This window comes from Enterobacter cloacae complex sp. 2022EL-00788 (genome assembly GCF_026627565.1).
Lineage (GTDB): Bacteria > Pseudomonadota > Gammaproteobacteria > Enterobacterales > Enterobacteriaceae > Enterobacter > Enterobacter pasteurii.
This window is the reverse complement of the sequence record NZ_JAPNMC010000003.1, coordinates 287,061-454,149: the sequence shown is the minus strand read 5'-3', so window position 1 is coordinate 454,149 and position 167,089 is coordinate 287,061. Positions and strand designations below refer to the sequence as shown.

At 58.0% G+C, this 167,089-nt stretch carries 146 protein-coding genes and 1 rRNA gene (1 of these 147 running past the window's edge); 97 read left to right on the top strand and 50 right to left on the bottom strand.

Annotated elements, in window-relative coordinates; genetic code table 11:
• The first annotated feature begins 6 nt into the window (after positions 1-6).
• The 3 genes from rrf to OWK27_RS06890 all read left to right on the top strand — a co-directional run bounded on the left by rrf (position 7) and on the right by OWK27_RS06890 (position 2,161).
• Positions 7-122, top strand: a 5S ribosomal RNA gene (gene rrf / locus OWK27_RS06900).
• 128 nt (positions 123-250) lie between these two features.
• Positions 251-703, top strand: coding sequence for a DUF4385 domain-containing protein (locus OWK27_RS06895; protein WP_176611183.1), 453 nt, complete (start codon positions 251-253; stop codon positions 701-703).
• A gap of 150 nt (positions 704-853) precedes the next feature.
• The gene (locus OWK27_RS06890; protein ID WP_176609716.1) at positions 854-2,161 is read left to right on the top strand and encodes an MFS transporter; all 1,308 of its coding nucleotides are present in this window, start codon (positions 854-856) and stop codon (positions 2,159-2,161) included.
• Here the strand turns inward: OWK27_RS06890 and OWK27_RS06885 are convergent.
• The 5 genes from OWK27_RS06885 to trxC all read right to left on the bottom strand — a co-directional run bounded on the left by OWK27_RS06885 (position 2,158) and on the right by trxC (position 7,878).
• Positions 2,158-2,481, bottom strand: a complete 324-nt coding sequence (locus OWK27_RS06885; RefSeq protein ID WP_148420614.1) for a YfiM family lipoprotein — start codon at positions 2,479-2,481, stop codon at positions 2,158-2,160. The two genes, OWK27_RS06890 and OWK27_RS06885, sit on opposite strands and share 4 nt — an antisense overlap.
• A gap of 44 nt (positions 2,482-2,525) precedes the next feature.
• Positions 2,526-3,881 (bottom strand): CDP-diacylglycerol--serine O-phosphatidyltransferase, encoded by a 1,356-nt coding sequence (pssA, locus tag OWK27_RS06880; RefSeq protein ID WP_267590083.1) that lies wholly within the window; start codon positions 3,879-3,881, stop codon positions 2,526-2,528.
• Positions 3,882-3,990: 109 nt separating this feature from the next.
• Positions 3,991-6,654, bottom strand: a complete 2,664-nt coding sequence (locus tag OWK27_RS06870) for a bifunctional acetate--CoA ligase family protein/GNAT family N-acetyltransferase (RefSeq protein WP_267590082.1) — start codon at positions 6,652-6,654, stop codon at positions 3,991-3,993.
• 35 nt (positions 6,655-6,689) lie between these two features.
• Complete coding sequence (gene tapT / locus OWK27_RS06865) at positions 6,690-7,388, bottom strand: tRNA-uridine aminocarboxypropyltransferase (RefSeq protein ID WP_193355470.1); 699 nt, start codon at positions 7,386-7,388, stop codon at positions 6,690-6,692.
• 70 nt (positions 7,389-7,458) lie between these two features.
• The gene (gene trxC / locus OWK27_RS06860) at positions 7,459-7,878 is read right to left on the bottom strand and encodes a thioredoxin TrxC (protein WP_148420618.1); all 420 of its coding nucleotides are present in this window, start codon (positions 7,876-7,878) and stop codon (positions 7,459-7,461) included.
• Between the two features lie 204 nt (positions 7,879-8,082).
• On the opposite strand from trxC, the gene OWK27_RS06855 reads away from it, so the two are divergent.
• A complete protein-coding gene (locus OWK27_RS06855) occupies positions 8,083-9,153 on the top strand; it encodes a tRNA/rRNA methyltransferase (protein WP_267590081.1) in 1,071 nt (356 codons plus the stop codon).
• 48 nt (positions 9,154-9,201) lie between these two features.
• Here OWK27_RS06855 and ung read toward each other — a convergent pair whose 3' ends face one another.
• Positions 9,202-9,891, bottom strand: coding sequence for a uracil-DNA glycosylase (ung, locus tag OWK27_RS06850; protein WP_267590080.1), 690 nt, complete (start codon positions 9,889-9,891; stop codon positions 9,202-9,204).
• Positions 9,892-10,206: 315 nt separating this feature from the next.
• On the opposite strand from ung, the gene grcA reads away from it, so the two are divergent.
• Positions 10,207-10,590, top strand: coding sequence for an autonomous glycyl radical cofactor GrcA (gene grcA, locus OWK27_RS06845; protein ID WP_006176733.1), 384 nt, complete (start codon positions 10,207-10,209; stop codon positions 10,588-10,590).
• 53 nt (positions 10,591-10,643) lie between these two features.
• Here the strand turns inward: grcA and srmB are convergent, their stop codons facing one another.
• Positions 10,644-11,972: an ATP-dependent RNA helicase SrmB gene (gene srmB / locus OWK27_RS06840; RefSeq protein ID WP_148420621.1), complete on the bottom strand. Its 1,329-nt coding sequence runs from the start codon at positions 11,970-11,972 to the stop codon at positions 10,644-10,646.
• A 132-nt stretch (positions 11,973-12,104) separates the two neighbouring features.
• Here srmB and trmN point away from each other — a divergent pair, with 132 nt between their 5' ends.
• Complete coding sequence (gene trmN, locus OWK27_RS06835) at positions 12,105-12,842, top strand: tRNA(1)(Val) (adenine(37)-N(6))-methyltransferase TrmN (RefSeq protein ID WP_193355472.1); 738 nt, start codon at positions 12,105-12,107, stop codon at positions 12,840-12,842.
• Here the strand turns inward: trmN and nadB are convergent.
• Complete coding sequence (nadB, locus tag OWK27_RS06830; protein WP_267590079.1) at positions 12,827-14,446, bottom strand: L-aspartate oxidase; 1,620 nt, start codon at positions 14,444-14,446, stop codon at positions 12,827-12,829. The genes trmN and nadB overlap by 16 nt on opposite strands.
• 364 nt (positions 14,447-14,810) lie before the next feature.
• On the opposite strand from nadB, the gene rseD reads away from it, so the two are divergent.
• From rseD to acpS, 12 genes are all read left to right on the top strand, one after another.
• Positions 14,811-14,876 (top strand): rpoE leader peptide RseD, encoded by a 66-nt coding sequence (gene rseD / locus OWK27_RS06825; protein ID WP_227009630.1) that lies wholly within the window; start codon positions 14,811-14,813, stop codon positions 14,874-14,876.
• The gene (rpoE, locus tag OWK27_RS06820; RefSeq protein ID WP_006176728.1) at positions 14,873-15,448 is read left to right on the top strand and encodes an RNA polymerase sigma factor RpoE; all 576 of its coding nucleotides are present in this window, start codon (positions 14,873-14,875) and stop codon (positions 15,446-15,448) included. The genes rseD and rpoE overlap by 4 nt, the downstream gene beginning before the upstream one ends.
• Before the next feature lie 31 nt (positions 15,449-15,479).
• Positions 15,480-16,130: an anti-sigma-E factor RseA gene (gene rseA, locus OWK27_RS06815; protein ID WP_148420624.1), complete on the top strand. Its 651-nt coding sequence runs from the start codon at positions 15,480-15,482 to the stop codon at positions 16,128-16,130.
• Positions 16,130-17,083 (top strand): sigma-E factor regulatory protein RseB, encoded by a 954-nt coding sequence (gene rseB / locus OWK27_RS06810; protein ID WP_148420625.1) that lies wholly within the window; start codon positions 16,130-16,132, stop codon positions 17,081-17,083. The genes rseA and rseB overlap by 1 nt, the downstream gene beginning before the upstream one ends.
• On the top strand, positions 17,080-17,556 hold the full coding sequence (rseC, locus tag OWK27_RS06805) for a SoxR-reducing system protein RseC (protein WP_267590078.1): 477 nt from the start codon (positions 17,080-17,082) through the stop codon (positions 17,554-17,556). Before rseB ends, rseC begins: the two co-directional genes overlap by 4 nt.
• A 185-nt stretch (positions 17,557-17,741) precedes the next feature.
• Complete coding sequence (lepA, locus tag OWK27_RS06800) at positions 17,742-19,547, top strand: translation elongation factor 4 (protein ID WP_148420627.1); 1,806 nt, start codon at positions 17,742-17,744, stop codon at positions 19,545-19,547.
• A gap of 15 nt (positions 19,548-19,562) precedes the next feature.
• The gene (gene lepB / locus OWK27_RS06795; RefSeq protein WP_148420628.1) at positions 19,563-20,537 is read left to right on the top strand and encodes a signal peptidase I; all 975 of its coding nucleotides are present in this window, start codon (positions 19,563-19,565) and stop codon (positions 20,535-20,537) included.
• Positions 20,538-20,759: 222 nt separating this feature from the next.
• Positions 20,760-21,440, top strand: a complete 681-nt coding sequence (gene rnc / locus OWK27_RS06790) for a ribonuclease III (protein ID WP_003860711.1) — start codon at positions 20,760-20,762, stop codon at positions 21,438-21,440.
• A complete protein-coding gene (gene era / locus OWK27_RS06785) occupies positions 21,437-22,342 on the top strand; it encodes a GTPase Era (RefSeq protein WP_148420629.1) in 906 nt (301 codons plus the stop codon). Before rnc ends, era begins: the two co-directional genes overlap by 4 nt.
• A gap of 17 nt (positions 22,343-22,359) precedes the next feature.
• A complete protein-coding gene (gene recO, locus OWK27_RS06780; RefSeq protein WP_267590077.1) occupies positions 22,360-23,067 on the top strand; it encodes a DNA repair protein RecO in 708 nt (235 codons plus the stop codon).
• A 75-nt stretch (positions 23,068-23,142) separates the two neighbouring features.
• A complete protein-coding gene (pdxJ, locus tag OWK27_RS06775) occupies positions 23,143-23,874 on the top strand; it encodes a pyridoxine 5'-phosphate synthase (protein WP_267590076.1) in 732 nt (243 codons plus the stop codon).
• Positions 23,874-24,254, top strand: coding sequence for a holo-ACP synthase (gene acpS, locus OWK27_RS06770; protein WP_176609726.1), 381 nt, complete (start codon positions 23,874-23,876; stop codon positions 24,252-24,254). Before pdxJ ends, acpS begins: the two co-directional genes overlap by 1 nt.
• Here acpS and OWK27_RS06765 read toward each other — a convergent pair.
• The gene (locus OWK27_RS06765) at positions 24,251-24,511 is read right to left on the bottom strand and encodes a YfhL family 4Fe-4S dicluster ferredoxin (RefSeq protein WP_148420633.1); all 261 of its coding nucleotides are present in this window, start codon (positions 24,509-24,511) and stop codon (positions 24,251-24,253) included. The two genes, acpS and OWK27_RS06765, sit on opposite strands and share 4 nt — an antisense overlap.
• Before the next feature lie 56 nt (positions 24,512-24,567).
• Positions 24,568-25,416, bottom strand: coding sequence for a MurR/RpiR family transcriptional regulator (locus tag OWK27_RS06760; protein WP_148420634.1), 849 nt, complete (start codon positions 25,414-25,416; stop codon positions 24,568-24,570).
• A gap of 118 nt (positions 25,417-25,534) precedes the next feature.
• Between OWK27_RS06760 and murQ the strand changes: the two genes are divergently transcribed.
• The 4 genes from murQ to tadA are packed head-to-tail and all read left to right on the top strand — an operon-like array spanning position 25,535 to position 29,008.
• Complete coding sequence (murQ, locus tag OWK27_RS06755) at positions 25,535-26,431, top strand: N-acetylmuramic acid 6-phosphate etherase (RefSeq protein WP_176609727.1); 897 nt, start codon at positions 25,535-25,537, stop codon at positions 26,429-26,431.
• 9 nt (positions 26,432-26,440) lie between these two features.
• Positions 26,441-27,805 (top strand): PTS transporter subunit EIIC, encoded by a 1,365-nt coding sequence (locus tag OWK27_RS06750; RefSeq protein WP_267590075.1) that lies wholly within the window; start codon positions 26,441-26,443, stop codon positions 27,803-27,805.
• A gap of 3 nt (positions 27,806-27,808) precedes the next feature.
• Positions 27,809-28,444 carry a phosphatidylglycerophosphatase C gene (yfhb, locus tag OWK27_RS06745; RefSeq protein WP_148420637.1) on the top strand — a complete coding sequence of 212 codons (636 nt, stop codon included), beginning with the start codon at positions 27,809-27,811 and terminating at the stop codon, positions 28,442-28,444.
• A gap of 57 nt (positions 28,445-28,501) precedes the next feature.
• Entirely contained in the window at positions 28,502-29,008 is a 507-nt protein-coding gene (tadA, locus tag OWK27_RS06740; RefSeq protein WP_047050325.1) for a tRNA adenosine(34) deaminase TadA, read from the top strand.
• On the opposite strand, the gene mltF is transcribed toward tadA, so the two are convergent.
• The gene (gene mltF, locus OWK27_RS06735) at positions 28,896-30,446 is read right to left on the bottom strand and encodes a membrane-bound lytic murein transglycosylase MltF (RefSeq protein ID WP_242171547.1); all 1,551 of its coding nucleotides are present in this window, start codon (positions 30,444-30,446) and stop codon (positions 28,896-28,898) included. The two genes, tadA and mltF, sit on opposite strands and share 113 nt — an antisense overlap.
• 267 nt (positions 30,447-30,713) lie before the next feature.
• Here mltF and purL point away from each other — a divergent pair, with 267 nt between their 5' ends.
• The 5 genes from purL to glnB all read left to right on the top strand — a co-directional run bounded on the left by purL (position 30,714) and on the right by glnB (position 39,065).
• Entirely contained in the window at positions 30,714-34,601 is a 3,888-nt protein-coding gene (gene purL / locus OWK27_RS06730; protein ID WP_267590074.1) for a phosphoribosylformylglycinamidine synthase, read from the top strand.
• 529 nt (positions 34,602-35,130) lie between these two features.
• Entirely contained in the window at positions 35,131-36,564 is a 1,434-nt protein-coding gene (gene qseE / locus OWK27_RS06725; RefSeq protein WP_176611184.1) for a two component system sensor histidine kinase QseE/GlrK, read from the top strand.
• Positions 36,561-37,322 carry a two-component system QseEF-associated lipoprotein QseG gene (gene qseG / locus OWK27_RS06720; protein WP_267590073.1) on the top strand — a complete coding sequence of 254 codons (762 nt, stop codon included), beginning with the start codon at positions 36,561-36,563 and terminating at the stop codon, positions 37,320-37,322. Before qseE ends, qseG begins: the two co-directional genes overlap by 4 nt.
• Positions 37,309-38,646 (top strand): two-component system response regulator GlrR, encoded by a 1,338-nt coding sequence (gene glrR / locus OWK27_RS06715; protein ID WP_148420642.1) that lies wholly within the window; start codon positions 37,309-37,311, stop codon positions 38,644-38,646. The genes qseG and glrR overlap by 14 nt, the downstream gene beginning before the upstream one ends.
• A gap of 80 nt (positions 38,647-38,726) precedes the next feature.
• The gene (gene glnB, locus OWK27_RS06710) at positions 38,727-39,065 is read left to right on the top strand and encodes a nitrogen regulatory protein P-II (RefSeq protein WP_003860685.1); all 339 of its coding nucleotides are present in this window, start codon (positions 38,727-38,729) and stop codon (positions 39,063-39,065) included.
• A 73-nt stretch (positions 39,066-39,138) separates the two neighbouring features.
• Here glnB and hmpA read toward each other — a convergent pair whose 3' ends face one another.
• Entirely contained in the window at positions 39,139-40,329 is a 1,191-nt protein-coding gene (hmpA, locus tag OWK27_RS06705; protein ID WP_267590072.1) for an NO-inducible flavohemoprotein, read from the bottom strand.
• A 303-nt stretch (positions 40,330-40,632) separates the two neighbouring features.
• Here hmpA and glyA point away from each other — a divergent pair, with 303 nt between their 5' ends.
• Positions 40,633-41,886, top strand: a complete 1,254-nt coding sequence (gene glyA / locus OWK27_RS06700; protein ID WP_119915341.1) for a serine hydroxymethyltransferase — start codon at positions 40,633-40,635, stop codon at positions 41,884-41,886.
• Positions 41,887-41,940: 54 nt separating this feature from the next.
• Here glyA and OWK27_RS06695 read toward each other — a convergent pair whose 3' ends face one another.
• On the bottom strand, positions 41,941-42,363 hold the full coding sequence (locus OWK27_RS06695; RefSeq protein WP_242171575.1) for a DoxX family protein: 423 nt from the start codon (positions 42,361-42,363) through the stop codon (positions 41,941-41,943).
• Between the two features lie 172 nt (positions 42,364-42,535).
• Here OWK27_RS06695 and OWK27_RS06690 point away from each other — a divergent pair, with 172 nt between their 5' ends.
• Entirely contained in the window at positions 42,536-43,675 is a 1,140-nt protein-coding gene (locus OWK27_RS06690) for a 3-phenylpropionate MFS transporter (protein WP_267590071.1), read from the top strand.
• On the opposite strand, the gene csiE is transcribed toward OWK27_RS06690, so the two are convergent.
• Positions 43,676-44,953 (bottom strand): stationary phase inducible protein CsiE, encoded by a 1,278-nt coding sequence (gene csiE / locus OWK27_RS06685; RefSeq protein ID WP_148420646.1) that lies wholly within the window; start codon positions 44,951-44,953, stop codon positions 43,676-43,678.
• A gap of 125 nt (positions 44,954-45,078) precedes the next feature.
• Between csiE and OWK27_RS06680 the strand changes: the two genes are divergently transcribed.
• Positions 45,079-45,717, top strand: a complete 639-nt coding sequence (locus OWK27_RS06680) for a DUF1007 family protein (protein WP_267590070.1) — start codon at positions 45,079-45,081, stop codon at positions 45,715-45,717.
• Positions 45,708-46,700 (top strand): nickel/cobalt transporter, encoded by a 993-nt coding sequence (locus tag OWK27_RS06675; protein ID WP_267590069.1) that lies wholly within the window; start codon positions 45,708-45,710, stop codon positions 46,698-46,700. Before OWK27_RS06680 ends, OWK27_RS06675 begins: the two co-directional genes overlap by 10 nt.
• A gap of 4 nt (positions 46,701-46,704) precedes the next feature.
• On the opposite strand, the gene suhB is transcribed toward OWK27_RS06675, so the two are convergent.
• The gene (suhB, locus tag OWK27_RS06670; protein ID WP_028014077.1) at positions 46,705-47,508 is read right to left on the bottom strand and encodes an inositol-1-monophosphatase; all 804 of its coding nucleotides are present in this window, start codon (positions 47,506-47,508) and stop codon (positions 46,705-46,707) included.
• 132 nt (positions 47,509-47,640) lie between these two features.
• On the opposite strand from suhB, the gene trmJ reads away from it, so the two are divergent.
• The 11 genes from trmJ (at position 47,641) to sseB (ending at position 56,381) form a co-directional block, all read left to right on the top strand.
• Positions 47,641-48,366 (top strand): tRNA (cytosine(32)/uridine(32)-2'-O)-methyltransferase TrmJ, encoded by a 726-nt coding sequence (trmJ, locus tag OWK27_RS06665; protein ID WP_193355484.1) that lies wholly within the window; start codon positions 47,641-47,643, stop codon positions 48,364-48,366.
• A 219-nt stretch (positions 48,367-48,585) separates the two neighbouring features.
• The gene (gene iscR / locus OWK27_RS06660; protein WP_022649018.1) at positions 48,586-49,077 is read left to right on the top strand and encodes a Fe-S cluster assembly transcriptional regulator IscR; all 492 of its coding nucleotides are present in this window, start codon (positions 48,586-48,588) and stop codon (positions 49,075-49,077) included.
• Positions 49,078-49,194: 117 nt separating this feature from the next.
• Positions 49,195-50,409, top strand: a complete 1,215-nt coding sequence (gene iscS, locus OWK27_RS06655; RefSeq protein ID WP_003860663.1) for a cysteine desulfurase — start codon at positions 49,195-49,197, stop codon at positions 50,407-50,409.
• Between the two features lie 24 nt (positions 50,410-50,433).
• The gene (gene iscU / locus OWK27_RS06650; RefSeq protein WP_003860661.1) at positions 50,434-50,820 is read left to right on the top strand and encodes a Fe-S cluster assembly scaffold IscU; all 387 of its coding nucleotides are present in this window, start codon (positions 50,434-50,436) and stop codon (positions 50,818-50,820) included.
• Positions 50,821-50,833: 13 nt separating this feature from the next.
• Positions 50,834-51,157, top strand: coding sequence for an iron-sulfur cluster assembly protein IscA (gene iscA / locus OWK27_RS06645; RefSeq protein ID WP_003860659.1), 324 nt, complete (start codon positions 50,834-50,836; stop codon positions 51,155-51,157).
• Between the two features lie 76 nt (positions 51,158-51,233).
• Entirely contained in the window at positions 51,234-51,749 is a 516-nt protein-coding gene (gene hscB / locus OWK27_RS06640; protein ID WP_148420650.1) for a co-chaperone HscB, read from the top strand.
• A 14-nt stretch (positions 51,750-51,763) separates the two neighbouring features.
• A complete protein-coding gene (gene hscA, locus OWK27_RS06635; RefSeq protein ID WP_193355485.1) occupies positions 51,764-53,614 on the top strand; it encodes a Fe-S protein assembly chaperone HscA in 1,851 nt (616 codons plus the stop codon).
• A 1-nt stretch (position 53,615) separates the two neighbouring features.
• Positions 53,616-53,951: an ISC system 2Fe-2S type ferredoxin gene (fdx, locus tag OWK27_RS06630; protein WP_061709977.1), complete on the top strand. Its 336-nt coding sequence runs from the start codon at positions 53,616-53,618 to the stop codon at positions 53,949-53,951.
• A gap of 1 nt (position 53,952) precedes the next feature.
• Complete coding sequence (iscX, locus tag OWK27_RS06625) at positions 53,953-54,153, top strand: Fe-S cluster assembly protein IscX (RefSeq protein ID WP_003860650.1); 201 nt, start codon at positions 53,953-53,955, stop codon at positions 54,151-54,153.
• 53 nt (positions 54,154-54,206) lie between these two features.
• Positions 54,207-55,493, top strand: a complete 1,287-nt coding sequence (gene pepB, locus OWK27_RS06620) for an aminopeptidase PepB (protein WP_267590068.1) — start codon at positions 54,207-54,209, stop codon at positions 55,491-55,493.
• A 111-nt stretch (positions 55,494-55,604) separates the two neighbouring features.
• Positions 55,605-56,381 carry an enhanced serine sensitivity protein SseB gene (sseB, locus tag OWK27_RS06615; protein WP_148420653.1) on the top strand — a complete coding sequence of 259 codons (777 nt, stop codon included), beginning with the start codon at positions 55,605-55,607 and terminating at the stop codon, positions 56,379-56,381.
• A gap of 17 nt (positions 56,382-56,398) precedes the next feature.
• Here sseB and OWK27_RS06610 read toward each other — a convergent pair whose 3' ends face one another.
• From OWK27_RS06610 to OWK27_RS06595, 4 genes are all read right to left on the bottom strand, one after another.
• The gene (locus OWK27_RS06610; RefSeq protein WP_267590067.1) at positions 56,399-57,169 is read right to left on the bottom strand and encodes a MurR/RpiR family transcriptional regulator; all 771 of its coding nucleotides are present in this window, start codon (positions 57,167-57,169) and stop codon (positions 56,399-56,401) included.
• Positions 57,169-58,014: a 3-mercaptopyruvate sulfurtransferase gene (sseA, locus tag OWK27_RS06605; RefSeq protein WP_148420655.1), complete on the bottom strand. Its 846-nt coding sequence runs from the start codon at positions 58,012-58,014 to the stop codon at positions 57,169-57,171. Before sseA ends, OWK27_RS06610 begins: the two co-directional genes overlap by 1 nt.
• A 90-nt stretch (positions 58,015-58,104) precedes the next feature.
• A complete protein-coding gene (locus tag OWK27_RS06600) occupies positions 58,105-59,472 on the bottom strand; it encodes a 6-phospho-alpha-glucosidase (RefSeq protein ID WP_267590066.1) in 1,368 nt (455 codons plus the stop codon).
• Between the two features lie 12 nt (positions 59,473-59,484).
• Positions 59,485-61,029 carry a PTS transporter subunit EIIC gene (locus tag OWK27_RS06595; RefSeq protein ID WP_267590065.1) on the bottom strand — a complete coding sequence of 515 codons (1,545 nt, stop codon included), beginning with the start codon at positions 61,027-61,029 and terminating at the stop codon, positions 59,485-59,487.
• Between the two features lie 286 nt (positions 61,030-61,315).
• On the opposite strand from OWK27_RS06595, the gene OWK27_RS06590 reads away from it, so the two are divergent.
• The 16 genes from OWK27_RS06590 (at position 61,316) to OWK27_RS06515 (ending at position 84,543) form a co-directional block, all read left to right on the top strand.
• Positions 61,316-66,268: an alpha-2-macroglobulin family protein gene (locus tag OWK27_RS06590; RefSeq protein ID WP_267590064.1), complete on the top strand. Its 4,953-nt coding sequence runs from the start codon at positions 61,316-61,318 to the stop codon at positions 66,266-66,268.
• Position 66,269: 1 nt separating this feature from the next.
• Positions 66,270-68,597 carry a peptidoglycan glycosyltransferase PbpC gene (gene pbpC / locus OWK27_RS06585; protein ID WP_267590063.1) on the top strand — a complete coding sequence of 776 codons (2,328 nt, stop codon included), beginning with the start codon at positions 66,270-66,272 and terminating at the stop codon, positions 68,595-68,597.
• Positions 68,598-68,685: 88 nt separating this feature from the next.
• Complete coding sequence (locus OWK27_RS06580; RefSeq protein ID WP_267590062.1) at positions 68,686-71,064, top strand: DMSO/selenate family reductase complex A subunit; 2,379 nt, start codon at positions 68,686-68,688, stop codon at positions 71,062-71,064.
• On the top strand, positions 71,061-71,690 hold the full coding sequence (locus tag OWK27_RS06575; protein WP_267590061.1) for a DMSO/selenate family reductase complex B subunit: 630 nt from the start codon (positions 71,061-71,063) through the stop codon (positions 71,688-71,690). Before OWK27_RS06580 ends, OWK27_RS06575 begins: the two co-directional genes overlap by 4 nt.
• The gene (locus OWK27_RS06570; protein WP_267590060.1) at positions 71,683-72,471 is read left to right on the top strand and encodes a dimethyl sulfoxide reductase anchor subunit family protein; all 789 of its coding nucleotides are present in this window, start codon (positions 71,683-71,685) and stop codon (positions 72,469-72,471) included. The genes OWK27_RS06575 and OWK27_RS06570 overlap by 8 nt, the downstream gene beginning before the upstream one ends.
• Positions 72,471-73,346, top strand: a complete 876-nt coding sequence (locus tag OWK27_RS06565; protein WP_267590059.1) for a 4Fe-4S binding protein — start codon at positions 72,471-72,473, stop codon at positions 73,344-73,346. The genes OWK27_RS06570 and OWK27_RS06565 overlap by 1 nt, the downstream gene beginning before the upstream one ends.
• A gap of 124 nt (positions 73,347-73,470) precedes the next feature.
• The gene (ndk, locus tag OWK27_RS06560) at positions 73,471-73,902 is read left to right on the top strand and encodes a nucleoside-diphosphate kinase (protein ID WP_045326029.1); all 432 of its coding nucleotides are present in this window, start codon (positions 73,471-73,473) and stop codon (positions 73,900-73,902) included.
• 147 nt (positions 73,903-74,049) lie between these two features.
• The gene (locus tag OWK27_RS06555; protein WP_003860623.1) at positions 74,050-75,216 is read left to right on the top strand and encodes a bifunctional tRNA (adenosine(37)-C2)-methyltransferase TrmG/ribosomal RNA large subunit methyltransferase RlmN; all 1,167 of its coding nucleotides are present in this window, start codon (positions 74,050-74,052) and stop codon (positions 75,214-75,216) included.
• A 291-nt stretch (positions 75,217-75,507) separates the two neighbouring features.
• Positions 75,508-76,512, top strand: a complete 1,005-nt coding sequence (rodZ, locus tag OWK27_RS06550; protein ID WP_267590058.1) for a cytoskeleton protein RodZ — start codon at positions 75,508-75,510, stop codon at positions 76,510-76,512.
• A gap of 26 nt (positions 76,513-76,538) precedes the next feature.
• The gene (ispG, locus tag OWK27_RS06545) at positions 76,539-77,657 is read left to right on the top strand and encodes a flavodoxin-dependent (E)-4-hydroxy-3-methylbut-2-enyl-diphosphate synthase (RefSeq protein WP_252004557.1); all 1,119 of its coding nucleotides are present in this window, start codon (positions 76,539-76,541) and stop codon (positions 77,655-77,657) included.
• A gap of 81 nt (positions 77,658-77,738) precedes the next feature.
• The gene (gene hisS, locus OWK27_RS06540; protein ID WP_148420666.1) at positions 77,739-79,013 is read left to right on the top strand and encodes a histidine--tRNA ligase; all 1,275 of its coding nucleotides are present in this window, start codon (positions 77,739-77,741) and stop codon (positions 79,011-79,013) included.
• A 13-nt stretch (positions 79,014-79,026) separates the two neighbouring features.
• Positions 79,027-79,647, top strand: a complete 621-nt coding sequence (locus tag OWK27_RS06535) for a YfgM family protein (protein WP_148420667.1) — start codon at positions 79,027-79,029, stop codon at positions 79,645-79,647.
• A gap of 10 nt (positions 79,648-79,657) precedes the next feature.
• Positions 79,658-80,836, top strand: coding sequence for an outer membrane protein assembly factor BamB (gene bamB / locus OWK27_RS06530; RefSeq protein ID WP_176609757.1), 1,179 nt, complete (start codon positions 79,658-79,660; stop codon positions 80,834-80,836).
• A gap of 112 nt (positions 80,837-80,948) precedes the next feature.
• On the top strand, positions 80,949-82,421 hold the full coding sequence (gene der / locus OWK27_RS06525; protein WP_022648998.1) for a ribosome biogenesis GTPase Der: 1,473 nt from the start codon (positions 80,949-80,951) through the stop codon (positions 82,419-82,421).
• A 300-nt stretch (positions 82,422-82,721) separates the two neighbouring features.
• Complete coding sequence (locus OWK27_RS06520; protein ID WP_148420669.1) at positions 82,722-84,263, top strand: peptide MFS transporter; 1,542 nt, start codon at positions 82,722-82,724, stop codon at positions 84,261-84,263.
• A gap of 58 nt (positions 84,264-84,321) precedes the next feature.
• A complete protein-coding gene (locus tag OWK27_RS06515; RefSeq protein ID WP_267590057.1) occupies positions 84,322-84,543 on the top strand; it encodes a zinc ribbon domain-containing protein in 222 nt (73 codons plus the stop codon).
• Here OWK27_RS06515 and OWK27_RS06510 read toward each other — a convergent pair.
• Together OWK27_RS06510 and OWK27_RS06505 are read right to left on the bottom strand one after the other, a co-directional pair.
• Complete coding sequence (locus OWK27_RS06510; RefSeq protein WP_148420671.1) at positions 84,540-84,890, bottom strand: protealysin inhibitor emfourin; 351 nt, start codon at positions 84,888-84,890, stop codon at positions 84,540-84,542. The two genes, OWK27_RS06515 and OWK27_RS06510, sit on opposite strands and share 4 nt — an antisense overlap.
• Positions 84,890-85,909 carry a M4 family metallopeptidase gene (locus OWK27_RS06505; protein ID WP_148420672.1) on the bottom strand — a complete coding sequence of 340 codons (1,020 nt, stop codon included), beginning with the start codon at positions 85,907-85,909 and terminating at the stop codon, positions 84,890-84,892. Before OWK27_RS06505 ends, OWK27_RS06510 begins: the two co-directional genes overlap by 1 nt.
• Positions 85,910-86,071: 162 nt before the next feature.
• On the opposite strand from OWK27_RS06505, the gene OWK27_RS06500 reads away from it, so the two are divergent.
• A complete protein-coding gene (locus tag OWK27_RS06500) occupies positions 86,072-87,205 on the top strand; it encodes an MFS transporter (RefSeq protein ID WP_267590056.1) in 1,134 nt (377 codons plus the stop codon).
• Here OWK27_RS06500 and xseA read toward each other — a convergent pair whose 3' ends face one another.
• Entirely contained in the window at positions 87,206-88,579 is a 1,374-nt protein-coding gene (xseA, locus tag OWK27_RS06495) for an exodeoxyribonuclease VII large subunit (protein ID WP_193355502.1), read from the bottom strand.
• A 159-nt stretch (positions 88,580-88,738) separates the two neighbouring features.
• Between xseA and guaB the strand changes: the two genes are divergently transcribed.
• Positions 88,739-90,205, top strand: a complete 1,467-nt coding sequence (gene guaB / locus OWK27_RS06490) for an IMP dehydrogenase (protein ID WP_148420675.1) — start codon at positions 88,739-88,741, stop codon at positions 90,203-90,205.
• A gap of 69 nt (positions 90,206-90,274) precedes the next feature.
• The gene (guaA, locus tag OWK27_RS06485; protein ID WP_006811514.1) at positions 90,275-91,852 is read left to right on the top strand and encodes a glutamine-hydrolyzing GMP synthase; all 1,578 of its coding nucleotides are present in this window, start codon (positions 90,275-90,277) and stop codon (positions 91,850-91,852) included.
• Between the two features lie 101 nt (positions 91,853-91,953).
• Here the strand turns inward: guaA and OWK27_RS06480 are convergent, their stop codons facing one another.
• The gene (locus OWK27_RS06480) at positions 91,954-92,307 is read right to left on the bottom strand and encodes a helix-turn-helix domain-containing protein (protein ID WP_252004553.1); all 354 of its coding nucleotides are present in this window, start codon (positions 92,305-92,307) and stop codon (positions 91,954-91,956) included.
• Positions 92,308-92,642: 335 nt separating this feature from the next.
• On the opposite strand from OWK27_RS06480, the gene OWK27_RS06475 reads away from it, so the two are divergent.
• Together OWK27_RS06475 and oqxB are read left to right on the top strand one after the other, a co-directional pair.
• Entirely contained in the window at positions 92,643-93,818 is a 1,176-nt protein-coding gene (locus OWK27_RS06475) for an efflux RND transporter periplasmic adaptor subunit (RefSeq protein ID WP_267590055.1), read from the top strand.
• A 23-nt stretch (positions 93,819-93,841) separates the two neighbouring features.
• Positions 93,842-96,994, top strand: coding sequence for a multidrug efflux RND transporter permease subunit OqxB (oqxB, locus tag OWK27_RS06470; RefSeq protein ID WP_148420679.1), 3,153 nt, complete (start codon positions 93,842-93,844; stop codon positions 96,992-96,994).
• A 66-nt stretch (positions 96,995-97,060) separates the two neighbouring features.
• Here the strand turns inward: oqxB and OWK27_RS06465 are convergent, their stop codons facing one another.
• The 3 genes from OWK27_RS06465 to OWK27_RS06455 form a co-directional block, all read right to left on the bottom strand.
• Entirely contained in the window at positions 97,061-97,540 is a 480-nt protein-coding gene (locus OWK27_RS06465; protein WP_148420680.1) for an RrF2 family transcriptional regulator, read from the bottom strand.
• 170 nt (positions 97,541-97,710) lie between these two features.
• Positions 97,711-99,099, bottom strand: coding sequence for a sensor histidine kinase (locus OWK27_RS06460; protein WP_242171644.1), 1,389 nt, complete (start codon positions 99,097-99,099; stop codon positions 97,711-97,713).
• Entirely contained in the window at positions 99,099-99,776 is a 678-nt protein-coding gene (locus OWK27_RS06455) for a response regulator (protein ID WP_267590054.1), read from the bottom strand. The genes OWK27_RS06460 and OWK27_RS06455 overlap by 1 nt, the downstream gene beginning before the upstream one ends.
• A 205-nt stretch (positions 99,777-99,981) precedes the next feature.
• Between OWK27_RS06455 and OWK27_RS06450 the strand changes: the two genes are divergently transcribed.
• Positions 99,982-100,818 (top strand): MipA/OmpV family protein, encoded by an 837-nt coding sequence (locus OWK27_RS06450; RefSeq protein WP_267590053.1) that lies wholly within the window; start codon positions 99,982-99,984, stop codon positions 100,816-100,818.
• A gap of 28 nt (positions 100,819-100,846) precedes the next feature.
• Here the strand turns inward: OWK27_RS06450 and OWK27_RS06445 are convergent, their stop codons facing one another.
• On the bottom strand, positions 100,847-101,677 hold the full coding sequence (locus OWK27_RS06445; protein WP_008502123.1) for a MurR/RpiR family transcriptional regulator: 831 nt from the start codon (positions 101,675-101,677) through the stop codon (positions 100,847-100,849).
• A 291-nt stretch (positions 101,678-101,968) separates the two neighbouring features.
• Between OWK27_RS06445 and OWK27_RS06440 the strand changes: the two genes are divergently transcribed.
• The 10 genes from OWK27_RS06440 (at position 101,969) to iolB (ending at position 115,186) form a co-directional block, all read left to right on the top strand.
• The gene (locus OWK27_RS06440) at positions 101,969-103,474 is read left to right on the top strand and encodes a CoA-acylating methylmalonate-semialdehyde dehydrogenase (RefSeq protein ID WP_267590052.1); all 1,506 of its coding nucleotides are present in this window, start codon (positions 101,969-101,971) and stop codon (positions 103,472-103,474) included.
• Between the two features lie 11 nt (positions 103,475-103,485).
• Entirely contained in the window at positions 103,486-105,411 is a 1,926-nt protein-coding gene (gene iolD, locus OWK27_RS06435) for a 3D-(3,5/4)-trihydroxycyclohexane-1,2-dione acylhydrolase (decyclizing) (protein WP_267590051.1), read from the top strand.
• Between the two features lie 390 nt (positions 105,412-105,801).
• A complete protein-coding gene (gene iolG / locus OWK27_RS06430) occupies positions 105,802-106,788 on the top strand; it encodes an inositol 2-dehydrogenase (protein WP_267590050.1) in 987 nt (328 codons plus the stop codon).
• A gap of 31 nt (positions 106,789-106,819) precedes the next feature.
• On the top strand, positions 106,820-107,749 hold the full coding sequence (locus OWK27_RS06425; protein WP_267590049.1) for a substrate-binding domain-containing protein: 930 nt from the start codon (positions 106,820-106,822) through the stop codon (positions 107,747-107,749).
• 54 nt (positions 107,750-107,803) lie between these two features.
• Positions 107,804-109,351, top strand: a complete 1,548-nt coding sequence (locus OWK27_RS06420; protein WP_267590048.1) for a sugar ABC transporter ATP-binding protein — start codon at positions 107,804-107,806, stop codon at positions 109,349-109,351.
• Positions 109,352-109,362: 11 nt separating this feature from the next.
• Positions 109,363-110,391 (top strand): ABC transporter permease, encoded by a 1,029-nt coding sequence (locus OWK27_RS06415; protein ID WP_013098254.1) that lies wholly within the window; start codon positions 109,363-109,365, stop codon positions 110,389-110,391.
• An 8-nt stretch (positions 110,392-110,399) separates the two neighbouring features.
• Positions 110,400-111,533, top strand: a complete 1,134-nt coding sequence (locus OWK27_RS06410) for a Gfo/Idh/MocA family protein (RefSeq protein ID WP_193356054.1) — start codon at positions 110,400-110,402, stop codon at positions 111,531-111,533.
• A 12-nt stretch (positions 111,534-111,545) separates the two neighbouring features.
• The gene (locus OWK27_RS06405) at positions 111,546-113,450 is read left to right on the top strand and encodes a bifunctional 5-dehydro-2-deoxygluconokinase/5-dehydro-2-deoxyphosphogluconate aldolase (protein ID WP_267590047.1); all 1,905 of its coding nucleotides are present in this window, start codon (positions 111,546-111,548) and stop codon (positions 113,448-113,450) included.
• An 11-nt stretch (positions 113,451-113,461) separates the two neighbouring features.
• Positions 113,462-114,352 carry a myo-inosose-2 dehydratase gene (iolE, locus tag OWK27_RS06400; protein ID WP_267590046.1) on the top strand — a complete coding sequence of 297 codons (891 nt, stop codon included), beginning with the start codon at positions 113,462-113,464 and terminating at the stop codon, positions 114,350-114,352.
• A 9-nt stretch (positions 114,353-114,361) separates the two neighbouring features.
• Positions 114,362-115,186 carry a 5-deoxy-glucuronate isomerase gene (gene iolB / locus OWK27_RS06395; protein ID WP_267590045.1) on the top strand — a complete coding sequence of 275 codons (825 nt, stop codon included), beginning with the start codon at positions 114,362-114,364 and terminating at the stop codon, positions 115,184-115,186.
• Between the two features lie 89 nt (positions 115,187-115,275).
• Here iolB and OWK27_RS06390 read toward each other — a convergent pair whose 3' ends face one another.
• The 3 genes from OWK27_RS06390 to OWK27_RS06380 form a co-directional block, all read right to left on the bottom strand.
• Positions 115,276-116,019: an alpha/beta fold hydrolase gene (locus tag OWK27_RS06390; protein WP_267590044.1), complete on the bottom strand. Its 744-nt coding sequence runs from the start codon at positions 116,017-116,019 to the stop codon at positions 115,276-115,278.
• Between the two features lie 11 nt (positions 116,020-116,030).
• A complete protein-coding gene (locus OWK27_RS06385) occupies positions 116,031-116,498 on the bottom strand; it encodes a DUF6130 family protein (RefSeq protein WP_148420693.1) in 468 nt (155 codons plus the stop codon).
• A gap of 236 nt (positions 116,499-116,734) precedes the next feature.
• Positions 116,735-116,905: a YfgG family protein gene (locus tag OWK27_RS06380; protein ID WP_176609775.1), complete on the bottom strand. Its 171-nt coding sequence runs from the start codon at positions 116,903-116,905 to the stop codon at positions 116,735-116,737.
• Between the two features lie 368 nt (positions 116,906-117,273).
• Here OWK27_RS06380 and OWK27_RS06375 point away from each other — a divergent pair, with 368 nt between their 5' ends.
• Positions 117,274-119,511, top strand: coding sequence for an EAL domain-containing protein (locus OWK27_RS06375; protein ID WP_267590043.1), 2,238 nt, complete (start codon positions 117,274-117,276; stop codon positions 119,509-119,511).
• Positions 119,512-119,515: 4 nt separating this feature from the next.
• On the opposite strand, the gene ppx is transcribed toward OWK27_RS06375, so the two are convergent.
• The 4 genes from ppx to purM form a co-directional block, all read right to left on the bottom strand.
• A complete protein-coding gene (gene ppx / locus OWK27_RS06370; RefSeq protein WP_193356047.1) occupies positions 119,516-121,054 on the bottom strand; it encodes an exopolyphosphatase in 1,539 nt (512 codons plus the stop codon).
• A 3-nt stretch (positions 121,055-121,057) separates the two neighbouring features.
• Entirely contained in the window at positions 121,058-123,118 is a 2,061-nt protein-coding gene (gene ppk1, locus OWK27_RS06365; RefSeq protein WP_148420696.1) for a polyphosphate kinase 1, read from the bottom strand.
• A 204-nt stretch (positions 123,119-123,322) separates the two neighbouring features.
• A complete protein-coding gene (purN, locus tag OWK27_RS06360) occupies positions 123,323-123,964 on the bottom strand; it encodes a phosphoribosylglycinamide formyltransferase (protein ID WP_242171698.1) in 642 nt (213 codons plus the stop codon).
• A complete protein-coding gene (gene purM, locus OWK27_RS06355; RefSeq protein WP_242171708.1) occupies positions 123,961-124,998 on the bottom strand; it encodes a phosphoribosylformylglycinamidine cyclo-ligase in 1,038 nt (345 codons plus the stop codon). The genes purN and purM overlap by 4 nt, the downstream gene beginning before the upstream one ends.
• Positions 124,999-125,264: 266 nt before the next feature.
• Here purM and OWK27_RS06350 point away from each other — a divergent pair, with 266 nt between their 5' ends.
• The 4 genes from OWK27_RS06350 (at position 125,265) to OWK27_RS06335 (ending at position 129,721) form a co-directional block, all read left to right on the top strand.
• Positions 125,265-126,695 (top strand): 6-phospho-beta-glucosidase, encoded by a 1,431-nt coding sequence (locus OWK27_RS06350; protein WP_267590042.1) that lies wholly within the window; start codon positions 125,265-125,267, stop codon positions 126,693-126,695.
• A gap of 226 nt (positions 126,696-126,921) precedes the next feature.
• Positions 126,922-127,548, top strand: a complete 627-nt coding sequence (gene upp, locus OWK27_RS06345; RefSeq protein WP_040074548.1) for a uracil phosphoribosyltransferase — start codon at positions 126,922-126,924, stop codon at positions 127,546-127,548.
• An 85-nt stretch (positions 127,549-127,633) separates the two neighbouring features.
• Positions 127,634-128,923, top strand: coding sequence for a uracil permease (gene uraA / locus OWK27_RS06340; RefSeq protein WP_148420700.1), 1,290 nt, complete (start codon positions 127,634-127,636; stop codon positions 128,921-128,923).
• Between the two features lie 96 nt (positions 128,924-129,019).
• Positions 129,020-129,721 (top strand): DnaA inactivator Hda, encoded by a 702-nt coding sequence (locus tag OWK27_RS06335; protein WP_211482948.1) that lies wholly within the window; start codon positions 129,020-129,022, stop codon positions 129,719-129,721.
• On the opposite strand, the gene OWK27_RS06330 is transcribed toward OWK27_RS06335, so the two are convergent.
• Genes OWK27_RS06330 through celB form a run of 3 tightly spaced genes read right to left on the bottom strand, consistent with a single transcriptional unit; the run spans position 129,711 to position 133,432 of the window.
• Positions 129,711-131,153 (bottom strand): leucyl aminopeptidase family protein, encoded by a 1,443-nt coding sequence (locus OWK27_RS06330; protein ID WP_267590085.1) that lies wholly within the window; start codon positions 131,151-131,153, stop codon positions 129,711-129,713. The genes OWK27_RS06335 and OWK27_RS06330 overlap by 11 nt on opposite strands.
• Complete coding sequence (locus tag OWK27_RS06325) at positions 131,153-132,109, bottom strand: N(4)-(beta-N-acetylglucosaminyl)-L-asparaginase (protein ID WP_267590041.1); 957 nt, start codon at positions 132,107-132,109, stop codon at positions 131,153-131,155. Before OWK27_RS06325 ends, OWK27_RS06330 begins: the two co-directional genes overlap by 1 nt.
• A 3-nt stretch (positions 132,110-132,112) precedes the next feature.
• Complete coding sequence (gene celB / locus OWK27_RS06320) at positions 132,113-133,432, bottom strand: PTS cellobiose transporter subunit IIC (RefSeq protein WP_148420702.1); 1,320 nt, start codon at positions 133,430-133,432, stop codon at positions 132,113-132,115.
• Positions 133,433-133,579: 147 nt separating this feature from the next.
• Between celB and OWK27_RS06315 the strand changes: the two genes are divergently transcribed.
• Positions 133,580-134,404, top strand: a complete 825-nt coding sequence (locus OWK27_RS06315) for an XRE family transcriptional regulator (protein ID WP_267590040.1) — start codon at positions 133,580-133,582, stop codon at positions 134,402-134,404.
• Here OWK27_RS06315 and arsC read toward each other — a convergent pair.
• The gene (gene arsC / locus OWK27_RS06310; protein ID WP_176609782.1) at positions 134,401-134,757 is read right to left on the bottom strand and encodes an arsenate reductase (glutaredoxin); all 357 of its coding nucleotides are present in this window, start codon (positions 134,755-134,757) and stop codon (positions 134,401-134,403) included. The genes OWK27_RS06315 and arsC overlap by 4 nt on opposite strands.
• Positions 134,758-134,771: 14 nt before the next feature.
• Positions 134,772-136,235 (bottom strand): beta-barrel assembly-enhancing protease, encoded by a 1,464-nt coding sequence (gene bepA, locus OWK27_RS06305; protein WP_267590039.1) that lies wholly within the window; start codon positions 136,233-136,235, stop codon positions 134,772-134,774.
• 219 nt (positions 136,236-136,454) lie between these two features.
• On the opposite strand from bepA, the gene OWK27_RS06300 reads away from it, so the two are divergent.
• Positions 136,455-137,519, top strand: a complete 1,065-nt coding sequence (locus tag OWK27_RS06300; RefSeq protein WP_148420706.1) for an AI-2E family transporter — start codon at positions 136,455-136,457, stop codon at positions 137,517-137,519.
• Positions 137,520-137,605: 86 nt separating this feature from the next.
• Here OWK27_RS06300 and bcp read toward each other — a convergent pair whose 3' ends face one another.
• On the bottom strand, positions 137,606-138,076 hold the full coding sequence (gene bcp / locus OWK27_RS06295) for a thioredoxin-dependent thiol peroxidase (protein WP_148420707.1): 471 nt from the start codon (positions 138,074-138,076) through the stop codon (positions 137,606-137,608).
• On the bottom strand, positions 138,076-138,645 hold the full coding sequence (locus OWK27_RS06290; RefSeq protein ID WP_148420708.1) for a glycine cleavage system transcriptional repressor: 570 nt from the start codon (positions 138,643-138,645) through the stop codon (positions 138,076-138,078). The genes bcp and OWK27_RS06290 overlap by 1 nt, the downstream gene beginning before the upstream one ends.
• A 145-nt stretch (positions 138,646-138,790) precedes the next feature.
• On the opposite strand from OWK27_RS06290, the gene dapA reads away from it, so the two are divergent.
• The 6 genes from dapA to ypfH all read left to right on the top strand — a co-directional run bounded on the left by dapA (position 138,791) and on the right by ypfH (position 145,248).
• Positions 138,791-139,669 carry a 4-hydroxy-tetrahydrodipicolinate synthase gene (gene dapA, locus OWK27_RS06285; RefSeq protein WP_193356040.1) on the top strand — a complete coding sequence of 293 codons (879 nt, stop codon included), beginning with the start codon at positions 138,791-138,793 and terminating at the stop codon, positions 139,667-139,669.
• Between the two features lie 16 nt (positions 139,670-139,685).
• On the top strand, positions 139,686-140,720 hold the full coding sequence (gene bamC, locus OWK27_RS06280) for an outer membrane protein assembly factor BamC (RefSeq protein ID WP_148420710.1): 1,035 nt from the start codon (positions 139,686-139,688) through the stop codon (positions 140,718-140,720).
• A 109-nt stretch (positions 140,721-140,829) separates the two neighbouring features.
• Complete coding sequence (gene purC / locus OWK27_RS06275) at positions 140,830-141,543, top strand: phosphoribosylaminoimidazolesuccinocarboxamide synthase (RefSeq protein WP_148420711.1); 714 nt, start codon at positions 140,830-140,832, stop codon at positions 141,541-141,543.
• A gap of 120 nt (positions 141,544-141,663) precedes the next feature.
• On the top strand, positions 141,664-142,533 hold the full coding sequence (locus OWK27_RS06270; RefSeq protein ID WP_242171752.1) for a neutral zinc metallopeptidase: 870 nt from the start codon (positions 141,664-141,666) through the stop codon (positions 142,531-142,533).
• Positions 142,533-144,479, top strand: coding sequence for a tRNA(Met) cytidine acetyltransferase TmcA (locus tag OWK27_RS06265; RefSeq protein ID WP_267590038.1), 1,947 nt, complete (start codon positions 142,533-142,535; stop codon positions 144,477-144,479). Before OWK27_RS06270 ends, OWK27_RS06265 begins: the two co-directional genes overlap by 1 nt.
• 73 nt (positions 144,480-144,552) lie before the next feature.
• The gene (gene ypfH / locus OWK27_RS06260) at positions 144,553-145,248 is read left to right on the top strand and encodes an esterase (protein ID WP_267590037.1); all 696 of its coding nucleotides are present in this window, start codon (positions 144,553-144,555) and stop codon (positions 145,246-145,248) included.
• 95 nt (positions 145,249-145,343) lie between these two features.
• Here the strand turns inward: ypfH and OWK27_RS06255 are convergent, their stop codons facing one another.
• From OWK27_RS06255 to OWK27_RS06245, 3 genes are read right to left on the bottom strand one after another with little or no spacing between them, the layout of a single operon-like run.
• On the bottom strand, positions 145,344-145,541 hold the full coding sequence (locus OWK27_RS06255; RefSeq protein ID WP_000383991.1) for a YpfN family protein: 198 nt from the start codon (positions 145,539-145,541) through the stop codon (positions 145,344-145,346).
• Between the two features lie 24 nt (positions 145,542-145,565).
• Positions 145,566-146,693 carry a succinyl-diaminopimelate desuccinylase gene (gene dapE / locus OWK27_RS06250; RefSeq protein WP_267590036.1) on the bottom strand — a complete coding sequence of 376 codons (1,128 nt, stop codon included), beginning with the start codon at positions 146,691-146,693 and terminating at the stop codon, positions 145,566-145,568.
• 3 nt (positions 146,694-146,696) lie between these two features.
• A complete protein-coding gene (locus OWK27_RS06245) occupies positions 146,697-147,053 on the bottom strand; it encodes an ArsC family reductase (protein WP_176609787.1) in 357 nt (118 codons plus the stop codon).
• A 387-nt stretch (positions 147,054-147,440) separates the two neighbouring features.
• On the opposite strand from OWK27_RS06245, the gene ypfM reads away from it, so the two are divergent.
• Positions 147,441-147,500 carry a protein YpfM gene (ypfM, locus tag OWK27_RS06240; RefSeq protein WP_102751470.1) on the top strand — a complete coding sequence of 20 codons (60 nt, stop codon included), beginning with the start codon at positions 147,441-147,443 and terminating at the stop codon, positions 147,498-147,500.
• Between the two features lie 108 nt (positions 147,501-147,608).
• On the opposite strand, the gene acrD is transcribed toward ypfM, so the two are convergent.
• Both acrD and narQ read right to left on the bottom strand, forming a co-directional pair.
• Complete coding sequence (acrD, locus tag OWK27_RS06235) at positions 147,609-150,722, bottom strand: multidrug efflux RND transporter permease AcrD (protein WP_252004526.1); 3,114 nt, start codon at positions 150,720-150,722, stop codon at positions 147,609-147,611.
• 135 nt (positions 150,723-150,857) lie between these two features.
• On the bottom strand, positions 150,858-152,558 hold the full coding sequence (narQ, locus tag OWK27_RS06230; protein WP_242171759.1) for a nitrate/nitrite two-component system sensor histidine kinase NarQ: 1,701 nt from the start codon (positions 152,556-152,558) through the stop codon (positions 150,858-150,860).
• Between the two features lie 152 nt (positions 152,559-152,710).
• Between narQ and aegA the strand changes: the two genes are divergently transcribed.
• The 3 genes from aegA to OWK27_RS06215 all read left to right on the top strand — a co-directional run bounded on the left by aegA (position 152,711) and on the right by OWK27_RS06215 (position 156,498).
• On the top strand, positions 152,711-154,687 hold the full coding sequence (gene aegA / locus OWK27_RS06225) for a formate-dependent uric acid utilization protein AegA (RefSeq protein WP_267590035.1): 1,977 nt from the start codon (positions 152,711-152,713) through the stop codon (positions 154,685-154,687).
• Positions 154,688-154,754: 67 nt separating this feature from the next.
• Complete coding sequence (gene nudK / locus OWK27_RS06220) at positions 154,755-155,345, top strand: GDP-mannose pyrophosphatase NudK (RefSeq protein WP_148420719.1); 591 nt, start codon at positions 154,755-154,757, stop codon at positions 155,343-155,345.
• A 109-nt stretch (positions 155,346-155,454) separates the two neighbouring features.
• Entirely contained in the window at positions 155,455-156,498 is a 1,044-nt protein-coding gene (locus OWK27_RS06215; protein WP_148420720.1) for a DUF1176 domain-containing protein, read from the top strand.
• Positions 156,499-156,537: 39 nt separating this feature from the next.
• Here OWK27_RS06215 and tkt read toward each other — a convergent pair whose 3' ends face one another.
• Together tkt and tal are read right to left on the bottom strand one after the other, a co-directional pair.
• Positions 156,538-158,526: a transketolase gene (gene tkt, locus OWK27_RS06210; RefSeq protein ID WP_267590034.1), complete on the bottom strand. Its 1,989-nt coding sequence runs from the start codon at positions 158,524-158,526 to the stop codon at positions 156,538-156,540.
• 19 nt (positions 158,527-158,545) lie between these two features.
• Positions 158,546-159,496 carry a transaldolase gene (gene tal / locus OWK27_RS06205; RefSeq protein WP_193356706.1) on the bottom strand — a complete coding sequence of 317 codons (951 nt, stop codon included), beginning with the start codon at positions 159,494-159,496 and terminating at the stop codon, positions 158,546-158,548.
• A gap of 286 nt (positions 159,497-159,782) precedes the next feature.
• On the opposite strand from tal, the gene maeB reads away from it, so the two are divergent.
• Positions 159,783-162,062 carry an NADP-dependent oxaloacetate-decarboxylating malate dehydrogenase gene (gene maeB, locus OWK27_RS06200; protein ID WP_193356705.1) on the top strand — a complete coding sequence of 760 codons (2,280 nt, stop codon included), beginning with the start codon at positions 159,783-159,785 and terminating at the stop codon, positions 162,060-162,062.
• Positions 162,063-162,176: 114 nt separating this feature from the next.
• On the opposite strand, the gene hemF is transcribed toward maeB, so the two are convergent.
• Positions 162,177-163,076 carry an oxygen-dependent coproporphyrinogen oxidase gene (gene hemF / locus OWK27_RS06195; protein ID WP_267590033.1) on the bottom strand — a complete coding sequence of 300 codons (900 nt, stop codon included), beginning with the start codon at positions 163,074-163,076 and terminating at the stop codon, positions 162,177-162,179.
• Positions 163,076-163,951, bottom strand: coding sequence for an N-acetylmuramoyl-L-alanine amidase AmiA (amiA, locus tag OWK27_RS06190; protein ID WP_176609798.1), 876 nt, complete (start codon positions 163,949-163,951; stop codon positions 163,076-163,078). The genes hemF and amiA overlap by 1 nt, the downstream gene beginning before the upstream one ends.
• A gap of 212 nt (positions 163,952-164,163) precedes the next feature.
• Here amiA and OWK27_RS06185 point away from each other — a divergent pair, with 212 nt between their 5' ends.
• The 5 genes from OWK27_RS06185 to OWK27_RS06165 all read left to right on the top strand — a co-directional run.
• Positions 164,164-164,589, top strand: a complete 426-nt coding sequence (locus OWK27_RS06185) for a GNAT family acetyltransferase (RefSeq protein ID WP_148420004.1) — start codon at positions 164,164-164,166, stop codon at positions 164,587-164,589.
• Positions 164,576-165,025: a DUF2919 domain-containing protein gene (locus OWK27_RS06180; RefSeq protein WP_267590032.1), complete on the top strand. Its 450-nt coding sequence runs from the start codon at positions 164,576-164,578 to the stop codon at positions 165,023-165,025. Before OWK27_RS06185 ends, OWK27_RS06180 begins: the two co-directional genes overlap by 14 nt.
• A 63-nt stretch (positions 165,026-165,088) precedes the next feature.
• The gene (locus OWK27_RS06175; protein WP_176609800.1) at positions 165,089-165,664 is read left to right on the top strand and encodes an RpoE-regulated lipoprotein; all 576 of its coding nucleotides are present in this window, start codon (positions 165,089-165,091) and stop codon (positions 165,662-165,664) included.
• 92 nt (positions 165,665-165,756) lie between these two features.
• Positions 165,757-166,656 carry a Dyp-type peroxidase gene (locus tag OWK27_RS06170; protein ID WP_267590031.1) on the top strand — a complete coding sequence of 300 codons (900 nt, stop codon included), beginning with the start codon at positions 165,757-165,759 and terminating at the stop codon, positions 166,654-166,656.
• A 160-nt stretch (positions 166,657-166,816) separates the two neighbouring features.
• Positions 166,817-167,089, top strand: the 5' end (the start) of a protein-coding gene (locus OWK27_RS06165; protein WP_267590030.1) for a sulfate ABC transporter substrate-binding protein. It continues 741 nt past the right edge of the window; only the first 273 of its 1,014 coding nucleotides appear in the window; it begins with the start codon at positions 166,817-166,819; its stop codon lies off the right edge, out of view.

The following is a 167,089-nucleotide window of genomic DNA, read 5'->3' as shown; positions in this document are numbered from 1 at the left end:
AATTTGCCTGGCGGCTTTAGCGCGGTGGTCCCACCTGACCCCATGCCGAACTCAGAAGTGAAACGCCGTAGCGCCGATGGTAGTGTGGGGTCTCCCCATGTGAGAGTAGGGAACTGCCAGGCATCAATCAAGAAGAACCCCGTACCGTAAGGTGCGGGGTTTTTTGCTTTGTGCACGAGAAAGTGCCGGGTGGCGGCACAGCCTGACCGTGCCTACAATTGTTAAAACGATTCTTAACAATGGTGCCGCTTTGACACGTCCCTTTGATTACCAACAAGATTTTGCCGCCATTAATTTTCGCGAGCATCCCGAACTGTATCAGGTAGGTCGGGGTGAACAGGGCGTATTGATGGTCGAACCTTATAAAAGCGAAATCCTTCCGCACTGGCGCTACAAAAATGCTGAAGTCGCAGCGCGCTCGGCAAAAGCGATATATGCCCTGTTTGAAGAATACCGTCAGCAAAATGATTTTGTGGGGATGGATATGGCACGTAAGTTCATTCAGATGGGCTACACGCGCGCCCGGCGATATGCAAATCATAAAGGCGGTAAAAAGTATGATGAGAAACGCCAGGTCAAACCCCTCGACCACGATCCTGTAAAAGCTGAAGCCGCTGCGGTATTCAAAACCTGGTGGGATAAGATTCGGGCGGATGAAGATTATTTACAGCGAAAGAAGGCGCACCAGCAGGCGTGGGGCTAATTACTACGTTCGCTAATAATTCGATACCTGATCGACTTCACAAAACGCAATGAAACATATTAGAAACATTTTATTTACCTAACGATTCGTTTTAAATCCGGTTTTACTGTTTGTGGGCAATGGCCCGCAATGTGACACAGGGGATTTAAAATGACAGAAACCGTAGCCAGTGCAGATACGGATAATACAAATTTAGCAGACAAGGATACTCGCCGTCGGGTTTGGGCCATCGTTGGGGCCTCATCGGGGAACCTGGTAGAATGGTTTGATTTTTACGTCTATTCATTCTGCTCGCTCTACTTCGCGCATATCTTTTTCCCGTCCGGGAATACCACTACTCAGCTTCTGCAAACCGCTGGCGTTTTTGCTGCCGGGTTCCTGATGCGTCCTATTGGTGGGTGGCTGTTCGGCAGGATCGCGGACAGAAAAGGGCGCAAGACCTCCATGCTTATCTCTGTCTGTATGATGTGCGTCGGCTCGCTGGTAATTGCCTGCTTGCCAGGGTATGACGTTATCGGAACATGGGCACCCGCGCTGCTGCTATTGGCCCGTCTGTTCCAGGGGCTTTCAGTCGGTGGAGAATACGGCACCAGTGCGACATACATGAGTGAAGTGGCCGTAGAAGGACGAAAAGGTTTCTATGCGTCCTTCCAGTATGTGACCCTCATTGGCGGGCAGCTGCTGGCGTTACTGGTTGTGGTGATCCTTCAACAGATCCTTAGCGATGAAGATTTACGCGCCTGGGGCTGGCGTATCCCGTTTGCCATGGGGGCAGCCCTGGCGGTCGTGGCGCTATGGTTACGCCGTCAGCTTGATGAAACCTCTCAACAGGAGGTCAGGGCGCTGAAAGAAGCCGGTTCGATGAAAGGCCTCTGGCGAAACCGCAAAGCATTTTTGATGGTATTAGGTTTTACCGCCGCAGGCTCGTTGAGCTTCTATACCTTCACCACCTACATGCAAAAATATCTCGTTAACACGACGGGTATGCATGCCAACGTTGCGAGCGTCATCATGACGGTGGCGTTACTTGTCTTTATGCTGATCCAGCCGATTGTCGGTGCGCTGTCGGACAAAATAGGTCGCCGCACGTCAATGCTCATCTTTGGCGGCTTGCTTACCCTCGGCACCGTTCCGCTTCTTACCGCCCTCCAGCATACCACCTCTCCGTATGTCGCTTTTGCGCTGATCATGGTGGCACTGATTATTATCAGTTTTTACACGGCAATTAGCGGTATTTTGAAAGCAGAGATGTTTCCGGCACAGGTGAGGGCGCTAGGCGTTGGGCTCTCTTACGCAGTCGCTAACGCCCTGTTCGGCGGATCGGCTGAGTACGTCGCGCTTTCGCTTAAGTCATGGGGCAGTGAAACAACCTTCTTCTGGTATGTCACCGTAATGGGGGCGCTGGCATTCATTGTCTCGCTGATGCTGCATCGCAAAGGAAAAGGTATTCGCCTTTAATAATGCGCCATCTGCCAGACGGCGTAGCCGGTTGTTGCACCGGCTACGTCCCAGGCGAAATCTTTCCAGCTCCAGCCGCTTCCCGAGGGGCGGCTGTCCCATAGTTCTTTCGATGCCCCCAGGCTTACAGAGAACATCAGGCCAATTGCGGCACTTCGATCCCGGCTATATCCCTGATGCTGCGCATACTCATTGCCCGCTGCGGACAACATTGCAGAGGCCAGAAAGTGTTGAGCTTTATCCTGACCTGACCAGTTATCATTGGCCATATGGCTACAGCCGGTCAGGCAAAGGGGAATTAACAGGAGAGGGATACGCATAACAGGCTCCATAAAAAAGCCCCGTCGATGACAGGGCCCGTATATTACAGAATGCGGCTGATGAGGCGATCGATACGGATCCGGCGCAGACGGCGTATCAGCTTACGGACCTTAACCGGATAGTCAGCGATGCTTTGCAGATCGCGATAGTGACGAACAACGGTAGTATGGGTGCGTATAAGCTCCAGCTCACGATCGCGTTTCGCGGCCAGCGCATGCTGAGGATCGTGAATAAGAATGGCATTTTCCAGATCCAGACGCCAGGCGCGCGGGTTCAGGTTATTACCGGTCAGCAGCATCCACTCATCATCAACCCACATCCCCTTGAGGTGGTAGCTGTTGTCTTCGTCTTTCCAGAGACGTACAACCAGCTGGTCGGTGTTCACATAGTACTGCAAGCGGCTCAGGAAACGACGCAGGTTGATCTCATAAAGATAGGGTAGTGCGCCGATAATCTTGAAAGGCCGATCTTCCGGAATAAAGAAGTCATTTGCCGTTTTATCCCCAACAATGATTTCTACCTTTTTGCCATCACGCAGCAGCTGAATGATATTACGCACCAGAACGGCGGGAAGGTTGAAGTACGGCGTGCAGATAGTGAGCTTGTGCTCCGCGCACGGCATCAAATGGAAGATAGTCTTGTTCAGCAGGCTGGATTTTCCTAACCCTACCAGCGGCGTAACGGACAGCTCTTCGTTATTGGCATCACCCTGGAAGCGATAAACCGCGTCGCGCAGCTCCTGACGGAAGGAACGAACCTCATTTTTGATTTCCGGGCTTTTAGGGCGATGAGTATCGTCAAGGCGGTTAACACCGCGTCCATGCACCAGGTTTTTATCAACCCAGTTAAACATGATGTCAGCCATCTGCGGATTGCGGATCAGATGGTAGCGATCGTAACGGTATTTATCGAGCTGATGGAGGTAAACATCATTCAGGCTGGCGCCGCTGTAGAGGACGCTGTCATCAATGATAAATCCTTTGAAATGGAGTACGCCAAGCGCTTCACGGGTATTCACCGGCACGCCGTACACCGGGATATCAATACCCGGGTTTTCCTGGGCCGTGCGGCAATACCAGTCAGCGTTTGTGTTTGAAGCAGCCGCGCCAATACGGCCACGCTGCGCACGGTGCCAGTCAACCAGCACGCGAACGTCCAGTTCCGGACGCTGACGTTTCGCTTCATAGAGCGCGTTCAGGATCGCGCGCCCACCTTCATCCTGTTCAAGATAGAGCGCCACAATGCAGATGCGTCGCGTCGCGCTGGCAATCTTTTCCAGAAGCGTCTCCCGGAAGCGAGCGGGAGCATAAAAGAACTCTACATCATCAACTGACTGAGAAATCTTCGGTAGTTGAGCAAGGTGTTGTTGATGTTTGTTACGCTTAAATTTTGACAACATCACAGTGCGTTTCTTCTCTGTTCATTGAAGGGTTGTCTGTACCAGGCAAACAACATAAGCGGACAATGATACCCCAGTGCCGTGAAAAGTGGGTAACATTTCCAGCAGCTTACTTCTGTTTATCCGTGGAACTCAGGCTGAGCGAAAGGGAGACGATGCCTTCATCCAGCTGGATATCAACGTCAAAACCAAGTTTCCGCGCCAGGGTCACCATGCCCCGATTGTTTGGCATAGTAATGCCATTCAGGCGTAACAATCCGTGATCGCGCGTATAGCCAATAAGCTTTTCGAGCAGCCGCCTGCCCAACCCCAAACCTTTAAGATCGGAACGCACCAGCACGGCAAACTCCGCATCCACGTTGTCCGGGTCGGAAATGGCGCGGGTCACGCCAAGTATTTCATCTCCTTGCCCGGAACGGCGCACTGCCACGAACGCCATTTCTCGATCGTAGTCGATCTGGGTCATATTGGCTAAATCATCGTGGGTAAATTCGTTGATTTCGCTGAAATAGCGATAGTACAAATCTTCCTTTGTCACCTGCGAGATAAATTCCCGCAGCAGCGGCTCATCTTCCGGAAGGATAGGGCGAAACAGCGCCTGCTCGCCATTTTTCATCTCCACCCACTCTTCAAGCTGAAGAGGATAAGGACGGATGGCGAGACGGCTTTCCCGGTCTCCGACGAATGGCGCAATATCCAGCGTCACGTCCAGGGCGGTAAATTCATTCCCGGAGGCGAGGAGCGGGTGGATATCCAGGCGCTGGATCTCGGCGCAGTCGACAATCAGGTTAGAGACCTTCACCAGAAACTGACTTAACCCGGCGATATCAAGCGGCCTCAGGGCGCTTCGTCCGCGGATCTTTTTGCTTTTGATAGCCTGAATTATCAGATAACGCGCCAGGTTCATGTTAAGCGGCGGGAGAGCGACCACCGCCTGCTCTTCTGGACGCCATTCGACACCCCCTTCACCCAGCATAATGAGCGGACCAAAAACCGGATCGTGCTCCACAACTACCCGCAGTTCCTGCGCTCCCGCACGGTTAGCCATGCTCTGCACCAGCAGACCGTGGATCCTGGCCTGTGGCCATGTCATTTTAACGCGATCGATAATGGCGTCTGCAGCCTGCTGAACTTCCGTCGCGGTGCGCAGGTACAGCATCACGCCCTGAACATCAGACTTATGCGGAATATCGGGCGAGCGCAGCTTCAGCGCGACCGGATAGCCAATCTGTTCAGCGATATGCACCGCCTCAGCGCTATCGCTGGCAATCCAGGTTGGCAGGGTTTGCATTCCATAGCTGCCAAGAATGGGCTGCACCTCATGGGTATCAAGGGAAGTTGCGCCTTCTTCGATGGCCTGCTGCAACAGCCTGTGAACGTCCACGGAGTTTGCCGTCAGATTGCCCGGCAGGGCAGGCGTTTCACGCAGCTGCTTCTGGTTGCGTCGATACTCAACCATATGCATAAACGCCGTAATGGTGCCCTCCGGAGTACGATAGGTTGGCAACCCGGCTTCACTAAACAGACGTCGCGCTTCCTGCGAGGAGAACTCGCCGCACCAGTTGGTCAGTAAGGTGACATATTTACCGCGTGGATGGTTTCGGACGGCCTCAATCAGCGCACGCGCGCTTTCGCTGCCCGGCGCGACCGCGCTGGGTGAATGGATAATCATGAGTGCATCAAAATCCTGACTATCCAGCAAAAGCGATATCGCCTTTATGTAGCGGTCACTGCTGGCATCATCGCGTAAATCGAGCGGGTTACCGGGCGCAACGCTTCCCGGCAGTGCCTCGCCCAGGCGCTGAAGCGTCTCTTCTCCCAGCGTTGCCAGCTTGCCGTTGCGCAGCCACAGCTCGTCCAGCGCCAGAGCAGCGGGAGCGGCACCGTTGCTGACGATCATCAGCTTCTCGCCGCGCAAGGGGCGCATGTGGCTTAATGTTTCGACGGCGGAAAAAAGCTCGTGCGTATCCTGTACCCGCAGCAGACCGGCGCGCTGGATGGCGGCATCCCAGGCGGGATCCATCCCGGAATGGGAATGCAGCAGGCGCTGGGCCGCAGGACTACGGCCGCTTTTGATGACCAGAATCGGTTTATTACGCGACGCGCTACGAGAGGCGGACACAAAGCGGCGGGCGTCGCTCAAGTGCTCAAGGTAGAGAAGAATAGCGCTGGTTTTGCTGTCGCGCGCCAGGAAATCCAGCAGCTCATCGACGTCAATATCCAGGCTGTCGCCGAGGGCGATGAAGTAGGAAAAGCCCATCTCCCGCTGTTGCGCCCAGTCGAGGATCGTATTGGACACGGCCGCCGACTGCGAAATAAAGGCCAGCTTGCCTTTGCGGATCGGAACCGGGGAAAAACTGGCATTCAGCCCTTGCCAGGGCGCAAGCAGGCCGAGGCTATTCGGGCCCAGGATGCGCATCTGGTAGCGGCTGGCGCAGGCCAGTAGCTCAGGCTGCTGTTCAGGAGGCGATGAGAGAATAATACAGGTCTTGCAGCCTTTCTGGCCGAGCGATTCCAGCAGGTCGAGGTTTCGTCTGGCATTCGTACAGAGCACCGCGAGATCGGGAACAAAAGGTAAACTTTGCACGTCCGGCCACGCCAGCACGCCCTGTACCGCTTTATAGGCAGGGGTGACGGGCATCACCGGGCCGTTAAACCCGCCTGCCAGCAGGTTACGCATCATCAGATAGCCTGCGCGATCCGGCTTCATTGAAGCGCCAATAACGGCAATGGATTTCGGACGTAGTAGCGCTTCTAACCCTCTCTGGCTCATGCAGGCCTCCCGTGAATGCAAGCGACCTGATGATTTTAAACGCTTTCTGGCTCTGTTGCTGTGATACTGCCCTTATGAACGGTTTTTCCCGCAAGATAACGTTCGCGGAAGCAGGAGAAGTGGTTACCCAGCGCGCCTGCTGCCCGGGCGTCTCCCGCCAGGTCCAGAAGTGCAATGGCCACTTCGGCGGTACAGTATTGCCCGTCAGCATGGGCCTCACGCAGGCGATAGGCTGAAACGCGCGACAGATCGACGGAAATCACCGGCAGCGCGTCGAGATACGGGCTTTTGCGAAACATCTTTCTCGCTTCCGTCCAGGTGCCGTCAAGCATGATGAACAGCGGCGGCTTACCGGATGGCGGTTCCGAAAGCACCTGGCGATGTTCGCCTGCATACGATGCGGGAAAAACGACCATTGGCTGATAGTCCGGGCTTGCCACCAGGTCGAGCAGCGCCTGAGGTGGCTCGGTGCGTGACCACTGAAACGCGGCGGTGTCTGGCAAAATATCAGCGATCAGGCGGCCCGTATTGCTGGGCTTCATCGGTTCGGTATCGAACATGACCAGACAAAACCGGCTTCTCGCCGTACTCGGTGAAAGCGTTGCGCACAGGCAAACTTTCAGCGGCAACAGGCAGCGCTGGCAGCGGCGAATACGGTTGCCGCGTGCAAGAAAGGGGCGAGTTGCGCGCGCAAGGCGTTCGGCGCGTAGTTGAAGTACAGCGTTATCAGTCATGGGCGAAATGGCAGGGAAAACCCCATTTTCGCAGAGGAGAGAACGGGGCACAAGATGTGCCCCGTGAATGTTACAGGGATTCGTTTAACCAGCTTTCAAACGGCGCTTTTGGCACGGCACCGTTGAGCATGTCGATCACTTCACCATTTTTGAAAATCATAATGGTGGGGATGCTGCGAATGCGGAAACGGGCGCTCAGTTCGCGCTCTGCTTCGGTATTCACTTTCACAAAACGCATTTTCCCGCTGCGCTCTTCAGCCACGTCCTCAAAGACTGGCGCAAAGTTACGGCAGGGGCCGCACCACGGTGCCCAGAAATCGACCACAACAGGCAGATCGTCCTTGAGGAGTTTGTCCAGCGTAGCACCCGTCGCGTTAATCACCTCGCCGTCAAACAGTTCGTGACCACAACGCCCGCATTTGGCACCGTCATCCATCCGTTCGTCCGGAATGCGGTTTAAAGCCTGACAGTTGGCACATACGGTATTCATAACTAACCTCTGATAGAGCCGTGGAACAACGGCAAAACGCCGATAATGTTTCTGATATGTTACATATTATCAGTGAGCCTGTATGAAACGACAACGCGTTTTATTCGATGGGAACAATAGTCACAGGCTTTTGTACGAAATTATGGCTATGAGCTTGCACATCGGGTAATCTGCGCGCTTCGCGCAGCGCTGGTGGAGAAAAGCATGAACGACGAAATGAAAAACAAAAGCGGCAAGGTCAAAGTGATGTATGTCCGCAGTGATGATGACTCTGATAAACGCACCCAAAATCCGCGTACCGGAAAAGGTGGCGGGCGTCCGGCGTCTTCTCGTGCAGACGGTGGCCGTCGCCCCGCCCGCGATGACAGAAATAACCGCGGCGATGACCGCAAGCGCGACGATCGCAAACGCGATGATTATGTCCGCGACGGCGCATCCCCATGGCGCACCGTTTCGCGCGCGCCGGGTGAAGAGGCTCCTGAAAAAGCCGATCACGGCGGTATCAGCGGTAAAAGCTTTATCGATCCGGAAGTGCTGCGTCGTCAGCGCGCGGAAGAGACCCGCGTTTACGGCGAGAACGCCTGTCAGGCCCTGTTCCAGAGCCGCCCGGAATGTATCGTTCGCGCATGGTTTATCCAGAGCGTGACCCCGCGCTTTAAAGAAGCGCTGCGCTGGATGGCGGCGAACCGCAAAGCCTATCATGTGGTTGACGATGCCGAGCTGACAAAAGCGTCGGGTACCGAACACCACGGCGGCGTTTGCTTCCTGATCAAAAAACGTAACGGCACCACCGTTGAGCAGTGGGTCAGCCAGGCGGATGCCGATGACTGCGTGCTGGCGCTGGAGGACGTGGGCAACCCGCATAACCTGGGTGCCATGATGCGCAGCTGCGCGCACTTTGGCGTGAAAGGCGTACTGTTGCAGGATGCCGCGCTGCTGGAGTCCGGTGCGGCAATCCGTACTGCGGAAGGCGGTGCCGAGCATGTTCAGCCGATCACCGGCGACAGCGTGCTGGATGCACTTGAGCAGTTCCGTAAAGCGGGCTACACCATTGTCACCACCTCAAGCCGTGCCGCTACGCCGCTGTTTAAAGCAACGCTGCCGCGTAAAATGGTGCTGGTGTTAGGTCAGGAGCGCGATGGTCTGTCTGATGCGGCACTCTCCAGCGCGGATCTGAGCGTCTCTATCGACGGGACAGGCAACGTTGAAAGCCTGAACGTATCCGTTGCGACTGGCGTGCTGCTGGCGGAATGGTGGCGTCAGAATAAAGCATAAGCATTTGTACTTATTGAATGCCCGGTCCACCGGGCATTCAAACTCAAATTACTCACTTTCTGCCGGTAACACAGGCATCCAGTCAATTGGCTTTTCGCCACGCTTTTCCAGCCACTCATTCGTCAGAACAAAATGATTACTGCCAAAGAAACCGCGGTGTGCAGACAGCGGCGACGGGTGCGGTGCCTTCAGAACGTGATGTCGCTGACGATCGATAATCGCCCCTTTCTTCTGCGCATGCGAACCCCAGAGTAAAAATACGACGCCTTCACGGTGCTCATTAATCAGGCTAATTACCTTATCGGTAAACGTTTCCCATCCCAGGCTGGCGTGAGAGTGTGCCTGACCTGCCCGAACGGTTAACACGGTATTCAGCAGCAGCACGCCCTGGCGCGCCCAGCTTTCCAGGTAACCATGAGTAGGGCGGGTAAAGCCGGGGACCGTTCCTTCCAGCTCTTTATACATATTCAGCAGAGAAGGGGGGATAGCCACGCCAGGGCGAACGGAGAACGCCAGTCCGTGAGCCTGACCGGGGCCGTGGTAAGGATCCTGTCCCAGAATAACCACCTTCACATCGCTCAGTTCGGTGTAGCGAAAGGCGTTAAACACATCCTTCTGCGGCGGATAAATTGTCTGGCCGGCCTGCCGTTCAGCCGCAACGGTGCTGAGGGTCTGGATAAAATAGGGCTGCTGCTTCTCTTCTGCCAGCACGTCATGCCAGGTTAAAGGTGTGGTCATCTCGCTCTCCTGCGAATTTCATTCTGTGCCTAGCTTACCTGTTAAAGCCCGGTGAGCAAAATTACGCGCTGAAAAGTGGGCTAACTCGCTAAATTTATTTTAGAAAAGAGGCGGGACAAGTTGAATTGGCAAGATGTGAAAATTGATCTGAAACAATAAATCCTGACCACACTCTTTATGTGGTTAGTGTTTTTGTTGATTTAAATCAATAAATCGCCCGAGGCTGAATGTTATATATACACACAACAAACAATGGTTTTACCAATTGGCCGCAAAAGGCCAGCATCAGTTAATGTAGCCTAAGGGAGGCAACACATGATTACAGGTATCCAGATTACTAAAGCTGCAAACGACGACCTGCTGAACTCTTTCTGGCTGCTGGACAGCGAGAAAAACGAAGCGCGCTGTGTAGTAGCGAAAGCCGGTTTTGCGGAAGACGAAATCGTTCCGGTTAACAAGCTGGGCGAAATTGAATACCGTGAAATTCCAATGGAAGTGCAGCCAGAAGTGCGCGTAGAAGGCGGTCAGCACCTGAACGTTAACGTCCTGCGTCGCGAAACGCTGATGGATGCCGTTGAGCACCCTGAAAAATACCCACAGCTGACCATCCGCGTGTCTGGCTATGCGGTACGTTTCAACTCTCTGACCCCGGAACAGCAGCGCGACGTTATCGCCCGTACCTTTACTGAAAGCCTGTAAGGCTTCAGCCACGGGGGGGGAATAAAAAAGCCGGGACATGTCCCGGCTTTTTTTTACTCTTCAGTTTTTGTCTCTGGCGCAGCAGAGCTTGGCTTACGGCGCTTACCAATGTTTTTGGTATCGCGGTGGCGCTGCTTCACGCGCGGCTTCTCTTTTTCTTTCTCTTTTCTTTCTGCACGTTTCGCGAGCGCTTTCTTGGACGGTTTACCCGTCATTTTTTCACTCGGTGCACGCGTGGTCGGACGAAGCCCGTCAATGACGCGAGCTTTCAGTGGCTCATCAACGTAGCGGCCAATTTTCTGCAGCAGCAGATGGTCGTGCGCTTCTACCAGAGAAATGGCAATACCTTTGCGGCCCGCACGACCGGTACGGCCAATACGGTGCAGGTAGGTATCACCGCTGCGCGGCATGTCGAAGTTGATCACGTGGCTCACGTCCGGGATGTCGATCCCGCGTGCGGCAACGTCGGTGGCAACCAGCACGTTCACGCGACCATCGGTCAGGCGCTTAATCCCTTCGGTACGCTTAACCTGCGCCATTTCCCCTTCGAGATAGCAGTTATTGATGCCAGCGTTGCGCAGCATTTCAGCCAGCTCGTGCACGCGCTCGCGTTTACGTACGAATACGATGCTACGGGTCGCGTCTTCCTGCTTCAGCAGGTGTTTAAGCAATTCAACCTTGTGTTCAAGATTGTCCGCGCGGTAGTACCACTGGTGGATCTTCTTACGCTCACGCGTCGATGGCGTGGCGGAGACTTCCACCGGATCTTCCAGCAGACGTTCGGCGAAATCTTTAATGGCATCCCCTTCAAGGGTTGCCGAGAACAGCATGGTCTGGTTACGCCAGCGTGTTTCACCCGCGATGTGTTCGATATCCTGCGCAAAGCCCATGTCCAGCATGCGGTCGGCTTCGTCGAGGATTAACGTTTCAACCGCGCGGCAGTCGAAGTTCTCTTCTTTGATGTATTGCAGCAGGCGGCCGGTCGTCGCAACAACAATATCCTGGTTTTCGCTGAACACTTCGGCGTGGTTCATGTACGCAACGCCGCCGGTGATGGTGGCGATATCCAGATGGGTGTTCGCCGCCAGTTCACGCGCGTGTTCTGCAACCTGCATCGCCAGTTCACGGGTCGGCGTCAGGATCAAAATACGCGGCGGGCCGGATTTTTTACGCGGAAAATCGAGCAAATGCTGCAACACAGGCAGCAAGTAGGCTGCTGTCTTCCCCGTGCCGGTTGGCGCAGAACCGAGCACATCGCGGCCCTCAAGCGCAGGCGGAATGGCCGCGGCCTGAATGGCGGTCGGGCGTGTAAAGCCTTTGCTCTCAAGTGCATTGAGCAGGCTTTCATCGAGTTCAAGTTCGGAAAAAGTCGTTACAGTCATGTTCTACCTCTGTGTGGGGCGCTGATTATAGACGTTACGGCTGTAATCTTCATCTGTTTGTATGGATATCGCTTTTCGACCACTTCGCTTTCCCCTATGCTACTCCAGTTTCACTCAGAAGGTTGCCCTGACATGTCTCAACTCAAAGCGCAGCTGCGCCGCGATGGCTTTACGTTTAAACAATTTTTTGTGGCGCACGATCGCTGTGCGATGAAGGTCGGTACAGACGGTATTTTACTGGGCGCATGGGCACCTGTCGCAGGTGTAAAGCGTATTCTGGATATTGGTACGGGCAGCGGACTGCAGGCGCTGATGCTTGCACAGCGAACCGAAGAACACGTCACGATCGATGCCGTTGAGCTTGATCCTCAGGCGGCGGCGCAGGCAGGTGAAAATGCCGCTGAGTCGCCGTGGGCTGAACGCGTCAGGGTTATCTGTGCTGATGTCCTGGCCTGGGCGCCAGAGCAGACGGCGCGTTACGATTTAATTGTCAGCAACCCGCCGTATTTCGAGCCGGGCGTGGAGTGTGGAACGCCGGAGCGCGAGCAGGCACGCTACACCGCTTCGCTCGATCACAAGGCGCTGCTGACCAGCGCGGCTGAGCTAATCTCGGAAGAGGGATTTTTCTGCGTGGTCTTGCCGGAAAGCACGGGCAATACGTTTATTGAGATAGCTCGCGAGATCGGCTGGAAACTGCGGCTGCGTACCGATATTTCGGATACGGAAGGCCGCTTGCCGCATCGCGTGCTGCTGGCGCTTTCGCCAAAAGAGGGGGAGTGCTTTATCGACAGGATGGTCATTCGCGGGCCAGATCAGCGCTATTCCGAAGATTACACTGCCCTGACCCAGGCCTTTTATCTGTTTATGTGAACCTGCGGCGATAATACCGACGGGCCGGACGTTTCCAGCTGGTCGGGATAATCCAGGGTGTAATGCAGACCCCGGCTCTCTTTACGCATCATCGCGCAGCGCACAATCAGCTCGGCAACCTGCACAAGGTTGCGCAGCTCCAGCAGATTATTGGAGACGCGGAAGTTGGCGTAATAGTCATCAATTTCCTGCTGCAGCATCATGATGCGCCGTAACGCGCGCTCCAGACGCTTCGTCGTGCGTACAATCCCAACGTAATCCCACATAAAAAGACGCAGCTCGTGCCAGTTATGCTGGATAACCACCAGTTCGTCCGGGTTTTCTACCCGGCTTTCATCCCATGCCGGCAAGTGCGTTGTCGGACGCGCATAAGGCATGCGTCTGGTAATGTCTTCCGCAGCAGACCATCCGTACACCAGACACTCCAGCAGCGAGTTTGATGCCATGCGGTTTGCGCCGTGCAGGCCGGTATAGCTGACCTCACCAATCGCGTACAGACCATCCACGTCAGTCCGCCCATGATCGTCAACCATCACCCCGCCGCAGGTATAGTGGGCCGCGGGCACAATCGGTACCGGATCGCGGGTCAAATCAATGCCCAGGCCCAGCAGCTTTTCATAAATCATCGGGAAGTGCTGGCGAATAAAGTTTGCCGGCTTGTGGCTAATGTCCAGATACATACAGTCCACGCCAAGACGCTTCATCTCGTGGTCAATGGCCCGGGCCACGATATCGCGCGGTGCCAGTTCACCTCTGGCATCAAAATCCGGCATAAACCGGGTACCATCGGGGCGTTTCAGGTATGCGCCTTCGCCGCGCAGCGCCTCCGTCAGGAGGAAGTTTCGCGCCTGGGGATGGAACAGGGCAGTAGGATGGAACTGATTGAACTCCAGGTTCGCCACGCGGCAGCCCGCGCGCCAGGCCATGGCGATACCGTCTCCGGAGGCGATATCCGGGTTAGTCGTATATTGATAAACCTTCGAGGCTCCGCCGGTCGCCAGCACGACGGCTTTCGCCTGACAGGTTTCCACCTTCTCTTTATTGCGATTCCATACCCAGGCGCCCACAACCCGACGCGTACCGGGCAGGCCAATCTTGTCGGATATGATCAGGTCAACGGCGTTGCTGCGCTCCAGCACGCGAATATTGGGATGGCTGAGCGCTTTGCTGACCAGCGTAGTTTCCACCGCTTTTCCGGTTGCATCCGCTGCGTGCAAAATACGGCGATGGCTGTGTCCGCCTTCTCGGGTCAGGTGATAGCTCGCTTCACCGTTAGGCTGAACCTGCGTATCGAACAGCACGCCCTGGTCAATGAGCCACTGCACGCAGTGGCGGGCATTGCTGGCGACGAACTCTGCGGCATGCCTATCTACGATCCCGGCACCGGCAACCAGGGTATCTTCAACGTGTGAGGCGATGCTGTCAGCCTCATCAAACACGGCTGCAATACCGCCCTGAGCATAAAAGGTGGACCCTTCGCTCATCGGCCCTTTACTCAGCACGATTACGTTCTGATGTTCCGCCAGGCGCAGCGCGAGGGAGAGGCCGGCAGCACCGCTACCGATGATCAGTACATCACAATGAAGTTCAGGCGTAGTATTCATGATGTTTGTTTAATTTACTAAACATGGTTTGGGCAGAATAGCATTGTGATGCGAGATGTCGCACGTTTTTTTTAAAGCGTGTTGCAATGACTAAACGAAAGGCACGAAGTTAAATAAGCACTAAATACCAGGAAATATTTTGCGAAGCAGGTCGTTAGCTTCAGATTTTGTGGTGAAATAAAGCCTGTGTTGCGTTACTCTTCTGACGATAAAGTTGATGATTCTTGTCAGAAAGTGGGTGCGTATCGTGAACAGACTTATAATGAGAGAAAATGAACGGTCTGCGGCGCGATGAACAAAAACAAAGGCGTAACGGAACTTATTGAAGAACATACACTCTAATTCGGTGCTTGCTCAAAGTGCAATGTTGTTAGAGTGGCGTTTCGATAACGCGTGGAATTTAGGTTTGGGGAGACATTACCTCGGATGAGCGAGCAGTTAACGGACCAGGTCCTGGTTGAACGGGTCCAGAAGGGAGATCAGAAAGCCTTTAACCTACTGGTGGTGCGCTACCAGCATAAGGTGGCGAGTCTGGTTTCCCGCTATGTACCGTCAGGCGATGTGCCTGATGTTGTACAAGAGTCTTTTATTAAGGCCTATCGCGCGCTGGATTCATTCCGGGGGGATAGTGCTTTTTACACCTGGCTGTATCGTATTGCTGTCAATACGGCTAAGAATTATTTGGTTGCTCAGGGGCGTCGTCCACCGTCAAGCGACGTCGATGCTATCGACGCTGAAAACTTCGAAAGTGGCGGCGCGCTGAAAGAAATTTCGAACCCTGAGAACTTAATGTTGTCAGAAGAACTGAGACAAATCGTTTTTCGCACGATCGAGTCGCTCCCGGAAGATTTACGCATGGCAATTACGTTACGGGAGCTGGATGGCCTAAGCTATGAAGAGATAGCCGCCATCATGGATTGTCCGGTCGGCACGGTTCGTTCACGAATTTTCCGTGCGCGAGAAGCCATTGATAATAAAGTTCAACCGCTTATCAGGCGTTGACGATAGCGGGATACTGGAAAAGGTATTAGGCATGCAGAAAGAAAAACTTTCCGCTTTAATGGATGGTGAAACGCTGGATAGTGAGCTGCTCAATGAGTTGTCTCATTCTCCCGAAATGCAACAGACCTGGGAGAGCTATCATCTTATCCGCGACACGATGCGTGGTGATACCAGCGAGGTTCTCCATTTCGATATCTCAGCACGCGTAATGGCGGCCATTGAGAACGAACCTGTTCATCAGACCACGCCGCTGATTCCTGAAGCGCAGCCTGCACCACACCAGTGGCAAAAAATGCCGTTCTGGCACAAGGTGCGTCCGTGGGCCAGCCAGCTCACCCAGATGGGTGTCGCGGCGTGCGTATCGCTTGCAGTTATCGTTGGCGTCCAGCACTATAATACTCAGTCTGAAGCCAGTCAGCAGCCTGAAGCGCCAGTGTTCAATACGCTGCCGATGATGGGTAAAGCCAGCCCGGTTAGCCTGGGCGTGCCGGCAGATGCGTCCGCAAGCGGCGGTCAGCAACAGCAGGTACAGGAGCAGCGTCGTCGCATTAATGCGATGTTGCAGGATTACGAGCTGCAGCGTCGTCTGCACTCCGAGCAGCTTCAGTTTGAGCAGGCCCAGACCCAGCAGGCTGCTGTGCAGGTGCCAGGAAACCAAACTTTAGGAACGCAATCGCAGTAATGAAGCAACTTTGGTTCGCCATGTCTTTGATGGCGGGTAGCCTGTTCTTCTCTGCCAACGCCTCGGCTGATGTTTCATCCGGGGCGTTGTTGCAGCAAATGAATCTGGCCAGCCAGTCACTCAACTATGAGTTGGCATTTATCAGCATCAATAAGCAGGGTGTCGAGTCGTTACGCTATCGCCACGCCCGCCTTGATAATCAGCCGCTCGCCCAGCTTTTACAGATGGATGGCCCGCGTCGGGAAGTGGTCCAGCGAGGGAATGAAATCAGCTATTTCGAGCCGGGCCTTGAGCCGTTTACGCTCAATGGCGACTACATCGTTGACTCCCTGCCGTCGCTTATTTATACCGATTTCAAACGTCTCGCCCCTTACTATGACTTTATCTCAGTAGGACGCACGCGCATTGCTGACAGGCTGTGCGAAGTGATTCGCGTAGTCGCGCGGGATGGAACGCGCTACAGCTATATCGTCTGGATCGATGCGGAGACAAAACTGCCGATGCGCGTCGATCTGCTCGATCGCGACGGTGAAACGCTGGAACAGTTCCGCGTGATCTCTTTCGACGTGAACACGCAGGTCGGCAACAGCATGCAAAATCTGGCCAAGGCCAGCCTGCCGCCGTTGCTTTCCGTACCTGCCGGCGATTCAGTCAATTTCAACTGGGTACCCTCCTGGATCCCGCAAGGCTTTAGCGAAGTGTCCAGCAGCCGTCGCCAGTTACCTACCATTGAAACCCCGGTTGAGTCGCGACTCTATTCCGACGGTCTGTTCAGCTTCTCGGTGAACATTAACCGCGCCACGGCCAACAGCTCCGAGCAAATGCTCCGAACCGGACGCCGGACGGTCAGTACGACGGTGCGCGACGGTGCAGAAATTACCATAGTCGGCGAGTTACCGCCGCAAACGGCAAAACGCATTTCAGACAGCATTAAGTTCAGGGCTGCGCAATGATTAAAGAGTGGGCCACGGTGGTATCCTGGCAGGATGGGGTTGCGCTGGTCAGCTGTGACGTTAAAGCGTCATGCAACAGCTGCGCGTCGCGAGCCGGTTGCGGCAGCCGCGTGCTGAATAAGCTGGGGCCGCAGACGTCGCACACTATTGCTGTGCCGAGCGAGCAGCCGCTGGTGGCAGGGCAGAAAGTGGAGCTGGGCATCGCTGAAGGCAGCCTGCTCACCTCTGCCATGCTGGTTTACCTTTCTCCGCTTATTGGCCTGTTCGTCATGGGCGGCGTTTTCCAGATGCTCTTTGGCACCGATTTGGCCGCCATGTGCGGTGCCGCTTTAGGCGGCGTGGGTGGTTTTTGGCTTGCAAAAGGCGTTTCCCCGAGGCTTGCCGCCCACGAAGCGTGGCAGCCCGTCATCCTCAGCGTTGGGCTGGAACCCAACCAGCTTCGCGTTGAGACGCTCTCTTCTGAGGCCCGGTGATCTGCCGGGCTTTATTATTATTTACACCCCGATAAAGAAAACCTCGTCTCTACGCGCTATACCTGGCTCTAAGTGCATTTCCAGCGGACGAGGATGTAGTGTAGAATGCTGCGTTTTCGCACTGAAAAACGTCAGGCTAAGAACAGCGGCCTCCAGGAATTCGTAAGGCATAATTATTTAACTATATGAAGAACATACGTAACTTTTCGATCATTGCTCACATTGACCACGGTAAGTCGACGCTGTCTGACCGTATTATCCAGATTTGCGGTGGCCTGTCTGATCGTGAAATGGCAGCCCAGGTTCTGGACTCCATGGACCTGGAACGCGAACGCGGCATTACCATCAAGGCGCAGAGCGTCACGCTCGACTATAAGGCCTCCGATGGTGAAACCTATCAACTGAACTTTATCGACACCCCAGGGCACGTTGACTTCTCCTATGAAGTGTCACGCTCGCTGGCGGCCTGTGAAGGTGCGCTGCTGGTGGTGGATGCCGGGCAGGGCGTTGAGGCCCAGACGCTGGCAAACTGCTACACCGCCATGGAAATGGATCTCGAAGTCGTGCCGGTTCTGAATAAAATCGACCTGCCTGCCGCCGATCCAGAGCGCGTGGCGGAAGAGATTGAAGATATCGTCGGCATTGATGCCACCGATGCGGTGCGCTGCTCGGCGAAAACCGGCGTGGGTGTTCCGGACGTGCTGGAGCGTCTGGTGCGTGATATTCCGGCGCCGGAAGGTGACCCGGATGCACCGCTGCAGGCGCTGATCATCGACTCTTGGTTTGATAACTACCTGGGCGTGGTCTCGCTGGTGCGTATTAAAAACGGCACCATGCGTAAAGGCGATAAAATCAAGGTAATGAGCACCGGGCAGGTCTACAACGCTGACCGTCTGGGCATCTTCACGCCAAAACAGGTTGACCGTACCGAGCTGAAATGCGGCGAGGTGGGTTGGCTGGTCTGCGCAATTAAAGACATCCTCGGCGCGCCGGTGGGCGATACCCTGACCGGCGCACGTAACCCGGCGGATAAAGCGCTGCCGGGCTTCAAAAAGGTGAAGCCGCAGGTTTATGCAGGTCTGTTCCCGGTCAGCTCTGACGATTACGAAAACTTCCGCGATGCGCTCGGTAAGCTGAGCCTCAACGACGCCTCCCTGTTCTACGAGCCAGAAAGCTCAACGGCGCTGGGCTTCGGCTTCCGCTGTGGCTTCCTCGGTCTGCTGCACATGGAGATCATTCAGGAACGTCTGGAGCGTGAATACGATCTGGATCTGATCACCACGGCACCGACGGTAGTTTACGAAGTAGAAACCACGTCGAAAGAGGTGATCTACGTCGATAGCCCGTCCAAGCTTCCGCCGCTGAATAACATTCAGGAACTGCGTGAGCCAATCGCAGAGTGCCACATGCTGCTGCCGCAGGAGTTCCTCGGCAACGTGATCACCCTGTGTATTGAAAAGCGTGGCGTGCAGACCAACATGGTTTACCACGGTAACCAGGTGGCGCTGACCTATGAAATTCCGATGGCAGAAGTGGTGTTGGACTTCTTCGACCGCCTGAAGTCTACCTCCCGTGGCTATGCGTCGCTTGACTACAACTTCAAACGCTTCCAGGCCTCGAACATGGTCCGTGTGGACGTGTTGATTAACGGCGAGCGCGTTGACGCCCTCGCGCTGATCACCCACAACGACAACGCGCCGTACCGCGGTCGTGAACTGGTTGAGAAGATGAAAGACCTGATCCCGCGTCAGCAGTTTGACATTGCGATTCAGGCGGCCATCGGCAACCACATCATCGCCCGTTCAACCGTGAAGCAGCTGCGTAAAAACGTTCTGGCTAAGTGCTACGGCGGAGACGTCAGCCGTAAGAAAAAGCTGCTCCAGAAGCAGAAAGAAGGTAAGAAGCGTATGAAGCAGGTCGGTAACGTTGAGCTGCCGCAGGAAGCATTCCTTGCCATCCTTCACGTTGGTAAAGACGGTAACGGTAAATAACCCTAAGGAGCTGGCATGGCGAACATGTTTGCCTTGATCCTGGTCATCGCTACCCTGGTGACAGGTCTGCTGTGGTGTCTGGATAAGTTTATCTTCGCCCCAAAACGCCGTGAACGTCAGGCTGCCGCGCAGGCAGCCACTGGCGATGGTATTGACGCGAAAACCCTGAAAAAAGTGGGCCCCAAGCCGGGCTGGCTGGAAACCGGGGCATCGGTATTCCCGGTGCTGGCGATTGTTCTGGTGGTACGTTCATTTATCTATGAACCTTTCCAGATCCCGTCAGGTTCGATGATGCCAACGCTTCTGATCGGTGATTTTATTCTGGTTGAGAAGTTTGCCTACGGCATTAAAGATCCGATCTACCAGAAAACGCTGATCGAAACGGGTCATCCTAAGCGTGGCGACATCGTGGTGTTTAAATATCCGGAAGATCCGCGTCTGGATTACATTAAACGCGCGGTGGGTCTGCCGGGCGATAAAGTAACCTACGATCCGGTAGCGAAGGAAGTGAGGATTCAGCCAGGCTGCAGCTCTGGTACAGCGTGCGAGAATGCACTGCCGGTGACCTACTCCAACGTTGAGCCTGGTGACTTTGTGCAGACCTTTGCTCGTCGTAACGGCGGTGAAGCGACCAGCGGCTTCTTCCAGGTGCCAAAAGGGGAAACCAAAGAGAACGGTATTCGTCTGGATGAGCGCAAAGAGACGCTGGGCGATGTTACTCACCGCATTCTGACCGTGCCCATCGCGCAGGATCAGCTGGCAATGTACTACCAGCAGCCAGGACAGCAGCTGGCAACCTGGATTGTGCCGCCGGGACACTACTTCATGATGGGTGATAACCGCGATAATTCTGCGGACAGCCGTTACTGGGGCTTTGTGCCGGAAGCGAATCTGGTGGGTAAAGCAACTGCCATCTGGATGAGTTTCGAGAAGCAGGAAGGCGAGTGGCCGACCGGCGTTCGCCTGAATCGTATTGGCGGAATTCATTAATTCTCGTGAAAATAACGCGTAGCGGCTTTTATTCGCCGCTACGTGAATTATTTCAGCGATAAATCTCTTTGAACTAACGACATCCCCTGTCGTTGTGTATAGAATATTCCCCCGAAGTTTAAGGTTGGCCCTGCAAGGGTGCCACGGCACACGAAACCGCGTTGGTTTTCTCAGGTCGGTTTCGTGTGCTGCATTTTTGACGCATTCATTTATTGGTATCGCATGAACCCCATCGTAATTAATCGGCTTCAACGGAAGCTGGGCTACACTTTTCATCATCAGGAGTTGTTGCAACAGGCATTAACCCACCGCAGTGCCAGCAGCAAACATAATGAGCGTCTCGAATTTCTGGGCGACTCAATTTTAAGCTTTGTGATTGCGAATGCGCTTTATCATCGTTTCCCGCGCGTGGACGAAGGTGATATGAGCCGCATGCGCGCCACGCTGGTGCGCGGCAACACCCTTGCTGAGATCGCTCGCGAGTTTGAGCTGGGTGAATGCCTGCGTCTGGGGCCTGGTGAGCTGAAGAGTGGTGGATTCCGTCGCGAATCCATTCTTGCCGATACGGTCGAGGCGTTAATCGGTGGCGTGTTCCTGGACAGCGATATCCAGACCGTAGAAAAGCTGATCCTGAACTGGTATCAGACACGTCTGGACGAAATCAGCCCGGGCGATAAACAAAAAGACCCGAAAACGCGTCTGCAGGAGTATTTGCAGGGTCGTCACCTCCCGCTGCCTTCCTATCTGGTGGTGCAGGTGCGTGGCGAAGCGCACGATCAGGAATTTACCATCCATTGCCAGGTCAGTGGCCTGAGTGAACCGGTGGTCGGCACAGGTTCAAGCCGTCGTAAGGCTGAACAGGCTGCCGCCGAACAGGCGTTAAAAATGCTGGAGCTGGAATGAGCGAAGAAAAAACCTATTGCGGATTTATTGCTATCGTCGGACGTCCGAACGTTGGCAAATCCACCCTGCTGAATAATCTGCTTGGGCAGAAGATCTCCATCACCTCGCGTAAGGCGCAGACCACGCGTCACCGCATCGTTGGTATCCATACTGAAGGCGCGTATCAGGCGATTTACGTTGATACCCCAGGCCTGCACATGGAAGAGAAGCGTGCTATCAACCGCCTGATGAACAAGGCGGCAAGCAGCTCCATTGGTGACGTTGAGCTGGTGATTTTCGTGGTTGAAGGCACCCGCTGGACGCCGGACGACGAAATGGTTCTGAACAAACTGCGCGACGGCAAAACGCCGGTGATCCTCGCGGTTAACAAAGTGGACAACGTGCAGGAAAAAGCCGATCTGCTGCCGCACCTCCAGTGGCTGGGCAGCCAGATGAACTTCCTGGACATCGTCCCGCTGTCTGCGGAAACGGGTCTGAACGTCGATACCATCGCCGGCATCGTACGCAAGCATCTGCCGGAAGCGATTCATCACTTCCCGGAAGAATACATCACCGACCGCTCACAGCGCTTTATGGCCTCTGAGATCATCCGTGAAAAGCTGATGCGTTTCCTGGGCGCAGAGCTGCCGTACTCGGTAACGGTGGAGATCGAACGTTTCCAGTCTAACGAGCGTGGCGGTTACGATATCAACGGCCTGATCCTCGTTGAGCGTGAAGGGCAGAAGAAGATGGTGATCGGCAACAAAGGTGCCAAAATCAAAACCATCGGTATCGAAGCCCGTAAAGACATGCAGGACATGTTCGAAGCGCCCGTTCACCTGGAGCTGTGGGTGAAAGTGAAATCTGGCTGGGCCGATGATGAGCGTGCGCTGCGCAGCCTCGGTTACGGCGAAGATCAGTAACCTAAGACGACAAGCATATGGATGGATGGCAGCGCGCCTTTGTCCTGCATAGTCGTCCCTGGAGCGAAACCAGCCTGATGATGGACGTCTTCACGGAAGAGTCCGGTCGCGTGCGCCTTGTTGCCAAAGGCGCACGTTCAAAACGTTCTAATCTCAAAGGTGCCCTCCAGCCTTTCACGCCGCTGCTGGTCCGCTTTGGCGGGCGAGGGGAGGTCAAAACCCTGCGCAGTGCTGAAGCCGTCTCCCTGGCGCTTCCCCTTTCCGGCATCACGCTTTACAGCGGTCTGTACGTCAACGAACTCATCTCACGGGTTCTTGAACATGAGACCCGCTTCTCTGAACTTTTCTTTGATTACCTGCACTGTATTCAGTCGCTTGCGGGCGCAACCGGCACCCCTGAGCCTGCGCTGCGTCGTTTCGAGCTGGCGCTGCTCGGGCACCTTGGATACGGCGTCGATTTTCTGCACTGTGCGGGAAGCGGGGACGAGGTAGAAGATACCATGACCTATCGCTATCGTGAGGAAAAGGGCTTTATTGCCAGCGTCGTCGTTGATAACAGCACCTTCACCGGGCGCCAGCTCAGGGCACTGTATGAACGCGAGTTCCCGGACGCCGACACCCTGCGTGCGGCAAAACGCTTTACCCGAATTGCGCTCAAGCCGTATCTTGGGGGCAAGCCCCTGAAGAGCCGCGAATTGTTCAGGCAGTTTATGCCGAAACGTTAACGTTTTACCCCTCACCCCAGCCCTCTCCCGGAGGGAGAGGGGGAAGGGAAATGAATCAAAATACCGAGGATTGTCATGGCTGAATTACTGTTAGGCGTCAACATCGATCATATTGCCACGCTGCGTAATGCACGCGGTACGGCGTATCCCGATCCGGTTCAGGCGGCGTTTATCGCGGAGCAGGCGGGCGCGGACGGCATTACCGTTCACCTGCGCGAAGACCGCCGCCACATCACCGACCGTGACGTGCGTATCCTGCGCCAGACGCTGGACACCCGCATGAATCTGGAGATGGCGGTCACCGAAGAGATGCTGGCGATAGCCTGTGACACCAGGCCGCACTTCTGCTGCCTGGTACCGGAAAAGCGTCAGGAAGTCACTACTGAAGGTGGTCTGGACGTGGCAGGACAGCTCGACAAAATGCGCGATGCCTGCAGGCGTCTGGCGGATGCCGGTATCCTGGTTTCTCTGTTTATTGACGCTGATTTCAGCCAGATCAAAGCCGCTGCCGACGCGGGCGCGCCGTATATCGAAATTCATACCGGCTGCTATGCCGATGCTAAAAACGATGCAGAACAAGCCAAAGAGCTGGAGCGTATCGCAAAAGCGGCCACTTACGCGGCTGGTCTGGGACTGAAGGTTAACGCCGGACACGGCCTGACCTATCACAACGTGAAGGCCATCGCCGCGCTGCCGGAAATGCACGAGCTGAACATCGGCCACGCTATTATTGGCCGGGCGGTGATGAGCGGCCTGAAAGAGGCGGTTGCAGAGATGAAGCGCCTGATGCTGGAAGCGCGTCAGTAATGGCCATTCTGGGCTTAGGCACCGATATCGTTGAAATAGCCCGCATAGAAGCGGCGATCGCCCGCAGTGGCGATCGCCTTGCCCGACGGGTGCTGAGCGATAACGAATGGGCCATCTGGGAGGCGCATCAGCAGCCGGTGCGCTTTCTGGCAAAGCGCTTTGCGGTAAAAGAGGCAGCGGCGAAGGCGTTCGGCACGGGTATTCGAAACGGCCTGGCGTTTAACCAGTTCGAAGTCTTTAACGATGAGCTGGGCAAGCCGAGCCTTCGTCTGTGGGGCGAAGCGCAAAGGCTGGCGGAGAAGCTGGGCGTTAAACACATGCACGTGACGCTGGCGGATGAACGCCACTACGCCTGCGCGACGGTGATTATCGAAAGCTAGAGCTTGTCCGCATGATGCAGCAGGACAAACTTATCCCACAGCTGTTCTTCGCTCTCAGCGTGTGCCGGATCTTTTAAGATCGTATTGGGGATTGGGCACACTTTCTGGCAGGTTGGCGTGTCGTAGTGGCCGATACATTCGGTGCAGCGGTCGCTGTTAATCTCATAAATGCTGTCACCCATCGAAATGGCCTGGTTAGGACATTCCGGTTCGCACATATCGCAGTTGATGCATTTTTTGGTGATTAACAGCGCCATCAGGAAATTCTCAGAAACAACACAAACAGGGCGGGCATTATACGCCTAATCTGTGCTCAAACCAGTTTTTTTACCAGCTCTTCGCTGTGGCGTATACGCTCTGGCGCGCGCTCCAGATCCTGCTGAACCAGGGCCATAAACAGCAGGTCCGTCAGCATCATCTGCGCGCTCGTCGACGAGATTGCGGCGCTGCGCGTGGCCTGTTCCTCGGCTATGGTGTACAGGCAGCGCGTTGCCCGCTGCTGTAGCGCATTGGGGCTAAAGCCGGTAATGGCCAGAATTTTCCCCCCGACGCGCAGTGCTTCGTCGGTGGCCATAATAATTTCACGGCGCTCGCCGGAATAGGAGATGGCCAGCAGTAAATCATCAGGATCCATCGCCTGAACGGTCGCCAGCAGCGCGTGCATATCCTGCTCCACGATGGCGTTATAGCCGATCTTGGTCAGCTTCCAGCCAAAGTTACGCGCAACCAGCCCGGAGGCGCCAATCCCGGTCAACACAATGCGTCGGGCGTGACGAAGCATGGCTACGCTTTCCAGCAGCTTCTCTTCGGTGTTCACATCCAGGGTGGCATGCATTGCCGCCACGTTCTCTTTGATCAGCTTTTCCCCGACCAGACGCATCGGATCGTCGCCACGGATCTGGTTATGCACCGGCATGGACTGCGGATTAGGGTTGCTCGCCAGCGCTTCGCTGATCGCCAGCTTCAGCGCCGGAAAGCCCTTGAACCCTATCTTCTGGGCAAATTTCACCACGCTCGACTGGCTTACCCCGGCTTCGCCTGCCAGCTGCTGGGAGCTAAGGTGCCGCGCGCGATCGGGCTGAGAGAGTAAAAAGTCCGCCAGCTTCTTGTCACTCTGGGCAAAGCCTGCGTAGCGCTGACGAATGCGAATTAAACAGTTCATACGGTCTCCTGGCGAAAGTGTGATTGCCTGCGCAAATACGGATTTTGCTCGCCTGAATGAATTTTATATTCCATTATAGTGCGTTTATTATGAATTAAAAATTCCTGAGGTACTTAACATGAATCTTGGCTCACTTGTTTCTGAAACGCGTAACCCGCAAACCATGGATCTGGATGCACTCTCTACGCTCGAGCTGGTAACTCGCTTTAATCAACAGGATACCCTCGTCGCGCTGGCAGTCAAAGAGACATTGCCCGAGGTGGCAAAAGCGGTGGACGCCGCAGCCGATGCCCTGAAAGCGGGAGGACGCATCATTTATATGGGTGCCGGAACCAGCGGGCGCCTCGGCGTGCTGGATGCCTCGGAATGTCCGCCTACCTTTGGGGTTCCGCACGGCCTGGTCGTTGGCCTGATTGCCGGCGGCCCCGGTGCGCTGCTGAAAGCGGTAGAAGGGGCGGAAGACAACAAGCAGCTCGGTGAGGACGATCTCAGGGCCCTGAACCTGACCGCGCAGGATCTGGTCGTCGGGCTGGCGGCCTCCGGCCGTACCCCTTACGTCATTGGCGGTCTGGAATACGCCAGAAAAACGGGGTGTACCACGGTCGCCATCTCCTGTAACCCTGGCTCGCCGATTGCGCAGGTGGCGGCCATTGCCATCTCTCCGGTTGTCGGGCCTGAGGCGCTGACCGGATCGACGCGTCTGAAATCGGGCACCGCGCAGAAGCTGGTGCTCAATATGATCTCCACCGGCGCGATGGTGAAATTCGGCAAGGTCTACCAAAACCTGATGGTGGATATGCAGGCCACCAATATCAAGCTTGTGGACAGGGCGTGTCGTATGGTGATGGAGGCGACGGGAGCCAGCCGTGAAGAGGCTGAAAGAGTGCTTCAGCAAACCGATCATGATGTTAAACCGGCCATCCTGATGATATTAACCGGGCTGGATGCAGCCGCGGCCAGAGCCAGACTCGATGCCCATCACGGGTTCTTACGGGCGGCGTTAGAGAACGAATAAGAGGCGTTTATGGACAAAACAGCAGCGCTCGCCAGCGACATCCTGCTTGGGATCGGTGGGGAAGGAAATATACAGCGTCTGGAAAACTGCATGACGCGCGTGCGCGTCGAGGTGCACAGCGATGAAAAGCTTGATATCGCGCGCCTTAAGCAGCTCCCCGGCGTAAGCGGGTACGTTAAGCAGGGCCAACAGCACCAGCTGATTGTCGGTCCGGGCAAAGCGGCGCAGGTGGTTGATGCCATGCGCGCCCTGATGACGGGCGGCGAAACGTCTGCACCCTTTGACGACGCCGAACGCACCAAAGCGCAGGCGAAAGCCAAATATAAAGCCCCCATGAGCGATGCGCTGCGCCAGCTGGCAAACGTCTTTATTCCCCTGATCCCGGCGTTTATCGCCTCGGGCTTAATTACCGGCATCATTAATATCCTCAAGCGTCCGGATATCGTCGGGGATTTTGCGACGCAGTACCCAAACCTGCTGGGTATCCTCGCGATATTCGGCAGCGCGGTGTTTGCCATCATGAACATCCTGGTGGGGGTGAACACCGCCAAAGTGTTTGGCGGCTCGCTGGCGATGGGCGGCGTGATGGCGGGCATCCTCTCCAGCCCGCAGCTGGCAAACATTACGCTGTTCGGCGAGGCGCTTCAGCCTGGCCGTGGCGGGGTGATTGCCGTGCTGCTGGTGGTGATTCTGATGTGCTGGATCGAGAAAAAGCTACGTGCGGTCCTGCCCGGCTCCATTGAGCTTATCCTCAACCCGCTGCTTACCACACTGATTACCGGCAGCGTGGCGATTGTGGCGCTGCAGCCGTTAGGCGGGACGATCTCAGAAGCTATCGCCCACGGCGCGTCGCTGGCTATCGATCGCGGTGGATTACTGGTGGGGGCGGTGCTTTCCGGAACCTTCTTACCGCTGGTGCTGACAGGTTTGCATCAGGGTCTGGTGCCGATCCACGTCGAACTGGTGCAGGCGCACGGCTATAACGCGCTGCTGCCGATCCTGTCGATGGCCGGCGTGGGGCAGGTGGGCGCGGCTATCGCTGTACTGATGAAAACCCGCAACGCGCGTCTGAAAAAGGTCATTAAAGGGGGGCTGCCGGTCGGATTACTCGGCATCGGCGAGCCGCTCATTTTCGGCGTTACGCTGCCGCTCGGCAAGCCGTTCCTGGCAGCCTGTCTCGGCGGCGCGGTGGGCGGGGCGCTGATCAGCTACTGGAAAGTGGCGACCGTTATCACCTTTGGGATCTCCGGTTTACCGCTGGCATTAACCATCGTGACCGGAAAAGTGATGCTCTATCTGTTAGGCTATCTGGTAGCGGTGATCGCCGGGTTCCTGTTTACCTGGCTGTTAGGATTCAACGACCCAGAGGAGTAAGGTTTGGCAAATCACGAGCGTCGCGTTGTCTTTTTCGATCTGGATGGAACGCTGCATCAGCAGGATATGTTCGGCACCTTTATGCGCTACCTGCTGCGGCGCCAGCCCCTTAACGCGTTGCTGGTATTGCCCCTCTTACCCATTATTGGCATCGCGCTGCTGGTGAAGGGCCGTGCAGCGCGCTGGCCCATGAGCCTGTTGCTCTGGGGATGCACGTTTGGCCATAGCGACGCGCGCCTTAAACGGCTGGAGCAGGATTTTGCGCGCTGGTTTCGCGGTCATGTGGCCGCGTTCCCTGTTGTACAGGCGCGCCTCACCAGCTACCTCGACGCAAACGACGCCGATATCTGGTTAATCACCGGCTCGCCGCAGACGCTGGTGGAGCAGGTCTACTTTGACACGCCCTGGCTACCGCGCGTGAATCTCATCGCCACGCAGATTGGCCGTGGTTACGGCGGCTGGGTGCTGACGATGCGCTGCCTGGGGCATGAAAAAGTCGTGCAGCTGGAAAAACGCATCGGCACGCCGCTGCGTCTGTACAGCGGCTACAGCGACAGCAAGCAGGACAACCCGCTGCTCTATTTTTGCCAGCACCGCTGGCGCGTTACGCCACTGGGTGAACTTCAGCAACTCGAATAGTCTTATCTATTGAGGGTGTGTATAATGCCGCCCGCTTTTCGAGTGGAGTATTAGCCCTTGTCCAACCCTGAACACAATCATGAATACTGGATGCGCCATGCGCTGGCGCTGGCTCAGCGCGCCTGGGAAGAGGGCGAAGTGCCCGTGGGTGCGGTGCTGGTTCATAACAATCAGGTGATTGGCGAAGGGTGGAACCGTCCAATTGGCCGTCACGATCCTACCGCACATGCCGAAATCATGGCACTACGCCAGGGTGGGCTGGTGCTGCAAAACTATCGTCTGCTGGATACCACCCTGTACGTCACGCTTGAACCGTGCGTGATGTGTTCCGGCGCGATGGTGCACAGCCGAATCGGTACGCTGGTGTTTGGTGCGCGAGATGAAAAGACCGGGGCCGCCGGTTCGCTGATGGACGTGCTTGGACACCCGGGAATGAACCACCAGGTGAAAACTATCGGTGGGGTACTTGCACCGGAATGTTCGGGTCTGTTAAGTGACTTTTTTCGAATGCGTCGGCAGCAGAAAAAGCAACAAAAGGCAGAATTGAAGCCGCAGGGTGACTAAGCTCATCCGGTGCGACTACCGGATAGCTTTCAGCCAGCTGCTGCGCTTCTGTCGCCTCTTTTTCTTTCTCCAGCAGATATCCCACCAGGCTTATCTGATACTTACGAATGTTCTCCACGTAGGCATAGGCTTCGTGCCCGCGCGCATAGCCGTACGTCAGCTTTTTGTACCACTGTTTCTGGCTGAGCAGCGGCAGACGCTGTTTTACATCAGACCAGCTGTCCGGATTACCTTTAGTTTTTGCCGTCAGCGCTCGCGCGTCGAGCATATGCGCGTAGCCCATGTTATAGGCGGCGAGCGCAAACCAGATCCGTTCCCCTTCCGGTACCGTCTCCGGCACTTTAGCCATCATATCCTGTAAGTACTGCGCGCCGCCGCTGATGCTCTGTTCCGCATCGGTACGATCGCTGATGCCGAGACTCTGGGCGGTGTTTTTGGTCAGCATCATCAGGCCGCGCACGCCCGTCGGCGAGGTGGCCTGGGCATCCCAGTGCGATTCCTGGTACGAAATGGCCGCCAGCAGCTTCCAGTCAATTTCCCGGGCGTACTTCTCAAACAGCGGTTGCAGCTCCGGCAGCACGCTATCCACCGCGCGCAGGAAGCTGCGGGTATCAACGTAGTCAAAGTCATCCCCGTGACCAAGATATTTCTCTTCCAGGCGCGCCAGGGTGCCGTCTTCATTGATGGAGTTAAAGAAATCGAGCATGGCCGCAGAGACGGTCTGATCGTCGTCCAGCTGGGTAAACCAGGTCACAGGCTGTTCATCGGTGACATCCAGCGCCACGGCGATTTCAGGGTGGACTCGCTGGAAAAGGCTGATCGCCACCGAATCAGCAATGGTATAGGCCAGCTTCTTATCTTTTACCTGCTCCAGCAGCGCATTGGTGCCCAGCTTCGGGTCTACCTTCCAGCTGAGGTTCGGGTATTTTTTCTCTTTTAATTCCCGCAGGTCGTCGATCACCACGTGACCGGGGGCGATGGTTAACTGCTGAGCGGTGACGTCGGCCAGCGAGCGCGGGCGCAGGCTACCCACACGATAAACCACCTGCTGCGAAACGGAGTAGTAGGTTGGGCCGGGCTGATAGTTTTTGCTCCGCTCGCTGTTGTAAACCAGCCCGGCGGCGAGGATATCGGCGCGGTTATGATCCAGGTCGTCAAACAGCTGGTTGATGTTCTGACGTACGGTTACGTTCAGCTTCACTCCCAGGTAGTCCGCGAACAGCTGAGCCAGCTCATAGTCCAGACCAATGGTTTTGCCGTTGATGTCGCCGTAAATCAGCGGGGAGGAAAGGGTACTGACGCGCAGCTCCCCCCGCTCCTTAATGGCGGCGATACGGTTTTCGGCTTTGCCGAACCAGGGGATAGAAGGCCAGAGGGCCACTGCCAGCAGCAACGTAACAATGCCGATGAGCAGATAATTAATCTTTAATTTTTTCAATTAGTTAATTCTCTGCGACGCCGGATGCCTCAGTGTGCTGTAGTCATGTTATGAAGAAGGTTTGCCATTGATTGAGCGGCATTTTGCGCAAAGTAGCGCCAGTTGGCAACCAATTAGAGAGACAGGTCACATCTATTGTTAAACATAAAGGTTGATTTTATTTCGACGCAAACGGTTTCGTCGGCGCTCAGGATTCTCTATAATGACGCCCGTTTTCCCCCCTTGCGCACACTGTAAGCGCCCCGGCGCTTCGAAGACGAGAGACTTATGATGGAAATTCTGCGTGGTTCGCCTGCACTGTCTGCCTTCCGTATTAACAAACTGCTGGCACGTTTTCAGGCGGCCGACCTTCCGGTAAGCAATATTTACGCTGAGTATGTCCATTTTGCTGACCTGAATGCCCCCCTGAATGCAGAGGAGCGCGTACAGCTGGAACGCCTGCTCAAGTATGGACCAAGCCTGAGCAGCCATACGCCGACCGGCAAACTGATCCTTACCACGCCGCGTCCGGGCACCATCTCCCCCTGGTCTTCCAAAGCCACCGATATCGCGCACAACTGCGGCCTGAGCCAGATTAACCGTCTGGAGCGCGGCGTGGCGTACTATGTTGAAGCGTCCACCCTGAGCGACGCGCAGTGGCAGGCCGTGGCGGCCGGGCTGCACGATCGTATGATGGAGAGCGTGTTTGCCTCTCTGGATGATGCGCAGAAGCTGTTCGCCCACCATCAGCCTGCGCCGGTACAGAGCGTGGATCTGCTGGGGCAGGGCCGTCAGGCGCTGATCGACGCTAACCTGCGTCTTGGTCTGGCGCTCGCAGAAGATGAAATCGACTACCTTCAGGATGCGTTCGTTAAGCTGAACCGCAACCCGAACGATATTGAACTGTACATGTTCGCGCAGGCCAACTCAGAGCATTGCCGCCATAAAATCTTCAACGCCGACTGGATTATCGACGGCGAACAGCAGCCGAAATCGCTGTTTAAGATGATCAAAAACACCATGGAGCAAACCCCTGACCACGTGCTGTCTGCCTATAAAGACAACGCGGCGGTAATGGAAGGTTCCGAGGTAGGCCGCTTCTTCGCCGACCGCGAAGCAGGGCGCTATGACTTCCATCAGGAGCCTGCGCATATCCTGATGAAGGTAGAAACCCACAACCACCCGACGGCAATTTCGCCGTGGCCGGGCGCAGCGACCGGTTCCGGCGGTGAAATCCGTGATGAAGGGGCAACCGGCCGTGGCGCTAAGCCAAAAGCGGGCCTGGTCGGTTTTTCCGTTTCCAACCTGCGCATCCCGGGCTTTGAGCAGCCGTGGGAAGAGGATTTCGGCAAGCCAGAGCGCATCGTGACCGCGCTGGATATCATGACCGAAGGCCCTCTGGGCGGCGCGGCATTCAACAACGAATTTGGTCGTCCGGCGCTGAACGGTTACTTCCGTACCTATGAAGAGAAAGTGGACAGCCACAACGGCGAAGAGCTGCGCGGCTACCACAAACCGATCATGCTGGCGGGCGGGATCGGCAACATCCGCGCCGATCACGTGCAGAAGGGCGAGATCGTGGTTGGCGCGAAGCTGATCGTACTGGGCGGCCCGGCGATGAACATCGGTCTGGGCGGCGGTGCGGCGTCTTCTATGGCGTCCGGCCAGTCTGACGCGGATCTTGATTTCGCCTCCGTGCAGCGCGACAACCCGGAAATGGAGCGTCGCTGTCAGGAAGTGATCGACCGCTGCTGGCAGCTCGGCGACGCTAACCCGATCCTCTTCATCCATGACGTGGGCGCGGGCGGTCTTTCGAACGCCATGCCGGAGCTGGTGAGCGACGGCGGTCGCGGCGGCCGTTTCAACCTGCGCGACATCCTGAGCGATGAGCCAGGCATGAGCCCGCTGGAAATCTGGTGTAACGAATCTCAGGAACGCTACGTGCTGGCGGTTGCCGCCGACCAGCTGCCGCTGTTTGACGAGCTGTGCCGCCGCGAGCGCGCGCCGTATGCCGTCATCGGTGAAGCGACCGAAGAGCAGCATCTCTCCTTAAGCGACACCCACTTCGACAACCAGCCTATCGATCTGCCGCTGGACGTGCTGCTGGGCAAAACGCCGAAGATGACCCGCGACGTGCAGACCCGTAAGGTGGCGGGCAAAGCGCTGGATCGTCAGGACATCACCGTTGCCGACGCGGTAAACCGCGTACTGCATCTGCCGGCCGTGGCAGAGAAAACCTTCCTGGTGACCATCGGCGACCGTACCGTCACCGGTATGGTGTCACGCGATCAGATGGTCGGCCCGTGGCAGATCCCGGTCGCTAACTGCGCCGTCACCACCGCGAGCCTCGACAGCTACTACGGCGAAGCGATGGCGCTGGGCGAACGTACCCCGGTGGCGCTGCTGGACTTCGCCGCGTCTGCCCGTCTGGCGGTCGGTGAAGCGCTGACTAACATCGCCGCGACGCAGATTGGCGACATCAAACGCATTAAACTTTCCGCAAACTGGATGGCCGCAGCCGGACACCCTGGCGAAGATGCTGGCCTGTACGAAGCGGTGAAAGCGGTAGGTGAAGAGCTGTGTCCTGCGCTCGGCCTGACCATTCCGGTGGGTAAAGACTCTATGTCGATGAAAACCCGCTGGCAGGAAGGTAACGAGCAGCGCGAGATGACCTCTCCGCTGTCGCTGGTGATCACCGCGTTTGCGCGCGTGGAGGACGTGCGTCATACCGTCACGCCGCAGCTGTCGACCAACGACAACGCCCTGCTGCTGATTGACCTGGGTCTTGGCCACAACGCGCTGGGCGCGACCGCGCTGGCGCAGGTTTACCGTCAGCTCGGCGATAAGCCAGCCGACGTGCGCGACGTGGCGCAGCTGAAAGGCTTCTACGACGCGATACAGGCGCTGGTGGCTCAGCGTAAGCTGCTGGCCTACCACGACCGTTCCGACGGCGGCCTGCTGGTTACCCTGGCGGAGATGGCCTTTACCGGCCACTGTGGCGTGGAGGCAAACATTGCTTCTCTGGGCGAAGACCGCCTGGCGGCGCTGTTTAACGAAGAGCTGGGGGCGGTTATTCAGGTGCGTGCGGCAGATCGCGATGCGGTTGAAGCCGTGCTGGCGCAGCATGGCCTGGCAGACTGCGTGCACTATCTGGGTAAAGCCGTTCAGGGCGACCGCTTCGTCATTGAAGCCGACGGCCACGCGGTGTTCAGCGAAAGCCGCACCACGCTGCGTATGTGGTGGGCGGAAACCACCTGGCAGATGCAGCGCCTGCGCGACAACCCGGAATGTGCCGACCAGGAGCATAACGCGAAGGCGAACGACAGCGATCCTGGCCTGAACGTGAAGCTCTCCTTCGACATCAGCGAAGACGTTGCCGCGCCGTACATCGCGACCGGCGCGCGTCCGAAGGTGGCCGTGCTGCGCGAGCAGGGCGTTAACTCCCACGTTGAGATGGCGGCAGCCTTCCACCGTGCGGGCTTTGACGCCATCGACGTTCACATGAGCGACCTGCTGGCAGGGCGCACCGGCCTGGATGATTTCCAGGCGCTGGTGGCGTGCGGCGGATTCTCCTACGGCGACGTGCTGGGCGCGGGTGAGGGCTGGGCGAAGTCCATCCTGTTCAACAGTCGCGTGCGTGACGAGTTCGAAACCTTCTTCCACCGTCCGCAAACGCTGGCGCTGGGCGTGTGTAACGGCTGCCAGATGATGTCTAACCTGCGCGAGCTGATCCCGGGCAGTGAAGCGTGGCCGCGCTTTGTGCGTAACCACTCCGACCGCTTCGAAGCGCGTTTCAGCCTGGTTGAAGTAACCCAAAGCCCTTCACTGCTGCTGCAGGGCATGGTGGGGTCCCGGATGCCAATCGCCGTTTCTCACGGTGAAGGTCAGGTTGAGGTGCGCGACGCGGCGCATCTGGCTCAGCTTGAAAGCAAAGGCCTCGTGGCGCTGCGCTTTGTCGATAACTTCGGCAAGGTCACCGAAACCTACCCGGCTAACCCGAACGGTTCAGCTAACGGTATTACGGCGGTGACCAGCGAAAGCGGCCGTGCGACCATCATGATGCCGCACCCGGAGCGCGTCTTCCGCACCGTGAGCAACTCCTGGCACCCGGAAAACTGGGGCGAGGACGGCCCGTGGATGCGTATTTTCCGCAACGCGCGTAAACAGCTGGGTTAATCGGTAGTGCTCTTCCAGGCCCGGTAGGCGTTATCGCCACCGGGCTTTTTTATTTGTGTCACAAATTCGCGACAAACCGTTAATGCCACTGTCTCCAAATGGAGACATATAACTATTTGTTTTATATAAGCAATGAGATGCCGCTGCTAAGGTGTTGTTAATTTGCGACACTTAGCCTGGAAATCATTCAGCAGACATACAACGGGCTGAATGCATAAAAGTATTGCTATTCAGTAAGTTAATATATTGTTTTGCATTGTGGCACGCCTGTTGCATAATATTAACCAGTGGCTCATTCACCTTCTTATGTCAGCCCCTTCGGGACGTGCTACATAAACTTCGAATGACGCACAAAAAGGTGCCTGCCGTCCAACTACTGATTATTGCATTGCTTTATCAGGCCAGGGCGAAACGTCGAGTTAGGCACCGCCTTATTCCACAACAAAGCCGGGTTTTTACCCGGCTTTGTTGTATCTGAAGGGCAGACTCAGTTACGCTCTCCTCAAACCCGGATGAAGAGAGTAATGTGTTGAAACGCTGGCCCGCTTTCCCTCGCTCCCTGCGACAGCTCGTTATGATGGCCTTCCTGCTGATCCTGCTGCCTTTGCTGGTCCTGGCGTGGCAGGCGTGGCAAAGCCTCAATGCGCTCAGCGCCCAGGCAGCCCTGACTAACCGCACTACGCTGATTGATGCCCGCCGTAGCGAGGCCATGACTAACGCCGCGCTGGAGATGGAGCGGAGCTATCGGCAGTACTGCGTGCTGGACGACCGTACGCTGGAAAGGGTGTACCAGAATCAGCGCAAGCGCTACAGCGAAATGCTGGACGCCCACGCGGGGGTATTGCCGGATGACAAACTCTATCAGGCGCTACGTCAGGATCTAAACGACCTGGCGCAGCTACAGTGCAAAAACAGTGGTCCCGATGCCGCCGCGGCCGCCCGGCTTGAAGCCTTCGCGAATGCCAATACGGAGATGGTTCAGTCCACCCGTACGGTTATCTTTTCCCGCGGGCAGCAGCTTCAGCAGGAAATTGCCGAGCGCGGCCAGTTCTTCGGCTGGCAGGCCCTGGTGCTGTTCATGGTCAGCCTGGGGCTGGTACTGCTCTTTACCCGTATGATCATCGGTCCCGTGAAGGGGATCCAGCGGATGATTAACCGGCTGGGGGAGGGCAAATCCCTCGGCGATACGGTTATTTTTAAAGGCCCGCGCGAGCTGCGTTCGGTAGGCCAGCGCATCATCTGGCTTTCAGAGCGCCTGGCGTGGCTGGAATCGCAGCGCCATCAGTTTCTGCGCCATATCTCCCACGAGCTGAAAACGCCGCTGGCGAGTATGCGTGAAGGGACGGAACTGCTGGCAGACGAAGTGGCGGGGGCGTTAACCCCCGAGCAAAAAGAGATCGTCGCGATTCTGGATGCCAGCAGCCGCAATTTACAAAAACTTATTGAACAACTGCTGGACTATAACCGCAAGCTGGCGGATGGTGCTGTGGTGCTTGAGCGCGTGGAGATTGAACCGATAGTGGACATGGTCATCTCCGCCCATAGCCTTCCAGCAAGAGCTAAAATGATGCATACCCAGGTGGAACTCAACGTGTCGTCCTGCCTGGCAGAGCCGATGCTGTTCATGAGCGTGCTGGATAATCTCTATTCCAATGCAGTGCACTATGGTACTGAATCCGGTACCATTTATATCAGAAGCAATAGCAACGGTTCGCGGGTATTTATTGACGTAGCGAATACGGGAAGCCCGATTCCGGATGAAGAAAAAACGATGATATTTGAACCCTTCTTCCAGGGGAGTCATCAGCGAAAAGGTGCGGTAAAAGGAAGTGGTCTGGGGCTGAGTATTGCCCGCGACTGCATACGACGCATGCAGGGGGAGCTTAACATCGTTAGTGACGAACGCTCCGATGTCTGTTTTCGTATCGAACTGCCTCTTGAGCCGGAAAAATCAATGAAATGAATAACAACCTGGTGAGTATGTCACACGTCTTTTACCGCGCACTGCGCGCGGTGTTTTCCTGCAAAAATGTGCGCCTGAGCCTGCCCTGCTTACTGCTGGCAGGGTGTGTTTCACATGCACCGCAAAGTGCAATAAGCCATAAACAAGAAGATAAGTGGCCCCAGAAGCAGCTGGCCGATTTCCTTTCAACGGGCTGCGATGATATCTGGAATTTATCGGGACACGATGTCGAATCAAACCCGCTGTTCTGGCTGCGCGGAATCGACTGCGCCCAGCGGCTGGCGCCAGCCGAAGCGCGTGCGCAGGCGGCGATGCTGGTGGACGATACCTGGCAGGACGCGTTTAAGCGCGGCATCGTAATGGCCGATGCCAGAATCACGCCCGTCGAACGGCGCGCCAACGTCACGCGGCTGGATACCTTTGTTATTAACATTCCGCCCCAGGTGCGCCCGATTTATCAGCTCTGGCGGGACGGACAAACCCTGCAGCTACAGCTGTCTGAAGAGCGTTTTCGCTACAGCAAGCTGCAGCAGTCAAGCGACAGCGAGCTTGATGCGCTTCGCCAGCAGCAGGAATCGCTGCGCGAGCAGCTTGAGACCACCACGCGCAAGCTTGAAAATCTGACCGATATTGAAAGACAGCTCTCGACGCGTAAACCGGCCGGCAGTTATCTGCCTGATGGTTCGAAAGGCAACCCTGCCACGACGCCAGACGGTGAGATGCCGAAACAAGAGGATGTGAAGCATGACGAGCCGTAAACCTGCCCATCTTTTACTGGTGGATGACGATCCCGGGCTGTTAAAGCTGCTGGGGATGCGTCTGGTCAGCGAAGGCTACAGCGTGGTCACCGCGGAAAGCGGGCAGGAGGGGCTGAAGGTGCTCAGCCGCGAGAAAATCGATCTGGTGATCAGCGACCTGCGAATGGATGAAATGGATGGCCTGCAGCTGTTCACGGAGATCCAGAAGCAGCAGCCCGGCATGCCGGTCATCATCCTCACCGCTCACGGATCGATTCCGGATGCGGTTGCCGCGACCCAGCAGGGGGTGTTCAGCTTCCTCACCAAACCGGTGGATAAAGACGCCCTTTATAAAGCGATCGACAGCGCGCTTGAGCACGCGGCGCCGTCCGGTGACGACGCCTGGCGCGAATCCATCGTCACGCGCAGCCCTGCCATGCTGCGCCTGCTGGAACAGGCGCGGATGGTGGCCCAATCAGACGTTAGCGTGCTGATTAACGGCCAGAGCGGGACCGGGAAAGAGATCCTTGCCCAGGCGATCCACAACGCCAGCCCGCGCAGTAAAAATGCCTTTATCGCGATTAACTGTGGCGCGCTGCCGGAACAGCTGCTTGAGTCTGAGCTCTTCGGGCATGCCCGCGGCGCCTTTACCGGCGCGGTAAGCAGCCGTGAAGGGCTGTTCCAGGCGGCTGAGGGCGGCACGCTGTTCCTCGATGAAATTGGCGATATGCCCGCGCCGCTGCAGGTCAAGCTGCTGCGCGTATTGCAGGAGCGAAAAGTGCGTCCGCTCGGCAGCAACCGCGATATTGACATCAACGTGCGTATTATTTCCGCCACCCACCGTGATTTGCCCAAGGTGATGGCGCGCAACGAGTTTCGTGAAGATCTCTACTATCGCCTTAATGTCGTAAACCTGAAAATCCCGGCGCTGGCCGAGCGCGCGGAAGATATCCCGCTGCTGGCAAACCATCTTTTGCGCCAGGCCGCAGACCGCCACAAGCCGTTTGTGCGCGCGTTCTCCACCGATGCGATGAAGCGCCTGATGACGGCGAGCTGGCCGGGCAACGTGCGCCAGCTGGTTAACGTGATTGAGCAGTGCGTGGCGCTCACCTCATCGCCGGTGATCGGCGATGCGCTGGTGGAGCAGGCGCTGGAAGGGGAAAACACGGCCTTACCGACTTTTGCAGAAGCGCGAAACCAGTTCGAGCTGAACTATCTGCGCAAGCTGCTGCAAATCACCAAAGGCAACGTGACCCACGCGGCGCGCATGGCCGGGCGTAACCGCACCGAGTTCTACAAGTTACTCTCGCGCCACGAGCTGGAAGCGAACGATTTTAAAGAGTAGTACCGCAAAATTCGCCTGAATATGATACTGTGAGCAATCGATTACGAGGCAGCTTACAGGCATGAGTTTAAGGACACACCATGAAAAAGATTGATGCGATTATTAAACCTTTCAAACTGGATGATGTACGTGAAGCGCTGGCAGAAGTGGGCATCACCGGGATGACCGTAACTGAAGTGAAAGGTTTTGGTCGTCAGAAGGGCCACACCGAGCTATACCGTGGCGCAGAGTACATGGTGGACTTCCTGCCGAAAGTGAAAATCGAGATCGTGGTGAGCGATGATATCGTCGATACCTGTGTGGACACCATTATCCGCACGGCGCAGACCGGTAAAATTGGCGACGGGAAAATCTTCGTCTTTGACGTGGCGCGCGTGATCCGCATCCGTACCGGCGAAGAAGACGACGCGGCGATTTAAGCAGCGTTCCCTGATCGGGCGTGGCGCGCCCACGCCCGACAAAAAAAGCCCCTCGAAAGAGGGGCTTTTTGCGTTACAGCACCTTATGCGGGCCAAAACATTCGTAATGAATGTTGTCTTTATTTACGCCCAGCTCAACCAGCTGCTTCGCGGCATACTGCATAAACGCCACCGGACCACAAACGTAGAACTGCATTTCCGGCGCGCTGAACGCCCCTTCATGCTCGCCTAAATTCATCAGGCCTTCGCTGTCAAAACGTGCCGCCGCGCGGTCAGCTTCCGTCGGTAGACGATACCAGGTATGGGCGGTAAAGTGGGGCAAACCCGCCGCCAGCGCTTTCACTTCATCCGCAAAGGCGTGAACATCGCCGTTCTCTGCCGCGTGGAACCAGTTTACCTGCGCGCTGTGGTTTGATTTTGCCAGCGTATCCAGCATTGCCAGCATCGGCGTTTGACCAACGCCTGCGGAGATCAGCGTCACCGGGGTAGTGGCCTCAACCGCCATAAAGAAGTCGCCTGCCGGCGCGGCCAGATGGACGATATCACCCACGCGGGCGACGTTATGCAGCCAGTTTGAGACCTGGCCACCGTCCTCGCGTTTCACCGCAATGCGATAGCCTTTGCCGTTTGGCTTACGGGTCAGGGAGTACTGGCGGATCTCCTGGTGCGGGAAACCTTCCGGCTTCAGCCACACGCCCAGATACTGGCCGGGCTGATAATCGGCAACCGGCTGACCGTCAACCGGCTCAAGCTCAAAGCTGGTGATAAGCGCGCTGCGCGGCGTTTTCTCTACGATACGGAACGCGCGCGTGCCTTCCCAGCCGCCGTTCTTGCTGGCGTTTTCGCTGTAGATTTGCGCTTCACGGTTGATGAAGACGTTTGCCAGCACGCCGTAGGCTTTACCCCAGGCGTCCAGCACCTCCTGGCCCGGGCTGAACATTTCGTCCAGCGTGGCGAGCAGGTGGCTACCGACGATGTTGTACTGGTCTGGTTTGATCTGGAAGCTGGTGTGCTTCTGCGCGATTTTTTCCACCGCGGGCAGCAGGGCGGGCAGGTTGTCGATGTTGCTGGCATAGGCGGCAATGGCGTTGAACAGCGCTTCACGCTGATCGCCGTTACGCTGGTTGCTCATGTTGAAAATCTCTTTGAGCTCCGGGTTATGCGTAAACATGCGATCGTAAAAATGAGCGGTCAGCTTAGGACCCGTTTCAACGAGCAGGGGAATAGTGGCCTTCACGGTAGCGATGGTTTGGGCGTCGAGCATAGCAGCTTCCTTCTGATGTTACTTTAATGATGTATTTTATATGCATCTTATAAAAATAACCCTGCAATGTAAATGGTTCTTTGCATCGTGAAAAATATGCATCACAAACCTGAAAAGAAATCCGTTCAACGCAGCGCACGCTTTATTCCTCAAACCCTTGCGTGGCGCGAAGGAAAACGTTTGCGTAAAATCGTTTGTCAAGACCTGTTATCACAGAACGATTCAGTTATACTGTTGCCCGTTGTCCAACAGGACTGCCTTTTCAGGCCAAAATTTACTTGTTAGCTGAGTCAGGAGATGCGGATGTTAAAGCGTGAAATGAACATTGCCGATTATGATGCCGAACTGTGGCAGGCTATGGAGCAGGAAAAAGTACGTCAGGAAGAGCACATCGAACTGATCGCCTCCGAAAACTACACCAGCCCGCGCGTGATGCAGGCGCAGGGTTCTCAGCTGACCAACAAATATGCTGAAGGTTATCCGGGCAAGCGCTACTACGGCGGTTGCGAATACGTTGATATCGTTGAGCAGCTGGCCATTGACCGTGCGAAAGCACTCTTTGGCGCTGACTACGCTAACGTCCAGCCGCACTCTGGCTCCCAGGCTAACTTCGCTGTATACACCGCGCTGCTGCAGCCGGGCGATACCGTTCTGGGTATGAACCTGGCACAGGGCGGCCACCTGACTCACGGCTCCCCGGTTAACTTCTCCGGCAAACTGTACAACATCATTCCTTACGGTATCGATGAGTCCGGTAAAATTGACTACGAAGACATGGCGAAGCAGGCCAAAGAGCACAAGCCGAAGATGATCATCGGCGGCTTCTCCGCATACTCCGGTATCGTTGACTGGGCTAAAATGCGTGAAATCGCAGACAGCATCGGCGCATACCTGTTTGTTGACATGGCGCACGTTGCCGGTCTGATTGCCGCGGGCGTTTACCCTAACCCGGTTCCACACGCTCACGTTGTGACCACCACCACCCACAAAACCCTGGCAGGCCCGCGCGGCGGCCTGATCCTGGCGAAAGGCGGTGACGAAGAGCTGTACAAGAAACTGAACTCCGCTGTGTTCCCAAGCGCACAGGGCGGCCCGCTGATGCACGTTATTGCTGCGAAAGCGGTAGCGCTGAAGGAAGCGATGGAGCCTGAGTTTAAGGTTTACCAGCAGCAGGTTGCCAAAAACGCCAAAGCGATGGTGGAAGTGTTCCTGAACCGTGGCTACAAGGTGGTATCCGGCGGTACTGAAAACCACCTGTTCCTGCTGGATCTGGTTGATAAGAACCTGACCGGTAAAGAAGCTGACGCCGCCCTCGGCCGCGCCAACATCACCGTGAACAAAAACAGCGTGCCAAACGATCCGAAGAGCCCGTTCGTGACCTCCGGTATCCGTATCGGTTCTCCGGCCGTAACGCGCCGCGGCTTTAAAGAAGCGGAAGTGAAAGAGCTGGCGGGCTGGATGTGCGACGTTCTGGACAACATCAACGACGATGCGGTTATCGAGCGCGTTAAAGGTAAAGTTCTGGATATCTGCGCGCGCTTCCCGGTATACGCGTAATACCTCTGCTTTGCAGAAATAAAAAAGGCCGCATCCGCGGCCTTTTTTTATGGGCTAACGCCGGTCGAGAGAGAGTGCTCCCGGACCCACGATGGCCAGCAGTATAAATGCCCCCGCTATGCTGACGTTCTTGTAGAAATTGATCATGTTCGGCACAACCGCATCCCCGGTCATATCCCAGTAATGGTGACCAATAACCGCCGTGCCCAGCGTGTAGAACACAAACAGTACCGCGAGTGGGCGGGTAAAGAAGCCCAGCACAATCAGGAACGCGGCAGGAACCTCCATCACAACGGCAATAATGGCCGCCAGCGTGGGCATGGGGGCGCCAAGCGAGGCCATATACTGTACGGTGCCGCTAAAGCCCGTCAGCTTTGGATAACCGAAAATAATAAACAGAACAACGATGGCAATACGGGCAATCAAAAGCAGGAGAGAACGGGAGGAGCCGAAATCGAAATAACGTAAGCTGTTCATGGTAAACAACCTCTTCAGGCGATGTACTTTAAACGTAATACAGATTTACCGCTCCCGCCATACGCCGTCCGGCTAGCGATGATGTTAATTTTTCGTTAATTTATAGCGCGCTAACGGCTTGCTAAAGCGCCGGATAAACGCGAGACTATCGCCTCCATTTCGGGAGGGATTCATGGTCTTGCATTCCACGCGCTGGCTGGCGCTCAGCTATTTCACCTATTTCTTTAGCTACGGTATTTTTCTGCCTTTCTGGAGCGTCTGGCTCAAAGGAATCGGCCTTACGCCAGAAACTATCGGCATCCTGCTGGGCGCGGGGCTGGTGGCACGTTTCCTCGGTAGCCTGCTGATTGCGCCTCGCGTCAGCGATCCCTCTCTGTTGATTAAAGCCGTGCGTATTCTGGCCCTGCTGACGCTGGTCTTTGCGGCGTGTTTCTGGGTCAGCCACCAGTTTGCCTGGCTGATGGTGGTGATGGTTGGCTTTAACCTGTTCTTCTCCCCGCTGGTTCCCCTGACGGATGCGCTGGCGAACACCTGGCAAAAGCAGATCACCATGGACTATGGCCGCGTGCGCCTGTGGGGATCGATTGCCTTTGTTATCGGCTCTGCGCTGGTGGGCAAGCTGGTCAGCCTCTACGATTACCGCGCGATCCTGGCATTGCTGAGCATCGGGATCGCCTCCATGCTGCTGGGGATGCTGCTGCGCCCGTCGGTGATGCCGCAAGGGGAAAGCCGTCATCAGGAAAGCGCGGGCTGGCCCGCCTGGCGAAGCCTCGTGGCGCAAAGCTGGCGTTTTCTGGCCTGCGTCTGCCTGCTTCAGGGAGCGCACGCGGCGTATTACGGCTTCAGCGCCATCTACTGGCAAGGCGCGGGGTATTCCGCTTCCGCCGTCGGCTATTTATGGTCCCTTGGCGTAGTGGCCGAAGTGATTATCTTTGCGCTCAGCAAAAAACTGTTCAGCCGTTTCGGGGCGCGGGATCTGCTGCTGCTTTCCGCCGTATGCGGCGTGGCGCGCTGGGGCATTATGGGCTGGACGACCGAATTACCGTGGCTGATTGTGGCGCAGATCCTGCACTGCGGCACCTTCACCGTGTGCCACCTGGCGGCGATGCGCTATATTGCCGCGCGAGAGGGCGGGGACGTCATCCGGTTGCAGGCTGTTTATTCAGCGGTGGCGATGGGCGGCAGCATTGCGATAATGACCGTTTTTGCTGGTTTCCTCTATCAGCATCTCGGCCACGGCGTGTTCTGGGTGATGGCGCTGGTCGCTTTACCGGCGATCGTCATCCGCCCAAAAGTAACTGCTCGCACTTGATTACGATTCAAGCATAACCCGAATATGTTCCTGCTGCTGCGCGTTCAGGGTCTCAACGGCATGAATGAGCGGCGGCGAGAACAGCGGCAGCGCGGTTGGGTAAGGCGTAATGACCAGCGCCGCCTCGCGGGGCGCGCCTTCTTTCCTGAAGGCCTCCAGGCTGAGATAGCGAATATTGAGCGGCAGCAGCGTTAACTCGCGCAGCTGCTGTTCAATCACCTCCTCACAGGATTTATCCTCCCCGGTTAATAACACCACCTGTTTTTCGTGCAGATCGGTCTCCTGCATCAGCCATGCACCAAAAATTACCGCCACGAGCGCCATCTCTTCATCGGAGAATTGCAGCTCAAACTCGGCTTCCAGCTCGGCCAGCGCCGCTTTGGTGGTGCGAAGTAGCCGGGGATAAAGGCGGTGAACCTCTTCCGGAAGGCTGTTGTCGATGCCAATTTCAAATAAGGAACGATCCAGCGCCTGGGCCAGATGGATGTAAAGCTGATCGGTCAGCCCTTGCTCATCGCTGAACTTCATGCCGGTTTGCGAGCGAAAACGGGCCACCATGCGCACAATGGCGCGGCGCAAACGCTGGTCCTGCTGGTGCTTGTCAAGCACCGGGTCCGGCGTGCGCAGCATCATAAACAGCAGCGCCAGGAACAGCTGTTCTTCGCTGTGCGTGCCCTGGGGAACGCGCCGCTTCCAGTGGCGGACAATGTCCTGCGCCGTAAAATACTCCCCTCTGGACTGCGTCCAGCTGCGCTGAGCGGGGGAGAATTGCGGCGTATTGCCCAGATGATGCTGAATCAGACAGTATTGCAGGTAGAGCTGTAAAAACTGCACGTCCCGGGGCTCAAACTGACGCTGCAGCTTGCGCGAACAGAAGCTGATAAGCGCCCGAAGATTCGCATCGTCATAAAGCGGGCGGGAAACGCCGTGCTGTTTAAGCGCGGTTTTTAAGGCCGGGGTAAACTGTTGTGAAACAAAATGCGGACACAGCCGGAGCGCCCTGCGCAGCCAGTGCAACAGGCACAAGCGCTGGTTCAGGGCGGTACCCTCTATTCGGTAGCAGCCATCGAGGTGCGTGACGATATCGAGCCGGTGATAGCGCTGGATTTCATCGCGCGTCTCGGCTATATCTTGCCGTGCCACGACGTCATCCACGCCGTTGGCAGCGATTATGCTCTGTGCGGTGACGGCAGCGTCGGGCAGGTAAAGCATCAAAAGCACCTGGCAGCGGCGCTGCGAACTGGAAAGCACAGATGGAATTTCAAGCGTCGGCATCATCTGTCGGGTATCCAGTGTGAATGTTTGATAAGAATAGCTAAAGGATGGGCGCTGAAAAGCGCACCGGCGGGCCTTTCACTCAGGATTGCGGGCGAACATCACAGAATTTTTGACGTGAGGAATTGATGCAAATAGTTAAACAAAGCGCGGTAGCGTTATTTTTGGCGGTTTTCACTTTCACCGCCACCGCGCACCCTCACAGCTTTATCAGCCTGAAAACGGAGCTGGTAACGGACGGTACGCAGCTCAGCGGCCTTAAAATGCGCTGGACGATGGATGAAATGACCTCCGCCGATCTGCTGTACGATGCCGGAGACGCAAAGCCCGGCGATGAGATCTGGAAAAAACTGGCGGCGGAAGTGATGGCCAACGTGCTCGGCCAACACTACTTCACCGAGTTCTGGCACAACGGGCAAAAGGTCAAATTTCTTAACCGCCCCACGGAGTACGGCATGACCCGCGACGGCCATCAGGCGGTGCTGACGTTTATCCTTCCGCTGGCGCACCCGCAGCCGCTGGCAGGGCAGAAGTACACCTTCTCCACCTTCGATCCCACGTACTACGTCGACATGAGCTACGCCGGGGATAGCGACGTTCAGCTACCGGCGGCACTGCAAAAGAGCTGCAAAATTACCCTGCGCACGCCGACGCCCAGCGAAGAAACGCTGAATTTTGCCGTTTCCCTCGATAAAGAAGATGCTCCCCCTGAGGATATGGAGTTAGGTAAACAGTTTGCGCAGGAGGTGACGTTGCAATGTCAGTGATCGCTTCCCCCGTCAGAACATCACGCCGCTGGCTTCAGCTCTGGCCGCTGGCGCTCTTTTTGCTGTTAGCCGCGGGCGGCGCGCTCTGGCTATGGCAGGCCTGGCCGCAGGTGATGATGAAAAGCATCCTCTGGCAGCGCGAGGTTAACCAGCAGATGAGCGGGCTGCTGAAGGCGGTGGCGGAAAACCCGACCAAAGCGGGCGGCTCCCTGCTGGCGTTCAGCTTTATCTATGGCGTGCTGCACGCGCTGGGGCCGGGGCACGGCAAAATCGTTATCACCACCTGGCTTGCCACTCACCCGTCAAAGCTGAAATCGAGCATTGGCCTCACGCTGGCCTCTTCGCTGCTTCAGGGCGGCGTGGCGATTGCGCTGGTAGCGGTTGTGCTTTTGCTGCTACGGCTACCTGCCCGACAGCTGCACATGAGCAGCTTCTGGCTGGAGAAGGGCAGTTACGCGCTGGTGGGCGTGCTCGGGCTGCTCCTCTGCTGGCGGGCGTTGAAAAAGCTGCGCGCGCTGCTGCAAAAGCCGAAATTTAAAGCCTTTACGCCGCATCACGTTCACGATGAAAGCTGCGGTTGCGGGCATCAGCATCTGCCGCCGCAGGAACAGTTGCAGAGCGGTGACGACTGGCGCGCGCGCCTGGCTATCGTGCTCTCTATGGGGATGCGCCCGTGCTCGGGGGCAATCGTGGTGCTGCTGTTCAGCAAGGTGATTGGCGTATTCGGCTGGGGCATGCTCTCGGCGCTGGCGATGGCGGCAGGAACGTCCGTCACCATTTCGTCTTTGGCTTTGCTGGTGCACAGCTTCCGTCAGCTGGCGGTAAAACTCAGCGGCAGCAAAACGCCGGTGCTGTGGCGACAGATAGGGTGGGCAACGCTTGCGCTGGCGGGGGGCATGATTCTGCTGGGAGCGGCGGTGACGATGTGGATGAGCGCGGTGCCGTTTAACACCCTCTCCCCGTTTGGGAGAGGGCTGGGGTGAGGGACTAGCGCTTCAGCGCGTCGCTCAGTTCGTCACGCATGTTGGCCAGCATGGCTTTAACAACGCGTGGGTTACCTGCAACGATGTTGCCGGTGGTCATGTAGTTGTGGCCGCCGGTAAAGTCGCACACGATGGCGCCCGCTTCACGCGCGATTAGCTCGCCCGCCGCAAAGTCCCACGGCTTCAGCGACAGCTCGAAGTAACCGTCAACGCGACCGGTCGCAACGTAGGCCAGATCCAGTGCAGCAGAGCCGGTGCGGCGGAAGTCCGCGCATTCGGTGAACAGTTTGCCCAGAATATTCATATAGGTGGTCGCGTGCTGCTTCGCCTTGAACGGGAAGCCGGTCGCCAGAATGGTGCCGTCCAGATCGCGCGCGTTGCTGCAGCGCAGACGGTAGCCGTTCAGCTGAGCGCCCTGACCGCGGGTAGCGGTAAACAGTTCGTTACGCATTGGATCGTACACAACGGCGACTTCAGTACGGCCTTTGATGCGTACGGCAATAGATACGGAGAAGTGCGGCAGGCGTTTAACGAAGTTGGTGGTGCCATCCAGTGGATCGATAACCCATTGAACATCCTGATCGGTACCTTCATGTTCACCGCTTTCTTCGGTGATGATGGTGTGCTGCGGGTAAGATTTGCGGATCGTTTCGATAATAATCGCTTCTGCGGCTTTATCGACGTTAGTCACGAAATCATTGCTGCCTTTCTGGCTGGTTTCTACGGAGTCTGGGGTTTCGTAGTGTTTGGCAATTACATTACCCGCCTTGCGCGCTGCGCGCACGGCGATGGTCAGCATCGGATGCATCGGTCTCTCTCACTGGATGTTAAAGAACAGGAAAATCGGCGCAGAGTATAGCAGCGGGATCGGATTATGTCTCTCGTTTATGATAATATGCCTGAATATTCTTCAGACACTGAATCCAGACATCTAAAAATTATGCTGCAAAACATTCGAATCGTGCTGGTCGAAACATCGCACACCGGCAACATGGGCTCCGTGGCCCGCGCTATGAAAACCATGGGCTTAACAAACCTGTGGCTGGTTAATCCTCTGGTGAAACCAGACTCTCAGGCTATTGCTCTGGCGGCCGGTGCCAGCGACGTGATCGGCAATGCGCAAATTGTTGACACTCTGGATGAAGCCCTGGCCGGTTGCAGCCTGGTGGTGGGCACCAGCGCGCGCTCCCGCACGCTGCCGTGGCCGATGCTGGATCCGCGCGAATGCGGCCTGAAAAGCGTCTCAGAAGCCGAACAGGCGCCGGTGGCGCTGGTGTTTGGTCGCGAGCGCGTTGGCCTGACCAATGACGAACTACAGAAGTGCCACTACCACGTCGCAATTGCCGCGAACCCGGAATACAGTTCGCTGAACCTGGCGATGGCGGTACAGGTTATCGCCTACGAAGTGCGTATGGCGTGGCTGGCGACGCAGGAAAAACCGGTAGAACCGAAAGAGGAGACGGCCTACCCGCTGGTGGACGATCTTGAGCGCTTCTACGGTCACCTGGAGCAGACGCTGCTCTCAACCGGCTTTATCCGTGAAGGTCATCCGGGCCAGGTCATGAACAAGCTGCGCCGAATGTTCACCCGCGCCCGCCCGGAAAGCCAGGAGCTGAATATCCTGCGAGGGATCCTGGCGTCGATTGAGCAGAAGCATAAAGAGTAGTGCAGCGTGTTTTCTCCCTCTCCCTGTGGGAGAGGGCCGGGTGAGGGCATTAGGCCGCACCTTTGTTATGAAGGCACAGAAGGTTAAATACCTGACTAAAACAGTCAAGTAAATAGTTGACCAATTTAGTCAGGAATGTCAGACTTGGCCCTGCTATGCAATACCCCCATTTTACAATAAAAAACCCCGGGCAGGGGCGAGTTTGAGGTTAAGTAAGACATGAGACTGACATCTAAAGGGCGTTATGCCGTGACCGCGATGCTGGACGTTGCGCTCAACTCCGAAGCGGGCCCGGTTCCGTTGGCTGATATTTCTGAACGACAGGGGATCTCCCTCTCTTACCTGGAACAGCTGTTCTCCAGACTGCGTAAAAATGGACTGGTGTCCAGCGTTCGTGGCCCGGGCGGCGGTTATCTGCTGGGTAAAGACGCGGGCAGTATTGCGGTTGGCGAAGTCATTAGCGCAGTTGACGAATCCGTTGACGCGACCCGTTGCCAGGGTAAAGGCGGCTGTCAGGGCGGCGATAAATGCCTGACCCACGCGCTGTGGCGCGATCTGAGCGACCGTCTGACCGGCTTCCTGAACAACATCACCCTGGGTGAGCTGGTAAATAACCAGGAAGTTCTGGACGTCTCTGGTCGTCAGCACAGTCAGGATTCACAACGCAGCACCCGTTCGCAGGACGCCATCGACGTTAAGCTGCGCGCGTAACTAAAAAGATAAGTATTCTGAATCAGGCCGGGGTGGTCACACCCCGCGTACTCGGTCGTACATCCAGCCGGTTGCCTGATTCCTTGCATTGAAGCGATGTACGGAGTTTATAGAGCAATGAAATTACCGATTTATCTCGACTACTCCGCAACCACGCCGGTGGACCCGCGTGTTGCCGAGAAAATGATGCAGTGTCTGACCCTGGACGGAAACTTTGGTAACCCAGCTTCCCGTTCACACCGTTTTGGCTGGCATGCTGAAGAGGCGGTTGATATCGCCCGTAATCAGATTGCTGACCTGGTGGGCGCCGACCCGCGTGAAATTGTTTTCACCTCCGGTGCGACCGAATCCGACAACCTGGCGATTAAAGGTGCAGCCAACTTTTATCAGAAAAAAGGCAAGCACATCATCACCAGCAAAACCGAACACAAAGCCGTGCTTGACACCTGCCGTCAGCTGGAGCGTGAAGGGTTCGAAGTGACTTACCTGGCGCCACAGAGCAACGGTATTATTGACCTGAAAGAGCTCGAAGCGGCGATGCGTGATGACACCATTCTGGTTTCCATCATGCACGTTAACAACGAAATCGGCGTGGTACAGGACATTGCGACCATCGGCGAAATGTGCCGCGCGCGCGGTATCATCTACCACGTGGACGCGACTCAGAGCGTGGGCAAACTGCCAATCGACCTGAGCCAGCTGAAGGTGGATCTGATGTCCTTCTCCGGCCACAAAATCTATGGCCCGAAAGGCATCGGCGCGCTGTACGTTCGTCGTAAGCCGCGTATCCGCATCGAAGCACAGATGCACGGCGGCGGTCACGAGCGCGGCATGCGTTCCGGTACGCTGCCTGTTCACCAGATCGTGGGCATGGGCGAAGCGTATCGCATTGCGAAAGAAGAGATGGAAACCGAGATGGCACGCCTGCGCACGCTGCGTAACCGTCTGTGGGACGGCGTGAAGGATATGGAAGAAGTCTATCTGAACGGCGATCTCGAGCAGGGCGCACCAAACATTCTCAACGTCAGCTTCAACTATGTTGAAGGCGAATCGCTGATCATGGCGCTGAAGGACCTGGCCGTTTCTTCCGGTTCTGCCTGTACGTCCGCAAGCCTGGAGCCATCCTACGTGCTGCGCGCGCTGGGTATGACTGACGAGCTGGCACACAGCTCCATCCGTTTCTCTTTAGGTCGTTTCACTACCGAAGAAGAGATTGACTACACCATCAAGCTGGTTCGTAACTCCATCGGCCGTCTGCGCGACCTTTCTCCGCTGTGGGAAATGTTCAAGCAGGGCGTGGATCTGAACAGCATTGAATGGTCACATCACTAATCGGTACATAAGGAGAATTCAATCATGGCATACAGCGAAAAAGTTATCGATCATTACGAGAACCCGCGCAACGTTGGCTCTTTTGACAACAGCGACGAATCTGTCGGTAGCGGTATGGTTGGCGCACCGGCGTGTGGCGACGTGATGAAGTTGCAGATTAAAGTCAACAATGAAGGTATCATTGAAGACGCGCGCTTCAAGACCTACGGCTGCGGTTCCGCTATCGCCTCCAGCTCCCTGGTCACCGAGTGGGTGAAGGGCAAGTCTCTGGACGAAGCACAGGCAATTAAGAACACGGATATTGCTGAAGAACTCGAACTGCCGCCGGTGAAAATTCACTGTTCTATCCTGGCAGAAGACGCGATCAAAGCCGCCATTGCGGATTACAAAAGCAAACGTGAAGCAAAATAATTGAGGTTTGAGTATGTCGATTACCCTTAGCGACAGCGCTGCCGCGCGAGTAAGCTCTTTTCTGGCGAACCGTGGTAAAGGCTTTGGCCTGCGACTGGGCGTACGTACCTCCGGCTGTTCTGGTATGGCTTACGTACTGGAGTTTGTTGACGAGCCGGCGTCTGATGACACCGTGTTTGAAGACAAGGGCGTGAAGGTGGTGGTCGATGGCAAAAGCCTGCAATTCCTCAACGGCACTCAGCTGGACTTCGTAAAGGAAGGCCTGAACGAAGGGTTCAAATTCACGAACCCGAACGTTAAAGACGAGTGTGGTTGCGGCGAAAGCTTCCACGTTTAACCGCGCGTCATCCGAAACCCCACCGTGGCTTTGCTGCGCGTGGGGTTTGTTCTAACAGGCTACCCCTGAGATTGTTATGGATTACTTCACTCTCTTCGGACTACCCGCTCAATACCCGATCGATCTGCAGGCGCTGACGGTCCGTTTTCAGGATCTGCAGCGTCAGTACCATCCGGATAAATTCGCCAGCGGGACGCAGGCAGAGCAGCTGGCCGCGGTGTCGCACTCCGCGACCATCAACCAGGCCTGGCAGACGCTGCGCCATCCGCTGGCGCGTGCCGAATATCTGCTCTCACTCCACGGTTTTGATCTGGCGAGCGAACAGCATACCGTGCGCGATACCGCGTTTCTGATGGAACAGCTGGAGCTTCGCGAAGAGCTGGATGAGATTGAACAGGCCAAAGACGAGGCGCGTCTGGAAAGCTTCATCGCGCGCGTGAAGGGCATGTTTGATACCCGCCATCAGCAGATGGTGGAGCAACTGAACAACGAGACCTGGGACGTGGCGGCAGACACTGTGCGCAAACTCCGTTTTCTCGATAAACTGCGAAGCAGTGCTGAACAACTCGAAGAAAAGCTGCTCGATTTTTAATTTCGGAAGCAATTATGGCCTTATTACAAATTAGTGAGCCCGGTTTAAGTGCCGCACCGCACCAGCGTCGTCTGGCGGTAGGTATTGATCTCGGCACCACCAATTCCCTCGTGGCGACCGTGCGCAGCGGCCAGGCGGAAACGCTGGCTGACGAGCAGGGCCGCCATCTGCTGCCTTCCGTGGTCCACTACCAGCAGCAGGGTCACGCGGTTGGGTTTGATGCCCGCGCTAACGCCTCCCGCGATCCGGCGAACACCATCAGCTCTGTTAAGCGCATGATGGGCCGCTCGCTGGCCGATATCCAGACCCGTTACCCGCATCTGCCGTATCAGCTGCAGGCCAGTGAAAACGGCCTGCCGATGATTGCCACGGCTGCCGGTCTGCTGAATCCGATTCGCGTTTCCGCGGACATTCTCAAGGCGCTGGCGGCGCGCGCTACGGCGACGCTCGGCGGCGATCTGGACGGGGTTGTGATCACCGTTCCGGCCTATTTTGACGACGCACAGCGTCAGGGCACCAAAGACGCCGCGCGTCTGGCGGGCCTGCACGTGCTGCGCCTGCTGAACGAACCGACGGCGGCGGCGATTGCCTACGGCCTCGACTCCGGTCAGGAAGGGGTGATTGCAGTTTACGACCTCGGCGGCGGCACCTTTGATATCTCCATTCTGCGCCTGAGCCGCGGCGTGTTCGAAGTTCTAGCGACCGGCGGGGACTCCGCGCTTGGCGGCGATGACTTCGACCATCTGCTGGCCGATTACATCCGCGAGCAGGCGGGCATCAGCGATCGCAGCGATGCCCGCGTACAGCGTGAGCTGCTGGACGCTGCCGTTGAGGCAAAAATCGCGCTGAGCGATGCGCAGTCCGTCAGCATTAACGTCGCGGGCTGGCAGGGTGACATCACCCGCGCCCGGTTCGATGAACTTATTGCCCCGCTGGTGAAACGCACGCTGATGGCCTGCCGTCGCGCATTGAAGGATGCGGGCGTTGAAGCCAGCGAGGTGCTGGAAGTGGTCATGGTGGGTGGCTCAACGCGCGTGCCGCTGGTGCGCGAACGCGTGGGCGAATTCTTTGGCCGCACGCCGCTGACCTCCATCGACCCGGATAAAGTCGTTGCCGTTGGCGCGGCCATCCAGGCCGATATTCTGGTGGGCAACAAGCCGGACAGCGAAATGCTGCTGCTGGACGTTATCCCGCTGTCGCTTGGTTTAGAAACCATGGGCGGCCTGGTGGAGAAGGTTATCCCGCGCAACACGACCATTCCGGTGGCGCGCGCGCAGGAGTTTACCACCTTCAAAGACGGCCAGACCGCGATGTCCATTCACGTGATGCAGGGCGAACGCGAACTGGTGCAGGACTGCCGCTCCCTGGCGCGCTTTGCGCTGCGCGGCATTCCGGCGCTGCCCGCGGGCGGGGCGCATATTCGCGTCACCTTCCAGGTTGATGCGGACGGTCTGCTTAGCGTGACGGCGATGGAAAAATCCACCGGCGTCGAATCGTCCATTCAGGTGAAGCCGTCCTACGGCCTGACCGATGGCGAAATCGCCTCCATGATTCAGGACTCAATGAGCTACGCCGAGCAGGATGTGAAGGCGCGTATGCTGGCCGAACAAAAAGTTGAAGCCGCACGCGTGCTGGAAAGCCTGAACGGCGCGCTCGCTGCCGATGCCGCGCTGTTAAGCGCCGCCGAGCGCCAGGTGATTGACGAGGCTGCCGCGCGCTTAAGCGCAGTAGCAGAAGGCAATGATGCTGACGCAATAGAAGAAGCCATTAAAAACGTTGATAAACAAACCCAGGACTTCGCTGCTCGCCGCATGGACAAATCTGTCCGCGTCGCGCTGAAAGGCCAGTCCGTGGACGAGGTTTAATATGCCAAAGATTGTTATTTTGCCTCATGCGGACCTCTGTCCGGATGGCGCTGTTCTGGAAGCGAAGACCGGTGAAACCATTCTCGACGTTGCCCTGCGTAACGGTATCGAAGTGGAACACGCCTGTGAAAAATCCTGTGCCTGCACAACGTGCCACTGCATCGTGCGTGAAGGTTTCGACTCTCTCGCCGAGAGCACCGAAGATGAAGACGACATGCTGGATAAAGCATGGGGTCTGGAGCCGGACAGCCGCTTAAGCTGCCAGGCCGCGGTGACCGATGAAGATCTGGTCGTGGAGTTCCCACGCTATACTATCAACCACGCACGCGAGCATTGATATGGGACTGAAGTGGACCGACAGCCGCGAGATCGGCGAAGCGCTGTACGACGCGAACCCGGATCTCGATCCGAAGACCGTGCGATTCACCGATATGCATCAGTGGATCTGCGATCTGGAAGATTTTGACGACGATCCAAACGCATCCAATGAAAAAATTCTGGAGGCGATTCTGTTAGTCTGGTTAGATGAAGCAGAGTAAATCACTTAACGGGCTGCCTTCTGGCGGCCCGTTTGCTAATAAGGATAAATAAAATGACCGAAGCGATGAAGATTACGCTCACCACGCAGCCTGCCGACGCGCGCTGGGGCGAGAAAGCCACCTGGAGCATCAATAACGACGGTATTACCCTGCACCTTACCGGCAAAGATGATTTAGGGCTGATCCAGCGCGCCGCGCGTAAAATTGACGGCCTGGGCATTAAGCATGTGTCTCTGGAAGGTGAAGGCTGGGACACCGACCGCAGCTGGGCGTTCTGGGCCGGTTACAAAGGCCCGAAAGGAACCCGCAAAGTTGAGTGGGCCAGCCTCGACGAAGCCGGGCAGAAAGAGCTGGAAAGCCGCCTGCAAATCATCGACTGGGTACGCGATACCATCAACGCCCCGGCGGAAGAGTTAGGCCCGGAGCAGCTGGCGCAGCGCGCCGTTGACCTGCTGTCCGGCGTGGCGGGGGACAGCATGTCCTACCGCATCACCAAAGGTGAAGATCTGCGCGAGCAGAACTATATGGGCATCCACACCGTGGGCCGCGGTTCTGAACGTCCTCCTGTATTGCTGGCGCTGGACTACAACCCAACCGGCGACAAGCAGGCCCCAGTGTTTGCCTGCCTGGTCGGTAAAGGCATCACCTTCGACACCGGCGGCTACAGCCTGAAGCAGAGCGCGTTCATGGACTCCATGAAGTCCGACATGGGCGGCGCGGCAACGATTACCGGCGCGCTGGCGTTCGCCATCACCCGCGGTCTTAAAAAGCGCGTGAAGCTGTACCTGTGCTGCGCGGACAACATGGTAAGCGGTAACGCCTTCAAGCTGGGCGACATCATTCGCTACCGCAACGGTAAAAACGTCGAAGTGATGAACACCGACGCCGAAGGCCGCCTGGTTCTGGCCGATGGCCTGATCGACGCGTCAGCCCAGAAGCCGGAGCTCATTATCGACATGGCAACCCTGACCGGTGCGGCGAAGACTGCCCTGGGTAACGACTACCATGCGCTGTTCAGCTTCGACGACAGGCTGGCCGCGCGCCTGCTGGCAAGCGCCACGGCGGAAAACGAGCCGTTCTGGCGCCTGCCGCTGGCCGAGTTCCACCGCAGCCAGCTGCCGTCTAACTTTGCCGAGCTGAACAACACCGCAAGCGCGGCGTACCCGGCGGGGGCAAGCACCGCAGCAGGCTTCCTGTCCCACTTCGTCGAGAACTATCAGGAAGGCTGGCTGCACATCGACTGCTCCGCAACGTACCGTAAGGCGGCGGTTGAGCAGTGGTCCGCGGGCGCGACCGGTCTGGGCGTGCGTACCGTGGCGAACCTGCTGACGGCTGAGTAATTATTGGCCCCTCACCCCGGCCCTCTCCCCACAGGGGAGAGGGGGTTCAAATTCCCTCTCCCCTGTGGGGAGAGGGTTAGGGTGAGGGGAAATGCATTATCTGGAACTGTTATGTCCGAAACCAAAAATGAATTAGAAACTCTGCTGGAGCAGGCGGCTACCGAGCCCGCCCACCGTCCGGCATTTTTCCGCACGCTGCTGGAATCCACCGTCTGGGTGCCGGGCACGGCGGCGGAAGGCGAGCAGGTTGTCGAAGACAGCGCGCTGGATCTGCTCCACTGGGAGAAGGACGACGGCACTTCGGTGATCCCGTTCTTTACCTCGCTGGAAGCGTTACAGGAAGCGGTCGAAGAGGAACAGGCGTTCGTGGTGATGCCGGTGCGCACGCTGTTCGAAATGACGCTGGGGCAGACGCTGTTCCTTAACGCGAAGCTGCCGACAGGAAAAGAGTTCACCCCGCGCGAAATCAGCCATCTGATTGGCGAAGAGGGTAACCCGCTCAGCACCCAGGAGGTGCTGGAAGGGGGCGAAACGCTGCTGCTCTCTGAAGTGGCCGAACCGCCCGCGCAGATGATTGATTCCCTGACCACGCTGTTTAAAACCATCAAGCCGGTAAAGCGCGCGTTTCTCTGCTCCATCAAAGAGCAGGCTGACGAACAGCCGGTGCTGCTGATTGGTATTGAAGCGGACGGGGATATCGACGACATCATTCAGGCGGCGGGAAGCGTTGCTACCGACACGCTGCCTGGCGATGAGCCCATTGATATCTGTCAGGTCAAGAAAGGGGAGAAGGGCATCAGCCACTTTATTACCGAGCACATTACCCCGTTCTACGAGCGTCGCTGGGGCGGCTTCCTGCGCGATCTCAAAACCAACCGCATTATCTGATTACAGCGGGGTGAGTTTCACCCCGTTGCTTCCAGCAGCAGTAAATCCATCAGCAGGACCAGATTCGACTCAAACGACGTCACGCCTGCGGCTTCGGCAGCGAAGTGTACCGCCTCGTCATACAGCGCGAAATGCAGATCCGCCATGCCCGCCAGCGTATTGGCGGAGGCACGGGTAAAGGCGACGACCGTCATACCCACGTTTTTGGCGATCCGCGCTTTATCCAGCACCTGCTCCGTTTCACCGCTGCGGGAGACGGCAATAAATACCTGATAGCGTGCGGCGTTGCTGAGGAAAATATTCCGGCTGTCCCCCGGCCCGGAGATAAACCCCGTTTTACCCAGCACCTGCAGTTTCTTGGTCAGGTACTCGGCAAAAAGATAGGAAAACCCGGCGCCGTAGAGAAAAAAGCTCTCTTTCTGGCGCAGCAGGCTGGAAAACTGCTGGCGTTTCTTCTGCGTAACCCACTGAAAGGTTTGCTGATAGTTGGCAATAAACTGATTAAAAAGCGCCGGTAATTCTGCATGCTGCTCGGGCTGTACGGCGATATGCGGCGTGTCTGTAAGCAGCTGCTTGCAGTGCCAGATGAACTCGCTGAAGCCGCTGAATCCCAGCTTCTGGCACAGCCGCATAATGGTCGCGGTGGAGACAAACGTCGCCTGCGCCAGCTCGCGCACCGTGATGTTGCCCACCAGCAGCGGATGCTCCGTGAGGTGGGCGAGAACGCGATACTCCGCGCGGGTCAGGGACGCCCCGCGCGTTAACAGCGTGGCCAGGCGGTTATCCATTATTTCGCCGGTTCAACCGGCAGATCGTCTCGCGCACCCCATTCGCTCCAGGCGCCGTCGTACAGCGTGACGTCATTCACGCCCAGGGTCGCCAGCGCAAGGATCGCCACGCAGGCCGTCACGCCGGAACCGCAGCTGGCGATGATCGGACGATGCAAATCAACACCCGCACGGTCAAAAATTGCCTTTAGCTCGTCGGTGGTTTTCAGCTCCCCCTCGAACACCAGATCGCCCCACGGCACGTTCAGCGCGCCAGGAATATGGCCACGCTTCAGCCCCGGACGCGGTTCATCCGCTTCGGCGTTAAAACGTGGCGCAGGGCGGGCGTCGACGATTTGCGCTGTTCTTTCGTGGCTAACAACCAGAACGTCAGTCAGTCGCTTCACCACGTGCGCGTCAAACGTCGCGTCGAAATCGCCTTCCGGCAGCGTCACGTCACCCTGCTGGAGCGGCAGCGCATCGCGCTTCCAGCCCGCAAGGCCGCCTGCCAGAATCGAAACGTTTTCCACGCCGAAAGTTTTCAGCATCCACCACGCGCGCGGTGCCGAGAAGAGGTTACCTTCATCGTAAACAACAAGGTGTTTATCTTTGCTGACGCCAAGCTCGCGCATCGCGACGGAAAACGCTTCCGGGCGCGGCAACATGTGCGGCAGGGGAGAGGTGTGATCGGAAAGGGCTTCGATATCAAAAAATACCGCGCCGGGCAGATGTCCGGCACGGTATTCACCGGGAACGTCACGATGCTCCTGGCCCGGAGGAGCCATGCGCGCGTCAATAATCTGGACTTCCGGATCGTCGCCGTGCTCAATCAGCCAGTCGGCGGCGACAAAATATGAGGTGGACATGGGTTGCCTCCATTCTTTTCCGTAAAAAAGGATTGTCGGTGTTTTTTCTGACACCGACAAGCAAACCGCGTTCAACTCGCGAGCAAGCCCCTATTTTTTCACCGTTTCGCCGTCCTGCCAGGCTTTTTGCAGCGCAGGCCAGTAGTCGCGGTTGGCTTCAATCATGTCATCCAGAATCGCTTTCGCGTGCGCCATGGTCGGCACGGTACGGTTCAGGGTGAACGCCTGCAGCGCTTTCTCATAACTGCCTTCGATGGTTGCCTCCACCAGCAGCTGTTCAGACGCGAGCTGCTGTTGCAGGAGGGTCTGATGGAACAGCGGCACCTGGCCCACGCGGACGGGCTCCGGTCCTTCGGAGGTGATATAGGCGGGCACTTCCACTACCGCGTCGTACGGCAGATTGGTTATCGCGCCGCGGTTTTCCACCATCACCAGATGGCGGCTCCGCAGGTTAAAGGCCAGCGAGCAGGCGACATCGACGATAAACTCACCGTGGACGCCTACGTGGAAGGCATCCGGTAAAATCCCGGTGCGCTTGTACTCTTCCGCGGCGGCGAAAAGTTTTTTCTCACGCCCGTTCATCACTTCGTTAGCGCGGGTGTACTCCGGGTCCTGATGCTCCACAATCTGGTTCGGCATCAGGTAGTACTGCAAATACGGGTTCGGCAGGTACTCCGGGAAGTTATCCATAATCGGCTTGATGTTGCGCCAGGTTTTCACCCACGACGGATCAGAATGCTGCGGATCCGTTTTGGCGGCATCTTCCGTCAGAAGGCCAAACTTCGCGATATGCTTACGCAGCTCCGGCAGCCTGTCTACGCCGTCCACCAGCACGCGGGTAAACCAGCCGAAGTGATTCAGACCAAAGTAGTCCACCTCCAGCTTGCGGCGATCCACGCCCAGAATGGCGCCCATATTACGCATCGCGGCAACCGGCATATCGCAGATGTTCAGCACGCGCGCATTCGGGCGCAGACGACGTACGCCTTCAGCGACGATAGCCGCCGGGTTGGAGTAGTTAACGATCCACGCTTTCTCATGCGCGTAGCGATCCACCAGATCGATAAGCTCCACCATCGGCAGGATCGTACGCAGCCCGTACGCCAGCCCGCCGGGGCCGCAGGTTTCCTGGCCAACCACGCCGTGACGCAGCGGGATCTTCTCATCCTGCTCGCGCATCCTGTACTGACCAACGCGCATCTGGGCAAACACAAAATGCGCGCCGCTGAAGGCCACTTCCGGGTCGCTGGTGACGGTGAATTTGATGCTCTGGCTGTGGTCGCGAATAACCTTTTCCACCACCGGCGCAATAGTGTCCTGACGCGCCTCGTCGATGTCATAAAGGCGAATCTCCGCCAGCGGGAAATCCTGCAGGCGCACCATCAGGCTTTTCACAATACCCGGCGTATAGGTGCTGCCGCCGCCGGCAATGGACAGAATGAATGGGGGTGTAAACATCTTTAGCTCCTTTCAGAGAAACGTCTCAACGGCTTCTCGCATTTTTTTGACATGCAGCCCGTAGACCACCTGAACGTTGTTGCCTTGTTTGATAACCCCTTTCGCGCCGGTCGCTTTCAGGCGCGGTTCGTCGATGATGGCGACGTCCTTCACCGTGACGCGTAAGCGGGTGTAGCAGTTATCAACGACTTCAATATTTTCCCGGCCGCCCAGACCCACCACGATGGATTCGCCCAGCCCGTCGTTATTCCCCTTTGCCTGGTACTCCTGCTTGCTGTAAAGGCGCGTCTCCTGCTCCTCATCTTCACGGCCCGGCGTTTTCATGCTGAAGCGCAGGATCAGGAAGCGGAACACCACGAAGTAAAGGGCGAACATAATCAGTCCGACCACGATGTACATCGGCCAGTTGGACTTCTCCGTGCCCAGCGGCAGGTTGTAGAGAATGAAGTCGATAACCCCGTTGGCACCGATGACGTGAACGCCGAACAGGGAGAACAGCATCATGCCGATGCCGGTCAGCACCGCATGCACCACGAACAGCAGCGGGGCGACAAACAGGAAGGAGAACTCAATCGGCTCGGTGACGCCCACCAGCAGCGAGGTTAGCGCCGCCGGGATCAGAATGGCTTTCGCAATGGCTTTACGCTCCGGCTTTGCGGTCATGTACATCGCCAGCGCGGCGGCAGGCAGGCCGAACATTTTGCTGATGCCGCGCGCATCCCACACTACGGTGCTGCTCAATTGCTTCACGTCCGGGCAGGCCATCTCGGCGAAGTAAATGTTGCGCGCGCCCTGGTAAACCGTGCCGCACACCTCCTGCGTACCGCCCAGTTCGGTATAGAGGAACGGGGTGTAGACCAGATGATGCAGGCCCGTCGGCACCAGGATGCGCTCAAGGAAGCCGTAGATCGCCACGCCGAACGGACCGGAGCCTTTGATCGCCAGCGCCAGCGCGCTAATGCCGTGCTGAGCGTATGGCCACAGCTCGCTCATCACCACGCCGAGCAGCATTGAGACGGGCAGCATCACAATGGCAACAAAGCAGTGGCCGGAATAGATCGCCATCGCGCCGTTAAACTGCACGCCGGAGTATTTGTTGTACAGATAACCGGAGAGCGCCCCGGTCAGGATCCCGGCGAACACGCCCATCTCCAGTACCTGAACGCCAAGCACCATGCTTTGACCCGCGGCTTTCATCTGGTCAACTGGGGCCAGTTCACCCTGAAGCTGTAGCGTCACGTTCATGGCGTTGATAAATACCACAAAGGTCACCAGCCCAATCAGCGCCGCGTAGCCTTTGTCCCGCGTGGCCAGGCCAATGGGGATCCCGACGGCAAACACCAGCGCCAGGTTAACCAGCACCGACACGGCAGATTTGGCGATCAGCTGGCCAACATTCTGGATCAGCGGATGGCCGAGAAACGGCAGGTACTCGGCCAGATTACCGTTGCCCAGCACGTTGCCAAAGGCAATAAACAGACCGACGATAGGTAATATAAGTACCGGTCCGTAAAGTGATTTACCGAAATTTTGTAGGGCGTTCACGGCTCGTTTCATGGCTTTCTCTCTTATTGAACCGCGCACTCGGCGTGCGTCATGGTCATAAAACTAGCAGGCCCGGAAGGATCTTATCCAGCTATCTTCTTGTTTTAAAAACAAATGACGTGAAAGGTAACATGTTACGTTAAGGGCTGTGATCGTGGTTCCAACACCGTATGGCAGGGTGATGTCATTCTGCGAGGTGCTTTCCACAATACTAAATTGGACTTTTTGTATTAACGAAACTTGCGGATAATACTTATCCGGACGACGACCAACAGGCCTCACAGGCCAGGGACTAAGGATGAAACCGTTTCGCTTAGCCGCGATTTCTCTCGCGCTGCTCACCACGTTTACGCTTGTCGGCTGCGATAACAGCGACGACAAAACACAGGCTGCTGCGCCCGCAGCGTCAACCGCTTCAGAAAAGAAAGCACCGGAAAAACCGGACCCGAAAACGCTGGCTGCGCTGGCTGCACAGAGCCAGGGTAAGGCGCTGACGCTGCTGGATGCCTCAGAGGTACAGCTAGACGGTGCTGCGACGCTGGTGCTGACCTTTTCGGTGCCGCTGAAGCCGGATCAGGACTTCGCCAAAACCGTGCACGTGGTGGATAAGAAAAGCGGCAAGGTGGACGGCGCCTGGGAGCTGGCGCCCAATCTGAAAGAGCTGCGCCTGCGCCACCTGGAGCCAAATCGTAACCTGGTCGTCACCGTCGAACGTGGTCTGGAGGCGCTGAACAGCGCGACGTTTGGCATTGATTATGAAAAAGCCATCACCACCCGGGATGTTGAACCGACGGTCGGATTTGCCAGCCGCGGTTCGCTGCTGCCGGGCAGCGTGGTGGAAGGGCTGCCGGTGATGGCGCTTAACGTTAACAGCGTGGACGTGAACTTCTACCGCATTAAGCCGGAGTCGCTGGCCTCGTTTGTCAGCCAGTGGGAGTACCGTAACTCACTGACCAACTGGGAGTCCGACACGCTGCTGAAGATGGCGGAACTGGTTTATACCGGCCGCTTTGACCTCAACCCGGCGCGCAACACCCGCGAGAAACTGCTGCTGCCGCTGAAGGATATTAAGCCGCTCCAGCAGTCGGGCGTTTACATAGCCGTCATGAATCAGGCCGGGCACTACAACTACAGCAATGCCGCGACGCTTTTCACCTTAAGTGATATTGGGCTCTCCGCTCACCGCTATCATAACCGCCTGGACATCTTCACCCAGAGCCTGGAAAACGGTGCGGCGCAGTCAGGCGTTACCCTTACCCTTCTGAACGATAAAGGCCAGACCCTGGCCGAGGCGAACAGCGACGCGGACGGTCATGCGAAGCTGGAGACGGATAAAGAAGCCGCGCTGATCCTCGCCAGCAAAGACGGGCAGACCACGCTGCTCGATCTCAAACTTCCGGCGCTCGACCTGGCGGAGTTTGATATCGCCGGCAAGCCGGGTTATAGCAAACAATTCTTTATGTTTGGCCCGCGCGATCTCTATCGTCCGGGTGAAACGGTGCTCCTCAACGGCCTGCTGCGCGACAGCGACGGAAAACCGCTTTCCGATCAGCCTGTGAAGCTTGACGTATTGCGCCCGGACGGTCAGGTGGCGCGCACGGTTGTTGTGCAGCCCGAGAACGGACTTTACCGCTTCAACTACCCGCTTGATAGCGGCGCGCAGACCGGCATGTGGCATGTTCGCGCGAATACGGGAGACAACCAGCAGCGCATGTGGGATTTCCACGTTGAAGATTTCATGCCTGAACGCATGGCGCTGAATCTGACGGGGCAAAAAACACCGGTTTCTCCACGGGATGATGTGGACTTTAACGTAGTGGGTTATTACCTGTATGGCGCACCGGCTAACGGCAACGCCCTGCAAGGCCAGCTTTTCCTGCGCCCGCTGCGTGAGGCGGTAACTGCGCTGCCGGGATTCCAGTTCGGTGATATTGCGGAAGAGAACCTGAGCCGTAGCCTGGACGAAGTGCAGCTTACGCTTGATGAGCAGGGGCGCGGACAGGTGACCACTGAAAGCCAGTGGAAAGAGGTGCACTCGCCGCTGCAGCTGATTTTGCAGGCCAGCCTGCTTGAGTCGGGCGGTCGCCCGGTGACGCGTCGCGCCGAGCAGGCTATCTGGCCGGCGGCCACGCTACCGGGGATTCGTCCTCAGTTCGCCAGTAAGGCCGTTTACGATTACCGTACCGATACCACCGTCAACCAGCCGATTGTCGATGAAAACGGCAACGCCAGCTTTGACATCGTTTATGCCGATGCCGGCGGGGCGAAAAAAGCGGTGTCCGGTTTGCAGGTGCGCCTGATCCGCGAGCGCCGGGACTATTTCTGGAACTGGTCAGAGAGTGAGGGCTGGCAGTCGCAGTTTGACCAGAAAGATCTTGTTGAGGGCGAGCAGGAACTTAACCTCAAGGCTGATGAAACCGGCAAAGTCACTTTCCCGGTGGAGTGGGGCTCATACCGTCTGGAAGTGAAAGCGCCTGATGACATGGTCAGCAGCGTGCGCTTCTGGGCAGGCTACAGCTGGCAGGATAACAGCGACGGCACGGGGGCGGCGCGCCCGGACCGCGTGACGATGAAGCTTGATAAGCCAGCTTATCAGCCTGGCGATACCATCAACCTGCATATCGCCGCACCGGCCGCGGGCAAAGGCTATGCCATGATTGAATCCAGCGAAGGGCCGCTGTGGTGGAAAGAGATCGACGTCCCGGCAAACGGTCTGGATCTCTCCATTCCGGTGGATAAAGCCTGGAAGCGTCACGATCTCTACCTCAGCACGCTGGTGGTACGTCCCGGCGATAAATCTAAATCCGCCACGCCAAAGCGCGCGGTCGGGCTGCTGCATTTGCCAATGGGTGACGAAAATCGCCGCCTGAACATTGCGCTTGATAATCCGCAGAAAATGCGTCCTAACCAGACGCTTTCTGTGAAAGTGAAAGCCAGCGTGAAGGAGGGCGCGGTACCACAAAAGGTGAACGTGCTGGTTTCGGCTGTTGATAGCGGCGTGCTGAACATTACCGACTACGTTACGCCGGATCCGTGGGAAGCCTTCTTCGGTCAGAAGCGTTATGGCGCGGATATTTATGATATCTACGGCCAGGTCATTGAAGGCCAGGGGCGCATGGCCGCACTGCGCTTCGGCGGTGACGGCGATGAGCTGAAGCGTGGCGGTAAGCCACCGGTTAATCACGTCACTATTATTGCCCAGCAGGCGCAGCCGGTTACGCTGGATGCTAACGGTGAAGGCACCGTTACGTTGCCGATTGGTGATTTTAACGGCGAGCTGCGTCTGATGGCGCAGGCGTGGACGGAAGACGATTTCGGCAGCAGCGAGAGCAAGATCGTTGTAGCCGCGCCGGTCATTACCGAACTTAACACGCCGCGTTTCCTGGCAAGCGGTGACACCTCCCGCCTGACGCTGGACCTGACTAACCTCACCGATCGGCCGCAAACGCTGAACGTCACGCTAACCTCAACCGGCAAGCTGTCGCTGGAAGGCGCTCAGCCAGCGCCGGTTCAGCTGCCGCCTGGCGCACGCAGCACCCTGTTTATTCCGGTGCGGGCGCTGGAAGGATACGGTGATGGCGAAATTACCGCTCAGATTGCCGGACTACAGCTTCCGGGCGAGACGTATATTCCCCAGCAGAAGAGCTGGAAAATTGGCGTGCGTCCCGCATTCCCGGCGCAAACGGTGAATACGGGCACGATGCTCAACCCTGGCGAATCCTGGACTGCCCCAGCGCAGCACATTGCCGGTTTCTCTCCTGCGACGCTACAGGGGCAGCTGCTGCTCAGCGGAAAAGCGCCACTGAACCTGGCGCGCTACATCCGTGAGCTGCAGGCTTATCCGTACGGGTGTCTGGAGCAAACCACCAGCGGCCTCTTCCCGTCGCTATACACCAATTCCGCGCAGCTCAAGGCTCTCGGCATTAAGGGTGATACTGACGACAAGCGCCGTGCGGCTATCGATCTCGGTATCTCCCGCCTGCTGCAAATGCAGCGTGACGACGGGGGGTTTGCGCTCTGGGATAAAAACGGTCCGGAAGAGTACTGGCTGACCGCGTACGTTACTGACTTCCTCGTGCGCGCAGGGGAACAGGGCTATAGCGTTCCTGCCGATGCGGTAAATAAGGCGAATAACCGCCTGCTGCGTTACTTACAGGATCCGGGCATGATGTCTGTCCGCTACAGCGACAACGCTCAGGCCAGTAAGTTTGCCGTACAGGCTTATGCCTCGCTGGTGCTGGCGCGTCAGCAAAAAGCGCCGCTCGGCGCGCTGCGTGAAGTCTGGGAGCGCCACGCTCAGGCTGCTTCCGGGCTGCCGCTGATGCAGCTGGGGATGGCGCTGAAGCTGATGGGGGATGCGCCGCGCAGCCAGCAGGCGCTGGATCTGGCTATCAAAACGCCGCGTACTGACGGCCGAAGCTGGATGGCGGATTACGGTAGCCAGCTTCGCGATAATGCCCTGATGCTCTCCCTTCTGGAAGAGTACAAGCTGCTGCCGGATGCGCAAAATACGCTGCTGAACGCCTTGTCGCAGGAAGCCTTTAGCCAGCGCTGGCTCTCAACCCAGGAAAGCAACGCCCTGTTCATGGCCGGACGTTCGCTGCAAACGCTCTCCGGAGCATGGCAGGCGACCACGAGCCTTTCTGAGCAGGCACAAAGTAGTGACAAACCGCGGGTAGAAAACCTGAACGGCGCCCAGCTTAGCGCGCTGCAGGTTACCAATACCGGCACTACGCCGCTGTGGGTTCGTCTGGACAGTACGGGGTATCCGGAGTATGCGCCTCAGCGATCCTCAAACGTATTGCAGATTGAACGCCACGTTCTGGCGACAGACGGCAGCAGCAAGTCACTCTCTTCCCTGAAGAGTGGTGAGCTGGTGCTGGTGTGGCTTGAAGTGAAGGCCAGCCAGAACGTGCCGGATGCGCTGGTGGTGGATCTGCTCCCGGCAGGTCTGGAACTTGAAAACCAGAATCTGGCGAGCAGCAGCGCCAGCCTCCAGGACAGCGGCAGCGAAGTGCAGAATCTGCTGAATCAGATGCAGCAGTCTGATATTCAGCATATGGAATTCCGCGACGATCGCTTTGTGGCCGCTGTGCCGGTCAATGAAGGTCAGCCGGTTACGCTGGTCTACCTGGCCCGAGCCGTCACGCCGGGAACCTACCAGGTGCCGGTTCCGATGGTGGAATCCATGTACGTTCCGCAGTGGCGGGCAACAGGGGCGGCCAGTGGCCCGCTGATCGTTGTTCCTTAAGATGCAGCCAGAACGACTGATACGCTCCCGCTGGCTATGGCTGGCGGGAGCGCTTTTCGTTTCAGTGGCGCTGATTGTCGCCGCCGACCGCCTGTGGCCGCTGCCTCTGAAAGAGGTTAACCCCTCGCGCGTGGTTGTGGATGAGCAGGGCGTACCGCTGTGGCGTTTTGCCGACAGCGAGGGCATCTGGCGCTATCCGGTTACCATTGAGGAGGTTTCACCGCGCTATCTCGAGGCCCTGATCCAGTATGAAGACCGCTGGTTCTGGGAGCACCCGGGCGTCAATCCGCTCTCTGTACTGCGCGCTGCCTGGCAGGATCTTACCTCCGGGAGAGTCGTTTCTGGCGGAAGCACGCTTACCATGCAGGTGGCGCGCCTTCTGGATCCGCATCCGCGCACTTTTGGCGGTAAAATTCGTCAGCTGTGGCGGGCAATGCAGCTGGAGTGGCATCTCTCCAAGCGTGAAATTCTCACGCTGTATCTCAACCGGGCCCCGTTTGGCGGCACCCTGCAGGGAGTGGGGGCAGCAAGCTGGACCTACCTTGGAAAGCCGCCATCACGGCTGAGCTATTCCGACGCGGCGCTGCTGGCGGTGCTGCCGCAGGCACCAAGCCGCCTGCGCCCGGACCGCTGGCCGGAACGCGCGGAGGCGGCGCGTAACAAAGTCCTCGACCGCATGATGGCTCAGGGCGTCTGGTCAGAAAAGCAGGTGAAAGAGTCCCGGGAAGAACCGGTGTGGCTGGCTCCCCGCCAGATGCCGCAGCTGGCACCGCTCTTTTCGCGCATGATGCTCGGTAAAAGCCGCGAGACAAAAATAGCCACCACGCTTGATGCCACGCTGCAGCGACAGCTTGAAGAGCTGGCGATGAACTGGAAGTCTCGCCTGCCTGCCCGCAGTTCGCTGGCAATGATCGTGGTAGATCACACGGATATGAAAGTGCGCGGCTGGGTCGGCTCGGTGGATATCAACGATGACAGCCGTTTTAGCCACGTGGATATGGTCAATGCAATTCGATCCCCGGGATCGGTTCTCAAGCCCTTCGTCTACGGGATGGCGCTGGACGATGGGCTGATCCATCCCGCCTCCTTGCTTCAGGATGTGCCAAGAAAAACCGGGGATTATCGCCCCGGCAACTTTGACAGCGGCTTTCATGGGCCGGTCAGCATGAGTGAAGCCCTCGTACGCTCCCTCAATCTGCCTGCGGTGCAGGTGCTGGAGGCGTACGGCCCTAAACGTTTTGCCGGGATGCTGGGCAATGCGGGGTTACCGCTGATTCTCCCGGCGGGCGCGCAGCCCAACCTCTCCCTGATTCTGGGGGGCGCAGGCGCACGTCTGGCTGATATAGCTGCCGCGTATAGCGCCTTTGCAAGGCAGGGTAAGGCCGGTCGGCTGCGTTTACAGCCGGGCGATCCGCTAGTTGAACGTCCGCTGTTGTCGCAGGGCGCTGCGTGGATTATTCGTCGCATTCTCGCCGGTGAAGCCCAGCCCCTGCCGGACAGCGCGCTGCCGCAGGTTGCGCCGCTGGCGTGGAAAACCGGCACCAGCTACGGCTACCGGGATGCCTGGGCCATTGGGCTTAACGCCCGGTATGTCATTGGTATCTGGACCGGACGCCCGGACGGCACGCCCGTCGCGGGGCAGTTTGGTTTCGCCAGCGCGGTTCCGCTACTGAATCAGGTGAATAACCTGCTTCAGTCTCGTTCGACGGTGGATGAGGCTCGTCTGCCGCGCGATCCGCGTCCTGCCAGCGTGGGGCGGGGTGTGATTTGCTGGCCGGGCGGCCAGTCGCTGCCGGAAGGGAGCGAAAACTGTCGGCGTCGTCTGTCAACCTGGCTGCTTGAGGGCAGTGAACCGCCTACGCTGCTATTGCCGGAGCAGGAGGGAATTCGCGGGATCCGTTTTCCGGTCTGGCTGAATAAAGACGGTCAACGCGTTGCGGCGGATTGCCCGGATGCGACAGAAAAAGTGCTGGATGTCTGGCCGTTGCCGCTTGAGCCGTGGCTGCCCGTTGCCGAAAGACGTGCCGCTCGTCTTCCTGCCCGTTCAACGGTTTGCCCGCCGCTGGATAATCATAATTCGGCACCGCTGATGTTATCAGGCGTCAGAGAAGGAGCGGTAATTAAGCGCCTTCCGGGCGAGAAAAATATGACGCTCTTCGTTTCAACCAGCGGTGGAGAAGGGCAGCGCTGGTGGTTTTTAAACGGTGAACCGCTGGAGGGACGGCAGAGGAATTATTCACTGCAATTATATTTGCCGGGTAATTATCAATTAATTGTAATGGATGAAACAGGGCAAACGGCGACGGTGAATTTTGAATTAGATCGTTAAGCGTTACCCCTGAAGGGTTAGCTTGATAATTATCAATATTCATTCCTGAAAAAAAACGAGAATGCGTTTTTATTTTAAGGAATGAGCAATGAAAAAAAATAAAAATCCGGGAGAGGGGCTTATTCCCGCCTTATCCCGACGTCACTTTATTCAGGCAGGATCGGCGCTGGCCGCCCTGCCGTTTGTCGCCACAACCGGCAAAGCACGTGCCCAGGGCCCGGCAAAGACCAGCGCCACGCCTGAAGAGAAAGTCGTGCAAACCTGTAGTACGTTTGACTGCGGCGGCAAGTGTGATATTCGTGCGCACGTTAGTGAAGGCGTTGTCACGCGAATTTCCACCCGCCCGGATGATGCCCTTGATCCGCAGATGCCGGTTATGCGCGCCTGCGTTCGCGGTCGCGCTTATCGGAAATTCGTTTATCACCCGGATCGGCTTAAATATCCCATGAAACGCGTAGGTAAACGTGGCGAAGGAAAATTCGAGCGTATTACCTGGGATGAAGCCACCACGCTTATTGCGGAGCGGTTAAAAACCATTACGCAACAATACGGCCCCGCCTCGCGCTATGTGCATGTGGGCACCGCAGTTTCCGGCGGCACGTTTTCTGGCGATAAGATGGTTCGTCGTCTGCTTAACCTAACCGGCGGTTATCTCGAAAGCTATCACTCGGTCAGCATGGGCAACACGGCGGCGGCAACGCCGTATACCTATGGCACTGCCGCCAGCGGCAGCTCGCTGGACACGCTGCAGGACACCAGGCTGGTCATCCTCTGGGGGCACAACCCGACAGAGACGATCTTTGGCCACAGTAACCACTATTTCCAGAAGATGAAGCAAAACGGCACCCGCTTTATCGTTGTCGATCCGCGCTATTCGGACACGGTTTCCTCCCTTGCCGATCAATGGATCCCGCTGCTTCCTTCAACCGATAACGCCCTGATGGACGCCATGATGTACGTGATCGTCACGGAGAACCTGCACGATCGCGATTTCCTTCAGCGCTATACCCTGGGCTTTGACGAAGACGCCATGCCAGAGGGCGTTCCGGCGAATGAATCCCTGATGGCTTACCTTAGCGGTGCAAAAGATGGCGTGGCGAAAACGCCGGAGTGGGCAGAGAAAATCACCCACGTGCCGGCGCAGACCATTCGTCAGCTGGCGCGCGACTACGCAACCACCAAACCCGCCGCGCTGATCCAGGGCTGGGGGCCGCAGCGCCATAACTGCGGCGAACGCACCGCGCGCGGCTCGACGATACTGGCAACGCTGACGGGCAACGTCGGGGTAAAAGGCGGCTGGGCGGCTGGCTATGGCGGCTGCGCAAACCGGAAATTTGCGGCAGGTCCAGAGATGCCGGATAACCCGGTAAAAGCCAAAATATCGGTAATGAACTGGGTGCAGGCGGCCGATGATGCTTCTAAAGTTACGGCAGAAGTCGGCCTGAAGGATGCGGATAAGCTCGACAGCAATATCCGCATCCTGTTCTCGCTGGCGGGCAATTATCTGGCTAACCAGAACCCGGATCTTCATCAGGCGGTCCGCGTGCTGGAAGATGAGTCAAAAATTGAATTTATCGTCGCAAGCGATCTGTTTATGACGCCGAGCGCCAGATATGCCGATCTTCTCCTGCCGGAAACCAGCTTTATGGAGCGCTGGAATATCGGTGAAACCTGGGGCACGGCAAGCTATCTGATCCTGTCTGAGAAGCTGATTGAACCTGAGTTTGAGCGCCGCTCAGATTACGACTGGCTGCGGGAAGTCGCTGCTAAGCTTGGCGTCGAACCCGCATTCAGCGAAGGCCGTGACGAAAAAGCGTGGATTGAACACATCTGGGAGCAGACGCGGCTGTCCATGCCGGACGAAAACCTGCCGGACTTCGCGACGCTACAGAAAACGCGTCAGCATCTCTTCAAAAGCGCGCCGTTCGTCGCCTTTGAGGACAACATCCGCGATCCGCAAAATCATCCGTTCCCGACGCCCTCCGGAAAAATTGAGATCTTCTCGAAGCGCCTGTACGACATGCATAACCCGGAAATCCCGGCGCTGTCGCACTACGTTCCCGCCCATGAGGGCCCGGAAGACGCGCTGGCGAAAACCTTCCCGCTCCAGCTGATCACCTGGAAAGGGAAAAACCGCGCCAACTCTACCCAGTACGCCAACCCGTGGCTGATTGAAGTCCAGCAGCAAAAGCTGTGGATTAACCCGCAGGATGCGCAAAAGCGCGGTATTGCGCAGGGAGACACCGTGCGCATTCACAACGCGCGCGGCATTTGTGAGGTCCCGGCGGAGGTCACGCCGCGCATTATTCCCGGCGTTGTTGCCATGCAGGCAGGCGCCTGGTGGCAGCCGGACGAGCGGGGCATTGATAAAGGCGGCTGCGCGAACGTGCTCAGTTCAGCCCGTATTACCGCACTTGCGAAAGGAAATTCCCATCAAACCATGCTGGTGGAGGTAGCGAAAGCATGAGTCAGTTCAAACACTACGCGCCGGTGAGCGACAAGCAGCTGGGTTTCTTTATCGACTCATCCCGCTGCTCGGGCTGCAAGGCCTGCCAGGTGGCGTGCAAAGATAAAAACAACCTTGAGGTCGGGCGTCGTTTTCGTCGCGTGTACGACGTTAACGGCGGGAATTTCATCCCGACCGGCCAGGGCGGGGTCAGCAATAACGTTTTTGCCTACACGCTCTCTGTCTCCTGTAACCACTGCGCGGATCCTATCTGCACCAAAAACTGCCCGACCACCGCGATGCATAAGCGTCCGGGTGATGGCATCGTGCGTGTCGATACGGACAAGTGCGTCGGCTGCGGATACTGTGCGTGGTCATGCCCCTATGGCGCGCCACAGCTCAACGAGCAGACCGGGCAGATGTCAAAATGCGATTTTTGCGTGGATCTGCAGGCAAAAGGCGACCAGCCCGTCTGCGTGGCAACCTGTCCCCTCGAAGCGATCAAATTCGGGCCGATTGATGAGCTTCGGGCGAAATACGGTGCGGTCTGTGACGTGAAGGGCTTGCCTGATTCCTCCATCACAAAACCGAACCTGGTGATCAAAGCACATCAGGGCGCAGAGAAAGAGGGGAAACGTCATGCATGAGTTACCGCTGTTGATTTTTACGCTGTTCCTTCAGGGGTCGGTAGGCGTTACGCTCTGGCTGGCGTTCGGGGGCGCGCATGATTCGCAGCGTAGCGTGCTGCTGCCTGCTGCCGGGGCGTTCGTGCTGGCCTGCCTGGGGCTGCTCGCCTCGGCGCTGCACATGGGTTATCCGCTGAATGCCCTTAACGCGCTGCGCCACGTATCCAGCTCCTGGCTGAGCCGCGAGATTGTCTTTGCCAGCCTTTACCTTGCGGCGCTTGGTCTTGCGACGCTGCTGATGTTCGCGAAAAAGCCGGGCTGGAAGCCGCTTCTGGCCGTGGCGGGTCTTGTCGGGCTGGTGGATGTCTTCTGCATGGCGCAGATTTATATGCATGCGTCCGTGGTGACCTGGCAGCACGTAAACACGCTGGTGCTGTTTATCGGCTCGGTGGGCATTATCGGCTCAGCCTGCATGGCCGCTGGAATGCCTTCCCGGGCGACGCTGCGTGCGGCGGTTGCGATCGTTACGCTGCTGGTGCTTGTGCGTCTGCTGATGCAGCCCGTCTGGCTGGCTGACATTACTGCCGTGGACAACACCGTGGTGACGTTCCCGCACGCTCCGTTACGGATGCTGGAGCAGCTGCGCACGCTGCATCTGCTGAGCTGGTGCGTTTCCGTTGCCGGCATGCTGTGCTTTGCCGCGGGCGGTCTGAAGGCAGCGCGAGGCCCTATTCTGCTCGGAAGCGCGTTGCTGATTGTGGGTGAGCTGATGCTGCGCTTCGTTTTCTTCAGTATTGGCTGATGGGCGGATTAACGCTTATCCCGGCGATGGACGTGACGCACGCGTGCGTTCGTCGCCGCTTTCGCCACGCCTCCTGCCGCGCCTGTGCGGACGCTTGTCCCGCGCAGGCGTTCTCCGTTACGGACGCGGGCGTCCTGATTGATGACAGCCGCTGTATTGAATGCGGCGACTGCCTGTTTGTCTGTCCTGCCGGGGCCATTACCGGCATCATGCCGCGTAAGCGCTTTTTGCGTGGAGATACGCTTGTCGGGCCGTTTACTGAGCGCGCACCCGGCGTGAATGAGCTGCTGCTCTGGCACGCGCAATACCGCGTTCGTTTTATCAGTATTGAAGCAGAGCGTTATCCTGCATGGCTGCTGGCGCTTGCCCGGCTTAATCTTGCGCTTCGCCGACGCGGTGAGGCGGCGTGGACGTTCAGGCTTATCCCGCACAACGAGGTTAATCTCGCCCGTCGTGCGCTGATGCACGTTCCCCGTGAGGACGTTCAATCCTGTAGCGTAATGCCCGGCCTGCGTGAGCTGCGAAGGGCTTTTCCCGCGTTTAGCGAGGCAGAGATAACGCTCGATGCCGGAAAGTGCGTGCTGTGCGGGGCATGCTGGCGAAGCTGCCAGGAAAAGGCGATTCGCTTTGAAAACGCCGTGCTGAAGGTGGAATCCGGGCATTGCACCGGTTGCGGGGGGTGTGAAGCGGTTTGCCAGCATGGGGCGATAAACGTGACGCAAGCAGAGGGAACCGCAAATACCGTTGCCAGGCCCGCATATGAGGCGGTTTGCCAGTCGTGCCACCGCCAGTTCTGGTCATTTACGCCTGATGAAAAGCAGTGCCCGCTCTGTTTTCACCATCATTACGGGATGCGAAATCAGGCCTGTTGCTAATCTTCGTCTCATTTTAAAAAAATGTTATGCATAACCATAGGCAATAGCGCTATTGCTCTTTATAATCCGCGCCACACCATACTCAGGTATGCAAAAACAACAGAACATTTTACAGAGGTTATCAATGGCTATTGAACGTACTTTTTCCATCATCAAACCAAACGCGGTGGCAAAAAACGTTATTGGCAGCATCTTCTCTCGCTTTGAATCAGCAGGGTTTAAGATCGTTGGCACCAAAATGCTGCACCTGACCGTTGAACAGGCTCGCGGTTTCTACGCCGAGCACGAAGGTCGCCCATTCTTTGACGGTCTGGTTGAGTTCATGACTTCTGGCCCAATCGTTGTTTCCGTACTGGAAGGCGAAAATGCGGTACAGCGTCACCGCGACCTGCTGGGTGCAACCAACCCGGACAACGCGCTGGCAGGCACTCTGCGCGCCGACTACGCTGACAGCTTCACCGAGAACGGCACCCACGGTTCCGACTCCGTTGAATCTGCTGCACGCGAAATCGCGTTCTTCTTCGCAGAAGGCGAAGTGTGCCCTCGCACTCGCTAATAATTTCGTAAATGCCGCGTGCAAACGTGGCATCCCTGCGCCAGACTTTGTACAATGCAACGCCCCGGACGAGCAGACCGCTTACCGGGGCGTTTCTTTTCAACCCACCAAGGGCCACAACGTGTAACAACGAGGCCGGAAAATATTATGTCTGAATTAGTGAATACCTCCGAAGTCGCCATTCCTGCGGTTCCCAATAAAAATGGAAAAATTAACCTGCTGGACCTGAACCGTCAGCAGATGCGCGAGTTCTTTAAAGAGATGGGCGAGAAGCCGTTTCGTGCCGACCAGGTCATGAAATGGATGTACCACTATTGCAGCGACAACTTTGATGATATGACGGACATCAACAAGGTGCTGCGCAATAAGCTCAAAGAAGTCGCGGAAATCCGCGCACCGGAAGTAGTGGAAGAGCAGCGCTCGTCGGATGGCACCATTAAATGGGCCATTGCGGTTGGCGATCAGCGCGTTGAAACCGTGTATATCCCGGAAGACGATCGCGCCACGCTGTGCGTCTCTTCTCAGGTGGGCTGTGCGCTGGAGTGCAAATTCTGCTCCACGGCGCAGCAGGGCTTTAACCGTAACCTGCGGGTGTCGGAAATCATCGGCCAGGTATGGCGCGCCGCGAAAATCGTGGGCGCGGCAAAAGTGACCGGTACGCGTCCAATCACCAACGTGGTTATGATGGGGATGGGCGAACCGCTGCTGAACCTGACCAACGTGGTGCCGGCGATGGAAATCATGCTCGACGATTTCGGTTTTGGCCTGTCCAAGCGCCGCGTAACGCTCTCTACTTCAGGCGTGGTTCCCGCGCTGGACAAGCTGGGTGATATGATTGACGTCGCGCTGGCCATCTCCCTTCACGCGCCAAACGATGCGATTCGTGACGAAATTGTGCCGATCAACAAAAAGTACAATATCGAAACCTTCCTGGCTGGCGTGCGTCGCTACCTGGAGAAATCCAACGCTAACCAGGGCCGCGTGACTATCGAATACGTGATGCTGGATCATGTTAACGACGGCACCGAGCATGCTCATGAGCTGGCTGAACTGCTGAAAGATACGCCATGTAAGATCAACCTGATCCCATGGAACCCGTTCCCGGGCGCGCCGTATGGCCGCAGCTCGAACAGCCGTATCGATCGTTTCTCCAAGGTGCTGATGGAGTATGGCTTCACCACTATCGTGCGTAAAACCCGTGGTGATGATATTGATGCCGCCTGTGGCCAGCTGGCGGGTGACGTTATTGACCGTACCAAACGTACGCTGCGTAAGCGCATGCAGGGTGAGTCAATCGCGGTTAAAACCGTTTGATTGTTATGCAGACACGGCGCGTTTTTTGCGCCGTGAAGCATAAATTTACTGAATAATCAGTCACAATCATCACGATTGATTAATAATTACGGTGCGTTTCATACGACTTTCGGGCAGTATGTAACGACGTAACAACAGTTTAGCGCGAAGGCCTGCCAGCGCTGTCATCTGCGGCCCGACAGTCTTATACTGTTTGTTCAAGGTTAACTGACCTGAAGTTTCGCGGTGCGGGTGGCATTGTGACTCACCGGCACCTGAACCCTTATTTTCACGTACCAGTAGTTGTAGCGAATGAATACTGAAGCCACTCACGATCAAAATGCAGCACTCTCCACTGGCGTTCGTCTTCGCAACGCCCGTGAACAACTCGGACTCAGCCAGCAAGCCGTTGCAGAACGCCTGTGCCTGAAGGTTTCCACCGTTCGCGATATTGAAGAAGATAAGGCACCAGCCGATCTGGCTTCAACGTTTCTGCGCGGTTATATCCGTTCTTACGCCAAACTGGTTCATATTCCTGAAGACGAATTACTGCCGATGATGGAGAAGCAGGCGCCCGTGCGTGCTGCAAAAGTTGCGCCTATGCAAAGCTTCTCTCTGGGTAAACGTCGTAAAAAACGCGATGGCTGGCTGATGAGCTTTACCTGGCTGGTCCTGTTCGTGGTTGTGGGCCTGACGGGCGCATGGTGGTGGCAAAACCACAAAGCGCAGCAGGAAGAGATCACCACCATGGCCGATCAGTCCTCCGCTGAGCTCAATCAAACCAACGGTGCGCAAAGCGTGCCGCTGAGCACGGAAGGGGCTGCATCTTCCAGTGAACCTCAGACGGCGGCAACGAACGCGCCTGCAAGCGAACCTGCTCCAGCGCCAGAGGCAACGGCTAACACCGCACCAGCGAACCAGGCACAGGATCAGGACCCGGTAGTGTCACCTTCCCAGGCAAATGTTGATACTGCACCAGCGGCAACGGCATCTGCGGAAAATCCTGCGGCGACGCTGCCAACGGACCCGGCCGGCACGGCGGCTCCTGCCGTTGACCCGAATGCGCTGGTGATGAACTTTACGGCGGACTGCTGGCTGGAAGTGACTGACGCAACGGGTAAAAAACTTTTCAGCGGCCTGCAGCGTAAAGATGGCACGTTAAATCTAACGGGGCAGGCACCCTACAAGCTTAAAATCGGCGCACCGGCAGCGGTACAGATCCAGTATCAAGGAAAACCTGTCGATCTGAGCCGCTTTATCAGAACTAACCAGGTTGCGCGTCTTACCGTTAATGCCGAACAATCAGCAGCACAGTAACAGACGGGCAATGCGGGAGATTTTACATGCATAACCAGGCTCCTATTCAACGTAGAAAATCAAAACGGATTTACGTTGGGAACGTGCCAATCGGCGATGGGGCGCCTATCGCCGTCCAGTCGATGACCAACACGCGCACCACGGATGTGGAAGCAACGGTCAATCAAATCAAAGCATTAGAACGCGTAGGCGCGGACATTGTCCGCGTCTCCGTCCCGACCATGGATGCCGCTGAAGCGTTCAAACTGATCAAGCAGCAGGTGAACGTGCCGCTGGTTGCCGATATTCACTTCGACTACCGTATCGCGCTTAAAGTCGCTGAATACGGCGTCGATTGCCTGCGTATCAACCCAGGCAACATCGGCAACGAAGAGCGTATTCGCATGGTTGTTGACTGCGCCCGCGACAAAAACATTCCAATTCGTATCGGCGTTAATGCCGGTTCGCTGGAAAAAGATCTGCAAGAAAAGTACGGTGAGCCAACGCCGCAGGCGCTGCTTGAATCCGCGATGCGTCACGTCGATCATCTGGATCGTCTTAACTTCGAGCAGTTCAAAGTGAGCGTGAAAGCCTCCGACGTTTTCCTTGCCGTTGAATCCTATCGGCTGCTGGCAAAACAGATCGATCAGCCGCTGCACCTCGGGATCACCGAGGCGGGCGGTCTGCGCAGCGGTTCGGTGAAGTCCGCCATTGGTCTTGGCCTGCTGCTCTCGGAAGGCATTGGCGACACGTTACGCGTCTCTCTGGCCGCCGATCCGGTGGAGGAGATCAAGGTAGGTTTCGATATCCTGAAATCACTGCGCATCCGCGCGCGCGGGATCAACTTCATTGCCTGCCCAACCTGTTCACGTCAGGAATTTGACGTGATTGGTACCGTGAATGCTCTGGAGCAGCGCCTGGAAGACATCATCACCCCGATGGACGTTTCCATCATTGGTTGCGTGGTGAACGGACCGGGTGAAGCGCTGGTGTCAACGCTGGGCGTTACCGGCGGTAACAAGAAAAGTGGTCTCTATGAAGATGGCGTTCGTAAAGATCGTCTGGATAATAGCGACATGATCGACCAGCTCGAAGCCCGCATTCGCGCTAAAGCGACGATGATGGATGAAGCGCAGCGCATCAGCATTCAGCAGGTTGAAAAATAACGTGATGGGAAGCAGGCTGCTTCCCATGTATGATTGAGCCCATTCTTTGGGTTCTTTTTTGTATATAGAAAGAGAATAAACGTGGCAAAAAACATTCAAGCCATCCGCGGCATGAACGATTATCTGCCTGGCGAAACCGCCATCTGGCAGCGCATTGAAGGCACACTGAAGCAGGTGCTCGGCAGCTACGGTTACAGCGAAATTCGTTTGCCGATTGTAGAGCAGACCCCGTTATTCAAACGCGCGATCGGCGAAGTGACCGACGTGGTTGAAAAAGAGATGTATACCTTTGAGGACCGCAACGGCGACAGCCTGACCCTGCGTCCTGAAGGGACGGCGGGTTGCGTGCGCGCCGGCATCGAACATGGTCTCCTGTACAATCAGGAGCAGCGCCTGTGGTATATCGGCCCGATGTTCCGCCACGAACGTCCGCAGAAAGGCCGCTATCGTCAGTTCAACCAGCTGGGTGTGGAAGTGTTTGGTCTGCAAGGGCCGGATATCGACGCCGAGCTGATTATGCTGACAGCCCGCTGGTGGCGCGCGCTCGGTATTTCTGAGCACGTCTCCCTGGAGCTCAACTCTATCGGTTCGCTGGAAGCGCGTGCTAACTACCGCGATGCGCTGGTGGCATTCCTGGAAGCGCACAAAGAGAAGCTGGACGAAGACTGCAAGCGTCGTATGTACAGCAACCCGCTGCGCGTGCTCGATTCCAAAAACCCTGACGTGCAGGCGCTGCTGAACGATGCGCCTGCGCTGGGCGATTACCTGGACGACGATTCCCGCGAACACTTTGCCGGCCTGTGCAGGCTGCTGGAAGCGGCGGGCATCGCCTATACCGTTAACCAGCGTCTGGTGCGCGGTCTGGACTACTACAACCGTACCGTGTTTGAGTGGGTCACCACCAGCCTCGGTTCGCAGGGCACCGTTTGTGCCGGCGGCCGTTATGACGGTCTGGTTGAGCAGCTTGGTGGCCGTGCGGCACCAGCCGTTGGCTTCGCGATGGGCCTTGAGCGACTTGTTTTGCTGGTTCAGGCAGTTAATCCGGAATTTAAAGCCGATTCTGTTGTCGATATATACCTGGTGGCCTCAGGTGCGGATACGCAGCCTGCGGCGATGCAGCTTGCCGAACGCCTGCGTGATGCATTGCCGGACGTTAAGCTGATGACCAACCATGGCGGCGGCAACTTTAAAAAACAGTTTGCTCGTGCCGATAAGTGGGGCGCACGTATCGCACTGGTGCTGGGCGAGTCCGAAGTGGCTAACGGCGAGGTGGTGGTAAAAGACCTGCGCTCTGGTGAGCAAACTACGGTAACGCAGGACGGCGTTGCGGCGCACTTGCGCACTCTATTGGGCTAAGGAGAAGGACTGCGTGGAAATTTACGAGAACGAACACGACCAGGTTGATGCGGTTAAACGCTTCTTTGTTGAAAACGGCAAAGCGCTGGTTGTTGGGGTTATTTTAGGTGTAGGTGCGCTGGTTGGCTGGCGTTACTGGAACAATCATCAGGCTGACTCTGCTCGCGGTTCGTCCCTGAACTACGAAAATACCGTTAGCGCAATCCGTGCCGATCGGCCGCAAACGCTGACGGCGGCGGAGAAATTTGCCGCTGACAACAAAAATACCTACGGTGCGCTGGCCGCGCTGGAAGTGGCCCAGCAGTATGTTGATAAGAACGAACTGGACAAAGCCGCTGCGCAACTGTCTCAGGGGCTTGCTGCTGCCAGTGATGAAAACCTGAAAGCGGTAATTAATCTGCGTCTGGCCCGTATCCAGGTTCAGCAGAATAAAGCCGACGACGCGCTGAAAACGCTTGATACCATTAAAGGCGAAGGCTTTGCCGCCATCGTTGCCGATCTGCGCGGTGAAGCACTGCTGAGCAAGGGTGATAAAGCGGGCGCGCGTAAAGCGTGGCAAGCTGGCGTGGATAGTAAAGCTTCACCTGCGCTGAGCGAAATGATGCAGATGAAAATAAATAATTTGTCCGTCTGAGAGGGACCCAATGCAATTGCGTAAATTACTTCTGCCAGGACTGCTTTCTGTTACGTTATTGAGCGGTTGTTCATTGTTCAGTGGCGAAGAAGACGTTGTCAAAATGTCCCCGCTGCCGACGGTTGAAAACCAGTTTACCCCATCTACCGCGTGGGACGTTTCCGTAGGTAACGGTATCGGTGACTTCTACTCCAACCTGCACCCGGCGTTTGCTGACGGCGTCGTCTATGCGGCCGATCGCAAAGGCACCGTTAAAGCGCTGAACGCTGATGATGGAAAAGAAGTCTGGTCCGTCAACCTGGCGGAAAAAGACGGCTGGTTCTCCCATAAGCCTGCGCTGCTTTCTGGCGGCCTGACCGTAGCCGGTGGTCACGTGTATGTGGGCAGCGAAAAAGCGCAGGTTTACGCGCTGAATGCCAGCGACGGCAGCGTTGCATGGCAGACTACCGTTGCCGGTGAATCCTTATCTCGTCCGGTTGTCAGCGACGGTCTGGTGCTCATCCATACCAGCAACGGCCAGCTTCAGGCGCTGAACGAAGCGGATGGTCTGGTAAAATGGACCGTTAACCTGGATATGCCAGCGCTCTCTCTGCGCGGTGAATCTGCGCCGGCAACGGCGTTTGGTGCTGCCATTGTGGGCGGCGATAACGGCCGCGTGAGCGCAGTACTGATGCAGCAGGGCCAGATGATTTGGCAGCAGCGCATCTCTCAGGCGACCGGCTCTACTGAAATCGACCGTCTGAGCGACGTAGACACGACGCCAGTTATCGTTGACGGTGTGGTTTACGCGCTGGCGTATAACGGCAACCTGACCGCGCTGGATCTGCGCAGCGGCCAGATCATGTGGAAACGTGAGCTGGGCTCCGTGAACGATTTCATCGTGGAAGGCAACCGCATTTATATGGTCGATCAGAACGACCGTCTGCTGGCGCTGAGCACCGAAGGTGGCGTTACGCTGTGGACGCAGAGCGATCTGCTGCACCGTCTGCTGACCGCACCGGCACTGTATAACGGCAGCCTGGTGGTGGGCGACAGCGAAGGCTATATGCACTGGGTCGATCCAGAGAACGGCCGCTTCGTGGCGCAGCAGAAAGTGGACGGCTCAGGCTTCCTGACGGATCCGGTTGTTGCTGACGGCAAGCTGCTGATTCAGGCAAAAGACGGCACGCTGTACGCGATCACGCGTTAATTACACGGCGGTTGTAGTATACTAAACGGCTCCTGTTCGCTCAGGAGCCGTTTTGACATTTTTAAAAACGCTGCGAAAGCGACGTTATTTTGAATTTTATGAGGCTTCAAACATGGTACCTGTGGTCGCGCTTGTCGGGCGCCCTAACGTTGGAAAATCCACTCTTTTTAACCGTTTAACACGCACCCGTGATGCGCTGGTTGCGGATTTCCCGGGGCTGACGCGTGACCGTAAGTACGGTCGTGCAGAGGTGGAAGGACGCGAGTTCATCTGTATTGATACCGGCGGTATCGACGGTACGGAAGACGGCGTAGAAACCCGCATGGCAGAGCAGTCTCTGCTGGCTATCGAAGAGGCGGACGTAGTTCTGTTTATGGTAGATGCTCGCGCTGGCCTGATGCCTGCGGACTCTGCTATTGCCAAACATCTGCGTTCACGCGAAAAGCCAACCTTCCTGGTGGCGAACAAAACTGACGGTATCGATGCCGATCAGGCCGTTGCGGATTTCTGGTCTTTAGGCCTTGGCGATATTTACCCAATTGCGGCTTCGCATGGCCGCGGCGTCACCAGCCTGCTGGAAACCGTTCTGCTGCCGTGGGTTGACGAAGTAAACCCGCCGGAAGAGGTGGATGAAGACGCAGAATACTGGGCGCAGTTCGAAGCCGGTGAAGAGGGCGAGGAAGAGCCGGAAGACGACTTTAACCCGCAGGATCTGCCTATTAAGCTGGCTATCGTTGGCCGTCCAAACGTAGGTAAGTCTACGCTTACTAACCGTATTCTGGGTGAAGAGCGCGTGGTGGTCTACGACATGCCGGGCACCACCCGCGACAGTATCTACATCCCCATGCAGCGCGATGAACGTGAGTACGTACTTATCGACACCGCGGGCGTGCGTAAGCGCGGGAAAATCACCGACGTGGTGGAAAAATTCTCGGTTATCAAAACTCTGCAGGCGATTGAAGACGCCAACGTGGTGCTGCTGGTGATCGACGCACGTGAAGGTATCTCCGATCAGGATCTCTCTCTGCTCGGCTTTATCCTCAATAGCGGACGCTCGCTGGTTATCGTCGTCAACAAGTGGGACGGCCTGAGCAATGAAGTACGCGAGCAGGTGAAAGAGACGCTGGACTTCCGTCTGGGCTTCATCGACTTTGCCCGCGTTCACTTCATCTCTGCCCTGCACGGCAGCGGCGTAGGTAACCTGTTTGAATCCGTACGTGAAGCCTATGACAGCTCTACCCGTCGTCAGAGCACCGCTATGCTGACCCGTATCATGAATATGGCAGCAGAAGATCACCAGCCGCCGCTGGTGCGCGGCCGTCGCGTGAAGCTGAAATACGCCCACGCCGGTGGTTACAACCCGCCAATCGTGGTGATCCACGGCAACCAGGTGAAAGATCTGCCGGATTCCTACAAACGCTACCTGATGAACTACTTCCGTAAGTCGCTGGACGTGATGGGGACCCCTATCCGTATTCAGTTTAAGGAAGGGGAAAACCCGTTTGCGAATAAGCGCAACACCCTGACGCCAAACCAGATGCGTAAGCGTAAGCGTTTGATTAAGCACATTAAGAAAAGCAAATAAGCCTCGCTTTTCCCCCGAAAACCCGCGCCCGTCGCGGGTTTTTTATGCCCGCTGGCGGCCCATTATTGTGTCTGTGTGATGTCAATCACTATTCGCTTTTAACCATGTATATATCTAAGAAAGTAGACAATCGTCGAATTTTCGTCTTAAAGTCCAGGGTTCGGTACTAGACAAAACTAGCGCCTGGTTATCAAATGGTTAACCAACTTTTCGCCGCATGTAAAAAATCGATCGGATACGTAACCGCTCGGCGTACATGCTGGTGTTTACAAGCACGACACATACCTTTTCGGGAGAATTATGCAATCCTCTGTTAATCAAAAAGAGAGCCGAACCTTCTTCGGCCACCCTTATCCGCTCGGCTCGCTGTTCTTCACCGAGATGTGGGAGCGTTTCTCGTTTTACGGTATTCGCCCGTTACTTATCCTGTTTATGGCCGCCACCGTCTACGACGGCGGAATGGGGCTGGCGCGGGAAAACGCCTCGGCGATTGTCGGCATCTTTGCCGGTACCATGTACCTGGCCGCGCTGCCGGGCGGCTGGCTGGCGGATAACTGGCTCGGCCAGCAGAGAGCCGTCTGGTACGGTTCGATTCTGATTGCCCTTGGTCACCTGTCGATTGCGCTGTCGGCCATCATGGGCGATAACCTGTTCTTTATCGGCCTGATGTTCATCGTGCTCGGCTCTGGCCTGTTCAAGACCTGTATCTCGGTAATGGTCGGCACCCTGTACAAAAAGGGCGACGCGCGTCGCGACGGCGGTTTTTCGCTGTTCTACATGGGCATCAACATGGGCTCGTTCATTGCGCCGCTGATTTCAGGCTGGCTGATTAAAACGCACGGCTGGCACTGGGGCTTTGGCATCGGCGGCATCGGGATGCTGGTTGCGCTGATCATCTTCCGCGTGTTTGCCGTTCCTGCCATGAAGCGCTACGACAGCGAGGTGGGGCTGGATTCCACCTGGAACAGCCCGGTTGTGAAACGCAACGGCGTGGGGGCCTGGCTGCTGGCGCTGGCGGCAGGCGTTGCAATCATCGTTACGCTGATTGCCCAGGGCGTGATTGTGATTAACCCGGTCGCGGTCGCCAGCGTGCTGGTGTACGTCATTGCCGCCTCCGTCGCGCTCTACTTTATCTACCTGTTCATCTTCGCGGGTCTGAACCGCAAAGAGCGCGCCAGGCTGCTGGTGTGCTTTATTCTGCTGGTCTCCGCCGCGTTCTTCTGGTCCGCGTTTGAGCAGAAGCCAACCTCCTTCAACCTGTTTGCCAACGACTACACTAACCGTATGATCGGTGATTTTGAAATCCCGGCGGTATGGTTCCAGTCGATCAACGCCCTGTTCATCATCCTGCTGGCGCCGGTATTCAGCTGGGCCTGGCCGAAGCTGGCGAGCAACAACATTCGCCCGAGCAGCATCACTAAATTCGTCATCGGTATTTTGTGCGCCGCGGCGGGCTTTGGCCTGATGATGCTGGCGGCACAGAACGTGCTGAGCAACGGTGGGGCAGGCGTTTCTCCGTTCTGGCTGGTGGGCAGTATCCTGATGCTGACGCTCGGTGAACTGTGCCTGAGCCCGATTGGGCTGGCGACCATGACCCTGCTGGCGCCGGAGAGAATGCGCGGCCAGATGATGGGGCTGTGGTTCTGCGCCAGCGCGCTGGGTAACCTGGCTGCGGGCCTGATTGGCGGACACGTGAAGGCCGACCAGCTGGATATGCTGCCGGATCTCTTTGCACGCTGCTCCATCGCGCTGCTGATCTGTGCCGCGGTGCTGATCGTTCTCATTGTTCCGGTACGCCGCATGCTGGAAAATGTGCAGACTAAACCGGCTACTGAAGCCTGATAACATTCAGCCTGCCGGGGCAGGGCATCTGCCCCGGCCATACGCAACAGGAGAGAGCATGACGATTACCTGCCCGGACTGCCACGCAGCGCTGGAGCCGCAAAACGGTATGGCGCACTGCGACAGCTGCAATAAAGATATTCCCCTTGAAGCGCGCTGCCCTGACTGTCACCAGCCGCTTCAGGTTCTCAAAGCCTGCGGCGCGGTGGACTACTTCTGTCAGAACGGCCACGGGCTGATCTCAAAAAAACGGGTCGAATTCATCAGGGCTGAGGCTTAATCGCACACGCAGCCTTCGCCTTTTCGCCACAGCTCAATCAGCGATTCCGGCGCTTCCTGCTCCGGAACCAGCACAATGATGTCGGCGTACTGCGCCTGATTGTGCCGGGTCCAGATTATCTGAATGCGAAAATAGCGCTGATCGCCGCTGCCCGGTGACGACGGCTGACCCGGCGGCTGCCCGCGCGGGATAGCCTGTTGCAGAATACTGACCACGCGCTGACGCTGCGCCTCGTTAAGAGTGGAAAGCGCGATGGTGCGCTGGCCGCTCAGCTTTGGAATAAAGGCGACGCCGCCTTCCCGGGCCAGCTCAACCACGGCGTCATCCGTCAGTTCCGGAACCTGCATTACAGTACTCCCACCTGTTCCCAGGCTTGTTTAATGGCCGCCCCAACGTCGCTCCCCGAGCGCTTTTCGCCGTGGGCGATCGTCAGTTTTGCGAAAGCCTCAAAATCCGCATCCTGCGCCAGGCTGCGATCGCAAACCGTGTCGTACCAGGCATAGCCCGCTTTTTCCCAGGCATAACCGCCAATCGCCGTTGCGGCCAGATAAAACGCCCGGTTGGGAATGCCGGAGTTGAGGTGTACGCCGCCGTTGTCCTCGCGCGTTTTAATGAAATCTTTCATATGCCCGGGCTGCGGATCTTTGCCGAGCAGGGGATCGTTGTAGGCGGTGCCGGGTTCAGACATGGAGCGAAGCCCTTTGCCGTTGATGCCCTCCGCCAGCAGCCCTTCGCCAATCAGCCAGTCCGCTTTATCGGCGGTTTGCTTACGGTGGTACTGCTTCACCAGCGAGCCAAACACGTCGGATAACGACTCGTTCAGCGCGCCCGATTGTTCAAAGTAGATTAGCCCGGCTTCGGTCTCCGTCACGCCGTGGCTCAGCTCATGCGCCACCACGTCGATGGCAATGGTGAAGCGGTTGAAGATGTCGCCGTCGCCGTCGCCAAAGACCATCTGCTGACCGTTCCAGAAGGCGTTTTGATACTCCCGGCCGTAGTGCACGGTGCCGGTGAGGATCAGCCCTTTGTTATCAAGCGAATCGCGCTGATATTCCTTCCAGAAGAAATCATGGGTGATGCCCAGATAATCGTACGCTTCATCCACCGCCACATCGCCGTTGGAGGGCTGGCCTTCATAGCGTACCTGGGTACCCGGCAGCTCCTGGGTCTGCTTTGCGTCGTAGATGTCACGCTCAAGCTGGCCGGCTTTATTCACGTGCGGCGCGGCAGGCTTGCCCGGCATATGCGCCATCAGGGTTTGCACATGGGTTAACGTCTGGCGGGCGCAGCGCTGCTGTGGCTCTGAACCGCTCTCGATAATACGACGAAGAATATAGGGGGGTATCACGCTGTGAATTCGGGTCATGCAGTTCTCCTGTTTTCTGGCAATGCCGAAAAAAGAATCTACTTAAGTGTAAATCATTAAACCAGGACCGGAGGTAAGTCGGACAATTCGTTTCCTTAAAAACTGGCGCAACGCTCCACCACCGTTTAGGTTTTTTAAACGCCATTAAGTGAGAGGAGCGCAATGAACGGACAGACTTCGCTGAGCATAACCGGATTTTCAATCATCGCGGTGACCTATGGTATGGCAAGGTTTTCGTGGGGCCTGATGCTGCCTGATATCCGTCAGGCCATCCCTTTCACTCCGCAGGTGGCGGGGTTTATAGCGTCCTGTAGTTATGCGGCGTATTGCCTGTCGATATTTCTGGCCTCTTACCTTATTGCGCGCGCTGGGCCTCGCCTGCCCGCCTTGCTGGCGGCCATCGCCGCTGCCGCGGGGTTATTCATTCTCGCGTCTTCGGCACAGCCGATGACGCTGGCGATAGGTTTGTTTATTGCCGGGCTGAGCTCGGGACTGGCCTCGCCGGCCCTTGCCGGGGCGGTAGATGACAGGATCGCTCCCGACCGTCAGCTCCATGTGAATACCACCATCAATGCCGGAACGAGCGGCGGGATCATCCTCTCGGTGCCCGTTCTGTTTTTCATGCCCGGCGGCTGGCGGGCAGCCTGCGTTGTGTTCGCCATGATGGCGCTGCTGTGCCTGCCGGCGCTGTGGCGGCATCTGCCGCCGTCGGCGGCGAAACCCCGCACGCCTTCACCTAAGGCATCATTTATCGTACGTAAACCCGGCATGTTTCGGCTGCTGGGGATTGCCTTTATCAGCGGTATAGCCAGTGCCGCATGGTGGAGCTTTGGCCCGGAGATACTTATGCGTCACACGGAACTGGATAGCGCAGCGACCAACGTTCTCTGGCTGATAAGCGGCGGGGCGGGGATCGTTGCCATATTTACCGGAACTATGGCAAGGCGTATCGGCATGCGGGGGGTTTATCGTTTATCCCAGATCTTCATGGCTATCTCTCTGGCGATTCTGGCGTTAAGGCACGGTTTTTCCTGGTGGCTTATTCCGGTGGTGGCGATGAGCGGGGCGGGGTATGTGATTTTGTCGGGTGTGTTGCTGGTTAAGGGGGCGGAGATTGCTCATCCTTCTCCGGCGGCTGGAGTTAGCCTGGCCTTTTTGATGCTGGCAGGCGGGCAGGTATTGGGCGCTATCCTTTTTGGCCTGCTGCTGGGGTTAACGAGCGCAGCGGCTGCGCTGGCGATTTTTTCAGGCCTGTCCTGGCTAATGCTGGCCGTCACGCCGGACGGCCATCGCTGATTACGCCTTCTTACGGGCGCGAGGTTTTTTTACCGGCGTCACGCCTTTCACTTCGCTTTCCACCCAGCCGTCTGAAAGCCGCGTGGTGAGGATATCTCCGGCTTTAACCTGCCCGGTTTGCTTCAGCACGTTGCCGTCCGTCGCGGTGGTAACGCTATAGCCGCGCGCCAGCGTGGAGAGGGGGCTGACGGCCTCCAGATGGGTAACCGCGTTGCCGAAACGCTCGCGGGTGGTGCTGAGGCGGGCGCGAATATTCTCCGCCAGACGATATTCCAGCTGCTGAATACGCGCTTGCGCACGGTAAATCGTCGGCTGCGGGTTCTGCTGGTTCAGACGCTGCGTCACGCGCTGCTGGCGTGAGCCCGCACGCTTAAGCTGGGCGTCAACGGCGACGTTCATCCGCTGACGCAGGCGCTCCAGCACGGTTTGCTGACGCGCCAGACGCAGCTGCGGATGCTGCTGTTGCAGACGATGATGAAGCTGCGTAAAGCGGCGGGTACGGTTGGCGAGGAAGTAGTCCATCGCCATCTCCAGGCGCTGTTGGCCGTTCTGGATCTGGCGCAGCAGCTCCTGCTGATTGCGGCTGACCACTTCTGCCGCCGCGGACGGCGTAGGCGCGCGTAAGTCCGCGACAAAATCGGCAATGGTCACGTCCGTTTCGTGACCGACGGCGCTTACCACGGGTATAAGGCTGGCAAAGATTGCCCGCGCCACGCGCTCGTCGTTAAAGCTCCACAGATCTTCCAGCGAGCCGCCGCCTCGCCCGACGATTAATACATCACACTCCTGGCGCGCGTTTGCCAGCTCAATCGCGCGTACGATTTGCCCCGGCGCGTCGTCACCCTGAACGGCGGTAGGATAAATAATGACGGGCAGCGAAGGGTCGCGGCGCTTAAGCACGTGCAGAATATCGTGCAGAGCCGCCCCGGTTTTCGAGGTGATAACCCCAACGCAGTGGGCAGGGGAGGGCAGCGGTTTTTTGAGCTGCTGGTCGAACAGTCCCTCGGCAGACAGCTTTGCCTTTAACTGTTCATACTTCTGCTGCAACATGCCTTCGCCGGCAGGCTGCATGCTTTCGACGATAATCTGATAGTCGCCGCGCGGCTCGTATAGGGTGATATTGGCACGCACCAGAACCTGCTGGCCGTGCTGAGGACGGAACGTCACGCGACGGTTGCTGTTGCGGAACATCGCGCAGCGCACCTGGGCGGTGTCGTCTTTAAGCGTAAAATACCAGTGGCCGGAAGCGGGCTGCGTGAAGTTAGAGATTTCACCGCTGATCCAGACCTGCCCCATTTCCTGCTCAAGCAGCAAACGCACCGTCTGATTAAGGCGGCTGACAGTATAAATTGAGGGGGATTGAGAGGATAACATGTGAGCGGGATCAAATTCTAAATCAGCAAGTTATTCAGTCGATAGTAACCTGCTGAGAGGTGAGCGCAAGCATTTTTTTCAAAAAAGTGTGGATGCAATCGGTTACGCTCTGTATAATGCCACGGCAATATTTAACCACCCAGGTCAGAGATATTGCCCATGCTACGTATCGCTAAAGAAGCACTGACGTTTGACGACGTCCTCCTCGTTCCCGCTCATTCCACCGTTCTGCCGAATACTGCCGACCTCAGCACGCAGTTGACGAAAACCATTCGTCTGAACATTCCTATGCTCTCCGCAGCAATGGATACCGTAACGGAAGCGCGTCTGGCTATCGCCCTGGCACAGGAAGGCGGCATTGGCTTTATCCATAAAAACATGTCTATCGAGCGTCAGGCGGAAGAAGTTCGCCGCGTGAAGAAACATGAATCCGGTATCGTGTCCGACCCTCAGACCGTTCTGCCAACCACCACCCTGCACGAAGTGAAAGCGCTGACCGAGCGTAACGGCTTTGCGGGTTACCCGGTTGTGACCGAAGATAACGAGCTGGTGGGCATCATTACCGGTCGTGACGTGCGTTTCGTGACTGACCTGAACCAGCCTGTCAGCGTCTACATGACGCCAAAAGAGCGTCTGGTTACCGTGCGTGAAGGTGAAACCCGCGACGTCGTGCTGGCAAAAATGCACGAAAAACGCGTTGAGAAAGCGCTGGTTGTGGATGCGAACTTCCACCTGCGCGGCATGATCACCGTTAAAGATTTCCAGAAAGCAGAACGTAAACCGAACGCCTGTAAAGACGAGCATGGCCGTCTGCGCGTAGGCGCTGCGGTTGGCGCAGGTGCCGGTAACGAAGAGCGCGTTGACGCGCTGGTTGCCGCGGGCGTAGACGTACTGCTGATTGACTCTTCTCACGGCCACTCCGAAGGCGTTCTGCAACGCATTCGCGACACCCGCGCTAAATACCCGGATCTGCAGATCATCGGCGGCAACGTGGCGACAGGCGCAGGCGCTCGCGCCCTGGCTGACGCCGGCTGCAGCGCGGTGAAAGTGGGTATTGGCCCTGGCTCCATCTGTACCACCCGTATCGTGACCGGCGTGGGCGTTCCGCAGATCACCGCGGTGTCCGACGCGGTAGAAGCGCTGGAAGGTACCGGTATTCCGGTTATCGCTGACGGCGGTATCCGCTTCTCTGGCGACATTGCCAAAGCGATCGCCGCAGGTGCTTCCGCGGTGATGGTTGGCTCCATGCTGGCCGGTACCGAAGAATCCCCGGGCGAAATCGAACTCTACCAGGGCCGTTCATACAAATCCTACCGCGGTATGGGCTCTCTCGGTGCGATGTCCAAAGGTTCCTCCGACCGTTACTTCCAGACCGATAACGCGGCTGACAAACTGGTGCCGGAAGGTATCGAAGGCCGCGTTGCCTATAAAGGCCGCCTGAAAGAGATCATTCACCAGCAGATGGGCGGCCTGCGCTCCTGTATGGGTCTGACCGGCTGTGGTACCATCGACCTGCTGCGTACTAAAGCAGAATTCGTACGCATCAGCGGTGCGGGTATCCAGGAGAGCCACGTTCACGACGTGACGATCACCAAAGAGTCCCCGAACTATCGTCTGGGCTCCTGATTTTTCTTCGCCCGACCTTGTGTCGGGCGATTTATTTAATCTGTTTCACTTGCCTCGGAATTAGCGTCAATGACGGAAAACATTCATAAACATCGCATTCTCATCCTGGACTTTGGTTCTCAGTACACTCAGCTGGTGGCGCGTCGCGTGCGTGAACTGGGCGTTTACTGTGAACTGTGGGCGTGGGATGTCACGGAAGCACAGATTCGCGAATTCAATCCAAGCGGCATCATCCTGTCCGGCGGCCCGGAAAGCACCACCGAAGAGAACAGCCCGCGCGCACCGCAGTACGTGTTCGAAGCTGGCGTGCCGGTATTCGGCGTTTGCTACGGCATGCAGACCATGGCAATGCAGCTGGGCGGCCACGTAGAAGGCTCTAACGAGCGTGAGTTTGGCTATGCGCAGGTAGAAGTGGTAACCGACAGCGCGCTGGTGCGCGGTATCGAAGACTCCCTGACCGCAGACGGCAAGCCGCTGCTGGACGTATGGATGAGCCATGGCGACAAAGTTACCGCCATCCCGTCCGACTTCGTGACCGTTGCCAGCACCGAGAGCTGCCCGTTCGCCATCATGGCGAACGAAGAAAAACGCTTCTACGGCGTGCAGTTCCACCCGGAAGTAACCCACACCCGTCAGGGCATGCGAATGCTGGAGCGCTTCGTGCGCGATATCTGCCAGTGTGAAGCGCTGTGGACTCCGGCTAAAATCATCGACGACGCCGTTGAGCGTATCCGCCAGCAGGTTGGCGATGACAAGGTGATCCTCGGCCTCTCCGGCGGCGTGGACTCCTCCGTCACCGCGATGCTGCTGCACCGCGCTATCGGCAAAAACCTGACCTGCGTCTTTGTGGACAACGGCCTGCTGCGTCTGAACGAAGCCCAGCAGGTGATGGACATGTTTGGCGACCACTTCGGTCTGAACATTGTTCACGTGGAAGGCGAGCAGCGCTTCCTGGACGCGCTGAAGGGCGAGAACGATCCGGAAGCGAAGCGTAAAATTATCGGCCGCGTGTTCGTTGAAGTGTTCGACGAAGAAGCGCTGAAGCTGGAAGACGTGAAGTGGCTGGCGCAGGGCACCATCTATCCTGATGTGATCGAATCCGCCGCCTCCGCAACCGGTAAAGCACACGTCATCAAATCTCACCACAACGTGGGCGGCCTGCCGAAAGAGATGAAGATGGGCCTGGTTGAGCCGCTGCGCGAGCTGTTTAAAGACGAAGTGCGCAAGATTGGTCTGGAACTGGGTCTGCCGTACGACATGCTCTACCGTCACCCGTTCCCGGGCCCGGGCCTCGGCGTGCGCGTGCTGGGCGAAGTGAAGAAAGAGTACTGCGACCTGCTGCGTCGCGCGGACGCGATCTTCATTGAAGAGCTGCACAAGGCTGACCTGTACAACAAGGTTAGCCAGGCGTTCACCGTGTTCCTGCCGGTTCGCTCCGTCGGCGTGATGGGCGATGGCCGCAAGTACGACTGGGTTGTCTCCCTGCGTGCGGTTGAAACCATTGACTTCATGACCGCGCACTGGGCGCACCTGCCGTATGACTTCTTAGGCCGCGTGTCTAACCGCATCATCAACGAAGTTAACGGTATTTCGCGCGTGGTGTATGACATCAGCGGTAAGCCACCGGCGACGATTGAGTGGGAATAAGCCACTAACTCAACCTGTATCGTCATAAACAGGTAAAACTGAATAAAGCCCTCTGTTTACAGAGGGCTTTTTTTCTGACCGATATTCGTCCCGGAAGGGAGTTACTGGCGTATCTGCCGCGATTCACGGCAGCCGATACTGCGCCGCCATGCGCCTGGGGCCTGACCGTACTGACGCTTAAAGCTGCGGTTGAAGGACTGCTGAGAGTCAAAGCCCAGCGCGATCGCCACGTTCAAAATCGGTTCATCGCTTTGGGCTAAACGCTCGACCGATTTTTGCAGCTTTTGCGCGCGAATATATTCTGCGAGAGGGGAGCCGGTATGTTCCTTGAAGATCCGCTGGAGGTGCCATTTCGAATAGCCGGCTCGCCTGGAGACGGTTTCAATGTCCAGACGGCTGTCAAGGTTGTTGTCGATCCAGTCAAGTAAATCGTGAATGAATGCACCGGTGTTCATCTTGCTTCCCCCTACGCCACGCGTCAAAAAGCATCTTTGTTTGTTGCATTTAAAGGTGGCCCTTTTTTCCACTAATTGCAAGTTTTATTGTTACATTTAAAACCCTGCTCGAAACAGGTTATTTACCTTTGACGCAAATAGCACATTAAGTGCAACAATTATTCTTGCACTTAATTAAGCGCCTTCCTACAATCGCCGCGATAGTGTATTCGCAACTGTTACAGTTTTGTGGCGATGAACGACACAAATGGCCTTAAGCCAGCCCGGACAAAGGAAGTGGCGCGGCACCTCCCGCTGCGTCTTGCCCGGCGGCTACAATAACCGGAATAAAAATAATGAGCCTGCAAAAAACCTGGGGTAACTTTCATCTGGAAACGCTGGGCGCGATTTTACTCGCCGCGCTGCTGGTCGGGTGCGATGACAGCGTCGCGCAAAATGCCGCGCCGCAAGCGCCCGTCGTCAGCGCTGCTGACGTGGTCGTAAAATCCATAAGCCAGTGGGACAGCTTCAATGGTCGCATTGAGGCGGTGGAGAGCGTTCAGCTGCGCCCGCGCGTCTCCGGCTACATTGATAAAGTGAACTACACCGACGGCCAGGAGGTGAAAAAGGGTGAGGTGCTGTTCACTATTGATGACAGAACCTATCGCGCCGCGCTGGAACAGGCGCAGGCGACGCTGGCGAGAGCCAAAACGCAGGCCAGCCTGGCGCGAAGCGAGGCTAACCGCACCGATAAATTAGTCAATACCAACGTGGTATCCCGTGAAGAGTGGGAGCAGCGCCGTTCCGCAGCCACCCAGGCGCAGGCCGACATTCGCGCAGCGCAGGCGGCGGTTGACGCTGCGCAGCTTAACCTGGACTTCACCAAAGTGACCGCGCCCATCGATGGCCGCGCCAGCCGTGCGCTGATCACCAGCGGTAATCTGGTTACCGCCGGCGACAGCGCCAGCGTGCTCACCACCCTGGTCTCGCTGAAGACGGTTTACGTTTACTTCGACGTGGACGAGTCAACCTACCTTCACTATCAAAACCTGGCCCGCAGCGGGCAGGGGGCGTCCAGTAATCACCTGGCGCTGCCGGTGGAGATTGGCCTTACCGGCGAGGAGGGCTATCCCCATCAGGGCAAAGTGGATTTTCTTGATAACCAGCTCACGCCGAGTACCGGAACGATCCGCATGCGCGCGCTGTTAGATAACGCGCAGCGTCAGTTCACGCCGGGACTCTTTGCCCGCGTGCGCCTGCCGGGCAGTGCGGAATTTAAAGCCACGCTTGTAGACGATAAGGCGGTGCTGACCGATCAGGATCGTAAATATGTTTATATCGTTGATAAAGAAGGGAAAGCACAGCGTCGCGATATCACGCCGGGTCGTCTGGCCGACGGTTTACGCATCGTACAGCAGGGGCTGAATCCCGGGGATAAAGTCATCGTCGATGGTTTACAAAAGGTGTTTATGCCGGGCATGCCGGTTAACGCGAAAACCGTCGCCATGACCGCCAGCGCCGCCCTCAACTGATCCCTTACCTGAGAATCCAACCCATGGACTTTTCCCGTTTTTTCATCGACAGGCCAATTTTTGCCGCCGTACTGTCGATTTTGATTTTTATCACAGGATTAATCGCCATCCCGCTGCTGCCGGTCAGCGAATATCCTGACGTCGTACCGCCAAGCGTGCAGGTGCGCGCGGAGTACCCCGGCGCCAACCCGAAGGTGATCGCGGAGACCGTGGCAACGCCGCTGGAAGAGGCGATCAACGGCGTTGAGAACATGATGTACATGAAATCCGTCGCGGGATCGGACGGCGTGCTGGTCACCACCGTCACCTTCCGTCCGGGTACGGATCCCGATCAGGCGCAGGTTCAGGTGCAAAACCGGGTATCGCAGGCCGAGGCGCGCCTGCCGGAAGACGTGCGGCGTCTGGGCATCACCACGCAGAAACAATCGCCAACCCTGACGCTGGTGGTGCATCTGTTTTCGCCAGGCGGCAAGTACGACTCGCTGTACATGCGAAACTACGCCACGCTGAAGGTGAAGGACGAGCTGGCGCGCCTGCCCGGCGTGGGGCAGATTCAGATTTTCGGCTCGGGCGAATACGCGATGCGCGTCTGGCTGGACCCAAACAAGGTGGCGGCGCGTGGGCTGACGGCATCGGACGTGGTGACGGCGATGCAGGAGCAGAACGTTCAGGTTTCCGCCGGGCAGCTTGGCGCCGAGCCGCTGCCAAAAGAGAGCGATTTCCTGATCTCTATTAACGCCCAGGGCCGTCTGCATACCGAAGAGGAGTTTGGCAATATTGTCCTGAAAACGACGCAGGACGGTACGGTCGTCCGCCTGCGCGACGTGGCGCGCGTAGAGATGGGTTCCGGCAGCTATGCGCTGCGTTCGCAGCTCAACAATAAAGACGCGGTCGGGATTGGTATTTTCCAGTCGCCGGGGGCGAACGCCATCGATCTGTCTAACGCGGTGCGTGCAAAAATGGACGAACTGTCCACGCGTTTCCCGGACGATATGAAGTGGGCGGCACCTTACGACCCGACGGTATTTGTGCGCGATTCTATCCGCGCGGTCGTGCAAACGCTGCTGGAAGCGGTGGTGCTGGTGGTGCTGGTGGTTATCCTGTTCCTGCAAACCTGGCGCGCGTCGATCATTCCGCTGATCGCGGTGCCGGTATCGGTGGTGGGCACATTCAGCATTCTCTACCTGCTGGGCTTTTCGCTTAATACCCTGAGCCTGTTCGGGCTGGTGCTGGCGATTGGTATCGTGGTGGACGATGCCATCGTGGTGGTGGAAAACGTCGAGCGAAACATCGAAGAGGGGCTCGCCCCGCTTGCGGCGGCGCATCAGGCGATGCGTGAAGTTTCCGGGCCGATTATCGCCATCGCACTGGTGCTGTGCGCGGTGTTCGTTCCCATGGCGTTCCTCTCCGGCGTGACCGGTCAGTTTTATAAACAGTTTGCGGTCACGATAGCCATATCAACGGTGATTTCGGCGATTAACTCGCTGACGCTCTCGCCGGCGCTGGCTGCCCTGCTGTTGAAGCCGCACGGCGCACCGAAAGATTTCCCGACCAGGCTTATCGATCGTCTGTTCGGCTGGATCTTCCGTCCGTTTAACCGCTTTTTCCACCGCAGCTCGACCGGCTATCAGGGGCTGGTGGGCAAAACGCTCGGCCGACGCGGCGCGGTGTTTGCGGTTTATTTGCTGCTGCTTTGTGCTGCCGGCGTGATGTTTAAAGCCGTACCCGGCGGGTTTATTCCGACGCAGGATAAGCTGTACCTGATTGGCGGCGTGAAAATGCCGGAAGGCTCGTCGCTGGCGCGTACCGATGCGGTGATCCGCAAAATGAGCGAAATCGGTATGAATACCGAAGGCGTGGATTATGCGGTTGCGTTTCCCGGCCTGAATGCGCTCCAGTTTACCAACACGCCGAACACCGGGACGGTATTTTTTGGCCTGAAGCCGTTCGACCAGCGTAAACACTCTGCGGCGGAAATTAACGCGGAGATCAACGCGAAAATCGCGCAAATCCAGCAGGGCTTCGGCTTCTCGATTCTGCCGCCGCCGATTTTAGGGCTGGGTCAGGGATCGGGCTATTCCCTGTACATTCAGGATCGCGCCGGTCTGGGCTATGGCGCGCTGCAAAACGCGGTGAACACCATGTCCGGTGCAATCATGCAGACGCCGGGGATGCATTTCCCCATCTCAACCTACCAGGCTAACGTTCCGCAGCTGGACGTTCAGGTCGACCGCGATAAGGCGAAAGCGCAGGGCGTGTCGCTCACCGATCTGTTCGGCACGCTGCAAACCTACCTGGGCTCGTCCTATGTGAACGACTTTAACCAGTTTGGCCGCACCTGGCGCGTAATGGCCCAGGCCGACGGGCAGTTCCGCGACAGCGTGGAGGATATTGCGAACTTACGCACCCGCAATAACCAGGGCGAAATGGTGCCGATTGGCAGTATGGTCACCATCAGCACCACCTACGGGCCGGATCCGGTGATCCGCTACAACGGCTACCCGGCGGCGGATCTCATTGGCGATGCCGATCCTCGCGTGCTCTCTTCCGCGCAGGCGATGACGCAGCTGGACGCAATGTCTAAGCAGATACTGCCGAACGGGATGAATATCGAATGGACGGACCTGAGCTTCCAGCAGGCCACGCAGGGTAATACGGCGCTGATCGTCTTCCCGGTTGCGGTTCTGCTGGCGTTTCTGGTGCTGGCGGCGCTGTATGAAAGCTGGACGCTGCCGCTGGCGGTGATCCTTATCGTTCCGATGACGATGCTGTCCGCGCTGTTTGGCGTCTGGCTGACCGGGGGCGATAACAACGTGTTTGTGCAGGTGGGTCTGGTCGTGCTTATGGGGCTGGCCTGTAAGAACGCGATACTTATCGTGGAGTTTGCCCGCGAGCTGGAAATCCAGGGGAAAGGTATCATGGAGGCCGCGCTGGAGGCGTGCCGCCTGCGTTTACGCCCGATTGTGATGACCTCTATCGCCTTTATTGCCGGGACGATCCCCCTCATCCTCGGCCACGGCGCGGGTGCCGAGGTGCGCGGCGTCACCGGGATCACGGTGTTCTCCGGCATGCTGGGCGTGACCCTGTTTGGCCTGTTCCTGACGCCGGTGTTTTACGTGACGCTGCGTAAGTTCGTGACGCGCGGTAAAGCGGAAAGAGACGTGCTGCCTGCGTAGGACGTCGCAGACAATAAAAAACCGCCTTCACAGTGAAGGCGGTTTTTTTTCGCAATCCGTAAAGGATTAAGGCGCTTTTTTATGCTGCGTGCAGATTTCCGGGACCGGATCGCACCCGCTGGTGTCGGCTTTTTTCACCTCTTCCAGCGCGCTGGCGACGGTATGGCGCGCCAGAACCGCCAGCGAAGCCTGCTCCGCTTCATCAGCAATGGATTTGAAGTACCAGCAGGCGTTGGCGCTCACCACGCAGCGTGCCGGAACGTCAGGACGGGACGCCCACAGCTTTTTATCTTCAGTAACGGAAAGGTAGATATCGCGCAGGGTAATCTCGTCCGCCGGGCGGCCAAGGTGTATAGAGCCGTTGCGGCCAAGCGTGGAGACGATAATGCCGTCACGGGCGAGAGGAACCATGAGTTTACGGATGAAGCTCGGATTCGCTTCCAGGCCGTAGGCCAGGATTGCGCTCGTCGAACGTTCACCCGACTGCTCCGCCATCGCTACGCTGAGAACCATCTGCAAAGCTGTCGGGAAGCGGTAATCTAGCATTTTTCTGTCCTGGGTCGCGGTGAATCTTGTTCTTTTTGGCACCGCAGAGGTGAATAATCAATAAGTAACAATATAACAAATACGGTAATCTTATTGAAGCAATCTGCGGCATGCGTGAAATAACGCTGCCGTACCGGCAAACGTCAGGCCGGGTAGCGCCGCGTTTCCGTTCATGCAAGCGCGGGATGCGGGAAGTCAACGGTCACCATCAGGCCACCTTCTGCTGACGTACTCAGATTGACTCTGCCGTTGTGCTGCTGGGTAACGGCTTTGACGATGGCAAGCCCTAAGCCGCTCCCGCTTTGGGTTTGATTAGGATCGCGGAAAAACCTGTCGAACACCCGCTCGCGCAATTCAACCGGAATGCCGGGGCCCGCGTCTGAGACGCGCAGCCGGGCGGATGTCATTGTCGATTGCAGCTGTACCTCAATTCGTCCCCCCTCAGGGCTGTACTTCACGGCATTTTCAATCAAATTGTCGATCAGCGACACCAGACGTTCCCGGATGCCCGCGACCCGGATTTCATCGTCTGCGAAGAATTCAAGCTCAATCCCGCGCGCCGACGCCAGCGGCTCCAGCGCGGCCATTCGCTCCTGAATAAGCGTTGTCAGCGGCACAGGCTCCGTTACCGTGTCGATGTGCGCTTCGCTATGCTTCATCAGCAGAAGCTGATTGACGAGACGAGCGGCACGGCTATTGCTGCGAACAATGCCTGCAAGCAGCTCCTGCTGGCTTTCGCTGATGACCCAGGACTGCAGCGCCTCGACGTTGATCCGCATCGCGGCCAGCGGCGTACGCAGCTCGTGCGCGGCATCGGCAATAAACACCCTTTCCCTTTCGGCGCTTTCCCGCACCCTGGCGAGAAAGTCATTAATCGCGTCCACCGTCTGGCGCAGCTCCCTGTGCCTGGGAACGGCTTTTAAGGGAGAGAGATCGTCTGGCGTGCGCAATGAAATTTCATTCACTACCCTGTTCCAGGGGCGCATCGCGATGCGGATTGACAGCCACGCGGGAAACAAAAGGAAAGGGATGCATACCAGCAGCGGCATGACGTAATAGCCGCGCGAGTTCAGGTAGATAAAGAAATTCCAGCTGCCGGCCGGGGTGAAAAGGGTGACCTCCACGTCGGAGCGCGCGGATTTGAGGGTGCGGCTCGTCCAGGTGTGGTCTCCAGTCCGGACGCGCTGCATTTCCCCCAGACGGCTATTTTTCACCTCCGTTGGCGCGCCACGCGAAGAAAAAATAATCTCATTATGCTTGCGAACGATCAGGTTGATGGCCAGCTCCGGATCTTCACCGCCGCCATACCCCTCCCGCAGCGCCTTGCTGAACGCGGCCAGCACCTCTTTACGCGCCTGCGGCCTATCCTCCATGCTCTCAACCAGGGAAAAGAGGGTTTCGTAAGTCTCACTGCCCGTGAGTATTGGAGGGCTGCGCAGGTCCTCCAGCAAAATGAAGGTTAAAAAAAGACACCACAGCAGCGTAAGCAGCAGCATCTGGGCGACCATCATTCGCCTGACCAGCGTAGGAAGCCTGAGGCGATACCAAAAATTACGCATCAGCCCGCCGCCTTCTGAACCGGTACGGTATCAATGACGTACCCTACGCCCCGCACCGTTCGCACAAAGCCATCGCCAATTTTTCGCCGCAGGTTACCCATATGCACGTCGAGCGCGTTGCTGAGATTTTCTTTCGTGCCGAATATCCTCTCTTCCAGATACCGCCGCGTAAGCACGCGGTTAGCGCGCAGCATTAGCGTTTCGAGCAGCGCGTATTCACTTGCCGTCAACTCAACGTGGCGCGCGCTCACCGTCACGCGACGCGTCGGTACGTGGAGAGACAAGCCGCGAATGTCGATCGCCTCATTCTCAAAACCGTAGCTGCGCCGCGCCAGGGCTCTCACGCGCGCCAGCAGCTCGGCGAGCACAAAAGGTTTGACCAGATAGTCGTCCGCGCCCGCGTCCAGCCCGCACAGGCGGTCCTGCAGCGTGCCTCGCGCCGTCAGGATAATGACGGGGATCCCCCGGAGCTGCTGACGCAGGCGCGTCATCAGGCTCATGCCATCGCCATCGGGCAGCCCCAGGTCGAGCAGGATAAGCTCCGGCACGCAGAGATCGAGCTGATGCAGCGCATCCTCTTTCCGGCGTACCCATATGACATCAAATCCTTGATCTGCAAGGGCGATACGTACGCCGTTGCCGAGATCCAGGTCGTCTTCAACTAGTAGAATTTTCACAAAGGTAACGGTATCAGCAGTGGATGAAGAACAGCTTAAGAAAAAAACGGTATCAGGAAATCATTCAGCTTTACAGAACCAGCACGTGCTTCAGCGTTTCTTCATTTTCGGCTCATAAGAACCTTAGGGAGGGTATTCAGAATGAGCGCGCTGGCGTTTAACACCGCCTGAATCGTAACCATCTGAATCCAAAAGGGCTTCTTTAATGAGAAACAGCAAACTGCGTCACAGGTTCCCCCGTTCACTCATCGGTCGCAGCGCGAAAAGCATCCTGTCGGGGGCCGTCCTGGCGTTACTGGCTACCCCGACGCTGGCGGCCGGGCAGCGCCAGGGCAACGTGTTAACCCTGGGCGGCGGCGTGGATGTTGCGCCACGCTATTCCGGTTCGGATAAGAGCCGCGTTGCTGCGGCCCAGGTGGTTGATTACGCGATGGAAAATGGGTTCTTTATCAGCACCACCCGCGGGCTCGGCTACGGCAACCGCGTCGGCAACCTGGATTACAGCGCTGCGCTGAGCTATCGCGCAGGACGTAAGGATCGCGACGTAAGCAGCGATTCAATCGCCTCCGGCAGCGACTACCTGCGGGGGATGGGTGACGTCAAAGGCTCAGCCGTCGTTGTGCCGGGGCTGGGGTACAGGGTAACTGACTGGCTTAACGTGCAGCTGCAGGCTGAGGTCCCGGTTTCGGAAAGAGACAACGGTGAGGCTGTGCACTTTGGCATTGCCAGCCCGCTCTACACCTCTCCTGAAAACTCGGTGACGCTGGCGCTGACCGGCAGCTGGGGATCCAGCAAGTACATGCAAACGTACTACGGGGTCAGCCCAGCCCAGTCGGCCGCATCGGGATTTGCCCGACATGATGCCGGATCGGGAATATATGCCTATTCGCTGAACCTGGACTGGACCCATAAGCTCACCTCCCGCTGGAGCGTGCTTGCCGCTGCCGGCGTTACGCAGCTGACGGGAGAGGCGGGCGATAGCCCAGTCGTTCAGAAAAAAACGTCGCCCACGGGAAGCCTGAAGGTGACGTACAGCTTCTGACCGGTGTTGCAGGCGAAGGAGCGGTAGCCTACTTTCCTTCGCCCAGCCGATATGCCAGCGCCACTACCAGCGACTGCACCAGGCACAGCGTCGCCGACTGAGAGCGAAACGCATCTACCTGCGCCTCTTTCACCACGAAACAGAGGTCGCTGAACGTCGCCAGCGGGCTGATCTGGCTGTCGGTGATCACAATCTGGCGCGCGCCGACGCTGGCGGCGGTTTCGCTGACCATCACCGTCTCTTCCGCGTACGGCGAGAAGCTGATCGACACCACAATGTCGCGCGCCTTTATGCGGCTGATCTGCTCGCGCAGCATCCCGCCCATGCCGTCGAGCAGAATCGGGCGGCACTCAAGGTGGCTCAGGGCGTAGGTCAGATAGGCGGCGACGCTAAAGGAGCGGCGCAGTCCGGCGATGTAGATGGTATCGGCGTCAGCCAGCAGCTGTACCGCGCGCTCCAGCATCTCCGGCTCGGCGCGGGCGGCAAGCTGCTGCAGCGCCTGCGCGTTCGAGCGGGCGAACTCCTGCAGGATATCAAGCGGCGTTTCCGGCACGGCCTCGCTCTCCATCTCGCGGAACAGCCGGGCGCGGTCGCTGTAGCTGGCGGTCTCCTCCACCAGGTTCATGCGAAACAGCTGTTTCATTTCGTTGAAGCCGGTGAAGTCAAAAGCGTTGGCAAAGCGGATCAGCGTCGAGGGCGGCACGTCGGCGCGCTCGGCAATAACGGCAACCGTATCAAAGGCCACGCTGTTGGTGTTATCCAGCACGTAGCGGGAGACCTGCTGCAGCCTCTTGCTCAGGCTATCGTAGCGATCGCGGATTTGCTGCTGCAGTTCGTTCAGGCTGGTTGCTGTCGTCATGTTATCCCCCAAATACAGTCATATGATTCTAAACGCAAAACCGCGCTTTTTAAATGTCGGCCATCCATCTGGCAGCAAAAATGAAACAGAAGCTTCAGTCATTTCCTCGCCCGAAAATCCTTAATAGCGCACGCGGCGTCAGTGGTGCTGGCTGTTAACATAAAAATCCATCCTTGATCACAATAATCATCATTTATTTTATTTCAACTTAAAATGGAATATTTGTTTCATATATAGTGTGAGTGCAAAGCGTTCAGGTAACGGTCACGTATCAACAGCGAGAGGTTAAGGATGGAGACGGTAGCGAATTTTATTCACGGCGAATGTGTCACCGGTTCAGGCCAGCGCGTTCAGGCGATCTTCAACCCGGCCACCGGCGAGCAGATCCGCCAGGTGGTGATGAGTACGGCGCAGGAAACCGAACAGGCGATTGCCGCCGCGCAGCAGGCGTTTCCGGCGTGGGCGCGCCATGCTCCGCTTAAGCGCGCACGCGTGATGTTCCGCTTTAAGGCGCTGCTGGAGGAGAATATGGCGCGCCTGGCCCGCATCATCAGCGAAGAGCACGGCAAAGTCTTCTCCGACGCGGTGGGCGAACTGACCCGCGGCCTGGAAGTGGTGGAATTTGCCTGCGGCATCCCGCATCTGCAAAAGGGTGAACACTCTGCGAACGTCGGTACCGGCGTCGACAGCCACTCGCTGATGCAGCCGCTCGGGGTCTGCGCCGGGATCGCGCCGTTTAACTTCCCGGCGATGGTGCCGATGTGGATGTTCCCGATTGCGCTGGCAACCGGGAATACCTTCGTGCTGAAGCCGTCGGAAAAAGACCCTTCGCTCGCGCTGGCGCTGGCGCAGCTGCTGAAAGAGGCCGGCCTGCCGGACGGCGTGTTCAACGTGGTGCAGGGGGATAAGGAGTCCGTTGACGTGCTCCTGACCGACCCGCGCGTGCAGGCGGTGAGCTTTGTCGGCTCCACGCCAGTTGCGGAATACATTTACCAGACCGCCTCCGCCCACGGTAAGCGCTGTCAGGCGCTGGGCGGGGCGAAAAATCACTGCATTCTGATGCCGGATGCCGACATGGAGATGGCGGCCAACGCCATTATGGGCGCGGCCTACGGCGCGGCGGGCGAGCGCTGTATGGCGCTTTCGGTGGTGCTTGCGGTGGGCGATAAAACCGCCGACGACCTCTGCGCCCGGCTGGAAAAACAGATTGCCGCGCTGCGCGTCGGGCCGGGCCTGGACCAGACGCCGGAAAACGAAATGGGGCCGCTTATCTCCGCCGCCCACCGCAGCAAGGTGCTGGGCTATATCGACAGCGGCGAGGCGCAGGGGGCGAGGCTTCGCGTGGACGGCCGCGGCTTTAGCGTGCTGGGTCACGAGCAGGGCTATTTCGTCGGGCCGACGCTGTTCGATAACGTTACCCCGGATATGACCATCTATAAGGAAGAAATTTTTGGCCCGGTGCTTTCTGTGGTGCGCGTAGCAGATTACGCCAGCGCGGTGGATCTGATTAACCGCCATGAATATGGTAATGGCTCGGCCATTTTCACCCGCGACGGCGGCTGCGCGCGCCGCTTCTGCGAAGAGGTGCAGGCGGGCATGGTGGGCGTCAACGTGCCGATCCCGGTGCCGATGGCGTTCCACAGCTTCGGCGGCTGGAAGCGTTCCATCTTTGGCGCGCTCAACGTTCACGGCAACGACGGCGTGCGCTTCTACACCCGCATGAAAACCATCACCGCGCGCTGGCCGGAAATGCAGCAGGAGACAGGCGCCGCGTTTTCCATGCCGACGCTGGGCTGACAGGAGGTGTTATGCAAACCGAACGTATGACCATGGCCCAGGCGCTGGTCCGCTTCCTCAATCAACAGTACGTCAGCGTTGACGGCAGCGAAACGCCCTTCGTGGAGGGCGTAGCCACTATCTTCGGACACGGTAACGTGCTGGGTATCGGCCAGGCGCTGGAGCAGGATCCGGGCCATCTGCAGGTAATGCAGGGCTGCAACGAGCAGGGCATCGCCCATATGGCGACGGGGTTCGCCAAACAGCACCGCCGTCAGCGCATTTTTGCCGTCACCTCCTCCGTCGGGCCGGGCGCCGCCAATATGGTGACCGCCGCGGCAACCGCTACGGCGAACCGAATCCCGCTGCTGCTGCTGCCGGGGGATATCTACGCCAGCCGCCAGCCGGACCCGGTGCTGCAGCAGATCGAGCAGTATCACGATCTCAGCATCAGCACCAACGACTGCTTCCGTCCGGTCTCCCGCTACTGGGACCGCATCAACCGCCCCGAGCAGCTGATGAGCGCCATGCTAAATGCGATGCGAACGCTTACTGACCCTGCAAATACGGGGACGGTGACCATCTGCCTGCCGCAGGACGTGCAGGGGGAAGCCTGGGATTACCCGCTGAGCTTCTTCGCGCGCCGCGTGCACCACGTTGAGCGTCGACCGCCCGATCCGCATCGTCTGGCCCAGGCGCGGGCGTTAATTGCCCGCAAGCAACGTCCGCTGGTGGTGTGCGGCGGCGGCGTGCGCTATTCCGGCGCGCATGCGGCGTTTCGCGAATTCGTCGAGACGCTGCAACTGCCGTTCGCCGAAACCCAGGCCGGAAAGGGGGCGCTGGTAAGTGACCACCCGCTTAATCTGGGCGGGGTGGGCGTGACGGGCGGAATGGCCGCTAACCGGCTTGCGCCGCAGGCGGACCTGGTGATTGGCGTCGGCACGCGCCTCACGGACTTTACCACCGGCTCCAAGGCGCTCTTTTCCCATCCGGACGTCGAGTTTCTGCTGCTGAACGTGGCCGAATTTGACGCGCTGAAGCTCGACGCCACCGCGCTGGTGGCCGATGCCCAAACCGGGCTGCAGGCCCTGACCCATGCGCTTAAGGATTACCGCAGCGGATGGGGAGAGGAGATTGCTGAGGCGAAAGTCGCCTGGCGCGACGAGTGCCGCCGCCTGTGGGATCGCCAGTGGCATCCGGCAGATGCGCCCGAGGTGGCGGGGCACCTGGACGCGCAGCTGGCGGAATACGGCGAGACGCTCAACACCCGGCTGACCCAGACGCGGGTGCTGGGGCTGATTAATCAGCATGTTGAGGATAACGCCATCGTGGTGGGCGCGGCCGGTTCGCTGCCGGGGGATTTACAGCGCCTCTGGCAGGTCAAAACGCCCGACACCTATCACCTGGAGTACGGCTACTCCTGCATGGGCTACGAGATAGCGGCAGCGATTGGCGCGAAGCTTGCGAGCCCCGAACAGCCGGTATACGCCATGGTGGGGGATGGCTCCTACATGATGCTGCACTCCGAGCTGCAAACCGCGGTGCAGGAGGGCGTTAAGGTCACCGTTCTGCTGTTTGATAACGCCAGCTTCGGCTGCATTAACAACCTGCAGATGGGGCACGGCATGGGGAGCTTTGGCACCGAAAACCGCCACCGTAACCCGGAAACCGGGCGGCTCGACGGGCCGCTGGTGAAGGTCGACTTTGCACAAAACGCGGAAAGCTACGGCTGCCGCGCGTGGCAGGTACACGATGAGCCAGGCCTGCTGGCGGCGCTGGCGGCGTCCCGCGCCCATCCAGGCCCGACGCTGCTGGACATTAAGGTGCTGCCGAAAACCATGACCCACGATTACGACGCCTGGTGGCGAACCGGCGATGCGCAGGTGGCGGCCTCCTCAGCCGTGCGCGAGGCCGCGGCGCAGACGCAGGCGCAGGTGAAAAAAGCGCGTCAGTATTAAATTTTCATGTCGTAACGAAATTTTCATTTCATTTCCCCTCACCCTAACCCTCTCCCCAAAGGGGAGAGGGGATGGTTCGGTGCGGCCCTTTCTCCCTCACCCACCTGGGGAGAGGGGATGGTTCGGTGCGGCCTTTTCTCCCTCGCCCACCTGGGGTGAGGGGACGGCTCGGGGCTGTCTTTTCTCCCTCGCCCCTTTGGGGAGAGGGCCGGGGTGAGGGGAAGATGTACGCCCCTCCATGTTGTGAGATTGATAACAAAATTTATCTCATTCATCTCAAAAGTGTTAACCCACACTCAAAAACATAATTTTCACTATTTATAAAAATGAAATAAATGTTTTATTTAAAGGGTCGTTAGTTTACAGCATTCACCAACACCGGGAGCCGTTATGTTTAACATTGCTTTACTGGGCGCTGGCCGAATTGGTCAGGTACATGCAGCTAACATCGCCAGCCACGGTGCGACCACGCTGTGGTCCGTGGTTGACCCGAATCAGGAATTTGCCACCCGCCTCGCCGCGCGGTATCAGGCCCGCCAGCAGAGCCTGACTGTGGCGATGACCGACCCTGACGTTCATGCCGTGCTGATTGCCTCCGCAACGGACACCCATGCGGATCTGATTGAAATGGCCGCCCGCCACGGCAAGGCCATCTTCTGCGAAAAGCCGGTACACCTCGACCTCGCCCGCGTGCGCGACTGCCTGAAGGTGGTCAAAGAGCACGACGTGCCGCTGTTTATCGGCTTTAACCGCCGCTTCGACCCGCAGTTCCGCCGCGTGAAAACCGACGCCCAGGCCGGGCGCATCGGCAAGCCGGAATCGCTGCTGATTATTTCCCGCGATCCGTCTCCGCCGCCTGCGGAGTACGTGCGCGTCTCCGGCGGCATGTTCCGCGACATGACCATCCACGACTTTGACATGGCGCGCTTCATCATGGGCGAAGAGCCGGTGTCGATATATGCCCAGGGCAGTAACCTGGTGGATCCGGCGATTGGCGAGGCGGGGGATATCGATACCGCGTTTATCGTTCTCAAATACGCCTCCGGCGCGATGGCGACCATCGTCAACAGCCGCCGCTCCTCGTACGGCTACGACCAGCGCCTGGAGCTGCACGGCTCCGAAGGGCTGCTCTGCGCGGGCAATATTCTGGAAAACCAGGTGCAGCACTACGGCAAACAGGGCTGCACCAGCGCGCTGCCGGAACACTTCTTCCTGCAGCGCTACAAATCCGCTTACGCCGCGGAATGGGAACACTTTGTTGCGGTTCTGCGCGGCGAAGCGGTGCCTGACTGCAGCGGCGATGATGGTGAACGTGCGCTGTACCTCGCGGATAAAGCGCTGGAGTCGCTGCGCAGCCAGCGCGAGATCGTCCTCTAAACACAACGACCCTACACAGAGAGACATAATAATGAAAAAACTGATCGTAGCCGCCCTCATCGCCATGACGTCCGGGGCCGCCCTCGCCGAAAACGAGCAAATTGTTTTCAGTACGCCAAATCTGGCCATGCCGTTTGAAGTGCACATGCAGCGCACGGCGGTGAAGGCCGCAAAAGAGATGGGCGTGCAGCTTCAGGTGCTGGACGGGCAGGGCAGTTCACCGAAACAGGTGGCTGACCTGGAAAACGCCATCACCCGCGGGGCGCGGGGCTTTATCGTCTCCCCGAACGACGTGAACGCGGTCTCCAGCGCGGTGGATGAAATTCAGGAGGCGAAGCTGCCGGTCGTCACCCTTGACCGCTCCGTCGACAGCCAGAAGAAGGTGCCGCACTTTGGCGCCAACAACTATAAAGGCGGCCAGGCGATTGGCGATTTCGTCAAAACTAAATTCCCCAACGGTGCGGACATCATTCTGCTCACCGGCCAGCCGGGCTCCTCCTCCAATATTGAACGCACCAAAGGTATCCGCGACAGCCTGAAGGCGGGCGGGGACAAGTACAAGATCGTCGCCGATCAGACCGGCAACTGGATGCGTTCAGAAGGGATGCGCATCGTTGAAAGCGTCCTGCCTTCTCTGCCGAAACGCCCGCAGGTGATCCTCTCCGCCAACGACGATATGGCGCTGGGGGCGATTGAAGCCCTGCAGAGCCAGGGCGTGAAGCCGGGCGAAATCCTGGTGACCGGCTTTGATGCGGTACCGGAAGCGCTGGCCCGCGTGCGCGAGGGCTGGCTGGCGGTAACCGCCGATCAGCGTCCGGGCTTTGCGGTGCAGACGGCGATGAGCCAGCTGGTGGCCAGCGTGCGCGAGAAGAAAGCCATCACCGGCGCCGACTACCCGCCGACGCTTATCACCAAAGAGAACCTGCAGCAGGCTGAGCGCATCGGCGAGGCCGGTAACTGATCTATCCGCAGCCGCCGCGCGAGCGGTGGCGCACTCTGAAGGAGGAGCAGACCGATGTCGCAACCCTTACTGAAAGTGACCGACCTGGCGAAAAGCTTTTCCGGCGTCTGGGCGCTGAGCAGCGCTCAGCTGACCGTCGGCAGCGGAGAAATTCACGCCCTGCTGGGGGAAAACGGGGCGGGAAAATCCACGCTGCTGAAGGCGCTCGCGGGGGCGCAGCCGCAAACGCGCGGGGAGATCTGGTTCAACGGCGAAACGCTGCCGGTGGACGACTCCCCGGTGGAGCGGCAGAACAAGGGCATTATCACCATCTATCAGGAGTTCAACCTGCTGCCCAACATGACCGTCGCGGAGAACATGTTTCTCGGGCGAGAGCCGCGCAGGCGTAACCTGATCGTCGACGAAAAGGCGGTAAACCAGGAGGCGCAGGTCATCCTCGATTACCTGCAGCTGAACGTCGCCCCGACCACGCCGGTCGCCCGCCTGAGCGTGGCGCAGCAGCAGATGGTGGAGATCGCGAGAGCGCTGACCCTGAACGCCAGGCTGATCATCATGGATGAACCTTCCGCCGCGCTCAGCGACAGCGAGGTGGAAAGCCTGCACCGCGTGGTGCGGGAGCTAAAAAATCGCGGGGTGAGCATTATCTATGTCACCCATCGCCTGCACGAGGTTTTCCAGCTCTGCGATCGCTTCACCGTGTTCCAGGACGGCCGCTTCACCGGCACCGGCGCGGTGGCGGAGACCAACGTCGAGCAGCTGATCCGCCTGATGGTCGGGCGCGACGTGGCGTTTAACCGTCGTCCCGCCAGCGAAACGCATCATGAAGACAAACCCATCCGTCTGGCCGTGAAGGGGCTGAGCCGCGAAAAGCCGCCGCTGGATCCGCACGGTATTGCCCTGCACGACATCAGCTTCCACGTCCACGCCGGGGAGGTTTTAGGCATTGCCGGGCTGGTGGGCGCGGGACGCACCGAGGTGGCGCGCTGCCTGTTTGGCGCGGACGCGTTTACCTCGGGCAGCTTTGAGCTGGACGGCGTGCCGTACCGGCCGCGCGATCCGCTGTATGCCTTGGACCAGGGCGTGGCGCTGGTGCCGGAAGATCGCAAAAAAGAGGGGGCGGTGCTGGGGCTGTCGATTCGCGACAACCTGTCGCTCTCCTGCCTTTCGACACTGCTGCACTGGCGCTGGTTCGTCAACACCCGCAAAGAGGACGACCTGATTGAGTCCTACCGCCAGGCGCTGCAGATCAAAATGGTCAACAGCGAGCAGGAGGTGCGCAAGCTCTCCGGGGGTAACCAGCAAAAAGTGATCCTCGCGCGCTGCATGGCGCTCAACCCGCGGGTGCTGATCGTCGATGAGCCGACGCGCGGCATCGACGTGGGGACCAAATCGGAAGTGCACCAGGTGCTGTTTGACATGGCGAAAAAGGGCGTGGCGGTGATCGTGATCTCCTCCGATCTGCCTGAAGTGATGGCGGTGTCTGACCGGATCATCACCCTCAGCGAAGGCCGGGTGACCGGCGAGATCCACGGCGACGACGCTAACGAAGAACGGCTGATGACGATGATGGCCATCAACCACAACGCCCTGAACGCGGCATAACGGAGTTTCTCATGACGCAGATGATTTCTAAAACGCAGGCCCCGGTCAAACGCGCCGGACGCATCGATCCCATTGCCTTCTTCGAGCGCTTCGGGGTGCTGATTTTCATGATCCTGCTGCTGATCTTCTTCCAGTCGCAGAACAGCAACTTTTTCTCTGAACGCAACATTTTCAACATCCTGACCGAAGTCTCCATCTACGGGATCATGGCCGTGGGGATGACCTTCGTCATCCTGACCGCCGGGATCGACCTCTCCGTCGGCTCCATTCTGGCGGTGTGCGCCATGACCGCGGCGTACGTGATCAAGGGCGACAACTTTACCACCGTTGACCCGAACGCCTGGGGCGGCATGAGCTGGCTGATTGGGCTGGGGATTTGCCTGGCGATGGGCACGGCGATTGGCTTTCTGCACGGTCTGGGCGTCACCCGCCTGCGCCTGCCGCCGTTCATCGTCACCCTCGGGGGGATGACCATCTGGCGCGGCCTGACGCTGGTGATTAACGACGGCGCGCCGATCGCCGGTTTCGATCAGGGCTACCGCTGGTGGGGGCGCGGCGAGCTGCTCGGCATCTCCATTCCGATCTGGATCTTCGCCATCGTCGCCGTCGGCGGCTATCTGGCGCTGCACAAAACCCGCTGGGGCCGCTTCGTCTACGCCATCGGCGGCAACCCGGAGGCGGCGCGTCTGGCGGGTGTCAACGTGAAGCGCGTGCTGGTCAGCGTCTACGTGCTGATTGGCTGCCTGGCGGGGCTGGCGGGCTTCATCCTCAGCGCGCGTCTGGGGAGCGCCGAGGCGGTGGCCGGGATCTCCTTTGAGCTGCGCGTCATCGCCTCGGTGGTGATTGGCGGCACCTCGCTGATGGGCGGCTACGGGCGCATCGGCGGCACCATCATCGGCTCCATCATCATGGGTATTCTGATTAACGGCCTGGTGCTGATGAACGTCTCGGCCTACTACCAGCAGATTATCACCGGATTAATTATCGTTCTGGCGGTGGCGTTCGACACCTACGCCAAGAGCCGTCGCGGCGCACTGTGAGGATCGTGATGAAAGAGGTACGTATTGGATTAATCGGCACCGGATATATCGGCAAGGCGCACGCCATCGCCTACGCCCAGGCCCCGACGGTGTTCAACCTGCGCGGCAGGCTGGTGCGCGAGATGGTGGCCGAGGTGAACCCGGCGCTGGCGGCAGAGCGCGCCCGGGCGTTTGGCTTCAACCGTTCAACGGGAGACTGGCGGGCGCTGGTGGCCGACCCGGCCATTGATGTGGTGGATATTTGCTCGCCCAACCATCTGCATAAAGAGATGGCGCTGGAGGCTATCCGCCACGGCAAGCATGTTTACTCGGAAAAACCGCTGGCGCTGAACGCCCACGACGCGCGTGAGATGGTCGAGGCCGCAAGGCGGGCAGGGGTGAAAACCCTGGTGGGCTTCAACTACATGAAAAACCCGACGGCGCAGCTGGCGAAGGAGATCATCGCCCGCGGCGAGATTGGCGAGGTGATCCACTTCTACGGCACCCACAACGAAGACTACATGGCCGACCCGCTTTCGCCGATTCACTGGCACTGTTTCAAAGAGACTGCCGGGCTGGGGGCGCTGGGCGATCTGGCGGCGCATATCGTCAATATGGCCCAGTACCTGGTGGGGGAGATTGAGCAGGTTTGCGGCGACCTGAAGATTGTGGTCCCGGAACGTCCGGCCAAGGCCGGATCGTCGGACATGGTTGCCGTCGAAAATGAGGATCAGGCCCACGCGCTGGTGCGCTTCGCGGGCGGGGCGCAGGGTGTGATTGAAACCTCCCGCGTCGCCTGCGGCCGCAAGATGGGGCTGTCGTACGTCATCACCGGGACGAAAGGCGCCATCAGCTTCACCCAGGAGCGCATGGCGGAGCTGAAGCTCTATCTGCATGACGATCCGGTCAACCGTCAGGGGTTCCGCACGCTGCTGGTCGGCCCGGCACACCCGGACTACGCCGCGTTCTGCATGGGCGCGGGCCACGGGATCGGCTTTAACGACCAAAAAACGGTGGAGGTGCGCGACCTGGTGGACGGCATTGCCGCCGACGCCCCGATGTGGCCGGACTTCGAAGAGGGCTGGAGGGTGTCGCGCGTGCTGGACGCCATCGCACTCTCGCACCAGCAGGGCCGCTGGCTGAACGTGAACGACATTGTCTGAAGAGGTATCAACGTGGAAAAGCAGTTTGATGTGATATGCATGGGCCGCGTGGCGGTAGACCTCTACAGCCAGCAGATTGGCGCCCGTCTGGAGGATGTATCCAGCTTCGCCAAATATCTCGGCGGATCGTCCGGCAACGTGGCGTACGGTACCGCGCGTCAGGGCCTGCGCTCCTCAATGCTGGCGCGCGTGGGCGACGAGCATATGGGCCGCTTCCTGCGGGAAGAGTTAAGCCAGGTGGGCTGCGACACCAGCCATCTGATTACCGATAAAGAACGCCTCACGGCGCTGGTGCTGCTCGGCATTAAAGACCGGGACACCTTTCCTCTGATTTTTTACCGCGATAACTGCGCGGATATGGCGATTACCGCCAGCGATGTGGACGAAAGCTACATCGCCTCCGCACGGTGTCTTGCCATCACCGGGACTCACCTTTCTCACCCTCAGACCCGCGAGGCGGTGCTGACGGCGCTGGGCTATGCCCGCCGTCACGGCGTGCGCACGGTGCTGGACATCGATTACCGCCCGGTGCTGTGGGGGCTGACCTTCTTAGGCGATGGCGAAACGCGCTTTATTCCCGCCGATCGGGTCACCCGTGAACTTCAGGAGGTGCTGCACCTCTTCGACGTCATTGTCGGCACCGAGGAGGAGTTCCATATTGCGGGCGGCAGCACGGATACCTTACAGGCGCTGGAACGGGTGCGCGACGTGAGTCAGGCCACGCTGGTCTGCAAGCGCGGCGCGCTCGGCTGCTCGGTCTATACCGGTGCCATTCCGCCCCGGCTGGACGACGGCCTGACGGTGACCGGCGTGCGCGTGGAGGTGCTGAACGTTCTCGGCGCGGGGGACGCGTTTATGTCCGGCCTGCTGCGCGGCTACCTGAACGACGAGGGCTGGGAGCAGGCGTGCCGCTACGCCAACGCCTGCGGCGCGCTGGTGGTCTCGCGCCACGGCTGCGCCCCGGCGATGCCGAGCAAAATCGAACTGGATGACTATCTCTCCCGCGCCGCGAATGTGCCGCGTCCGGATCTCGATCCGCGTCTTAACCATCTGCACCGGGTCACCACCCGCCGCCGTGAATGGCCCGAGCTGTGCGTAATGGCGTTCGACCACCGCAGCCAGCTTGAGGATATGGCGCTGCAGTGCGGCGCGTCGCTCGGGCGCATTCCGGCCCTGAAGCAGCTGATCCTGCAGGCCAGCCGCGAGGCGGCGAGCCGCGCCGGGCTGGAGGGCAAAGCCGGTCTGCTGTGCGACGGCACCTTTGGCCAGGACGCGCTCAACGCCATTACCGGTGAAGGGTGGTGGATCGGGCGGCCCATTGAGCTGCCGGGCTCGCGGCCGCTGGAAATGGAGCACGGCAATATCGGCACCCAGCTTATCAGCTGGCCGCAGGAGCACGTGGTGAAGTGCCTGGTCTTTTTCCACCCGGAAGATGCCCACGGCCTGCGCCTGGAGCAGGAGCAGAAAATCGCCGAGGTGTACCACGCCTGCTGCCGGTCCGGGCACGAGCTGCTGCTGGAGGTGATCCTGCCCGCGACCATGCCGCGCAGCGACGAGCTCTACCTGCGCGCCATCTCCCGCTTCTACAACCTGGGCATTTACCCGGACTGGTGGAAGCTGCCGCCGCTCTCGGCCGAGGGCTGGACGTCGCTCGGTGAAATTATCGAACGCCGGGACCCGCACTGCCGCGGAGTGGTGATCCTCGGGCTTGACGCGCCGGCCGAACAGCTGCGCGCCGGGTTTAACGCCGCGGCGGGGCACGATCTGGTGAAGGGGTTTGCCGTGGGGCGCACGCTGTTCGGCGACGCTTCCCGCGCATGGCTGAAGCACGATATCGACGATGCGCAGCTGGTAGCGCGCATCCGGGACAACTACCTGCAGCTTATCGCCTGGTGGCGCGAGCGCGGGCACGCATAATGGAGACGAAAATGAGTGTACAACTGGGCATCAACCCGCTGACGTGGACGAACGACGATCTGCCTTCGCTCGGCGCGGAGACGCCGCTGGAGACCTGCCTGAGCGAAGGCAAAGAGGCCGGTTTTGCCGGCTTCGAGCTGGGCAATAAGTTCCCGCGCGAAGCGCGCCTGCTCGGCCCTATTCTGCAGCGCCACGACCTGCAGCTGGTCTCCGGCTGGTACTCCGGCCGCCTGCTGGAGCGCAGCGTGGAGGAGGAGATTGCCGCCGTGCAGCCGCACCTGACGCTGCTGCGCGAGCTGGGGGCGAAGGTGCTGGTCTTTGCGGAGGTGAGCGGCTGCATTCACGGCGAGCAGCAGACGCCGGTGCACCTGCGCCCGCGCTTCCCGCAGGATCGCTGGAAGGAGTACGGCGAGAAGCTCACCGAATTTGCGCGCTATACGCAGCAGCAGGGTGTGCAGATTGCCTACCATCACCATATGGGCACGGTGATTGAGTCCGCCGACGACGTGGACAACCTGATGCTCCACACCGGCGAAGAGGTGGGACTGCTGCTGGATACCGGCCATCTGACCTTTGCCGGGGCCGATCCGCTGGCGGTGGCGCAGCGCTGGGCGACGCGCATCAACCACGTCCACTGCAAAGACGTGCGCGCCGACGTGCTGGCGGACGTGAAAAACCGCAAAACCAGCTTCCTCGACGCGGTGCTGAGCGGCGTGTTTACCGTGCCGGGCGACGGCTGCGTGGATTACCCGCCGATTATGCGGCTGCTGAAGGCGCAGGACTATCACGGCTGGCTGGTGGTGGAGGCCGAGCAGGATCCGGCGATAGCCCATCCGCTGACCTACGCCCGTCTGGGTTATAACAACCTGAGCCGCCTGGCGCGCGACGCCGGGCTTATCTGAGGAGGTGACATGTCACGTCTGCTATCACGCTGGCAACAGCCGAACGCTGAGGGGCGCACCCAGTCCGTGACGCCCCAAAGCGCGGGGTGGGAATATGTTGGCTTTGAGGCCTATGAACTTCAGGAGGGGCAGGAACTGACGCTGCCCGCGGTCAGCGAAGAGCGCTGTCTGGTGCTGGTGGCCGGGCGCGCCTCCATCAGCACGCCATCCGCGCGGTTTAACGACATCGGGGAGCGGATGAGCCCGTTCGAGCGCATCAAGCCGTGGGCGGTTTACGTCACCCCGCAGGAGGCGGTGCGGGTGAAGGCGCTGACGAGGCTCGAGCTGGCGGTCTGCGCCGCTCCCGGCAAAGGCGCGTATCCGACGCGGCTGATTGCCCCGCAGGATATCGACGGCGAAGCGCGCGGCAAGGGGCACAATCAGCGCTACGTGCACAACATTCTGCCGGAAGACAAGCCCGCCGACAGCCTGCTGGTGGTGGAGGTGTGGACCAGCGAGGGCTGCACCAGCTCGTACCCGAGCCATAAGCACGACACGGATAACCCGCCGCAGGAGACCTACCTGGAGGAGACCTACTATCATCGCCTCAACCCGGAGCAGGGGTTCTGCATGCAGCGCGTCTACACCGATGACAGAACGCTGGACGAGTGCATGGCGGTCTACAACCGCGACGTGGTCATGGTGCCGAAGGGCTACCATCCGGTGGCGACGATGGCCGGGTATGACAGCTATTACCTCAACGTGATGGCCGGGCCGGTGCGCAAGTGGATGTTCACCTGGGAAGACGATCACGCGTGGATTAATCGCGATTATCCCGCAGAGAGGGGGGGCTAGCGCGGCCTTTCTTGTCGGGCGGCGCTGCGCTTACCCGACCTGCGAAACCGTAGTCCTGAGCAAGCGCGGCGCCGCCGGGCGAATTGTCCTCAGTGCACCCGCCTCGCCTGCTCAATCGTGCGGGCGATGGCCTCCGGATGGCTCACCATCGACACGTGGCTTGCCGCCACCTCGGTGGTTTTTGCGCGGATCGCCTTCGCCATCGCGCGCTCCAGCGCCGGGTTAATCATCCTGTCATTCTCGCTTACCACATACCAGCTCGGCTTAGTGTGCCACGCTGCACGAGTAATCTTTTCCCCAAACGCATCGCCCCTTATAGGCCCCTGCGTGGCCGCAATGGTCTGTTGTTCACCCGGCTTCACGTCAGGCGCAAAATCCTTCCTGACGGCCTCCGCTGGCAGATATAAATAGCCGTCCGCGGTTTTGGCAATGCCCGCGCTGCCCGGCGGTGCAGGGAAGCTTCCAGCGAGATCCGCCGTCGACTGGCCGGCGTCCGGCGCGAACGCCGCCACGTAAACCAGCGATTTGACCCGCGCATCGTTACCCGCTTCGCTAATTACGGTCCCGCCCCAGGAGTGGCCTACCAGCACCACGTCGCCCTGCGCGCGGGCGATGGCCCGCTTTGTGGCCGCGACGTCATCGCTTAGCGAGGTGAGCGGCAGCTGGACGGCAATGACCTCTGCGTGCTGTTTCTGCAACAGGGTAATCACCTTATTCCAGCTGCTGCCGTCGGCGAACGCGCCGTGCACCAGCACGACGCTGGTTTTACTCTCCGCAAAGGCGCTGGCGGAAAGCGCCAGCAGGCCCGCCGTCACTACAGACAGTGCTTTCATCTTAAGCGTCCTTAAAAATGGTGAACCGCCGCGTGGGGCGGTACGGTGAATTCAATGGTTTTGTGGTCGAGCGGTTTATGCGTCGGGTCGGCCAGAATAATCGTCACCTTGTGTTTACCGGCGGGCAGACCCACCAGGATCACCGGCTCGCCGCTGGCGTCAGCCCAGTGCCACGGCGCGTCATCCACCACCACGTGAATGTGGCCTATGCGCGGGGTGACCCTGAGCGCCTCGGGGCCGAACACCGGCTCGATGCGCAGGTTTTCGGCACGGTACTGAATAAACACCGCGCCTTTGCTCAGCGGCCCGGCAAGGGGCGGATCGACAATCAGCTTTGCAGGGGGCTGCGGGTGTGCCAGCGGCGCGACGGCGGCGGGGCCGTTAACATCCGCGGCGCTCAGGTTGTCCAGGGGCGCGGCCCAGGAGCCGGTTGCCGACGCGAGGGCCAGCAGGGGGAACAGCAGGTATCGACGCATCATCGGTGTCTCTCCTCATCGGTTCTGAATGATGTCAGACACAGATAACCGTATTTATGTATCGGAGAGATTTGCCGGAGGCGCCGTTTTGTACCCGTCTGTCAGCGTGGCGCGCTGGATACAGTGCGATACCGTTTGCCTGCCGGGAAGACGGACAATGGCAATCGCCAGCGTCTGGACAGAATTTTGAGGAGAGGGATCGCCGGCGTTATTCGGTTATTGCAACACCATCTGAGGAACTAGCGTTCTGGCGCGTCGACGGTCAGGCTGGTTTGCTGTGACTGGATTTTGTCCTGATGGTGATACCAGGCGCCAATGGAGGAGTACACAAAGCGGCCAAAGAAAAACAGAAAGCTGATGAGCAGTATGATGCGGGTCATTCGGGTGTTAAATCGATGTCGTTTTCGCATACGCGTAGCCTGACTCACTTTCTTTTCCTGAGTATACCCTTCCGGGCGATGCGGCTATTAAGGCACAACCGCACGAAGGGGTCAATTCGATGAAGTGTAAAATACCGTCAATGCTTACATTAATATATGTTATTAAAAACAACGCATTTATTTATCGCATTGATAACTACAGGAAAAATAATTAAAAAAAACGTAAGAAAGATTTAATCAGATAAAATTGTTTGATTTAAGTCAACGGGATTGCGTCGTTGATATTTAAAATCCCTCCTCCACTGTGCTTGCCAGGAATTTTCCGGGCGACGTGTACGTCAGGTTGGATGCCTGTCTTCACTTACCCTCTGGAGCGAAAGGGTTGTAAACGAGCATCTATGAAAATTCACCACATCCTGAAGCAGAATAAAAACCGCTGGTGGGCGCTTCCTCTTATTTTACCCGTGGCGTTACTCCCGGTGCTCAGCGTGGTGAATACCCTAACGCAGCTGGGCGACGGTATCGTTGCGCTCTACTATTTACCCCTCTCTTTTTTGCTGACGCTGATGCTGTTTTTTGGCCTGGAAGCCATTCCGGGCGTTCTGGTGTCGCTGTTTATCCGCTATTACCCGGCCGTTGGGCTCTATGAAACCGTGGCCGGCATTCTTCATTTTATCGTCCCCCTGGTGCTCAGCTGGGGCGGCTACCGCGTGTTTGCTCCCCGACGTAATATGACCGCTTACGGTGACGTGCGCCTCATGGGGCAGCGCATGTTCTGGCAGGTTTTCTGCCCGGCAACGCTGTTTCTGGCGCTGTTTCAGTTTGCGGTATATCTCGGCGTTTATGAGAGCCGCCAGAGCCTCGCGGGGTTAAACCCCTTTAATATCCGAACCCTCATTAACTATCAGGCGCTGCTGGTGAGCGGGCTGACGGGGGTACCGCTCAGCTATCTGCTGATCCGCCTGATTCGCCATCCGCGCTATATCAAAGCGCTACTGTCACAGCTCCGCGCGCAAATAGACAAAAAGGTAACGGTTGTTGAGTTTGTGGTGTGGTTTATCGCCCTCGGCGGGCTGCTGGGCATGCTGCTCCTGCCCATGAATATCAACAGCTCTATTTTCAGCACTAACTATACGCTGTCCCTGCTGATGCCCGTGATGCTCTGGGGGGCGATGCGCTTCGGCTATAAGCTGATGTCGATTATCTGGACGCCGGTTTTGCTGGTGTCGATACACTATTTTTATCACTACATTCCGCTGAATCAGGGCTATGACATCCAGCTGGCCATTACCTCCTCCAGCTATCTGGTCTTTTCCTTCGTCGTGATTTACATGGCGATGCTGGCAACACGCCAGCGGAGCATCAACATTCGTTCCCGCAGACAGGCATTCCTCGATCCGATATTGCATATGCCCAACCTGCGGTCGCTGTCGCGTGAGCTTGCCGCGAATCCGTGGTCGGCGCTCTGTTTGCTGCGCGTGCCTGAACTGGAAGTGCTGGGGCGCAATTACGGGGTTTTGCTGCGGATCCAGTACAAACAGCAGCTGGCGCAATGGATAAACGGCACGCTTCAGCCCAACGAGCGGGTCTACCATCTCACCGGCTTTGACATGGCGGTGCGCCTGAATGCGGAGTCCCACCAACAGCGCATCGAGGCGCTGGACGAGCACATTAAGCAGTTCCGTTTTGTCTGGGATGGGATGCCGGTGCAGCCGCAGGTTGGCGTGAGCTACTGCTACGTGCGCTCGCCGGTTAATCACCTCTACCTGGTGCTGGGCGAACTGGGCCTGGTTGCCGATCTCTCACTTTCAACCAACCACCCGGAAAACCTTCAGCAGCGCGGCGCTGTTCATTTGCAGCGTAGCCTGAAAGATAAGGTGGCGATGATGAGCCGTCTGCAGGCGACGCTGGAGCAGAACGCCTTTACCCTGCTGGTTCAGCCCGTCCGGGGGCTGCGGGGCGATCGTTACCACGAGGTACTGCTGCGGATGCGCGATGATAACGGCGCGCTGATTTTCCCCGAGCAGTTCCTGCCCGTCGCGCAGGAGTTTGGCTTATCCTCGCGCGTCGATTTATGGGTGCTGGAGCGTACGCTGCGTTTCCTGGCGGAGCACCGACAGCGGCTGCCGGGCCAGCGCTTTGCCATCAATCTCGCACCGTCTACCGTCTACCGGTCGCAGTTTCCGCTTGAGGTGAATCGCCTGCTGGCTAAATACGCCATTGAAGCGTGGCAGCTGATCTTTGAAGTGACCGAAAGCAGCACCCTGGGCCGTACGGACCTGGCCGCCCCCACGCTCAGGCAGTTACAAAAGATGGGCATACGCATCGCAATTGATGATTTTGGCACCGGCTACGCCAGCTATGCGCGGCTGAAAAGCGTGGATGCCGACATCCTCAAAATAGACGGCGGCTTTATCCGCAATATTGTCAGCAACAGCCTGGACTACCAGATTGTGGCCTCGATTTGCCATCTGGCCCGGATGAAGAAAATGCTGGTGGTGGCGGAATGCGTGGAAACAGAAGAGATACGTAGCGCGGTGCACGCGCTAGGTATCGATTACGTTCAGGGCTATCTGATAGGCATGCCGGTTGAGCTGGAAACGCTGGCCGAAGCGCAGCCTCAGGAGAGCGCCTGAGGCGTTACGCCGCAACCTCGGCGCTCTCTTCTTCGATCTTCAACAGCCAGCCGGTGACCGCTTCCCAGTACTGCTGTTCTTTTTCCAGATCCAGCAGGACCAGCGCGTTCTGGCTAAACCAGTCGTGCGGGAAGCTCAGCGTCCAGTGATGGTCGTCCGTTTTCAGCTTCAGCGTCGGCGGGGTGGTGGTGGCCTGTCGCTGGTTGTTGAGCAATACGCCCAGGCGCAGCAGCTGAATTAAAGGCAGGAACTGCTTTTTCTTGAACAGCGTAAAGCGCGGCAGATCGTCGAGCTTGATCGCCTTGCGGTGATAGCGCACCAGCGTGGCCATCATGGTCTGCTGCTCCTGGTTAAAGCCCGGCAGATCGCTGTTTTGCAGGATATAGGCCGAATGGCGATGCATCCCGCTGTGGTTGATGTTCAGCCCCACCTCGTGCAGCATCGCGGCCCATTTCAGCAGTGCGGCAAGCTGGGGGTGGGCAAGCTTCGGATTCTGCTCTTCCCACTGCTCGTACATCTGAACCGTGGTCTCCAGCACGCGCTTCGCCTGCTCGCGGTCGATGTTGTACTGGTTCGCCAGGCTCTGCGCGGTACGGCTGCGAATGTCCTGATGGCGGAAGCGTCCTTCCATCTCGTACAGCACGCCTTCACGCAGGGCGCCGTCAGAGAGGCGCAGCTCTTTGATCGCCAGGGCGTCAAACACGCCGCAGAGGATTGCCAGCCCCGGCACGAATACCGCTTTACGCTCGTCCGACAGGCCCGGCAGGCTCAGGGCATCAAAGCTCTTATGCTTAAGCACCTCTTCGGTAAGCTTCACCAGGCGCTCAGGAGTAATAAACCCGTCTTTTTCACCCATTGCCAGCAGCACTTCGTGGGCGGCTTTAATCGAACCCGAAGCCCCCAGCGCCACGTTCCAGCCCTGAATACGATACTGCCAGGCCAGATTTTCCAGTTTCTGAACCGCGGCCATGCGCGCGCGCTGGAAGTTTTCACGAGTAATTACGCCCCCCGGGAAATACATCTGCGCGAAGCTGACGCAGCCCATACGGCGGCTCTCCACCAGACGCGGCTCGAAGTCTTCGCCAATCACCAGCTCCGTTGAGCCACCGCCGATATCAATCACCAGCTTGCGGCCCTTTTCCGGCTGGGTGTGCTCAACGCCCATAAAAATCAGGCGCGCTTCCTCGTTCCCGGAGATGATCTCAATCGGGTAGGGGATAACCTTTTCCGCGCGCTTGAGAAATTCCGGCGCGTTCAGCGCCTGGCGCAGCGTATGCGTCCCGACGATGCAGACGCTGGAGGGCGAAAAGCCCTGAAGACGTTCTGCGAACAGCGACAGGCAGTTCAGGCCGCGCTCCATTGCCTCTTCGCTCAGCATATTACGCGCGTCCAGACCGTCGGCCAGATGCACGCGCTGCTTCAGGCGACCGATGATCTGCATCGCGCCATCCACCACGCGGGCGATGACCATGTGAAAACTGTTTGAGCCAAGATCGACCGCGGCGAACTCCTGCGGGCGTGGGGTGTTATCGTTTATTGGCATAGGTTAATCGGGTTGCTCAAGTGATTTGATATAATCGTAAATCGCCAGTTGCGACCGCACTTTACGGCGATTGCCGCGCGGTACATAGCGGTTACTGAGTTCTTTGTCGATATAGCGTGCTTTCACCGTATCGCTGAACAGGATCTCGATAATGTCGAGGATCCGCTGCTTCAGGCGTGGGTCCAGCAGCGGCGCCGCCACTTCAATACGGTAATCAATATTACGCGTCATCCAGTCGGCGGATGAGAGGTAAACGCGCTTATCGCCGGCGTTATCAAAAATATAGACGCGATCGTGTTCAAGATAGCGATCCACAATGCTGATCACGCGAATATTATCGCTGATCCCTTCCAGTTCCGGAATGAGTGAACACATGCCGCGAATAAGCAGGTTTACCGGAACGCCGGAGCTGGAGGCCGCGTACAGGCGGTCCACCAGGCCTTTGTCCACCAGGTTATTGAGCTTCAGCGTAATGCCGGACGACAGGCCGTTCTGCGCATTGGCGATCTCTTTGTCGATCATATCGTACAGCAGGCGGCGCGAGTTCTGCGGTGAAACCAGCAGATAGTCGAAGCTAACCGGGCGGTACGGGTTCTCAATGAAGTTGAACACCCGACGCACTTCGTTGGTGATGCGCGCATCGGCAGTCAGCAGCGAGTAGTCGGTGTAAATACGCGCCGTTTTCTCGTTAAAGTTACCGGTACCGATATGGGCGTAACGCACCACGTCGTCGCCCTCTTTACGGGAGATCAGGAACAGCTTGGCGTGAATTTTCAGCCCCGGCGCGGAGAAGATGACGTGCACACCCGCTTCCGTCAGGCGGCGCGCCCAGTGGATGTTGGCTTCTTCGTCGAAACGCGCCTGGAGTTCAACCACAACGGTGACTTTTTTGCCGTTGTGCGCCGCGTGGATCATCGCGTCGATGATGCGGGAATCTTTCGCCACGCGATAGATGTTGATTTTAATCGCCAGCACGTTCGGGTCGAACGACGCCTGCCGCAGCAGTTCCAGCACGTGTTCAAAGGTGTGGTACGGATAGTAGAGCAGCACATCGCGCTCGCGGATGGCGTCGAACCCGTTGCGGAACTTATCGAACCAGATATGGCGCAGCCGCGGCAGCGGTTTGTTTACCAGATTGGCTTTGCCGACGTTCGGGAAGCCGATGAAATCTTTAAAGTTGTGGTAACGCCCGCCGGGAATAATGGAGTCGTAGCGGGAGATGGTCAGCTTGTCGCGCAGCATTTCGACCATCGCATCCGGCATATCGCGCTGATAGACAAAGCGCACCGGCTCTGCCGTGAGGCGCTGCTTAAGGCTGGAGGACATCAGCTCCATCAGGCTGGCTTCCATCTCATGAACCAGATCGTACTCGGCGTCGCGGGTCATCTTCATCGAGTAGGCGTTTAGCGCGTCGTAATCGAAGAAGCCTTTGAAGATATCGTCCAGGCAGTAGCGCAGGATGTTATCAAGCAAAATCATCGGCTTGCGTCTGCGCGGGGTTTCCGGCGGCAGGTTCACAAAGCGCGGGACTTTATCAGACGGTATCTCCAGCAGCGCGTAGCTAATATTCTCACCGCGAATGATTTCCACGGCCAGATAGGTGTAATCATCCTTCAGGAACTGCACCAGATCGGTTTCACGGTTGATCAGAATCGGGGTGATGTGCTGGCGCAGATAATGTTTGAAATAGTGGCGCAGCCAGTTTTGCTGGTTCGCGGAAAGCTGGCGTTCGTTAATCAGGAAGATTTGGTTACGCGCCATTTCCAGCAGCAGCTCGTTATAGAGGCCATCAAATTCCTGATCGGCTTTCATTACGCGAGACTGGATTTTGCCCAGCAGGTGGCGCGAATGCGAGTTTAAGCCCTGTTCTTCGCTGATGATGATTCTGCGCTTCAGTTCAGCAAAACGAACCTTATAGAATTCATCCAGATTGTTGGAATAGATGCCTAAAAAGCGCATACGCTCAATCAGCGGGTTGCTTTTATCGGCCGCTTCCTGAAGTACACGTTCGTTGAATGCTAACCAGCTTAGCTCTTTCTCGATATATAACTTTTCCTGACCCATTACAGCTCACACTCCAGTTCAATCACAGGACGTGGTAAATCCGTCTCGTCCTTATTATGGCGAGCATTTCCACGATATGTCCAACAGTGCCAGAAAAGTATGACAGTTATTTTTTTTGTTGGGGATTTTAGAGGGTTGGAGAAGGGGATATCGGGTAATGCCGCGTGCAGGTCGGGTGAGCGCGGCACCACCCGACACGATAAACTACTCTTCGGCCGCATAGCCCTGCGGGGGCAGCTTAACGCCGTCCAGCCAGGCTGCACCGTCGCGCATTGCCAGACGCCCGTCGACAAACCAGCTTACCACCAGCGGGTAAATGGCGTGTTCCTGCGTCTGCACGCGTTCGGTTACGTCATCTTCGCTGTCGCCCTCGAAGACCGGCACTTTCGCCTGCAAAATAACCGGACCACCGTCCAGCTCGTCGGTGACGAAATGCACGGAGGTGCCATGCTCCTCGTCGCCGTTCTCCAGAACCTGACGATGGGTGTACAGGCCGGGATATTTTGGCAGCAGGGAAGGGTGGATATTGAGCAGACGACCGGCGTAGCGTTCAACGAACGCCGGGCTCAGGATACGCATGTACCCGGCCAGCACCACCACGTCGGGCGCGTAGGCGTCAATCTCCTGCATCAGCTCGCGGTCAAATGCCTCGCGGCCGGCAAACTGGCTGGCTTCCAGCGCGTGCGCCGGGATATTCGCTTCCCGCGCACGCTCAAGGCCGAACGCATCGGCCTTGTTGCTGAATACTGCCCGAATGGTGCCATTGATTTTCTTCTGCCTGCAGGCGTCGATAATTGCCTGCAAATTGCTTCCGTTACCGGAAATGAGCACCACGATGTTTTTCATTCAATGACCACACGCTGTTCGGAATCGGAGGCTTTAATCGTACCGATTTTCCACGCGTTTTCACCTTTTTCAGTCAGCAGCTTAACCGCTTTATCCGCTTCGCTGGCCGGCAGGGCGATAACCATGCCCACGCCGCAGTTAAAGGTGCGGTACATTTCGTGAGAGCTTACGTTGCCTGCGGTTTGCAGCCAGTTAAAGACGGACGGCCACTGCCATGAAGATTCGTCGATTACCGCCTGGGTATTGTCCGGCAGCACGCGCGGAATGTTTTCCCAGAAGCCGCCGCCGGTCAGGTGGGCGATAGCGTGAACGTCAACGTTCGCGATCAGGTCCAGCACGTTTTTCACGTAGATGCGGGTCGGGGCCAGCAGGTGATCGGCCAGCGGTTTGCCGTCCAGCTCGGTGGTCAGCGGGTCACAGCCGCTCACTTCGAGGATTTTACGCACCAGGGAATAGCCGTTGGAGTGCGGACCGCTGGAGGCCAGCGCAACCAGCACATCGCCGTCGGCCACTTTGCTGCCGTCGATAATTTCTGATTTTTCTACCACGCCGACGCAGAAGCCCGCGACGTCATAATCTTCACCGTGATACATGCCCGGCATTTCAGCGGTTTCACCGCCGACCAGCGCACAGCCTGACTGCAGGCAGCCTTCGGCGATGCCGCTAATCACGCTGGCTGCGGTATCCACGTCCAGTTTGCCGGTCGCGTAGTAATCCAGGAAGAACAGCGGCTCGGCGCCCTGTACCACCAGGTCGTTGACGCACATTGCCACCAGATCGATACCGATCGTGTCGTGACGCTTAAGATCCATCGCCAGGCGCAGTTTAGTACCCACACCATCCGTACCCGAGACCAGCACAGGTTCACGATATTTTTGCGGCAGCGCGCACAGTGCGCCGAATCCACCCAGGCCACCCATCACTTCCGGGCGGCGGGTTTTTTTCACCACACCTTTGATTCGGTCAACCAGCGCATTACCTGCGTCAATATCAACACCGGCATCTTTGTAGCTGAGAGAAGTTTTGTTGGTCACGGCTTAAATCCCCACGCGATTGCATAGCTAGTAAGAAAAATCGGCGCAATTCTAACAGTCCAGGCAAACGTTTGCGAGCCTATTCTCGGCGCGGGGATCTTTTTTTCACTCTCGCCCGTGCGGGCCGACAAACATGACTCTGTTCACGAAAATGAAACCGGTTTCGGCGAACTGCTTGCAACCGTTATCCCCTTTGCACATCATCGAAATGAAACCGGTTTCTGTAACTGTTTTTGCAGAAAATAACGCAGAATGAGGGAAAGCGAATGTCAGGATTTAAAGCAGGTTTTCTGTGGGGTGGTGCCGTTGCGGCGCATCAGCTTGAAGGCGGCTGGAAAGAGGGCGGCAAGGGCGTGAGCGTTGCCGACGTCATGACGGCGGGGGCCCACGGGGTGCCGCGTGAAATCACCAACGGCGTGCTGGAGGGGAAAAATTACCCTAACCACGAAGCCATCGACTTCTACCACCGCTATAAAGAAGACGTCAAACTCTTTGCCGAGATGGGGTTCAAATGCTTCCGCACCTCTATCGCCTGGACGCGTATCTTCCCGAAAGGCGACGAGCTGGAGCCGAACGAAGCGGGCCTCAAATTCTATGACGATCTGTTCGACGAGTGCCTGAAGCACGGTATCGAACCGGTGATCACGCTTTCCCACTTCGAGATGCCTTTCCACCTGGTGACGGAATACGGCGGCTGGCGCAACCGTAAGCTTATCGACTTCTTTGTCCGCTTCGCGACGGTCGTTTTTGAGCGCTACCAGCATAAGGTGAAGTACTGGATGACCTTTAACGAGATCAACAACCAGGCCAACTTCCACGAGGACTTCGCGCCGTTTACCAATTCCGGGCTGAAATACGCACCGGGTGAAGATCGCGAGCCGGTCATGTTCCAGGCGGCGCACTATGAGCTGGTGGCCAGCGCCCTGGCGGTGAAGGCGGGGCGCGAGATCAACCCGTCGCTGCAAATCGGCTGCATGATTGCCATGTGTCCAATCTATCCGCTGACCTGCGCCCCGGACGACATGATGATGGCGATGAACGCCATGCATCGCCGCTACTGGTTCACAGACGTCCACGTGCGCGGCAAATATCCGCAGCACCTGCTGAACTACTTTGAACGTCGCGGCTTCGCGCTGGACATCACCGAAGATGATAAAGCAGCGCTGGCCCAGGGCTGCGTGGACTACATCGGCTTCAGCTATTACATGTCCTTCGCCACCAAAGCGACGGCGGATAATCCGGAGCTGGATTACGACGAGAGCAAGAGCCTGGTTTCCAACCCGTACGTGCAGAAATCCGACTGGGGCTGGCAGATCGATCCGGTTGGGCTGCGCTACTCCCTCAACTGGTTCTGGGATCACTACCAGCTGCCGCTGTTCATCGTTGAGAACGGCTTTGGCGCGATTGACGTGCAGGAGAGCGACGGCACGGTGAACGACCAGTACCGCATTGATTATCTCTCCGCGCACATCCGCGAGATGAAAAAAGCGGTGGTGGAAGATGGCGTGGATCTGATGGGTTACACCCCGTGGGGCTGTATCGATCTCGTTTCTGCCGGCACCGGTGAAATGAAGAAACGCTACGGCTTTATCTTTGTTGATAAAGATAACGAAGGGAACGGCACGCTGAACCGCAGCAGGAAGAAGTCGTTTGACTGGTACAAGCGGGTGATTGCCAGCAACGGGGAACAGCTATAATTGCCGGGTGGCGCTGCGCTTGCCGGGCCTGCGGGGTTTCCAGGCCGGAGAAGCGTTAGCGCCACCCGGCAGAACCTCGCACCGAAGCCGGAGCCTTGTCTCCGGTTTTTTTATGCGTTAATCATTTTGATTGATATACGTCAAGCAAGATGGGTATGGCGCAATCCGAAAAAAGCGGTATAATCCCGCGATTTTTTTGCGGATGCCACCTCAGAGGAGAAAGAGAATGAAGATTGTGGAAGTGAAACACCCACTCGTTAAACACAAGTTGGGCCTGATGCGTGAGCATGACATCAGCACGAAGCGTTTTCGCGAACTGGCTTCTGAAGTGGGCAGCCTCCTGACCTACGAAGCAACCTCCGATCTGGAAACGGAAAAAGTGACCATCGAAGGCTGGAACGGCCCGGTACAGGTTGAGCAGATCAAAGGTAAAAAAATTACCGTTGTGCCGATCCTCCGTGCGGGTCTGGGCATGATGGAAGGCGTGCTGGAGCACGTGCCAAGCGCGCGTATCAGCGTGGTAGGTATCTATCGTGACGAAGAGACCCTTGAGCCAGTCCCGTACTTCCAGAAGCTGGTTTCCAACATCGACGAGCGTATGGCGCTGGTGGTTGACCCGATGCTGGCGACCGGTGGTTCCATGATCGCCACCATCGACCTGCTGAAAAAAGCAGGATGCAGCAGCATCAAGGTGCTGGTACTGGTCGCGGCGCCGGAAGGTATCGCGGCGCTGGAAAAAGCGCACCCGGACGTTGAACTCTATACCGCGTCCGTCGACCAGGGGCTGAACGAGCACGGGTACATCATCCCGGGGCTTGGCGATGCCGGCGATAAGATTTTTGGTACTAAATAATCGAATAACGATAAAGAAGCCGACTTTGATAGTCGGCTTTTTTTTGAATAAAAACCCATAACAATGACACTCAGAGGAAAACACTATGACGCGCCGTGCTATCGGGGTGAGTGAAAGACCGCCGCTTTTACAGACAATCCCGCTTAGTTTGCAGCACCTGTTCGCCATGTTTGGCGCAACCGTGCTGGTGCCAATCCTGTTTCACATTAACCCGGCTACCGTGCTGCTGTTCAACGGCATCGGAACGCTGCTTTACCTCTTCATCTGTAAAGGCAAAATCCCGGCATATCTCGGGTCGAGCTTTGCCTTTATCTCCCCGGTACTGCTGCTGTTACCGCTGGGTTATGAGGTCGCCCTGGGCGGCTTTATCATGTGTGGGGTGCTGTTCTGCCTGGTGTCCTTCATTGTGAAGAAAGCGGGTACCGGCTGGCTGGACGTGATGTTCCCGCCTGCGGCGATGGGCGCAATCGTTGCCGTCATCGGCCTGGAGCTGGCGGGCGTGGCGGCGAACATGGCCGGCCTGCTGCCGGCGGACGGTCAGTCGCCTGACACCAAAACCATCATCATCTCGCTGGTGACGCTCGGCGTGACGGTGTTTGGTTCCGTGCTGTTCCGCGGCTTTATGGCAATTATCCCGATCCTGATCGGCGTGCTGGCGGGCTATGCGCTCTCCTTCGTAATGGGCGTTGTGGATACCACCCCCATTGCCGAGGCGCACTGGTTCGCGCTGCCAACCTTCTATACCCCGCGCTTCGAATGGTTTGCTATCTTCACCATTCTGCCTGCCGCGCTGGTGGTGATTGCCGAGCACGTCGGCCACCTGGTGGTGACCGCGAACATCGTTAAGCGCGATCTGATCCGCGACCCGGGCCTGCACCGCTCCATGTTTGCGAACGGTTTTTCCACCATTATCTCCGGTTTCTTCGGCTCCACGCCAAACACCACGTACGGTGAGAACATCGGCGTGATGGCAATTACCCGCGTTTACAGCACCTGGGTTATCGGCGGCGCGGCGATCATCGCCATTCTGCTCTCCTGCGTCGGCAAGCTGGCGGCGGCGATCCAGATCATCCCCGTCCCGGTGATGGGCGGCGTGTCTCTTCTGCTGTACGGGGTGATCGGTGCCTCCGGTATTCGCGTGCTGATTGAATCCAAAGTGGATTACAGCAAGGCGCAAAACCTGATCCTGACCTCCGTTATCCTGATTATCGGCGTGAGCGGCGCCAAGGTGCACATCGGCGCGGCCGAGCTGAAGGGCATGGCGCTGGCGACCATCGTGGGCGTCGGCCTGAGCCTGATTTTCAAGCTGATCTCGGTGATCCGCCCGGAAGAGGTGGTGCTGGACGCTGACGAAAGCGAAAAAGCGCCACGCTGATCGTAAAGCCGGGCGACGGATCGCCCGGTTCTCTCCTTGCAGGTTCCGTGTTAAACTCCATTCCGATTTTATGTAAGATCTCTGGTTGAGGTATTTCTGAACGGACCGGCACAGCTCTCTCTGCCACTTTATCTCCCTGACGACGAAACTTTTGCAAGTTTCTGGCCGGGTGATAACCCCTCTTTACTGGCTGCACTGCAAAACGTGCTGCGCCAGGAACACAGCGGATACATCTATATCTGGTCACGCGAGGGCGCGGGGCGCAGCCATCTGCTGCATGCGGCCTGTGCTGAACTCTCCGCGCGCGGTGACGCGGTAGGCTACGTGCCGCTGGATAAACGTACCTGGTTTGTGCCTGAGGTGCTCGAGGGCATGGAGCATCTCTCCCTGGTCTGCATCGATAATATCGAATGCGTGGCGGGGGACGAGCCGTGGGAAATGGCGATCTTTAACCTCTACAACCGTATTCTGGAGTCGGGCAAAACCCGGCTGCTGATCACCGGGGATCGCCCTCCGCGCCAGCTTAATCTTGGGCTGCCGGATCTGGCGTCTCGCCTTGACTGGGGGCAAATCTACAAGCTCCAGCCGCTGTCGGATGAAGACAAGCTTCAGGCGCTTCAGCTGCGCGCAAGGCTGCGCGGCTTCGAGCTGCCGGAAGACGTAGGGCGTTTCCTGCTGAAGCGGCTGGATCGCGAAATGCGCACGCTGTTCGATACGCTCGATCAGCTCGATCGCGCCTCCATTACCGCCCAGCGCAAGCTGACTATTCCTTTTGTGAAAGATATTCTCAAGCTCTAGCTGCGCCGGGCCTGAGCTCTTCCATCAGGTGCTCCACCAGTAGCGGAATCGGCCTTCCCGACGCCACGCTTCGTCCGTTCTCACGCCACAGCGCCGTTCCGCTGATGTCCAGATGCGCCCACGGGATCGTCGGCGGACAGAAATGGTGCAGCAGCCACGCCGCCGAGGCGCTGATTGCCGCATTGTTGGGGGGCGTATTGCACAGGTCGGCAATGGCGCTGTCGGTCTGCTTTTTCAGCCGCGCATCCAGCGGCAGCGACCATACCTCGTCACCGCTTCGTTTTCCCGCCTGCGTCAGCGCCTCGCGCAGCGGCTCGTCCTGCGTCATCAGCCCGCTCAGCTCATACCCCAGCGCCTTCACGACCGCGCCCGTTAAGGTTGCCATATCAATGATATAGCGCGCCTGTGGGTGCTTCCGGCTGGCCCAGGCAATGGCGTCCGCCAGCACCAGCCTGCCTTCGGCATCGGTATTGTTGATTTCAACGGTGGTGCCGTTGCAGGCCGTCGCCACCGTGCCGGGCTGCATGGCGTCCGGGCCGATGGCGTTTTCTGCCAGCGCCAGCACCCCCATGATGCGGACCGGCAGGCCCAGTTCAGCAACGCTCAGCATTAACCCAAGCACGTTTGCCGCGCCGCACATGTCATATTTCATGGTGTACATGCCTGCGCCTTCCTTCAGCCACAGGCCGCCGGTATCAAAGGTAATGCCTTTTCCCACATAGCAACGCACCGGGCCGTCGTTCGCACCATCATAATGAATAGCAAGCAGACGCGGCGGGCAGGTCGCCCCTTTGCCAACGGCGTGCAGCAGCCCAAGGCCCTGCTCAACGATATCCTTTTCGTTCAGCACCTCGCAGCGCAGGGCAGGGAAGGCGGCGCAGCGTTTTTGCGCTTCCTCTACCATATGCTGCGGCGTGCAGCGGTCGGACGGGGTATCCGCCAGACGCCGCGCCGCGACCATGCCGCGGGCGATGGCCTGCTGCTGGCGGAAGAACGTCTCAAGCCTCGCCTGCTGCTCCGGCACGCAGAGGGCGGTGATGCGCGTAATGCGCGCTGCCGAAGGGTCCGTTTGCTTCAGCCCCAGGTCGCTAAGCCTGTGCGCCTGATTAAAGAGAAAGCGCAGCACCTGCGCCAGCACCACCTCATCAATATCCGTTACGTCCAGCACGATGTCGGCGCTGGCCGGCGCGGCAACCAGCGGCCGCAGCGCGGTGAGTAACCCTTCGGTCAGGGCGTCATGCCAGAGCGCGTCCGGCAGCAGGGTGATGCGGGCAAAGGGCGCGCAGCCAAAGCGCGCGTCCGCAATGCTGTGCTGCTGGCGCATTTCAGCGAGAAGCGCGCTGTCCGGTAAATGGGCGCTGGAAGCGGGCGCAATCAGGTGGCCCTGCGGCGCTGCGTCTGCAAGCGCGGTGATAAACTGATAAGCGATCATCATGACTCCTCAATGGGCGCGCGGATGCGTGCGGCATAGGCCTGCATCCACGCCTCGTCCACGGCGTGATAGTGGGTTTTCTCCCGCAGGCGCTCGGTACGAAAAACCGTAAGAGGCTGGTGGGCCGTTGCGACCACAAACGAAAAGGTTTTGATGTTCGTCGCGGCACCGAATTCGCCCCGGTTATTCATGCACACCACGGAGAGATCGCCAACCCGGCCAAAGCGCGACATCAGCTTGTCCTCCAGTTCGAACACCACCGAATCCGCCGCCTGCTGCGGCGTCATGCCCTGCGCCATCCGGCGCACGATTTCATAGCTGGTGCAGCCTTTCATCAGATCTTCACCGACGCCCGTCGCGGTCGCCGCGCCGGTTTCGCTGTCGCAGTAAAAGCCGGAGCCGACGATCGGCGAGTCGCCGAGGCGACCGCGTTTTTTCATAAACAGGCCGCTGGTGGAGGTCGCTACGCTCATGGAGCCCTGCATATCCAGACCGATAATGCCGACGGTGTCGTGCCCGTCGTACGGGCTCAGGCCTTTGTCCAGCGTCTCCCGGCAGCGCTTGCGGTAGTGCTGCATGGCGCGGTCGGTGAGCATGGTTTTGTCGCTAAAGCCCTGGCTCAGCGCCCATTCGCGCGCGCCCTGGCCAACCAGCAGGCTGTTGTAGCGCTGGCGGCTGAGCGCATGGGCCACGCGCACCGGGTTGGCAATATCCACCAGATTCCCTACGGCGCCGAACGCCAGCGTGTCGCCGTCCATGTACGCCGCATCCAGCTCCACCTCGCCGTTCTCGGTGGGCAGCCCGCCGTAGCCGACGGATTTATACAGCGGGAAGTCCTCCACGGCGGCGACGGCGTCAACCACCGACGCAGCGGCCGGTTTTCCCGCCGCCAGGGCAGAAGCAGACTCCGTTACCCCTTCAAGCGCCATTCGCCAGGTTGCGATAATTCCCCACATGCTTTACTCCTGTTTTGCAAGGGTGGTGTCGGTTTGCGCCACCGTGGACAGCTCCGCGGCGCGGTACTGTTTATCCACGATACGCATGAAGGGCAGGTACAGCATGGCGCCAATCAGCAGGTTGATCAGCTGCATCACGCTGCCGCTCAGGTGCCCGGTGACGATAAATCCGCTGATGACCGGCGGCAGCGTCCAGGGAATAAATACCCCGGTGGTGACGGCAACCGCGCCGATTTTCATCGCCGCGTACTGCACGGTGACCAGCACCAGCGGCACCAGGTTGAACGGAATGAGCATGATGGGGTTCATGATCACCGGCAGGCCGAACAGTATCGGTTCGTTGATGTTAAACACCGATGCTCCTGCGCCGAGGCGGGCCACTTCGCGCATGTTTTTACTGCGGGCAAAAATCAGCATCGCGATCACCAGCGACAGCGTGGCCCCGGCGCCCCCCATCCAGATCATGTCGAAGAACTGCTCCGTGATAATGTGCGGCGGCGTCGTTCCCGCCTGAATCGCGGCAATGTTATCGGTCTGGTTCTCCATCCACAGCGGGCGAATAATGCCGTTGATCATCGAGCCGGAGTTAATGCCCACCGACCACAGAATGGTGATGCTGAAGACCGTCATCAGCGCGCCAAAATAGGAGGTGCCATAGTGACGTACCGGCGTTGCAACCACGTCATAAATAAACTGGTGGATGGTGTTGTAGTGGGTATTTTCAAACAGGATGCGGATCGCCAGCACCAGAATCATCACCAGCAGGGCCGGGATCAGCGCCGCGAAGGACTCCTGCACCGCCGGAGGTACCCCGTCCGGCATCTTAATAACCAGCTTTTTGCGCTTCAGCCAGCAGAACAGTTCCGTCCACAGCAGGGAGCCGATCATCGCCACGAACAGCCCCTTACTGCCAATCCACTCTACCGGCATGACGGTAATACCGCCGTTTTCCGCCACCCTGATGAAGGGCGTCAGGATCAAAAATGCGACAAGCGCGAGGATGCCGCATGAGATGCGGTCTTCGCCATAATGTTCCGCCAGGCGGTAGGCGACCAGAAAGCTGATAAACAGCGACATGGTCGAGAACACCGCGTTGAACGGGATCTCAATAATTGCACTCCAGCTCTCACCAAAGGCCTGAGACATAAACTGCTGGTAGGCCTGGTTCGGGAATGAGGAGATCACCAGCAGAATGGAGCCGACGATGATAAACGGCATGAATGAAACGTAGGCGCCGCGAATGGCCCCGAGATGACGCTGCTGGGCGGTCTTCGCCGCCAGCGGCATCAGTTTTGCTTCAAGAAATCCCAGAACATTGTTCATTGTGAACTCCGTACAAGATTGAGAGGTGCTGTTTATGTTATGTCTGTGGATTATCAGTGAAGCGCGGCGAGCGAAAGGTGAAATCGGTCACAAAGCATTCGCTGGTGCACTATAAATCTCACAAGGTTGGTTTCGGAGATCTTCGCGATGGAAATTAAGCTGCACGCCAATGCCACCACCACGCCGCGCATCCGCCGCTATCTGCAAAGCTCGGATAAAAGCGACAGAGAGCTGGCCGTCGAGCTGGGTATTTCAGTCACGACCGTCAGGCGCTGGCGCAACCGCGAGCAGGTTTCGGACAACCACACCACGCCAAAGGTGATACACAAGGCGCTGAGACAGGAGCAGGTTTCGCTGGTAAACGCCCTGCGGGATATTACCGGCGCACCGCTGGATGAACTGCTGATGATGGTCAATGACGGGCTCGGGATCGCCGTTTCCCGCGCCACCCTGAATCGCTACCTCAAACCGGCCTCTGCCAGGCAAAAGGGCGCGTCGCTGCAGGGTAAAAAGGCGCTGAAGGCAGGCATCGTGCCGCAAAAGCTGCTGCTGTGGCACCAGCCGCTGTCGCTGCATATGGACGACGGCGGGGAGCAACATCTGCTCTGGGCGCGTGAACCCGTCAGCGGCTGGTGCTATGCCCGGCTTTATGCGGGCGTTTCCCCGCAGCTGCTAACCCACTGGGTAAACGCGGCGCTGGCTGCCTGTCCGGCTGATATTCATTGTGTTGAGACTTTTGGGCTGGAAGTGAAGCTGCCGGAGCGTAGCGTCACCGTAAGAGTGCATTCACGGTACAATCTCGCCGTTCAGGTCGCTGTGCCGCTACGCGAAATCATTCCGCGCGTGAATAGTGAACCCGCGGCGGAGCTGCTGATCCAGCTGTGCGAGTTTTATAACCGGGGAAAAGCGCAGAAAAAACTGGGAGAGAGTACGCCGCAGGCGTTTCTGGAAGCGCTGCGGCGTAACGATTAGACGATTTCGAGCACGTCTTCCGGCGGCCTGCCGATACGCGCCTTGCCGTTCGCAACCACAATCGGGCGCTCAATCAGCTTTGGATTCTCGACCATGGCCTGGATGAGCCGATCTTCGGTGAGATGCGGGTCGTTCAGGTTGAGCGTCCTGTACAGATCCTCTTTCTGACGCATCAGCTCGCGCGCGCTGCCCATATCAAGCATCTTAAGCAGCTGGCGGATCGTCTGCGCGTCCGGCGGCGTCTCCAGATACAGCACCACCTCGGGGTCGACGCCGTTAGACTTCAGCAGGCTGAGGGTATCGCGGCTCTTGGAGCAGCGAGGGTTATGGTAAATTTTTACCGCGTCTGTCATGACTTCTCCTTTAATTACATCTTCTCGTACGGCTTAAAGCGCAGCTGAAGTGCGCGCAGCTGGTCGATTCGCGCATCGTAGCGGGCCTGCTGCAGGCTGCCGAGCTTCACCTGCGAACTGGCGCTGCTTAACAGAGAGATGGCCTGATCGAGCCGTCCCGCCAGCGCCAGGCCTTCCGCACGCGCGGCCAGCTCCTGATCGCGGTTACCCAGTTGCCCCTGCGCCTGGGCGAGCAGCTCCCAGCCGTTCTGGTCATCTTTATTGTTAAAGGTGTAGCGGTTCAGAATGGTCACCGCCTCGCCGGGCTTGCCGCCCTGCAGGTACGCGTTCGCCAGGTTAAGCTGCAGTACCGGGTTATTGCGAATGTCTTTCGCCCCTTTCAGGCGATTAATCGCATCGTTTGCTTTTTTCTGCCCCAGATCGATATCGGTGGCGAGGTCGAGGTACCACGGGTTATTTGGCTCCGACGCCAGCAGCGGCTGTAGCGCTTTACGCGCTTCATCGTATTTGCTGGCCTCCATCGCCTGGAGCGCCTGACCGTATTGCGCCGCGTTTTTCTCGCGGACGTTGCCTTTTGCCAGCGTATCCAGCAGATCGCTGGTGAGCTGGTTACGCCCGGAGTTGTACATGCCGAGCGTTCTCACTTTTGCCATGTAGAAGTCCTGCGATGACTGCACGACTACCGGACGCATCTGGTTGGCGCGGTTACGCGCATCCGAAAGTCGGCTTTCCGGCAGCGGGTGGGTCAGCAGAATTTCCGGAGGACGCGACGAGTAGCGCGCCTGATCGAGCAGCTTTTCCAGGAAGCTCGGCATGGCCTGCGGATCAAAGCCCGAACGCTGCAATACCTGAATGCCGATGCGGTCTGCCTCCTGCTCGTTCTGTTGGGTAAAGCTGATCATCCCCTGACGCGTACCCGCCAGCGTCCCGGTCAGCGCCGCCATCCCGGCCTGCGGGCTGGCCATGGCCAGCAGAATGGAGCCCAGCGCGCCAACCCAGGTCAGCGGGGCGTTACGCTTCTGGTCTTCCATCGCACGCGCCAGGTGGCGCTGGGTGACGTGTGAAATTTCGTGCGCCATGACCGACGCCAGCTGGCTTTCGTTATCGGAATAGCGGAATAACGCCGAATGCAGCACCACGTTTCCGCCAAAGAAGGCGAAGGCGTTGATCTCGTCGTTATTGATTAAAAAGAAGTGGAAGGGGGTTTTTACCGAATCCGCGTGCGCCACCAGACGCATCCCCAGACCGTTGATGTACTGCACCAGCAAAGGATCGTTGATCAGCGGAGCACTGCCGCGCAGCTGGCGTACGTAATAATCCCCCATCTGCATCTCCTGCCCGATGGAGAGCGTGCTTCCTGCCGTGGTGCCCATGTCCGGCAATGAATCGGACGAGTCAGCGAAAGCGGGCAACACCTGACCCACCGTCACTGCGGCAATCAGTGTCGCAACCAGTGTTTTTCTCAACTGCCTGAACATAACCACTGTCCTGTATTTTGGATGTGCTAATTTGACCGATGAACCCGCATAACGTTCATCTCCGCTGCTCTGCGAGTGTAGCCGTGTTAGGAGATGAAGAAAATCCCATTCATCAGGGTTTTGCGAAACCTGACAGTGATACAAAAAGGAAAGTCTTTTTTGTGACAGTTAGATACAATTCGTCCCTCACTCCCGCTATTCGATTCAGGGAAGGGTTGTATGCTCGAAATGTTAATGCAGTGGTACCGGCGTCGGTTCAGTGACCCGGAAGCCATTGCTTTGCTGGTCATTCTGGTTGCCGGGTTCGGTATCCTTTTCTTCTTTAGTGGCCTGCTGGCTCCGCTGCTGGTGTCGCTTGTCCTGGCGTATCTGCTGGAGTGGCCAACGGCGCGTCTGGAACATATCGGCTGTTCCCGCCGCTGGGCCACCAGCATCGTGCTGGTGCTGTTTGTCGGTATTCTGCTGTTAATGTCCTTCGTGGTTATGCCTATCGCCTGGCAGCAGGGGATTTACCTGATCCGCGACATGCCCGGCATGCTGAATAAGCTGTCTGACTTTGCCGCCACGCTGCCGCGCCGCTACCCTGCGCTGATGGACGCCGGGATCATCGACGCGATGGCCGAAAATATGCGCGCCCGCATCATGACCATGGGCGACTCGGTGGTGAAATACTCTCTGGCCTCGCTGGTGGGGCTGCTGACCCTGGCCGTTTATCTGGTCCTCGTGCCGTTAATGGTCTTCTTCCTGGTGAAGGATAAAGAGCAGATGCTGAACGCGGTGCGCCGGGTGCTGCCGCGCAATCGTGGCCTGGCAGGGCAGGTCTGGCAGGAGATGAACCAGCAGATCACCAACTACATTCGCGGCAAAGTGCTGGAGATGATAGTGGTGGGCGTAGCGACCTGGATTGGCTTCCTGATCTTCGGCCTGAATTACTCGCTGCTGCTGGCGGTGCTGGTCGGATTTTCGGTTCTGATCCCGTACATCGGCGCGTTTGTGGTGACCATTCCGGTGGTGGGCGTTGCGCTGTTCCAGTTTGGCCTGGGCACGGAATTCTGGAGCTGTTTCGCCGTATACCTGATTATTCAGGGGCTGGACGGTAACCTGCTGGTGCCGGTGCTGTTCTCCGAGGCGGTGAACCTGCATCCGCTGGTGATTATCTTATCGGTGGTCATTTTCGGCGGGCTGTGGGGCTTCTGGGGCGTGTTTTTCGCTATTCCGCTGGCGACGCTTATCAAGGCGGTAGTTCACGCGTGGCCGGATGTGCCGGCGGTGGAAGAGAAGTAGGCTTAGTGCAGCCTGATGCCCCTCTCTCGCGGGGGGGAGGGGGCAAACGCAAAAAACGGCAACCAGGGTTGCCGTTTTGCTGTTTATCAGGCGCTTTGTTTGATCCAGTTCAACACCACGTCGTGGTGATTGCTGGTTTTGAAATCATCAAACACGTGTTCAACTTTACCGTCAGCGTCAATCAGGAAGCTGATGCGGTGAATACCGTCGTAGGTTTTGCCCATAAAGGACTTCTCGCCCCAGACGCCAAACTGCTCGCAGACCTGGTGGTCTTCATCGGAAAGCAGCGTGAAGTTCAGCAGCTCTTTTTCCGCAAAGCGTGACAGCTTCTCTGGCTTATCGGTGCTGATGCCCAGCACTTCTACACCGGCTTTTTTCAACTCATCCATGTTGTCGCGTAATCCGCAGGCCTGTACGGTACAGCCCGGGGTCATGGCTTTCGGGTAGAAATAGACCAGAACACGCTGTCCCTGGAAGTCGGTCAAATTTACTTGCTCACCGTCTTGATCCGGCAAGCTAAATTTCGGTGCGAGATCACCGGCTTTCAGTGGGTTCATTACTCAACTCCATCCTGTTCGTGCTGCGAATAATTGACGACGCTTATACTGCCCTGCGCGTGTAATTCTGTACAGAGGGCTTTGAACGCCTGCTCGATATTTGACGCATCCTGCGAGGCAGGGCTGTGCGCGGTAATTTGAATAAACAGCGTCGGGATTGCGTTTTCATCACCCGGCTGCGTGCGGGAAACCAGTTCGGCAATGTTCATCTGATGGCTGTCAAACAGCGCCGTAAAACGTTCAATCAGATGGGGTGAATCAGGCACTTCAACCTGCACCCAGACCGTAGCAGGCAGAGCCGGACGCGGGCGCGCGGTGGTGCGCTTCATCACAATCAGTAAATCCAGCTCTGCGCCTTTCAGCGGCAGGGTAGATTCGATAAGGGTAATGGCATTCCATGTCCCGGAAAGCAGCATAATGAACGTGAACTCTTCGCCAAGCATAGCCAGACGGCTGTCTTCGATATTGCAGCCGCAGCTGCTCACGTGACGAGTGATGGTGTTCACGATACCCGGCCTGTCAGCACCCAGCGCAGTGATAACCAGGTAATGTTGTGATGAGGTTGTCAAACCTGTTCTTCCTTTGCGTGGTTAAGTCTTCCTAAGGAAAGCATAAAAAAAACATGCATACAACCGCCCGAGCGCCTCAGGTCGCTTGCTTTTATTACAGTTCCAAACGTAACATTGAGACTCTTGTTCGCACAGAGGATGGCCCATGTTCACGGGAAGTATTGTCGCGCTTGTTACACCGATGGATGAAAAAGGTAATGTCTGCCGGTCAAGCATGAAGAAGCTGATTGATTATCATGTCGCCAATGGAACCTCGGCGATCGTTTCGGTAGGGACTACCGGTGAATCCGCAACGCTGAGCCACGACGAGCACGGCGACGTTGTGATGCTGACCCTGGAGCTGGCTGACGGACGTATTCCGGTCATCGCGGGTACCGGCGCAAACGCAACGGCTGAGGCGATTAGCCTGACTCAACGTTTTAACGACAGCGGCATTGTTGGCTGTCTGACGGTCACGCCTTACTACAACCGTCCTACGCAGGAAGGGTTGTTCCAGCATTTCAAAGCCATCGCAGAACATACTGACCTGCCACAAATTCTGTATAATGTGCCGTCCCGTACCGGTTGCGATATGCTGCCGGAAACCGTTGGCCGTCTCTCGAAAGTAAAAAATATTATCGGGATTAAAGAGGCGACAGGGAACTTAAGCCGCGTTCATCAGATCAAAGAGCTGGTTTCAGACGACTTTATCCTGTTGAGCGGTGATGATGCGTCCGCGCTGGACTTTATGCAGCTCGGTGGTAACGGCGTGATTTCCGTGACGGCGAACGTTGCGGCGCGCGATATGGCTGACATGTGCAAGCTGGCCGCAGCCGGTCACTTTGATGAAGCTCGCGTGATTAATCAGCGTCTGATGCCGTTGCACAATAAATTATTTGTCGAACCCAATCCGATCCCAGTGAAATGGGCATGTAAGGAGTTGGGGCTTGTAGCAACCGACACGCTGCGTCTGCCAATGACACCGATTACCGACCACGGTCGTGAAATCGTCGCTGGCGCGCTGAAGCATGCCGGTTTGCTGTAAAGTTTAGGGAGATTTGATGGCTTATTCAGTACAGAAGTCGCGCCTGGCGAAGGTTGCGGGTGTTTCGCTTGTTATGCTCCTCGCTGCCTGTAGTTCAGACTCGCGCTACAAGCGCCAGGTGAGCGGTGATGAATCCTATCTGGATTCGCCGCCGCTTGCTGAACTTCACGCGCCTGCCGGCATGATCCTGCCGATTCAGAACGGTGATTACAATATTCCGGTCACTAACGGCAGCGGTCTGGTAGGGAAAGCGCTTGATATTCGTCCGCCAGCTCAGCCTCTGGCGCTGGTGAGCGGTGCGCGCACCCAGTTTACGGGTGACACCGCCTCTCTGCTGGTGGAAAGCGCACGCGGCACCACGCTGTGGCCGCAGGTGGTGAGCGTGATCCAGTCGAAAAATTACGCGATTGATAAACGCGACGACGCCAGCCAGACGTTAACCACCGACTGGATTGAGTGGAACCGTCTCGATGAAGATCAGCAGTATCGCGGTCGTTATCAAGTCTCCGTTAAGCCGCAGGGTTATCAGCAGGCGGTTACCGTTAAGCTGTTGAATCTTGAGCAGGCGGGTAAACCGGTTGCCGATCCGGCCGCCATGCAGCGCTACAGCACCGAAATGCTGAACGTGATTGCGGCGGGTCTCGATAAAAATGCCACCGACGCCGCGAACGCCGCGCAGAACCGTAACGGCTCAACGTTTGACGTGCAGAGCGGTGCGGATGATACCGGTCTGCCAATGCTGGTGGTACGCGCGCCGTTTAACCAGACCTGGCAGCGTCTGCCAGCCACGCTGGAAAAAGTGGGCATGAAGGTGACCGACAGCACCCGTTCAACGGGCAGCATCACAGCGACCTATAAGCCGCTGTCTGAGAGCGCCTGGCAGGAACTGGGCGCGCGCGATCCGCAGCTGCCTTCCGGCGATTATAAAATCCAGGTCGGCGACCTCGATAACCGCAGCAGCCTGCAGTTTATCGATCCGAAAGGACACACGCTGACCCAGGCGCAGAACGACGCGCTGGTCGCTGCCTTCCAGGCCGCATTCAGCAAATAAAAGCGAGGGCTGGTGAATCCAGCCCTTTTTATTTTCGTGCCACGCAAACGTGTGCGTGGCATAATATGCCCAGTTTTGAATACAAATCATCACACCAGGAGTAATGAAGATGCAGAAGCAAGCTGAGTTGTATCGTGGCAAAGCGAAAACCGTATACAGCACGGAAAACCCGGATCTGTTGGTGCTCGAGTTCCGCAATGATACGTCAGCAGGAGACGGCGCGCGCATTGAGCAGTTCGATCGTAAAGGCATGGTGAACAACAAGTTCAACCACTTCATTATGACCAAACTGGCCGAAGCCGGTATCCCGACTCAGATGGAAGCGTTGCTGTCCGATACGGAATGTCTGGTAAAAAAACTGGATATGGTGCCGGTTGAGTGCGTTGTCCGTAACCGTGCCGCAGGCTCCCTGGTGAAGCGTCTGGGCATTGAAGAGGGTATCGAACTGAATCCGCCGCTGTTCGACCTGTTCCTGAAAAACGATGCCATGCACGACCCGATGGTTAACGAATCCTACTGCGAAACCTTCGGCTGGGTGAGCAAAGAGAACCTGGCGCGTATGCAGGAGCTGACCTACAAAGCGAACGACGTGCTGAAAAAGCTGTTTGATGACGCGGGCCTGATCCTGGTCGACTTCAAGCTGGAGTTCGGTCTGTACAAAGGTGAAGTGGTGCTCGGTGACGAGTTCTCACCGGACGGCAGCCGCCTGTGGGACAAAGAGACGCTGGATAAGATGGACAAAGACCGTTTCCGTCAGAGCCTGGGCGGCGTGGTAGAAGCGTACGAAGCGGTTGCTCACCGTTTAGGCGTTAAGCTCGACTAATCTCCTCATTTGCCAAAGGATGTTTGCATCCTTTGGCGTCTTATCCTTGTTTACTATGGTAATCCTTTCATTAACCGCCTACGATCATAGCTATTATTAATGGAATAGTTCGAGGTGGTTATGCGCTGGCAAGGGCGTCGTGAAAGTGACAATGTAGAAGACAGACGCAACAGTGGTGGCGGTGGTCCGTCCATGGGCGGGCCAGGGTTCCGTCTACCCGGCGGCAAGGGTGGTATTATTCTGCTGGTGGTGGTGCTCGTGGCGGGCTACTACGGCGTCGACCTGACCGGCTTAATGACCGGTGAACCGATGCAACAGCAGCAGTATTCTCAGCGCTCCATCAGCCCGAATGAAGATGAGGCCGCGAAATTTACCTCCGTGATCCTCGCGACCACCGAAGATACCTGGGGTCAGCAGTTCGAGAAAATGGGCCGCACCTATCAGCCTCCAAAACTGGTGATGTACCGTGGCGCAACCCGCACCGGCTGCGGCACCGGGCAGTCCGTTATGGGGCCGTTCTACTGCCCGGCGGACAGCACCGTCTATATCGATCTCTCCTTCTATGACGACATGAAAAGCAAGCTGGGCGCCGATGGTGATTTTGCCCAGGGCTACGTGATCGCGCATGAAGTGGGGCACCACGTGCAGAAGCTGCTCGGCATTGAGCCTAAGGTGCGTCAGATGCAGCAAAATGCCTCGCAGGCGGAGGTGAACCATCTCTCCGTGCGCATGGAGCTTCAGGCCGACTGCTTCGCTGGCGTCTGGGGACACAACATGCAGCAGCAGGGCGTGCTGGAGACGGGCGATCTCGAAGAGGCCCTGAATGCCGCACAGGCAATTGGTGACGATCGTTTACAGCAGCAGAGCCAGGGGCGCGTTGTGCCGGACAGCTTCACCCACGGCACCTCCGAGCAGCGCTACAGCTGGTTTAAGCGTGGCTTTGACAGCGGCAACCCGTCGCAGTGTAATACCTTCGGCAAAGCTATGTGATGCCGGGGTTTGAACGGCTGATCCATCAGCTTGAGCGTACCGGGCACCGCCGGCTGGTGGTGCTCAGTGGCGATGAACAGTGGACGCTGAGCCAGGCCAGTCGCCTTCGCGAAACGTTGCCGGGAGACTGGCCGTGGCTTTCGGAAACGCCCTCTAAAGCCATCAGCGGGCTGCTGGGGCGCGAGTACCGGCATGCTGTTTTTGATGCGCGCGCCGGCTTTGACGTCTCGGCCTTTGCCGCCCTCAGCGGAACCCTGCGCGCCGGCAGCCTTCTGGTGCTGCTGGTGCCGCCGCTCTCCGACTGGGCCGACCGGCCCGACAGCGATTCCGTTCGCTGGAGCGACAGCGCCGAGCCGATTCCCACCCCGCGCTTCGTTCACCATTTTTGCCGGGCGCTGGCCGCCGATTCGGATGCTATCGTCTGGCAACAGCATTATCCCCTGTCTCTTCCCGCTGCGCCGGATTTACCCGCCTGGCAGCCCGCCTGCGGTGAGCCGCAGCGCGAGCAGGCTGCGATCCTCGACGCGCTTCTGGCCATGCCTGCGGGCGTGGCTGCCGTTACGGCCCCGCGCGGGCGCGGAAAGTCAGCGCTGGCAGGCATGCTGCTCAACGGCATTCGCGGCAATGCGGTAGTGACCGCACCGGCAAAAGGGGCTACGGACGTCATCGCCCGTTTCGCAGGCGAGCATTTTCACTTTATGGCCCCGGATGCGCTGCTGGCCTCCGCGACGCAGGCCGACTGGCTGATTGTCGATGAGGCGGCCGCTATTCCCGGCCCGCTGCTGGACAAGCTGGCGTCGCGTTTTCCACGCGTGCTGTTGACCACTACGGTGCAGGGTTATGAAGGCACGGGCAGGGGATTTCTGCTTAAATTCTGCGCCCGGTTCAGCGGGCTGCGGCGGTATACCTTATCAACCCCGGTGCGCTGGGCGGCCGGATGTCCCCTTGAGCGAATCGTGGCGAATACGCTGCTGTTTGACGATGCGCTTATCGACCGCAGGCCGGAAGGTGAGGTGCGTTTAACGTCGCTGGCGCCCGGGGTGTGGGAGAGCGATCCGACCCGCGCGGCGGGCGTGTATGAACTGCTGTGCGCCGCGCACTACCGGACCTCTCCGCTTGATTTACGCCGCATGATGGACGCGCCCGGCCAGCACTTTGCGGTCGCCCAGGCCGGCGCGGACATCGCGGGCGCGCTCTGGCTGGTGGAGGAAGGGGGGCTACGTCCCGAACTTAGCCGGGCGGTGTGGGCGGGCTTTCGCCGTCCGCGCGGAAACCTTGTGGCGCAGTCGCTGGCGGCGCACGGCGGATCGCCTCTCGCGGCGACGCTGAAGGGCCGACGCGTCAGCCGCATTGCGGTTCATCCCCATCGCCAGCGGGAAGGCATCGGCCAGCGGCTCATTCGCAGCGCCAGCGGTGAAGACTATCTCTCGGTTAGCTTTGGATATACCGACGAGCTGTGGCGATTCTGGCAGCAGTGCGGTTTCGTGCTGGTGCGGATGGGCAGCCATCGGGAGGCCAGCAGCGGCTGCTACACGGCGATGGCGCTGCTGCCGCTAAGCGAGGCTGGGGAGCGGCTTTGCGAACGGGAACACCGGCGTTTATGCCGCGATATGCGCGTCCTGTCGGCCTGGAATGGTGAAAAGATCCCGGTGGCTGACGCCTGGGAAGCTACCCTTAACGGTGACGACTGGCTGGAGCTGGCGGGGTTTGCCTTTGCTCACCGGGCGTTTGCCACCTCGGTTGCCGCACTGACGCGATTATTGTCAGCCGTGGATGCGCCGCTCCCGGCGCTGCGTGGAAAAATGGAGGGGAGCACGCACGACGTCGGGCGAAAAGCGCTGCTGGCGAAGCTGCGCGAAGAAACTGCACGCGCGCTTGAAGAACTAGACTCTTCCCGCTGCCAGCAGCTGAAAGCCGACATATTGCAATGGCAATTTTTTCAATGACTTCTTCAGTAAAGCGGCATGGTCATTACCCCGCAGAGGCGTAAAATCCTGCTCATCAATTAAGGAGACCGCCATGACACACGATCATTTTGTTGTACAAAGCCCGGATAAGCCGGCTAAACAGTTACTGCTCCTGTTTCATGGCGTTGGCGATAATGCCGTAAATATGGGACAGATTGGCAGCTGGTTTGCCCCCGTTTTCCCACAGGCGCTGATCGTCAGCATCGCGGGCGTGGAGCCATGCGGCCCTGACGGGCGGCAGTGGTTTTCCGTTGAGGGCGTGACGGAGGAGAATCGTCAGGTGCGCATCGATGCCGTCATGCCTGCGTTTATCGACACCGTGCGCTACTGGCAGCAGCAGAGTGGCGTAGGGGCCGACGCGACGGCGCTGATTGGCTTCTCGCAGGGGTCAATCATGTCACTTGAGAGCGTTAAAGCGCAGCCCGGGCTGGCATCCCGCGTGATTGCCTTTAACGGTCGTTTTGCGACGCTACCGCAAAGCGCGACGACGCAGACCACGATCCATCTGATCCACGGTGGTGAAGACCGGGTGATTGAGCTTTCTCATGCGGTTGCCGCGCAGGATACGCTGATCCGCGAAGGCGGGGATGTGACGCTGGATATCGTGGACGATCTGGGGCACGCCATTGACGATCGCAGCATGCAGTTTGCGCTCGATCGTTTACGCTATACCGTACCGAAGCACTACTTTGATGAAGCGCTCAGCGGCGGTAAGCCAAATGACGATGATATCGTAGAGTTTATGTGAGTTTTTCCCCTCACCCCCAGCCCCTCTCCCCAGAGGGGCGAGGGGGGGGACCCTCTCCCCTTTGGGGAGAGGGTCAGGGTGAGGGGTGAGCACAATTACTTCTTCTGGTCCTTCTTCGGCCAGTCGTCCTCATCGTCCCACTTGTCGTTAAAATCACGATGCGGCGGCAGATCCGGCTTGTTGGCAAGAAACTTTTTATGGTCAACGCGCTTGAGATCTTTAATCACGTTAAGCAGCACGCCTACCAGAAACACCAACACCAGAATCCACCAGTACTTTGAAAGCCAGTCCATTCGCTAATCCTCTAAAAGCACCCGTCAGGCGACGAGCTGCTCCATAATACGTTGATACATGCGGGCCAGCAGTTGTAAATCCGCTGCGTTCACGCACTCGTTGATCTTGTGAATCGTCGCGTTAACCGGACCCAGTTCGACAACCTGTGCACCCATCCGGGCGATAAAGCGTCCGTCAGATGTGCCGCCCGTTGTCAGCAGCTGTGGCTTAATTTCATTATAGTGCGCAATGGCGTTCACCACCGCATCAACCAGCTTACCGCGCTGCGTCAGGAATGGCTGCCCGGAAAGCCACCAGTCGATGGTATAGCGCAGCTGATATTTCTCCATCAGCGCAACCACGCGCGCTTTAATCATCTCGTCGGTCAGTTCGGTGCTGAAGCGGAAGTTAAACTGGACGAAGAGATCGCCGGGAATGACGTTGTTGCTGCCGGTGCCGGCCTTGACGTTGGCAATCTGCATGCTGGTTGGCGGGAAGAACTCGTTGCCTTTGTCCCACTCAATGCCTACCAGCTCGTTCAGCATCGGCGCCGCGCGATGAACCGGGTTATCCGCCAGGTGCGGATAGGCAACGTGGCCCTGCACGCCATGGACGGTCAGGTTGCAGGTTAGCGAACCACGACGGCCATTTTTCACTACGTCGCCCACCACTTCGGTGCTGGACGGTTCACCTACCAGGCAGTAGTCCAGACGCTCGTTGCGGGCCATCAGCGCCTCAACGACCTTCACGGTGCCGTTGTGGGCGCTGGCTTCTTCATCAGAGGTGATCAAAAACGCAAGACGGTTTTTATGATTCGGATGCTGGGCCACAAAGCGCTCTGCCGCCACGACCATCGCGGCCAGTGAACCTTTCATGTCAGCCGCGCCGCGTCCAAACAGCATGCCATCGCGGATGGTTGGCTCAAACGGCGGGTTTATCCAGCGGTCCGCGTCACCTGCGGGAACCACGTCGGTATGTCCGGCAAACGCCAGCGTCTCCCCCTGACCGCGCCATGCCCAGAAGTTTTGCGTATCGCCAAAATCCATATGCTCAACGGTAAACCCGATGGCACGCAGGCGCTCAATCATTAATGCCTGACAACCCGCGTCGTCCGGGCTCAGGGAAGGGCGGCGAATAAGCTGCTGAGTCAGCTCAATGACCGGGCATGACATAGACTACACCTCAACGAAAAAATCTGAATAAAGGGTTTCACTGAAACCCAGCAGCATAGGCTGACCTGGCTTGCAGAGCAATGGGCGTTTGATAATTGCTGGCATTTCAAGCATCAGTCGCGCAGCGCTGTCGGCGTCGCCGATCGTGGCCCGCAGGGATTCATCCAGCTTTCGCCAGGTGGTGCCACGGGTGTTCAGCAGCGCTTCCCACCCCAGCTCCTGAATGGCGGAATGCAGAAACGCCGGGTCGAGCCCGTCGGCACGGTAATCATGGAAGCGATAATCAATGTTATGGGCTTCCAGCCAGCGGCGGGCTTTTTTAATCGTGTCACAATTCTTAATGCCGTACATCACAACCATGGTGAATCCTTTTGTTGTTTTGGGGAGTAAATGTTCAATATTTTCGAAGATATATCCTTAAGGGGAATATAACACATTCGGATTTTTTCCTGATTTACAATTCTCCTTAATTCAACGAACAGCTGTAAGCTGAATAGTCTTTCATCTTTTAAGCATAGTTGTCCACCGTGTTTAAATTGCCAGTAAACTCAACGCGAAAAATAAAAGGCTTCCTCTCGTCTGACTATTTCAAAATATTGCTGTAGGTCACATAAAATTTACCCGGCAGCGCTCATAGTGAGGCTAAACCCAACAGCATAGCGGGGCTCAATCACAGCAATCGGATAAAGTGGCTTCACAATGATGATACGTTTTCGTAGAATGCGCATAATAATAAGAGAGGTTGTTATGATTGAACGTGAAATGGGGAACTGGAAAGACTTTATCGAAGGGATGCTTCGTAAATAATTTCCGGTAAGTAATGCAAGAGCACTTATTTAACTAAAATAACCATAGTGTGAAAGAATCACACAATAAAAAGGCGGCCCTTAAAGCCGCCTTTTTTATTTCAGCCGGTTATTCCGGCTTCTCCTTCAGCGGAAAACGGCGACGTACCAGCACAAAGAACAGCGGTACGAAGTAGATGGCCAGCACCGTCGCTGAAATCATTCCTCCCATCACGCCCGTTCCCACCGCATGCTGGCTGCTGGAGCCCGCGCCCGAGCTGGTTGCCATCGGCAGGACGCCAAACACAAACGCCAGAGAGGTCATCAGGATCGGGCGCAGTCGCTGGCGACAGGCGTACAGCGTGGCGGCCGTCAGCTCTTGTCCTTTGGCATTCATCTCGTTGGCAAATTCGACGATCAGAATGGCGTTTTTTGCCGACAATCCGATGACGGTGAGCAGCCCGACCTGGAAATAGACGTCATTTTCCAGGCCGCGCATCCAGGTTGCCAGCAGCGCGCCGATGACCCCGAGCGGCACCACCAGCATCACCGAGAACGGCACTGACCAGCTCTCATACAGCGCCGCCAGACAGAGGAACACCACCAGCAGGGAAAGCGCATACAGGGCTGGCGCCTGAGCGCCTGAGAGCCGTTCCTGGTAGGACATCGCCGTCCACTCCAGGCCAAAGCCCGTGGGCAGCTGCTGAACCAGTTTCTCCATAATATCCATTGCGGTACCGGTACTAACGCCCGGTGCGGCCTCGCCGACAATCTCCAGCGCCGAATAGCCGTTATAGCGCTCCAGGCGCGGCGAGCCGGTCTCCCAGCGTGAGGTCGCGAAGGCCGAGAACGGCACCATGCCGCCGGTTTTATTTCGCACGTACCAGCGGTTGATATCGTCCGGCAGCATGCGGTATTTGGCGGCAGACTGGACGTAGACCTTCTTCACGCGGCCACGATCCATAAAATCATTCACGTAGCTTGAGCCCCATGCCGTTTGCAGGGTGTCGTTGATGTCGTCGATGGAGACGCCCAGCGCCTGCGCTTTACGCTGGTCAATGTCCACCTGCAGCTGAGGACTGTCATCAAGGCCGTTATGACGAACGCGGGTGAGCTGCGGATCTTTCCCGGCCAGCTCCAGCAGCTTGTCGCGTGCAGCCATTAACGCGTCGTGCCCGGCACCCGCGTGATCCTGAAGCTCCATATCGAACCCGGCTGAACTGCCCAGCCCGCTGATGGCCGGCGGGCTGCTGGCGAACACGCGCGCTTCCTTAATTTTGCTGAACGCTTTGGTCGCGCGCTCAATGATGGCAAATGAGGAGCCGGTATCGCTGTCGCGCTGGTCCCAGTCCTTCAGGCGCACAAACATGCGCGCCACGTTCTGCCCGTTACCGCCCGGGCCAGAGCCGACGGTGGCGAAAACCGAAACGACGTTATCCTTCTCCTGCGTATGGAAGTAGTTCTCGACCTGCTGCACCACTTTCAGGGTCTGCTGCTGGGTCGAGCCGCTCGGCAGCTGTACGGAGGTGATAAACATTCCGCGATCTTCCAGCGGCAGGAAGGACGTCGGCAGGCGCAGGAATAAAAAGACCATGCCGCCGAGCAGCAGAACGTAGATCGCCATCCAGCGCACGCTGCGGTGCAGCACGTTGCCCACGCCCGCCTCATAGCGCGCCGCATTGCGGTTGAACATGCGGTTAAACCAGCCGAAAAAGCCTTTCTGCCCGTGGTGCTCGCCCTTGTGCAGCGGCTTAAGCAGCGTCGCGCACAGGGCAGGGGTGAGGATCATCGCCACCAGCACCGAGAGCACCATCGCCGAAACGATGGTGATGGAGAACTGACGATAAATCGCGCCCGTGGTGCCGCCAAAAAAGGCCATCGGGATAAATACCGCCGAGAGCACCATGGCGATCCCCACCAGCGCGCCCTGTATTTGCCCCATCGACTTGCGCGTTGCCTCGCGCGGGGAGAGCCCTTCCTCGCTCATGATGCGCTCAACGTTTTCCACCACCACGATGGCATCATCCACCAGCAGGCCGATTGCCAGCACCATGGCGAACATGGTCAGGGTGTTGATGCTGTAGCCAAAGGCATACAGCACCGCAAAGGTTCCCAGCAGCACCACCGGCACGGCAATGGTAGGAATAAGGGTGGCGCGGAAGTTTTGCAGGAACAGGTACATCACGAGGAATACCAGCGCGATGGCTTCGAGCAGGGTTTTTACCACATCCTCGATGGAGGCCTTAACGAACGAGGTGGTTTCGTAGGCGACCTTGTACTCCAGGCCGTGCGGGAAATAGTGCGAAAGCTCATCCAGCCGGTCTAGCACCAGCTGCGCGGTGGCCATTTCGTTGGCGCCGGAGGCCAGCTTCACCCCTAGCCCGGACGCGGCCTTGCCGTTAAAGCGGCTCAGGTAATCATATTTTTCCGCACCCATCTCCACGGTAGCGACATCACCCAGCCGCACTTCCGATCCGTCCTGATTTACCCGCAGGGTGATATTACGGAACTGTTCTGGCGTCTGGAGCAGCGACTGAGAGTTAATGGTGGCATTGAGCGCCTGGTTATCCACGGACGGCGTACCGCCCAGCTGACCCACGGCGATCTGCGCGTTCTGCGACTCAATCGCGTCGGTGACGTCTTTGGCGGTCATCTGCACGCTGTTCAGCTTGTTCGGATCCAGCCAGATGCGCATGGAGTACTGCGAGCCGTAGGCGTCGATATCGCCCACGCCGTTGATACGGCTGAGCGGATCCTGAATATTGCTGGCAACGTAGTCGGCGATGTCCTGCTTATCCATCGAGCCGTCGGTTGAGACAAACGCGATGGTCAGAATGTTGGTATCGCCGGTTTTACGAACGGTAACCCCCTGATTCTGCACCGCCTGGGGCAGCTTACGCAGGGCCGACTGCAGCTGGTTTTGCACCTGCTGCACCGCCTCATCCGGATCCGTGCCCGCCGTAAAGCTCAGGGTTACCGTCGCCTGGCCCGTGGCGCTGCTCTGGGAGGACATATACATCAGGTTATCGAGGCCGGTCATGTTCTGCTCGATAACCTGCGTAACGGTATTTTCCAGCGTCTGTGCCGAGGCGCCAGGGTAGTTAGCGGTGATGCGCACGTTAGGCGGGGCGAGGTCAGGGTATTGCTCAACCGGAAGTGATGTAATCGCCAGGACACCCGTCAGACACAGCAGGATTGCAAGCACCCAGGCAAAAATGGGGCGATCGATGAAAAAATTCGCCATGAAAAAATGACCTCGTTATGCAGCACGTCGTTATTGTCTATTGCCCGCATCACTTTAGCGGCAAGGCACAGGTCAAACGTGGAGAAATAAAGGAGATAATGTAAATTATCATGCGCTTTTCCCAGCGCGCCCGCGTTATGACCATTTTTCAGCCTGCGCCGCCGGCGTCCTGAACGTCACGCTGACCTGCGTACCGCCCTGCGGCGGCTGGGAGAAGCGTAACGTCCCGCCGAGCCGCTCTGCGCGTTCGCGCATGATGTTCAGCCCGTAGTGCCCCGGCGGTTCACTTGCGTCGCCGATACCAATACCGTTATCGCAGACCGTGACCGTGTGGGTGCCATCCGCCGCGGTAATGCAGCTGACGACGATCTCGCTCGCCCCGGCATGTTTAATCGCATTCAGCACCGCCTCGCGTACGATCTGCAGAAGGTGAACCTGCTTTTGCGCGTCCAGCGCCAGCGATGAGAGGCGGCAGTCGAGCACCAGCTTCGCGCTGGTCTGGCCCTGCAGTCCGTCGAGAGACTCCTGAAGGGCGGCGGGAAGATTGGCGTGATTCAGCGTCAGGCGGAAGGTGGTAAGCAGCTCGCGAAGCTGATGCCAGGCGTTATTCAGCTCGCGGGAGAAGTCCGTAATAATGCTCTGCGCCGGGGCGTTATCGCCCGGCACGGCGTGCTTCAGCAGCGTAAGCTGAATGCGCAAATAGGAGAGCACCTGCGCCAGCGAATCATGCAGCTCGCGGGCAATGGTGGCGCGCTCCTCCATCAGCAGCAGCTGTTGATAGTGCTTTTGCGCCTGGTTGAAATAGAGCCCGCGGCCGAGCATCGTCGCCACGCTTTCCATCAGCGGCAGGGGAACATGCCCCGTCGCGCTCTGCCAGCGCAGTTCGCCGTAGAGGGTGTCCTGCATTAACACCGGTAAGTTATGCATCTCCGCGCCGGGCGTTTCCTGCCCTTCGCACAGCTGCCAGTCGTCGCTGGTGCGCAGCTGCAGGTAATTCATTCGGGTGTATTCATGCACAATCTGCAGCATATGCCGGAAGCAGTGGCTGTCTATCTGCCCGGTATTCAGCGCCTGCGAGCATTTAAACAGCATGTCGAGCTGCTGGTGCGCTTCATTCAGGTGGCGGGTTTTTTCGGCAACGGAGGCTTCAAGGGAGCGATACAGGGTGTGCAGCTCCGCCGACATATGGTTGAAGGCGCGGGAAAGCTGGCCCAGCTCGTTGGGGAGCGCGGTGTCCGGCGCGGGCGTGTCGAACTGCCCCTGCTCGATACGCTCGCTCGCCGCCACCAGGTTGTTCAGCGGCAGCACGACCTGACGCCGGATCCGCCGCAGGGTGACTACCGCCAGCAGCAAAATGGCCAGCCCGCCCGTCAGCGAGACTAAAACCACCAGCTGAATTTTATGTTCGGTGTAGTGCTGTAGCGCCAGCACGAAGGCGTCGATGCGGCCAACGAAGTCCTCAATGTGGGTCTGATACCACCCGGCATCGCCGCTGGCGATGCGTTTATCCATCTCCTGCCAGGCAAGGTGAAGCTGCCCGTAACGCTGCTTGACGTCCTCCGGCACATACCAGCGGGTTAACTTCTGCAACGCGGGGGCGCCCAGCGTTTGCTGCCAGACCGCGCGGTGCTCTGCCAGCGACGGGCTGGCGCGCTGCAGTTCGTAGCCCAGGCGATAGCTCTGCATGCGCAGCGATCCGGCGATGTTAATCGCCTCGGCGTCGCGCTGGCTGCTGGCGAGCGTAACCAGCGCAATGGCGCTGATGAGGACGGACAGCACAATCATCAAAAAGAAAGCCCGGGCCAGGCTTCCCGAAACGGGGCGTTTAACGGTCACAAATCAGCTTCCTGAATAAAATTGATCTGCCACAGGTTCACTGGAAATAGTTCGGCTTCCTGGGCATTTGAACATTGCGTCGCCATGCCGCTGTGGGTAAATACGGTAACAATAGAAAGAATAAGGTTATTGAACCAAAAACAGGTGTTGTTATGAATCGTTTTATTATCGCCAGCGGTGAGCAGTGCATCGGTTGCCGCGCCTGCGAAGTCGCCTGCGTGATGGCGCACAATGGTGAACAGCACGTGCTGAGCGAGCGTCATTTTCATCCCCGCATTACGGTCCTGACGTCTGGCTCCCGAAAAAGCCCCGTCACCTGCCACCACTGTGAAAACGCACCCTGCGCACAAAGCTGCCCGAACGGGGCCATCGCTAAACAGGGCGACAGCGTACAGGTCAATCAACAAAAATGCATTGGCTGTAAGGCCTGCGTGGTGGCCTGCCCCTTCGGCACCATGGAGATAATAGTTACCCCGCTGGATAACGGCAGCGTAAAGGCCTCGGCGCACAAGTGCGACCTCTGTCAGGGAAGGCCACAGGGCCCGGCCTGCGTTGAAAACTGCCCCGCTAACGTGCTCACGCTCGCCACTCCCGCCGTGCTGGATAACCTGGCGAAGCAGCGCCGCCAGCGCAGCGCAGGGCTTGAAGCGCAGCCGTGGCACAGCGAGGCGGTACAGGCGGTACGTGCGCAAAGCAAACTGCAGCAGATGCAACACACCCCGGCGCGCGGTGAGCCGGATAAGCTCAGCCCCGAAGCGCGCGCCTGCCATTTTAACGAGATCTACCAGCCGTTTCGGCCGGAACAGGCGCAGCGCGAAGCGTCCCGGTGCCTGAAATGCGGCGAGCACAGCGTCTGCGAATGGACCTGCCCGCTGCATAACCACATCCCGCAGTGGATCGAACGGATTGGGGCGGGTGATATCGCCGGGGCGGCCGAGCTTTCTCACCAGACCAACTGTTTACCGGAAATTACCGGCCGCGTCTGCCCGCAGGATCGATTATGTGAAGGCGCCTGCACCCTGCGTGACGCGTCTGGTGCCGTAACCATCGGTAATATCGAACGGTATATCTCGGATCGGGCGCTGGCGATGGGCTGGACGCCGGACCTCAGCAACGTCGTGCCGGTCGATAAGCGTGTCGCCATCATCGGCGCCGGTCCGGCAGGGCTGGCATGCGCCGACGCGCTGGTGCGCAGCGGCGTGAGCGTGACGGTTTACGATCGTCATCCGGAAATCGGCGGGCTGCTGACCTTTGGCATTCCTTCCTTCAAGCTGGATAAATCGCTGCTGGCGCAGCGCAGGGAGATCTTCAGCGCGATGGGCATCCGCTTCGAGCTGAACTGCGAGGTGGGTAAAGACGTGTCGATGGACCGGCTGCGGAGCGACTACGACGCCATTTTTATCGGCGTTGGAACCTATCGCTCCATGAAAGCGGGTATTCCCAATGAGGACGCGCCGGGGGTCTATGACGCGCTGCCGTTTTTAGTGGCAAACACGCGAAACGTCATGGGGCTTGAGCCCTCCGCGGACGAGCCGTTTATCGACACGCGGGGGTTAAACGTGGTGGTGCTCGGCGGGGGCGATACGGCGATGGACTGCGTGCGCACCGCGCTGCGCCACGGTGCGGCAAAAGTGACCTGCGCCTACCGGCGGGACGAGGCCAACATGCCGGGCTCAAAAAAAGAGGTCAAAAACGCGAAAGAAGAGGGCGCGGCGTTTGAGTTTAACGTCCAGCCGGTTGAGCTAACGCTGGATGAGGACGGGAAGGTCAACGGCGTCAGGATGCTGCGCACCGTGCTGGGCGAGCCGGATGCGCAGGGGCGTCGGCGCCCTGTCCCGGTGGCGGGCAGCGAGTTTGTGATGCCTGCTGATGCGGCGATCATGGCGTTTGGGTTTAATCCGCACGCCATGCCGTGGCTGCAGGCGCAGGGGGTCGACACCGACGACTGGGGCCGCATCAGGGCCTCCGTGGAGAGCCGCTATCGCTACCAGACCTCGAATCCGCAGATTTTTGCCGGCGGGGATGCGGTACGCGGTGCGGATCTGGTGGTCACCGCCATGGCGGAAGGGCGTCATGCCGCGCAGGGGATTGTGGAGTGGCTCGGCGTGCAGCCGCGCAGGATGCATTAACGCTCGCGGGCGACAAAGCGGGCTTCACGGCGTAATATAAGCAGACTCATTTTGCCGTGGAGCCCGTATGTCCCTGAACATCACCGTTATTAAAGACAAAATCCTTTCCGAAAATTACTTTGTCCTGCGTAACATCACTTACGATTTAACCCGTAAGAACGGAGACGTCATTCGCCACAGGCGCGAGGTCTACGATCGGGGCAATGGCGCAACCATTCTGCTGTATAACCGTGAAAAGCAAAGCGTGGTGCTGATCCGCCAGTTTCGGGTGGCGACATGGGTCAATGGCAATGCGGACGGTCGCCTGATCGAAACCTGCGCGGGTCTGCTTGACGACGATGAGCCGGAAGTGTGCATCCGCAAAGAGGCTATCGAGGAGACGGGGTTTGAGGTTGGCGCGGTGCAAAAGGTCTTCGAGCTTTTCATGTCCCCTGGCGGGGTAACCGAGCTGGTTCACTTCTTCATTGCGGAATACACCGATGCCCAGCGCACTCACCGGGGCGGCGGCGTGGAGGACGAAGATATCGAAGTGCTGGAAATGCCCTTCAGTCAGGCCGTCGCGATGATGAAAAGCGGCGAGATCCGCGACGGTAAGGCGGTGATCCTGTTGCAGTACCTGCAAACCAGTGGGCTGATGAACGCCGCGCAGGCGTCGTGAGAAGTTGTATTTCAGATAAATCTATCCGATAAATCCGATTGAGCCAGCCCGCCCGGGGCACGAAGATACGCCCCAGATTGACCTTTTCGCTTCCGGGGCTGTGCCATTCATGCGCTACTGCGTTTTACTTCTCTTCGTTTTTTGTGGGCTACCCGCGCCGCTGGCGTGGGCTGCGCCCGCGCAGCAGTCCTTCTCGGACTGGCAGGTTACCTGCAACAACCAGAATTTTTGCGTAGCGCGGAATACCGGCGAGCATCGCGGCCTGGTCATGACCCTGAGCCGCAGCGCCGGAGCAAAAACGGACGCCAGCCTGCGCATCGATCTCGGCGGGCTTTCGGCCCCTCCGGTGAAAGAGCCAGACGTCGCCCCGCGCCTGCTGCTCGACAATGTCCCGCTAAAACTCAATTCGCAGCGCTGGCTGCTAACCCCCTGGCACCTTAAAACTGACGATACGGGCACCATCACCACGTTTCTGAAAACCATTCAGGAAGGGCAGGCGATAACCCTGCGCGGGGGGAAGCAGACGATCTCTCTGGTCGGGCTGAAGGCAGCGCTGCTGTTTATCGACGCCCAGCAGAAGCGCGTCGGCAGCGAAACGGCATGGATCAGGAAAGGGGATAGCCCACCGCTGAGCGTGCCGCCCGCGCCGCCTTTAAAAAAGGTGGCCGTGGTGAACCCGACGCCAACGCCGCTGACGCATAGCGAGCTGAACGATCTGCTGGATTACGGTGCCTGGCGGATGAACCGCAGCCAGTGCTCCCTCGATCCGAACCGGCGCGAAGTGCGCGTCACCGCGTTAACCGATGATAAAGCGCTGATGATCATCAGCTGCGAAGCGGGGGCGTACAATACCGTCGACCTGGCGTGGCTGGTGTCGCGTAAAAAACCGTTTTCGGCCAGAAGCGTCAGGCTGCGTCTGCCGTTTACCCCGTCCAGCCAGACCAGCGACATGGAGCTGATGAATGCCAGCTTCGATGAAAAAACGCGCGAGCTCACGACGCTGGCGTTGGGGCGAGGGATTGGCGACTGCGGGATCCAGACCCGCTGGCGCTTTAACGGCCAGCGCTTCCGCCTGGTGCGCTATGCCGAAGAGCCAAGCTGTGATAACTGGAATGGGCCAGACGCCTGGCCCACGCTGTGGATCACGCGGTAGTGCCCGGCAAGCGTAGCGCCACCGGGCACGCAGAGCGCACTACATCACGCTCAAGGCCTTCTCTACCACGTTCTCAACGGTAAAGCCGAAGTACGGGAACAGCTTGTCGGCAGGGGCGGATTCACCGTAGCCCCGCATACCGACAATCGCCCCCTTCAGCCCGACGTATCTGTACCAGTAGTCGGCGATGCCCGCCTCGACAGCCACGCGTGCCGCGACGTTGGAAGGGAGCACCGATTCCCGGTACGCCTCATCCTGCGCGTCGAAGATATCCGTGGAAGGCAGGGATACCACCCGCACCGCGTGTCCTTCGGCGGTCAGCTTCTCCGCCGCTTTCACCGTGATTTCCACCTCGGAGCCGGTGGCAATCAGGATCACGTCCGGCTTGCCGCCGCTGTCCTTGAGGATGTAGCCGCCGCGGGCGATATTTTTCACCTGCTCCGGCGTGCGCTCGATCTGCGCCAGGTTCTGGCGCGACAGGATCAGCGCCGTTGGCCCGTTATGGCGCTCAACGGCCAGCTTCCAGCCCACCGCCGCTTCAACCTGATCGCACGGGCGCCAGGTGCTGAAGTTCGGCGTTAAGCGCAGGCTTGCCAGCTGCTCCACCGCCTGGTGGGTAGGGCCATCTTCCCCCAGCCCGATGGAGTCGTGGGTGTACACCATGATCTGCCTTGCCTTCATCAGCGCCGCCATACGCGCCGCGTTACGGGCATATTCGACAAACATCAGGAAGGTGGCGGTGTACGGCACGAAGCCGCCGTGATGGGCGATGCCGTTGGCAATCGCGGTCATCCCGAACTCGCGCACGCCGTAGTGGATGTAGTTCCCGGCGATATCTTCCTTCAGCGATTTCGAGCCGGACCAGATGGTCAGGTTGCTTGGCGCCAGATCCGCCGAGCCGCCGAGCAGCTCAGGCAGGATCGGGCCAATGGCGTTCAGTGTGTTTTGCGAGGCCTTACGGGTGGCGATTTTCGCCGGACTGGACTGCAGGTTTTCAATCAGCGCCTGGGTTTTCTCTTCCCAGTCCTCCGGCAGGCCGCCGCTCATGCGGCGGGTAAACTCGGCCGCCAGCTCAGGATACGCTTTTTTGTAGGCGGCAAACTTTTCGTTCCAGGACTGCTGCGCTTTTTCACCGGCTTCGCGGGCATCCCAGGCCCTGTAGATCTCTTTTGGGATCTCAAATGCCGGGTGTTTCCAGCCCAGCTTCTGACGAGTCAGCGCCACTTCCTCTTCACCCAGCGCCGCACCGTGCGCCTCTTCCTTGCCCGCTTTGTTCGGCGAGCCGAAGCCGATGGTGGTGCGGCAGATAATCAGGGACGGTTTGTCCGTCACGCTCTGCGCTTCCTGAATCGCTTTTTTCACCGCTTCCGCGTCGTGACCGTCGATCTCATGCACCACGTGCCAGTGGTAGGCCTCAAAGCGCTTCGCCGTGTCGTCGGTAAACCAGCCCTCGGTTTCCCCGTCAATGGAGATGCCGTTGTGGTCGTAGAAGCCAATCAGCTTGCCCAGCCCCAGCGTGCCCGCGAGAGAGCAGACCTCGTGGGAGATCCCCTCCATCAGACAGCCGTCGCCCATAAAGACATACGTGTAGTGATCGACAATGTCGTGGTCCGGCTGGTTAAACTGCGCGGCCAGCGTGCGTTCGGCAATCGCCAGCCCGACGGCATTCGCCAGCCCCTGGCCCAGCGGCCCGGTGGTGGTTTCTACGCCCGGCGTATAGCCGATCTCCGGGTGGCCCGGCGTTTTGGAGTGCAGCTGGCGGAAGTTTTTTAGCTCCTCAAGCGGCAGATCGTAGCCGGACAGGTGCAGCAGGCTGTAGAGCAGCATCGAGGCGTGGCCGTTGGAGAGAATAAAACGGTCGCGGTCGTACCAGGTCGGATCGGTAGGGTTGTGCTTCAGGAAATCGTTCCACAGCACTTCGGCGATATCGGCCATACCCATGGGGGCGCCAGGGTGGCCGGAATTGGCTTTTTGTACGGCATCCATGCTCAGGGCGCGAATGGCGTTGGCGAGCTCTTTACGGGACATAGTTCACTCCGTGGCAAGGTTAAAGTTTGGCAGCAAGAAGATCTTCAAGTTTGCGCTGGTCGACGGCGAACTGGCGGATGCCGTCCGCCAGTTTTTCCACGGCCATCGGGTCCTGATTGTGCTCCCAGCGGAATTCCGCTTCGGTCATGGCTTTCGGTTTCGGCAGTACGGTAGAGGTCGGCACCAGCTTGCGGATCACCGTCTCTTCGCTCTCCTGAAGCTTTTTCAGCAGATCCGGGGAGATGGTCAGGCGGTCGCAGCCCGCGAGCGCCAGGATCTGCTCGGTGCGGCGGAAGCTGGCCCCCATGACGATGGTCTCGTAGCGGTGCTGCTTGTAATAATCGTAAATATTACGTACCGACTTCACGCCCGGGTCTTCCTCCACCACGTACGGATCCATCGGCTGTTTCGCCTGATACCAGTCGTAAATACGCCCGACGAAGGGGGAGATCAGGAACACGCCCGCTTCGGCACAGGCGCGCGCCTGCGCAAAGGAGAACAGCAGCGTCAGGTTGCAGTGGATCCCCTCTTTTTCCAGCACTTCCGCCGCGCGGATGCCTTCCCAGGTGGAGGCGAGCTTAATCAGAATGCGCGATTTGTCGATCCCCTGCTCCTGGTAAAGCTCCACTATGCGGCGGGCTTTGTTAATGCTTTTTTCCCGATCGAACGACAGGCGGGCATCCACCTCGGTGGAGACGCGCCCCGGTATGCTTTTCAGAATTTCCGCACCGATGTTAACCGCCAGCTTGTCGCTCGCTTCGGCGACCTGCTGCTCCTGGGTCTTGCCGCGCTGTTTGCCGTAGGCAAGGGCGTCGTCAATCAGGTGGCTAAAGTGCGCCAGCCCGGCCGCCTTGAGCAGCAGAGAAGGGTTGGTGGTCGCGTCTTCCGGCTGGTAGTGACGAATCGACTCGATGTCGCCGCTGTCCGCAACCACGGTGGTAAATTGTTTGATGCCGTCTAGCTGGTTCATAATTACTCCTTGGAAATAAAAGAGTTAGTCGAGTGCGTTAGTTCACACTTCTGAGAAAATCATGATGGACTTAACAAAAAAGCATAGCAGACGGGGGAGGCATTGCTCCCTGAGACGGGTAACATGGTTGCTATAAGTTGATAACAATTTTTATTTTGCAATGGTGAGAGTTTGGCAGCCTTCAAAGTTTGTGGACCTGCCTGCGGCGATACTATGCGGCACACCAGGGTGTGCATAGGAACGTCAACATCACCCTTTTTGACCGAAACGTGAAAGGAATAACAAGATGGACGATCAGTTAAAACAAAGTGCTCTCGATTTTCACGAGTTTCCTGTTCCGGGTAAAATCCAGGTTTCCCCCACCAAGCCGCTGGCAACCCAGCGCGACCTGGCGCTGGCCTACTCGCCGGGCGTGGCGGCCCCGTGCCTTGAAATCGAAAAAGATCCGCTGGCGGCCTACAAATACACCGCGCGCGGCAACCTGGTTGCGGTGATTTCTAACGGCACGGCGGTGCTCGGGCTGGGGAACATCGGCGCGCTGGCCGGCAAGCCGGTAATGGAAGGCAAGGGCGTTCTGTTTAAGAAATTCGCCGGTATCGACGTGTTCGATATCGAGGTGGACGAACTGGATCCTGATAAATTCATCAACGTGGTGGCGGCGCTGGAGCCGACCTTCGGCGGCATCAACCTGGAAGACATCAAAGCGCCGGAATGTTTCTATATCGAGCAGAAGCTGCGCGAGCGTATGAACATTCCCGTGTTCCATGACGACCAGCACGGCACGGCGATTATCAGCACCGCCGCCATTCTGAACGGCCTGCGCGTGGTGGAGAAAAATCTTTCCGACGTGCGCATGGTGGTGTCCGGCGCGGGGGCAGCGGCGATTGCCTGTATGAACCTGCTGGTGGCGCTGGGAATGCAGAAGCACAACATCGTGGTCTGCGACTCCAAGGGCGTTATCTACAAAGACCGCGAGCCGAACATGGCGGAAACCAAAGCGGCCTACGCGGTGGAAGATGACGGCAAGCGCACGCTCGAGGATGTGATTGACGGTGCGGATATCTTCCTTGGCTGCTCTGGTCCGAAGGTGCTGACCCAGGAGATGGTGCAGAAGATGGCGCGCGCCCCGCTGATTCTGGCGCTGGCGAACCCCGAGCCGGAAATTTTGCCGCCGCTGGCGAAAGCGGTGCGTGAGGACGCTATCATCTGTACCGGCCGTTCTGACTACCCGAACCAGGTCAACAACGTGCTCTGCTTCCCGTTCATCTTCCGCGGCGCGCTGGACGTCGGCGCAACGGCGATCAACGAGGAGATGAAGCTCGCCGCCGTTCACGCCATCGCGGAGCTGGCGCACGCCGAGCAGAGCGAAGTGGTGGCCTCCGCCTACGGCGATCAGGATCTGAGCTTCGGCCCGGACTACATCATTCCAAAACCGTTTGACCCGCGTCTGATCGTGAAGATCGCGCCTGCGGTGGCTAAAGCGGCGATGGATTCCGGCGTGGCGACGCGCCCGATTGAAGACTTCGATGCCTATGTCGATAAGCTCACCGAGTTTGTCTACAAAACCAACCTGTTTATGAAGCCGATCTTCTCCCAGGCGCGTGCCGACGCGAAGCGCGTGGTGCTGGCGGAAGGGGAGGAGGCGCGCGTTCTGCACGCGACGCAGGAGCTGATTACCCTGGGACTGGCGAAACCGATCCTGATCGGTCGCCCGAGCGTGATCGAGATGCGCATTCAGAAGCTGGGCCTGCAAATTAAGCCGGGCGTGGATTTTGAGATCGTTAATAACGAGTCCGATCCGCGCTTCAAGGAGTACTGGAACGAATACTATGCGATCATGAAGCGTCGCGGCATCACCCAGGAGCAGGCGCAGCGTGCGGTGATCAGCAACACCACGGTGATCGGCGCGATTATGGTTCATCGCGGTGAGGCGGATGCGCTGATCTGCGGCACCATCGGTGAGTACCACGAACACTTCAGCGTGGTGCAGGAGATCTTCGGCTACCGCGAGGGCGTCCATACGGCCGGGGCGATGAACGCGCTGCTGCTGCCGAGCGGTAACACCTTTATCGCCGATACCTACGTCAACGACGATCCTACCCCGGACGAGCTGGCGGAAATCACCGTGATGGCGGCAGAAACCGTGCGTCGCTTCGGGATTGAGCCGAAAGTGGCACTGCTGTCGCACTCTAACTTTGGGTCATCTAAGTCCGCGGCGGCATGCAAAATGCGCCAGACGCTGGAGCTGGTGCGCGAGCGCGCGCCGGAGCTGATGATCGACGGCGAGATGCACGGCGACGCCGCGCTGGTGGAGAGTATTCGTAATGAACGCATGCCTGACAGCCCGCTGAAAGGCTCGGCGAACGTGCTGATTATGCCGAACGTGGAGGCGGCGCGTATCAGCTATAATCTGCTGCGCGTCTCAAGCTCTGAAGGGGTGACCGTTGGACCTGTGCTGATGGGGGTATCGAAGCCCGTCCATGTGTTAACGCCGATCGCATCCGTGCGCCGCATCGTGAACATGGTGGCGCTGGCGGTGGTTGAGGCGCAGACGCAGCCGCTGTAATTTATTGACCTCGCCCCTCACCCTAACCCTCTCCCCATAGGGGAGAGGGGACTGCTCTGAGCCGTCTTTTCACCCTCGCCCCTTTGGGGAGAGGGCCGGGGTGAGGGGTAAAGGTTAAACCCAGTCCCGAACCTTAATAAACTCACTCAGGGCAGCCTCCGGGCTGCCTTCTTTTGGCTCGTAGCAGTACTCCCAGCGCACCAGCGGCGGCATCGACATCAGGATCGACTCCGTGCGCCCGCCGGTCTGCAGGCCAAACAGCGTCCCGCGATCCCACACCAGGTTGAACTCCACGTAGCGCCCGCGACGGTAAAGCTGGAACTCGCGTTCGCGCACGCCGTAGTCGGTGTTTCTGCGCCGTTCAACAATGGGCAAATAAGCGTCGGTATAGCCCTCGCCCACCGCGCGCATAAAGCTGAACGCGGTATCAAAATCAGGCGTGTTCAGATCGTCAAAGAACAGTCCGCCGATGCCGCGCTGCTCGTCGCGGTGCTTCAGATAGAAGTAGTCATCGCACCACTTTTTGTATTTCGGGTAAACGTCTTCGCCAAACGGCAGGCAGAGGTCGCGCGCGGTGGTGTGCCAGTGCACGGCATCCTCTTCAAAGCCGTAGTAGGGGGTCATATCAAAGCCGCCGCCAAACCACCAGACCGGATCGGCCCCCGGTTTTTCCGCAATGAAAAAACGCACGTTGGCGTGGCTGGTCGGCACAAACGGGTTATGCGGATGCACCACCAGCGAGACGCCCATGGCCTCGAAGCTGCGGCCCGCCAGTTCAGGACGGTGCGCCGTGGCGGAGGCTGGCATGGCGTCCCCGTGAACGTGGGAAAAATTCACCCCCGCCTGCTCAAAAACACCGCCGTTGCGCAGCACGCGGCTGCGCCCGCCGCCGCCGGCTTCGCGCTGCCAGGTGTCCTCCTGAAACTCACCGCCGTCTGCGGCGGCCAGTTTTCGGCAAATCTCGTCCTGTAGCTGCATCAGGAAGGTTTTGACCAGCTGTGCATTCGGTTTCATCAACGTTTCCTGGAGTGCGCTTTTTGGTTATCGAACCAGTTGAAATAACTGATTACCCCTGAGGCGATGGCGTTAGCGATTTTCTGACGAAACGCCTTAGTGCCGAGCAGGCGTTCTTCTTCCGGGTTGGTTATGAACGAGGTTTCAACCAGCACGGACGGAATTGAGGGTGACTTCAGCACCACAAACGCGGCCTGCTCGGTGCTTTTACTGTGCAGGCGGTGCACCGGCTTAATCCGTTTGAGGATATGTGAGCCAAGCGTCAGGCTGTTTTTGATGGTGTCGGTCTGAACGAGGTCAAACAGTACCTGCTGCAGCAGATGATCTTTGTCGGTCGCTTTTTTCCCGGCGACCTCATCCGCGCGGTTTTCGCGATCGGAGAGGTACTTCGCCATGGCGCTACTGGCGCCACGGTTGGAAAGGGCGAACACCGAGGCGCCCGCGGCGGACGGGTTGGTGAAACCATCCGCGTGAATGGACATAAACAGATCGGCACCGTGCTTATGGGCAATCTCCACGCGATCGTACAGCGGGATAAACGTGTCGCCAGTGCGCGTCAGGCGGGCGTCAATGCCGTTGCTGCGTAAAATTGCGCGCACATTTTTTGCAATTGCCAGCACGACGTGTTTTTCTTTCGAACCGTTTCTGCCAATGGCGCCGGTGTCGATCCCGCCGTGGCCCGGATCGAGCATGACCAGACGCTTTGCGCCGGCTTTTTTGGCTTTAGGTTTGCTGTGTCCGTTGCTGGTTTTAAGCGTGCTCTCCTCTTTTGCCTGAGCCTGCTTAGCGATGCCGGTTAACGTTAAGGCCGCCAGCCCCGCTTTGAGAACCTGACGACGCGATGTGAGTGCTTTTAATGGTTTGAATGTGCTCATGCGGCCTGAATACTAAAAAATGAGGTCCTGGTGTTATATCGTATCGTGTTTCCCGTTACGACAGTCCTTATTGAGAATTGTTTTACTTTTCATTTCAATACGTGACAAAGTGACATTATGCCAAATTCAGGCGAGTTTTTCCCCGGTTATTGGCTAAATGCCCTGTTCACGCCATAATCACTGTTTTTAAACCCGAAAAGGCGGTTAATACCATGGAGATACGCGTTTTTCGCCAGGAAGATTTCGAAGAGGTGATCACCCTTTGGGAGCGCTGCGATCTGCTGCGTCCGTGGAACGATCCGGAAATGGATATCGAACGCAAGCTGAATCATGACGTCAGCCTGTTTCTGGTCGCCGAAGTGAATGGCGAAGTGGTGGGAACGGTGATGGGCGGTTATGACGGCCATCGCGGGTCGGCCTATTATCTCGGCGTGCACCCGGAATATCGCGCGCGCGGCATTGCTAACGCGCTGCTCAACCGTCTGGAGAAGAAGCTGATTGCCCGCGGTTGCCCGAAAATTCAGATTATGGTTCGGGAAGATAACGACGTGGTGCTGGGCATGTATGAACGCCTGGGCTACGAGCATGCTGACGTGCTGACGCTGGGTAAACGCCTGATCGAAGATGAAGAGTACTGAGTTCCACCCCGACGACTATGATGCTCAGGGTCGTCTGCGTCTGCCTTTTCTGTTCTGGTGCGTGTTGCTGTTGCAGGCCAGAACCTGGTTTTTGTTCGTGATGGCTGGCGCGTCGCGCGGGCAGGGCGATACGTTACTGAATCTTTTTTATCCCGATCGCCAGGCCTTCTGGCTGGGGTTGCTGCCCGGCGTCCCGGCGGTGCTGACGTTTCTGTGCAGCGGTCGGCGCCAGAAAATCCCGCGCTTCTGGCGCGCGCTTCGCTGGCTGCTGATCCTGGCGCAGGTTGCGCTCCTGTTCTGGCAGCCCGTGCTGTGGCTGTACGGCGAGCCGCTCTCCGGTATCGGGATTGCGCTGGTGGTGGCGGATATCGTTGCGCTGCTGTGGCTGCTCACGCACCCCCGCCTGCGCGCCGGTTTTACGCAACAGCCAGATTAGCACGGCACTTTTTGCCGATGTCGTACTCCAACAAGCGTTGATTTACTACGTAAGGACGTCTCAATGAAATCGCTGCGTTTACTTTTATGCGCTCTCCCGCTGGCGTTAACCGGCTGTTCCACGCTCTCATCCATCAACTGGTCTGCGGCCTATCCGTGGAACTGGTTCGGCTCCTCGACGGAAGTGACCGAGCAGGGCGTAGGCAAAATTACCGCCTCAACGGCGCTGGATCAGGATGCCATTCAGGATGCCATCGGCAGCGATTATCGCCTGCGCAGCGGCATGAAAACCGAGAACGGCAACATCGTGCGCTATTTCGAAGCGTTGAAGGGCGACAGGGTGGCGCTGGTCATCAACGGCGACAAAGGCACGGTAAACCGCATTACGGTCATGGATGAAGATATTCCAGCCTCGGGCGGCGTGAAGGTGGGAACGCCGTTTAGCGATCTCTATCAGAAAGCCTTTGGCAACTGCGCCAGCGCGCCGTCAGAAGACAGCGTGGCGGTCGAGTGTAAAGCCGAAGGCAGCCAGCACATCAGCTATCTGTTCACCGGCACCTGGAACGGCCCTGAAGGGTTAATGCCGTCTGACGACACCCTGAAAAACTGGAAAGTGAGCAAGATTATCTGGAAGCAGTAATTTGCGCCTGAGCAAGCCGCCTCGCTGAAATCCGGGTATAATAGCCGCCATCAATGCCACGCTGACGTGGCATCTTTATTTCAGGAGGAGCGATGTCTCAGGTTCAGAGCGGCATTTTGCCAGAACATTGCCGCGCGGCGATTTGGATTGAAGCCAATGTTAAAGGGGATGTGGATGCCCTGCGTGCGGCCAGTAAAGTTTTCGTGGATAAGCTGGCAACCTTCCAGGCCAAATTCCCGGATGCCCATCTGGGCGCGGTGGTTGCCTTTGGCCACAACGTCTGGCGCCAGCTGAGCGGCGGGCAAGGTGCAGAAGAGCTGAAAGACTTCGTTCCTTATGGCAAAGGCCTAGCCCCTGCCACCCAGTACGACGTGCTTATCCATATTCTCTCCCTGCGTCACGACGTGAATTTCTCGGTAGCGCAGGCGGCGGTTGAGGCGTTCGGCGACAGCATCGACGTGCAGGAAGAAGTGCACGGATTCCGCTGGGTGGAAGAGCGCGATCTGAGCGGCTTCGTTGACGGCACCGAAAACCCGGCCGGGGAAGAGGTTCGTCGCGACGTGGCGGTCATTAAGGATGGCGTGGACGCGGGCGGCAGCTACGTGTTCGTCCAGCGCTGGGAGCACAACCTCAGGCAGCTTAACCGCATGAGCGTGCATGACCAGGAGATGATGATTGGCCGCACCAAAGACGCCAACGAAGAGATCGACGGCGATGCCCGTCCGGTGACGTCCCACCTGACCCGCGTTGACCTTAAGGAAGACGGCAAAGGGCTGAAGATTGTCCGCCAGAGCCTGCCGTACGGCACCGCGAGCGGCACGCACGGCCTGTACTTCTGCGCCTACTGCGCGCGCCTCTACAACATTGAGCAGCAGCTGCTGAGCATGTTTGGCGACACCGACGGCAAGCGCGACGCTATGCTGCGCTTCACGAAGCCGGTAACCGGCGGCTACTACTTCGCGCCGTCCGTTGAGCGTCTGCTGGCGCTGTAATCACCTTTCGCCCTCTCCCTGTGGGAGAGGGCATCAGGCCGCACCCTTATTCCCTTTTCTGCTTCTAAATCACCAAACGGTATATAAAACCGTTACTCCTTTGGTCCTCGTTATAAATATTATGACTATAAGATAGTCATCACATTTATAAGGGTGCGCAATGGCCGTTACTGTACTGAAAAAAGGATCGCTGGCGCTGGCAGGTTTACTGCTGGTGGCGCAGGCGCAGGCAACCGAGTTGCTGAACAGTTCATATGATGTCTCGCGCGAGCTGTTTGCCGCCCTTAACCCCGCCTTTGAGCAGCAGTGGGCGAAAGAGAATAACGGCGACAGGCTGACCATCAAGCAGTCCCATGCCGGTTCATCCAAGCAGGCGCTGGCAATTTTGCAGGGGCTGAAGGCGGATGTGGTGACCTACAATCAGGTCACTGAC

Excerpts from the sequence above, each read along its gene's own strand:
- OWK27_RS06890 (WP_176609716.1), top strand. The coding sequence starts at position 854 with ATGACAGAAACCGTAGCCAGTGCAGATACGGATAATACAAATTTAGCA.
- OWK27_RS06885 (WP_148420614.1), bottom strand. The coding sequence starts at position 2,481 with ATGCGTATCCCTCTCCTGTTAATTCCCCTTTGCCTGACCGGCTGTAGC.
- pssA (WP_267590083.1), bottom strand. The coding sequence starts at position 3,881 with ATGTTGTCAAAATTTAAGCGTAACAAACATCAACAACACCTTGCTCAA.
- OWK27_RS06870 (WP_267590082.1), bottom strand. The coding sequence starts at position 6,654 with ATGAGCCAGAGAGGGTTAGAAGCGCTACTACGTCCGAAATCCATTGCC.
- tapT (WP_193355470.1), bottom strand. The coding sequence starts at position 7,388 with ATGACTGATAACGCTGTACTTCAACTACGCGCCGAACGCCTTGCGCGC.
- trxC (WP_148420618.1), bottom strand. The coding sequence starts at position 7,878 with ATGAATACCGTATGTGCCAACTGTCAGGCTTTAAACCGCATTCCGGAC.
- OWK27_RS06855 (WP_267590081.1), top strand. The coding sequence starts at position 8,083 with ATGAACGACGAAATGAAAAACAAAAGCGGCAAGGTCAAAGTGATGTAT.
- ung (WP_267590080.1), bottom strand. The coding sequence starts at position 9,891 with ATGACCACACCTTTAACCTGGCATGACGTGCTGGCAGAAGAGAAGCAG.
- grcA (WP_006176733.1), top strand. The coding sequence starts at position 10,207 with ATGATTACAGGTATCCAGATTACTAAAGCTGCAAACGACGACCTGCTG.
- srmB (WP_148420621.1), bottom strand. The coding sequence starts at position 11,972 with ATGACTGTAACGACTTTTTCCGAACTTGAACTCGATGAAAGCCTGCTC.
- trmN (WP_193355472.1), top strand. The coding sequence starts at position 12,105 with ATGTCTCAACTCAAAGCGCAGCTGCGCCGCGATGGCTTTACGTTTAAA.
- nadB (WP_267590079.1), bottom strand. The coding sequence starts at position 14,446 with ATGAATACTACGCCTGAACTTCATTGTGATGTACTGATCATCGGTAGC.
- rpoE (WP_006176728.1), top strand. The coding sequence starts at position 14,873 with ATGAGCGAGCAGTTAACGGACCAGGTCCTGGTTGAACGGGTCCAGAAG.
- rseA (WP_148420624.1), top strand. The coding sequence starts at position 15,480 with ATGCAGAAAGAAAAACTTTCCGCTTTAATGGATGGTGAAACGCTGGAT.
- rseB (WP_148420625.1), top strand. The coding sequence starts at position 16,130 with ATGAAGCAACTTTGGTTCGCCATGTCTTTGATGGCGGGTAGCCTGTTC.
- rseC (WP_267590078.1), top strand. The coding sequence starts at position 17,080 with ATGATTAAAGAGTGGGCCACGGTGGTATCCTGGCAGGATGGGGTTGCG.
- lepA (WP_148420627.1), top strand. The coding sequence starts at position 17,742 with ATGAAGAACATACGTAACTTTTCGATCATTGCTCACATTGACCACGGT.
- lepB (WP_148420628.1), top strand. The coding sequence starts at position 19,563 with ATGGCGAACATGTTTGCCTTGATCCTGGTCATCGCTACCCTGGTGACA.
- rnc (WP_003860711.1), top strand. The coding sequence starts at position 20,760 with ATGAACCCCATCGTAATTAATCGGCTTCAACGGAAGCTGGGCTACACT.
- era (WP_148420629.1), top strand. The coding sequence starts at position 21,437 with ATGAGCGAAGAAAAAACCTATTGCGGATTTATTGCTATCGTCGGACGT.
- recO (WP_267590077.1), top strand. The coding sequence starts at position 22,360 with ATGGATGGATGGCAGCGCGCCTTTGTCCTGCATAGTCGTCCCTGGAGC.
- pdxJ (WP_267590076.1), top strand. The coding sequence starts at position 23,143 with ATGGCTGAATTACTGTTAGGCGTCAACATCGATCATATTGCCACGCTG.
- acpS (WP_176609726.1), top strand. The coding sequence starts at position 23,874 with ATGGCCATTCTGGGCTTAGGCACCGATATCGTTGAAATAGCCCGCATA.
- OWK27_RS06765 (WP_148420633.1), bottom strand. The coding sequence starts at position 24,511 with ATGGCGCTGTTAATCACCAAAAAATGCATCAACTGCGATATGTGCGAA.
- OWK27_RS06760 (WP_148420634.1), bottom strand. The coding sequence starts at position 25,416 with ATGAACTGTTTAATTCGCATTCGTCAGCGCTACGCAGGCTTTGCCCAG.
- murQ (WP_176609727.1), top strand. The coding sequence starts at position 25,535 with ATGAATCTTGGCTCACTTGTTTCTGAAACGCGTAACCCGCAAACCATG.
- OWK27_RS06750 (WP_267590075.1), top strand. The coding sequence starts at position 26,441 with ATGGACAAAACAGCAGCGCTCGCCAGCGACATCCTGCTTGGGATCGGT.
- purL (WP_267590074.1), top strand. The coding sequence starts at position 30,714 with ATGATGGAAATTCTGCGTGGTTCGCCTGCACTGTCTGCCTTCCGTATT.
- qseG (WP_267590073.1), top strand. The coding sequence starts at position 36,561 with ATGAATAACAACCTGGTGAGTATGTCACACGTCTTTTACCGCGCACTG.
- glrR (WP_148420642.1), top strand. The coding sequence starts at position 37,309 with ATGACGAGCCGTAAACCTGCCCATCTTTTACTGGTGGATGACGATCCC.
- glnB (WP_003860685.1), top strand. The coding sequence starts at position 38,727 with ATGAAAAAGATTGATGCGATTATTAAACCTTTCAAACTGGATGATGTA.
- hmpA (WP_267590072.1), bottom strand. The coding sequence starts at position 40,329 with ATGCTCGACGCCCAAACCATCGCTACCGTGAAGGCCACTATTCCCCTG.
- glyA (WP_119915341.1), top strand. The coding sequence starts at position 40,633 with ATGTTAAAGCGTGAAATGAACATTGCCGATTATGATGCCGAACTGTGG.
- OWK27_RS06695 (WP_242171575.1), bottom strand. The coding sequence starts at position 42,363 with ATGAACAGCTTACGTTATTTCGATTTCGGCTCCTCCCGTTCTCTCCTG.
- OWK27_RS06690 (WP_267590071.1), top strand. The coding sequence starts at position 42,536 with ATGGTCTTGCATTCCACGCGCTGGCTGGCGCTCAGCTATTTCACCTAT.
- csiE (WP_148420646.1), bottom strand. The coding sequence starts at position 44,953 with ATGATGCCGACGCTTGAAATTCCATCTGTGCTTTCCAGTTCGCAGCGC.
- OWK27_RS06680 (WP_267590070.1), top strand. The coding sequence starts at position 45,079 with ATGCAAATAGTTAAACAAAGCGCGGTAGCGTTATTTTTGGCGGTTTTC.
- OWK27_RS06675 (WP_267590069.1), top strand. The coding sequence starts at position 45,708 with ATGTCAGTGATCGCTTCCCCCGTCAGAACATCACGCCGCTGGCTTCAG.
- suhB (WP_028014077.1), bottom strand. The coding sequence starts at position 47,508 with ATGCATCCGATGCTGACCATCGCCGTGCGCGCAGCGCGCAAGGCGGGT.
- trmJ (WP_193355484.1), top strand. The coding sequence starts at position 47,641 with ATGCTGCAAAACATTCGAATCGTGCTGGTCGAAACATCGCACACCGGC.
- iscR (WP_022649018.1), top strand. The coding sequence starts at position 48,586 with ATGAGACTGACATCTAAAGGGCGTTATGCCGTGACCGCGATGCTGGAC.
- iscS (WP_003860663.1), top strand. The coding sequence starts at position 49,195 with ATGAAATTACCGATTTATCTCGACTACTCCGCAACCACGCCGGTGGAC.
- iscU (WP_003860661.1), top strand. The coding sequence starts at position 50,434 with ATGGCATACAGCGAAAAAGTTATCGATCATTACGAGAACCCGCGCAAC.
- iscA (WP_003860659.1), top strand. The coding sequence starts at position 50,834 with ATGTCGATTACCCTTAGCGACAGCGCTGCCGCGCGAGTAAGCTCTTTT.
- hscB (WP_148420650.1), top strand. The coding sequence starts at position 51,234 with ATGGATTACTTCACTCTCTTCGGACTACCCGCTCAATACCCGATCGAT.
- hscA (WP_193355485.1), top strand. The coding sequence starts at position 51,764 with ATGGCCTTATTACAAATTAGTGAGCCCGGTTTAAGTGCCGCACCGCAC.
- fdx (WP_061709977.1), top strand. The coding sequence starts at position 53,616 with ATGCCAAAGATTGTTATTTTGCCTCATGCGGACCTCTGTCCGGATGGC.
- iscX (WP_003860650.1), top strand. The coding sequence starts at position 53,953 with ATGGGACTGAAGTGGACCGACAGCCGCGAGATCGGCGAAGCGCTGTAC.
- pepB (WP_267590068.1), top strand. The coding sequence starts at position 54,207 with ATGACCGAAGCGATGAAGATTACGCTCACCACGCAGCCTGCCGACGCG.
- sseB (WP_148420653.1), top strand. The coding sequence starts at position 55,605 with ATGTCCGAAACCAAAAATGAATTAGAAACTCTGCTGGAGCAGGCGGCT.
- OWK27_RS06610 (WP_267590067.1), bottom strand. The coding sequence starts at position 57,169 with ATGGATAACCGCCTGGCCACGCTGTTAACGCGCGGGGCGTCCCTGACC.
- sseA (WP_148420655.1), bottom strand. The coding sequence starts at position 58,014 with ATGTCCACCTCATATTTTGTCGCCGCCGACTGGCTGATTGAGCACGGC.
- OWK27_RS06600 (WP_267590066.1), bottom strand. The coding sequence starts at position 59,472 with ATGTTTACACCCCCATTCATTCTGTCCATTGCCGGCGGCGGCAGCACC.
- OWK27_RS06595 (WP_267590065.1), bottom strand. The coding sequence starts at position 61,029 with ATGAAACGAGCCGTGAACGCCCTACAAAATTTCGGTAAATCACTTTAC.
- OWK27_RS06590 (WP_267590064.1), top strand. The coding sequence starts at position 61,316 with ATGAAACCGTTTCGCTTAGCCGCGATTTCTCTCGCGCTGCTCACCACG.
- pbpC (WP_267590063.1), top strand. The coding sequence starts at position 66,270 with ATGCAGCCAGAACGACTGATACGCTCCCGCTGGCTATGGCTGGCGGGA.
- OWK27_RS06580 (WP_267590062.1), top strand. The coding sequence starts at position 68,686 with ATGAAAAAAAATAAAAATCCGGGAGAGGGGCTTATTCCCGCCTTATCC.
- OWK27_RS06575 (WP_267590061.1), top strand. The coding sequence starts at position 71,061 with ATGAGTCAGTTCAAACACTACGCGCCGGTGAGCGACAAGCAGCTGGGT.
- OWK27_RS06570 (WP_267590060.1), top strand. The coding sequence starts at position 71,683 with ATGCATGAGTTACCGCTGTTGATTTTTACGCTGTTCCTTCAGGGGTCG.
- OWK27_RS06565 (WP_267590059.1), top strand. The coding sequence starts at position 72,471 with ATGGGCGGATTAACGCTTATCCCGGCGATGGACGTGACGCACGCGTGC.
- ndk (WP_045326029.1), top strand. The coding sequence starts at position 73,471 with ATGGCTATTGAACGTACTTTTTCCATCATCAAACCAAACGCGGTGGCA.
- OWK27_RS06555 (WP_003860623.1), top strand. The coding sequence starts at position 74,050 with ATGTCTGAATTAGTGAATACCTCCGAAGTCGCCATTCCTGCGGTTCCC.
- rodZ (WP_267590058.1), top strand. The coding sequence starts at position 75,508 with ATGAATACTGAAGCCACTCACGATCAAAATGCAGCACTCTCCACTGGC.
- ispG (WP_252004557.1), top strand. The coding sequence starts at position 76,539 with ATGCATAACCAGGCTCCTATTCAACGTAGAAAATCAAAACGGATTTAC.
- bamB (WP_176609757.1), top strand. The coding sequence starts at position 79,658 with ATGCAATTGCGTAAATTACTTCTGCCAGGACTGCTTTCTGTTACGTTA.
- der (WP_022648998.1), top strand. The coding sequence starts at position 80,949 with ATGGTACCTGTGGTCGCGCTTGTCGGGCGCCCTAACGTTGGAAAATCC.
- OWK27_RS06520 (WP_148420669.1), top strand. The coding sequence starts at position 82,722 with ATGCAATCCTCTGTTAATCAAAAAGAGAGCCGAACCTTCTTCGGCCAC.
- OWK27_RS06515 (WP_267590057.1), top strand. The coding sequence starts at position 84,322 with ATGACGATTACCTGCCCGGACTGCCACGCAGCGCTGGAGCCGCAAAAC.
- OWK27_RS06510 (WP_148420671.1), bottom strand. The coding sequence starts at position 84,890 with ATGCAGGTTCCGGAACTGACGGATGACGCCGTGGTTGAGCTGGCCCGG.
- OWK27_RS06505 (WP_148420672.1), bottom strand. The coding sequence starts at position 85,909 with ATGACCCGAATTCACAGCGTGATACCCCCCTATATTCTTCGTCGTATT.
- OWK27_RS06500 (WP_267590056.1), top strand. The coding sequence starts at position 86,072 with ATGAACGGACAGACTTCGCTGAGCATAACCGGATTTTCAATCATCGCG.
- xseA (WP_193355502.1), bottom strand. The coding sequence starts at position 88,579 with ATGTTATCCTCTCAATCCCCCTCAATTTATACTGTCAGCCGCCTTAAT.
- guaB (WP_148420675.1), top strand. The coding sequence starts at position 88,739 with ATGCTACGTATCGCTAAAGAAGCACTGACGTTTGACGACGTCCTCCTC.
- guaA (WP_006811514.1), top strand. The coding sequence starts at position 90,275 with ATGACGGAAAACATTCATAAACATCGCATTCTCATCCTGGACTTTGGT.
- OWK27_RS06480 (WP_252004553.1), bottom strand. The coding sequence starts at position 92,307 with ATGAACACCGGTGCATTCATTCACGATTTACTTGACTGGATCGACAAC.
- OWK27_RS06475 (WP_267590055.1), top strand. The coding sequence starts at position 92,643 with ATGAGCCTGCAAAAAACCTGGGGTAACTTTCATCTGGAAACGCTGGGC.
- oqxB (WP_148420679.1), top strand. The coding sequence starts at position 93,842 with ATGGACTTTTCCCGTTTTTTCATCGACAGGCCAATTTTTGCCGCCGTA.
- OWK27_RS06465 (WP_148420680.1), bottom strand. The coding sequence starts at position 97,540 with ATGCTAGATTACCGCTTCCCGACAGCTTTGCAGATGGTTCTCAGCGTA.
- OWK27_RS06460 (WP_242171644.1), bottom strand. The coding sequence starts at position 99,099 with ATGCGTAATTTTTGGTATCGCCTCAGGCTTCCTACGCTGGTCAGGCGA.
- OWK27_RS06450 (WP_267590053.1), top strand. The coding sequence starts at position 99,982 with ATGAGAAACAGCAAACTGCGTCACAGGTTCCCCCGTTCACTCATCGGT.
- OWK27_RS06445 (WP_008502123.1), bottom strand. The coding sequence starts at position 101,677 with ATGACGACAGCAACCAGCCTGAACGAACTGCAGCAGCAAATCCGCGAT.
- OWK27_RS06440 (WP_267590052.1), top strand. The coding sequence starts at position 101,969 with ATGGAGACGGTAGCGAATTTTATTCACGGCGAATGTGTCACCGGTTCA.
- iolD (WP_267590051.1), top strand. The coding sequence starts at position 103,486 with ATGCAAACCGAACGTATGACCATGGCCCAGGCGCTGGTCCGCTTCCTC.
- iolG (WP_267590050.1), top strand. The coding sequence starts at position 105,802 with ATGTTTAACATTGCTTTACTGGGCGCTGGCCGAATTGGTCAGGTACAT.
- OWK27_RS06425 (WP_267590049.1), top strand. The coding sequence starts at position 106,820 with ATGAAAAAACTGATCGTAGCCGCCCTCATCGCCATGACGTCCGGGGCC.
- OWK27_RS06420 (WP_267590048.1), top strand. The coding sequence starts at position 107,804 with ATGTCGCAACCCTTACTGAAAGTGACCGACCTGGCGAAAAGCTTTTCC.
- OWK27_RS06415 (WP_013098254.1), top strand. The coding sequence starts at position 109,363 with ATGACGCAGATGATTTCTAAAACGCAGGCCCCGGTCAAACGCGCCGGA.
- OWK27_RS06410 (WP_193356054.1), top strand. The coding sequence starts at position 110,400 with ATGAAAGAGGTACGTATTGGATTAATCGGCACCGGATATATCGGCAAG.
- iolE (WP_267590046.1), top strand. The coding sequence starts at position 113,462 with ATGAGTGTACAACTGGGCATCAACCCGCTGACGTGGACGAACGACGAT.
- iolB (WP_267590045.1), top strand. The coding sequence starts at position 114,362 with ATGTCACGTCTGCTATCACGCTGGCAACAGCCGAACGCTGAGGGGCGC.
- OWK27_RS06390 (WP_267590044.1), bottom strand. The coding sequence starts at position 116,019 with ATGAAAGCACTGTCTGTAGTGACGGCGGGCCTGCTGGCGCTTTCCGCC.
- OWK27_RS06385 (WP_148420693.1), bottom strand. The coding sequence starts at position 116,498 with ATGATGCGTCGATACCTGCTGTTCCCCCTGCTGGCCCTCGCGTCGGCA.
- OWK27_RS06380 (WP_176609775.1), bottom strand. The coding sequence starts at position 116,905 with ATGCGAAAACGACATCGATTTAACACCCGAATGACCCGCATCATACTG.
- OWK27_RS06375 (WP_267590043.1), top strand. The coding sequence starts at position 117,274 with ATGAAAATTCACCACATCCTGAAGCAGAATAAAAACCGCTGGTGGGCG.
- ppx (WP_193356047.1), bottom strand. The coding sequence starts at position 121,054 with ATGCCAATAAACGATAACACCCCACGCCCGCAGGAGTTCGCCGCGGTC.
- ppk1 (WP_148420696.1), bottom strand. The coding sequence starts at position 123,118 with ATGGGTCAGGAAAAGTTATATATCGAGAAAGAGCTAAGCTGGTTAGCA.
- purN (WP_242171698.1), bottom strand. The coding sequence starts at position 123,964 with ATGAAAAACATCGTGGTGCTCATTTCCGGTAACGGAAGCAATTTGCAG.
- OWK27_RS06350 (WP_267590042.1), top strand. The coding sequence starts at position 125,265 with ATGTCAGGATTTAAAGCAGGTTTTCTGTGGGGTGGTGCCGTTGCGGCG.
- upp (WP_040074548.1), top strand. The coding sequence starts at position 126,922 with ATGAAGATTGTGGAAGTGAAACACCCACTCGTTAAACACAAGTTGGGC.
- uraA (WP_148420700.1), top strand. The coding sequence starts at position 127,634 with ATGACGCGCCGTGCTATCGGGGTGAGTGAAAGACCGCCGCTTTTACAG.
- OWK27_RS06330 (WP_267590085.1), bottom strand. The coding sequence starts at position 131,153 with ATGATCGCTTATCAGTTTATCACCGCGCTTGCAGACGCAGCGCCGCAG.
- OWK27_RS06325 (WP_267590041.1), bottom strand. The coding sequence starts at position 132,109 with ATGTGGGGAATTATCGCAACCTGGCGAATGGCGCTTGAAGGGGTAACG.
- celB (WP_148420702.1), bottom strand. The coding sequence starts at position 133,432 with ATGAACAATGTTCTGGGATTTCTTGAAGCAAAACTGATGCCGCTGGCG.
- OWK27_RS06315 (WP_267590040.1), top strand. The coding sequence starts at position 133,580 with ATGGAAATTAAGCTGCACGCCAATGCCACCACCACGCCGCGCATCCGC.
- arsC (WP_176609782.1), bottom strand. The coding sequence starts at position 134,757 with ATGACAGACGCGGTAAAAATTTACCATAACCCTCGCTGCTCCAAGAGC.
- bepA (WP_267590039.1), bottom strand. The coding sequence starts at position 136,235 with ATGTTCAGGCAGTTGAGAAAAACACTGGTTGCGACACTGATTGCCGCA.
- OWK27_RS06300 (WP_148420706.1), top strand. The coding sequence starts at position 136,455 with ATGCTCGAAATGTTAATGCAGTGGTACCGGCGTCGGTTCAGTGACCCG.
- bcp (WP_148420707.1), bottom strand. The coding sequence starts at position 138,076 with ATGAACCCACTGAAAGCCGGTGATCTCGCACCGAAATTTAGCTTGCCG.
- dapA (WP_193356040.1), top strand. The coding sequence starts at position 138,791 with ATGTTCACGGGAAGTATTGTCGCGCTTGTTACACCGATGGATGAAAAA.
- bamC (WP_148420710.1), top strand. The coding sequence starts at position 139,686 with ATGGCTTATTCAGTACAGAAGTCGCGCCTGGCGAAGGTTGCGGGTGTT.
- purC (WP_148420711.1), top strand. The coding sequence starts at position 140,830 with ATGCAGAAGCAAGCTGAGTTGTATCGTGGCAAAGCGAAAACCGTATAC.
- OWK27_RS06270 (WP_242171752.1), top strand. The coding sequence starts at position 141,664 with ATGCGCTGGCAAGGGCGTCGTGAAAGTGACAATGTAGAAGACAGACGC.
- OWK27_RS06265 (WP_267590038.1), top strand. The coding sequence starts at position 142,533 with ATGCCGGGGTTTGAACGGCTGATCCATCAGCTTGAGCGTACCGGGCAC.
- ypfH (WP_267590037.1), top strand. The coding sequence starts at position 144,553 with ATGACACACGATCATTTTGTTGTACAAAGCCCGGATAAGCCGGCTAAA.
- OWK27_RS06255 (WP_000383991.1), bottom strand. The coding sequence starts at position 145,541 with ATGGACTGGCTTTCAAAGTACTGGTGGATTCTGGTGTTGGTGTTTCTG.
- dapE (WP_267590036.1), bottom strand. The coding sequence starts at position 146,693 with ATGTCATGCCCGGTCATTGAGCTGACTCAGCAGCTTATTCGCCGCCCT.
- OWK27_RS06245 (WP_176609787.1), bottom strand. The coding sequence starts at position 147,053 with ATGGTTGTGATGTACGGCATTAAGAATTGTGACACGATTAAAAAAGCC.
- acrD (WP_252004526.1), bottom strand. The coding sequence starts at position 150,722 with ATGGCGAATTTTTTCATCGATCGCCCCATTTTTGCCTGGGTGCTTGCA.
- aegA (WP_267590035.1), top strand. The coding sequence starts at position 152,711 with ATGAATCGTTTTATTATCGCCAGCGGTGAGCAGTGCATCGGTTGCCGC.
- nudK (WP_148420719.1), top strand. The coding sequence starts at position 154,755 with ATGTCCCTGAACATCACCGTTATTAAAGACAAAATCCTTTCCGAAAAT.
- OWK27_RS06215 (WP_148420720.1), top strand. The coding sequence starts at position 155,455 with ATGCGCTACTGCGTTTTACTTCTCTTCGTTTTTTGTGGGCTACCCGCG.
- tkt (WP_267590034.1), bottom strand. The coding sequence starts at position 158,526 with ATGTCCCGTAAAGAGCTCGCCAACGCCATTCGCGCCCTGAGCATGGAT.
- tal (WP_193356706.1), bottom strand. The coding sequence starts at position 159,496 with ATGAACCAGCTAGACGGCATCAAACAATTTACCACCGTGGTTGCGGAC.
- maeB (WP_193356705.1), top strand. The coding sequence starts at position 159,783 with ATGGACGATCAGTTAAAACAAAGTGCTCTCGATTTTCACGAGTTTCCT.
- hemF (WP_267590033.1), bottom strand. The coding sequence starts at position 163,076 with ATGAAACCGAATGCACAGCTGGTCAAAACCTTCCTGATGCAGCTACAG.
- amiA (WP_176609798.1), bottom strand. The coding sequence starts at position 163,951 with ATGAGCACATTCAAACCATTAAAAGCACTCACATCGCGTCGTCAGGTT.
- OWK27_RS06185 (WP_148420004.1), top strand. The coding sequence starts at position 164,164 with ATGGAGATACGCGTTTTTCGCCAGGAAGATTTCGAAGAGGTGATCACC.
- OWK27_RS06180 (WP_267590032.1), top strand. The coding sequence starts at position 164,576 with ATGAAGAGTACTGAGTTCCACCCCGACGACTATGATGCTCAGGGTCGT.
- OWK27_RS06175 (WP_176609800.1), top strand. The coding sequence starts at position 165,089 with ATGAAATCGCTGCGTTTACTTTTATGCGCTCTCCCGCTGGCGTTAACC.
- OWK27_RS06170 (WP_267590031.1), top strand. The coding sequence starts at position 165,757 with ATGTCTCAGGTTCAGAGCGGCATTTTGCCAGAACATTGCCGCGCGGCG.